Genomic DNA, 230,686 nt, shown 5'->3' with positions numbered 1-230,686 from the left:
GTTTTCCACGAAAAACGTACTTCTTAAGCAGATAATATGGAATCAAATAATACCAAAAAAGAATCCAGCGAATAATATTCCAAAATTTTTGCATACTCGCCACCTATCTCAATGACTTACGGTAACCAGCGGCACGTGCTGCAGCTTCAGACTTGAAATAAACTGCATTTCCGCGATTCATGCGATAACTATGTTGGCGATAAACATGATAGATATGTGATTTTCTATTGCCAATAATTACTGGACGAATTGAAGTATAAATCTTGGTGCGATCAACATAATGATGAGTGCGTTTCTTGTGAGTTTTACGTGTACGTCTTCTATGTCTTCTTTTAGCTGCATTTACGACTTGTGCATCATTATGATTAATAGTTTGCTCAATACCAATTACTCCCACTGTCATTGATAAGCTCACCATCAATGCTACCAATAATCTTTTTATTTTCATTTTCTTTTCCTCCCAAAAAATCAATATTACATTTTAAAATTTTACACTTTTTCTTGATTTTATGAAGTGATTTTTCATTAAAAAGACTTTTTTGTTGAATTTTTGAGACAAAAAAATAAGACATACTTGATATGATTATGTCTTACAGTTGTTTATAATAATCTAATCTATAGCATGTTGAGGTAATGATGATAATTCATACCAATTGTTTGGAAAACCTAACAATTCAACAATATTATTAATATTAATTGAAGTAATATGATTTTTTAGTATTTTTCTCATTCGTTGACGCAAGGTATTATTTAACTTTGAAAACTCAGTATCACTAATAAAGCATTGTAAACTAACAAAAGTAGTATAAACACTTTTTAATTCTCTTTGATCAGTTCTCGAAATGCCATATTTATCATGAATAGGAGCAAAATACTTTTCGGCAGATCTACATTTAAAATAAATCAATCGCTTATTATGCGCACAAATATTTCTCAATTCATGAATATTTTTAATAAAAGAAACCATAACAGCTGGTGGAAAATGTTCAGAAAAATTCGGATTATTTTTTTGAATAAATTCAGTCATATCACGCGCAATTTTATTTTGAAGTTGGATAGGACTAATTTTTATTAAATTAAATAAAGTTCCAAAATCTAAAAAATCAATTAACACCCAAATAGGAATTTCACCATAATTATGATAATAGTGATAAATAGAGTTATTATTAAATCGTTTATTTTTATCAATAACTTTTTTTAATTTGGTAATAATATAAGCAATATCTAAGCTATATTCATGATTATAAGAATTTACATCAAGATACGCTTCTGTATTGTTTTGATGCATTTCAGCAAAATGGTATGCAAAACTAGATTTCAAATGATGTTCAGCATCTAAAATTGCCTGAAATAAAGTTTGTTTACATTCTTTATCAAAAAAATAAAGATGACTGACTTCATCAAATGTGGCATTTTCTAAGTATACATTATGACGTTCGAGAAACGGTTTGCTATACCCATTAATAATATTATAGTAATTATTAGAAAGTAAATATTTTTTTGCTTTATCAAGGTTAGGAATTAAAAGACCACGACTTTTTAATATTTGAATCTGTTCTTCAATCGTTTTGAATTCTTTTTGCACAAAAACACCCTCATTTCTAGTAGAAACGAGGGTATTTCCGCAACAGGCTCCGTAGAGTATCTGCCGCTCTTCCTTTACCCTCATTCTACTACAAATCAAATTATAGTCAACTGACAACAGTTAATTATAGTTTATCAGAACCAAATTATTTAAACCATACACATTTACTATTTTTACATAAAAACCACATCTTCTATTAGAAAATGTGGTCTTATTGATTATTAATCTTCTTTATAAGAATAATAACTCCAATCAGTCATTGGACCATAATAGTAATCATGATTCATAGTACTACCATAGTTCACATAGTTTTCGCCATGGATTCCTTGAGCAGCAAATTCATAAGTAGTATCATTTTTTAATTTACTAAATGGAATGGTCACAGTAAGAGTTGAACTTGCTTGTTCACTTACTGCAGATTTAGTTCCTTTTTGTCGCCAAACAACACGATAATAGTCAGCGTTTGCAGCTTCTTTTAGTGAAACTTCTAGTCCTGCACTAGTTTTCTTAATAGACTTGATTTCAGTTTCGGCAGGGATATTATTGTCGGTATCTTCTGACCCAGTTAACTGGAAATTATAGCGTCCATATAAATTAGCTAAATCTATAGTATAAGTACCTTTTGCAAGATACCAAGTAATTTTCTTATTAGTTCGACCATTGATATCAACATAACTTGGAGTTAAAGTCGTACCAATACTTGAAAGACCAGTTGAAATTGAAACACGCATTTTGGTAGTGATATTATGCTTGCTCTTTTGATAAATAGGTGAATTACTAATATCCATCGTTACTTTTTGAGGTTTAGTTAAAGTAAAAGTATAATAATCTGGATTATCATAATTGTACATTAAGGTGAAGCCTTTAATAGCTTGTCCTAATTGAATCTTATTAGCTGTTGATGGTGCATTATTATTGTGTTTTCTTGTTTCACCAAAAGTTTCCAAGTTTTTTCTAATCTTAGTTAGAGCAACAAAATTCATAGAAATCTTAGCAGAACTATCAGCAGTTAAATAATAAGTTCCTTTACGAAGATAATATTCAGTATAGTTTTTGCCAGCGCTATAAGGTTCTAGTGTCCAATTCCAAGTTTTATTATTTTTCAAAGAAACTTGAGTACCATTCTTTACTCGCAAACGTCCAGCTTGCTTAAAGTAAAGTTTATAAGTTTTATCTTTTTGGACTGTTACAGCGGTATCCATTGGCAATTGCGATGTAGTTGCTGCAGATGCATTTTGACTAGCTAATCCTAACACAACTAAGCTAGTCGCTATAAATGTAATAATGCTTTTCTTTTTCATATTATTCTCCTAATATTTTTTATCTTTATTTTACCAAAAAATCTATTATTTCCTAGGAAATAAAAAAGGCACGTTTTCATATTGAAAACATGACCTTATTAATTAAGCTTTTTGAGTTTTTAACATACTGCGATCAGTTGGTTCACCTTTAAGATGTGCACCCTTAATGGTTTTAACAAGCATCTTCTTGTTAACGCTCTTCTTATCGTATACCCAATCACCTTGGTTGGTGGCTTTTTGAACTACTGAAGTCTTATCACCGTTAACTTTAATAATGAATGAAGGAGATAAAGTTGAAATCTTACCTTCTCCAGCAGCCATACCACGGTTAGTCATATAAGCATTAACAAGTAATTCGTTTTTGCTACCTTTTACTGGAACAGCATAGTAAGAATAAGTTGAAGTTCTCCAGTTAAATGGCACACTTGCAACTAATACAGTACCATCTCCATTAAGTGGTTTGTAACCATAATCAAGATGATCTGACACCCAACCAAGCATAGCAACGTTGTCACCGATTTGCTTATCTGCTTCTTGCCATAAATCATCACCAGTACCACGGTTAAGACGAGTAGTAGCAAACAAGTAGTATTTTCCATTTAACGGAACTACATTGGCACGTTCAATTTCGTCAGAAACCATTAAACTAGTAACAAGTGGTGCCATTACTTTAGCAACTTTAGGATTATTTTCATTCTTAGTTAATTCAATAATACCAATAGCTGCATTAGCCCAAGTTCCACGACTTGTCATATCAGCATTAGAAGTAATCTTTAAGAAGTTATTAATTGCTTCTTTACTAGTTCCGCCGTAATTTTGCCAGTTATAAATTTGATCAGCACCTTGATAGTTATGATCACCAGTTGAAGCTTCAAATACTAAATAGCGGCGTCCTTTAACTTCAATAACGTGTGCATCACGCATTGCAATGTTATCGGCACCTTTATTAGTTGACTTCCATTGATCATAAGTTTGGTAATATGCACCATCACCTTCAAAAATCACATGACGATTGCTTCTCTTAGCAATTGTAATCTTGTTTTTCTTCTTATTTACATTCAACTTCAAATTAACAGTTGAAATCTTTTGATGGTTAGTATTTTCAGTAGTGTCTACATCTGTGTAAAATAATTGAATTGTACCATTTTTATTAACAGTAGCTGAACCTGACCACTCTTGATGCTTTGGAGTAGCTTTGTAGCCAAAAATTGCTCCAGCTGTCTTCCAGTGACTGAAGTTGTTATCATTGTACTTATTGTATAACAAATAAATGTGAGCATCGTTTTGCTTTGGAATACCCATCATGGCAATCATTAATTGGTAACCCTTATAATTAGCTACCCTCATAGTCTTAGCGTCTTGAACTGGCCAAGCATCCCAAATTTCAAGTGTTTCAACTTTTCCAGTTTGAGCATCACGAGTTCTAAGAGCTGGCATATTCTTCATAAGCTTCGCATTGAAGTAAGGAACACGGTACTTCTTGTTTTGCTTAAGCATCTTATTAGCAACACCAGCGTATTGTGCATAAGTCCACTTAGTGCTATTGTCTGGATTGCTTCCTTTGAAATCAATCTTATTAATTTGTTCAATTTGATCCTTAGTTAAAGAACTAAGACTAATTTCAGCATCAGCTAATACTTCTAAAGCTGAACTACTTAACTTGATTTTAGGCTCTTCTTTTTTATCTGTTTGAGTATCAGAACTAGTTGAAGTTGATGGTACTAAGTTAACCTTGTCACCATTACTATGCACAGTATCTGGTAAAACCACATTACCTACAGTAGGTTCATTAGCTGGTTGAACATCAATATCAACTTCTACATCATTCTTGTCAGTTTGAGCTGTATTATTATTCAAATCTTGAGTGGTGGTATCAGTCTTTGAATCTTCCTTAGTTGGTGTGATTTCTTTAGTAGTTTTAGTAGTTTTAGTAGCTTCAGTTGCAGTAGTATTAGTTGCAGCTTTATCAGTATTCACTGTAGCTTTAGGATTTACTGTAGTAGTTTTATTAGTTTCAGTCTTAGATTCCTTATTTGTAGTGGTTTGAGTGGGTGTTCTTACTCCCTCATTTTGCTTTTGAGTAGCTACATTATTAGTGGTGGTCTTAGAATCAGCAACAGTTTTTTGAGTTTCTTTATTATTTTGATTATTAGTTTGAACAACATCTGCACCCTTAACAGTATCAGCATGAACTGTTTGGCTAGTGCTATTATTGAACAACGCTAATAACGCAGCTGTTGAGATGAATGTTAACAGTGATGACTTCTTATTAATAATCATATTTTCCTCCTAATGACAATACTTTGTATTATAACATGGATATATAGAAAATAAAGATTGAATACGGTATCTTTTATTAGAAAATTAAAAGCTAAATAAGATTTTCAATAATACAATCCTAAAATAGTTTAATTTTATAACTTTAAATTAGCATTTTTTATTTGTCTACGAATATTTAAGTAAATACTTAACCAAATAATTAGATAACTAACCCAATATATAATAGTAAAAATTAAAACTTCAACAAAAGTAAATTTAATCCACTTATTAATAAGATAGACAAAAATCAAAGTGAAATAAATTAGTAGAGATTGAATTAAAGTAGCTTTACCTAGAGATAATTTTTCTATTCGAAATATTGTCATGCTACTTCCTTGAACAAAAGTAATAATTAAAGCAGAAATAATCGCTAGATTTACTTCATCAACCGTTAAAACACTAATTACATGATTTATTTTTAGAAAAAAATACACTGTAGTTAAAATAATTGGACCAAAGCCCATCCCCATCAGACCATTTATAAAAAAGTGTTTCCAAAAGTTTTTCATTTTTGAAGCTCCTTTCTAATTTTTCTAAAACACCGCCGAGAAACATAATCACTAACTCCATTTTTTAAAACCACATTGATTCCAGCTCCATGATTTACAGTAAACTTTTTGATTTCAAAGCGATTAATAATACTTGATTTATTAATTTTCCAAAAGAAATTTGGTAATTTTTCTGCCACTTGATAAAGACGTTCTTTTAAAAGTAATTTTTCTTGATTAACAGTCAAAGCATAAATTCTATTTTCAATAATAGTAACTAATGCAATTTCGTTAAAATATAGATTAATCAAATTACCCTCTTTATCAAAAGCGATAATTGATTGGATATTATCACTATTTTGAACAAATCTTTTTAGCTGATCACTAAATAAGCTTTCATGATGTAATTGTGCATGTACAAATTCTTCTTTATCAGAATTAATTGATAGTTTAAACTTCATTTTTTCTCCTTTCGTAATTAAGTATATTAAATTTATAAAAGAAATAATAATTTATCTAGTTAACGGTATATTTTAAGCAATAATCGGTTAAAAAATAGCGCTAAAACTTATCTAAAAGCTTTAGCGCTGGTATATTTTTTTAATTCTTTTATTTATTATTTCAATCTTGTATTATTCATTGCTAAGATACTTTATACAGAAGTGCCTCTTATAATTTCACAAAAGTTTACTCTATATGTCGCCACTTGTGTAGTATTTTGTTGGCATAATATAATTGTTCCTTTAGTATAAAAATAAGGAGCTACACCTTAGCGTAGCTCCTTACCATTGCAACTACTCTTAATAAAGAATAGAAGCGGCTGTTGCCATATTTTCTATAATTAGTTTAACAAGCAAATTGGAAAAAAGCAATGTTTTTCATTATCGATTCCAATAAATCATATAGATTTTCTTTAATCCCGTGAAAAAACCTTCAAATACTGTATCGTCATACCATTCTTTTTCTCTATCTATCCTTTTTAACAAATTTTCAAATTCATCTTTACGATAAGAATTAGAAATAGAACTGCATAATTTTTTATGCATTCGTATTACTAACATTATTTGTAATAATGCTTCTGTTTTTATATCTTCCTTATCGAACCTATCACTTCTAAGAGTACTAAATAACACATGAGGTACACGTAAGTTATGAGTATAGTAAATTCTACCAGTTATAATTTTTCGATTATGAGCACAATAATTTCGAAGTTTATTTATATATTTAAAGCAATACTTTATCTGAGCTAAATCATGATTATTAGGACGCTCTTCACTTAAATATTCAACAAAAGATCTTAATTTTCCAAAACTACATACTTCCATTACAGTCCAAATCGGTGGATTATCAAATACTTCTTTATATTCTGGTTGAACTTGAAACTCACCATTTTCATCAATATAACTAACACTTGAAAATAATTTTTGCTTAAATTCAACTGGATTCTCGTCTCTTGATAAAACTTTCTGAACAATGTGATATCCATCTTCTTCTGGATTATTGGTAATAATTCTAAGTATATATGCTCTTATCCAATGTTCAACATCCAAGCAAACTCTCAATAAGAAATATCTCAATTCCATATCTATGCTAGCAATATCAACTAATTGCTCAAAAGTAGTTATCTCAATATTTTCATCACAATTAAACGACTTAATAAAACCTATAATCTTATAAAAATAAGTCTTATATTTTAAATATTCTCCACATTCACTTTCATTTTGAATCTTAACATTATGATTCTTTAGCCATTCAATTTGTTCATCAAAGGATAATTTTTTATCATTCATATTGTCACCAAAAACTTATTAAAGCATACTAATCATCTTGTTTACTAAGTTACATAACTTAATTTATAATTTTTTACCCAAATTAGTATTATTTAAATTTAAAACTTATGCTCTTTTAAAACTATTTATATCATACTATTTTTAAAATCCAAAAATCATTCCTAAATAATAACCATTACTAGTTATATCAGAATGCAACTTTTCACTAAAATGAACAGGTTTAAGATGATTCTTTATATCTAATTTTTCATAATCAATTATCAAAAATAAAAAAGTTTCAGCAAGTTGTTGTACTAACTTTTGAACCAGATCCACATTATCACTTGTTACATATTTATTTCTACGAATTTTATTTGCTACATTTCTTAGACTACCTTTTAATCTTCGATAATTTTCTTTCTCACGCCCATTAGAATATAAGTATTCCGGAATATAATATTGAAAAATATCCCATAGATTTAAAATTAATTCAGCATGATAAGCAATTGCTTGTTCTCTCGCTCTATTTTGGTATCCCTTTTCATAAAGACTCTCTTTATCGAGTAAAATAAAATCTTTTTTCTCTATTGATTCGGGAATACCATTTGTAATAAATTCTTGAGGAACATTTAAAACATTAGCAATATCACTAAGTTCAATTGCCGTTAATTCACGTTCTCCCCGTTCACATTTACCAATTATTTGATACGATACACCTATTTTATCGCCTAATTTAGCTTGAGTTAGATGCTTTACTTTTCTAATCATTGCAATTCTTTTACCAATCTCATTATTTAAATCAGTCATAATAACCTCACTCCTTATAACAATATTTTAAAAAGATAATTACTTAAAATAAATACTCAATTTATACTAAAGTCGATACATTTCTATTAAGATAAAATTTAAAAACAATCTAAAATCAATATCTTTTTTACCGTTTTTCCCCTTTTTACGTAATTTTTATATGTTTAAAAACCTATATTTTAGCCTTTTTATTAATATTTTACCTACTAATCATTATGCTATAAACGTTACAAGGAAGACTATAAATTATATAAAACAAAAAAGCCTTAAGCCATCACAGCTCAAGACTTTCCTAATGAATGGATATTTGCTTTTTAACTTTTATTCTCCCATAACCAATACATGACATGTACGATTACGGTCACGATTCTGGTCCTAATCCACAAAATAAATATAACCAACTGAACCAGTCAACATCTCACCATCTTTAATAGCAAAAGTTTGATTACCTCCAAACAGAGAACCTCTAATATGTGCATCCCCATTCAAGATAGTCCCCGGATCTGCTGGATAATCTGGATTTTCTTTAGCAAGTTTTTGCAAAAACTCTATGTGCTTAGGACCTGGGTAACGATAATTTGTATTTTCAGATAATTCACGAGGGACCAAATTATCTAAAATATTATTCAAATCAACTTGTAAAAATTCATCCCCATTAAAATCTTTATCATGAACAAATTCTTCAAACAACACCGAACATGTAGTATGTGAAGTTTGTACTAAAACCAAACCATTTTTAACTTCAGATTTTTTAACAATTTCCTTAACTTTATCAGTAATATTGTCATAAGTTATTCGTGAAGTTGTTTTTACTTTAATATCTTCTTGATAAATTTTCATAGTTTGCCTTCTTATTTAAATTTAACTAAAGCTGACATCATTTCTGAAATTTTATCTTTCCAACTTGGTGCTTTAATAATTCCACTGGTACCACCAGTACCATCAGCTCCAAGCTTCATAATTTTTTCAACATCGTCACCGGTACTTACACCTGCGGCTTGCATAATTAAAATATTAGGATTTACTTCTCTTACAGCTTCAGTTGTAGTACGAATATAATCTTCATTACTACTATTACCTGTCCCAATTAAACTATCTGGTTCACAAATCATTACATCAGGATTAAGCTCAGCAATTGCACGACATTGTTCTACTGTATCTGAACAAGTAATAGTAAGTAATCCAACTTCTTTAGCCCTTTTAATTGTCATATCAAGTTCAGCTATGGTCAAAGGCTTTTCGGCATGATTTAATACAACCGCTTGGATTCCCTGATTAACTAATGCTTCAGGAAGAACATGTCCCATGCCTCTACCCGGCGTTAAAAAATCCATATGTTGAGCAGTAATAATTAAATTTTTAGTTTCTTTTGCAATTTCAGGTAAATCTACTAATTGACCGGTAAAAATGCAATCAATATCGTACTTTTTAGCTAATTTATCAGAAATTTTAGCTAATTTTATAGCTTTATCGCCATATAAATATGATTTAGGATTAACAATGAAAAACGGTTTTCTAATCTTCATATTATTTCTCCTAACTAAACTTGGTAAACATACTTATTAGTTTCAAACACATCATAATAATGTTTACTTAAATCTTCGATAGCTTTTCTTTGAGCAGCAGCCATCTCTGGCTCAGTTGTAAAAGTCTTCTTTTGAGTTGCATGAAGTGAGGCCATAGCTAAATCTGTATAAATATTGACCTTAGTTATTCCTAATTCTGCAGCTTTTCGTAAGTTTTCATTCCCTGAAGATGAACCTCCGTGTAATACTAAAGGAATACTTAATGCATTTCTCAGTTCAGCTAATCTATCAAAGTTTAACTTAGGAGTTCCAGTTTTATAAACACCATGAGAAGTACCAATTGATATGGCAAGAGAATCAACTTGGGTTCTTTGAGCAAATTCTTTAGCAGCATCAACTTCAGTATATTTACTGTCATCTTCAGTTGAATTAGTTCCAACATGTCCAATCTCTGCTTCAACTACCACTCCACGTGCATGTGCATATTCAACTATTTCTTGGGTAATAGCTACATTAGTATCAAAATCTTTATCAGAAGCATCAATCATTACAGAAGTAAATCCTTCATCAACTCCTTTTTTAACTAATTCAGGAGTTACACCATGATCAAGGTGTAAAATCACAGGTACTTTTGCTTTTGAGCCAAAGTATTTTCCAAGTACTAACGCATCTTCCATACCAATCTCTGGAGAATGCTTTTCAGCCCAAGCCAAAATTACCGGTAATTTTAGCTCTTCTGCAGCCTTAATTTCAGCTCTGATTGAATTACTATCCCAATAATTAAAATGTGGGAATGCATAATGATTTTTTCTAGCATCTTCTAAATAATCTTTAGATGAAACTAACATTTTTATGCCTCAATTTCTTCCTTGATCTTATCATAAACGTTGCTTGCACCAACACCAGTTAAAAGTGGAACCCCATTGATAACCTTATCCTTAACATTGTCTGGGACAAGAGTTGTGGAAACAATTACATCATAATCATCTAAGTGATTTACTTCTTCAGCAACCTTACTTTGGTATAAAGTAACTTTTTTATCTAAACCTTGATCTGATAACCATGCTTTTAATTTTCCCATTACAACTGTTGATGTAGCAACACCACTACCACACATAACCATTAACTTTTTCATAATAAATTCTTCTTTCTATAAACTTATGCTTCTGATTTTTCTGGAGTTTGCTTAGAATCACGATTCTTAAGCCAAATAAGACAACCAAGAGCAATCACAAATAATACAAACATACCGATCCAATGGAACTTTTCACCAGTCATTAAGTAAATAAAGTTAGTCCATAAACCACCATCACTAAGAACAGAGATTGAACTATAACCTTGCATGTTGAAGTGTGCAAGCTTAGCTAATTTGGTAATAACTGGAGCAGCCCAAGTGGCAACATACAAACTAACCACAATATCAACTGCACCAGCAATAATCGTCTTCAAGATATCACCATCAAATACTGCGGCAAACAATGCGAAGAAATATGGTAAAGTTGCTAAGTCCATAAATGGTAATACTTGGTTACCAGGCAAAATAACTGCTAAAAACAGAGTTATTGGAACTAAGATAAGTGAGGCAGAAAGAACACTTTCTTGTCCGATAGCTAAGGCTGAATCCATACCAATGTATAACTTCTTACCTGGAAAGTGCTTTTGAACCATACTGTTTGCAGCATCAGAGATTGGAGTCAAACCTTCCATTAAAAGTGATACCATTCTAGGCATAAGCATCATTACTGCGGCCATATTTACCGATAATTGTAAAATCTTTCCTAGTTCCATATGAGCAAGAAGTCCAATTACAAATCCAATAATTGCACCCATAACAGTAATATCACCAAAGACCCCTAATTTATTTTGAACTGTTTCTGCATTAACATGAACTTTATTAAAACCAGGAATTCTATCAAAAACCCATTTAAATGGCAACGCAAATACATAACCTGGAGCTGATAACCCATGTGGGAATGAAATGCCATCAAGACCATAGTATTCTTGAACTTTCGGTGCACTTAAATCTGCAAAGAAATAAATGAACATCGTTACTACAACCATCGAAAAAATTCCAAGCCACATATCATTGGTTAAAAGATAAATAATTGAACCAGCAAATGCTACGTGCCAATAATTCCAAAGGTCAACATCAACAGTTCTAGTTAACCCTAAAGCCAATAAAATCAAGTTGGTTACAATTCCAATTGGAATTGCCATCACACCTAATGCAGTTCCATAAGCAATAGCTGAAGCAGCTGGCCAACCAATATCAATTGTTCGCAAATGTAAATGATAATTTGCAATCATCATCTTAGTAGCCGGCCCTAATTGGTCACCAAGTAATCCAATAACTAAATTCAATCCTACAAAACCAACACCAACAGTTAACCCGGCTTTAAAAGCTTTGCCTGGTTTAATCTTTAAGCATAAACCAAAAACAAAAAGTAAAATAGGTAGAAATACACTTGCACCCAAATTAATAATCCATTGAACTACTCCCATTTTTATTTCACTTCCTAACTAATTAAGTTTAAAAATTTATCTTTGGACTTGCATTCATATAGATTCTTTACCATTTGTGAATTCCCAAATATAGTCATTAAATTTTGCAACATATCCAACTGCTTATGTGCTTCCTTTAAACAAAGAATAAAAACCATCTTTACTTGAACTTTTTCAGTATCACTTCCCATTTGTTTAAACTCAATCGGTTTATTCAATGAAATAAAACCAATCTGATCTTTATTAACATATTCAGGATCAGTATGTGGGATCGCTACTCCAACTCCTGATTCAAGATTTAATCCTGTTGGAAAATTTTCTTCGCGTTTCTTAATTGCCTTCAAAAAGCCATCATTTACTACATTATTTTTTTGAAGGTGTCCATTTAAAGTAGCAAATAGTTCATCTTTATTTCTCACATCTTGATGAAACAATAGAACATCTTCTGAAAATAACTCTTTATTGATTTTCACTTTCTCAACCCTCCTCTGTAATAAAACTTGTCAATTTAGTTAATCGATCTAATTGATGATTAGGATTCACAATAATCAAAACTAGCTTAGATATTTCAAATTTCTGCTTAAAAAATCTAGAATAATAATCAAAGCTAGGACTGACTTTTAAATAAATTACTGTATCATGATTAATTCGTCTATCTTGAATATGAAGTGATAGTGAATCCTGCGACATTAAACCTTCGCCTTGCTTATTTCGATTATCAATTTCAATTTGAATATCTTCCTCTGGTACATCAGGTGCAACAGATTGAATTAAATTAATGACGGTTTCTTTTAAGTCATGTAAATTAGTATAAGTTAGACAACTTTCAATCTCATTAACTTTCTTCATCTGTCTCACCTCGCAATTGATTAACCTTTTGCTGTACCATTTCAATGTCTTGCTTAGTAAAAAGAGCACTAACAACTATTGATGGAATATCTATTTTCTCTGAAACTCTTACCGTTGAAATAATTAAATCAGCATCTTTCTTGCTATAACTCAAATCATTGCTAGAAGTAACAGCTACAATATCAAAATTTGAAAAAGTATTCTTAACTTTAAGCCTTAATAATTCTGAAGTACCAATTCCAGTTGAACACATTACAATCACACGAATTCTACGAGGATGGATTTCAATTGCTTGTGCAAAATAAAGAGTTATATAACCAATTTCATTATCTTCTGGAATTTCTAAACCATTTTTAGGAAATACCTCACTTCCTGCAGACTTAATGGCTTCAAAAATATCTTGATATTCCATTTTAATTTGTTCTAACAAGTTATTATTGACATGAATATTATTCCTTAAGCGTTTAATCAGCGGTTCAATATGTTTTTCAAGTTCATTATTAATACTCATAAAACCGCATCCTGTCTTCTCAGAAACACTATCTATCAGTTCTGCAGTAATTTGTTGAACTTCGGTCGACATGTTAGTCTGTAAAATATCATTATCAAATCTAGATGAAATTAAATACTCAAAAATTGAATTAGCTTCAGTTTCTGGAAGTTTTAAGTCCAAATAGTTACTAATATCTTCTACTATGTCCTTACTTATTTGATAAAAAGATAGGTTGTGCTTAATCTCTTTATTCAAATCATTATCTGCTAAATTAGTCTTACTCCCGGCCTTTCGCAAGCGACTAATTAAAATGTAAATATGTGAAAATAAATTTACATTATATGGATAAGGCAACGTAGTCTGCAATTCATCTTCTATTTTTTCGATTTCTTTGAGTACAAACTGAACGTCATATTTAGAATCAAAATCTTTATTACCTACAAATTGCCGTAAATCCACAATTTCACGGTCATCAATTAACTCTTTAATCGCATTACGAATGTTGATTTCAGAACCTTTTATCTTAATGTAGCCATTCTTAATCTCAAGCTTTAACTGATATTTCTCTAAGATTGACTTCATTACTTGTTCATCATTAGACCTAACATTGTTACTCACATAATATTTACCAAAAGCCTCACTCTCCTTCATGCTTTGTGGAGAAATCAACAAAAGTTGCTTCATAATACGATTTCTTCTTTCAACTGGTTATACATTAGTCAAAGATGAATTCATTAACTCCAAATTTTCCTTATTTTGCATATAATACTGGTAATTCAGTTTATAACCTGCACCTCTTTGTGAAATTATTAACGGGGCAGAATTTTCATCATTAATCTTTTTCACTAGACGATAGACAGTTTTCTTGGAAACATGCAAAAAACTCGCGATTTCTTCAGCTTGAATGAATTCATTATTATTAGTTAAATAAAAAATCAACTCATTAATTCGTTTTGAATCTTTCATGTTCACCACTTTCCATTTCTTTTTCTTGTCTTCAATTATTATTCTAGTGAATTTTTGCACTTGTGAACCCCAATATATGTCCTTTGCAGTGGACAAAATAAAAAAGTCCTCAAGTTCGTTTGAACTTGAGGGGCTTTGAAGCTGACGCTAATTTACGGAACAATACTCAGAAATCTGTGGCTTATGATTATGATAACTAACCTTAATACGACAATCGACTGTCTCATGCATGTTTAATCCCATTACACAGACAATACAATGATAGCCTATTGTAATTGCTACTATTGCAATTATAGCAATTACAATATATTTAATAATGAATTTTTGACTTTTTCTCATAGTTTTTCCTCTGAATAACTATTTTCGTTCTAAAATACTATTAATATCTAATTGTTGATTTAAATTACTTTTCAATTGTTTATATTGCTTATCAATTTCCTCCAATTTTTTATCCAACATATTCTTCTTCTTTTTGTAATTTATAGATATTCGACGTTGCTTTTCTATATCCACCACCGGTATCGGAAGATTTTTTATATCTCTTAATGATATTGAAACTACCGAAATACTAGAATTTATCTTTCTTTTAATATAAAACTGACCTAATGGGCTTTCCAAGTAAAGTTTTAACCAATATGGATCAACTTTTCCATTTGGACGTAAAATCAATAAATTTGCAGTAGCTATCATAGGAAAAGGGGCATCTTTAGAAACTATACCCACTTTTCCTACGTCCCCTTTTATAGTGAGTAATATATCATTAGGTTGAAGCAAATATTTATTAGCTGTTTTCTTTATACTAATTTTATTTAAATTTTTATTGTATTTTATCTTTCCACCACTCAAATCAGTACCTTTAATTACCAAAACATTTCCTTTATCTGAATCATCCCCTTTTAAAACGTTATATCCGGGGAGCAAACTAACCATATTTTTTAATGAATTAGTTTCAATTTTTTCTAAATTGTTATAATCAATTTTGTATGTTACACCATTAATTTTAGTCTCAACAGGTAAAACATAATCCTTAACAATCAAACTTCCATTAAATTCGGAATTACAAATAATTTGACTAATTCCTGCTTCATTTTTTGGATTTTCATATAATTGAATAATTTTTTTCTTTCCTACTTCAGAAATACTTGTTATAAATCTATTTTTTTCAGTCCAACCTTTTTGTTTTGCATCAATAAATAAAATTTTACCCTTTAACTTAGTTTTATTTTTATTGATAATTAAAATATTAATTGGAATTGATGCATTTGTTAAAATGTTACCTGTAAAACTAATCACGGATTCAACCCAATCTTGCTTTACCAAGTTTCGTCTAATTATTTTGTCATTTGATTCTCTAAATAATATCCCATCTGGCACTACAACTATAGCTTTTCCTTTTTCATTTAGTGATGACACTATATTACTAAGGTAGGCCATATCTATCCTAGTTTTTAATAATTTACCATATCTAAATCTATTATACTTATCTTTAGCATAATCTATATTTATTCGTTCCCTCAATGGAGGTAAAGAAAGAATTTTATTAAATAATTGCAACTTACCATCACTAACATATTTAGGATTTTCAAGTGAATTGCCTTGATAAATTATTAAATTATTAGCTTTTAGATATTTTCCTATTATATAAATACTAGCATTTATAAATAAATTCGGCCCTTCTAAAGTTAATTCTTGATTATGATTATTTCTTAGAATTGCTTTCCAAATATTGCTTGTATTTCCAGATGGATCAAGAATTTTATCTTTAGTTTTTATATCAGCTAATTTAACCAATAACTTCAAAAAATTATCTGGTAACGTCTTTATATGAACAGTTCTTGGATAAATTAAATCTTCTACTTCTTTCAGTAGATTTATCAATTCTGCATTAGACTGACAACATAGCAAATTTATAATTTCAGAAAATTTAGTTTTATCTAAAATCGCTATTTTCTTATAAATTTGATTTTTTATTTGTGAAATCAAATCATAATTTTGATAGTCTACAAAACTATCTATAGCATTAATAAATTGTTCTTTATTTTCAATCGATTTATTTAAAGTTTGTAAACTTATCATTAATTGAGCAATAATTAACCATACCAAATTCTTGTCATTCTCGCGAATTTCACTTAATAAATCTTCTATTTCGTTCATAATAACTCCTTTTTAATAAGTTCTACAATTTAATGATATATCTTTCACCGCCTTTTGTAAATAGTATTATTATACTTTGTAAAATGTACTTTACTTAATTGCATGGCTTTTCATCTTTCTATTCTTTCTATATAGGTATTTATCCAACAAAGTCTAATTATACTTATATTTATATATATAAATATAAGTATAATTATATTTTTAGTATAGTTATACTTAAAAGAAATATAAAAAACATTCTAAGCTTAATAGTGAATTGATTATCCGACGGGATAATTGATTCACTATTTTTCGTTTAGCCATAAACTTTAAATAGTGATAAAACAATATGCCGAGAGGTGTTTAGGCGCATGACGCCGAATAAAAAACTGGCAGTTTTATCTTGCAGTTAGCAGCTTCCTCGAAGAATGTGGGCACCTGATGCCGAGTTTAGAAAATTAAGTCTGACTGCCTGGATAAATCAGTTTTATTACTTAGAAACAGCGAGGTATTGAAGATGGATATTGTTTTTGGAATTGATGTAAGCAGCCGTGAATCCAGTGTTTGTATGTTAATGGATGATACCAGGAAAGAGTTTAAGATCTCTAACGATTCATTTGGATTTAAAGAGCTGCTCAAGAATCTTGCAGTATTCTCAAAGCATCCTCAGATCATTTTTGAAGCTACCGGGGTCTATTCAAGAAGACTGCAGAAGTTTCTAGAAGACTATGGCTATGATTACGTGATCCTTAATCCTTTAAAAGCTAAGAAAGAAATGGATCAGGGACTTCGTCATAATAAAACCGACAAAACAGATGCCTATAATTTAGCCAGAATTCAGCTTCAAAACAGACACAAGGCAAATAAACAAGAAGCCGAAGATTATCACAGATTGCGTGCCTTAAGCCGCTCTTATGAAGAACTGACTTCCGACATTATCAGTGCCAAGAATCGTCTTCACCGTATCTTGCAATTGACTTTCCCTGAAATTGAAACAGTCGTTTCTACACCCAAGAACCGCAATTATTGGGAATTGGTTAAACTATTTCCGCATTGCCAAAGGGTCAGAGAGATTGAAGCAGAAGATATTATCAATAAAATCAAAGATTTTAAAGGCTATGGCATCAAACGTGCTCAAAAAATTGCTCAAAGATTAAAAGAACTTGCCAATAAAGCATATCCCGTAGCAGAGCTTGATAGTCCTGAAACCAGCGATGTAATTTACTATGCCCAACGTCTCATCCAGCTTGATCAGGACAGAGATGAGCGGCTTAAGCAAATGGTTGATATATCTAAAAAGCTGCCTAATCGTGATCTAGAAATCCTCACAAGTATCCCTGGCTTCGCCCAGACTACTGCAGTACGTGTTTTGGCAGAGCTCGGAGATATCAGGAGATTCGACAACCCTAACAAGATTGATGCTTTTATTGGAATTGATCCGGGCAGATACCAGTCAGGCCAAATGGATTCCCGCCTTGGTATCACTAAACATGGTAACGCTATTGCACGTAAGATTCTTTATCGGGCAGTTGGTCAAATAGACAATGCTTCAAAGACCAATCCTTGCCATATTGCGGATTACTATGAAAATAAAAAATCTTCTCAAAGCAAAGGCTTCAAGAAGATTGCAATAGCTTCAATGCATAAGCTAATCCGTACTATTTATGCACTAATCAAAAATGATCAGTTGTATAGTTACGAAGTCGCCAAACAAAATCAAAGACGTAAATCGTAATTAACTGATCAGATTCATTATACTCTAACTTAGCTTCAAAGAGGTAATTTCTTTGAAGTCTTTTGCAGTACTTTCATAATTGAAATAATTCGCACCATTAAAACAAAGAAAGTCAAATATATCAAAATAAGATAATTAAACACCTTGATATACTTGACTTTACGTAGAAAAACAACTCAAACTAATGAGTTGTTTCAAAATAATTTTATATATTTATTTTATCCACTTGACTAAGGCGGTATCATAATATCGAACTCAAACCTTAGTAGCCTAGATTATTTTTTGCGGCTTAGTACATTAACTATATTTTTAGACTATAATCCTTATGACCATAATGGATGAAACAGCGGTAGTTCTAGAAATAGTGTTTATAAATACTCAATTTGAAGGAATTTAAGGTAAAGTACCAAAAGCCAGAACAATAGCTTTCTCCAAATTATATTGTCCCGTTGTCCCCACCATTTAAGTAACACAATGAATGTACAAGAGCCCATTGTTATTTAGCTATATTCTAAAGTTATTACTACTAAAAATAGATAATTTGATTAAAAGAATATATGAAGATTACTATACTATCATTACTATTTCAAAATATTTCAAAAATCTAAGCTTATCATCAGCATAAGCTAAATGATTGCTCCTTATATATATTTAATTTAAAAGATATACATATTATTCAATTATTAATATTCAATCAAATGATTATATTGATTTTAAAATTGAGTAAACAGAAAATGTAAAAAATCAAACTGAAATACTTAATGTGTTTAAAAACGTAGATTAGAACAAATGGCGTTTTTCTTATTTGTTGGAATGAAAGATGCTTTAAGTAAAACATATCCTAAGGCTTACTTTCAGTGCTCTTAGTTCATGTAATCCGTAATATGTGTGCTAGGTGAGTGCAAACAATCGTCCAGGGTTACAAATGAATTCAAGCAATTGCACCAACAAGCTAATAAGCATCGACTTTAAAGTACTTCATGACTTCTATCAAGCTTGGAAAAAAGTCTATAGGAGCATGGTTAGAAATATTAAAAAATTGAAGATGATCTTCTAAAATTTTTTAACTATCCTAAGCAGATTAGAGAATCACTTCATTCAAATAATATGATTGAATCATTTAACAATGTGCTAAAACGTAAAGTAAAATTAAAAGCAGAATTTTCAAATAGAAGAATCACTAGATACTTTTATTGGAATTCAAGCAACTGAATAAATACCCATTTTTGTAACAGAACACACAAAGGGTTCAAGCAAATTGAAGACACTTTAGAATCATACTTTGATTAAAAATTAATCAACAAGAGAAATTTTATTTATACAAAAGATTTGATAGTTTCGTTAAGACACTATTTCATTTGATACTAATAAGCAATTATAACAAAAAAAGACACACAATAACCAAAGGGTAGAATGTTAATACTGAGTTAGGTTAATGCATGTCTATAAATAATACAATATTATTATTCCATAATCTAATAATTCAAAAAAGGTATAACTTTAAAATTTTTTAACGTGCTATATCAATTTCAGAGATGTAATAGTAAAATAAATATTATTAGTTTATTGAAGGAAAATAAATTTATGCCAAAAAAACATAGAAATTATGGTATTGACTTAGTAAAAATATTAGCTTGTATCTTAGTTATTACTTTACATTGTTTATCACCATCTACACCTGTAGTAAAAAATAATATTTTTAATTCTAGTTTGTATTATGCCGGAACTCTAGCTATTCCAATTTTCTTTATGGCTAGTGGATTTTTTGTTCTTAATAAAAGAAGTATTTCTTACGTATATTCCTTTAAAAGAACAAAAAATATTCTTTTTATCGTAATTAGTTGGATTTTATTATTTTCAATTATAAGATATTTATTTAAACATAATTTTGATTTTTTACAACAATTAAAAGGATCTATGATTGTAGGAGTGCCACAACAACATTTTTATCATTTTTGGTTCTTTTGGGCTTTAATAATTATGATCCTTTTAGCTCCACTATTATGGTGGTTACTTCAAAAAAGCTTTAACGGCTATCTACTACTCTTAATATCTATGACGCTAATTTGTGTAATGATAGACCTCTCACTTCATTTTGGATTTAGTAAAACAGTACAAAATACTCCTCAAGTTTTACGATTATATTTATACATAGAATATTACTTGATAGGTGGATACATAGGAAATCTTCACTTTAGTAAAGTACTCGAATTTATTTCTAAACACTTTTTTATTTTTTCTCTCTTAGATATTTTTCTATATTTCTTATTAATCGGATATTCCCTTTGGAATAGAAATATTATTAATTGGATATACGCAGAAGCCAACTACGGAAATTTACTAACTATTCTTACTTCTGCACTTACTTTTTGTTTATTCACCATTTCTATCCCTAAAGTGACAGAAATAATTGAATTTATTATTCCAGCTACCATGGGTATTTATATGCTCCATCCATTTTTCATTGGGAAACTTCTACATTTTAAAATTTTCGCAAATTATCCTTCTACGATGATTATTGTAATATTCATTATATGTCTGATTATAGTAGAATTAGCATTACGTATACCTTATATAAATAAATTATTTAAATTATAGTAAAAAAGTATATTGAAAATTATTATTCAATATACTTTTTTACTAATGTAATTTATTTTCAATCAATTCTTTAGCTTGTCCAACAATCTTAGCCCGGAGCAAAATAACCATAGTAACATAAACTACAACACCAACAAGCACTTCTAATCCCATCATTGGCCAGCTATCTTTTAAGTGCCGGTTCATCCAAAAGACAACAAAGAACATTATTCCCCCGGAAATAAAATATTTCCATGAATCTGCAAATAATTGTTTCCAACTGAGCAACTTACGTACAACCATCAACTGATACAAGGTGACTGCAATCTCAGAAATTACTGTTGACCACATTGCCCCATATAATCCCCAATTATGAATTAAAGGAATATTTAAAATAATGTTTACTATAGCACCACAAGTAACTGATGCAGTAAATTGATGATTCTTCTTTAAAGGAAGTAAATACTGAACTCCTAATACATTGCTCCACGCAATCATAAGAATAACAATTGATTCAATCATCATTGCAGGACCAACTGGACCATACCCCGAACCGTAATATTTAGGAGCTAAAGTTAAAGAGATTGCAGCTAGTCCAAACATCATCGGATATGAAACAGCAGATACAAAATCAAAGGACTTATAAAGCATATTATTTACTTGCTTCATATTGCCTTTGACAACTGCATTAGCTACGTGGGGAAGCATAACGGTTCCTGTTGCAGTTACTAATGCCAAAATCAGCTTTACCAAGTTATCTGAATATTGATAGTATCCTGATGCTGTTTCATTAACCATTCCACCAAGCATTGTTTTATTAAGCTGAACATAAATTTGGGTGGCAATCTGTGGGACAAACAATTCAAACATTGGTAAAAAATGCTTCCAAGGGTTAAGTATATTTATACTTACTTTAGGAAGATCTCGCTTGATATTAGGCCATAAAGTTAAATTACCTAAAAATGTAGAAAGGGCTAAAACCACAATATATAAAGTTACATCATATGGTCCCTTAATAAATAGAAAAATAGCAATCATCGAAATAATTTTAACTACAGAATTTTTAAGAACCGTAACCTTAAAATCTTCAATTCCTTCATAAAACCAAGATATATCAAAAGTAACCGCAACCAAGTTAATTGACTGGGCCCACATATATTCTGGTTGACGAGTATAAAAAATCATAAACACTTCGAAAGCAATAATTGCAAGAAGTGTCATAATTGTCTTAACTATTTGAATTTCCCAAAAGGTTTGTGCCATCTTCTTGCGATTCTCACGTACATATGCAATTTGACGGTTACCATAATATCCAATTCCCATACTTGCAACTAATATAAAATAATTAATTATTGAATTAGTAAATGCATTAGCACCAACACCTTCTGGACGCAATACACGACTGACATAAGCAGAAGTAATAAGAGGTACGATAATTGCAAGTACTTGATATCCTACATTGTAGAGGTAATTTCTTATGACCTTCATAAACTAACTAATCACCAAATTCATCATTCACAGCCTCTAATGCTGCAGCAATAACTTGATCCATATTGTAATACTTATATTGACCCAAGCGACCACCAAAAATAACCTTACTATCTTCTTTTTTAGCAAGTTCTGCATACTTTTGATACATTTCATTATTGCGGTCATTATTCACCGGGTAATAAGGCTCATCTCCGCGCTTCCAATCAGCGGGATATTCACGAGTGATAATTGTCTTATCCTTAGCCCCCTTACCAAATTCAAAATGCTTATGCTCAATTACACGAGTATATGGCGTTTCAGCATCAGTGTAATTGATAACGGCATTTCCTTGGTAATTACCAACATTTTTTTCTTCAGTTTCAAATTTAAGAGAACGATATTCAAGTTCACCCAATTTGTAATCAAAGAACTTATCAATCATTCCAGTATAGACAACTTTGTCATAGTTCTTAAGATATTCATCTTTTTTATCAAAGAAATCAGTATTAAGTTCTATACTAATATTTGGATGATTAAGCATATTTTCAACCATCTTAGTATAACCGCCAATTGGAATACCTTGATAATCATCATTAAAATAGTTGTTGTCATAAACAAGACGAACTGGCAAACGCTTAATAATAAAAGCAGGAAGTTCAGTAGCTTTTCTTCCCCATTGCTTTTCAGTATAACCTTTGATTAACTTTTCATAAATATCGCGACCAATTAACGAAATAGCTTGTTCTTCCAAGTTTTGTGGTTCTTTACCTGCCATTTCTTGACGTTGTTCATTAATCTTAGCCATAGCTTCTTGTGGAGTCTTAACTCCCCACATTTCACTAAAAGTGTTCATGTTGAATGGCAAGTTGTACATTTTGCCCTTATAATTTGCTACAGGGCTATTGGTGTAACGGTTAAAATCAGCAAACTGATGAACATAATCCCAAACTTCTTTGTTAGAAGTATGAAAAATATGCGCACCATATTGATGAACTTGAATACCATCTACTTCTTTAGTATAGATATTACCTGCAATATGATCACGTTTTTCAATAATCTTAACTTTATTTCCACGTTTTGCTGCTTCGTGTGCAAACACTGCACCGAAGAGACCTGAACCTATTATTAAGTAATTCATCTATTTTACTCTCCTATACTTTTGGGTAATGATTCTAAAGCAAACCAACATAGGATAAATAATAGAATATAAGTATATGTGAAGAATGTAGTTATAAATAAATAAAACATCATTACTACAAATACAATTCTATATGTATTATGTGCTTTTTTACTTACTATAAATCCACGAATATACGCAAATAAATACATCACAGTTAAATATAGTCCTCCACCACTTAAAACATCCATAATAGAATTACTAAATCCTGTATTATTTGCTCTCCACAAATCCATATAATTTTTTAAATCATCATAATTCGAAATACCTATTCCTATTATTGGATGACTCATCCAAGCACGAAAACCAACTGTATAATCATTAGCTCTCACACCTGCTGAGGCAATGTTATTAGTAAACTTTTCTCTTAGCATAATGTATCCTAAAATTCCAATAATAATAATTATAACTGGTAATATGAATACCCTATATTTTCCTAAAAAGTTATTTTTACTATAAAAAGTTTTTATTCCAAATAGTATTAGTAAAAAAATATATGCAGTCATAGATAATGTACTTAGTATAGCTATAATAAGCACAACCCGTGAAAATTTATTATTCTTATATCTTGATTCATAAATATTAATTAATAAAGCAATACTGAAATTCAACGCAGCCATCGGAGCTTCCAAAAATATTGCACTATTTCTAGATATCCCATTAAACATAGTAATAGCATTAGTCTGTGTTTCAAAATATAAATTATAATAACTTGGAACTGCTACTATTCTATTATTCCCAGTCCATCCTGTAAATACTATTCCTGTAGGATGAATTATATGTAAAATTGATCCTAATATCCAAAATATAAGAGATATTCCTGCAATTATATACATCAGTTTTGCGTACTTATCCAAAATAACGGGAATATTATCATTCTTGTAATCTGTTCCTACAAGCCAAATAAACAAAAAAATAGATATCCCTAAACTAATAGTATTCATTTTTTTAGACGTAAATATCAAAAATAGCCCTATATATACTATCCATATCACACTACAGTACCACAATTTAGTAAATTGTTTCTTAGACAATGAACTATAGATAATTAATACCCATAATAATGTAGCTACCCATAAAACAAAATTAGGAATATTTCCTACTGAAAAAGCATCTCCTAAAATAGATCTACAATTAAATATAAATATTGCAGCAATTATATAAGCTAAAGTGTTAATCAAATTTTGTTTACTTATCTGCATTTTTAATACGTATCCCTTTACATTAAATTGAACTAATCTTTATGATAACACATTGACTATAATTGTGTCCTATATGTATTATAAAAATATTCTAAACTTATATATAATTTCTTTTAATCAAAAATTATTCAATCATTACTACTTCTTACAAAAACAAATACTATTTATTTTTATTACCCTTGAATAGTTATAACTACCCTTTTAACTTATAAAGCTCGTCAGATTATTTTGCTTTAGAATAAGATACTTTTAATTATTAAATATAATCAACTCTTCAGAATTTGATTAACAATTTCCTAAATAAAGAAACCATTAAATCAATCAATGATTTTAATGGTTTCTTTATTATTTCTCATACACTTTATAAAAAATTACTATCTATTTAAAATAAATTTGCGGAAGAGTTCTCTTGTACTTCTCATGACCTAAATATGTTGACCATAATTTATATTTTTTGTTATTAAAGTCAAATCTATAACTCTTTGGTAAAGTACTTCTATAAATCTTATATTTCTTTATAGGCAAATACTTATTATTTCGTAAATTATAACTTTTTCCTAAAGTTCCTTCAAATGAATAAATGTAATACTTATGATTTAAACCAAAGTATTGTGCAAAATATGGAATTTTATTTAAAGCAGTATAACCTGTTGTTCTAGTAACACTTGGAATTATACTACTATTAGCATTATGTTCCATACTATCAGTCTTTAACCAACCTCTATAAATTGAATAATTTTTAGACAAATTTACTGAATCTGAATTATAGCTAGCATTTAAGCCATTAATACTCAAAAAATTCATTGATGCATTATTTTCAAATTTCCAATTAGGATTTTGAAGCGCTAATTTATAACCCGTTGATTTTACTTGAATTGTTTTATAATTAGAATTATTTTTATACGCTAAAATTCGTTGACCTAATCCCATACTATAATTTGGTAATACTGTAGTACCAATATATTGACCATTGCCTGGACCCTTGCTTGCATTAAACCAATTAATAATCGAGTCACGTGAATGACTATTAATATTTTTTAATGTTACACTAGCTTGATGCTTAGGCTTAATAAATACTTCATAACTAGTTTTCTTATTAGTTAATTGTGAACTATTTTTAACCTTATTAAAGTCGATTGTTAAGCTTTGTCCGTCACTATTTACAGATAATACATTAGCATGTGCTGGATCAATACTCTTAGTCAATCCTTTAATATCAAACACATAATTTCCTGTTTTATATTTATTAGCAATATTTAAATCTCTTAAATTTACTGTAAATTTACCATTTTGATTTTTTTCTACATTAGTAAGTTTAGCTCCATTTATCTTAAATCCACTTTCATCATGACTATCTACTTCCCAATTTTTAGCATCTGGATCATAATTATTGGCTTGTATAACTGGAGTATTATAATTCAAAGACTTATCTCTAGTTGCTGAATTATCTTTATCATAATAACGTACATTAATAATTGATATTTGATTCATATTATTAAATTTATACGTATATGGACTGTTAGATATAGGTTCTAACCCTGAACTAGCCAAATTTTTACGTACATCGTTATTAACTCTTTTAGCAATTTTAGAACTTACTTTGGTTCCTTTAGTTATAGAAACTTTTTTATAAACTGAGCTATTAGCACTATTTCTCTTAGGTTCAACATAAATACTAATCCCGGCTGTGTAAGTAGCTTGATTATCAGTTAAAGACCAATTATTATACTTTTGATCTAATGTAAATTTAGCTGTATCAGCACTAACTTTTGTTAGTCTTTTCTCAGAAATAGAAATTGTTCCTATCCCTAATGTCAATGCAGCTATTCCAATTAAAGCCCACTTTTTCTTTCTATAAAACATCGTTTTTTCTTTCTCCTTTTAAATAACTTACAGTTAATATTTTATTACTAAGCTAACGCTATTACCATAACAATCACTAAAAAGTATAACTATAATTTATTTAGCAAACTAAAAAGGAACTAAAAATAATATTTAGCTCCTTTTTAATGTATGCTTTAAGTAAATGTTAAACTATTTAAAATATTAGGTCTCATTAAACTATAACTTCTTAAAGTTAGCAACCTTCACATATTGGTTCTTACCAATCTTGAAGTACTTTTTACCTTTAATAGTCTTAGTTCCATAAACCTTAAGCACATGATTCTTTTTCAAAAGCTTAAGACTTATACGCTTACCTTTTGAATTGTAAACAAATGAGTTATGCTTCAAAGTATGCTTAGTTACTTTAACGACTTCAAAGTTATGTGCTTTAATGTAACCATCCCATACACGATAGTACTTAACACCATTAATAGTCTTAATCTCGTAAACATAAATAGTCTTACCGCTCTTCAAGGTCTCCTTATTAGCACGGGTAAGTCCATCAATTTCATAAACATATGAATTACGAGTTAAAGTCTTACGAGCAGCTATAAAGTTAGCAACTTTTACGTATTGATTATCACCAATTTGATAGAATTCTTTATCTTGTCCGTCTTGATTAAAAATAGTTATATCTTTTGAAGTCCAAAGCTTAGTGCCTACAAGATGCTTAACTACTCCAACTCTTTCACCATTTTTATTGTAAACATAAGCATTGTGAGTAATCATTCTTTGAATACCAGTATTTTCAAATGAAACAACTGGTTTAGAATTATTATCTTGATCTGCTGGTTTTGTTGGTTGATCAGGTTCTACTGATGTATCTAGTTGATCATCAGGTGTTGGTACCGGCGTTGGAATTGCATAGTTATTAAGTAACTTATTAAGAGTATCAGTTGCAGTTACAATTGCCTCAGTAGCTGATTCATATCCTGCTTGATCTACTGGTGCCTTTGCATCTACCAACTTTTGAAGAGCATCTGTTGCAGTCTTGACATCCTTGTCATCTGAATATGGTTTAGCATCGTTCAATACTGTTTGAGCATTGTTCTTTGCACCTTCATACGCCTTCTTGGCTTTTTCTAATGCACTGGCTTTTTCTTTAGCTGCCTTAACTGCATCATTTACCTGGTTAATTGCTGGGGTAAATGCTTTAGTAGCTGCTTCATAACCTGCTTGATCTGCTGGTGCCTCATCATCTACCAACTTTTGAAGAGCATCTGTTGCAGTCTTGACGTCCTCATTCTTTTCTGCATATGGTTTAGCATCGTTCAATACTGTTTGAGCATTGTTCTTTGCATCTTCATATGCTGTCTTTGCCTTGTCTAATGCACTGGCTTTATCTTTAGCTGCATTTACTGCACCATTTACCTTGTTAATTGCTGGGGTAAATGCTTCAGTTGCTTTTTCATAGCCTGCTTGATCTGCTGGTTCCTCATCATCTACCAACTTTTGAAGAGCTTTTCTTGCAGTCTTGACGTCCTCATTCTTTTCTGCATATGGCTCAGCGTTGGTTAATGCTGTTCTGGCATTATCTTTTGCATCTTCATATGCCGTCTTGGCTTTTTCTAATGCACTGGCTTTTTCTTTAGCTGCCTTAACTGCATCATTTACCTGGTTAATTGCTGGGGTAAATGCTTTAGTAGCTGCTTCATAACCTGCTTGATCTGCTGGTGCCTCATCATCTACCAACTTTTGAAGAGCATCTGTTGCAGTCTTGACGTCCTCATTCTTTTCTGCATATGGTTTAGCATCGTTCAATACTGTTTGAGCATTGTTCTTTGCATCTTCATATGCTGTCTTTGCCTTGTCTAATGCACTGGCTTTATCTTTAGCTGCATTTACTGCACCATTTACCTTGTTAATTGCTGGGGTAAATGCTTCAGTTGCTTTTTCATAGCCTGCTTGATCTGCTGGTTCCTCATCATCTACCAACTTTTGAAGAGCTTTTCTTGCAGTCTTGACGTCCTCATTCTTTTCTGCATATGGCTCAGCGTTGGTTAATGCTGTTCTGGCATTATCTTTTGCATCTTCATATGCCGTCTTGGCTTTTTCTAATGCGCTGGCTTTATCTTTAGCTGCATTTACTGCACCATTTACCTTGTTAATTGCTGGGGTAAATGCTTCAGTTGCTTTTTCATAACCTGCTTGATCTGCTGGTTCCTCATCATCTACCAACTTTTGAAGAGCATCTGTTGCAGTCTTGACATCCTTGTCATCTGCATATGGTTTAGCATTGTTCAATACTGTTTGAGCATTGTTCTTTGCACCTTCATATGCCTTCTTTGCCTTGTCTAATGCACTGGCTGCTTTTGCATCATTAAGTGCTTTTTGAAGTTCTTCAGTTGCGTCTTTTAATGATTTGGTGGCACTTGTTAAACCTGTTACATCATTATTCTTTTCTGCATTATCACCATCGTAAAATGCACCATTCATCTTAGTTCTGGATGCAGCTACATCTGGATCTTTTTCATATTGCTCGTATTCCGCACTAGATAAAACTGAATTAGCTACATCCTTTGCTGTTTGGTAAGCCTTCTTTGCATTATCAAGTTCAGTAGTATCAATATCATATGAAATTTCAATTTTTCTATCTACTGGCTGACCATTTTCATTGCTAAATGCTGAAATACCATCTAACACTAATTGTCCTTTATTTATTTTGGGGTTTCTGATTTCTTTTCCATCAATCTTAACAATGAGATTCTTATAATTATCAGGTAATGAAACTTTATAGCTTTCATATTCAGGATATCCAGTATATTGACTGATTGGAGCATCATTATTATCTAAACTCTTCTTCCAACCACTATATACATTTCTTTCAATATCTCCTAAATTATTAGGATCCCAATAATTTGGATTCTTAGAATACTTACCTGTATTATCTAATGATTTCAATCGTTCAAAAGTAATTGTAGGTGTATCACGTTGACGTTGCCCATTTATTGTTATAATTTCAGAAACAGTTTTCTTGTCAACTGTTACTTCACGAATATTACTATTACGAAGACTAATTTGCGGAAGATTTGACTTATATGTACCATTTTGGTAGGTAGACATATTCCTATATGATGTATTATCTAAATCAAATTTATAGGTTTGTGGCAAAGTACTTTGTTCAGTATTAATTACATATCCTTCATTAGATGGAATATTAGAAAGATTATCTGCTTTTTGAGCTGGAATAGGTAACAAATTACCTTGAATATTAACAGGGGTATAATTCTTATCCACTCTATATTGTTCCTGCACTTTATTAAAGCTCGGATAAGAAGTTATTAAGTTATAAGCTTTGCCTAAAGTTCCTTCAAATGAATAAATATAGTTTCCATTAGAAGAAAGATATTGAACAAAGTATGGAATATTATCTAAACTAGTATACCCATTAGATTCTTCAACAGTAGGAAGATCTTTAATAGTAGCTTCATGATTCATCCCATTATTATCATCAACGTTTAACCATCCTCTATGAAGTGAAATTGGATCTCCTAAATTACCCTGACCTACTTCATAAGTTGCAGTGTTATTATCAAGAGATGTCAAAAAGTCCATAGAATTATTATTTTCATATTTCCAACTTGAATCAGAAATATTCAATTTATAATTAGTATCTTTAACTTGGATAGGTTCTGCTGAATAATTAGGATTATTCTTATAAGCTTCTACTCTCTTACCTAGTCCCATACTGTAATCAGGTAATACAGTAGTACCAACGTATTGCCCATTACCTGGACCTGCACTAGCATTAAACCAGTTAATTATAGAATCCCGTGAATGATTGTTAATATTCTTTAAACTTACACTACGTTGATCCTTAGGCTTAATAAATACTTCATAACTAGTCTTTTTATTAGATAACAACGTACTATCTTTTACTTTATTAAAGTCAACTGTTAAGCTCTGACCATCATCACTTACATTAAGAACCGAAGCATGGGCTGCATCAAATTCTTTTGTAAAACCATCAAGATCAAAAACATAATTTCCAGTTTTATATTTGTTATCAATATTAATATCTTTTAAACTAAAAGTAAATTTAGTAGAATCCTTAATTACATCTGTAATTTGGGCATCTTTTAAACCTAATGTTGATTTACCAGTTTCCTTATCAGTAATAGTTTCCCAATTTTTACTATCTGGATTATAGGTATTAGCTTGTACCACTGGAGTATTATAATCCAGTGACTTATCATTAGTTGCCGAATTATTTTTATCATAATAACGTACATTAACAATTGAAGCTTGTGTCATATTGTTAAATTTATATGTATAAGGCTTAATATTACCTTTATCATCTTTAACTGGCTCCAATCCTGCTTCAGCTAAATTTTGTTTTGTATCCTGATTAACTTTATCTGCAATTTGCTGATCTACTTGAGTACCCTTAGTTATAGATACGTCTTTATATATAGCATCACTCGCATTTTTTTGTTCTGGTTCAATGTAAATACCAATACCTGCAGTATATGTAGCGGCATCGTTACTAATAGTCCAATCATTATATTTTTGATTTTGACTAAATAAGCCGTTACTTTGTGTAGTTGTAGAAACTTTAGAGTCAGTAACATTTGATAATGTAGTCTTAGGGTCTAGTTTAGTTTTGTCTACATTCAATGTAGTTTGTGATTTAGATTCTGATTGTTTATTTAATAATTTACCTTGTTCAGAATCTGTATTTGTTACATCGAGGCTAGCTTGTTGTTTAGATTCAACTTTTTGATTATTTTCATTTAATGATGACTTATTAGCAGTTTCAGATTCATCCGTTGCAGCTAATGCTGTTTTAGATGTTACTGTAGTTGTTCCAATTCCTAAAGCAACAACTGCTGCTCCAGCTGCTACCCACTTTTTTCTATTTTTGAATTTTCTAGTTTTTCTGATATCAGTCAAGATTCAATCTCCTCTCAAAAACGTCTACACTGACAATGTATATTTTACAACGTAATCATGAATATTAACATACAAATATTACAAGTAATGCCAGTTAAATAATAAAAATTTTCTTAATTAACATACACATTTAATATTATTTTACCTTACTTACAATTTTATTGTCCTTAAATAGTCAGAATTGACTATAAGGAAAAATTATATCTATACATTTCTAAAATATTATTAAAATTAATAAAAAATATACAATTTTGTGTAGTGACTCAGCAAAATTGTATATTTTTAACTTAGGCATTTTTACATATTTTTATGTACTTATTAAAGTCTTTCATAGAAGTAAATACTCCTCTTAAAGTTCTTGTTTTGTTAATTTGAATCTTACAAATTCTTGCACAGTACTTTAATTGTTCATATTTAGACATATTCCAAGGTTTAACTTTTCCAATAAAATGTAAGACTTTTATTGGAGAATCCAATACATTAGAGCTTACATAATATGGCTCGTATTTAGCTAGAATATTATACTCTTCACCTAATACTAAATTAGTATGTTTCTTCCAATGTGGGTATCCCTCAGATATTATATCTTGATCTCCAAATGCACTTTTAGCATCAAATTTAGAAATAAGACTTATTAATCGCTTATCTTCATTAAGCTTAGGAACTATTACCATCATACCAGAATTTAAATCAACCCAATTTTCATTTCCAGGGACTGATTTTCCAGCTACAGTAGCAGATAAATTATCTTTTCCAAATAATTCATCAATATTTTCTAGAACTAACATATCAGCATCTAAAAACACTATTTTATCAAACTGAGTTAACCCAAATATTAACAATTTACTAAAAGTATTAGTCCAATTAGAAAAACCCTTTTGAGCATTTATTGTTAAAATATCTTCAGAAACTTCAACTTTATCTGCCTTTAGATATGAAATATCTCTTTTTTCTAATTCCATAATACTGTTTTCACTTACTTGATTGGTTACCATTACAGTTAATGGATATTTAGAATTTTGATTTATTAATGATTTCCATAATCCTAAAACTCCGCGTAAATAATTATCAGAACCTAAAAGTGTTAAATAAGTATAATTATTCATATAAATTTCCTATATATACATCTATTTTTTTAAAACTTTAATAGCTGCATTTATTGCAGAAGACGTATAATATCCCTTTCTTAATTTTTGTCCTGTAACTTTCGCGTTTTGAGCTAACATGTCATACTGTTCTTTAGTTAATTTATCTAATAATGGTGAAATCTCTAATAGATTGTTAACTGTTAAACCAACATTATTCTCTTCAACAAACTTTGCCTCTGCTGCTTCTTTCCATATTATAACTGGTAACTCTGAAGCTAAATATAATGATAGTTTATGTGGATTATTATACTTTAAATAACTTCCTGTTGGGCCAGTACAATTCTCAATACTATTCCCGTCCCAAATTAATCCAAATCCTTCTGCTAATACACTAGGGATTTCATCACTAGGTAAGCTTCCTTTATATTCACAATTTTTATACTCATGTAATGAGTAATTAGGTCCATACAATTTAAAATTATTATGTACTTGATTTAATTTACCGATATAACTAGATTTTTTAACATCTAAATTACCAGCAATAATTATAGATTTATCAAAATTTGCATTTTTTGATTTATAATTTGGTATTAAATAATCGAATATATTAAGAACTATTATTTTTGAACTATCTATACCCTTATTTAAGAAATAATTCTTCATAGAATTATTATGAACTATTAATACATCAAAAATTTTTAGCATAAACTGAAATTCATCTTTATAGTATTCGTTATAAATTGTATTTCTAATTTCCTCTACGTCATGAATAAGGCATATAAATTTTACATGCTTTTGTTTTTTTAACTTTAATAAATAATGCTCTCTACCTAATTGATGCGTTCTATAAGGATGTTGTAAAAGGATGATAGAGTCCTTTTCAATTAAGTTATATGCATTTTTCCAATCTTGAAAGAATTTCACTTGTCTATTAACCTTTGACTTAAAATCATAAGATTCATTATTCTTAGTAATCAGAACTTTTTCAAAACCTAATTTTTCTCCAATTTTCCCAACATCATCTGGAGCTTTACTTACTGCATGTTTCTTTATATCTCTAGATACTTCAAAAATTTGATATTTTTTCATATAGATTAATCAATACCCTTTCATTTTTCTTCGAAAACTTTCAATTAATAATAATAATCTATAGTTATTGCTTAAAATTAACCATTTATATATATGATGTCGCTTATCCCACTGTGTTCTACTATATGAATTATTAATTATGGCAGAGTGTAAATTCCAATCTTTAGCTACTTTAGATAATTCATTACTTGCATGTTTTAAACTTATTTTATTTTTTTTATATAAAGGATAATAGTAATCTGATAATAATCTAAAAAATTCTTTACATTTATATCTATTCATTACATTATTTACTATATCTGATTTAGAATAGTTATTAATAAATAAATTATTTAACGCAAAAATAAATCTATTTTCACTTTTTAACATTTTAGGATTAAATTTCCCAATAGTATGTGGAGGTCCTTGTATATAATAAACTTGATTTATTAATTTAACTTTCTTAGCATAGCTAAGTGCAGTATACAAAAATAAAGCATCTTCTCCTATTATGAGGTTAGTATCAAAATATATTTTATTACTAATTAGAAAACTTCTACTATAAAATTTTCCCCACGGAGATTCACTACCAATTCTTTGATTAATATATGTTAATATTTCTTCTCTTTTCTCATTTTTAAGTTCAGAATAATAAATATTTTTAGAAATATTTGTAATTAAAATATCATAATTATTATTAAGAATATCAGTTAATAAATTTGAGATATTACCATTTATAGTATCATCACTATCTATAAAAATTAGATATTTTCCTCTTGCTTTCTTAATACCATAATTTCGTGCATTACTTACCCCATGATGATTCAAAATATGAAGCTTTACAAATTCATATTTTTCTACAAACGCATTTGCAATATCAACCGTACTATCTGTTGATCCATCATCAATTAATAAAATTTCAATTTTACTATTTATTATTGAAACTTTCTTAACTATATTAGTTAACGTTTTTTGCAAATAACTATCTGAATTATACATAGGAATAATTATAGATAAATCTAGATTAATCATTAATAATACTTCCTACTATTACTTTTCAAATTGTGATTTTTTTGGATATTTTTGTTGTAACAACTCTTTTATTTCTTCAATCTTTTTATTATAATCGCTTACTTCATTATCATTTATACAGATACTTAGTGCATTTCCTTTTTCTAACTCTAATTTTAAGGAATGTAGATTATCTATAGGATACGTTCTATTTCTATCGGGATTAATTGGATTAAATTGCCCAAATTCCAACTGAAGATGTCTTAATAACCAAATTGAAATGTCATCTTTACTTCTAAATCTATGAGTATTCATAGACTCAAATTCTTTTTTCCAGATTTTTCTTCCTTTTTGAAAAGTTTCTTTTTTAAAACTAAGCGGTCCATGTGGCTCAATGTATCCTGGAATTCCACGCTTTTTAGCTTGAATTAAAAAAGGTAACTCTTTTAATTGATGTTTTCCATAAACTTTATTAACTAATCCATTTCTTGATAATGGCCAATTATTATTTATATATTTATTTAACAATATTTCATTATTAATCGGAATATGATTAAAATCTTCAATAGGGATAATATCGGAATATATTCTAAAATCGCATGGAAGATTATCATAAAAAAAATCTTTTGAGTTAGTAGGTTGCGTTAATAACATATCATCATTAAAATACACAAAGTTTTCTGATAATCCAGGTATTTTATCCATGTTTAATTCAATAGCATTAGAATTAAACAAAGGGAGATATTTTTTATCAATAATTTGTGAATGATCAATAACTATTAACTTTTCATTCTCGTTATTCAACCACTTGGGCTTTTGCTCATCTGTAATCAAAAATATTTTTCTAACCCATGGAGCATATTTTTCAACACTCCGCAAAGCATACCTTAAAGTATCATAATCTCTAAAACGTACATCATCATTTTTATCAAACTTTGACTTAGTACCCTCTAAATACAATTTTTTCTTTTCTATCCACTTTTTATCATTTCCATTTACCCATGTAAACACAAAATCAATTGAAGATTTCATTAGTTTCACCTTTATATTATCTATTTACTCTTAAATTTAAACCCTAATCTAAGAAAATCGAAAAGTATTTTATTAACTATATAATTTTTATGCTTTAAATTAAATAAAATTAAGTTATTGATATAACCTGTATTTTTTATATTTTTTACTGATTTTATATTTTTATACAAACAAGTGTTCTGCATTTCTAATAATAAATTATATGATCCATTTACTGTAGCAGTTGGAGATTTTATATAATTTTTATAACTCAATATTAAAGCTATAGCATAATCAATATATAACTGCTTATACATGGTATCTGTTGCATGCTTATCTTTGAGTGCTTTATAAAGATTCTTATATACTAATTTCACACTATTCCAACGATTTTTATCATAGGCTTGTATCATTGAGCCATTCCTTATCCTATACATATAACCGTTTTCTTTATAAGGTAATACATAAAAGGCTTTAATAGATAATACGATTGGAATTATTATACTTACATCTTCTCCGTATGTCATACCCAAATCTACATACTTTAAATTCTCTAATATTAAACTTTTTTTTATTAATTTTCCCCATCTATTAGGAGTAATTAGTCTATCTTGAAAGTGACCATCATTAAATAAATTATATTGTATTAAGTTATTGTATTTTTCACCTTTATATAATCCTGATTTAAGTCTGCCTAACACTGTAATTTTACCAGCATGATAATTATAAGTTGGAGCAAATACAACATCAGTTTTATATTTATCCATTGCATTCTTTAAACTTAAAATATAGTTTTTTTCTACATAGTCATCTGGATCTACAAAACAAATGTTATTTGCCATAGATTTGTTTAAACCATATTGCCACGCAGAAACTAGTCCACCATTTTTTTTATGATAAACTTTTATATTTGAATATTTTTTTGAATATCTATCACATATTTCTCCACTTTTATCAGTTGACCCGTCATCTACTAAAATCACTTCAATATTAGTATATGTTTGCTTCTCTAATGAGTCTATACATTGTTTTAAATAGCTTTCAACATTATAAACAGGAACAATTACTGAAACTTTAGCATTATCTACATTCACTAGAACTTAATCTCCTCAATATAAAATTTTCTTAAAAGCATTTAAAAATTTTCTATTATTAAAATCATATTGAACTAACTCTTTATGACTACCCTGAATTATATTTTTCAATTTGCTAATATCTTTACATTCAAACACTAATTGTTTATCCGCAAATCCTTCAGCAATCTGTAACTGATGATCATCAATATGCTCATTATATTTTGAAAGTCTAGGAACCACAATAATTTGTTTATTATATTTTTTACCAGTCAATATAGTTCCTACGCCAGCATGAGTTATTAATAAATTGCATTTCTTTATATTTTCTTCGTATTCATTTCCATTCATAAATCTTTGAATAGAATAATTTTTAGGAATATATGTAGAATATCCTGACTGACATATAACTTTATCTATAATTTGATTGTTAGCAATTAATATATCTATTTCTTTTAACAATCTATTGAATTGAAATTTCTGTGTACCAACAGTTACAAAAATCATATATTGCTACCTCATTAAAAAATACCACCCCAATAATGTGCCTTAGGGAAATACTTTAGCATATCTTCCCATTGAACGATAAATTCATCAGCAAATTTATACATAATTTTACCAGTCAATGATGGAGTATTTATACGAGCAAATGACTCAATATAAATAATTTTTTTATGATGTAATTTCCCTATAATACAAATAGGTACTGTAACTAACGCACCTGTAGAGATTATTGTATCTGGTTTTATCCTTCTATATATCTTACTAGAAATAAAAAACAACTTTAAGAAATGCATAAAAAAACTTTTTTCTTTTCTGTTAATTTGATTTAATAAAAAAACTTTTTTAAATTTACTTAGATTTTTTTTATTTTTTTCTGTAAGAATGTAAGATTCATTGTCTATAATAATACTATTTAATTGTAGTAGTTCTTCAAGATGACCACCAGATGAACTTGTAAACAAAATTTTCACTTTTCTTTTTCCATTAATTCTAAATAATAATTGATCAATAATTTTGTATTTTTCACAATATCATAACCTTCTTGAGCTAAAATTTCTTGATTATTTTTATATTGTTCAATTCTATTATTTTCCTTATAATTCTTAATACTTTTAGCCCATTTTTCAGCATCCAATTCTATAAATGAAGAATTTTTTGTAACATCAATCTCTTTAGAAACATTATTAGAAATAATACACTTCAATCCTGTAGCTATGGCTTCTATAATAACAAAAGGTTGTCCCTCATATCTCGATGGCAACGCAAATATATCCATAGCAAATAAATAATTTGCTACTTTATCTGTTAAACCAATACATATAATTCTATTTTCTAAATGTGCAGCTTTAACTTTTTTGTTAAAATCTTGAAACTCAATACCATCACCTATTAATATTAATTTATATTTCTCATCTAATAATGGCATTAATTTTAAAAAGAAATCATGATTTTTTTGATAATTAAAAAAGCCAACATGCCCTAATAGAATATTATTAGATTTTATATTTAGTTTATTTCGAATTTGTTTTCTAATATTAGAGTCATAATTATAATTATTCAAAAATATACCATTTTTAATAACTATAAATTTATTATCATCAAATAACCATTCCCCTGCAGCATTATTACAAGCAATTTCCCCAGTTACTAAAGAATTAAATGCTAATCTCAACAATTTATTTACGTATGGATGTTCTGTAGTAGTATTATGACTATGTGCAATTCGAACTTTTATTCCTGCTTTTTTTGCAGCTAATAACTCTAAAACCATAGTAGTACTATTACCATGAATATGAACTAAATCAAAATGATTATTAATAAGATATTTTTTTAACCTACTATAATAAGTTAATAAAGATTGTTTACGATTAGGGAGCTTTAAATAATCAATATTATTTGCTTTAAGAGTATCTCTTAATTCATTTGTTATATCATTTGATGCCCCTATAGTTACATCTATACCTGATTTAGCAAGAACTATACTACTATTAACTATAAAAGAAGTAATACCATTCTTCTCTAAATTTATAGTATTTACCATCAATATTTTCATACTTATCGAATCCTTATTACATTATGAATTGCTAAATTGATCAAATTTTTTTATTTCATCATCAAAATTCACTTTACTTGAACTAGTCGCACATCTAAATCTTAATGATTTATTGAAATACATTTTTTCAATATTTTTAGCTAACTCGCTAGGGCTTAATTTAGAAATAATTCCATTCTCTTTATCCTTTATCTGTTCTCTAAAAGCAGGAAGATCAGATACTATTATAGGCTTTTTTAACGTTCTAGCTTCTAAAACTGCTAGTCCGTACCCCTCATGCCGAGATGGTTGTACATATAAATCACAATTTTTAATATATGGATATGGATTATTCTTTCTACCAAGTAAAATAAATTTACTATGGAGGTTTTTATTTTCAACTAAATGATGTAACTTATTTTTATCCCTTCCATCACCAATTACATACCAAATGAAGGGAATTTTCTTTTTCTTTAATTCATTTGCTGCGTCAATAGCAATATCGTATCCCTTTTGCTCTGTTAAACGTCCTACAGTAACAATTTTAAATACTTCATTAGAAAATTCTTGAGGTAAAAATTCTTTAGATTTTCTAATTATTTCCCTAGTATCTATCACATTATATATAATTTTACTTTTTATTTGTTCTGCAGGATAAAGAGAATTAAATGAATTTATAATAGCTTTTGATACACCAAATATAGTATCATAATATTTAAAATATCTGCTTACATTAACAATCCACGGCATATGCTGATCATGTATCCAAAAAGCTTTTCTTTTAGCATCTACATTTAAAGCTAAATATGCTGTTGTAAATGAACCGTATCCATAAAAATCAATTCCAACATCAAAATATTCATCTAATTTTGATGCATGTTTGGCAATCATTCTATACAAATCAGCATATTTGTTTATTTTTAGCTTTTTCAAAACCTTACCTTCTACAAAATTTGTTGAAGCCAATTTTTTATAAAAAGTACTATCAAACTTAATATGTTTTATTTTAATATTTTGTTTTAATCTATATTTATACTCTTCATTATCATCGATTAATAATAGTGTCGTATCATAATGAGTACTGTTTAAATGATTTAAAAATTCAATCATAGCAACTTCAGTTCCACCACCGCCCAACGATTGAGCAACTACCAGTAACTTTTTCATAAAATCACCTAAACAATTCTAATATGCACTATTCGGATTAACAACAACCCCAATGGTCTTCACAAGAATCTTAAAATCTTCCCAGATTCCAGAGTTATTAATGTAAATAATATCCAGCCAAACCATCTCATCAAAATCGGCATCGTTACGCTTGGTTACTTGCCAAAGACCTGTACAGCCTGGTATTACAAGTAAGCGCTGTTTGTCATAGTCTGTATATTCTGCCACTTCAATTGGAAGAGGTGGACGAGGACCAACAAGCGACATATTACCGATTAAGACATTCCATAATTGTGGCAATTCATCAAGACTATATTTTCTAATCCACTTACCAACTTTGGTAATTCTTGGATCATCTTTAATCTTGAACATTGCCCCATCAATTTCATTTTGTTCTTCAAGCTGTTCAACAAGTTGGTCAGCATTAACAATCATTGAACGAAATTTATACATTTTGAATGGCTTACCATCTTTTCCAATTCGCTCTTGTGAATAAAAAGCTGGACCATGATCTTCATGCTTGATTTTAATTGCCAAGAACAAGAATAACGGCGATAGAATTATTAAAGCTATTGCACTAGCTACAATGTCAAAAAGGCGTTTAACGCTGCGATAAAAGTATCGTCCTTGCACCTTTGATTCATTTAGCTGAATTTGTTTCATACTCAACATTTCCTTTTTTATTCACTCGTTTCCTTACTGTTAAAACAGCCAAAACTTCTTTTTCTTCTTTAATGGTCTCCAATCCATTTGTACATTTTCACCGTTGATAATTTTACGGGAATTTTCTTTCCATGATTCTGCTAATTCTGGACTAAATTCTTTAGCCATTTTTTTATAAGCTTCACTTAATTGATATTCACGGCGTGGAAGATCATGAGCATCACTTGCAAAAGTGCAACCTTGTCCAGCTTCAATTAACTTCCTTGATAAGTTCTCCACCTTACTCCCAAATAAGCCAGTGTAAGAACTCGCAGTGATCTGTACAAGACAGCCTTGTTCAATTAAGTCCTGCAGCATTTCAGGTTCTTTCAAAATACGATTATTACGTTCGGGGTGCACAATCACAGGTGTAATTCCATAACCTTGCAATCTAAAAATCGTATCCTTAACATAAGTTGGTACATCTTCACTCGGAAACTCCAAGAGCATATAAGTACCCTCTTCATCGCAAAAAAGAATATCATCTTTTTCTATTGCATCAATAAGGTCACCAGATAAGCGAACTTCTTGTCCCGCAAAAACGGTCAAGGGAATATTCGCCTCATCTAGCATCTCTTGATATTGCTTAGTCAAGTTAATGATATCCTTTTTGTGATTGAGATATTTACCATTTAATGTATGCGGAGTAACTACAGCATGGGTTACACCATCGGCTACAGCATCTTTAGCAAGCTTAATTGAAGTTGACCAATCTTTAGAACCATCATCAACCCCTGGCAACATATGACAGTGAATATCTACTAAAGTCATTATTTAGCCTCTTCCTGAGAATTATCAGTTGATGCCCGACTAAAGAAACTACGCTTCTTAGGCTGACCATATCCATAACCATAGCCGTAACCGTAGCCATATCCATAACCGTAGCCACTATTTTCAGCAGTAATATCGTTCATTACATAGCCCAAAATGCGAACCTTAGCAAATTCAAGCATTTCAACAGCACGACGAATAGCAACTTTTTGAGTTTTACCTTGACGTACTACTAAAATTATACCATCAAGATGACTTGCCAATTCTTGTGTATCAGAAACTTCCAATACTGGTGCCAAGTCAATGATTACCAAATCATAGTGTGCCTTAACAAGGTCAATGAAAGTTTGCATACGATGTGAACCAATAAGTTCGGCAGGGTTTGGTGGAATTGGACCAGAAGTCAAAATTGACAAGTTGTTCACACCACTTGGCTTAACTACATCATCCAAATCAATTTCATCTGCATCAGAAGTCAATACAGTAGTCAAACCCTTATTATTTTTCACATTGAAAGTTGAGTGAAGAGTAGGACGACGAAGGTCACCATCAATTAAAAGAGTCTTGCGACCAGCTTGAGCATAGGTAATTGCAACATTAGCTGTTACAGTTGACTTACCTTCACTGATGTTAGCTGAAGTAAAAGCCACAGTCTTGATTTCCTTATCAACACTCATGAAGTTGATGTTAGTACGAACAGTACGGAATTGTTCTGAAACAGGGCTTTGCGGATTAGCTGCTGTAATCAGCTTCGCACCCTTTTTCATGGTTTCGTTAGTACCACGTTTTTTCTTAAATAATGCCATTTCTGCTAATCCCTCCTATACTCTGCGTCTCTTCTTAGTTGTCTTATTGTCATTCAACTTAAATGATGATGAAACATTGAAGTGAGCAATTTGACCTAAGTTAGTCAAGCCCAAATCCTTAGTCAAGTAGTCATCATCACGAACAGCAGTATCTGACATTTCACGAATCATTACTACTGCAAATGAAAGGATAAGTCCAACTACAAATCCAGCTAAAGTAAAGAGTTTAACATTAGGTGAAGTTTGAGTTCCCTTAGTTGCAGGAGCCACGATAGTAACGTTGTTAACGTTCATAATTGACTTAATACGATCTTTGAAAACTTCAGCCACCGCATTTGCTTCTGCCATTGACTTATCAGGATTATCTGACTTAGCACTGATTGAGAAGACTTGAGATTGTTGTTGAGTAGAAACTGAAATAGCCTTTTGAAGTTGGTTAGCACTTACTGAATATGCTTTACCTGAACGATCAATTACAGCAGGTTTTGCTTTACGAACTAATCTTCTTTGACCATTTTCATCAGTAGTATATTTAGCAGGTTGAGCTTTTTTAATTACTCTAACTGGATTTTCTAAACGATCAGAAGCTTCGCTTAAGATAACGTGACTAGTTACAATATCTTTATAAGTAGTAACAAGTTGCATGTTAGCTTGTTGAGTGTTGTAAGCTGCATTTGGGTCATTCTTGTTAGCCTTTTGATTAACTAAGATTTGTGCACTAGAAGTGTATTTAGGGGTAATTGCAAAACTTGCCACTCCCCAACCTACAAGAGCAAGACCGACACTCCAGAGAATGAGTGCCCAGATATGCTTTCTACAGATGCGAATTAACTGGGTTAAATCAATTGTATTTGTTGAATCTTGTTTTTGTTCCATTCACTTATTCCTTATTAGTTACAGTAGTTGTTGAAAGATCAAGTGCTTTTCTGAGTTTGTCAGATACACGTTGACGTTCTTTTTGACTGATGACTTCAATTTCCATAACGCCAAACTTAACGTTATTGGTTTCCTTACTTACGCCTTGTGCGTGGTCTGGGGTAACGTTTTCAGTAGCTTTGCGGTAATCCATACCAATCTTGTACATTTGGTTCATAGTAAGGTCAGTTTGCATTTCATCCGCAATTGAATTGAGAAACTTAGTATTAAGAAGAGTAGTTGGAGATACTGACTTCTTAAGAAGTCCCATAACAATACGGCGATCACGGTCTTGTCTACCATAATCTTGACGAGGATCACCGTGGCGAAGTTGAGCAAAAGCCAACGCTTTCTTACCGTTTAAATGGTAAGTCTTTCCTTTTTCAAAATGGTATCCCATATTGTCGAAGGTCAATGGTGAAGTTACTTCAATTCCACCAACTTGATCAATTGCCTTTGGAAGTGCGCCCATATTAATCAAAATATAGCCATCAATTGGTACACTGTAGTATTTATCAAGCGTTTTAATAGTTTCAGATACACCACCTAGAGTGTATGCTGAGTTAATTTTTGTAACACCGTAGCTCTTGAAATCTGGAAAAATTGCGGCTGAGTCACGTGGAATAGATACAATATCAGTTGTACCTTTCTTTGGATTGATTGACATCATCATGATTGTGTCAGTACGCCCTTTCCAGTGACGGTTCATAGCCCCGGTATCAATTCCAAGAAGCAAAATGTTAATAGGTTTCTTTTCTTTTAATAAATCGTCTAGATTTCGTCCTTTATTACTCGTGGTTGACTTAGCAACTGGAGTATACATGCTGTTAGTGGTGTCACGAAGATTCTTGTACATCATCCCAGCAACAAAAATACCAGCAACTACCACAACGCCAATCACGATCCAGAAAATACGCCAAAACTTGCGACGTCTTCTGTGATGCCTATGGTGGTGATGATGGTGCTGGACATTTTTTTGTTTATTATCTTCTGCCATGCTCTATCCCCTTAGTTTCAAAGTTTAATAGTTTTTCAGAATCTTTACTATTATATATCGGTTTGGATAATTATGCCACCCTTTTCAAGGCACATGAAGTGACAAACATATGCTTTTGTGTTATGTTTTACCTTTTTCTACTATATATGCAGAAGGGTTATCGTAAGAGTAAGAAGAAAATATTAAAATTTTAGGATTATCTTTTTTGATATAATTAATACAAATTTATTTTAATAAATTATATTTGGAGAGTTATATTTATGGAAAACATTTCTGCTAGATTACTAAACAAAAGTACTTAATCAACCTTTAACAGTTATGACTTCCAATTATTTACTAAATTTTATCATCTAAAAACTGATTCAAAATATTGTTATTACTATAAATTAGCTAATCGATATGACTATTCAATTCAAATTATAGATTTTATAGTAAACGAGATCCAAAAGAATTCTAAAATTTTAATTAACATTAAATATGAACTAAATAAAAATAAGATAAAAAAATAAAGATAACCCCAGGAGTCAGAAACATGAGAATTCTCGGTCATTACTTTACTCCCATTTGGGAACTCAGCTTTAATCCTTCACAAGTTATCTTTGTATTACAATTATCCTACAAAACAAATTTTCCAAATACTCCAAAATTGCCATCTCTCCCCCCTTAATCTATAATAAGCACGTACAAAAATCAGAAATATGAGGTGAAAATATGATAGATAATCAACCTAAAAAAACTAAAGCTTATATTGCTGGAGTTAACTTGAAAGACCCAAACTTTGACTATTACATGAGCGAACTTGCTAGCTTAGTTGAAGCTAATAATATGGAAGTAGTTGGACGTAGCCAGCAAAACGCCGAAAATGTTGTAGCTGGGACTTATTTTGGTGTTGGAAAAATCAATGAAATTCGCACAATGGCTCAAGGCTTGAAAGCCAAAGTCCTGGTTTTAAACGATGAACTTACACCTGTGCAAATTCGTAACTTAGAAAAAATGACCAAACTCCGTGTAATTGACCGTACTGAATTGATTTTAGAAATTTTCTCAAGTCGAGCACGAACTAAGCAAGCCAAGCTTCAAGTAGAACTTGCGCACCTTCAATATGAATTACCACGCTTGCACCCTTCTGAAAATAATCTTGACCAACAGCGTGGTGGAGGCTTTGCCAACCGTGGTAGCGGTGAATCAAAATTAGAATTAAATCGCCGGACAATCGGTAAGCAAATCGCTGCAATCAAGAAGGAACTTAAAGCCGTCGAAGGACAAGAAGAAATTAAAGCTAGTCGTCGTAATCAAAGCCGCATCCCTAAAGTCGCTCTTGTTGGCTACACCAACGCTGGTAAATCTACTACGATGAATGGCTTGCTCAAGGCTTTTTCCGACAATGAAGAAGGCAAAGAAGTTTTTGTTAAAAACATGCTTTTTGCTACCCTTGATACAAGTGTACGCCGAATTGATTTAGGCAATAACTTTAACTTTATATTGTCTGACACCGTTGGTTTCATTTCAAAACTGCCCCACAACCTGGTGGAATCTTTCAAGGCAACTTTGCAAGAAGCGCGTGATGCTGACTTAATCATTAATGTGGTTGATTCAAGCGACCCTAACATGATCCAGATGATTCGCACTACACAAAATGTACTTGATGAAGTCGGAGTCAAAGGAATCCCAATGATTACAGCTTATAATAAAGCTGATAAAACTAACCGTGCTTATCCACAAATTGAAGGCAATGACATTCTTTATTCAGCAACCGATGAAAAATCTATTAAGATGCTGGCTGATTTTATTGTGAAACGTATCTTTGCAAATTACGAAGAGTTTCACTTGGTTCTACCAATTGAAGATGGCAAATCTCTTGCATACTTACATGAACATGCTCAAGTAACAGATGAACAGTTTAAAGATGATGGTGTGTATGTAACAGCAAATATTGCACCAGAAGATCAAGCTAAATTCAAGAAATTCATTGTATAAGAAAAACACCTACGTTATTGACGTAGGTGTTTTTTATTATATCTATTACCAAATATGTACACGCTTATCCGGATCAAGCCACATGCCATCGTCTTCTTTAACATCAAAAACTTCATAGAAGTCATCTTGACATTGTGATTGTACATTAGCACGTTCAGGACCTGGAGCATGAACATCAATTGCAACTTGCGTTTTAATGGATTCAGTAAGTTGCTTATTAGCCCAAACTCGAGCAAAGTTTTCAAAGAGTTTCTTAAGGTCATCACTTTCACCCTTTGCTGCTTCAACCGCTGCAGTAAGTCCACCTTGGTCAGCGATATTTTCACTAACAATTTGCTTACCGTTAAGAACTACTGGACCATACTTAATTCCATCAAACAAATCAATTTCTGCTTGGGTACGCTTTTCAAACTCCTTAAAGTCTTCATCAGTCCACCAATTCTTCATATTGCCAAGTTCATCAAACTTTGCCCCATTATTATCAAAGGCATGACTTATCTCGTGAGCAATTACAGTACCAATTCCACCAAAGTTTTCAGCGCGATCTTGCTTAATATCATAAAATGGTGCTTGTAAAATTGCTGCTGGGAAAGTTAAGTCATTTCTTTGTGGATCATAACATGCATTTACAAGGTTGCCTGGCATCATCCATACTGTGCGATCAACTGGCTTGTGTAATTTTTCAGTGTTGTATTTTACTGATTCAATTTCAGAGCTGCGAGCATTTGAATAAAGACTTCCGCCTTCACTTTTTGGTGTTACCTTTAAGCGATTATAAATTTCTTCAATCTTATCTGGGTAACCAATCTTCAAGATAAGAGCGCGAAGTTTTACAATTGCTTTTTCTTTGGTTGATTCTGATAACCATGAATTTTCTTTAAGGCGTTTTTCATAGACATCAAGCATTTTATGAATCATGTCTAAAACATCTTTTTTAGCATTTTCACCAAAATAAGTTTGTCCGTAGTAAACCCCAACCACTTCACTAAAAACGGAATTAGTTAAACGATAGGCTTGCTTTTCACCGCTAGACAATTCTGGTTGTCCAGATAAAGCTTGACTAAAAGCAAAACCAGCTTCACGAAATTCTTGTGATAAGTAACTAGCTGCTCCATTAATGAACTTAATCATCATCCAGCCCTTGATTTCATCAAAAGTATCTTCATTAATAAGTTCATCAAAGTGCTCTAAAAATCTTGGTTCATTAACAATTACTCGCTCTGGCAATTCTCCAAAAGCACCATCTAAGAAATGCTTCATGTTGAAGTTCTTGATTTTACCAAGGAAATCATTAATTGGCATTGGATTGTAAGTTGCTGGGTAATCAGCCCATTCTTCTGTAGACTTAACAACTTTAGATATACGCTTATCAAACTTCAAGGCATCTTCTGCGTATTCAGTAGCTTGTTGTTCAGAAACTCCAGCCATAGTTAAAAGCTTAATTGATTGCTTTTTCAAAATTTCAAGCAATTTTTCAGCACCATCAGTTTCATAAGTTTTAGTATCTGGTAAGAATGTGCTTGGACCACTAAAATTCAAAACGTTGACTTTAGTGTTTTTCATATCTGCATCAACAAAGAAACTAAATGGCAAGCTAAATGCTGCCTTATATAAATCAGCTGCCTTTAAATTAAAGTCAGTAAAATCTTGAATCATTTCAAGTAAAGTCATATCTGCTTTAATTGGATTAGCACCATCACTATTACGCTTATCAAAGTCACGCGCAAGTTTATAAAATTCTACTGCTTTTTCTAAGTTGGGTACATCAGTGACTGACTTTTTACCATCAGCCCAATCTGCAAAGTCCTTCATTAAACTTTTTTCAACATTTAAGTCAATTCCATCAAAAGAACTGATTCTGGATCTATCTGATGGAATTTTAGCATTTTCAAGCCATTGTGAATTAACTGCTAAGTAAAGATTATCTTGTGGACGTGCATTTACATCGGGTTCAATAATATTGCCGCTGCCGCCACGAATTGCAAATGTTTTATTCAAGGAAAATTCCTCCTTTTAATCATGTTCAAATATTATTAAGCCTATTTTAATGCAAACAAATTTATTTGTAAATCTTCAAACCTTTTCTTACTTTAATATAGGTAGGAACCATTATTACAATCATTAAAAAGATTAAAATTGCAGCTACCCAGAAGAATGAAATATAGCCAGCCTGGTCAATTACCATCCCGCCAAATAAAGGACCAAAAGCGCGGCCCACTCCTGAAGCTACCATATTATATCCCTGATATTTACCTTTGCTTGTTGCAGGAGATAAATCATTAACATAAGCAGGAATGGCTGGAAAAGCTGTTGACTCACCTAAAGTTAGTATTATCATCGAGAGGGCAAAATGAGCAAAGTCTTTGGCAAAAACTAATGTAATAAAAGATAATGAGAACATTACAATTCCAAAGATAATTTGATGAAAGAGATTTTTAAAAATATTTGGAAAACGTGCCAAAATTCCTTGCATTACCACAATGATTCCAGCATTAAGTGTCCACAAAAGACTATACATATGAAATGGTATTCCCAAGGAAACCATATAAACTGATAAGTTTGATTCCCAATTCATATACATTAGCCAAGTCATAGCAAGCGTAGCAAAGAAAACCATTGTTAAAATAAAATTACGCTTTGGCATTGGCTCAGCCTTTTGTGTGTGACCGTTTTGCTTTTGAGCTAAACGTTCCTTATGAAAAGCAATGATAGGCTTATAGTTAATAAGAGCATTAACTAATGCAATTGCAAATAAAATAGCTGCAATTACAAACAAAAGTGTTACAGAATAATCATAAAGATACCCAACAATTAAGGTCCCAGTAACTACTCCTAAATTCTGTGAAAAATATAAAACATTGAAAACATAGCGTCCTGGATGACTCTTTAGACTAGTAGCAATTGAGTTAATGAGTGTACCGTTCCACCCACCTAAAAAACCAGTGATTGTCAACCATACCCAATACTCTGGCCATCCATGAAACATTGCCATTAAAAATAAAACGCCTGCATCAAGCCCAAGCCCCCATAAAACCAAAGGATATGGATTATATTTATCATAAAGACGTCCTGCCAAAATTGATCCTAAAATGTTAGCTGCACAGTTAAAAAAGAGTACAACCCCAATCATTGAAAGACTGATATGTAATTGCTTGTTTAAATAAACTGACGTTAATGGCCAAATAAAGCTGGCGCCAATCCAAGTTGCAAGTTCGCCAACTATTAACCAACGCAATTTAATTTCATCGTTCTGAGTTAGTCCGTGTGCCTTTTTCATAAAAATCTCCCTTCTTTTTTCTTAATTAATAATAACTATAACAATTTTAGATGAAAAAAGACAACGCACAAATTTTGCGTTGTCTCTTCAATCATCTTACTTCTTAAACTTATCTTGATTTTCTAAAGTTTTCTCACCAATAATATTCTTAAAGTTAGTAATATCTTGGACTGTTTCTAAACAACCTAAATAATTATCTTCATTATCGCGTACCGCATAGAAACACATATAAATCATACGTCCATGAACATTAACCCAAAAGTCTTGACTGTCGGCATAACCATTGTGAAAATCATCTAAGATTTTCAGTACTTTATCAATACTTTTAGGTGGATGACACCTAATAACTGGTCGTCCAATAACGCTACGCGTGCGAGGAAATACACGATCAGTATTAGAGAACCATTTTACTCGATCATACTTATCAACAAAAGTTAAGTCAATTGGCAAAACATTAAAAATAGCTGGAATCTCTTTAAGACTAAGAGAACCAATTTCCATTTTAACTACTGTATCTTTCAAATCTTCAAAAAGTAAATCTGGACTACTTTCTGATTCACCTACGGGATAATTTTCTGCCCCGTTTAAAACTTGAATTTCATCAGCTTTTCCATTAATTTCATCATCAAGAGACAAATAGCACTTTAAGAAATTGTTATATTCTTTTTTAAATTCATCAGTAAGCTGCACTTGGTCATGTTCCCAATTAGATGCATCAATTTCACTCTTAGTAGGCATCCAACTAGTCGGATTATTAATTAAAGTATAACCAATTTCAAGTTCATCTTGCTTAATAGTGTACCAATCTTCAGGCGTTAAAAGCATCCCTAAAATTGGCAAAAATATCGTATTTTCCACAAAAATCATCTGCATAACTTCATGAGCCGCTTTTTCAATTTTGGCTTCAATGACATACTTGTCATCTTGCGGAGTAGAATTTACAGCTTCTTGAGCAATTTTAATTGTTTCCCGAATTTTATCATCTAATTCCCAAAGAGAAGATGTAGTTCGCTCAGTAATTAAATTATATTTTATTAAAAATGAAAATAGTGAGTTTTCTTTTCGTTTGTAATGTCTATTTATTTTGTGAAGCTTTACTAGTTCATCCTTAATTCTATTAAGGAGAAGAGAATTTTCACCGCTTTGTTGCCATTTTTTAAGATCAGGCAACAATTGATTATTGATTAAATCTTCAATAGCATCATTTTCTGCATATAAGGTATTCAAGGGGTGTCCCTTAATTGATGCACTTTTTATGCGCATATTTTTAGATTTGTTAACTAAAATACTTGCTCTGGTAAAATCGCCGCCCTCTTGTAAAAATTTGAGGACTTTTAAAATATGCTTTTGTCGTTTTAAATCTAAATTCTTCTCATCCGTCATTTTCCAGCCACCTTCTTAGAAGAAAAAATATTAAACACAAACAATAGTATAATCTTATTTTATCAGTTTTTGAAATGCTTACATCGTCTTTTTTTCACCAGATAGTTTTTGAATTTCAGTTATATCTTCTGCAACCTCTAAACATCCCAAGTACTTACCATTTTTATCATGAACTGCATAATAGCGTAAATAAAGCATTTTCCCCAACTTTTTAGGCTTGAACCAATACTCAATTTTATCTTTGGTACCAGTATGAAAATCATGAAAAATTTTCTTAATGATCGGTCTGCTTTTTGCGGAATGGCATTCAAAAACAGTATTTCCGATTGAATTTTTAGAATGCGGATAAATATTCGCACCCCCGCCAAAATATGCCACTTTATCATTTTCATCCACAAAAGTGAGAGCAAATGGCAATAAATCTAAAATTGCAGATAATTGTTCTAAATTAAGACTACCCTCTTTAAAGTTAATAAAGAAGCTGCTCAACTTATTTACATCTATTATACCGCTAACTGACTTTGGTAAAGCAGGTTTCCAATTCATTGGCTTAGCAATCAAAGTATAACCAATTTGCGCTTCTTCATTTTTTACATTTGCCCAATCTTGCTCATTTGCTACTTTATCAATCATGGGGATCATGATTTTTTCTTCTTTAAAAATCATCTCAAGCACTTCATGACTAGCTTCACTTATTAAGTCATGAAGCTTATCCTTATTAACTGGAATTTTATTAGCCGCATTTTCACTATCATGAATTAAGTGGCGAATTTTATCATCTACTCCCCACATTACTTGAGGAGGAGCTGTAATGCCATATTTATTCATAATTGGAAAAATTGAAGTTTCTTTTCTAGTATAGTGCTTATCAATAGTTGCTAAATCACGAAGTGCTTGTTGAATTTGAGATAAGATTTCATCATCATTAGTTTTTTCCCATTTTTGTAAATTAGGAAGCAAAAAATCTTCAATTAAAGAACGAATTACCATATTCTCTAGCTTAAAGGTGTGAACTGGATGACCTGGAGTTTCAAAAGCTTGAGATTCAGGATTTTCTTGGATATTTCCTTTAAACAAATCTACATGTACATTGCATAAATATTGAATATCACGCGGATCTAGACCCTGTGCAATAAGTGTACGTTCAGCTTCAGTAATTTCACTTACCTCTACTTTATCAAAGGCTTCTTTGAACATCTTTTTTGCAGTTTCTAAATCGCCGCCGTTTTGAATATAATGCAAAATTTTCAAAATTGCATCTTGTCTTTCCTTTTTTAGAGTCATACTTCCACCTTATAGCCCTTCATTTCAAAAGCCTTCTTTATTTTTTCTAAATTAATATTCATTGCTTGAGCACCCAACTTAATAGTCATTACTCGGCCGACCGTTTTTATTAAACCAGGAATTTTAATTCTAGTAAAACCTGTATCATACATAATCTGAACAAAATCAGGATACTTATCTGCTAGCTGCTTAATTGGTATATTAAAATCTATTACTTTATCAAGTTTTTTCTTTGTAGATTTCTGCATTCCCAATTTTTCCTTTGCTTCTTCACTCATTCGCTCTGGCGTCCAAACTGGATACCAGACAAGCTTTACTTGACAGTTGTCAATTCCATCAACACTTGTAACAGCTTCTTCAATACTATCTTGCAAAAAACTTGATAGTGGACAGCCTTGAATAGTTAAAGTCATGCTTACAACTGCCTTATTTTTATTAATATCAATTCCATAAATCAAACCCAAATTAACAACATCAACTTGTAATTCAGGATCAATCACTGTCTGCAATGACTGCATTATTTGGTCAACTAGCTTTAACTTTCTCTCGTCCATATTTTCCTTTAAAAAAAGCAATTGCCATGCAACTGCTTTTTATTACCTCACTAAATTTTTCCAAATTACTACTTTATTTTCTTTCAAAGACTCTTGTACGTCAATGATTCTTTGATTGCTTGACCCACGAAATTGTAAAGTCAGATCCTTTTTTGCTTCCAAAAATCGTCCATCTACCAGAATATCAATTTTTGATAGCATTTCTAATTTATCTGATGTTTCTTTTTGAAGCTCATCCCAAGTATAGCCGCTCCAAGACCAGATATCTTTTTCATGTCCAAACTCTGCCCGAATTCGATCAATCAATTTAAGACAAACCTTTGTATTCATAAAAGGTTCTCCTCCTAATAGAGTTAAACCTTGAACATAACTCTGACCTAAATCTTCAATTATTCTATCCTCTAACTCTTGGGTATAGGGAGTTCCATAATTAAAATTTTGAGCTGCTAGATTATAACATCCCGGACAATCAAATAAACATCCTGATACATAAAGACTGCAGCGAACTCCTTCCCCATCAACAAAATTAAATGGTTTATAGTCAGCAATTTTATCTAAACTGTAATCCTTTGCCTTCCATTCTTGGGGTTTAGGATTTTTAGGAAGGCGTTTTTGTCTTAAAAGTTTTTTAGCATGTTCAACTTGAGGTTTATATTGATTAGAATCTACAAAAATTGTATCACCATCAATATTAACTTTTACCAAATTACTACGAATATCAGGACCTTCTTGATGATTCTTATCCTTTTCTGGCATTTTTGTTAAATTCCTCTTCTGCTTCTTCTTTAACTAAGCCACTAGACATGTGTTTAACTCGACTAGCAATTTCTTCATGACGTCCGTGGACCATTGGACGCTTCAATGGATTACCTAAATACCCACAAGTTCTCTTAACACAATCACAAGTTTTGGGATCATGATTACCGCACTCAGGACATTGAAAGCCTTTAGCCGTTGCTTGAAACTCTCCAGCAAATCCACACTTATAACACTTATCAATCGGTGTGTTAGTTCCTAAATAGCCTACTTTATCATAAGCCCAATCCCAAACAGCTTCTAAAGCTGCTGGATTTTGTTTAAGATTTGGATATTCACAATAGTGAATAAATCCACCTGCAGCGTATTGCGGATAGTCTTTTTCAAAGATCAATTTTTCAAAAGGAGTTGGGTGTTTTCTAACATCATAATGAAAAGAATTAGTATAGTATTCCTTATCAGTAATATCTTTAACTTTACCAAACTTTTTAGTATCTAGTTTGCAGAACCGATCAGTTAAACTTTCACTTGGTGTTGAATAAAGGCTATAGTGATAATGATTAGGGTCTTCTTTTTCCCATTTTGCACATAAATCATGCATTCTTTTTACAATTTCAATAGTGAAATCATGTGCTTCTTTATTATGCTCCCAATTTGGTCCATAAAAGACAGTGGCTACTTCATAAAGTCCAATATAGCCTAAGGAAATAGTAGCTCGACCATTTTTGAATAATTCATTAACATCTCCATTTTCTGCAAGACGTTTACCAAAAGCACCATATTGATAAAGAATCGGAGCATTGATAGGTTTAGCCTCAGTGACACGATGAGCCTTAAATTTTAATGCTTCATGACAGGTTTGCATTCTGATGTTAAAAATTTTCCAGAATAAATCCATATCACCATGACTTTCCATTGCAATTCTTGGCAAGTTAGCAGTGACTACTCCCAAGTTCATTCTGCCAGAATTAACCTCAGTCCCTTTTTTATCTTTCCAACCTTGTAAAAATGAACGGCACCCCATTGGACACTTAAAAGAACCAGTGATTCTTACTACTGAATCATACATTAAAACATCTGGATACATTCTTTTGGTTGAACATTGAACTGCCAACTTTTTAATATCATAGTTGGGATCTCCAGGATGAAGATTTAGGTTCTTTTTAATAGTAAATAGCAATTTTGGAAATATTGCTGTTCGGTGTTCTTTTCCCAATCCTTCAATTCTTACTTTTAAGATATCTTTTTGAATTTCTCTTTCAATCCACGATGTTCCAAGTCCAAAGCCTAAACTAGTAAATGGTGTCTGACCCTGACTTGAAAACATGGTATTAATTTCATATTCCAAACTTTGCATTGCATCATAGATATCTTTTTTTGTACGTTTTTTAGCAAATTCAATTGCTTTTTCTTCATCATCAATTAACTCACGAGCATCTTTTAAATGCTTTTCATAATTTTTTTGAGCAAATGGCGCCAATACTTGATCAGCTCTATCAAATGAGCAGCCACCATATTGACTTGAAGCAACGTTAGTAATAATTTGAGCAACTTGACTAATGGCTACTCCAATAGATTTTGGACTTTCCATATAAGCATTTCCAATCTTAAAGCCATTAGTTAATAGTTCTTTGAAATCAATCAAACAACAATTTGACATTGGTGACAGAGGCGTATAATCCAAATCATGCCAGTGAATATCTCCGCGTAAGTGAGCTTTTGCGATATGTTGAGGCATCATAGTTAATCCGACAGTTTTTCCAACCGTTCCTGCTGTTAGGTCTCTTTGAGTTGAAAAAATATCACTATCTTTATTAGCATTTTCATTAACAATCGTTGGATCTTTATGGACTAAACGCTCTAATCGATTCTTAGTATCTGTTTGTTTACACCATTCTGCTTCATCTTTTTTGCGATATTCCTTATACTCGTTAGCTTCTTTAAAGTAGCCTAATTCATTTAAAGACTCTCTAAATACTTTAGCTACTTCTAGAGCCTCTACGATATTTTTTCCAGCAAGTTTGTCCGAAATTTTAACTAAAATATCATCCTGAGCATTTGCTAAATTAAGTTCACGGATAATCGTTTTTAACTTAAAGCTAGCAAAAGGATATTTTGCGCCATCACGCTTAATAAAATATTGTGGTAATTGTAAGTTCTCTTCTTGCAGCTGTAATTCTTTTAGCATTTTTATTCACTCCAAATCTTCATGAAGTAATAATACCATAAACCACAACATCTTGTATTCTATATAATTTCAGCCAACTATAACTTGTATTTAGCAAAAAGTTAGTCTAACTTGATTATTCAAACTTTTACAAATTTTTGCAAAAAAATATCCCGAAAATTAATTCGAGATATTTTTATCATTAATTATTTACGCTTTTCAAAATATTGCCCCTTGTTTACTTGGTAATATTTCTTATAACGAGCAAAGTAATTATGGAACATATACTTCATAAGAAGCCAACGTTTAAATCCGCGATCTTTATCATAAAATACAGTGGTGCCATAACGACCTTCATGAATTAATTCTTCTGCAGTATCCTTAGCTTCATTTTCATAAGCATATTCTTTGAAGATTTTTACAGGAACACCAAGCCAAAGCATGTATTTACTCTTAAGTTTATTACCATAAACAGTGTCTTTATCCTTTAAATTATCTTCAACATAATCATCAATATACCACTTAGCCAAGTTATAGCCATTCAAAGTAACATAGAAACTTGAACGACCTTGACGCAAATTGATTTCGAAGAACTTGTATTGACCATCACGTTCATCATACTTAATATCAAAGTTTGCCATACCAGTGTAGTTCAATTTTTCAAGGAAAGTTTGAACTTGTTCATATAACTTTTCATTATATTCTGGCAAAATTGCCATGTAATTACCAATTGATTGTGGAGTTGGATCTTCAAGTAATGGGTGACCCATACACATCATTTTTACTTGATGATCTTTATCAACATAAGCGTTAAGTACTCTCATGTTAGAATCATCGCCTGGAATAAAGTCTTGTAAAATAAGGTCAGCCTTATAACCGTTGCCGTAGATTTTTCCAACAATATCCTTAAACTCATCTTTATCATGAATAGTGAAGGCTTTCTTTCGACCTTCAAAGTGAACATCAAGCCATGAAACAGGATCTTCTGGCTTAAGTTCAACAGGGAAGTCAAAAGGAACATCCATATAGTCGCCACTCTTAAAATCATCCATTGTAATAATTTTAGTCTTTGGATATGGCAATCCATATTCTTCAGCGATTTCATAAAATCCTTCTTTTGAAATGAGCTTTTCAAGTAAATCGTAATCAATGTAAGGAACAATGAAAACTTCACTCAATTCATCCTTGTGTTTAGCAAGAAGTTCAGCATAACCATCCCCGCAAGCAATCAAGATAACTGGTTCTTTATGATTCTTGTAAATCTCCATCTTTTTCTTCATAACTTCCATGAAAGTTGGATCTTCACTGAATCCTTGATGAAGTTCTACATCAACAATTTTAGAATAACGAGTTGCGGCAAGCTGTGTATCAGCTAATGCCTTAACTTTGATTCCATAGGCTTCATTAAATGAACGAGCCATACCATAAACGTTAATATCACTACCAAGCAAAATTGGCGTAAATTTTTTAGTCATTTTAAAAATAAACCCCTAAACTAAACTAATTTGCCTTGTGCAATCAAGTTTGCAACTTCTGGCTGAACATGTTGATACTTCTTAACAGTATTCTTGTAGTCAACGAAGAAGAGCTTGTACCATACAAGGAAAGTGTAAATTGCCCAAATTTGACGACGGTGAGAACCATCACCTTCATAGTTATCATCAAGTAACTTCAAAATCTTCTTTTGGTCAAAAATATCATTTACAAAGTCTTCTGCAAACAATTCTCTAACTTGCTTGTAAAAACGTGGTTCCTTAAGCCATTGCTTGATTGGAGTTGGGAAACCAAGCTTTGGACGCTTTGCCCATTCATCTGGCAATACTTTTTCACTTGCTTTTCTTAAAGCATACTTAGTATCATGACGATTTACTAAATACTTAGTTGGGATTGAGTTTGCAAGTTCTGCAATCTTCTTATCAAGGTATGGAACACGCAATTCTAAAGAGTGAGCCATTGAAATCTTATCAGCTTTTTGTTCAATGTCATTAAGCATAAAGTGATGCAAATCAATATATTGCATTTGCTTAACAGCATCTAAGTCCTTAACCTTCTTAAAGTCCTTTTGGTAGTTGCCATTTACAGTTAACTTATTTCTGTATGATGGTTGCAAAATACTATTAGCATCTTTTGAACTGAAAATAGTTGGATAATCCATATCATAGATAACTGATTGACCAACATAAAATTCACTTGGTTCAGCTAAATTAGTGTACATATGAACCTTACCTGGGAAGTTTGGCATCTTCTTAATTCTATGAGCAAGTTTTACACGCTTTTTCTTAGGAAGCTTCTTAAGTTCTGAAGTAAAGACCTTAATTACATCGTTATGAGTATGCATTCCATAGTTAACATAACCTGCAAAAAGTTCATCGGCACCTTCACCAGAAAGGACCACAGTAACATGCTTTCTAGCTAATTTACATAAATACCAGAGAGGAATAATTGATGGGTTAGCATCAGGTTCATCCATATGATATTGCATTTCAGCAAAGTCATGCATCGCTTCATCAGCATTCACCTTATCACTAAAGAAATTCCAGCCCTTAATGTCTGCTAAAGCCTTAGCTTTTGAAGCTTCATCATAAGTTGAATCATCAAAACTAATTGAGAAAACATCATCTGGATTTAAGATACTAGTAATAAAACTAGAGTCCACACCTTCTGACAAGAATGCCCCAACTGGCACATCAGCATTATGGTAGAGCTTAACAGTTTCTTCCAAATCTTCATTGATTTTTTCAAGGGTTGCTTCAAAACTTAAATTATTTTCTTTGTATTCAGCATCCCAGTATTGATGGGTCTTCATTTCTCCCTCTTTATATTCGAACCAGTGTCCGGCAGGGAAGCGATAAACGCCTTTGAAGAAAGTTTCGTCTAAATCATTATATTGATTCATAAGATATGGCTTAACAGCTTCAACATTCAATTCCTTCTTAAAACCAGGAAATTCAAGAAAACTCTTAAGTTCTGAACCCACTAAAAGGTGACCATTTTCATTACTGTAGTACATTGGCTTAATACCAAAGAAATCACGTGCACCATAAAGGGTTTTATTATTATCATCCCAAATAAGAAAGGCGAACATCCCGCGTACACGCTTTAAAAGTCCATCCATTCCCCATTCTTCATAACCATGAAGAAGAACTTCAGTATCAGCTTTAGTTGTAAAAGTGTGACCTGCATCAATTAATTCTTTTCTAAGTGGCTTAAAGTTATAAATTTCACCATTAAAAATAATAGCTCTAGTTCTATCTTCATTATATATAGGCTGACTTCCTCCACGAAGGTCAATAATTGAAAGACGTCTGAAGCCAAGAGCCACTTCATCATTAGTGTAATAACCGTCGGAACTTGGTCCACGGTGCTTGATTGTTGCCATCATCTTACCAATGACAGCTTGTTTTTCATTTATTTCTGGATCATAAAATGCAACAATTCCGCACATAAATAATCTTTTCCTTTATATAAAATTCTTAACTTATCTTCTTACTTTAAATATTCTCTCGTATATTGATTGAACCTTACTATTATAAGCTAAACAGCGCTATTAGCCAAATTACCACGTAAAACTTTAAAATTATATAAAGAATACTTTACGTTTAGACGCTGCACCATAACCAAACACTTGAAGGCGATGCTTTTTTAAATCAACATTAACAACATAGCCTGCATATTCAGTTTTAGTATCAATCTTACGATGCCAGTTTTTATTATATTTAGTAGTTAATGAGTGATTTGCACCCATCAAAGCTGAACAGTTAAAGAGAATATATTGAATACCATTAATGCGATATTGATCTTCACGATGACGATGGCCACAGAAGTAAGCAATAATCCGAGCATCTTTAATATTTGTAAAATCAAAATCATTAGATAAGCGAAATTCTGGAGGAACTCCCTTACTTGAATGCATTCTCCCCTTTTCTCTTTGATTAAAAGCAACAAGTAATTCATGAAGCGAACGTCCATTATATTTTAGAGCATTACTTCCTTTTCGATTAATTGGATTTGCATGACTCATTAAGATAATTTTTTTACCTGATGATTTTGACAAAATTTCAATAATTTCTTCAATTTGATCTTCACGAACAGCTAAAGTGATTTTTTCATCATATTTCTTTTGTCCTTTAGAATCAAGTTCATAAGGAATATCAGATGTATTAACAGAAATAACTCTAACATCATCAAAATCGTAATAGCATACTCCATGCTGACGAGAAATATAACGTATGCGAGCTTGTTTATACATGCCTTTCCACATGATATTTTCAAACTCATTTTCTGGAAATGAAGCACGTAAATCATGATGTTCATCAAACTTATCATTTTCATCATGATTTCCTTTAATCATTACATAAGGAACTTTATCTGATTTAAACGCATCTCGTAATTGATACAGCTCACTTTCACTCACTAAGCCTGCATCTGAGCCATCAATCCAGTCACCTAAGTGAACTTTCATATTTAATAGATTTTTATCATCTAAGTAAGAAAATTCATGAACATGAGTTAGACCGTTCCAACCATAAAAATCAATACTATTTCTATCTTTAAAGTGAGTGTCAGTAATCACACCAATGTTAACAGAATTTTCTCCTTCACGAATCCGCGGTTTAATACTTTCTACAAAACTATCTAGGTATTTTTCAACGCGCCAGCGACGACCGGTCTTTTTATTTTTAAAAGCTCGAAAACGACCTAATTCTTCATTAAAACTGCGCACATATTCAGGAGCTAAATTTTGAGTATTTTCTGGGCTAAGTGCTTGATGTAAAATACCATTTTCATCTTTATAAACAGTTAAAACGAACTTTTTTCCCCCGGGGGTATTCTCCAAGCCATCCACATGGTATTCACCAACTGTAGTATATTGTTGCAGCGGATCGATAAATTTAGTCTCAGGATGCAAGCTGGAACGCTTTTTTGCACCAATTACTTTATCTACAATTCCTCTTGTTTGTCTAAAAATCTTCATGTTTTTCGCCTCAAAGACAAAGAAAAAGCCGGCTAATGCCGACCTAAAAAACTATGCATTATGTTCTAAAGCATATGCGGCAAGTCCTAATGACAAAACTGCATCTTTAGATAAAACCTCTTGTAAGTCTTTAGCAGCAATCGCTTGAACTGCGCCAATTACTTTAAGGCTATAAGTGATGACGCGGTAGTCAACTTCCTTGTTGTACATGTCATCTTGGTAAGGATTTTCATGATTATAAGTTAAATTAATCTCATCCTTATCAACAAAACCATCAACATGATTCGTTAAAATACGATCATGTAAATTTATAAGCTTATCATCTAGCCTAATAAGAGTAAGCTTATGATCACTTTCTGCTTCATAATATTGTTCTTGAGTTAAACCAAAGTAATCTTTAATTGGATTATTTAAAACATTTAAGCTATCAATTGCTTTATATACAGCTTCAGCATCAAAGTTTTGTTCTCCGCTTAAAATCTTATCTTGTGATAAGGCCAAATCGTCGGCCAACATCATGGTATTCAATTTTTCCATAAGGCCCCTCCTTGAAATTCACTCTTAATTATAACAAAAATCAGTCCTAATGCGATTTTTCAAAGGCTAAAAATTAGTTTTTTTTAGAAAATAAAAACAGACATTCTCATAGAATGCCTGATTTCTTTTTATAGATCGAAAAGTATTTAATTTTGTAAATTAATCCTTTACAACATCCTTAGTGCTAAGCCATTGGGTCTTGTTGATCTTAACGATCTTCTTACCATGAACTTTCTTAACATCTTTTGCAGTGAAAGTTGAACCCATCTTTACAGTCTTTGAAGTCTTCTTAGCATCCTTGTTGTAAACTGCTACTGTTTGCTTCTTAGTATCCTTGATAGTAACAAAGATCTTTTCACCTTTTTGAATGCTTGGGTTAGTTGGCATCTCTTGTGCAATACCTAACTTTGGAGCTTCGAAACTAGCAGCTTGAGCAGTAGAAGCAACACCCATAAGACTCATACCAACAACAACACTAGAAACAACTTTTACAAAACCTTTAACGTTCATCATTTTAAATACCTTCGATTCTATTAACTCTTCATTTCCTCTTGACAATTCTATTATATAACATTAGTTATTAAATGCAAGTATTTTTTATAAAAAGTTTTAAGAGGCGAAGTCTTACTCCTGCAAGGGATAAGGGGTTAAAAGTGACAAAAAACAATAACAAAAAATAAAAATAATTTTGTTATTAATAACGTTTTTTAACAAAAAACCACATGGAAATAATCCATGTGGTTAAAAAATCATCAAATTATACTAGCTTTTTACGAATCCAACCTGAAATCCAGTCAATTACTACTACCATTACAATAATTCCAAGTAAGATAATTCCAACTCGATTCCAATCACGAGTGTTCAATGCAAACATCAATGGTGTACCAATACCACCAGCACCAACTAGACCAAGAATAGAAGCTGAACGAACTGAAACATCAAAACGATATAACGTATTCGAAACAAGTGCTGGCATCAAATTAGGCATTGTCGCAAACATTGCAATATTAAATTTAGAACCCCCCGCTGCTGTAATTGCTTCATTAGCACCTTCGCCTAAGTTTTCAATTGCTTCAGAAAATAATTTAGCAAGCATCCCCACAGAGTGAAAACCAAGTGCCAAAACACCAGCTGCAGCACCTGGACCAACAGCTTTAATGAACATCAATGCAAGAACAATTTCAGGGAATGATCTAATTGCAGTTAAAACAATATGACCAGTTCGACTCACAAACCATTTTTTGTGTTTAGTGTTAGCTGCCCAAAAAGCAAATGGCAATGAAATTATAGCAGAAATAAAAGTACCTAAAAATGCAATACATAAAGTTTGCCATAATTGTGAAATTAAATCTTCTCCTGTACCATTATAAACATACTTCCATTCTGGATGAAAAAGCCCAGAAAAAATTGATCCAATCAACTTACTAAAATTAGGACTTAATTTTAATTCCATTCCTGTAAAAGACCAGATAATTAATCCGACAGTAATAATACCGCTTATCCAATAAGTTGCCTTTTTCTTGGTGTTTACTGGTTTAGCAGGCAATTGTGCACTATTATTCATTACTTCATTACCGCCTCTCTAAATTTAGAAGATACGTAGTCAATAAGGAAGACTACAACAAAGATTACTAAGATAATTAACCCAGTTTGAGCATAATTGAATCTTCCTAAACTAATTTGAAGAAGAACACCAATACCACCAGCACCAACATAACCTAAAACAGTTGAAGCTCTAACATTGATTTCAAACGCATATAAGACATATGAAATGAAATAAGTTAAAACTTGTGGCATCACGGCTTCTTGAATAATTTGAAACTTATTTGCACCAACTGCCTTCATTGCTTCAATTGGTCCTTCATCAATAGTTTCAATTGCTTCATAAAAGAGCTTAACAACTACTCCAAAAGTAAATACAGTAAGAGCTAAAACACCAGCTAGTGGTCCAATTCCAACAATTGCCGCAAAAATTGCACCAAGTAAAAGATCAGGAACAGTTCTAATAATGTTCATAATAATTCTCAAAACTGAAACAATAATCTTATTTTTTACAATGTTTCTAGCAATTGCAAAAGAATAAATAAAAGCAATAATTGAACCTAAAAATGTACCTAGAATTGCCATTTTGAGTGTTTCAATCAATGGCCCAACAACTGTTGAAAAGTAATTCCAATCTGGATGACTCATTTCAACGAAAATATCACAAAATTGACCCCAATTTTTAAATAAATCACTAATATGAGTATCTGTACTTTGAACTGAAAGAATAAAACCTACAATAAAAATTAGGAGCCAAATAATATTCATTATTTGGAACTTTTTCTTTGGCAATTGTTTTAAATGCTCTGAATTATTCATTGCCACGCTTCTCCTTATCAATGTAAATATCCTTGAATACCGACTCTGGAGTTTCACTCATCTTACCATCGTAGACTATTTCACCTTTACGTACCCCAATTACTCGGCTACCAAATTCACGAGCAAGTTCTACACTGTGAAGATTGGCAATAACAGTCATACCATATTCTTCATTGAGCATTTTAAGATCTTTCATAACGTGTTTTGAAGTGCGTGGGTCAAGAGAAGCTGTTGGTTCATCAGCTAAAATAATCTTCGGATCTTGAGTTAACACACGTGCAATTGCAACACGTTGTTGTTGACCACCGGATAATTCATCCGCACGAGTATAAACTTTTTCAGCTAAATCTACTCGCTGAAGTGCTTCATAAGCTTTTTGCTTATCTTCATTAGTAAATAAGTTAAAAGTAGATTTCCAAGTTGGATAATATGCAATTCTTCCTGATAAAACATTTCGTAAAACACTTGAACGCTTAACCAGGTTAAAACTTTGGAAAATCATTCCAATATCACGTCTAATTAAACGTAATTCTTTTCCCTTGGCTTTAGTGATTGATTTTCCATCAATTAAGATATTTCCACTTGTAATATCTTGGAGACGATTAATAGAACGAAGTAAAGTAGACTTACCTGCACCAGATAAACCAACGATTACTACAAATTCTCCTTTATTAATTGTGAGGTTAATATCTTTTAACCCAACGGTTCCGTTATCATAAACTTTTCTTACATCTTGTAATTGAATCATTGGCTCGTTTGCCATAATATTGCCCCTTTTTATTTATTATCTTCTTCTTTTTCGATTATCTTGTCGTATTTACGTACTACATTAAAGTCTGAATCCTTAACTGGAACATATCCTTGATGAGTGTAAAGAGAAGCAATCATTTCATGCCCTTCTTTAGACTTACCAATTTCGATAAAGGCTTTAGCAAGCTTCTTTTTGAAAGCCGGACTCATATCACTTCTAACCGAAATAGTGTCATTTGGAATTGGCTTAGTAAAGTAAATCGGAACTACTCGGTTCATAATATCCGGTACATCACCTTTAACCAAGTTTCTTGCATCTTCGAATACAAAGGCAGCGTCAGTATCACCATTTAAAACATCAAGTACAGCCTGATCATGTCCAGTAACAGTAACTAACTTACTATCTTTTAAAACGTTTAATCCCTTTTCTTCAAGTTCAGCAACTGGAAATACATATCCGGCACTTGAGGTTGGGGTTTGAACAGCAATTTTCTTGCCTTTTAATTGCTTCCAAGATTTAATCTTTGAACCTTTTTTAACTAAGATTTCTGCACGATATGAATCAACTAAATTCTTAGTATTTTGACCGCCTGGTTGCTTAATTCCAAATCTTAAAGCTTGTAAAAGTACGTCAGCTGCTCCTTGCTTATGAGCTAAGACATACCCATCTGGTGGTAAAAAGCCAACATCAACTTTGCGAGATTTCATAGCTTCTACAACTGTAGTGTAGTCTATAGACATCGTAACGTGGACCGGGATACCAAGCTTTTTAGATAGCATTTTTTCCATTGGCTTTGCACGTGCTTCAAGCTTATTAGCAGCCTGACTTGGTACAAAGGCAACGGTTAATGACTTTGGCGTATAATCTTTCTTCTCTTTAGAAGTAGAAGATTTTGAACAAGCTGCTAAGCTGACTGCCATAATGATGCTTAGTAGTCCTAATAACACCTTTTTTAACTTTTTCACTTTTTCCTCCGAAAAAACGAGCAATAAAAAAGACTCAATAACCAGCCAATAAGACTGTTATTAAGTCAATTCAACAACTTTTTACTAAAAAACGAACAAAATTCTCACGACCAAAAAAAGGGAATAACACCCCCATAGGATTGCATTTTATAAAAAATGTTGTAAATCCCACTTGCACGATTATTCCCTCTCCTTCTCTTTAGTCGCGTTCATTTGTAGAAAATAATACCTAAATATTCGGTTTTTCGCAAGAGAAAATTTAATAAAAAGCGCTTGCAATTTTATAAAAAAATAAAAAGCCTGAAAAACAGACTTTTTATTTTAATTTTTACGCATTGTTGGTTTAATTGGATTGTTAGCCATATCAGTTCTAACAATTAAAACATCAGCTAAAGCATGTTGATTTACATATTCAGTAACTGAACCCATGAGCATTCTTTCAACAGCATTTAAACCTGTTGCCCCCATCACAATCAAATTATCTTTGTGGTCCTTAATAAAGTCATAAGAAATAATTCTCTTAGGGCTACCATAACGAATGTGGTAATCAATATCATCGAAGTTGAAGTTATCATGCGCCCACTTCTTCAAGCTCTTCAAATATTCTTCAGCATCTTGAGTCATTTGATAAATTGTATCACCAGAAATCAAAGTGTCTTGCATTTCGCCCATAAATTGACGAGTATCAATTACGTTCAAAATGTCAACATGCGCTTTATCAGTCATCGCAACCTTAACAGCTTTATCAAAAGCTCTTTCAGCTGATTCTGAGCCATCTACTGGTACTAAAATACTTTCTTTTGCCATATTCTATTTTCATCTCCTAATAATAATATCTGCTTACTTAAGTTTATTTTAGCATAATTTTGTAAGCTGTTACTTCCAAAATGTTTGTTTTAGCATAAGTTTGTTGGTACAATAATTCCAATTGTGAGAGTTTTGAGAGGAGGATTTTATTTTGAATGAAAAATTAACTAACCAATTAATTGGTGTAACAAGTGGTCGAAACTTCCGTGAACTTGGTGGTTATAAAACCATGTCTGGTAAGAAAATAAAGATGCATAAGCTTTTAAGAACAGGTAATTTAGCTGACCTTTCTCTACTTGATCTTGATTTTTTAAAAGATTATGGTGTTAAAACTATTATTGATTTTAGAAGTCAAGCTGAAGTAGATAAACAACCAGATCGTGTGCCAGAAGGGGCTAGATATGAATTTAATCCGGTCTTTAGTGAGGATTTAACTAATTCATCTAAGAGCATTACTGACTTAGAAAATCAATCAAAGCAGGATGCAGATTTTGGTTTTGACCATATGCTTTATGCTTATGAAGATATGATTGAAAGCGATTCTGCTAGAAAAGCCTACCGAAAATTCTTTGATGCACTTCTAGATAATGACAAAGATGATGAAGCATTAATTTTTCACTGTACAGCTGGTAAAGACAGAACAGGTTTTGGTGCTTTATTGATTCTTACTGCTCTTGGTGTGCCTCTTCAAACCATAAAAAAAGACTATTTGCTTACTAATATCACTACACATGATTTCATTGAAGGGCTAGTTGAACGAGAAAGAAAGCAAGGTAAGAATGAAAATACTCTGCAATCAATTCGTGATATTCAAAGCGTACGTCCTGAATATCTTGATCATGCTCTTAAAGTACTAAATGATAACTACGGTAGTATCAACAATTACTTGCGTGAAGTCATGAAACTTTCAAGCGCAGATATTATGAAACTACGTCAAATTTATTTAGAAGATTAAGTTAGAAACTGTCCAAAATTGGGCAGTTTTTCATTTCAGAATTTTTGTTCTAGAAATTCATAAATTGCTTCTGGATTTTCAAAATTTAAAAAATGACGCAATTCATCAGTGGGTGTTTCTCCTAAAAAGTCCATCACTTTGCTTAATAGCTGAGCTTGCCCATCTGGATGATTATCTAAGAGCATAAAAAGAAATTTTGCTTCTAATTTTTCACGAGGTTTTATCATATTGTGAAAAATCACCGGTGTTTTTAAAGCTACTGGCACTATTAAACTTGTATTTACAAATTCTCCTTCAGTATGAGGAATAGCAATATTCGGCAGATTTTCACCTAAAGTATTTAAAGTTAATCCCGTTGGAAAATTATGTTCACGATTAATAATATGTTCTAAAAAATTTCCTTTTACATAACCATTTACTAATAATTTGTCATATATTTTCTTTAATATTTCATCCTGATTGTCTCCATCCATCACATAGACAGCATTTTTATCAAAATAATTTTGTTTTATCATTTTATGTACTTTCCTTTAAAAAAATTTCTTGTTAATACACCCATTAGGCTAAAACAACAAGACTAAATTTTCAAATATTTTAATGTTAAAGTTATTTAAGTAAGTTTTGATTTTTTAGGAGAAAATATTATGACTAAAACAAAGACAGTTTATTTTGGTGCCGGTTGGTTTAGCGACAAGCAAAACAAGGCTTATAAAGAAGCCATGGAAGCTTTAAAAGAAAATCCCACAATCGATTTAGAAAATAGCTATGTACCTCTTCAAAATCAATATAAGGGTATTCGTGTTGATGAACATCCTGAATATTTGCATGATGTAGAATGGGCTGACGCTACTTACCATGGTGATCTCCTTGGAATTAAATCTAGTGATGTAATGATTGGTGTTTACATTCCTGAAGAAGAAGATGTTGGACTAGGTATGGAACTTGGTTATGCATTAAGCCAAGGTAAATTTATCTTGCTTGTAATCCCAGATGAAGATTATGGTAAGCCTATCAACTTAATGAGCTGGGGTGTTTGCGACAATGCAATTAAAATCAGCGAACTTAAGGATTACAACTTTAATCAACCACGTTATGGCTTTTACGATGGTGCCGTTTATTAATTAATAAACTCCTGCTGAAACTGCTCAAGGCGAGTTCGTCAGGAGTTTTTATTATATTTTTTAAACAAATTAAATGACCTTTCACTTAACTATCTAGTGAAAGGTCATCTCATATTATCATAAGTCATATATTAATCTTTCCGAATACCTATCAAGTGACTTTCTTTTATAAATATTGTTTCTATGCTCAATCAATAAATCTCGAGCCTCTTATGTAAAAAAATTAAGTCACTTTCGTCTCAACCATTGAGTTAATTTATTATGCCCATTGGTATCACAAGCCTTTCTAAATTACTAATAATTAAGCCTTTCTAGCCCATCGGAACTCATCCTCTCTTAACGTTCACTTCTTTTTCTTTACACTTATAATATATCAAATTTCTCCCATTTTGTAAAGCGCTTACATAAAAATATCTAATCTTTTTAGCCTAAGCATAATACAACAAAAACCGTTGATAATTTTGAGGTTCATATCAATCAAACCTTTATTATCAACGGTTTTTAATACTTAACTAGAAAATATTTCTTAATTTATAAAAATCAAAATAAATATGAAAATGCATATTAACAGTAATATTATTAAAAGAGTTTTTACAAAAATATTATGTATTTTTTGACTTTTAATAATTTCAACTATGCCATATGTTGCAACGTACATTGGAATTATATTTATCCATGTTTGTGGATGGTTAGTATTTTTTAATGTTAAATACGATAATACCGCTAAAATAATCCCATAGCCTAAAAATGAAATAACTTTTTTCATAATTGTTAAAAGTTTATTGAAAAGGCACTATTTTTTAGCTTTTTCAATTATTACGCCTTATATCTCGATTCACCATTTAAGTAAGTTTCACTCAATGTCATATCAGGATTCAAAATCAAGAAGTCAGCATCCCTATCCGGAGCAATAACACCACAATTATCCAAATGTGCGCTTTTTGCAGGAACATAACTTGCCATCATGACAGCTTTTTCAGGAGTAGTAATATTCCAATCAACCACATTCTTAACCCCATCTTTAAGCTGTAAAATACTTCCTGCTAAATTATCACCATCTTTTAAGCGTGCCATACCATCTTTTACATATACTGGTAATTCTCCTAACATATAATCACCATCTGGCATCATTCCTGCTTCCATACAATCAGTAATTAAGGCTACGTGTTCTGGTCCGACTGCATTGATTAAAGTCCGCACCATTGGCTCTTGCACATGATGACCATCACAGATAAGTTCATCAGTAACGTTGTTAAGTGCCATTGCCGCATTTGAAATAGTAGCTCCATGATGAGCTGGATCTGGCATCCCATTAAAAGTATGAGTAAACATGCTAGCTCCCGCTTCAATTCCGCGTACAGCTTCTTCAAAGCTTGCACTTGAGTGTCCTAATGCAACAACTACACCTTCTTTAGTTACTTCACGAATAAATTCAGCTGATCCTGGGCGCTCTGGTGCCATTGAGATTTTCTTAAGCATTCCATTAGAAGCACTGCGCCATTTATTAAATTCATCAACACTTGGATCCATCATATATTTAGGATTTTCTGCACCTGCATGTTCTTCTGTGAAAAATGGTCCTTCAAAGTGAATCCCTTTAATTTTAGCTCCGCTTTCTTCACCTTGATGCTGAGCAAACATTTCACAAATTTTTGTTAAAGTAGTACTTGCAGCGGTAATTGTGGTTGGCATCCAAGAAGTTACACCAGCACTTAAAAGGCCTTCAGAAATCTTATTGATTCCTTCCCAATCACTCTTCATCACATCTTCTTTTAAAGAACCATGAATGTGGGTATCAACATATCCAGGAGCAATCCACTTACCAGAATAATCAATAATCTTTCCATCTGGCTTATGATTATCTGGATAATAAAAACCAAACTTACCATCATCAACTTCTAAATAACCACCATTTTCAGTTCTATTTTTTAAGAAAAATTTGTCGGCATGAATATAATACTTCATAACTTTCTTCTTTCTACTTTCACAAGAAAACAATTCAAACTCAATTAATTATACTTCTATTTTATCTTAAAAAATTGGTCTTTACCAGTTTTAGAATAATTACTCAAAAAATTCTCACTTTTTGGTTATAATGGTAGTAATAAGTTTTAGAAGAAAGAAAGAATTATAATGCAAGATCAAGATATGCAAATAAAAAGACACCAATTAGGACAACTGGTTGGTGCTAATAAGCGCGACCATTATTATGAACTTCACTATTCAACAGGTGAGGTCGCTCGTCTTTACATTATTAGTGACGGGATCTTCCGTTATTTTTTAGATCCAAGTAAGAATTTTGACGAAAATCATACTTCATTTGTTGATTTATCTAAATTTGATAACCATTTATTCGAACAATCAAATCCTCGTGCCACAAGTGATTCTTTAATCATTCAATCAGGCAACTACCAGTTGATTTTTCAACAAAATCCAGCTGTTATGAGTATCTTTGATGAAACATTACACCATACTCGCTTAGTTCAAAAGAGTCCAATCGAAATTGGACAAGATGCCAGCGTAGAAATCCTTAACCAAAATAAAAACGAATTCTACTACGGTGGTGGGATGCAAAATGGCTATTTTAGTCATAAAGGACAAAATATTAAAATTAAGCGTGATCAAATAAAAGGAAAAGGCGGTGTATTAACTCAAGTTCCATTCTTTTGGTCAAATGCTGGCTTTGGAGAGCTTAGAAATACAACTGCTGTGGGTAAGTACGATTTTGGCAAGTTTGAAAACGGCACTACCATGTTAGCTCATAGAACTAACATTTTCGATAATTTCTATATCATTGGTGATTCACCTAAAGATATTTTAAAAAAATACTACCTCTTAACAGGTAAGCCTATGCTTTTACCAAAATACGCTTTAGATTTAGGTTATGCGGGTAATTTCTTAACGACTATGTGGAAGCCAAGTGTTGCTAGAGACCGTAGTGCTGAAGAATACGAAGACAACAATTATTATGTTCAAACTTATTCAGCAGATGAAGCTAGTGGCAAATCATCTTTAAATGGTGAGGATCAATATCAATTTTCAGCTCGTGCTATGATCGACCGTTTCCATCGTTTCCATTTTCCACTTGGGTGGTTTATTCCAAACTATGGAAATCAAGATGTAGATGATGAAGCAATTAATAACTTCAATAGCTATGCAATCTCACAAAAAGTTCAACCTGGTCTTTGGACTAATGATGCTCAACTTCCTGCTACAACTTCATTTGTGGCAACTAATACTAGCGACAGTGACTTACTCCAACAAGATACCCAAATTCTTGATGATAACATTAAACAAACTCGTCCATTAATCTTATCAACAACCGGCAATAGCGGTAGTCAAAAGAACTCTGCAATTGCTTTTGGAGATATTGGAGGAAATTGGAAAAATATTGCTACTCAAGTAGCTGGTTTTATGGGATCAAATTTATCAGGCCAACCAATTTTAGGTAGTGCAGTTGATGGAACTGAAGGCGGAGGAAACGCACAAATTTCAATTCGTGACTTCGAATGGAAATCTTTCACTCCTCTACTCTTTAGTTTAGATAATCAAGGCAAATTTAGTAAAACGCCTTTTGCTTATAACTCTAAAATGACTCGCATTAATCGCGCTTACCTCACTTTGCGCAAACAATTGAGCAATTATCTTTACTCTCTCATGTATACAGCTCAAGACGGCGAGCCAATTATGAGACCATTTTTCATTGATTTTCCTCAAGAGCAAGTCAATTATACTGAACAAGTTGGGAACGAATTTATGCTTGGACCTAATTTATTAATTGCTCCAATTACTAATGGTCGTGAAGATGGAAGTGGCGATAGCCGTAAAGATAATCTTTATTTACCAAACCATCGTACAATGTGGGTCGATCTTTTTACTGGAAAGAAGTTCCTTGGCGGACGCGTATTTAATAAACTATCATATCCAATTTGGCACTTACCAGTATTTGTACGAGGAGGCGCAATTTTTGATATTGGAGAGCGTAATTTTGTACTTTATCCTCAAGGAAAGAGCAGTTTTACCTTCTTTGATGATAATGGATCAATTGACTATGCTCATAGCCATAGTGAAACTAAAATTTCATCAAATCTTGAATCTGGCAAACTAACAATTAATATTGAACCAGTTGTGGGTGATTTCACAAAGATGGAAACTCACCAAACTACTAACTTAAATATTATGTGTGATTCTTATCCAGATCGAGTAAATGTTAAAATTAACGATCAAGATATCCCAATGCAGGAATATGGCACCGTTGATACATTTGCTCATGCAAAAGAAGGATACTTCTTCAATACTAACTACAACTGGACCCCACAATTCAGTGATTATCAAACTGAAAAACAGATTGCCCTACAAATCAAACTCGCAAATCGTGATATTACTGACTCTAAAATTGAAATAGAAATTCAAAACTTTAATTATGGAAGCAGCACCTTAGTTCATGCAATCACTGATTCACTCTTACGCTCACCAAAACAACCAATGATTGACCAAACTAAAACGAGTGCCCATTCTTTAACTGTTTCCTGGCCTCAATTAACTGATCGCGTACAAATTGAAGTTAATGGTTTACTTTATGATGGTATTGATGGCGATAACTTTACTTTCCATGAATTAACGCCAAATACACGCTATGTGATGCGCTTGCGTTATGTAGCTGGTAATAAAGTATCTGAATGGTCAGATCCATTTGGAGCAAAAACTAAACCTGATTCTTTAGAATATGCAATTAATAATGTACGCGTTAATAGTAATTTTGAAAGTGAAGGTCACCATCCACTTAGCTATTTAACAGATCTTAAGCTTGCTAGTGAATGGAAGACATTAGATGAAGTAAATGAAAATAATCCTTTAACTCTAACATTTACTTTCAACAAACTTGAAAAATTAAGTAGAATGGTCTTTGTTCCACGTAATATTGACCATGATAGTGACCCTACTGAAGTGAGCTTAGAGATCTCCACCGATGGAGAAACCTTCACTCCTTATGGTGAACGTCTATCTTGGAAAGCTGATAGCAAGAATAAGGTTGTTGGCTTAAGAGACGTTAAGGCTAAAGCAGTTAGATTGATTGTTTATAAATCTAGTGGCAAAAAAGTTGCTGGTAGAGAAGTATTATTCTTCCGTGATAAAAATGCATTAGATTAATTAAAGTTATACAAAATAAACGACTCTAGAAGTTCTAGAGTCGTTTATTTATTACACTATATAATTTATAATTCTTCTTTTAACCACTCAAGACTTAAGCTAAACCATTTGGCATCATGTGGATTATCTTGACTCTCGCGTCCTCTTTCAACTACTTCAGGACGTGCCAAAGAAAAACCATGTCCACCTTTAGTAAAAAGGTGAGCTTCACACTTTACTTGATTTGCATAAAGTGCACGAATATATTCAATAGAGTTAGAAATCAATACAATTGGATCATCCCATGCTTGAAAAATAAACGTAGCAGGTGTTTCACGTGAAACACCTAAAGCAGTATCACGCAGTTTTGCATCTGATGGTAGTTCTTTTTCTGCGCCCTCAGGCATCGCAAAACCTAACTGATCTATATTTATTAAAGGATAACCCAAAATAGTTTTATTAGGTAAAACTTCTTTTGAAATATAGCCGTATTTTTCAGCAAACTCGTCATTATTTGCCATATAATTTGCACTGCTTGCCACATGACCGCCTGCAGAAAATCCAATTGTTATTATTTTTTGTGGATCAATATTATATTTATCTGCGTTATCACGATAGTACTTCACTGTAGTGAGCACATCTAAACCTGCATCCGGATAAATAGTTCCTGGATCTTGTACTAAGTTATAATCCATTACTACGGCATTATATCCATGGGATAAATAAGCTAAAGCCACTGGCTCACCTTCACGCTTTGATAAGTGGTCAAAGCTCCCTCCAGGAATAACAATCATTAGCGGCTTTTTTTGTTCAATTAATTGAGGATTGATATCTAAAGTATAAGTATGAATATTAAATTTACGCCCATTAAAATTAGTTAGAGTTAGATTTTCTACTTTCATGTTTTTTCTCACTTTCATGTTTTTCCATTCCTTTTGTCAAAAAAATGGTCGAAAGAGGAACGGTTAAAATTACTCCTATTAAAGAGTACATAATTATCAATGCTTCATTTACAAATAATTTTTCATTTAATACTTCACCAAGAGTGTAGTTAAGTCGATAATACCATAAAAATAAAGATAAGAAACTACCGAACATCCCAAATAAAATAGTGTTCATTGCTGTTCCTAAAACATCATTTCCGATTGCATTACCGCTTGCCATCAAATTCTTACGGCTAATATCAGGATTATGCTTTTTTATTTCTAGCAATCCCGAACTCATGGCAACAGCAGCTTCAGCAATTGCACCAAGTGCTGAAAAAATAGCTACCGCTACTGCAATCATACCATAATTAAGTCCCGGCATTTGTGAAAGTCCAACTAACACTTCCCCAGCTTCTGGTCCAAGACCTGCAGCTTGTGCTAGCCACTGACAACCAATAATTAAGACGCAAACAATTAAACACACCAAAAACGATGAATAAAAGGAATTTTTAGCAACAGTATAATCATGGGTGCCTAAAAAGATAATCGTAGCGAGCTTTAAAGGTATAAAAATTAAAATTAGAATGGGAATATTAATTCCCCAAGAAATAAGCATTGCCACTAAAATTAATAGTAAAGTGTTTATTAATACACTAAAAAAACTTCTAATTCCAGTTTCTCCACCAATAATTGTCATCAAAATTGCTAACACAATAATTAATGCAGTTAATGTGCTCATATTTTTTACCTCCAGTCCCACTTTTTACCTTTAAGAAACAGCAAACTGCATCCCGTAGCAAATACTACAGTTAAAACAATCCCAATCGCTGAAATGACACTTTGAGTTGCACCTAAGGATAAAGTAAACCCAAAGGCAGACCCCAAAGTATTATTATCACGCAAATAAAGGATTAACATTGGCAATTCTTCAGCGATAAAAATCAAAACTAAAACATTAATAAGTGGTCCCATAATTTCTTGTCCCATAGTTCGCCCACTTTTAATTAATTGCTGAACGGTAATATCTTTCTTAGTTTGTACAAGTTCATAAAGACTAGATACAATATCAGTTGCTTCATCCATTACAGCTCCTAAGATTCCTAACATGCTTTGTGCCAAAAAAATCCCACGTGGATCTTGGGTTGCATAATCTCCAGTCTCATATTTCATTTCACTTTCACCAGTAAGCTTCATAATTACATAACAAAGTGCAAACGAAATAAATACACCCAATAATGTTGCTAACCACGTTGCTAGCATTTTTTTATTCAAACCTTGTACAATTAACAAACTGACAAATGAAAAAACTACATCAGCTAAACCAAATATTAAAATAATTTGTGTTCCATTGAGTTTTACGTCTAATAAAATTACAGCATAAAAGATTATCCAACTTAATGCCATTGAAACTAGCAACGCAACTGTATGTTTACCTGCCATTAAAATCATTAGAAAAATAGTCAGTGTCAACACCAAAACTAATACCCAATCTCTTTTTGGGTTAACTAAAGTTAAATTACCTTTTTTAAAGTGAACAAAAACTCGCTGACCAGCACGATATTTTTGAGTAACCAATTGTGATGGATAGTATACATTTTTTTCTATGAAAGTCTTACCTTGGTATTTTCCAGATAAAATTTTTAAATGAAGTGTCTGTTCTCTAGTTTGATCTTCATTACCATAAACATCCTTGTTCTTCTCAATAAGTTTATCTTTTATTTGTTTATCTATAACGATTGCAACATCATCTTTTTGATAAATATTTTTAGCAAAATAAGTACATGCTGTTAGCGCTAATCCTAAAACTAATGCAAAAAAAGCAATTATATAGCGTATCTTTTTCTTCTTCATATTTCCTCCCTAAATTACACTTATTCACTGTAGACAAAAAACGGCTTAATTAAAAGCCGTTTTTCAAAATTTAACTAATTTGAAATTATTATTTGATTATTTTATATTACAAATTCAAAAATCTTTGCCACCAGTGCTTTTTAACCACTGGTACTTGCATGTCTTCAAGAGTACGGTGAACGTTAGCAGTAGCACGCTTTTTAGCATTTTCTTTTGCTTTAGCTAGAATTTCATGTGAATCTTCTTTTTCTTGAGATTCATCTTTAACTGAAGTTGAATCATCTTGTTTTCTATCTTCAATCAAATTTTCCTTAGCATCAGGCAGAGCTTTAACTTCTTCTTTATTTGGAGATTCAAGTTGCTTTTGTGCTTCAATTAAATCTTTATTCTGCTTTTCAATCCGTGTTAATTGCTTTTGCAAATCTTCAATTGCTTGATTCTGGTTGGCAATTGTTCTTTGCAAAGTATTAAGAAGTCTAACCACTTCCTGTGTATCCATTACATCAGTTGGTATGGTTTCTTCTTTTTCCTTTTCAACACGATTTTTATCAGTGATTTTTTTCTCACTTACTGCAAAAATCTGACGAGCAGCTTCTTGTAAAGTTAAGCCATTATTTTTAGATAATTTATGGAAATCATCCAAGTCTTTGATATCTTTTTTAGAATAAAGACGCGCTTTTTGCTTAGTTCTTTCATAATATTCTGCATTACCCGTCACTTTTTCAACAATTAGTGAATACTTTCTTAAAGTCGCAACGCTAATTCCAAGTTCTTTAGCTGCAGCTGCCGGAGCTGCTAATTCTTCAAACTCATGCTTATTACTAGTCATTCATTCCTCCATTAATGTTTAATCATGCTTGTGAAGCAAAGTCTTTTTGTGGTTATAGCGTTCAATTCCAGCTTCAATCAAGCGTGTAATTAAGTCAGTGTAAGGAACACCTATTTCTTCAAACAATTTTGGATACATGCTAATATTAGTGAAGCCAGGAAGAGCATTAACTTCTGTTAGGACAACTCGACCATCTTCTGTAAGCATAGAGTCAATTCTTGCCATACCAGAACATTCAGTAATTTGGTAAACTTTTAAAGCATTTGAGCGAACAGTTTCTACAATGTCTTCTGGTAAATCTGCAGGAATTTGAAGCTTAGAAGTTGAATCATCATCATATTTATTTTCATAAGTATAGAATGAACCTTTAGCATTAGTAATTTGACCAACACCTGCTACAATTGGGTCGTCATTTCCTAAAACAGCAGTTTCAACTTCACTACCGTGAACAGTTTCTTCAACTAATACCTTATCATCATACTTAAATGCTTCTTCTAAAGCCTTCTTGTATTCTTCGGCATTAGTTACGTGACTTACTCCAACTGAGGAACCTTGATTTGATGGCTTAACAAATAAGTCACCACCAAGTTTTTCACTAACTTTACTATAATTTAACTTATTATTAGTTTTATCGTTGTATTCTGAACGTTTGATGGAAATCCAATCAGCAACTGGAACTCCTACACGTTGGGCTAAAATCTTAGTGAACTCCTTATCCATAGTAACAGCAGCAGCTAAGACATCGTCACCAACAAAAGGTTTATCTAAAACTCTAAATAAACCTTGAAGACTACCATCTTCACCAAGATTACCATGAACAATTGGGAAGAAAACATCAAGTTCAGGTAAATTAGCAAGTTCAATTAGTTTTGAAATGTTATTAACTTTGTATGGGTCCTGAACTTGATAAGTTGGATCTTCTAAAACTTTGAAAGATTCTTCCTCATTTGCAAAGTATCCTTCATTGGTGATCCAGATTGGATGTACATCAAATTTATCCTTATCAATTGCCTTGTAAATATTACGACCTGATACAATTGATACTTCATATTCAGAAGAATTACCACCGAATATTAATCCGACTTGTGTTTTTTCAGTCATTTGTTTTTACCTCGTTAATTATTGTTACTAACCTCTTAATTATACGCAATTAACGAGATAATAGTTAAAAAAACTGAAAACATTTTTATTATAAAGCCCTTTCAGTGTAGGGTATAATAAAGTTAGAGAAGAAAAGAGGAGATTATATGATATTTAAAAAATTCACACTCGCTGCAGCACTTGTCTTGTTAGCAGCTCCCCTCAGTATAAATACCGCTCAAGCTGCTACTTTTTCAACTGGTGAAATAAAACAGGTTCATCACTTTCAGCATGAGTATGCAAATCTCAATAAGAAAAATTATAATGTTTCTAATATTTATGCCAAAACCCCTCACCTTACCAAAAAGTTCAAAGTAGGCCAAATAGCTGATAAGTATGCTGACAGTCAATTAGATTATATTAATTATTATCGAAGTCTTTTTGGACTTACATCAATTACTGAAAATAAACTAGCCCAAAAAAATGCCCAAAAAACAGCTGCTGTGATGGCCGCAATTAATGCAAATCCTTTTGTTAATCAACATGGTTTGCCCAATGAAACCAAGCCTAATTATGTAAGTAAATCTATGTGGAAAGTTGCTCAAGATACATCTGAAACTTCTAACTTGAACTTCAATGTAAGTGACCAATCCGCCGGGGATGTTATCACAGATTTAGTTACTGATCATTACAATCTTTCAGGCTCTGATACTGGTCACCGAGCTTGGATTTTATCTAGCCGCCTTTCAACAACTGGAGTAGGAGCCGCTTATGGGTCTAATGGTTACCGCTATTCTGTACAAAAAGTATTAAATGTTGACGATTTATTCCGTGATTCAAGTCAGCCAATTGTAGCTTATCCATCAAGCGGAGTTTTTCCAATAGAATTAGCTAAGGGAAAAAATGTTGCTTGGTCACTTTACTTATCAGATAAAACAGTGAAAAATACTCCAGAAATTACAATCACTGATTTAGATACTAAAAAGAATTATAAGGCTGCAAATATCGAAAATTACAGCTCTTCTGGTTATGGTAACTTTAAGACAATTCTTACCTATTCTCCAGATAAGACTCCTATTATTGCAGGTCACCAATATCAAGTTAAAATCGGTAACGTTTATACTTACAAATTCAAATTATTTAAACAAGATACCACCACAGAAGCTACGACGACCCCAACAGCTGCTATTGCTACTCCAAAGCCACGCACTTATCAATATGTTTCAGCACAACAGCGTGACACTAAGATGAAGTCAGGTGTTTTACTTCAAGGAGAAAAATCGTGGGCTACCTTAAGTTCCAAAAACGACACAACTAGCCAGCAACCACAAAATTACTTCGATATTTTAAAGAAGGGTCAGTGGCATCGTAATTTTTTTATGAAGAATCCTCTCTACTAACCATGATAAAAAGATAAAAAAAGAAGAGTTTTTGAAACTCTTCTTTTTCATTTCTTATAAAACTTTAGACAAGAAATCTTTTGCACGAGATGACTTAGGATGTTCAAAAATTTCCTTAGGAGTTCCTTTTTCTTGTAGATATCCATCAGCCATAAACCAAATCTCATCTGCAACTTCACGCGCAAAACCCATTTCGTGAGTTACTACAACCATTGTCATGCCACTTTCTGCTAAATCTTGCATGGTTTTTAAAACTTCCCCCACCATTTCAGGGTCAAGCGCACTCGTAGGTTCATCAAATAGCATTACTTCTGGCTTCATCGCCAGAGCTCTTGCAATAGCTACACGTTGCTGTTGACCACCTGATAAACTAGCCGGATATTGTTTTGCTCGATCACGTAAGCCAACTTTTTCTAATAATTTTAATCCTGTTTCTTCAGCTTCTTGCTCACTTACTCCTTTAACTTTCATGGGAGCTAATTTTATATTTTCAATGACGTTCATATTTGGAAATAGATTAAATCCTTGGAAAACCATTCCCATCTTTTCACGAAGTTCATCTAATTGTTTGCCATCTTTTAATTTAGCAAGATCTGTACCATCAAAAACAATCTGACCATCTGTAGGTGTTTCAAGAACATTTAAACATCTTAAAAATGTACTTTTCCCCGAACCCGAAGGACCAATAATACAAATTACTTGCCCTTTATTTACTGTTGCAGAAATATCCTTTAAAACTTCATTTTTGCCAAAAGTTTTCTTAAGATGGTCAATTTCTATCATTTTAGTCATTGTGCTTCATCTTCCTTTCAAAGAAATTCAAAATTCTTGATAAAGTAAAGGTCATAATGAAGTAAATAATCATCGCTATAAACAATGGCAATACTCCACGATAAGTTGAAGTTTGAATAAGTTCTGTTTGATACATTAATTCACTTACCCCAATTACAGATACAAGTGAACTGTCTTTCAAAAGAGTGATGAACTCATTTCCTAAAGCTGGCCAAATATTCTTAAGGGCTTGCGGAATAATTACATACCGATATGCTTTAGCTTGACTTAAGCCCAGAGACCTTGCAGCTTCAGTTTGCCCTTTAGCAATCGAACTAATTCCTGATCGAATGTCTTCTGCAACATAGGCACCTGAATTAAGTCCAATGGCAATAATACCAGCAACTACTGCAGATAAATTAGAAATCAAAGCTCCTACTCCAAAGTAAACAAATAAAATTTGTACCATTTGAGGAGTCCCACGAATAAACTCAATATAAGCCACAGAAATTGCATGTAGTACTTTATTTTTAGAAAGACGCATTAATGCCAATACAATCCCCAGCACAATACCAATAATTACTGAAAAAATTGTAATTATAATAGTATAACCAATTCCTTTAATAAAATATGGTACATATTTCATCATTGTATTAGTTTTTTGAGTAGCTTGCATGTATTTTGCAGCTTCTGGTAAATATTTTTTATCAATTAAATTTTCTTTTTGAACACGATTGATAGTTTTATTAACTGCTTTTACTAAACCAGTTTGTCCTTTTGCGATTGCTACAGCGTTTCCCGCTTGTTGTTCACGTAAATCACTTCTAACAGCAATCACATTTTTATTATTTTGTGCATAAGCCTTGGCTGTCATTTCTTCCAATACCAGACCTGCAACTTTATTTGATTGCAGTGCCAAAACTAAGTTATTAATTTTTCCAAGTCCTTTTACTTTGGATTTTTTCATTTGGCTTTCAATTAAATTATATTGAATACTACCAGTTTGGGCTCCGACAGTTTGACCGCTAAAGTCCTTAATTTTTTTATATTTATTCTGATCTCTTTTATTAATTAAGAAATATTCACCACTTGGTTTGTAATATATTTTAGAGAAATCTACACTTTGTTTTCTTTCAGCAGTTGGAGTCATTGCTGAAATAACCATATCTACTTTTCCAGTTTCCAAAGCAACCAATAATGAATCAAAACTCATATTCTTAATTACAAGTTTTGCACCTAAGTCCTTAGCAATATCACGTGCTAATTCAATATCTACCCCAACATACTTAGTTTTTCCATTATCACTAGTAGTAAATTCTAGTGGGGGATAATCTGCGGAAGTTCCTACAACTAATTTCTTTGACTTTTTCACTTTCTGCAAAACAGAATTCTCTGCAACTTTACTATCTGCATGAACGGGGGTGCTCATGGGTAATAATGTTGCAAAAATCATCATAATTGCCAGAAATATACTAATTATTTTTGATTTTTTCACATTCTCCACCTACTGCTAAATTAAAGAAAAATTAAACTATTTTATTAGTATATCTAGGAATAAGTTTTTTTGCAACAAAAAACTGAGACATCAGTCTCAGTCTTCATTAATTACTAGTTGAAGTTATCTGCCATGGAATAGCACATAATATATAGATAATTACACCTACAATTACAAATTCAAGAAAAATACTGCTGCTAATTTCCATTAAATAGCCTAGACCACCCAAACTTTCTACGTTAAAAATGACAGGAATAATTGCCAAAATACCAGCAATAATAATTATCCAAAAACCACTCCACATCCCTGAAGCTGTAATAGAATGGATTAAATCTTTAGTTGTTTTTTGGGTTTTCATATCACTAATTAAAGAAAACATGGTAATAATTGTAACAATTATAATCACAATATTAACAACAAACAGTAATGCAGCAATATTTGCACCTAAAGTAACAATATTTAAGTTAAAAGCCTGAATCACCGCATAAATTGCATTGCTACCCTCTTTTTTCAGCTTACTCTGCACTCTTTGTGCTTCACTAGATGAGCCTTTATCAATGTTAAGATTTATATCATGCAGAATTTGTTTTGCTAATTTTTTATTATCAACTTTAAACCAATGCAAGCCTAATGAATAATCAATTATATGATCTGCAATGGGCTGAGTTTGCTGGATAGTAAGCAAGTTAGAATTTTCATCATGGCTTGCTCCGATAATATCTGCTAAATCATTAAAATGGCTATCAACTTGTCGGACAACAACTACTTGATTATTACTAGTTCGAATTTGACTTTTCATAAAAAAAGGATTCAAAAATGTAGTAGTAATCATACTTAATGCCGCAATCAAAAATATTAAAAAAGCTAAAATTCTTTTATAATGCGTATTCTGCTCTTGACCTTGTCTTCTTAAATCGGCCCTTGAGCCATCAACCATAGCTAAATTCCCCTTTTAGCTGATAATTTCTTTGCCCTCGTCAAACATTGTATCGATTGCACGATGAACATTTTCCATATCAGCTGATTTAATAATATCGTGACCTTCTTTAAGAGCTTCATCAATTTCATCAGATGAACAATGAAGGAAACTATACATCAAAGTACCAACTGCATAATCTGCTAAGTTTTCAGCAGTTAAATGATGCTTCTTACGATCACGATAAAGACGACCAATTCCTGTAGTTACAAAAGCAATACCGGATTCAATCTCATCTGTATTTGAATCAGCTTCATCAAAGAAGTGATAATTTTGAAGCCAATTGTAAAGCATATTTCCCCAAGTGTCTAGAGATTCATTGCTTGAAAATACTTCAGAAATAATTCTATCTAAACCGTCATCATGCATCCCCAAGTTAACAATGGTATAAATAAAGGCTTTAGTTTGGGCATATGGAGCCTTACCTTCTTCTACTGGATAATATGTATTCACTTCTTGACTTAATGTGTTAAACAAATTATGAACAATATCAGTAGTAAGCTTTGCCTTATGAGGATAATATGATTGAAGTAGTGATTTTGAAATACCTGACTTTTCTGCAATCATTTGTAAAGAAATATTATCCATACCATTTTCACGAATCAATCGGAAAGTATTTCCTAAAATGATTCTACGTCTTGTCATATTTTTGCGTCTAGCCATATTCTATCCTTTCATTCTTAACTCTATACGTTTTTACTTCATTATATCAACTAATTCATCTATATGAATAGTCAAATGCATAATTTTTTAATAAAAAATAACCCCCAACGTAATAGGGATTATTCTCGCAAATCTGTAATTATTGCCTTATTTTAGACGATTTTGTTCATCAAAAATTTGGTGGATTGAACGGTCATTATAAACATAATCAATACCACGAGCAAGTAATTGGTCAACAGAAATACGAACCATTCTGTCTGGGTAACGACTGTGCTTGATAGTGTCTGTTACTACAATTTGTTCAATTGGCAATTCATTAAGCACTTCTGTAGCATCTTTTGATAAAAGTGCATGAGTTGCGGCAACGTAAACTTTCTTAGCACCAGCAGCTAAAACTGACTTAGTTGATGCAGCAATACGGGAACCCGTATCAATTAAATCATCAACAATAATACATTTCTTTCCTTTAACGTCCCCAATCATATCGTGAACGTCAGTATCATAACGAGCGCCTCTTTGGTCTACAATTGCAATAGGAGCGTCAAAATATTGACCAAAGTTTCTAGCAAGTTTAGCACCTGAGTGATCTGGTGAAACAACTACAATATCGTCATCTTCCTTAACTGCAATACCGTTATCTAAGAAGTATTGTGCAAGAAGTGGCATAGCATGTAAATGATCTACAGGAACATTATAAAATCCTTGAATTTGTGAAGCATGGAGATCGACTGCAATAAGACGATCCATACCAGTTAATTGAAGCAAGTTTGCAATAAGCTTAGCAGTAATTGGTTCACGTGAACGAGTCTTAGTATCTGAACGTGAATATGCTAAATATGGAATTACAACGTTAACAGTATGTGCTGAAGCACGATGTAATGCATCAAGCACAATTTCAAGTTCCATAAAGTTTTCGTTAACTGGGTCTTGAATTGATTGAATTACGAAAACATCGCAACCTCTGACACTTTCACCGATATTAACTTGAATTTCACCATCACTAAAATGGTGTACGGCTGTTTCAATAAGCGGTTTATGCAAAATTGATGCAATCTTTTCGTTTAAGGCTGGATTTCCGCCTAAACCAATAACCTTCATTGGATGCAATAATTGATGAAGTTCTTCCTTGTCCATAGCTACCTCTTTTAAATAAAAATCATATACAACACTATTATAAACAAAAACTTTCCTAAAAGCTTGTAAAAGAAGAAAAAATCTAATTAATTGTTTCTAACCTTGAGTTAATCATTTACAAAAGTCCTTAATCAAGTCAAGTAATTTTAAGCTTTTAACGGCATAGCTATCATGAGTTTGCCGCGGCATTAGAATCAAGCGTCCATTTTCCATAAATTGACTATACCATCTAACATGTTCAACTTTAACCCAATCCTTTTCACCAACTACACATAACGTAGGAATCACTATTCTTTTAATAGAATCTTCTGACATAAAACTTTCTGTCAATTCTACCCTACTATCACGATCAAGCTTAAAGAAACGGTGAAAACCTTCAGTTAAATAATGGTAGGGACGAATTCCTGCTCCATTTACAAAAACACCCGCAACAATCATTTTTTTAAACAAATGTTGATACTTGCTGGCAAGCATCATTGCCACAAGTCCCCCTGCATCAAATCCAAAGCAATAACATCCTTCTAGGTGAAGCTGTTTAATAAAAGTATATATATCTTCTACTTCAGTCTGGTAATGCTCTGCACTTTCACCTTCACTTAAGCCATGTCCTCTCATATCTACCACATACACAGTATAGTAAAGAGATAATGGCGATATTAACTTATCAAACATTCCTCCATCAAGATGATGCCCATGCAATAGTAATAAAGGTTCACCTTTTCCTAACTTATGGTAATAAAGTTCAACTCCATTAACTTTTTCTTTCATTATTGTTACCTTCACTAATTAACTTACTGCTGCTTTGATTTTTTTGGACTTTTTTTCCCCTAATTAAACTCTTTAAAATTTGCTTCCATACAATATAATTTGCCTTAATATTATCTGGAACCATCTTAAAATTAAATTTATGAACCATACTATCATCGCGCTGCCAGTAATGGTAAAGCGGTACAGCATTAAAATAAAACCCATCAGTTTCAGAGATGTATTTCACATTAAAAATCTGATCTTCCATGAAAGCAAGACCTTCTACAAATTCCAAACCAAATTTGCGCACAACTGCAGTTTTATAACCCTTATTCCAAGTATAGCCTTTTACAGTTGAATTAAAAATATTCGTCATCTTGCCATAAGTGCGCACTTTCGATAATTCACCTTCTGCTGGACTACCTACCACATGGTTTTGGCGATGAGGTGAATCAATAAAATAGCCGCAACTTACCATTGCTACATTGGGATGATTGTGAAAAGCGCGCACAAAAAAATCAGTATAACCAGGTTCAACCCAGTCATCCCCATCATGAAAAGTAAAATATGGGGTATCTACATTTTCCATTCCAACATTTCGGGCATCAGAAAGACCACCATTAGCTTTATTAATAATTTTCATATGGCGAAACTTATTACGATATGATTCTGCCACACTAGCTGTCTTATCTTTAGAACCATCGTTAACAATCAATAATTTAAAATTTGAATCAGTTTGATTAGCCAAATGATCAAGTGCTTTACTTAAATATTTTTCCATATTGTAAACCGGCATAATGACGGTTAATTCAGGTTGCTCTTGCATATATAATTTCTCTCCTCACATTGTTTATTATTATAACATCTATTTAAAACTAAAGGTATTTCTGCTCGTTAGGCAAATATTAAGTCTTCCTTAGCTATAGTTCATAGACTTGACGAATTCCTAAGTTATGCGAGTATAATGGGGTGCATAATAATTAAGGAGAAAAATCTAATGAAGAAAACTATTACATTTTTAACTATATTTTTGGCTACTACAGTCGCGTTTTTTAATTTTTCAAAAACTGCCCTAGCTATAGATGCTGATACTCCTGTAGTTACTTTAGGAACTTCACTTACTGACAGTCAAAAAGAAGGTACTCTTAAAGTATTGACAGCTCCTTTAAACGGCGCCAATTATCAAACTATTACTGTTACGGGAAATGATTTAGTTAAATATCTCAATCCATCAGGTGATAATTTCACTACCGCATCTGGCGTATGGTCTAGCGCAATGATACAAAAAGCAAGCAAGGGTAGTGGTATTAATGTCAAAATTTTGGATTATAACGGTCAAAATAATATTACAACAATTACCGCTAATCAGTATAAAAATGCAGCTTTAACAGCTGGTATTGAAGATGCTAACATTTATGTTACTAGCGCTCGTCCAATAGACGGTTCAGGAGCTTTGGCTGGAATTTATGCAGCTTATGCCAAAAATGGTAATGCCTTAAATCAAAAACAAGTTAATGCTGCTCAAGATGAAATGGGCACATTAAGTACTATTAATAAAGAAAATAAAAATAAAGATGGTTATAGCGACGCTCAACTTAATAATGCAGTTGCAGGGGCTAAAAACGAAATGACAAAAATTGGCAACAATATTTCTGACAGTCAAATTCGAGATATTGTAAATAATCAAATCAAAATCAACCATTTAGGTGATACCATTAACAATAATCAAAAAAATCAAATTATTAATGTTTTAATTGAAGTGCGTGATTCTGGAGCATTAAAGAATGGCAACTTCAAAGAACAAGCTTCAAAATTATCTCAAAAAATCCAAGCTGGAGCTAAAGGTATTTTTGATAAATTCAACACTCCAGAAAATCGCAATTGGTTTCAACAAATTTGGGATTCAATCGTTAATTTCTTTAAAGGATTATTTGGTGGAATAATTCTTATAAGATAATATTTCCCAGGAAATAAAAAGGACAAATGATAAATTTGCCCTTTTTTTACTATTCATTTTTATCCATGTATTCATTAAGCAAGCTATCAACATATTCATTACCCGCTTGACCTGCGTGTCCTTTTACCCATTGGAATTCCATATTAGGGAAATTAGGAACTAGTTGATCAATTTCCTGCCACAACTCTTTATTAAGAAGCGGACCATTAGCTTTTTTCCAGCCTCGTTTTTTCCAACCTGACATCCATTCAGTAGTTCCATTGATTACATACTGAGAATCTAAGCAAAACAAGATTTTTTCTTCATTGAAACCTAATTCGATAATTTTTTTCATAGCATTAATAAAGGCTGTCATTTCCATCTTGTTATTGGTTGCACCCAGTTCTCCACCAGCACCATCAATTTTTTTGTCATTATATTCAATTAAGTATGCCCAAGCAGCTTTATCAGTTTTTGCAACTTTGCCGCCCTTCTTGCTAGCACCAGTATTTCTTGAGCCACCATCTGTATAAACTGTAGCGTAATAGTCTGAATTTTGAATTGCCTCTTCTTTAAACATATCTAGTTTTTTCTCCTTTATGTTATTCACAGAATTAGCAGGCTGATTTTTAATATTTTTACTAGCTAATTTTACTTTTTCGATTGCATTTTTCAAGTTATCTTCAGCACGTTGCATGACTTCTTGCTTTTCTTCTTGAGTCCAATCCATATAACTTGTAGCATCAGTGATTTTTTCAAATGATTTATATTCTGCTCCACTAAAACCGTCCACTTGAGCTTTAGCTTCCACCCAAGTTCGATATATTCCTGGTATTCTTCCTTTTTTTACAGCATAGAACTTCAAATTTAGTTGTCCTTTCTAAACAAAAAAACATGTTAAAATGTACTTATTACTATTTTAAGGCGGTGTACTATGTTCTTCAATTCAAAAAAATATACCGAAGAAGCAGAGAAAAATCGTAAACATAATATATGGCAGGAACCTTCTATGTTTAATATGATTTCTTTAGGACTTCTTGCTAGTTTTGCACCAACTAGACCTTTACTTAGAATGCACAAAAAAAGAATCGAAGATTCTGTAAAAATTGAAGAGAAAAAAGGGGATTTTGAACAAGTTCCCATTATTTATTTTCATGGTTTTCGTGGAGGAGATTACACAACCCAAGTAATGGTAGATCAAGCATGCAAAGATAAAGGAAAAACAGGATATTTAAAAGTAACCGCAGACTTACTAGGAAATTTTAAATTATCCGGAACTTGGACAAATGACAAACAACCCATTATTCAAGTTGCTTTTCGACAACGTATTGTAGGAATCTATGGTATTGATTATTACTTAAGTTTTGTATTACCTTTTTTAGCAAAACGCTACAATTTTTCAAAATATACTGCAGTTGCACACTCTTTAGCCTGTCCTTGCATTATTAGAACTGAGATGAAAAACTGGCGTAATAAAAAATTCCCTCATTTAAAAAACGCAGCTTTTATTGCTGGGCCATTTGATGGGGTAACGTATCTTGGTGATATTCCTAATGTTAATGTACTAAATGAAAAGGGACGGCCAAGTATGATGAATCCGCATTATCTTTATCTCTTATTTAGACGAAAAAGATTTAATTCAAATATTGCAGTTCTTAATATATATGGAAATGTTCTCGATAATACCAATACTGATAAATTTATTTCAGTTGTTTCTGCAAAAAGTATTCGTTATGTCCTTGCTCCTAAAGCCCACCTATACCAAGAAGTAGAAGTTCGCGGAGAGCAAGATGCAGAACATAGTTGGATGCATGATAATCCATTTGTTATAGATATTGTTCACAGATTTATTGGAATAAAAAAATAGAAGGAGCCACTTTTTTGATTTTGCTTCACGATATAATTCGCATTATTGTTATTACTAATACTATTCTTGCTTTTTACATCGTCTTTCATAGAAGGCGTTCTGTTTCTACTACCTGGGCATGGTTAATAATTTTATTAGTTTTACCAGTTATTGGCTTCATATTATATGCGTTTTTTGGACGTGGAATTTCACAAGAAAATATTTTTGCTATTAACAAACAACACCACTTAGGATTACGTAATGTGCAAAAAGCAATTGCCAAAGCTCCAAAAAAAGTTAGTCCTTCTGACACTACTAATAAAGGAAAAATAGCCATTCATTATTTTAATAAAGATGGCTACTCTCCTGTAACTAAAAATAATCATGTTTCACTTTTTACAGATGGGTGTGCAATGTTTGATAACATGATTGAAGATATTGAAAATGCTAAAGAAACAATTAATGTTGAATTTTATACATTCTATAATGATGATATTGGAAATCGTATATTAGATTTACTAATAAAAAAAGCAAAAGAAGGAATTCAGGTTCGGGTTATTTATGATGCTTGGGGATCAATGGGTGCTACTAAAAAATGGTTTGACCAGTTACGTAAGGCAGGTGGACAAGTTTTACCCTTCATTACTTCACGAAATATGATTACACGTTATCGAATCAACTATCATTTGCACCGCAAAATTGTTGTAATTGATGGTCGAATCTCTTGGACTGGTGGCTTTAATATTGGTGATCAATATTTAGGTAAAAACAAAAAATTTGGTTACTGGCGTGATAGCCAAGTTAGAATTGTAGGCTCAGCTTCTCTTCTTCTTCAAGAACGCTTTGTCATGGATTGGAATGCATCCATCCAAAATGATTCTCAAATTATTACTTTTAATACTATCTTTTTCCCAGACTTGGACGAAACTGAAATTTCCCCAGGTGATATTGCTACTCAAATTGTTTCAGACGGGCCTGACCGTTATGCCCCCTATATGCGCAACGGTATGATGCGTTTAATGCTTTTATCAAGAAAAAGATTGTGGATTCAAACTCCATACCTAATTCCCGATGACGCAATGCTTGCAACATGGCAAATGATTGCTATGTCAGGTGTTGACGTTCGAATCATGATTCCATCAATGCCAGATCATCCATTTATTTATCGAGCAACTCAATGGTATGCAAATGAGTTAACTCGATATGGCGTTAAGATTTATATTTATAATAATGGTTTCATCCATGCAAAAACTGTAATCGTTGATGATAATTACTCTTCTGTAGGTTCAATGAATCAAGACTATCGCTCTTATGATCTTAATTTTGAAGATTGTGCTATTTTTTATGATAAAAACTTTACCAAACAAATGGAAATAGCCTTCAAAAAAGATATGGAAAACTCAACCTTACTTACTAAAGAAATGATACAAAAACAAAGTCGTTGGCTTAGAACCTTGCAAAGCTTTTCAAGAATGCTTTCACCCATTCTTTAACCAAATTTAAAATAATCCCCCAATTTCTATTTTTACACTTGAATCCAAATGAGGTTTAAGAACTTTCATAAACTGCTCTACATCCATATTAAAGCGTAGTGCATATTGTCTATCATTTTTAGTTTGAAATACACACAATACACTAGGCTTTTTAGGGTTCGGAATATTAATAATTCTCACAGCATATAAATCATCATATTTAATTGTTCGCTTAAAATATCCTGCAACTACAATTCGCTTATTTGTTAAACCTGTAAACCCATCAATAATACTTATCAATAAAAATAACGCCAAAAATACTGTAACTCCAGAATCTCCTCTAGCAATATAATTCCAGGAAAATCCTAACCAAATAAATATTACTGCCCAAACAATTGAAGAAATGCGATAGCGGCAACGTACCACCAGGTTTGCTTGCCAATACCAACTGTAACAAGCATAAAATAAAAATAAAGCATTAATTATAAAATAAAAATAAGATAAACTTACCATAAAATATCCTCAACTAAAACAAACTTTATTTAATTATAACAAACTAAAAGGATTATAATTAAATAAAGGGCTGACTTATGGAGGGGAATTAATATGAGTATTTCAGAAAAAATTACAGAGTTAAAAAAAGATATTCAAAATGCAAATCATATAACGTTTTTAACTGGCGCAGGTGTATCAACACATTCAGGAATTCCCGACTATCGCTCAAAAGGTGGAATCTATCATGGAATTAAAGAAAGCCCAGAAACAATTTTAAGTGAAGATACCTTATTCAATCGCCCAGAATTATTTTATGATTTTGTAATGCATAATATGTATTTTCCAAAAGCAGTTCCAAATCCAATTCATCAAAAGATTGCCGATATTTGCAATGAAAAAGGTGAATTAATCACTCAAAATATTGATCAACTAGATAAAAAAGCAGGAAATGAGCACGTTATAGAATTTCATGGTAATCTATATAATATTTACTGTACTAAATGCAAGCAGCCTGTTTCATATAAAGAATATTCTCAAAACTATATTCATAAAAATTGTGGCGGCATTATTCGTCCAGGAATTGTTCTTTATGGTGAAGGAATTGATCCAACTAATCTAACTAATTCAATAAATACAATAAAAAATTCTGACTTAGTTATTATTACAGGTACTAGCTTCGTAGTATATCCTTTTGCTCAGCTTCTTGCCTATCGCAAGCCATCCAGCAAGGTTTGGGTAATTAATAAAACTGAGATTCCAACTCAAAATATTAATTCAATTATTACAGATGCAATCGATATTTTTCCTAAATTGTAATTGAATTACAAGCTACAAGTTGTTATTCTTGAGATAATGTTTTTTTATTTTTGATTTTATACCGAAATAGGTGGTGGTAAAACATGACAGACGTTTTTTACTATGATAATGTGACAATTGGTGATAATACTTATTTTTTGGCAGTAACTAATCAAGGTTTAGCCTATGCAGGACTTAAGACTGCAGATAATTCCACTCCTATCTTTGGCTTTTATCCTAATCGAATGTTAATTCATGATGAAAAAAGACTGGCACCATATGTAGAACAATTGAAGGAATATTTTGCTGGTAAACGTCGTGAATTTGATGTGCCTATTGATATTTCAGGATTTGGTACTCCTTTTCAACGTAGCGTGTTAGAAGTTGTTAATAAAGTACCCTACGGAGCTACAGTTAGCTACGGAGATATTGCTACTTCTTTAGATAATGCACGTTCAGTAAGGGCAGTCGCACACGCTGTGGCACTTAACCCAGCTATTATCTTTATTCCAGATCATCGCATAATTATGGCAAATGGAAAATTAGGTGGATATAGATTAGGGCCAAAGGAAAAAATGAAACTGATTAATTTAGAAAAGAGTTATGTTAATGTCCATTCTTAAACTGTACGCTCCCTTTTTTGATGGATTCAATTGGTTACATGTAATCTCAAGCGGAAAAGATTGGATGATAATCTTCACATTAATTTTAATGGAGTGTTTACTTTCAGTTGATAATGCTGTTGTTCTGGCAGCTCAAACCCAACGCTTACCAGATAAAAGCGATCAAAGAAAATCCTTAATATATGGGCTTTGGGGAGCATATTTATTTCGTTTTATCGTAATTGGAATTGGAACATATCTAATTAACTTTTGGGAGATAAAACTTGCCGGTAGTATTTATCTCTTTTATTTATGTTTCAAGTTTTTCTATGATCAGCGTCATCCAAAAGAAGCCGAAGAACACGAAAAAGAAAAAGAGGCACGACGTAAAAAGCATCATAAAAATAAAAAGCCCAAAAAACATATCTTATCTTTATTTTGGCGGACTGTTATTTCAATTGAAGCAATGGATATTGTCTTCTCAATCGATTCAGTATTAGCAGCTCTTGCAGTTTCTGATAATCCGGTTGTAGTTTTAATTGGAGGAATGATTGGTATTCTTTGCATGAGAGGAGTTGCCGAAATTATTATTAAACTAATGGAATTTATTCCGGAACTTCAGCCAATGGCTTACGTCTTAATCGGAATCATTGCATTAAAACTTTTATTAGCTCTTCCTCCGCTTCATTATGAAATGCCAAATACAGCTTTCGCTATTGTTGTGTTTACAATTTTAGGGTTAACAATTATCTTTCACTTTATACGTGCAAAACGTCATGAAAAAGAATTATAATTTTTTAGTACAACAATAGTTGTGCTTTTATTTTGGAGAAAATTATGGATTACTCAACTTATTTTTCAACTAGACCCACAGAAATCATTGCGCAAGATTTATTAGGTCGAATGCTTTATTTTGATAATGGAAAAGAAAAATTAGGTGGCTACATTGTAGAAACTGAAGCTTATTTAGGTAAAAAAGACCGAGCTGCTCATTCATATAACGGCCGACGTAGTCCTGCAAATGAAGGATTATACGGTGAAGCTGGGACGCTTTATATATATTCGCAAAGGCAATACTTCTTCTTTGATGTAGCAACTCAAGAAAAAGATGAACCTCAAGGAATTTTGATTCGTGCAATTGAACCCCAATTAGGAATCAGTACCATGATTAATAATCGCTCTGGAAAATCTGGCCCACTTTTAACTAATGGACCAGGTAAAATGATGCAAGCATTAGGAATCAATAGTCGTAAATGGGACTTACATTTTTTAAGTAATTCTCCTTTTTTCATTGATCTAAATGATAATCACAAGAAAATTCCCCAGGAAATAATAACATCTCCTAGAATTGGAATTAATCAGTCAGATTTAGAATGGGCAAATAAAAATCTTAGATTTTTTGTTAAAGGTAATCCTTATGTTTCTAAAATGAAAAAACGTGATTATCAAGAAAATCATGGTTGGACTTGACAAATAGCACTTTTTCCTTTAATCTATCTTTCAGTTAAATATTTCCAATGCAATAGAGGTTGCGACAAGTCACGAAATCATCGCGAGTACGCGTATATTTTGACCGATGATGTAAGGATTGCCGCCGAAATAAGCTTTTAGTCGTGATAAAAGTTTGTTGGGCTGCAGGAGAAGATGCTGCAGACTGTCTCGGTTCGTCCCCGGGGAGCGCTATAAGATTTGGTTTAAGTACTGATGATTAACCTCGCTTGCATAAGCGAGGATTTTTTTACGCTTTGTTGTATTGGCTTTGACAAAAAATTGGAGGTTTTTTAGGTGAAGTCAAGGTTTAAATGGATAATTGCTGCTTTAACAATTGTCCTTAGTTTATTTATTAGTTCAGAATTTACAAATAGTAGTGTAGAAGCTGCTAAAAAAGACTCTGGTGTTCTTAAAATAGGTATGGAGGCTAACTACCCACCATACAACTGGACTCAGACTACAAATGCAAATGGTGCGATTCCAATCGAAGGTTCTAAGACTTATGCTAATGGTTACGATGTAAAAATTGCCAAGATCCTTGGTAAAAAAATGCACCGTAAAGTTGTAGCTGTTAAAACTGAATGGGACGGACTTCTTCCTTCATTAACTTCTGGTAAAACTGATATGATTATCGCTGGAATGAGTCCAACTGCAGAACGTAGAAAAGAAATCAACTTTACTAAACCATATAGAAAAGGTACTTTTGTTGTTATTACTAAGAATAACAGCAAATACGCAAATGCAAAGAAACTTACAGATTTTAAAGGTGCTAAATTAACAGCTCAACAAGGTACTTTCCACTATAATTTAATTAAAGAATTAAAAGGTGCAAAGCGTGAACCCGCAATGCGTGATTTTTCAGCAATGCGTCAGAGTTTAATTTCTGGAACTATAGATGGTTATGTTGCTGAAGATACTGAAGCTACTTCATTCAAGTTAGTAGACCCAGATATCAAAGCTATTCCTATTAGTAAGATGGCAGGTTTCCATGTTTCAGAAGAAGAATCAGTAACTTCAATTGGTATTGCTAAAACCCAACCAGGGCTTTTAAAGGAAGCTAATAAGATTTTAGCAACTATTCCAGCTTCTGAGCGCACTAAGTTAATGACTGAAGCTGTAAAGCAACAACCAAAAGCTGACGACTCAAAGAATGGTAAAAAAGAAAACTGGCTTGTTTCAACTTGGAAGCAATACGGCGGTATGATCATGAGTGGTATCGGTATGACTTTGCTCTTGGCATTAGTTGGTACCGTTGTTGGATTCTTTATTGGACTTTTAGTAGGTATTGTTCGTACTATTCCTTCTCCTACTACTCGTGGCAAACGCTGGGGACTTAACTTTGTTAAATGGCTACTTTCAGTTTATGTTGAAATTTTCCGTGGTACCCCAATGATGGTTCAGGCAGCCGTAATTTATTATGGTATTGCACAATTCTGGCACCTCAACTTAAACCGTACCCTAGCTGCATTAGTTATTGTTTCAATCAATACTGGTGCCTACCTTTCAGAAGTTATTCGTGGTGGTATTATTTCAACTCCAGAAGGTCAATTTGAAGCAGCGAGTGCCCTTGGTATGACTCATAATCAAAGAATGTGGCATATTATTTTACCCCAAGCTATCAAGAACTGCTTGCCATCAATTACTAATGAATTTATCGTTAACATTAAGGATACATCTGTATTGAGTATTATTTCAGTATCAGAATTATTCTTCGTTGGTACTACAATTGCCAGTCAAACATTTAAGTTCTTCCCAACTTACTTGATGATTTCAGCAATTTATCTTGTATTAACTTTCACTATTACTCGTATTTTCAATTTCATTGAAAAACGTCTTGAAGGCAATAAAAACTACAATCTTATGGCCAACCAAGTTCAAGTTGGCTCACCAAAAGATGCGGAGGCTAATAACTAATGAGTGAATCAAATGAAACTATTATCAGCTTGAAGCACATGCAAAAAGCCTATGGTGACCACCAAGTGCTTAAAGATATTAATGTAGATATTAAAAAAGGTGAAATTGTAACTATTATTGGTCCTTCCGGTGGTGGTAAATCCACTACTCTTCGTTGTATTAATTTACTTGAAGAACCAACTGGTGGTGAAATAGATTTTCACGGTGAAAACATTCTTCATCCTGGCTATGATCGTAATGCTTTCCGCGCTAAGGTAGGAATGGTTTTTCAGCAATTTGATTTATTTGAAAACAAAAACGTCCTTCAAAACTGCATGATTGGACAAGAATTAGTTTTAAAGCGTTCTAAAGCTGAAGCTAAAAAAATTGCAATGGAAAACTTAAAAAAGGTTGGCATGGATCCATTTATCAATGCTAAGCCTCAACAATTATCCGGTGGACAACAACAACGTGTCGCAATCGCTAGAGCTATTTCAATGGACCCAGAAGTGTTGTTATTTGACGAACCAACAAGTGCTTTAGACCCTGAAATGGTTGGAGAAGTACTTGATGTAATGCAAAAATTAGCTACTACTGGCTTAACAATGGTAATCGTTACTCACGAAATGGGCTTTGCTAAAAAGATTTCAGACAATGTGTTATTTGTTAGTGATGGTGTAATTACTGAACAAGGACATCCTAATGACCTATTTGATAATCCTCAAAATGCTAAAACTCAAAAGTTCTTACGCAACTTTAAGAAGATGGATTTCTAAAAAACTAAGGCTAAAAGTTTGTACTTCTAGCCTTTTTTGTTACAATTGAAAATAATTATTTGGAGGAAAATTATGAAAAACAAAGAATATTATTTCATCAAGCCATATAATGATGATTTACCAAAGCCACCAGAAGAAAGTTTTAGCGAAATTCTAAATGAAGCTTATTTACATCCCTTTACTTGGAAAGCTAGAACTACACGTAAATCTTATTGGATCAGCATTCTAGTTAATTTAATTATTTCCATCTTAGCAGGTATTATTATTTATTATGGTAATACAACTAATAATCTTGGACTTAGATTGATTGACTATGTTGTAGCTGCTGTTCTACTTATTTGGATATGGCTAGCTGGTCTAGGGCAATTAGTACGCCGTCTTCATGATGTAGGCTACAGTGGTTATTGGTACTGGGCAAATTTGATTCCATATGGAAGTCTATTTTTATTTTATTTAAGCTTGCAACCATCAAAACAAGCACCAACTGAATGGGGTACTTACCTATATAGCGATGTAGATGTTTATGGAATCTTTAGTCAAAATGAAGAAACTACTTTTAAAGTTCCAGTTCCCACTATTGGTCAGATTTTAAAAGAGCACTTTTTTGATTGTTTCAAATGGAATGCTCGTTCAACTCGTACTTCTTATTGGGTAGGAACTGCTATTAGCAGTGTTATAACTGCAGTTTTAGTGATTCCAATTTATTTCTTTGCATTCATGTATGGCTTAGCTAGTGCTGTTAGTGACAATGAATTTGATTCACTAATGCCATTTTTCTTAATTGCGGTAGTTATTATGGTAGCTGGACTTATTTGGACTTTCTTAGCTCAACTAGGACATACTGTACGCCGTCTTCATGATGCCGGAATGAGTGGCTGGTGGTTCTGGATTACAATAATACCATATATTGGAAACTGGCTTTTAGCATTTTTACTTTTCCACCCAACTGTTGAACATGAAGTTAAGTGGGAAGGATACTTGTTTAAGAAGAAAGATACTATTAGATAGTGAAAAGGATTGATAGTCTATATTTCTTATAGATTATCATTTTTTTGCTTCATTATAAGAAAAAAGAACTATAATACATTTGTAAACTAATAAGTTTAATAAATTTAAAAGAGGCAAAAAATGAAATTCAAGAAACTATTAATTTCAGCTGCATTATTAACATCTTCAGTTACCGCTTTGTCAGTTACTCCAATGCCAGCAAATGCCGCAACAACAAAAGCTGCATCTGTAACTATTAAGAATACCCCATTAACTAAAGACGGTTATCTTGTCAAAGTTACTAACAATATTTCTGGAAAAGTTTATGTTGGTGCAACTAACTACAAAAAACAACTAAAAAGTGTAACTCCACTAAAACATGCTAAAACAATTAGTCCAAAGAACTTAAAGAAAATTAAATTTAGAATTGAAAAAGTCGCTACAATGAAAGGAAAAGCTTTTGGAGCTCCTGAATATTTAGTCGCTTCTAAAGATAAAAAATACAGTGCTTGGACAACACAAACTGGCTTAGAATACTTCTACATGAACACTAAGTCAATGCAAGGTGTTATTAAGCCTCTTAAACGTATTGCTAAGCGTTATAGCAATAAGATGGATGATTCAAGAGCTGGCAATTTAAAAGATTCAAAGAATAAAAAAGACCTTGAATTAGCTATTAAAGCTGCCAAGAAATTAAAAGGCAACCAAAGAAAATTTGTTTTAACTTCATTAAATCAACTCAAAAAAGCCGGAACCATTAATAATGAAGGTACTAATTTATTATTATTCGGTATTCAATAACAAGAATTAAAATCATATAAAAAGCACGGACCTAAAAATCCGCGCTTTTTAAATTATGTCTTCTTTTTCATTTTCTTGAGCAAGTTTCCAGCCAGTTACAAAATGCGTCTCACGCAAGCTTCTCAGTGCATTATAATCACTTTCCAAGCTATCAATTGCATCTTGTAGTTTCTTATTTTGCTTACGTATTTTATTCAATTCTGGATCATTTATAATCCCTTTTAAGTGAGCTGTAGCTGCAAGTTTTCTGCGCCGATGTGCAAATTCTTCTTTTAAACTACCCAGCGAATTTTCATACTTAACCAGTTTTTTATTAATTTCTGGGATTTGATCATTAAGTTTTTTAAATAGTTTATAAGGCATATTAGATTTAATTCGATTGCATTCACTACATGACAATATCAAATTATCTAAATCATTATTATGAGAAAGTGATACCGGATCTTTATGGTCAACACTTCGTCCACGTCGACCGCAGTACTGACAGCGATAATGGTACTTAGCCCTTATTCTTTCTCGGTCAATATAATCAACTTCATTAAGCTGAAAACTTACGTCTAAGCTCATTTTTTCAAGATTTTTAGCAAATTCTATTCCCATATTTGGAATATAATCAATTTTTCCAGTTTCACTAGCAATTACAGCTTTATTAAATTCTTGCCTATTTATCTGCTGCTGAGCAAGTTCATTACCATCATAATCCTGAATAAACGCTTCATATCGCTTACGTATTTTCTTATCTTTAACTAGCCATTCATCTTCTTCATCTCCATCAACACCAACAAAAGTATAAAGAAGAGTTTGTGCAAAAGCATTCACACTGCTGTTAGCAAATTTTTCTGCTATTTCACCACGCTGAATACAGATGTCACAAATACTAGTTAATTTAGGATTCATCAATCCTTTTTGCTTAAAATGCAGTGAATCTATCCTTAAACCACAGCTACTGCATTGAAATTTCAATCTTATTCCCCCATTAACAAAATGCTAAAAGCTATTCTTTGCATTTTGTCCTTTCCAGCAAAGTCTCCTTTAAATAAGTCTGGCAAAATATGTTTAATAAAGTATTGTACACAAACCATGTCATCATATTTCTTGATAGTTTCAAGACTTTCTTTAAACATCTGCATATAAACAGGATTTGGATTTCCTAATTCAATTTCACCATATGCCTCATAAAGCAAATCTAACTTATCACAAATAGAGAGAATTTTCCCTTCTAAAGTGTCATCTTTGGCTTCTGAAAGACGCTTTTTATAGATTTCTTGAAATTCTTTAGGAATTTCATCCTTAATAAATTTATGCGTCATAGTTTCTTCAACATCACCAATCATCTTACGAAGTTGTGGTGTAGCATACTTTACAGGCGTCTTAATATCACCGATAAAACGTTCTGTATAATCATGATTCAAACTCTTTTCATAAAGAGCCTTCCAATTCACCTTTTGCTTTCCTTTAACTTCTTCGATGTCTCCCATCATCTGAGCAAGTTGTGCGGTTCTGAAGCAGTGGTCAGCCACTGAATGGTGATGATATTTGAAGTAACCCGGTGCTCGATCAATTGATTCTAAACTATTAAAACCTTGAATATATGCGTTTAATCCCATTCTCATTTCCTCCTTTGTAATACTCTAAAATTTTATCTATGTTACCAAATAATTTTTTTAAATGCAAACAAAAAGTCAAGACCAAAGTCTTGACTTCATATTCTTGTGTTAAACAGAGACTACTTGTTTTCGTCTTCTGCGGCCGTGTTAAGAAAAGCAACAACTGCTGCTACGTGAGCAACACGCTTCTTAGCGTTACGCTTGTTCTTAGGTCTTTGGTTTGGTTCACAACCAGTGTTGTAGTTTTCACCTTTACGCATAGCTATACTTCCTTTCAGATTTTCGAAAATCTAGTATAGTTTAACATTTAGAATGAGTTTATGCAAGGTATTTTTCTACGTAAAGTCAAGTATATCAAGATGTTTAATTATCTTATTTTGATATATTTGGATTTCTTTGTTTTAATGGTGCGAATTATTTCAATTATGAAAGTACTGCAAAAGACTTCAAAGAAATTACCTCTTTGAAGCTAAGTTAGAGTATAATGAAGCTGATCAGTTAATTACGATTTACGTCTTTGATTTTGTTTGGCGACTTCGTAACTATACAACTGATCATTTTTGATTAGTGCATAAATAGTACGGATTAGCTTATGCACTGAAGCTATTGCAATCTTCTTGAAGCCTTTGCTTTGAGAAGATTTTTTATTTTCATAGTAATCCGCAATATGGCAAGGATTGGTCTTTGAAGCATTGTCTATTTGACCAACTGCCCGATAAAGAATCTTACGTGCAATAGCGTTACCATGTTTAGTGATACCAAGGCGGGAATCCATTTGGCCTGACTGGTATCTGCCCGGATCAATTCCAATAAAAGCATCAATCTTGTTAGGGTTGTCGAATCTCCTGATATCTCCGAGCTCTGCCAAAACACGTACTGCAGTAGTCTGGGCGAAGCCAGGGATACTTGTGAGGATTTCTAGATCACGATTAGGCAGCTTTTTAGATATATCAACCATTTGCTTAAGCCGCTCATCTCTGTCCTGATCAAGCTGGATGAGACGTTGGGCATAGTAAATTACATCGCTGGTTTCAGGACTATCAAGCTCTGCTACGGGATATGCTTTATTGGCAAGTTCTTTTAATCCTTGAGCAATTTTTTGAGCACGTTTGATGCCATAGCCTTTAAAATCCTTGATTTTATTGATAATATCTTCTGCTTCAATCTCTCTGACCGTTTGGCAATGCGGAAATAGTTTAACTAATTCCCAATAATTGCGGTTCTTGGGTGTAGAAACCACTGTTTCAATTTCAGGGAAAGTCAATTGCAAGATACGGTGAAGACGATTCTTGGCACTGACAATGTCGGAAGTCAATTCTTCATAAGAGCGGCTTAAGGCACGCAATCTATGATAATCTTCGGCTTCTTGTTTATTTGCCTTGTGTCTGTTTTGAAGCTGAATTCTGGCTAAATTATAGGCATCTGTTTTGTCGGTTTTATTATGACGAAGTCCCTGATCCATTTCTTTCTTAGCTTTTAAAGGATTAAGGATCACGTAATCATAGCCATAGTCTTCTAGAAACTTCTGCAGTCTTCTTGAATAGACCCCGGTAGCTTCAAAAATGATCTGAGGATGCTTTGAGAATACTGCAAGATTCTTGAGCAGCTCTTTAAATCCAAATGAATCGTTAGAGATCTTAAACTCTTTCCTGGTATCATCCATTAACATACAAACACTGGATTCACGGCTGCTTACATCAATTCCAAAAACAATATCCATCTTCAATACCTCGCTGTTTCTAAGTGATAAAACTGATTTATCCAGGCAGTCAGACTTAATTTTCTAAACTCGGCATCAGGTGCCCACATTCTTCGAGGAAGCTACTAACTGCAAGATAAAACTGCCAGTTTTTTATTCGGCGTCATGCGCCTAAACACCTCTCGGCATATTGTTTTATCACTATTTAAAGTTTACGGCTAAACGAAAAATAGTGAATCAATTATCCCGTCGGATAATCAATCCACTATTAAGCTTAGAATGTTTTCTATACTTCTAGATTGGAATAAGTTGGTAAAACTAAAATATAGTTCAAAATTCGATTGGCATAAGTAGAATTATTTTGAAAATCTTCAATAGCTGTCTTTACTTCTGGCAAATCATCAGTAATCACACCATCAACATGATCAAACATCAATTTTTTCATTAAGTTTGCATCATTCACAGTCCATGCATACACTGGATGATGATTAAGGTGAGATTGCCAAATAAAGTCAGAATTCAAAGTTGAATATTCCATAGAATACCCATTTGCATTACTTTTAGGATAAGTAAAGTTGTAAGGCTGAATATACATTACATCAAGTCTAGGATTTATTTCATGAAGTCCTTCAATTACACGATAATCTAACGATTGAACTTTATAGTGATTTTTTATAATAACTTTACCGTATTTTTTGTTAAATCGCTCAAGCATCTTTTTAGAATCATTGGGCGTAGTTTTTATTTCAATTAATAGTTTTTGATGCAATTTTTCTGCTTCTCGCAAATATTGATCAAAGCTTGCCAATTTAGCTGCATGGCCATTTTCACGTGCTGTAAGCTTAGTTAATTGCTTCAAAGTTAATTGGCTTGGGGTCTTATTAATTCCCGTTAATTTCTTTAAATTTTCATCATGTAACACAATAAATTGCTTATCACGGGTCTCATGTAAATCAATTTCAACATAATCTGGCTTCATTTTAGCAGTTTTTTTCAAAGCCGGAATAGTGTTTTGAACTCCATTTTCATTGCTTACTCCTCTATGAGAGACAACAATAGGGGCTTTTGAATCTTTTCCATTTAAATAAAGGATGTTTGTGGTAATTGCGGCTCCAATTAGCAGCCCACCTATAATTATTACACCTATAGTTATTGCTTGAGGTTTTGGAGCAGAGGTAACTTGGTTATCATTTAAATCAACAAATTTAAATAAAATTAAAAATGCCACGACAGATGACCATATTAAAATTAATTCGCTAACTAGCTGAATTGTAGTTAAATTTACAACAGCAAGTATTTCAGGTAATTTCCCAGGAAATACATCCCACACCAATTGCAAAATATATAAACTACAATAAAATCCTATTAATAACAGCATTGTCATAACAAGCAAAATTACTAATTTTATTAATAATTTACACCATCCAAAATTAGCCGTTTTATTCCAGCTTTCTTTCATAGCTGACCAAGTTTTTTTATTATCAAAAATCATAATAGGCAAGGTTAAAATTAACCTCATACCTAAAACCCCAACTGTTAGGTAAAATACAATTAAAATTGTAATCAAAATTCCATTTCTTGTCATATAATCTAAAATAAATTCTGGAATTTGAATTTTTGAAAGAAGTGGTGTGCGATAAATAATATCTGCAAAAGGAATTATAAATATAAAATATGCTATTAATAATGCCAATGATGATGGTCTAACTTTTTTACATGTAATAATAGTCTGTTTGATATTAGTTCGAATATTAAACTTATTCAAGCTAATATCTCGAATCCCAATTAATAAACAAGCAAATTCTGCATAAATAATTACCATCAATAAAATTAATTCAATTATCAATGCCATAAATACCATTGTATGGGTGGTAATTATAGTCATCACATTTTGATAAGAAACAAAGGGAATTGCTCCGGCTTGCAGAATGTAGGTTGTAAGATATCTAAATATTGGAATCACTATAAACTGACTAATTAAATCAATCCCTAAAAAGAGCATTATGTATTGTAAGTAATGCTCTTTAAAATTTCTAGAATATTTTTGAATATCTTTTAAATTCATTTTTTCTCCTCTAACTATTCTTGCCTCAATTCTAACAAAAAAAGATGCACTTTCTATAGTGAAAATGCATCCCTGATAATAATTTCTCTATTCTAATATTAGCAAGTTTTACCTTCTTGCATATCTTTAGCAGTTACACTGCTTGGCTTATATTCTTCAACACTGACAGCTCCATCAATAATTCCACTATCATCAGATAAGCTTAAAGTAGAATTACGAGCATTAACTACTAAATTATTTTCTAAAAATCCCATTTCTGGCTGAGCAGTCCATAAGTCAAGATCAGCATTATTTTCAATCTTAATGGTGTACTCCGGATCTTTTTTATCCAAAATTACAAATTGAAAATTAGCGCCAATTGTGCAAGTTCCGCCCAGCTTTGAATACTTGTTAGATCCATCATTAAGTGCCAAAAGAACAACTTGATTTGGTGATACATGTTTTTTAATAATTTCAGCAGCTTCTGGTTTAATAATCATCTTTACTTCTTCAGTCATATTTTTACCTCCTAAAATGGAATTTTCTTACTTGATATTATCAAGAAAGCGGTTTTTATGCAAAAAATATGCTTTTTCCACAATTTTTTCTTAATTAATCATTGCAAGCATTGCCAAAAAGGCTCAAAATGGTAAATAGGGTTTTTAGACGATTGTAATATGTGAGGGGGACCTTTTATGACCGTCTTGAAGAATATTGCTAAAGATAGAATCTTACAAATTACAGTATTAATTACTGTAGTGAGTCTTTTTTTTGCTAGACCACGACTTGCAGACATTAATTTTCATACATTATGGTCAGTGGCAGCAATGCTTACAATTATTCAAATATACGCTTATTTGCACGTACTGGATGTATTGGCATATAAATTGACCAGTATTGCTGATAATACACGTAAATTGAACATGTTATTTACGTTGTTAGCAGTTATTTCTGGTATGTTTTTGGGTAATGACATCACTTGTTTAACTTTAATACCTTTATATTTAAATATAGCCAAAAAATATGATTTGCCACAAATTTTACCAGTTACTTTAATCGGTATGGGGGCTAATATTGGGGCTGCTTTTACTCCATGGGGAAATCCACATAATATCTTCTTAGTTAGTCGATATGATGTTAACGCTGTGCAATTTTTTGCATGGTCAGTTCCTTATTTAGTAGCATCCATGATAATTTTAGGAATTATTTTCTTATTTATTCCCAAAGAAAAAATCCCAGTTCAAAAAACTGAAAGTATTAAAATCAGCTGGCGTCCAACTTTGATAACTACAGCCGTATTTATCTTTTTCTTTTTTGGTGTTTTCCGAGTTGTTAATATTATCTGGCCAATGCTTTTAGCAATTGTATTGGCACTTTTAATTAATCCTAGAATAATGCTCAAAATCGACTATGCCCTACTTTTAACTTTCACTGGTTTCTTTATTTTTATCAGTGATATTCAACAAATTCCAGCAATTGTGGATGGAATCCATATGATGGTTGGTTCAGAAATGTCAACATACTTTGCTTCTATTATTACAAGTCAAGTTATGAGCAATGTTCCATCTACTATTTTAGTTGGTAAATTTACTACATACGCTGAAGCACTATTTCTTGGATCTAACATTGGTGGATTCGGATCTGCAATTGGTTCAATGGCTAATATGTTAGTTCTTAAAACTTTTAACCAACATGCTACTGCAGATAAGGGTAAGTTCTTTAGAGAATGGTCCCTTATGCAATTTATCGGATTAATTATCTTGACAGCTGTAGGTTGGATTTTACTATTAATTTAGAAATTTTTTATTAAGATGCTTTAAAGGCATCTTTTTTTATTGCTTAAAAATTCTCAAATTAGTATAATTTCTATAACAAATTTTGTCTATACAGGAGGAAAAACTATGTCACCATTATTATGGATTGTACTTATAATTATTGTCTTATTAGTAGCTATTTATATTACAACTTATAACGGACTTCAACGAGCTAAAGTTTATACTGATGAAAGCTGGAGTCAAATTGATGTTCAATTGAAACGTCGAAATGATTTGATTCCAAATTTAGTTGAAACTGTTAAAGGTTATGCAAAACATGAAAGTGAAACTTTTGAAAAAGTTGTTCAATTACGCAACCAATTAACACAAGTTCCAAGCGGAGACCGCGAAGAAACTCTTAAAGTTTCTAACGAAATTACCGATTCACTTAAAACAATTTTTGCATTATCTGAAAATTATCCAGATTTAAAAGCTAACCAAAACTTCTTAAAGCTTCAAGAAGAGTTGACTAACACAGAAAACAAGATTGCTTATGCTCGTCAATTGTACAACTCAAGTGCCGCACAATATGACCAAAAGTTGTTAACTTTCCCATCTAATATCGTTGCTAAAATTCATAACTTCAAGAAAGTTGACTACTTGGAAACTCCACAAGAAGAAAAAGAAGTTCCAACTGTTAAGTTTTAATTTATAGGTAAAACAAAATGTTATACCAACAAATTGCACAAAACAAACGAAAGACTGTCATCGTTATGGCAGCTTTTGTCATTATTTTAACTCTAGTAGGGGCAGGTTTTGGCTACCTATTTGGAAATTCTCCAGTTATGGGAATCATTGTAGCATTCTTCGGTAGTTTGATTTACATGTTTATTGTGATGCAAAACCCTGCAAACATGGTTATGAGCCTTAATCACGCTCAAGAAATTCATGAATCAGACGATCCAGAATTGTGGCATATTATTGAAGATATGGCAATGGTAGGACGTGTTCCAATGCCACGAGTATTTATTATTCCAGACCCTAGCCCAAATGCTTTTGCTACAGGACGAGACCCAGAACACAGTGCTGTAGCTGTCACACAGGGCTTACGTGATATGATGAATCGTGAAGAATTAGAAGGAGTTTTAGGGCACGAAATTTCCCATATTCGCAATTATGATATTCGACTATCAACTATTGCTGTTGTCTTAGTTGGAGTTATATCATTTATTTCTGGAATGACCAGTCGTTTTATTTGGTGGGGCGGTGGACGCAGTCAAGATGACGATGATCGTGAATCCAACCCTCTTGAAATGATTTTCAAAATTATTGCTATAGTATTTGTATTAATTTTAGGGCCACTTTCAGCCAGTCTTGCACAAATGGCGCTTTCACGTAATCGTGAATACTTAGCTGATGCTTCTTCAGTCGAATTAACTCGGAATCCCCAAGGATTAATTTCTGCACTTCAAAAAATATCTGGCAGCGATCCAATGAAACAAGCTGACAGATCTAGTGCTGGAATGTATATTGAAAATCCATTTAAGCGTAATGGTTCCTTATTTGATACTCACCCACCTACAGAAGATAGAATTGCACGACTTGAAAAAATGTAATTAAAAGCCATTTCCTAGGAAATAACCTAAGAAATGGCTTTTTCTTATTTCAAATGAATACCAGCATTTCTAAATAACTCTTCACGCATAGCTGCAGGAGTTATATGATAATAGTCATTAAATTTTTTATAAAAGAATGACTTACTTGAATAACCAACACGTGAAATAATTTCTTTTAATGAAATATCCGGTTGAGCAAGCAGGATTTTAGCTTCTTGCATTCTTCTATCATCAACATGATCTACAAAACTCTTCCCTGTTTTTTGCTTAACCATATTAGAAAAGTAATTTGGATTAAAGCCGAAATATTTTGCAGTTTTTGATAATGAAATATCCTCAAAGTTATTATCAATATAATTATCAAGAGCCTTTTTCTCAAACTTAGTTTTATCAAGACTTGTTGAAGAAACCATTCTCTGATTTCTAATTGAAACTATCAACATCACCGTCAGCTCTGCTCCAATCAAAGCTCTTGTAAATAATTCTTCATTTAAATAGCCATCAATAATATGACGCATAATTTGCGAAGGACGAGTTAATAAGCTGTTTTTCATCCATAATACATGCTCTTGACTTAAGCTATGTGCGATCTTGTTAACTACTGCTTCCTCTTTAGTACCTCTATAGGCAAAATCTTTAAAAAACTTACGGTATTCAAACCCTGGCTGAAATTTAAACTTGGTAATCAAAGAATCTTTAGATTGGTTTAATACAGTATATTTACTGTTTTCTGTGAGTAATAATACACTACCAGCCCTTAAATTTAGAATCTTTTCTCCACTCTTGATTGTTACACTTCCCCTAACAACGTAAATGATTGTTGAAACATCCATTCTATAATGATGAACTGCGGTATCATAATTTTCAAGATAGATGGTAAACAAGTCAAAATTTTTGTTGCCTGCTTCAAGTTTTACCTCGTTACTTCCAGTTTTATCTGCTTTAAGTACACTCATAAGGTACTGATCCAACGCAACAGCTGTCATATGTCCACCTTCCTAGTTCATTAAACAAAACACTATACTTATATTGTATATCAAAAGTTAATATTATTTTAGTGCAACGGCTTACATTGTTGTAAAATGGACATTTTATATGATTTTTTCTATAATTAATTTGCGGGGTGCTATAAAATAGCTGAGAACATACCCATTGAACCTGATACAGGTAATGCTGTCGCAGGGAAAATACTATTTTATACGCCGCCTAACACAGGAGGCTTTTTTGATGAAAAATATTAAAATTAACAACTTATCCTTTGCTTATGAAAAAAATAATAATATTCTAAATAATATCAATTTGAATTTGGAACCGGGAAAATTTTATTTATTATCTGGTCCAACTGGATGCGGTAAAAGTACTCTTTTAAAATTGCTAGCAAATTTATACCCAAAATTCACAGGAAAAATCACATCTGGAAGCATTAACTGGAATCATTCAACTTATGCCATAATGTTTCAAAATCCTAGTCAGCAATTCACCATGGCTACTGCCAGAGAAGAAATTATTTTTGCGTTAGAAAATTTACAAAAAACGCCGCCTGAATATGAAAATCGTCTAAAAATCGCCACCAAGTTTACTCAAATCACAAATTTATTAGACCAAAAAATCTCTACAATGTCAGGTGGAGAAAAACAGCGCGTTGCCTTAGCTGTCTTAATTGCTATGGATGTCGATTATTTAATATTGGATGAACCATTTGCAAGCTGTGACCCTGAGTCTCGCATTTTTTTAATAAATAAGCTAATCCAACTCAAGAAAATAGGAAAAACCATTATTTTAAGTGACCATAATTTGAATAATTATCAAAAAATCTGTGATGACATTTTGCAATACCAAAATAATAGTTTTATTTTTCTTTCAAAATCAGAAAAAAATAAAATATTGAAGCCGGAAAATATTGAGACAAAACTCAACTTTTCATTACCTTCAAAGAAAGATAAATCTGCCTTTATTTTAAATCAAACTTCTATTAGTCAAAATCGTTTATTATTGAATCAAAAGTCTTTAAGTATTCCTCAAGAAAAAATTACATTAATTACTGGTGCTAATGGAATTGGTAAAAGTTCCTTTTTTGATACTTTAACAAAAATTCATCCATATTCTGGTTCAATTACATATCAAAATAATGAAATTTCTAAATTAAAATCACGTAAATACCTACTTCATGTTGCACAAGTCTTTCAAAATGCAAGCAATCAATTTTTAAAAGTAACAGTTGCAGATGAAATCAATTTAAGTAAAAAGCTTTGCAAAAACAATTTCTTTTCAGATAAAAAAATCCAGGAAATGCTTAAATTATTAAATTTAGATACTCATCTAAATCAAATTGTCTATTCCTTATCTGGTGGTCAACAAAAAAAGCTACAAATTTTATTAATGCTTCTATCTGGTCATGATGTACTTTTGTTTGATGAGCCCCTTAGTGGACTTGATAAAAATTCCAGTGAAATTGTTTTGCAATTAATTAGAGAAACTCAAAAAGAGCTCCATCAAACCATCTTAATTATTAGTCATCAACTGCAAGAAATGGACAAATGGTGTGATTACCATCTCGTATTTGCCAATCAACAACTAACTTATGTGGAGAATTAAGTATGAATCCTAGTCTCAAATTTATGCTGGCTTTTATTATTTCCCTGGAAATATCAATCAAGGAAAGTTTAACTACTAATCTGATTATTATTGCTGCAGCTTTAATTTATTTACTATTTAAAAAAATTAAGCCAAAATATTTGTTAAGTATTTTAATTGCACCTTTTATTGCAGCTTTTACAATTTTTGCAACGCTATATTGGTTTTCACCTCATCCAGATAAATATTCTGCTTGGGTTTTATCAACACGTGTCTATGTTTATGTTTTGACGATATCTTGTGTAATGATTGACACGACTGCTATTGAATTTGCTAGGTCATTGGAACAGAATCTGCATTTACCAAGTAAGTTTGCTTATGGTGTTTTAGCAGCATTAAATATCGTTCCCCAAATGCAACAAGCTGTTAAGAAAATTAGGACTAATGCCATGATGCGCGGACTTTATCTTTCATTTTGGTCACCGCAACTCTACTTTAAGGCAATTATCGTTGCGTTAAACTCTGCAGAAAATTTAGCTCAAGGTATGCAATCTCATGGCTACCAAGAAGAAGCATTAAGATCAACAATTATAAAAATTCCATTAACTAAAAAAGACTGGATAATTTTTATCACAGTCTTAATTCTAGTTAATGTTTCATTATTCTGTACATGTTAGTTTTACAAAGGCTTCTTCTGGATTTTGTGTTGGTGAAACAGATACAAAATCTTGATAAGATTCAAAGAAACTGATTTTTCCATTATTTAACAAATGAATATAACAATTCTCTTGATTCATATGACTCAATTCATGAGTCGTCACAATAACTAATTTTTCTTTATCTTTAGCCAGTTCTCCGATAGTTTTTTCAATTTGAATTTTAGAGACTGGATCAACTCCAGCCAAAGGCTCATCTAATAAAAATAACTTTTTATGTAATCGACTCTCAAAAAATAATAATAGCCATCTTCGTTCACCAACAGACATATTACCAAGTTTTCTATTTAATAATCTAGTATATAAATCTCTAAAATGTGGTGATAGCTTACTTATCTCAATTTTATTGTAACCTTGAGAAACACCAAAGATGAAATTACGTAAATCTCTTCCTGTCAAAGCTCCAAAAATTACCGGATTTTGTGTCTGATATAAAATTTCCTGCTTAGCAGGTAATCCCGTTATATTTCCATTAGTTGGTTCAACAATCCCACTGATTAAATCAAACATAGTACTTTTTCCTGCGCCGTTATAGCCAATTAAGTAATTTACTTTACCTGGAAGAAAAGTATCATTTAAGTTTGACCACACTATCGTATTTTTATAAGAAAATGACAAATCATGTAACTCTAGTTGCATATTCTCACCCCTATTAGTTTCTCATCATTATTGAATTTAATTTAACACGTGGAATTGCCCAAATTCCAATAATCATAAATATTATAAGTAATACTCCTACTGATAATGCCTGAAAAACAAATTGGTTTTGTGTAAATAATAGGTTATTACCAGCAATTAAAACTTGAGTTACATAGTCTACTGGATCAAGTCCATAGATAAGTTCCATTAAAAGATTATCTGTAGTTGGTCGACTTGCTGACAACCAAATTAAGAAAAGAAGAGCAATATTAATTCCAGTTCCTAAAGTGTTCATCTTAATGTTAAAGCTACCAATTACAACTGATGCCAACATCACTGGTGTAGCAGCAATAAGATAAGTAATTGTATAAAACATTAAAATTAGTAAAACATTTTTAATACTAAATACTGCAACAACCAAAGCAAAGATAATGGTACAAAGATAACCAAATAGCATTTCACTTAAAAATAATCCAAGAACAGGATATTTTTTATCTCCTCCTGAAATCATTGTGTATGTTTTAAGAAAGCCACTATCTCTAAAATTTATCAACTGCATCCCTATCCCATTTAATGCTGCAATTACGATAATATATCCTACGTAATTAACAGTTTGCAACAACAAATGCGATACAGGTATATTTTGTCCTAAACTTTTATAATTATTAAAAATAAATAAACCTGCTGGTAAAAACAAAGTATAAAGAAATGGTATTTTTTCTGATAAAATCACTTTATTAAAGGTCTTGAAGTAGTTTAGTATTTGCTTCATGAATTTCGCCTCTTTTTATATTTTAAATAATATTACCATTTTAATTTAAGTTTTGCCATATTTTTTTAAGCTTAATAAAAAATCTGCCTACTTTCTATAGACAGATTTCAATACTAATTTCTTCAATAATCATTTAACTCTATTCCACCATAGAATTCCTAAACCTAGCAAAACAAATAATTCTGGTAAAATAAAGTTCTCCCAATCAAATGATTTCTTCCATAAAACAATAAGTGCAATAATACCTATTAATTCCAGCATAATTCCCAGCTCACGTCTATTTTTCTTATCAAAATTACGCGGAATTTTCATAATCAAACTAATAACTAAACTAACAGCCCCAACAATTACTAATAAGCTTGCGATAAAAGTCAACACTGCTGAATTTTGATAATTTTGCCAAATTGGAATGCCGCAAATAAATAAAGCTGCTCCACAAATCAAAAAATCAATACTCATTGTCCAAAGCGTCAGACCAAATCCTAATTCTCTGGCACAAAAATACGATATTCCAAAGCCGATTATTACATTTAAGATAACGATAACTAACATCTTTCTAGTCCTCCGTTATCCTAATTGTACAACAAAACCGCCACTTGTTTTGTAAGTGGCGGTTTTAACATAATTAATAGTTCAACACAGAAGCTACACCAACTTTAACTATTTCAGCTTTTGAAGCTGGACTAGCTTTTTTATCTTTTTGCAATTGTTTAACCGTGAAGTGACCCTTCTTATTTTTTAATTCTTTAGCAGGAATAAAGACCTTGGTAGTTTTAGAACTAGTTTTCTTAGTTAGAACTTTATTTCCTTGGAAATACATTACTAAGTTGTTATTTGGAATTGTGCTGAAAGTATAACTTATACCTTTCTTAGTTCTACTTGATTTAATAGCAACTGGAGTTTTGGCAGCGTAGTTGTTTGATGTAACCTTACTAATTGGCGTTACACGCTTACCTTTGCTGTTTACTGCATATATGGTGAATGGTTTGTAACCCACAAACTTCACATCAGCAATGAAATGACCATTATTAACTTTAACAGTTTTCATCTTCTTGCCGTTATAATTGATAATAACTTTTTCACCTTTGGTAGCTAAACCAGAGAAGTTAAGTTCTTTGCTTTTTGTACTATAATTAATCTTCAATTTTTGAATCTTAGCTTCGTCAACTACTTGATTACTTGTAGCATTCACCGTCTGAGTTGATACATTAGCTGCACTAATTCCTAATAAGACAACGCTAGTTAACAAAATAAATGATTTCTTCATTTTATGCCTTCTTTACAGTATCATTTATTCCATTATAATACTTTATTTATGGTAGGGACTCCCACTATTAATCATAAAAGCTCGATAAATTTGTTCAATTAGTACTACACGCATCAATTGATGTGGCATCGTAAGTTTACCAAAACTAATCAAATCATCAGCACGCTTATTAACCGCCTCACTAGTTCCAAGACTGCCTCCAATTACAAAAGTAATATCTGAGTGACCATAAGTTGCTAAGTCCTGAATTTCTTTAGCAAATTCCTCGCTTGGTCTTTGCTTACCCTTGATTGCTGTTACATAAACATATTCTTTATCCTTTATTTTGGATAAAATTCTTTCTCCTTCTATTTTTTTAACTTGTTCATCTTGAGCAGCACTTAACTTTTCAGGAGCTTTTTCATCTGGCACCTGCACGATTTTTACTTTAGCAAAACGGCTGAGTCTTTTTTCATATTCAGCAATTGCATCTTTAAAATATTTTTCTTTTAGTTTTCCAACACATACAATTTTAATATTCATGCTTATAGTATACCATGACCTTCTTTTCCACATAGTATGCGAAACAAGATTTCTATATTTAGTGGTTAATAAATTCTACACACTATCATTAGTATCATATTATTTAATAATTCGGCTATTTTTACTCAAAACTCAAAAAATATCATTAAATTTCGAACAATTATAAAAAATATGATTCTTTAAGCATTTATAGCCCTTACATATAATAATTGGCAAAGCAGTTTATGAGATTAAATTCAATGTTTTTTTAAAAAACGGACTAATATTATCCACAATCCACAGAGTTATCCACAGATATAATTGCTTTATTATAATAGTGTATTTATTTCACGAACGATTTTATGTTACACATCATTATTATTCAGAAAAAAGAGCTTGCACATTACGCAAGCTCTTTTAAAATTTTTAATTTCCTTGAAGTTTAACTTTAACGTCTTGAGTTTTTCCATTTCTGTTAACTGTTACCGTTACAGTATCTCCAACTTTATGACTATAAAGAATGCTGTGAAGAGAAGCTACGTCACTAACACTCTTTCCATCAACCTTAGTAATGACGTCCTTAGTCTTAAGACCCGCTTTAGCTGCTGAGCCGTTACTTTCAAGCTGGGCAATATAAATACCACTCTTAAGCTTAGAATCAATACCCATTCTTGAACGATATGCATCAGGAATGCTATCTAACGCTACAACTCGTACGCCAAGTTGCGGACGAGTAATTTTACCCTTCTTAACTAGTTGGTTAACAATAGTTACAACTTCATTTGATGGAATAGCGAATCCCATCCCTTCAACAGAAGTACCATCCGTTGACTGTGATAACTTCATTGAATTAATTCCAATAACCTGACCTGCTGAGTTAACAAGAGCACCTCCTGAGTTACCTGGGTTAATTGCTGCATCTGTTTGAATAACTGTTTGCTGATTTGAAGAAGTTGTAATAGTTCTACTTGGAGCAGAAATGATACCCTGAGTTACAGTTGAAGCATATTCACTACCTAGAGGAGATCCTACAGCAATTACACTTTGACCTGCTTGAAGTGTTTTAGAATCTCCAAATTCAGCTACTTGGGTTACATATTTTGCATCAATAGAAAGAACTGCCAAGTCAGTAGTTGAATCAGTACCAACAATTTTAGCCTTTACAGTTTTACCATTTTCAAGCATAACTTCAACAGCATCACTACCTGAAACTACGTGGTTATTAGTTACAATGTAACCTTTACCATTTGACTTCATGTAAACAACACCGGAGCCTTCACTATAAGTTTCAAGTTTGTTGCTCTTTTTGCTGCTTGAAGAATCATCATCTCCACCAAATAAACTATAAATACTGCTAGAAGAAGATGATGATTGACGTTTTTGATTAATTACCGAAACAACGGCACCTTTTACTCTGTTATATGCACTAGTCATCGTACCGCTAGTCTTAGCACTTGATTTAGATAATTTAGTACTTGTAGAAGAAATACTTGTTTGAGCATCACTGTTAGAATTTTGGTTCATATGGTCAAGAACTGCATATGAGGCTCCTCCACCAATAAGTCCTGCCACTACACCAACAATTGCTGTCTTTACTAAAATATTATTACTTTTCTTTTTTTCATTAACTCTTTTTTGTGTGTTTGGATCTTGATTTTCCATAAAACTGTCCTCCTTGATTGATAATAATCATACTAGCTAAATTTGAAGTTTATATGAACAAAGTTTGCAAAAACTGCTAAATTTTAATTAGTTCTGTAGGAATTCCTGGATCAGTATCTAAAATCCTTACATCACTATCTAAATTAGCATCCCCATCAACTAACATTTCCATTGCTGTTTCATGAGCCAAATATTCAGTATTATTATGACTGCTTCTATGAGCTAAAAAGATATGCTTAGTTTTAGGGCAAACTACATCAAGCAATGCTTGTGCTGCATCTTCGTTCGACAAGTGACCAACATCTGATAAAATTCGCTGCTTTAATGACCAAGAATATGGTCCCTCTCTTAGCATCATAGTATCATAATTAAACTCCATCATGTAGGCATCCGCATCTTTAATGACACCTTCAACATTTTGTGACACATAACCTGTATCAGTTAAGAATGCAATACGCTTTCCGTCACTTTCAAAAACATAATATTGAGGATCAGCAGCATCATGACTTGTGGCAAATGCTGTTACATCCAAATCACCGAAGGTTTTAGTTTGCCCAGATTCAATAGTATTTATCTGCTCGACAGGAAGTTTACCAATTTTTTTACTTTCTAATAAATAATTCCAAGTTCCACTATTAGCAAATGCATTGATTTGTGGATATCGTCGCATCAATACTCCTAACCCTCCACTATGGTCAGTATGATCATGACTTAAAAAAGCCATATCAATATCTTTAATATCTACACCAACTTCTGCTAAAAGCTCTTGCGTTTTTTTACCAGATAAACCTGCATCCATTAAAATTTTATGTTGTTTAGTAACTATTAAGCTAGTATTACCAGTAGATCCACTTGCTAAAACAGAAACTTTCACCTAACTTTTTCCCTCCAATTTTAATTTTTTTCAACATTATAAGAAGTATTTGTCTGAAGCATTTGTGCAGTGTAAGCATTAACACGCTTCATTGTCACATTTTTTGTAGTTTTATTTTCTACCCAAACAAGCCAAGTTGGTAAGAAAATAATACTTCCCCTAACTTCTGTTAGCTTAGAATAGCCTAATTTAACTTGTATTACCTTAGAATTATTAGCTATTTCACGATCAGTATACATTGCTCTGATTGCATGCCATGGGCTAATTGTAGATTGCAATTCTCTAACAGGACTAACAGGACCCATATATGACATAGTATAATTAGTGATTTGACCATTTTGAACTGTTATAGTCAATTGTGCGTCATTATCATAAATTTGTCCGTAATCTGAATTTTGAACAAAAGTATAATTGTTTTCTCCAGACATATTTGGCTCATATTTAAATTGCTCACCATATGGAACATTTTTAGGATTATTTTTAAACTTTTCTAACTGCTTTAAAACTTCTTTTTGATTACCTTTAATGTCAACTTCTTGTTTAGGTGTTGCATATAAATTATTATCACTTTTTGAATAATGAGCATCCATATTAGTAAGCGAACTAACCTTTCCAGATAAATAATCACGATTTTTAGCAGCTAAATAGTATCCTGAAGCTTGTTTATCAGACAACTTTTCTGGCAAGTCAATGCCATCAGCTCTCATTTCTGAGCGAATATTAGTAATAGCAGTATTATTAGTGCCAGCATGACTTAAATTAACTGGTGAACGTAAGATCTCAACTCCTAGGTAAATATCAATCAAGGCAAAGACAATTAAAAATAACCATTCAATTCTTTTATGATCCATTTTTACTTCACCTCATTTTCAGTATTTTCTTCTAATTTTTGATAAAGTTTGATATCTTCTTTAAGCCACTCAGATTTACTCTTCCATTGACCAAAAGCCTTGATATAATACGTTGGCACAAGATTTACCAAATTATTATGACTTTTATCGCTTTCAACCTTGAAACCAACCATAATTCGTTCAATTTCTGATTGATGCAAGCCATGCTTAGAAAGGTCAGAAATCATATCATAAGTTGATTCTAGAGTTTCTGTTTGTCCATCAAAAGGAATTGGAATTTGAAAATTAGTACTATTGAATGAAATCGTTACAGAATCTGATGAAAATTTGGTATCAACTTGTAAATCATGATCATTTAAAAATACAGGAATTCCTTCAATGTAATTAGTGTAGCGAACGCTATTTTTATCAGCATCAAAGAAGCGCAAATCCTGTTCAGTTAATCCTAATCGGTGAACATAATAAACACTATCAAATAATTGATTAGTCATGGTTGGCACTTTTGCTTTTTCATAATGAGTATATAAATAATCATGATGGTTATTTTCACCAGTCTTAGGAACTCTTAAGCGAGTATAGTAGTTATAAGAATATGTTGTGCGTCCATTTTTATTAGTACGACTAGTTACTCCAGAAGTCCCTAAAAGACGCGATACAAAATATGAATCTGATTGCGTTGATGTTAAATAACTATAAACATTCCAATTTTCAGATTTAACATAAAAAGCTGAATAACCTGATTTTAACCTTACAAAATCAACTGCTTCTTTATTTTTAGCTATCTTTACATAGTGACGCAAAGTATTAAAATTAGCTTTTTTTAAACTTACTCGATATAAGGAAGTATTTTGATCATTCCCTAAATAGAGCCATTTATTTGTTTTAGGAATAAAAATCCTATTAAACTCTCGATTACCTTTTTTCATTTTGAATTTAGTTAATAATCCAAAGGTAATTTCATCAGGGTAAGAAAGCTGAATAAGATCTGGGTTGTTTAACGTATTTTCATAACTTTCACGATCAGAGCTAACCTTTTTGATTTTATTTTCTACCTTAATATTTTGAAGTTCCTTAGAAAATTCAAATGGTAAATTATTTTTTGAATCATATAATCTATATAATTTTCCATCAACAAATCCATAAGCATTAGTAGGAATATATAAATCATATAACGATTTACTGTTGCGAGTTTTAGCTTGCTGACGAACTGGTTGAGTTTGATTAATATGACTAAAGCGCTGATCACTTGTCATAATAAAAATCCAAAGAACAATCGAGAGAATAATAACAAAAACTGTAGCAATTTCTAAAAATAAATCACTAAACTTAAATTTAAACTTCATCCCAATCATCCTCCTCACTCATTGGTTCATATGGAAGCGAGATATAAAAAGTGGACCCCCGTCCTTCACTACTGTCAGCCCAAATTCGACCATGGTGGGCTTCAATAATTTCTTTAGCAATTGCTAGTCCCAATCCAGTTCCTCCTTGAGCACGTGAGCGAGCTTTATCTACTCTATAGAAACGATCAAAAATTTTACCTAAATCTTTACGCGGAATACCTAATCCTTGATCAGAAATACTTAAAATAACCCTGCCTTGACTTTCATTAAGACGCACAGTAATCACACCACCATCTGGAGAGTACTTAATAGCATTATTCATAATATTATCAATTACTTGCATCATCTTATCAGTATCAATTTCGACCCAAATAGCTTGTTTGCCTAATTCCCGCTTGATTGTATACTTCTTTCTCTCACCCTTTTTTTCATCATTTTTTACAATCATATCAAAACGATTTAAAATATGAGCCACAAAATCATTTAAATTAACTAATTCTAATTCCATCTTTGAAGTTCCGCGGTCCATTCTAGAAAGACTAAGCAAATCATTAATCATTCTAATCATTCTATCGGTTTCTTCTTGAGTAACCTTTAAAAACTTCGGTGCAATTTCAGGATCTTTCCATGCACCTTGATTTAAAGTATCGATATATGCACTCAAACTAGTCAACGGAGTTCTTAATTCATGCGAAACATTAGAAACAAATTGTCGTTGCATATTTTCATTTTTTTGCTGTTCAGTTACATCATGAAGCACACAAACACTACCAGAAACAAAGCCAGTTACACGCTTAATCAATGAAAAGCTAGCGTGTAAAATCATCTCATCTCTAGTACCTTCATTAACTGTCACAACAATTTCTTTCTGATTAGAGATTATATCTTGAGAAGATTCATCTAATCCTAAAACTTCTGAAATTGGCTTATTAACAATTGCTTCTTCTGTAGTATTTAAGAAGTTTAATGCCATTTGATTAACGATTGTTACATTGCCATGCCGATCAGTAGCAATCACCCCATCACTCATATGAGATAAAACACTGTCTAGTCTTCGTCTTTCACTATCGGATTCTTCTTGTGAGTGTTCAATCCTTACTGACAAAGTATTAAAAGCTTTTCCTAATTGCCCTAATTCATCATTAGAATAAATTTTAACCTGGCTAGAATAATCACCATCTGCAATATTTAATGCTTGGTCTTGCATTTCTTCAATCGGCCTAGTTATTGCTCGAGAAATAACTAATGACAAAATAGCACCAAGGATTGCCGCAATTAGTGATGTCACTAAAAACATCATTGAAGTATTTCGCAACGTTTGAAATACATTTTGCATACTTGCTTTTACATAAACAGCCCCTACAATATTGCTAGCGCCCGTTCCACTAGTTAAAGGTGTAATCTGAATCATATAATTGCCATTATCATCAATTATCTTAGTTATGGGACGACCAGTCGAAGTAACTTGTTTTACATCATTATTATTAACTCGTTGTCCAATTCGACTACGATCATTAAAACTAGAAACAGCTCGAATAATATCCTTATTATCTACTACAATAATTTCACTAATCGAGTCATTGCTATAATCATTGATGATTCTGCTTAACTTTTCATTTGATTCTTTATTATCCTTGGTTAACTGATTTGCTAGTTGACTTGTAACTACATTTTGAATTTGAATTGAAGATTGAAAATTTTCAATACTACTTTGTTCAAGCTGACGTGTAAAATAAGCTCCAATAACTTCAATTGTTGCTAGTAACATTAGCATAAACACCATTGCTAATTTCGTATTAATGGAATTAAATGTCTTTTTTATTTTATTTACTATTTCTTTCATTTTCTTTCATTCTTATTTTTACCCAAAAACGCAAAAAAGAAAGCCACAGAAATATAACTGTGGCTTTCTTAATTATTCTTCGGTTGGTTGTTTTACATAATAGCCGACGCCACGACGAGTTACCAAAATTTGTGGTTGAATAGGATTATCTTCAATCTTTTCTCTAAGTCGGTGCACTGTAACATCTACTGTACGAACATCGCCGAAGTAATCATATCCCCATACCGTTTGCAACAGATGCTCTCGGGTCATAACTTGTCCCATGTGTTGGGCTAAATAGTATAAAAGTTCAAACTCACGATGCGTAAGTTCGATTTTTTTACCATTTTTTTCGACAATATAAGCATCTGGCATAATAACCAAGTTACCAATTGTAATATTTTTATCAGTTTCTTCTTGATTTGCTGCCTCAGCTTTTTTAACAATATCACGACGACGTAAATTTGCCTTAACACGAGCTACAAGCTCACGATTAGAAAAAGGCTTAGTAACATAGTCATCGGCTCCCATTTCAAGGCCTAAGACTTTATCAATTTCAGTATCTTTTGCAGTTACCATTATAATTGGCATATCATGAGTCTGACGTACTTCACGCGCAACTTCTAGACCATCTTTTTTAGGTAACATTAAATCCAGAATCATTAAATCTGGATCATATTCGTCAACTTTTTGTACAGCCTCTTCACCATCATAGGCTGTGTCGACATCGAAGCCTTCCTTAGTCAAATTAAATTTAATAATATCGGAAATCGGCTTCTCATCATCGACGACAAGAATCTTTTTTGGCATGTCGATGCCTCCTTTGCTCTTATATTATACTGGTTTTTATTCAATTTAACAAAAAAATCAAAAAAATTATAAAAAAAGACTTGCATTTTATCCTGTTTCATTGCATAATAATATCTGTCAGCTGATGAGCTGATGAAAATATGGGTGGCTAGCTCAGCTGGCAGAGCAACGGACTCTTAATCCGTGGGTCCAGGGTTCGATCCCCTGGCCACCCATCGTAAAAGCACTACTGTGGTAGTGCTTTTTTTGTCCATCCAATACTTTAAAATAGAACATATTTTATATTTCCTGCTAAAATAAAGTTAACAAATAATTTTATTTTAGGAGGTAAAATTATGAACAACGAAAATGTATTTTTCAACCCTGGGGACGCAATTGCATCCTCGCATGACTATAAAGAAGCACGCAGAAGCGCTCAAATCATCAAAGCTGACAAACCAACTGCAGGACAAATTATTATCGCACAAAACTCAAAAAATGGCACTTATGCAATTTATTTTGCAGATAAAGCTCGAGATGAAGCGCATGGTGAACCTTACAAAATCAAGGATAAGCTCTAATTATTAAGTCGCACTTGCGGCTTTTTTATTTTTTTGAAATTTTTTTAAAAAAAGTCTTGTCAAAAGTCAAAATTCTTGATAATATTATTAACTGTCAGCGGTACAAAAGCTGATAACAAATATGGGTGGCTAGCTCAGCTGGCAGAGCAACGGACTCTTAATCCGTGGGTCCAGGGTTCGATCCCCTGGCCACCCACTAATATAAAAATGGCACTGCAAGGAGTCGGTGCTTTTTTTATTTTTCATTTTTAAAAGAGCAAGGCAAAATTTTGCCTTGCTCTTTTTGTTTTTATTAGCTTCTTAATCTATATTTATTTTTCTATTCAAAATCATGCTAAAATAGTACATAACTATTTTATAAAGGAGAACTAATGAAGACCTACTATTATACTCACTTAACTGATGATTTAGTTGATTCTCATAACCAGAACTTTGCCCTTTCAGAAAATTATACGATCCTTCCATCTAAACCTTTACAAAAAGCTTGGAATATTATTGCACGTACGCTTGCTAGTGGATTTGGCTGGATATATTCTAAATTATTTTTGCATGTGCATGTTGAAGGAAAAAATAAGTTAAAAACTGTTAAAAATACAGGCTACTTTGTTTATGGCAACCATACTCAGCCAATGGGGGACGTTTTTACTCCTTTAACCATTTTTTCTCCTTATAACTTCTATGCGATTGCAAATCAAGCCAATTGGGGGATTCCTATCATTGGAAAATTCCTAGTTCGCTATGGTGGTCTTCCAGTAGGAAAAAATATCAAGCAGTCAATTAAACTTATTAAAGCAATTCAGCAGGTTATCAATAACAAAGGGATTGTTATGATTTATCCAGAGGCACATGTATGGCCTTATTATACAAAGATTAGACCATTCGATGCGACAAGTTTTCATTTTCCTATTAAATCAAATGCTCCTAGCTTTGTAATGACTACTACTTATCACAAACCACGTTTTGGTAAATTTCCGAAGATTATTACTTATATTGATGGACCTTTTTATCCAGACCAAGCCCTTTCTAGTAAAAAAGCACAAGAAAAGCTTTACAATGAAGTTAGAACTATGATGCAATTTCGTGCCAAGACAAGCAATTACAATTATTGCCAATATATTTCAAAAAATAAGGAGGCTTAACGATGAATATTTTATTTTGCGGAGATTCTAATGCCGAAGATGGTGTATTAATTTCAACCTTATCATTATTAAAAAACGTAGATGAAGTTCATATTTATATTCTTACAATGTATACCAAAAATGAAAAAAAGAATTATCAACCATTTTCTAAAACTGCAGCTGACTATATCCGCTCATTAGTTATTAATCAAAATCCTAAAAACTCAGTTGATTTAATTGATTGTAGCAGTCTTTTTATCAAAGAACCACCTACTGCCAATATGGGAACACGCTTTACTCCTTACGCAATGTTGCGATTATATGCGGATGAATTACCTCAAATTCCCGATAGAATTCTATATTTAGATGATGATGTTATTATCAGAAAAGATCCAACAGAGTTTTATGAACAAGATCTTACAAATATTGAAATGGTAGGCGTTTTAGATTATTGGGGTAGATTTTTCTTCCATAATATCCATAATAAGAAAGTTTTTGACTATTTAAATTCTGGCGTCCTTCTTCTCAATATGAAAGAAATTAAAGAGACTGGCTTATTTGCAAAAGTTCGTCATATGATGCAAGTCAAAAAAATGTTTTTACCAGATCAATCAGCACTCAATAAACTAGCTACTAAGAAAAAGATTGCTCCTCGTCGCTTTAATGAACAATATCGTTTACAAAAAGACACAGTTATTCAACATTTTACGACTAGTTTTCGTTTCAAACCATACTTTCATACTCAAACCGTCAAACCTTGGGACGTTGAAAGAGTCCATAATGTATTAAAATTGCATGAATATGACGATATCCTTAACGAATACCTTAAAATAAGAGATAATTTAAGAAGGGAAAATTAATTTTTAACTTGGAGGAAATTTTATGACAATACCTATTTTTTATACAATTAGTGACAATTATACTCCTTATGCAGCAGTTTCAATTAAATCTTTAATTGATCATGCCAACGATGAAAAAGACTACACTATTACTCTTTTAGTGCAAGAAATTACGGATGAACATAAAAAAGCTCTTAAAGATTTAGCCACTAAAAACGTACATATCAATATTTTTCACATTAGTGATGAAATGGTTCAACCGATTCATCAAGGAGAAGAAAATTACTTGCGTGGTCAGTTTTTCACAATGTCGATTTTTTATCGATTATTTATTCCAGAACTTTTTCCACAATATGATAAATGTGTCTATTTAGATGCTGACACCATTATTAATGAAGATATTGCTAAACTTTATGAAACTGATATAAAAGACAATATGTTTGCTAGTTGTCCGGACTTGTCTATCCGTTATATGCCACTACTACAAGAATATATTAAAGAATGCCAAGGGATACTTCCACCGGAAAAATATATTAATAATGGTGTAATCGTCTTTAATATGAAAGCATTCAGAGATAAAAAATTTGTTGATAAGTTTTATTACTTAATGAATAAATATCACTTTGACAATGTTGATCCAGATCAAGCATACATGAATGAAATATGCGAAGATAAAATTTATCACTTAGATAAAAAATGGGACGCAATGCCAAATGAAAGCATCCCTGAAATTGAAAATCCCAAAATTGTTCACTATAACTTATTCTTTAAACCATGGCATTTTAAAGATGTACAATATGGAAACTACTTCTGGAATGTGGCAAAAACAACTAAGTTTTATGATCAATTAAAACAAGAGCTTGCTAGTTTTACAGATGAAGATAGACAAAGAGCACGTAATGATTTAAAACTAATGGCTGAAAAAGTTAAACACATTGAACAAGAACCTTATACTTGGGCTAAAGTTAAAAAAATAGAAGATGTAAGAATTTAGAGGCTAATTATGACAGTACCAGTTTTTTACAGTATTAGTGATGACTTTACAAAATATGCGGCAGTTTCATTGCATTCCTTAGTAAAAAATGCCAATCCACAAACTGACTATACTGTTTATTTTTTAAATCAAGATTTAAGTGATAAGCACAAAAAAGACCTACAAGATTTAGGTGCTAAGAATGTTCATATTAAATTTTCACATATTGATGATCAGTTAGTTGCACCTATTAAAAACCGCAAAGAAAATTACTTGCGTGGAGACTTTTTTACTATGTCAATTTTTTATCGTTTGTTTATTCCAGAACTATTTCCAGAATATAATAAAGCGATTTATATTGATAGCGGTACCATTGTAAATGATGATATTGCAAAACTTTATCAAACAGATTTAGAGGACAATTTATTTGCAGCTTGTACAGATTCTTCAATCCAATACGTTGATAAAATGGTTAAATATATTAAAGATGTGCTCAGCCTTGACCCTCAAAAGTATATTAACTCTGGGATGCTAGTACTAAACTCTAAAGCCTTTCGCGATGAAGACTTTATTGACCATTTTTTAAACTTACTCGAAAAATATCACTTTGACTGTATTGCTCCCGATCAAGATTATTTAAATGAAATTGGTGAGGGCAGAATTTTACACCTAAATGAAAAATGGGACGCAATGCCAAATGAAAATACTAAGCCTCTAAGTTCTCCAAGTTTAATTCATTACAATCTTTTCTTTAAACCATGGCATTTTCATGGGGTTCAATATGAAGATTATTTCTGGAAGAATGCCCGTGAAACTAAGTTTTATTCTGAATTAAAGAAAGAACTTGATGATTATACAGATGCCCAAAGACAAGAAGACCGAGAAAAATTAAATAAAATGCTCGAAAAAGAGGACTCAACTATCAAAGATCCTCATAATTGGGCTAGAGTTAAAGAGCAAGGACCTGTAACACTATGATAATCGGAGATAACCGTGATAAAGTCATTGAAAATATAAAACAAGCCGCAAATAATCGCAATTTTACTGCAAAAGTTGAAATTGGTGACCCACAAATGTCACTTGAAGAACGTTCAAAATTAGTAGATGACTTTTGGAAAAAGCAAAATGACCTACGTAGCAAGCTTAATAATGACATAGGCCGTGTAATGCTTAGTGCTTTTGCTCATACTTTATCAGCGTCTACTGAAATTAAAGGTTTAGAAAATTTAAAAAACTTACCTCGTGGAGGAGCCATAGTTACTGCTAATCACTTTAATCAAACCGATGCGTTAACCATTAAGCGTTTGGCTCAAAAATGTCACCATAAGTTATCAATCGTCATTGAAGATACTAATTTAATGCTTCCTGGATTTTTTAAGTATTTAATGAATTATATTGGAACTATTCCTTTAGTTAATAGTCCTAGTTATATTGGTAGCGAATTCCCTAAGCATCTTCATGATGCTCTAGAAGACAATAATTGGGTGTTAATTTTTCCAGAGCAAGAAATGTGGTGGAATTATCGCAAACCTCGCAAACCTCAACGAGGAGCCTATTATTTTGCTGCTAAACAGAACGTTCCAATTATTTCAACTTTTGTAGAAATTCAAGCAACTGATAAACTTGAAAAAAATAATGATGAATTTTATCAAACAAAATATATTGTTCATGTTTTACCAACAATTTATCCGGATAATACATTAAATGCTAATCTAAATTCAAAAAGAATGATGGAACAAGATTATAAGCAAAAAGTTGCCGCATACGAAAAAATCTATGGTAAAAAATTGGACTATGATTTTACTGAGTGGGATATTGCTGGCTGGCGTGGAAAAGTAAAATAATTTTTATAATTATAAATAATAACTTAAAAATGGACCTCACAATTTTGTGAGATCCATTTTTTTGTTAGGAATTAGTTATATTTTTTTATGAGTAATAATTAAAGCGCTAAATACTTTTCAGCGTTACGTAAATCTTCAATTGACAATTGTCCAGGAGCTGATGTTTTACCAACTGCCCCAAATGATAAACTTGAACCAAATACTTGACCAGCTATCCGTGTTACTTTTCCAATGTCTCCCATTGCCATAGTAATTAATGGATTATCAATTTCTTGGCTCACTTCATTAGTTGCCGCTAATAATCTTAAAACATCCCTTGCAGAATGTGGCATACATGCAAGTTTAGGAATATCAGCACCTAACTTGGCCATTTTCTTTAAACGAAACTCAATGACATCTTTAGCTGGAACTTTTTCAAAATCATGATTGCTCATAATAACAACTACATTATAATTATGAGCAAGCTTTACAAGTTCTTTTACTCGAAGTTCATCATGAAATAATTCAATATCGACTGCATCTCCAAGTCGATGTTTAATTACTTCTTTAACTAAATCTAGATACTGATTTTCATCAAGTTCAAAAACTCCGCCTTCATTTTTAGTTCTAAAAGTTACTAAGATTGGAAGTTCTCCAACTACTTCACGTAGTTTTTTAGCAGTAGAAATCAACGTATTATGATTTTTAATTCCATCACTATAGTAGTCAATTCGCCATTCCATTAAGTCAGGTTTTGCTGCAAGAATATTTTTTGCGGAAGTTAAAATTTCATCCTCATTACTACCTACATTTGGGACAGCAATTTTAGGTAATCCTTCACCCAAGATAATATTTCTAATTTTTACAGTCATTTTTATGGCCTACTTTTCATCTTCAAACATAATTTGACGAATATAATCAGTTGGCATATCTTTACCAGTCCATAATTTGAATGCAGCTGCACCTTGTTCAATCATCATGCCAATTCCATCAAATACATGCTTTACTCCTGCTTTTTGAGCAACTTTCATAAGCTTAGTAGTTCTTGGTGCATAAACTGTATCAAAGACAACCATATCCTTATGGAACCATGATGGATCTGAGACCAAAGTTTTATCTTCTAATGGCTTCATACCAACTCCTGTTGCATCACAATAAATATCTGATTCACTGATTGCTTTCTTGAATGCATCTTGATCTGCTAAATCAGTTAATGAAACTTTACAATCAGTATTTTCTTCAATGGTTTTTACATTTTTTTCTGCTTGGGCCCATTTATCATCTTTGATGTTAAAGATTTTTATTTCTTTGACTCCATCAAGTGCAGATTGTACAGCAATTGGGGTTGCTGCACCACCAGCACCAGCTAAAGTCATTACTTTATCTTTAATATCAATTCCTTCATCTTTAAGTGATTGAACAAAGCCAATTCCATCAGTAGTATAACCAGTTAAAACACCATTATCATTAACAATCGTATTTACGGCATCACACATTTTAGAAGCTGGAGAAAGCTTATCCAAATATTTAATGACTTCCTTTTTATTAGGCATTGAAACATTTGAACCACGCATATCAAGCGTACGAATAGCATTTACTGCGCCTTCAAGCTTATCATTTCCAATTTCAAAACATAAATATGCATAATTAAGACCTAATTTAGCAAATGCATTATTATGCATAGTTGGTGACATTGAGTGGCGAATTGGATATGCCATAAGTCCGATTAAAATTGTATGTCCATCAAGCCAACCAGTAATTGGTCCATCTATTCCAGTAATCTTGTTAGTCATTTTGGTAAACTCCTTATAAAATCAATTATCTTTTTAACCTATATTTATGATACCGCTTGCATTTATACCAATAAATAAAATAAAATTGTTTTATTAATTAAATTATTCTATGATTCATTCAGATAACTAACCGCTAAACATGGGAGATAAATATGAACTTAAAACATTTGGAATTTTTTATTACTTTAGCTAAAACAGAACATATGGCAAAAGCAGCTGAATTATTAGGAATATCTCAACCATCCCTATCTTATGCCATTAATAATTTAGAAGATGAATTAGGAGCTCCTCTTTTTGAAAAGGATGGACGTAATATTAAATTAACTAACTATGGAAAAATATATCTAGCATATGTTCAAAATAGCCTTAATACTTTAAAAAGAGGAAATGAATATATTTCTGAACTGCTTGATGTCAATCGCGGACATATTAATTTAGGTTTTACTTATACAATGGGACAAGACTTAGTTCCCAGATTAGTTCATGAATTTAAGCAAAAAGATCCTCAAGAAGAAATTTCTTTTGAATTTAAACAAGGTACAACAAATCAATTAATAGGTGACTTATTAAATGATAAATTAGATTTAATAATCGCTTCTAAACCAGAAAAAATAAGCATTAATAATAAAATTAATGCTTATCATCTTGTGGACCAAGAAATGGTCGCCGCAGTCCCTATAAATCATAATTTAGCCAAATATGATGCAGTTTCTATAAAGGACTTGATTAAATATCCTTTTATAATGTATTCATCTAAAAGCGGGTTACGTCCTAGATTAAATCAAATTTTTAAAAATGCAAATGTTATCCCTAATATAAAATTAGAAGCAGTTGAAGACCATACAATTATTGGTTTTGTTCATTGGAATTATGGTGTAGCAATTATTCCAAATCTACCTCAGCTTAATCCAAAAGAAGTTAAAATTTTACACTTAAAAAATAATGTCGGAGTTCATCCTATTTATATCATTACTAAAGCAAATCACTTTTTAACACCATCTGCTACACAATTTTTAGAATTTTGCCAAACTTATTGTAGAACTCAATTTTTAAATAAAGGAAAAATGATATAAAAAAGCTCCCAATCAGGAGCTATTTTTATTCTTCTGAAGCACCAGTTACCGCATCTGGGTCTTCAATTTCATTATTAACTTTTCTTTGATATGAATTAGTATTATCAGCAGCCATTGTTCCTGCAACAAACCCCGAAGCATAACTCCATGAATTCATCATACTTGGCATTGAATCATGTCCATTTGCTCCACCGATAATTTCACCTGAAGCATAAAAATTCTCAACTGGTTGCATATTTATATCAAGTAACTGCATATGATTATTTGTTTCATAACCACCTAATGTCGTACAGAAACGCCTTTTTTGTTCAATAATGTAGTAAGTATCTCCTTCATATTCGTGTAAGTATTTCTTATCTCTTCCAAATTCAGGATCATAACCAGCCTTAGCCATTTCATTATAATTATCAATCGTTTCCTGAAGAGTCTTATAATCAATTCCTGCTTTTTTAGCAGCTTCTTCAAGAGTACCCTTAACTAAGACTGGACTCTTTTTGCCTTCTAAGTCAAAATAACTTTGAATTTCTTCTTTAGTAAAGCCATACTTCAAAAGCAATTCATAAAATTTATTCCAAGTTCTTTTATCCATTACAATATAAGCAACTTGACCTGGCTGCTTGCCAATTGCATCTCTAAAATAGGTATATGGTGCTGATTCATTTACAATTCGTTTTCCTAATTTATTAACAAAAATCGCACCTAAATCTGTTGCCTCTTTAGTAGAATAAGTTGTTAGTTTAGCAATTCCAGGTTCGACTTCAAGTCCATGTGGATAAACCTTATACCAATTAAGATTTCGAGTTACCAAATTCATATTTTTAGCAAAATCAAAATAATCTCCAGTAGAAGTCATTGGACCATAATAAGGAATACTTGTCTTATGCGCTTTATAATCACGCGCACCCCAGCCACCAGCTGATAAAATAAGTGACTTAAAATTAATTGTTGTTGTTTGATGCTTGCCTTCAGCAATCAAAGAAGTTAGGATACCATTTTCTTTATTAAGTTTTTCAACACTGGCATCAAGTAAAATTCTTCCACCTTTTTCTTTAAAAGCCTTAGCTACTTTAGTTATTAATTCATATGAACTTTGACTTGGCATTTCAATTTGACGGTTAATACTATGTTCAACTGTTTGAGTTTCTGCTTTTTGATAAGTAAGATTTGCAAAATCAGCAATAAAATCAACCGCTCTTCCAATATTATCAGCAAGCAAGTTAGATAGCATTGGATAATTTGTTCCACGGCTTTCTCGAGTAATATCTGCAACTAATTTTTCTGGAGAATCTTCATTTGCAAGCTTACCAAATAATTTCTTGGAAATTCTTGATCCGGTTCCTACAACGTTTGACCCATTTAAAACAGTAGCACCACCTAAATAGCCATTTTTTTCAAGTACTATTACACTCTTTCCCATTGAAAGTGCACGACTGGCTGCCATCAATCCTGCCATTCCACTACCAATAACAGCAACATCAACATTTATTTCAACATCTTCATGTTCAGTATTTATAGGCTTTGAATTAAGCTTAATATTGTTTTCTTCTAGTGCCTTTTTACCAGAATCAAGAATTGCTTGCGTCATAATTGTGGCACCACTTACTGCATCCACATCAAAACTTTGTCTATTTAATACTTCGTTTTTCAATTTATCAAAAGCCTGATTAAAAATAGCTGGTGTTTCTGAGTTTTGGGTGATTTTAATATTATTGATTTCATCGTTATTAATATCAATATCAATATCAATTTTTCCATTTCGTCCATTAGCTTGTGCTTTAATTATTTTTTTAGTCATAATTTTACCTTTCTATTATTTAAATCGCTTTCATTATATATGAGATAATTATTTATAAAAATAAACAAAGTTCTTAGTTTTAATAGAAATAATCTAACAATTAAGAGCTTTGCTTATAATAAATTTATTTTTCAATATTGAATTTTTTAATAAAACATTCCTATTCAGAGATGCTTTATTATTTATTCAGTTAAAAAGTTTATAACACGAGTATAAACTTCATCACGGTTTTGATGTAATCCATGATCACTTTCTGGAATAATATGCAGTTCACAATTATCAAAAATAGCCTGATAATGTCGAGAAGCATAATTATTAACCACTTGATCATTTTCTCCATGAAGAGCTAAAACCGGACCACGAAATGCACTTGCAACATCATAATTATTAATAAATTTAGCTGTTCTAAAATACCAATCATTTAATTTAAAGTCTGTAAAATCAACTTTTTTAGGGATATGATTTGGATCGTAATCAATCCCCATACAAGTTCCAATTAAAGCATCATCAACTAACGTTGCTGCTGGTGACATAATTACCAATTTATCAATTTTATCTGGATAAAATCCTGCCATCATTGATGAAAGTACTCCACCTTGTGAATGCCCAACAAGATATAAATGATTTATTCCATTAAAATTATCAAATACATATTGTATTACTGCATGATAATCTTCAAGTTCATTATAAATGGACATATTATCTAAGGGTCCTTCACTTTTTCCATGTCCATTAAAATCAAAACGTACAGTAGCTAAACCTTTATCCTGTAATTTTTTTGCCATTACAGGCAATAAATCATTAACTTTCGGATCCATCATACCAACAAAACCATATGCTAAAATTACAACATCATAATTATCAGTATCTGGAATAGAAACTTTTGCAGCTAAATTTAATCCATCACGTTTAATAGTAATATCTTTTTCACTCATACAAATCTCCCTTACTCTAAATTAGTAATACCCTTTTTTGCACGCTTATTTTGATAAACTCTTACAATAATTGCAAGTCCAACACCTATTAGACATATTACAAAATTAAACAAAAGAATATCACGAGGTGCATTTATACCAAAATTAGCCGTAATTAGAGCAGCAATTTGAATAACGATCCAATTTGAAACACCGTTTGCAAGACCAATAGCTGATGTCGCAGTTGCCTTATATGATGGATACAATCCAGATAAAAGTGAAATAGCTAATTGCATTAAGCCACCTGCTGCAAACCATCCTATTAATGCTGAAACTATATATAATAATATTCCACTATGAATAAAATAAGCTAATAAAAGTGCAATAGCTGAAATTGCCGGATAAATAATCAAAACTGTTGATTCTCTTAATCCCTTATTAACCATCCATGTAGTTACCAAAACTGAAATTAATGATGTAATTGCATAAACTGATTGTAATAAAGCAGGATTAGACAATCCATATAACTTTCCTAATTCTTGGTTTGTTTGAGTCCAAATCATAAATACAGCAGTAGTCGAAAAACCCATTAAAGCTAAAGCAATAGTTTCACCTGTAATTTTAATTGTATTTTTTGCTTTAATAGCTTCTCCTTTTTTAATGTTAGCTCTTTCTTTTTGATTTCCTCCAACTTCTGGAAAAGGAAGAAAAATACTTACAACTGCTACTATTACATAACAAAGTCCTAAAAAGTTGAACGCAAATGCAAAAGATACATGACTAGCAGCCAAAGCTACAATGATAAAAGGTAAAATAAATTGTCCTAAACTTACAAAAAATTTAGTAAGTAAGGTTACCATTGAACGCTTTTTAGGATAAGCATCCATCATAGCTGGTGTCCAAGCTGCATTAGTAAACGAATTAGCAATTCCGCCAGCAACTCCTGCAGCATAAGCAATTCCAGCATTTGGTGCATTTAACATTCCAAATGCGAAAATAGCCCATAATACAGATGAAATAATTGCAGATGATTTCCTGCCAAAATGATCGGAAATAATACCAGTAAAGAAGCTAGCAATAATACCGCCAATTACTACAAAAGAGTTAGCAGTTAAAACAACAGCAATATTACCTGGCTGCCCCCATGCTTGAGCTAGTTGAGCCTTATACTGTGATGTGATTGATAAATCAATCCCACAAAGTAAGAAAGAAACATATACAGCTATAGCCGTACTTATATAACTACGTTTATAACTACGTTTTTTTGAAATAACATCTAACATAATTACCCTCCAAAATATAATGTATTATATCTAATTTTTAATTATGAATTGATGCACTAGTTAACACATCTACTGAATTATCTGTTTCTTTAAATACTGTGTCTGCAGCAATCCTTCCAAATGTAAATATATCTGCTAAAGAATTGCCACCCAATCGATTACCAGCATGAAGACCACCAGCATTTTCGCCGGCACTATATAAACCATCTATAACTTTACCGTTCTTATTTAATACATGTGCATATTTATCAATAGTTAATCCACCCATTGTATGATGAATCGCAGGCTTACGTGGAGTGGCATAAAATGGAGCCACTTCACATTTTAAGTTAAACGCACTTTTATGAAACTCGGGGTCATCCTTGTTTTCAACGTAGGAATTATATTTTTTAATCGTATTAACTAAAGTTTCAGGATTCATACCTAACTTTTGTGCTAATTCTTCTAATGTATCTGCTTTAAATAATGTTCCAGCTTTAACTTGAGCATCAATTGACTCCGGAGTAGTGTTATAAGCTGTTTCTTTAATCTTGTCATCTGCAATTAAATAGAATAGTCCACCATTTTCAATTGCTGCTTTTGCTAAAGTATCTCTTTCTGCGAATTCGTTAACAAATCTTTCGCCCTTTTGGTTAACCATAATAAAGTTTTCTGGTGGAGTTTGTAATCCAGTAAAAATTTCACCAGTAACTGGATCAGATACTGGCATCATTTGTATAAATCCCATTCCAGTAAGATCTGCTCCTGCTTCAAGTCCAAGTTTAATACCATCCCCAGTAATTGCTGGAGAATTAGTTGTTGGCATATCATCAGTAATTCGTTCCCAGTAATTGTTATACTTTTGAACCATTTTCATATTTGCACCAAAACCACCTGCAGTGAGAATTATAGCTTTTGCATAAATAGTAATTTTTGAACCATCATTTTTATTAGCTTTAACACCAACAACTTTTCCATTTTTAATTATTAAATGATTTGCACATGTTTCAGTAAAAATTTTACCTCCATGATTCTTAACCCAGTCTCCTAACACATGAATATAGGCATATCCCATAGGCTCTACTGGTTTATGACCTCTTCTCCAAAGAGCACCAACTGGCATAGTTACTTCTTTTCGATCAAACTCTACACCAAGCTTAGTCAACCAATTAATTGAATCAAGCACATTATTAACTAAAGTTGAAACTAATTCATATTTACCATGAATTTCATTTCCATCAAGATCAGTTCTTTTTCCACCTAAATAAGTTTGAATTTCATGTAAAAGTGTGGAATCAAATTCATAATCAACATCTGAATCAATATATTCTTTAATTTGCTTTTGTAATTTTTTAAAATCATCCCTATACTCTAAATCAATCTGATTAATTGGTATAGCAGATAATTTTTTAAGAGTCTCTTTTTCACCAGAAAGTGCCTTAAAATTTTTTTGCCACTTTGGTTCTGCAGCATTCATGGGGCCACCTGCACGGCTAGTATTTCCACCAATTTGAGGATATTTTTCTAAAATAATTACATTACTACCATGCTCTATAGTTCTAACAGCTGCTGCAAGACCCGCACCTCCAGCACCAATTACCACCACATCAGTAGTCAATTCTTGATCTTGTGTTGATTTAGTGAGTGGTTTATTACGTTTTTTCCATTCATTACTATCTCCACCAGCTATATTAATTGCTTCAGCAACTCCATTAATTACACCTTGTGAGGAAATGGAAGCTCCAGAAACTACATCAATATTTAAAGTTTGATTATCAATTATTTGTTTAGGCAATCGTTTAAAAACTTCATCAGCAATCCCATTGGTTTCTCCAGTTGCATCAACTTTAATATTAGAAATTTTATTATCTTTGATAGTTACTTCCATTGGCATGAATGATGAACCATGTCCTTTTGCTTTTACATTATACTTACCTGATTTCATAATAACCTCTTAATTAATACTAAAATTTTTAATTATCCTTATTTGTATTTCAATTTTATGATAACGTTTACACAGATATGTGTAAAAGACTATAATAGTTATTAAACTGATAACTAAATAGTAATTAAGAAAGTTTATTATGAATAATTCAGATACAATGTTAACTTACCTTGACATGTTACTTAAAGAAAGTAACTTTCATAAAGCCGCTGAAAAACTTTATGTATCTCAACCTTATTTAAGTAAAGTTATTAAACAAATTGAAGAAAAATTAGGAACTAAAATTTTAAATCACAACACAATACCATTTTCATTAACGGATGCAGGATTATTATATTACCGATATTTAGAAAATACTTCTGCTCAAAAACATACTTTAATTCAAGAACTTCAAAAATTTACTGATAATAAAGAAATTATTAGTATTGCGATTTTAGAAAGTCTAGGTACTTTTTTATTGCCTAAGATATTACCGGGTTATCTAAAATCTCATCCCCATGTAAAAATTCAAATTAATGAAGGCTTTCCATCTGAAAGTGAAGATAAATTATTAACCAACCATGTAGATTGCTATATGGGACAAACACCCGAAACTCTTTCTCAAGGTATTCAAGCTCACATTAATGGAGGTGAAGTTTACTATATAGTAATTCCTAGTAACTCAAAGTTTTTTATCAAAAATCAATTTATCTTATCTCCAAATACATATAAGTTAGATGAACTTTTACAAGAACCATTTATTTTAAGTTCTCCCGATTCAGCAATCAGACATCAAGTAAATGGATTATTTCAAACTTACAAAATAGTTCCACAAATTAATATGGTAACTAACAGTGTGATTACAGCTGCTAACTTATCTATAAATGGACTGGGGCTTACAATTTCTTGTGCAAGTATTCTAAAAAGAATCCAACAAAAACCAATAAATCTTTATCCTTTAGATCCTAATTTAATACAAATCAGATATTTTATTGGAACAAAAAAAGGTCGACAACTAACCCCTGCTATTCAGGATCTAATTAAAGTTTTTAAAGAAACTTCATTACAAGAAAATATTCAATAATAATTAATATCGTCTATTCACTTTTATATACAAAAATAAATAAATAGTAATTTAAAAAATACAAATTTATCAGTTGTAAGCGATTGCTTATAGTAAACAAAGATTTTATAATATTCATATAATATAAAGTGAGGCGATATTTGTGAACCTGAATCAATTATACTACTTTAATGAATTAGCAAAGGAGCGCCAATTTTCTAAAGCAGCTAAGAACTTATGTATTTCGCAACCAAGTCTGTCAAACTCAATTAAGTCCTTAGAAAAAGACTTGGGCTGCAAACTTATAAACCGATCTGGTGGTCAAATCACATTAACTAAGTATGGCAAAATATTTTTCAAAGCTGCTTCTTCATCAGTTGATATCCTAGAAGATGCAAAGCGAAAAATAAACCGATACAAGCGTCAAAAAGATAATATTATCAAAATTATTAGTATTCCTTCCGCTTTTAGCAATTATCTTCCTCAAACTATTCAAAAATTTAAAAGCGAAATCTCATCAAATACTACATTTATTTACCAAAATAGTTTGTCAAATAACATTTATCGTGAACTTGAACTGGGAAATTTTGATATTGGGATTTGTTCTGGAATTAATACCAATTATCAACTTGAATTTATTCCCTTATATAGCGAAGAAATTATCGCTCTAGTTAAACCAGATCACCCTCTTGCCAAACTATCTATAGTTACACCAGCTGATTTGAAGAATTATAATATTATTACTTATTCTCAAAATACTATCTTAGGACAAAAAATAAGCCAAGCTCTTTCTCACGAATCTAATCCCAATAATATTTGTGCAACCCTTGATAATAATTTAAGTATTGCAGCCCATGTACTTACTAATAATACCGTTGGTGTCGGTGTTGATAGTATTTTTTTAAATGATTTCAATTTAACTAAAATAAAAGTAAAAGTTCCAAAAAGCACTGGGATGACTTATTTAGCCTATAATCCTAACTTAGAGCTTTCCCCTGATTTAAAACAATTAATTAATTTAATGAGCAAAAAAATGGTCAATCCTAAATCGGATTAACCATTTTTTATTTAATGTTCTGATGCACCAGAAACAGCATCAATTTCATTCATTTCCTTGGCTGCGCTATCAGCTGCAATTCTTCCAAAAGTAAAAATATCTGCTAGTGAATTGCCGCCTAAACGATTTCCCGCATGCAAACCACCAGCAACTTCTCCAGCTGCATATAATCCTTTAATTATTTGATCTTGAGTATTGATAACATGAGCATCAGTATCTATTTTTAATCCACCCATTGTATGATGGATAGCTGGTTTTCTAGGAGTAGCATAAAATGGTGCAACTTCACATTTTAAGTTAAATGCACTTTTACCAAACTCTGGATCTTTACCTTTTTCTACATAGGAATTATATTTTTTAATAGTATCAACTAATACTTTAGGATCAATGCCAATCTTTTTTGCTAATTCTTCTAAAGTATCTGCTCTAAATAAAGTTCCAGCTTCTACTTGACTATCAATAGATTCTTGAGTTGTATTATAGGCTGTTTCTTTTATTTTATCATCCGCAATTAAATAGAATAATCCTCCATTTTCAATAGCTGCTTTAGCTAAAGTATCACGCTCCGCAAATTCGTTAACGAATCTCTTTCCCTTTTGATTAATCATAATAAAGTTTTCAGGTGGAGTTTGTAAACCTGTAAATAATTCTCCAGTTTTAGGATCAGATACTGGCATTAATTGAATAAATCCCATTCCTACTAATTCTGCATTAGCTTCTTTTCCTAGAGCAATTCCATCACCTGTAATTGCTGGAGAATTGGTTGTCGCAATATCATCATCTATATGCTTCCAATATGTGTTATATTTTTGAACCATTGGAGTATTCGCACCGAAGCCACCAGATGTCAAAATTACACTTTTTGCATGAATTGTAATTTTAGATCCATTACTTTTTTCAGCTATTACACCTTTAATAGCACCATTTTCAATAATTAAATGTTGCGCACGAGTTTCAGTTAAAATAGTTCCACCATGATTTTTAACCCAATCACCTAAAACATGAATAAACGCATAACCCATTGGTTCTACTGGTTTATGACCTCTGCGCCAAAGTGCACCAACCGGCATTGTAACTTGACTACGGTCAAATTCTACTCCTAACTTAGTTAACCATTTTACTGAATCTAATACATTATCAACCAATTCTTTTACTAATGCATAATCACCATAAATCTCATTACCATTTAAATCTGTACGTTTTCCACCTAAATAAGTTTGAATTTCATGCAATAATTGTGAATCGAAGAGATAATCATCGTCTGAATCAAGATAGTTTTTAATTTGTTCTTGCAATTTCTTAAAATCAGCTTGATACTCCTCATCTATATCTGTAAGTGGAATAGAAGCCAACTTTTTTAAATCATCTTTTTCACCATTCAAAGCTTTAAAATGTTTTTGCCATGCTGGTTCAGCCGCATTCATTGGACCACCAGCGCGAGTTGTATTTCCTCCGATTTGAGGATACTTTTCAAGTAAAATTATCTTTTTTCCATTCTCAATACTTCTCGCACTCGCTGCTAAACCAGCTCCCCCTGCGCCAATCACTACAACATCTGTAGTATACTCTTCATCTTTTATACTTTGATCAACTGGCTTAGGACGTTGTTTCCATTCTGCACTTTTACCGCCAGCAGTATCAATTGCCTCAGCTACACCATCAATTACGCCATGACTTGAAATAGTTGCTCCACTCACAGTGTCTACATTTAATGTTTGACCATTTATAATTTGTTGTGGTAAACGTTTGAATACTTCATCAGCTACTCCTTTTGTTTCTCCACTCGAATCAATAGTAATCTTTTCAATTTTATCTTCCGAAAGAGTAACTTTCATTGGCATAAAACTTGTTCCATGCCCCTTAGCTTTTACGTTATATATTCCTGATTTCATAATATTTCCTCACTTTCTACAACTATTTTACAAGTCTTTAAAACATCTATGCAATATATTTTGTTTTATAATGAAGCTGAGAATAAAAATAACATGATGGGAGGGGATTCTTATGCTAGAATCGGTAAGACGTTTACACTACATCAACACTATTTTAAAATATAGCAGTTTCAGTAAAGCAGCCCATGAATTATATATTTCTCAGCCTTCTTTAACTCAAATTATTCAAGGAATTGAAAGAAAAGATGTAGGAGCAACTATAATTAATCGTTCACAGCGTCCTTATTCTCTAACCAATGCTGGTCGAATCTACTGTAATTATTTAGAGGAAATATCCTATGATACTCAAAAACTCGATAAAGAATTAATTCCTTATACTCACCCAAATCAAGAATTAATTCGCATTGGAATATTAGAAAGTTTAGGAACACTTTTATTACCACAACTTTTGCCTCAGTTTTTATTCCATCATCCTGAAATTAAAATTCAATTATTTGAATCCTCTCCTCAAAAAAGTGAAGAAAATTTATTAGATGAAGAAATTGATTGTTATATAGGGCAAAATCCCGAAACATTAACTCTAGGTGCAAAATGCATCGTTAATGGTAGTGAACAATATTATATAGTTGTTCCATCTCAATCATCATTTTATAAAAAAGATAAATTTATTTTGAGTTATTCAGATTGTAACGTTAAGCAATTATTGTCGCAACCGCTAATTTTGATATCACCAGAATTTCCAATACGTCATCAAATAAATGGTATTCTACAAAAAAGTCATATAAAACCAAAAATCCTAATGCAAACAGACAGTATTCTTACTGCAACCAATCTAGCTTTACATGGTATGGGAATTACTATTTCACCAGGAAATGTAATTAAAAAATTTATAAATATGCCAGTAAACCTTTTTCCAATAGATAAGAAAATTATGCAATTAAATTATTTTATCGCTATTAAAAAGAATCGACATATAATTAATGCACTTCAAGAATTAATTACAGAATTTAAGAATACAAATTTTAATGCGGACATTAATAATATTACAAATAAGTAAACAAAAAAGACGAGGACAAACTATCCTCGCCTTTTATTCCTATTCCGCTAGCTCCGGCTGTCAGACTCGAACTGACGACATCTTGATTAACAGTCAAGCGCTCTACCAACTGAGCTAAGCCGGAATATTAAAAAAGAGCACGGCAGCTGCCTACCCTCGCAGGCAGTCTCCCACCAACTACTCTCGGCGTTAAGAAGCTTAACTTCCGTGTTCGGCATGGGAACGGGTGTATCCTTCTTGCTATCGCCACCGTACTCTTTTGTGAGCTTTTACACTCAAAACTGAATATGAAACCTTTCCGCAAAAACCGTTGCGAATCGCTTTGGTCAAGATATCGACTGATTAGTACTGGTCCGCTCCAAGTATCACTACTCTTCCACTTCCAGCCTATCTACCTCATAGTCTCTGAGGTGTCTTACTGCTTTCGCAAAGGAAATCTCATCTTGAGGGGGGCTTCGCACTTAGATGCTTTCAGCGCTTATCCCTTCCGCACATAGCTACCCAGCGATGCCTTTGGCAAGACAACTGGTACACCAGCGGTGCGTCCATCCCGGTCCTCTCGTACTAAGGACAGCTCCTCTCAAATTTCCTGCGCCCACGACGGATAGGGACCGAACTGTCTCACGACGTTCTGAACCCAGCTCGCGTGCCGCTTTAATGGGCGAACAGCCCAACCCTTGGGACCGACTTCAGCCCCAGGATGCGACGAGCCGACATCGAGGTGCCAAACCTCCCCGTCGATGTGAACTCTTGGGGGAGATAAGCCTGTTATCCCCAGGGTAGCTTTTATCCGTTGAGTGATGGCCCTTCCATACGGTACCACCAGATCACTAAGCCCGACTTTCGTCCCTGCTCGAGATGTATCTCTCGCAGTCAAGCTCCCTTATACCTTTACACTCTGCGAATGATTTCCAACCATTCTGAGGGAACCTTTGGGCGCCTCCGTTACACTTTAGGAGGCGACCGCCCCAGTCAAACTGCCCACCTGACACTGTCCCTGACGCCGCTGAGGCGCCGAGGTTAGAGTATCCATCAAACAAGGGTAGTATCCCAACAGTGCCTCCGATAAAACTAGCGTCCTATCTTCTCAGGCTCCTACCTATCCTGTACATGTTTAACAGATACCCAATATCAAGCTACAGTGAAGCTCCATGGGGTCTTTCCGTCCTGTCGCGGGTAACCCGCATCTTCACGGGTATTATAATTTCACCGAGTCTCTCGTTGAGACAGTGCCCAAATCATTACACCTTTCGTGCAGGTCGGAACTTACCCGACAAGGAATTTCGCTACCTTAGGACCGTTATAGTTACGGCCGCCGTTTACTGGGGCTTCAATTCGAACCTTCGCCTAAGCTAAGCTCTCCTCTTAACCTTCCAGCACCGGGCAGGTGTCAGCACCTATACGTCGTCTTACGACTTTGCAGATACCTGTGTTTTTGATAAACAGTTGTTTGGGCCTATTCACTGCGGCTGATCTGTTACGATCAGCACCCCTTCTCCCGAAGTTACGGGGTCATTTTGCCGAGTTCCTTAACGAGAGTTCTCTCGCTCACCTTAGTGTTCTCCACTCGACTACCTGTGTCGGTTTGCGGTACGGGTACGATCTCTCTGGCTAGAAGCTTTTCTCGGCAGTGTGACATCAGAACCTTCGCTACTTTTATTTCGCTCCTCATCACGCCTTGCTTTTATCAAGAGCAAGCATTTGACTCACTCTCTGGCTTGACGCTTGAACGTGGATTTCCAGCCCCACGCGTTCCTAGCCTCCTGCGTCCCTCCATCGCTCTTAACGATTGATCGCAGTACAGGAATCTCTACCTGTTGTCCATCGACTACGCCTCTCGGCCTTGCCTTAGGTCCCGACTTACCCTGGGCGGACGAGCCTGCCCCAGGAAACCTTAGTCTTTCGGCGGATAGGATTCTCACCTATCTTTCGCTACTCATACCGGCATTCTCACTTCTAAGCGCTCCAACAGTCCTCTCGATCTGCCTTCGCCGCACTTAGAACGCTCTCCTACCACGTGCTCTTTAAAACACATCCACAGTTTCGGTACTATGCTTAGCCCCGGTAAATTTTCGGCGCAGCGCCACTCGACTAGTGAGCTATTACGCACTCTTTGAATGATGGCTGCTTCTGAGCCAACGTCCTAGTTGTCTACGCAACTCCACATCCTTTTCCACTTAGCATAGATTTGGGGACCTTAACTGGTGATCTGGGCTGTTTCCCTTTCGACTACGGATCTTATCACTCGCAGTCTGACTCCCGTGTATGGATATATGGAATTCGTAGTTTATCTGGATTCAGTAACCCCTGACGGGCCCCTAGTCCAAACAGAGCTCTACCTCCATTATCCTCTACCACGAGGCTAGCCCTAAAGCTATTTCGGAGAGAACCAGCTATCTCCAAGTTCGTTTGGAATTTCACCGCTACCCACAGCTCATCCCCGCAATTTTTAACTTACGTGGGTTCGGTCCTCCAGCGTGTTTTACCACGCCTTCAACCTGGCCATGGGTAGGTCACTTGGTTTCGGGTCTACGTCATGCAACTGCTCGCCCTATTCAGACTCGCTTTCGCTGCGGCTCCGTCTTTTCTGACTTAACCTCGCTGCATAACGTAACTCGCCGGTTCATTCTACAAAAGGCACGCCATTACACTTTAATGTGCTCTGACTACTTGTAGGCACACGGTTTCAGGTTCTCTTTCACTCCCCTTCCGGGGTTCTTTTCACCTTTCCCTCACGGTACTGGTTCACTATCGGTCACTAGCTAGTATTTAGCCTTGCGAGATGGTCCTCGCGGATTCAACCGGGATTCCTCGTGTCCCGGCCTACTCAGGATACTGCTCAGCCTTCTTAAGATTTCGCTTACGGGGCTCTCACCCTCTCTGGCTCACCTTCCCAGATGATTCTGCTATCTCTTGAAGTGCCTTATTGCAGTCCTACAACCCTCAATAATAAATTACTGAGTTTGGGCTCTTTCCTCTTCGCTCGCCGCTACTAAGGAAATCGATCTTTCTTTCTCTTCCTGCAGCTACTTAGATGTTTCAGTTCACTGCGTCTTGCCCTTACCATCTTAACAATGATAAGTAATGCATCTCTGCACTGGGTTCCCCCATTCGGATACCCCCGGATCATAGCTTACTTACAGCTCCCCGAGGACTTTCGTGGTTCGTCACGTCCTTCTTCGCCTTCTAGTGCCTAGGCATTCACCGTGCGCCCTTTTCTTCTTGACCTTACTCAAGATCTCTCTTCTCGGTCGCTCTTCGCAATCTGTTCAATGATTGTCTCGGTTTTTGCTTGGTTTCTTATTCAGTTTTCAATGTACTAGCTCCTGAATCCTCTAGGATTCAATGGAGGCTAACGGGATCGAACCGATGACCTCCTGCGTGCAAAGCAGGTGCTCTCCCAGCTGAGCTAAGCCCCCAATATTCTTTTATTTTAGGCTGACATAACTTTAACTCTTTTTATTCATTATGTCAATGGGCCTAAATGGACTTGAACCATCGACCTCACGCTTATCAGGCGTGCGCTCTAAACCAGCTGAGCTATAGGCCCGACTAACGCTTGTTATTCAAGTTTCTTTTGAGGTACTACCCTCAAAACTAAACAAAGTTTCTCTCGTGTGCTTCCGTTTGCTTTCTTGGCTTCTGTTAGTATCTCTACTCTCCACCATTCAGCTTCCTTAGAAAGGAGGTGATCCAGCCGCAGGTTCTCCTACGGCTACCTTGTTACGACTTCACCCTAATCATCTGTCCCACCTTAGACGGCTGGCTCCATAAAGGTTACCTCACCGGCTTTGGGTGTTACAGACTCTCATGGTGTGACGGGCGGTGTGTACAAGGCCCGGGAACGTATTCACCGCGGCGTGCTGATCCGCGATTACTAGCGATTCCAGCTTCGTGCAGGCGAGTTGCAGCCTGCAGTCCGAACTGAGAACAGCTTTAAGAGATCCGCTTGCCTTCACAGGTTCGCTTCTCGTTGTACTGCCCATTGTAGCACGTGTGTAGCCCAGGTCATAAGGGGCATGATGACTTGACGTCATCCCCACCTTCCTCCGGTTTGTCACCGGCAGTCTCATTAGAGTGCCCAACTTAATGCTGGCAACTAATAACAAGGGTTGCGCTCGTTGCGGGACTTAACCCAACATCTCACGACACGAGCTGACGACAGCCATGCACCACCTGTCTTAGCGTCCCCGAAGGGAACTCCTAATCTCTTAGGATGGCACTAGATGTCAAGACCTGGTAAGGTTCTTCGCGTTGCTTCGAATTAAACCACATGCTCCACCGCTTGTGCGGGCCCCCGTCAATTCCTTTGAGTTTCAACCTTGCGGTCGTACTCCCCAGGCGGAGTGCTTAATGCGTTAGCTGCAGCACTGAGAGGCGGAAACCTCCCAACACTTAGCACTCATCGTTTACGGCATGGACTACCAGGGTATCTAATCCTGTTCGCTACCCATGCTTTCGAGCCTCAGCGTCAGTTACAGACCAGAGAGCCGCCTTCGCCACTGGTGTTCTTCCATATATCTACGCATTCCACCGCTACACATGGAGTTCCACTCTCCTCTTCTGCACTCAAGAAACACAGTTTCCGATGCAATTCCTCGGTTGAGCCGAGGGCTTTCACATCAGACTTATCTTTCCGCCTGCGCTCGCTTTACGCCCAATAAATCCGGACAACGCTTGCCACCTACGTATTACCGCGGCTGCTGGCACGTAGTTAGCCGTGACTTTCTGGTTGATTACCGTCAAACATGAGCCAGTTACTACTCATGTCCTTCTTCACCAACAACAGAGCTTTACGATCCGAAAACCTTCTTCACTCACGCGGCGTTGCTCCATCAGGCTTTCGCCCATTGTGGAAGATTCCCTACTGCTGCCTCCCGTAGGAGTTTGGGCCGTGTCTCAGTCCCAATGTGGCCGATCAGTCTCTCAACTCGGCTATGCATCGTCGCCTTGGTGAGCCGTTACCTCACCAACTAGCTAATGCACCGCGGGTCCATCCTTTAGCGACAGCTTACGCCGCCTTTCAATCTACAGCCATGCAGCTATAGATCATATCCGGTATTAGCACCTGTTTCCAAGTGGTATCCCAGACTTAAGGGCAGGTTACCCACGTGTTACTCACCCATCCGCCGCTCGCTTCCAAAGCGTCATTACCGAAGTAAATCTGCTAATTCCGCTCGCTCGACTTGCATGTATTAGGCACGCCGCCAGCGTTCGTCCTGAGCCAGGATCAAACTCTCATTTTTATAAATAATCGTTTTTTTAAGATCTTTGTCTCAAAATTTATTGCTTGCGAATTGACTTCGCTCATTTGTTTGGGTTATTACACCCGCACACTTTGCGAAACTTTGTTCAGTTTTCAATGTACTACCTTCTGACTTAGAAGTCAGCTTTTATATTATATCAGGCTCATTTTCTTTTGTCAAGAACTTTTTTCAATTTCTTTTAAAAGATTTTTGAGCTTGGCTGTCATCTCTCTTTGGCTTTCTGCCTTTTTCCTGACGACAGTTAAATATATTACCAGCTTTTCTTCTTTTTGACAACCCCTTTTTTGAATCTTTTTTCTAAATTCTTTTGAAGTTGCTCACTCATCAGACAACAGATAATACTTTACACTGAATCTATAATTTAGTCAACAGTTAATTTTATTTTTTTATATTTAATATTTAAAATGACAATTAAACCCTATTTACTTAAATTATCACAAACAATTTTTTATCAACTTGTTTGATTGCATGTAATTAACTTATAAAACCAACTATTTCAAATCCAGATTAATACTAAAGTTTTTTGTATATTACAAAAAGCGGCTTAATAATAAATCCTGTTGATGCTTACTTAGGGTGAGATATTGACAATTTTTTATTTTTAAACAAAAAATGCCACAGTCTCACTCAAAAAATAAATAATTCACCACAAATATTCAGTTGAAGATTTTTTACTAGGACTTATTGAAAAACCTAATTTAATTATTTTTAACACTCAAATTGAAGACCGCACTTTATTCTGCTTTGCAAAACTATTCATTAACAAATGCTCTTGGTGTAGATGAAATAATACTGTTCATAATAGATAAGCGCTGCTATAGTCTCAGTATTACCAAATAAAATATTTTGACAGTTCTTACTGAAAATTGCCCTATAAATAGTAATGCTCGAGAAAATAATGACTCTCTTAATACTATTAGCCCATAGCAGGCTTTGATACATTTTTTGGTCATGTCTTCCAGCATTTCTTTTAATGAGTTTGGAGGGAGCAGGAAACAGCTTTATTTCATCGCTATTGATGGCGATACTCACCAAATTATTGAAATTCTTCCTATCTGCAAATAATGCTGATTAACAACCAAGTAAAACAAAAAAGACGAGGACAAACTATCCTCGCCTTTTATTCCTATTCCGCTAGCTCCGGCTGTCAGACTCGAACTGACGACATCTTGATTAACAGTCAAGCGCTCTACCAACTGAGCTAAGCCGGAATATTAAAAAAGAGCACGGCAGCTGCCTACCCTCGCAGGCAGTCTCCCACCAACTACTCTCGGCGTTAAGAAGCTTAACTTCCGTGTTCGGCATGGGAACGGGTGTATCCTTCTTGCTATCGCCACCGTACTCTTTTGTGAGCTTTTACACTCAAAACTGAATATGAAACCTTTCCGCAAAAACCGTTGCGAATCGCTTTGGTCAAGATATCGACTGATTAGTACTGGTCCGCTCCAAGTATCACTACTCTTCCACTTCCAGCCTATCTACCTCATAGTCTCTGAGGTGTCTTACTGCTTTCGCAAAGGAAATCTCATCTTGAGGGGGGCTTCGCACTTAGATGCTTTCAGCGCTTATCCCTTCCGCACATAGCTACCCAGCGATGCCTTTGGCAAGACAACTGGTACACCAGCGGTGCGTCCATCCCGGTCCTCTCGTACTAAGGACAGCTCCTCTCAAATTTCCTGCGCCCACGACGGATAGGGACCGAACTGTCTCACGACGTTCTGAACCCAGCTCGCGTGCCGCTTTAATGGGCGAACAGCCCAACCCTTGGGACCGACTTCAGCCCCAGGATGCGACGAGCCGACATCGAGGTGCCAAACCTCCCCGTCGATGTGAACTCTTGGGGGAGATAAGCCTGTTATCCCCAGGGTAGCTTTTATCCGTTGAGTGATGGCCCTTCCATACGGTACCACCAGATCACTAAGCCCGACTTTCGTCCCTGCTCGAGATGTATCTCTCGCAGTCAAGCTCCCTTATACCTTTACACTCTGCGAATGATTTCCAACCATTCTGAGGGAACCTTTGGGCGCCTCCGTTACACTTTAGGAGGCGACCGCCCCAGTCAAACTGCCCACCTGACACTGTCCCTGACGCCGCTGAGGCGCCGAGGTTAGAGTATCCATCAAACAAGGGTAGTATCCCAACAGTGCCTCCGATAAAACTAGCGTCCTATCTTCTCAGGCTCCTACCTATCCTGTACATGTTTAACAGATACCCAATATCAAGCTACAGTGAAGCTCCATGGGGTCTTTCCGTCCTGTCGCGGGTAACCCGCATCTTCACGGGTATTATAATTTCACCGAGTCTCTCGTTGAGACAGTGCCCAAATCATTACACCTTTCGTGCAGGTCGGAACTTACCCGACAAGGAATTTCGCTACCTTAGGACCGTTATAGTTACGGCCGCCGTTTACTGGGGCTTCAATTCGAACCTTCGCCTAAGCTAAGCTCTCCTCTTAACCTTCCAGCACCGGGCAGGTGTCAGCACCTATACGTCGTCTTACGACTTTGCAGATACCTGTGTTTTTGATAAACAGTTGTTTGGGCCTATTCACTGCGGCTGATCTGTTACGATCAGCACCCCTTCTCCCGAAGTTACGGGGTCATTTTGCCGAGTTCCTTAACGAGAGTTCTCTCGCTCACCTTAGTGTTCTCCACTCGACTACCTGTGTCGGTTTGCGGTACGGGTACGATCTCTCTGGCTAGAAGCTTTTCTCGGCAGTGTGACATCAGAACCTTCGCTACTTTTATTTCGCTCCTCATCACGCCTTGCTTTTATCAAGAGCAAGCATTTGACTCACTCTCTGGCTTGACGCTTGAACGTGGATTTCCAGCCCCACGCGTTCCTAGCCTCCTGCGTCCCTCCATCGCTCTTAACGATTGATCGCAGTACAGGAATCTCTACCTGTTGTCCATCGACTACGCCTCTCGGCCTTGCCTTAGGTCCCGACTTACCCTGGGCGGACGAGCCTGCCCCAGGAAACCTTAGTCTTTCGGCGGATAGGATTCTCACCTATCTTTCGCTACTCATACCGGCATTCTCACTTCTAAGCGCTCCAACAGTCCTCTCGATCTGCCTTCGCCGCACTTAGAACGCTCTCCTACCACGTGCTCTTTAAAACACATCCACAGTTTCGGTACTATGCTTAGCCCCGGTAAATTTTCGGCGCAGCGCCACTCGACTAGTGAGCTATTACGCACTCTTTGAATGATGGCTGCTTCTGAGCCAACGTCCTAGTTGTCTACGCAACTCCACATCCTTTTCCACTTAGCATAGATTTGGGGACCTTAACTGGTGATCTGGGCTGTTTCCCTTTCGACTACGGATCTTATCACTCGCAGTCTGACTCCCGTGTATGGATATATGGAATTCGTAGTTTATCTGGATTCAGTAACCCCTGACGGGCCCCTAGTCCAAACAGAGCTCTACCTCCATTATCCTCTACCACGAGGCTAGCCCTAAAGCTATTTCGGAGAGAACCAGCTATCTCCAAGTTCGTTTGGAATTTCACCGCTACCCACAGCTCATCCCCGCAATTTTTAACTTACGTGGGTTCGGTCCTCCAGCGTGTTTTACCACGCCTTCAACCTGGCCATGGGTAGGTCACTTGGTTTCGGGTCTACGTCATGCAACTGCTCGCCCTATTCAGACTCGCTTTCGCTGCGGCTCCGTCTTTTCTGACTTAACCTCGCTGCATAACGTAACTCGCCGGTTCATTCTACAAAAGGCACGCCATTACACTTTAATGTGCTCTGACTACTTGTAGGCACACGGTTTCAGGTTCTCTTTCACTCCCCTTCCGGGGTTCTTTTCACCTTTCCCTCACGGTACTGGTTCACTATCGGTCACTAGCTAGTATTTAGCCTTGCGAGATGGTCCTCGCGGATTCAACCGGGATTCCTCGTGTCCCGGCCTACTCAGGATACTGCTCAGCCTTCTTAAGATTTCGCTTACGGGGCTCTCACCCTCTCTGGCTCACCTTCCCAGATGATTCTGCTATCTCTTGAAGTGCCTTATTGCAGTCCTACAACCCTCAATAATAAATTACTGAGTTTGGGCTCTTTCCTCTTCGCTCGCCGCTACTAAGGAAATCGATCTTTCTTTCTCTTCCTGCAGCTACTTAGATGTTTCAGTTCACTGCGTCTTGCCCTTACCATCTTAACAATGATAAGTAATGCATCTCTGCACTGGGTTCCCCCATTCGGATACCCCCGGATCATAGCTTACTTACAGCTCCCCGAGGACTTTCGTGGTTCGTCACGTCCTTCTTCGCCTTCTAGTGCCTAGGCATTCACCGTGCGCCCTTTTCTTCTTGACCTTACTCAAGATCTCTCTTCTCGGTCGCTCTTCGCAATCTGTTCAATGATTGTCTCGGTTTTTGCTTGGTTTCTTATTCAGTTTTCAATGTACTAGCTCTTTTGAGGTACTACCCTCAAAACTAAACAAAGTTTCTCTCGTGTGCTTCCGTTTGCTTTCTTGGCTTCTGTTAGTATCTCTACTCTCCACCATTCAGCTTCCTTAGAAAGGAGGTGATCCAGCCGCAGGTTCTCCTACGGCTACCTTGTTACGACTTCACCCTAATCATCTGTCCCACCTTAGACGGCTGGCTCCATAAAGGTTACCTCACCGGCTTTGGGTGTTACAGACTCTCATGGTGTGACGGGCGGTGTGTACAAGGCCCGGGAACGTATTCACCGCGGCGTGCTGATCCGCGATTACTAGCGATTCCAGCTTCGTGCAGGCGAGTTGCAGCCTGCAGTCCGAACTGAGAACAGCTTTAAGAGATCCGCTTGCCTTCACAGGTTCGCTTCTCGTTGTACTGCCCATTGTAGCACGTGTGTAGCCCAGGTCATAAGGGGCATGATGACTTGACGTCATCCCCACCTTCCTCCGGTTTGTCACCGGCAGTCTCATTAGAGTGCCCAACTTAATGCTGGCAACTAATAACAAGGGTTGCGCTCGTTGCGGGACTTAACCCAACATCTCACGACACGAGCTGACGACAGCCATGCACCACCTGTCTTAGCGTCCCCGAAGGGAACTCCTAATCTCTTAGGATGGCACTAGATGTCAAGACCTGGTAAGGTTCTTCGCGTTGCTTCGAATTAAACCACATGCTCCACCGCTTGTGCGGGCCCCCGTCAATTCCTTTGAGTTTCAACCTTGCGGTCGTACTCCCCAGGCGGAGTGCTTAATGCGTTAGCTGCAGCACTGAGAGGCGGAAACCTCCCAACACTTAGCACTCATCGTTTACGGCATGGACTACCAGGGTATCTAATCCTGTTCGCTACCCATGCTTTCGAGCCTCAGCGTCAGTTACAGACCAGAGAGCCGCCTTCGCCACTGGTGTTCTTCCATATATCTACGCATTCCACCGCTACACATGGAGTTCCACTCTCCTCTTCTGCACTCAAGAAACACAGTTTCCGATGCAATTCCTCGGTTGAGCCGAGGGCTTTCACATCAGACTTATCTTTCCGCCTGCGCTCGCTTTACGCCCAATAAATCCGGACAACGCTTGCCACCTACGTATTACCGCGGCTGCTGGCACGTAGTTAGCCGTGACTTTCTGGTTGATTACCGTCAAACATGAGCCAGTTACTACTCATGTCCTTCTTCACCAACAACAGAGCTTTACGATCCGAAAACCTTCTTCACTCACGCGGCGTTGCTCCATCAGGCTTTCGCCCATTGTGGAAGATTCCCTACTGCTGCCTCCCGTAGGAGTTTGGGCCGTGTCTCAGTCCCAATGTGGCCGATCAGTCTCTCAACTCGGCTATGCATCGTCGCCTTGGTGAGCCGTTACCTCACCAACTAGCTAATGCACCGCGGGTCCATCCTTTAGCGACAGCTTACGCCGCCTTTCAATCTACAGCCATGCAGCTATAGATCATATCCGGTATTAGCACCTGTTTCCAAGTGGTATCCCAGACTTAAGGGCAGGTTACCCACGTGTTACTCACCCATCCGCCGCTCGCTTCCAAAGCGTCATTACCGAAGTAAATCTGCTAATTCCGCTCGCTCGACTTGCATGTATTAGGCACGCCGCCAGCGTTCGTCCTGAGCCAGGATCAAACTCTCATTTTTATAAATAATCGTTTTTTTAAGATCTTTGTCTCAAAATTTATTGCTTGCGAATTGACTTCGCTCATTTGTTTGGGTTATTACACCCGCACACTTTGCGAAACTTTGTTCAGTTTTCAATGTACTACCTTCTGACTTAGAAGTCAGCTTTTATATTATATCAGGCTCATTTTCTTTTGTCAAGAACTTTTTTCAATTTCTTTTAAAAGATTTTTGAGCTTGGCTGTCATCTCTCTTTGGCTTTCTGCCTTTTTCCTGACGACAGTTAAATATATTACCAGCTTTTCTTCTTTTTGACAACCCCTTTTTTGAATCTTTTTTAAAAAGTTTTCTTGAGCTGTCTCTTTCTTTTTCAGAAGTTCTTTATCGCTTCAAGCGACTTTATTAGAATACAGGACTTTTTGTTAAATTGCAAGCTTTTTTTGCAAAAAATTTAAATTAAATCAAAATCCCATTGCAATGGTCAACTTCGTGCTGAATTGTTTCTGCAATTAAGCCAGTAAATTCTTGAGTTTTTTTATTAAAATCTAAATCGCGATATTCAACAACAATATTATTATAGCGTTTTGTCTTGCGCATCCCCGCTAAAGATAAACAACCTTCTTCTACATCGTAGTCATCCGACTTTTCAATTATAGTTGGATTTAGCATTACCATTGGCAGCATGCCGGCATAAAAAGCAATAATTCTTTTACTTTTACCAATCATATTGGCAGCTAATCCTATTGCAATTCCTCTATTTGCAATTAAAGTATCTCTCAAATCTTCTGCAATCTTGATGTCAGATTTTTGCGCTGGGACTGACTTCTTGCTTAAAAACATTACATCATGAATAATTTCTTGTTGCATTTTTATCTCTCCTAAAATTATTAATGAAAAAATTTTAACACTTTTGTAGATAATTATCGCAAAAAAAGTTTTATAATCTATAAGTAAATCTTGAGAGGGAGTACCTTAATATGAAAAACAAACTCATTACATTAACTGCTGCTATCACATTAGGAATATCTGGCGTAGTTTTAGCAAAGCAAAAACCACAAACAGTTTACGCTGCTACTAGTGCTGAAAGAGCTGAAATGCGTAGCTTTGTAAGAAATACTTTAGCTAAACACCACGTTCGCGGTTCCGTAGTTGTCATCAAAAATGGCGAACCACAACAAATTAGCTATGGTTATGGCTGGTATGGCAAAAGAATCGGAAATGGTAATGAAAAAGTTGTCTATCCAACTGCATCGCTTCAAAAAGTTATTACTGGAGCCATGGTTATCCAACTAATTAACGAAACAAATAATACTAACCAAGAATTTTCTCAATATACTAAGATTTCTCGTTGGTACCCTAATTTAAAAAATGCCGATAAGATCACAGTAGGGAATCTTTTAACCCACACTTCTGGAATTGTCGCAACTGGTACAGAAATCAACCGAAATACTAATTATTCAGAAGAACAAGCAATTGACTGGGTAGTAAATCATGTAAATGAAACTAATGAAGCAGAACCCGGCACCTACTTTTACAACAATACAAACTATATCTTGCTTGCTGGAATTATCCGTAAAGTTACAAATCAATCCTATGAACAAAATTTCCAAACTCGAATCATTGACAGATTAGGTCTTCAAAACACTTATTTATATCAAAATATTCCTAACTATAAAACCGATGCAATTTCATATTTCTGGAATGGATTTAATAATTATAAAGATGCATCCTATGTTAAACGCTCTTTAGCATCTCAACTTCCTGGCGCTGGTAACTTGTTCTCCACACCAAAGGATTATTATAAAATTCAAGTTGGTTTATCAAACGGTCAAATTCTATCTTATTCTGACTTTAACTATTTAACCCATTTAAGAAGTAAAGTCACCGATTACTCTGGCGGAATCTATTTAAAAAACAATGACACTTTAAAATCAGCCTACGGAAACTTAGCTGGTACTCATTTTGGTGATTGGTTCCAAATGACAACTGATAATCAAAATGGTTTGGTAATGTTTTTAAATCAAACTAATAACAATGAAAATGATGAAAAAGATGCTGGTTTTGAAATTTTAAATCATATTAAACCAGGATTATTTAATCAAAGATAAACAAAAAGCATCCCTGATGGATGCTTTTTTAGTCAGCAAAATATTATTTAGTACTTTTTACTCTTTTAAATTCAGATACCTAAATAATATACTAAAAAATATTTTCTATTTACACAAATTTTTTCCATTAGAACTAATAACTTTTTTATACCAATAAAATGAATCTTTTGGTATTCTATCCAAACTCCCATTTCCGTTATCATCACGATCTACATAAATAAACCCATATCTTTTTGCCATTTGGCCAGTACCAGCGCTAATACAGTCAATACATCCCCATGTAGTATAACCTATTAAATTAACACCATTATTAACAGCTGTTTTCATAGCTTTAATGTGCTGTGATAAATAGTCAATACGATAGTCATCATGAATTTTATCATCTTCGCTCAGTTCATCAATTGCCCCTAAGCCATTTTCAACTATCATAATAGGAATTTCATAGCGATCATAAATTATTTCAAGAAAATTTTGTAAACCAATCGGATCAGTTGCCCAACCCCATTCTGAATAATTTAGATATGGATTTTTAACCCCAGAAGAAAAATTCCCACCTACTATTTCATTTACCTTATGAGTTGTCACAGTCGTTGTCATATAATAGCTAAAGGTATACAAATCCACTTTACCTTCTTCAAAAATTTTGAGATCATCTTGAGTAATATCAAGATGAACATTATGCTCACCCCAAAGACGCTTAGCATAAGTTGGATACTTACCTTTAACTTGTACATCGCCACAATAGTAGACCCCTTGTTCCATTAACTGCCTTGTTGCCAAAACATCTTTAGGATCAGGGGTAAGTGAATAATCTAACATTCCCAGAATCATATTACCGACTACATAGTTTGAATCAATCTGATGAGCTAATTTAACCGCTTTTGCTGAAGCTACAAATTGATAATGTAATTTTTGATATGCATGCTGAAAAGCTTTGTCACCCTTTTCTACATTGTTGTTACCAGTTAACATCAAAATTGTAGAATTAATTTCATTAAAAGTTAACCAATATTTTACTAACCCCTTATATTCCTCAAATAATGTTTTAGCGTACTTAACATACATATCAATCATACCGCGATTTTGCCAATCATTATATTTTTCACTTAAATACAATGGATCTTCATAATGAGAAATAGTTACCAATGGTTCAATTCCATACTTCTTACATTCCTCAAAAACTTTACGATAGAAATTAAGTCCACACTGATTTGGTTTATCTTCGTTACCTTTTGGGAAAATTCGTGTCCATGCAATTGAAAGTCGAAATACTTTAAATCCCATATCAGCAAACATTTTAATATCTTCCTTATAATGATGATAAAAATCAATTGCAACATGACTAGGATAATATTCGTTCGAATCAATTGCACCAATTGCTCCTTTAGGCAAACCAGCCCCAGGTGCCGAAGGCTTTTTTTCTAATTTACCATTTACTTTATAAGTTAAATATCTAGGATGATTAGGTGCTCCTGCAGTTGTAATATCCGTTACTGACAATCCTTTACCATCCACATTGTATGCACCCTCAATTTGATTTGCGGCTGTTGCACCACCCCATAAGAAATCTTTCTTAAATGCCATTTTACTCTCCAAAAATATTATATTATTGAACAAAAAACAACTTTAACTCTTTAATTTTTACTTTTATTCTGCTAATAAAAACTTTTGCAATTTAACTATTTTACCAGAAGCTTCAAGATTTACTGTAGGGAACTTGTCTTGATTGGTTACTAAAATCATAGTAATGGGATCATAACCTTTTTCTCTAATTAGCTCCGTATCCATCTCTAACAGTAAGTCTCCTTTATTAACTTCATCTCCTTGCTTTATATGAGCTCTAAAACCTTCCCCTTTCAAATTGACAGTATCAAGTCCGCAATGAATCAAGAGTTCTACATTATTGCTTCCTTTCAAACCTATTGCATGTTTAGATTCTTCATTAAAAACTCTTACTTTTGCATCAAATGGCGCATAAATTTTGCCATCACTTGGAAAAATAGCAGCACCATTTCCTAGCATACCTTGTGAAAATACTACATCATTAACATCGCTTAATTGTTCAACTTCACCAGAAAGGGGTGCATCAATGACAACCGCTTCTTTTTCACTAATCTTATCTTCTTTTGGCTTTTCTTCTTCAGGCAATCCCCAAAGTAGCTGAATTAAAAACGAAGAAATAAATGCAATACCTACGCCAATTAGTACAAACCATAAATTATTAAAGTTATGACCAATATAATTTGGAATAGTTAATAATCCCGGCATCCCTTGAGCATAGCGTTTAATACCCATAATTCCAAAGAATAGACCACCTAGTCCTCCCCCAATCATAGCGGAAATAAGTGGACGTCTATATCGCAGGTTAACTCCATATAGTGCTGGTTCTGTAATACCTAATACTGCAGAAAGGCCTGTTGAAAAACCTAAAGCTTTTAGTTTTTCATCTTTAGTTTTAGTTGCTACAGCTAATGCTGCTCCACCTTGAGCAATATTAGAAACTAGCATCCCTGGACCAACAACATTTTCCCAGCCAACTTTTGCCAAATTATTTATTCCAATCGATACTAAAGCATAGTGCATACCAGTCATTACTAATAATGGTGAAAGTGCACCAATAATAAATGAAATAAGCCAGCCCGCATAGCTATTAAGCCAAGTGATAAGCCAAGCTAAACCATCACCGAGCCATGCACCAATTGGAGCTAAGACAACTAAAGTCAACGGCGTCATAATTAACAAAATGACTAAGGGCGAAAATACTGTCCTTAATACTTTAGGCATAATTTTATTCACGAATGGTTCAACATATGATAGTGCCCAAATTGCTAACATAATTGGAACAACTGAAGAACTATAAGTGGTAGCTGTTACCGGTAAGCCAAAAAGCTTAATTGGATTCCCTGTTTTAGTTGCTACTGAAACCATTTGGACAAAGCTGGGATGTAGGAGCATTGCACCAATTACCATAGAAATATAACGATTTGTTTTTAGCTTAACAGACATAGATGAAGCTAAAAGAATTGGTAAGAAGTAAAATACTGAATCCCCGACAAAATTTAAAATTTGATATGTTTGACTAGTTTTAGAAATCCAGCCTAGCATTTCACAAATTACTAATAAAGCCTTTAAAAGACCTGACCCGGCTAATGCAGGAATAATAGGTGTGAAAGTTCCTGAAATTATATCCATTATTCGAGCGCCTAATTTTTGTTTACCATTAGCAGTTGCACTTTGACTTTTGGAACTTCCAATAGTCCCACCTTGCTTATAAAGTGTAATAAACTTATCGTAAAGTAGCGGGACATCATTTCCAATAATTATTTGTGTTTGACCACCTTGCTGAATTGCACCCAAAACTCCATTAAAACTTTCAATTTTATTTAAATCAGCTTTAGAATTATCAAACAAAGTTAATCGTAATCTTGTTGCACAGTGAGTAATATCTTTTACATTTCCAGCTCCACCCACTGCATTTAATATATTTTGAGCTAATTTATCCCAATCCATATTTTTCCTCCCTTTTTTATGTCTATTATCATAAAAAGCGTTTTCATAATAAACAGATCTAAATAAAATAAAAACAGTGTTGCTGATTTTTAGCACTTTTACCAAAAATCTAGCAACACTGTTGCAATATTATTAATCTTTCAAAAGAGGATTATCTGAATCTCGTTGGCCCTCCTCAAATAATTGGGCTACTTTAACTTTAAAATGATAGTTTTTAGTAAAGTTATGAGTAAAATATAATGAGTAAATATAATCAAAAAGATAGTTTTCTGAGACAACAATACTGTAGCTACCAAAGTTATCAGTTAACTTTTCTCCGGTTGCTAAATATAACTTATGCTTTACTTGCTTTTGTAAACTATTTTCTCCATACGATGTAATAGCCAAAACTGCTGCCTTCTTAGTTTTCAAATATTTAGCCAATCTAATTACAACAGGCGTTTCACCTGAATAAGAAACTAAAATAAAAAGCCAATCTCTTGCATGCATATCAGCAAAATAAAATGCACCATCCCTTGTATTATTGATTATAACCGTCTTACCAATTTTAAGCATCTTGTTCTTAAAAGCATAAAGAGGCCCAGGATCACCAACTGAAAAAAGCATTATTGTAGAATACGGTTCTAAAAATTTTGATAATTTTAATAAGTCCCTATCTTTTAAGAAATTATAAGTAGCATTAATTGTATCATGCTCCAATTTTTGAATCTTACCAGCAATCACGTTCGGACTATCACCATAATTAAATGGTAAATTGGGATTTATAGCTTGAGGATACTTTCTCAAATATTCAAATTCTTCAATCAATCTTTCACGAAAATCAATATATCCTTCAAATCCAGCTTTTTTGCAAAATCTCGAAAGAGTTGATGGTGCTACATGGAGTTCATTTGAAAGACTTCTTGCACTTTGATTCTTAATATTCGTATTCTTTTTTAGAATTAAGTTAGCAATATTCTCATCTATTTCAGTAAATTTTTCTTGATTTTGTAGCCAATCTGTAATTAACATAATTATTCCCCTAAAAATTAATTCACTTATCTATTAAAACCAATTATATTAGAAAAAGCATCCCTGATGGATGCTTTTTTAGTCAGCAAATAAAATATTATACATTGAATTTGAAAGTGGCTGCTTAAGTTGAAGATCCATTCCTACAGCTGCTTTTTTCTTTGGACCTAATAACTCTTCTTTAACACTTTCTTGCAAAATTTTCGCTTCTCCTAAATAAAAGAAGTCCTTTCCTGCAGCATCACTTCTTTTGACAAAAATGTGTAACTTCATATTAGGTTGAAGCAAATTTTGTACTTCTTTTGAATTTATATGACGAGGCGAGCGTGTATACCAGCGCAAAGTCTGCCCATCAGAAAAATCATTATGGTAGATACTGTTACGCTTTTCTTCAGAATCTTTTTTATAAGTAATAAAAATTGGTGTTTCGTTTTCCCCTACTCGATATCCATACATTGGCGCACTAACATCTAGCCGCCAATTCAAAAGACGACATACATCTTCTCGATTATATTTTTTGTATAAAGTAAATTGATTTTCAGCTGAATATTCCTGTGTTAATAATAGTCCCGTTTTAATTAAATCTTGCAAAAATTCCCGATACTGGGAATTTTTTAGCGCTAATTGCATTTGATTTGAAAAATAATATTGAGACTCAATTTTTTTAATCAATGCAAAATTACCATACTGCTCTTTCTTTGTAGTTTTACCAGCTTTTACATCAAAAAAGCTTAAAGTTAAAATCTTCTCGATAGACTCAAGAACATCATCATTTACATATATTTCTTTTTCTTTTAATTGCCTGATGTATTCTTTTTCTTCTACTTTGCCTTTTTGCAGTAATAAACTTAACAAAACTAATTCATGTGGTCTTTTACCTGCTAAGAGTTCTTTAGTTATAAAAGTTAGCGTCTTATTTTCATATTCAGATAACCGAATATCTTCGCCCATTTTTTGTAAAAACTCTGCATAGTTTTTCACTAAATTATTAGTCGCAAATACTAATGGAGAGCTTGAACCATATTTATAAAAGTCATAAAGCTTTGGTGTACGTCCTAATTTTTGTTTTAAGTCATTATATGAATTACGCAAATTCTTCATACTGTCTAGCTTAATTTTTTCTAGAGATGCCAAAATTCTCTTAGTTGCAATTTGATTAAAATTAATCGTTGAAACATTAATTAATTGTGGAATCTTAACTTCTTCATAGGCTTTATCTTTATCTAAACTTACATCATGGTTCAATGCCAAAGGAATTAGATAATTATTTTTATAATTACCAATAAAATCAATTACTGTAACAAATTCTTTACCAGGATATTTTCTAAGTCCGCGCCCTAATTGCTGAATAAAAACAATACTCGATTCAGTATTTCTCAGCATTATTATTTGATTAAGAGAGGGAATATCTACTCCTTCATTAAACAAATCAACAGTAATGATATATTCTATTTCTCCATTTTCTAAATCTTGTACAGCTTTTTGGCGAGCTTTTTCTGTATCTTGATTAGTTAATGAGATAGCCTTATGACCACGTAAACTAAATTCTTCAGCTAATTTTTTAGCTTCATCAGTTCTACTGCAAAAAACCAGCCCCTTAGGTTTACCGCCACAATAGCCATAATAATCAAGTTCGCGCAAAATATAATCGACTCGCTTTTTTGAAGTTAATTTATTTAAATTACTAGTTTCATCAATTATTTCACCATCTGCTTCATAGTCTTCTACCCCAACATAATGAAAAGGAGCTAGCATGTGTTCTTTTAAAGCATCTTGCAGACGAATTTCATAAGCTAAATTATAGTCAAAAATTTCATATACATTCTTCTCATCCATTCTTTCAGGAGTGGCTGTCATTCCTAGATAAAATTGAGGCTTAAAATAATTTAATACTTTTTGATAACTTGGTGCAGCTGAACGGTGAGCTTCATCAATTAAAATATAGTCAAATTCAGTCTGAGAAAATTCTTCCAGAATATGCTCTTGGCTCAAAGTTTGAACTGTCGCAAAAATATATTTTGCTTTCACATCATGCTTTTTACCAGTGAGCATCCCATAATCTGACTTTTTCCCACCAATTACTTGATAAAAACTCTCAAGTGCTTTTTTAGCAATTTGTTCACGGTGAACTACATACAGAAACTTTTTAGGTTTAAAATCTTTAACCGCAAATGCACCTAGATATGTCTTTCCAGTTCCAGTTGCTGAAACTACTAAGCCACGCTTTTCACCGACATTCACCAACTGGTTCAATTCTTTTAATGCTGCTTGCTGCATTTTATTAGGGATAATTTTTGGAGATTGTTTTTTAGAAAAATTTGTTGAAACTGGTTTTTCCCAATTCTGTTCGTAAGACTTTATCCAATCATCAGTTAAATCAAAACTATTTTGCTTTAATTCAGCCAAACTTGATTGTACTTGATTAATCAATGCAGCATTTTCCGAACTAGTAATTCTCATTGCTAATTCATAATTACTTAAAAGAGCAGAACGCGTAAAATTAGCACTTCCAACAATTATCGTGTCATAGTCATCATGATTAAAAAAATAACCTTTAGCATGAAAATTATCTTGAGAAATCCTAACTTTCAAATTCTTAATTTTTAATAATTCATAAAAAACTTTTGGACTATTAAATCCCAAATAATTTCCAGTAATTAAAGTTCCGGAAACTCCTTTTTTTGCTAAATCTTCCATTACCAATTTGAATGGAACTAGCATATCTTCGGTAATAAAAGCAACCGCCCAAGTAAAATTTTGACAAGTAAGCAATTCTTGGCGCAGAGTTAGCCAAATATTATCCTGTTTTCCATTAGTTAATAACTTAGGATTCAAATTTTCATGTCCTAAATATTTTTTATCATATAAACCATTTAGTAAGGCGTTTTTAAGTACTTTGTTCATTATTTCCTCCCTGTCATTATTCTACAAAAACAAAAATAGAAGCCCAAATTTTGAGCTTCTATTTCATTATCTTTACCAATTCCACTTATCTTTATATCTATATAAAATTAATGGAATTACTGATACCACCAAGCACATTAATGCTAATAACACAACGTAAGCAATACGCAAATTATTAGGCGTTCCAGTAGCTGGGATGAAAGTTACAAAGAATGCCACAATTGTAATTACCATCGCAACCAGTGCAATAATAATACTTAGCATTGGTATCTTAGTCATATAGTAAGTTCTGTGCAGATCCTCATGTTCACGTTTTAAAACAATATATGCTACCAGCATAATCATATATACCATCAAGTATTGTGCAGTAGTTCCAGCCAAAGAAACATTAAAAGCAAAATCTGCATCAGTACCACTTGTAAAGGTAACTAATACTGCAGAAACAGTCACAATAAGAGATTGAAGGACCATTAATCTAAATGGCACTTTGCGACTAGTTGTGTGTGCAAAGAATTTTGGCATGTAACCTTGCTTAGCTGCTTCATACATCCCTTGGTTAGGACCAGAAATCCAGTTTCCAAGTTCTCCAACTACTCCGCAAGCAAGCAACACGCCTACGATTTTTTGTAATAAATCACCAGGAAGACCAATTGAATTTAAAAGTTTTCCATAAGCAAAAACAAATCCTGTACTATTTTGAATTTCACTTTTTGGAACAGTCATTCCAATTGCCATACTTCCAAAAAGGTCAAAGCAAATCGCAGTTACTGCTAACCCAATCATTACTTTAGAGTAAGATTTAGGATGGATTAAATTCTTAACGTGAGGTGCTGATGCTTCTCCCCCACAAAAAGCGAGCATAAATGGAACAAAGGCTACTAAAGTTGCACCATCTAATTCATGTGGCAAAATTGTATGCCAATTAAGTGTCATATGCAATGGTCTGCCTTGAGCTACGTAAACGAAGAAAAAGACAATTAAACTAATTACAGGAAGAGCAATACCTAAGATAAATAACCATTCCGCTATTTGTCCAATTTTTCTAACACCAATTACTTGAATTGCGGTTGTAGCCCACAATATTAGCATCATCAAACCAAATCTTACAAAAGGATTAGTGTTAAACCAAGGTGTATCAAAAGCAATTGATAATGATCCAATTACCACATACATCATCGTACACATTCCCACAGTAATATGAATCCATTGATAGCACATTGCAGTCCAGCCGGTCTTTTCACCTAGAGATCCTTTAACCCAAGTAAAAATCCCACCTTCACTCCAGCCATCAATTGAAGCCATTTCTCCTGCCATCTGCGTAATTGGAATAAACCAAGCAATTCCAGCAATCAATAAATAAAATAATGCAGTAGGTCCAGTCTTACCAAATGGGGCCAATTCATTAACTGAAATAACCATCGAACTGGTCATTGCAAATAATTTAAATGCAGTTAACCGATTATAAACAAGATCTTTTTCTTGCCCCCAATTTTCTTGGCCAGTTACTTCTATTTCTTCGTCCACGTATTTTCAACTCCTAAAAAATATTCTCGTCTATTATACACTAGACCAATTAAAAAAAGCACCTAAATTTAGGTGCTTTTTTTAATATTTTAAAGGTCTATACCTAATAACATTGGGAAATAGTCTTCTTAATAAGCAAAAACAATCATTTCAGACCGATTTATTTTAGAAAAATCTAATTCCGCTCCAGCCTGAATCTTCATATGTTTCATTGATTATTGAAGAATATAACTTTGCGACATTTTTAGTAAGCTCAGATTTAATCGCTAAAGGTCGAAGATTTCCTTCTAAGTCTGCTAAAACTCTAGCAAAATATTTTTTGTGTTCAATTTGCTCTTTTGCAACTTTTAGAATTTGGCGTTCTTTTTCAGAAACTGTTGAATCCTTTAGAAGTATATTAATATCATTCAATAATTTTTCTTCTTGTTTGATTTTCTTTTTTCTTCCGAACATTTTTCCTCAATAAATATCAATTATATTTCAATCTCAAGCAATATTGGGCAGTGATCTGCTCGCTCACCTGTATCAATCATTTCAGAACGACTTACTTTATTCGCAATTCTGTCACTAACAAGCCAGTAATCAATTCTCCAGCCTGAATTATTAGCCTTGGCAGTTCTAACTCTTTGCGCCCACCAAGTGTAAACATCTTTCACATTACCGTTTACTTTTCTAAAAGAATCAGTAAAACCACTCTTAAGTAAATTATCAAATCCCGCACGCTCTTCATCAGTAAAACCTGCAGAATGGTGATTATTTTCGGGATGCTTCAAGTCAATTTCTGTATGAGCACAATTATAGTCACCACTTGCAATCACTGGCTTCTGCTTATCAAGTTCTACTAAGTATTCTGCATACTTTTTGTCCCATTCTTGACGCTCACTAAGCCGCTTTAAATCTCCTCCAGCATTTGGAGTGTAGACTTCAGTTACAAAAAATTCTGGAAACTCCAAAGTGATAATTCTTCCTTCTTGATCCATTGTACTTGGCGCACCAATTTCTGGATATGTAGCTTTTGGTGTTAAATCTTTCTTATATAAGTACATAGTGCCAGCGTAACCTTTTCTTGCTGGTTCAACAGAAGAACGCCAAACATAAGCATAATCTGGAAACATTGCCGATAAAATTTCTTTGTGTTTTTTAGTTGGACCAGTGGAACGCAGTTTAGTTTCTTGAATGGCAATTATGTCAGGATTTTGATTTTGAATTGTTTCTAAAACTTTTCGCGTTTTTTTAGCTCGATCTGACTCACTAGTAAGAGCCGCATTTAGTGAATCAATATTCCATGAAATTAATCTCATTATTATTCCTCTTTCTTTTTTCTTAATTATAAGCGATTTTGCTAAAGTTTTTTAAATCAAAAGAAAAAAGACTTCAACATATAGTCAAAGTCTTAACTAAAAATCATTAACCAATTATTTAAAATTTGCAATTTTCACATAACGCTTATTTGTTGCACTTGCTCCTTGGATACGATAGTAACGTTTACCATTCTTAAATTTGAAAGGACCTCCGTACGTAGTAATCGTTTGCCCCTTCTTTAAAACAGTTCTATCAGCTCGTCTTGTACTAGTAGCATAAATATAAGCATTATGCTTCAACACACGCCCATTTCCATAAATATTAGATGATTTTATATAAGCACTTTTATCAGCTAATTTTACAAATGAACTTCCATTAATATCAACAATTTCTTGATTAATAGTTACATCACGATATGCAGTATATTTTTCATCAGTCGGATTTCCATTTTTATCATATAAAATCGAAGTATGCATTAACTTTTTGGTCACCGTCTTGGTTTTAACAGGTGTCGAAGTAGTTGCACTATTAGCTAAATACTTAGTTGCAATCCATTTAACTGAATTATTCGTAGCATTTTGCGATTGCTTTGAAATACCAGTATAAAATTCTCCATTAGAAAACTTTACATTATCAGTAATGTAATATTGTTGTCCTTGATATACAGTATCTGTATCACCTAATCCAGTGACATAGCTTTGTGGTAACTTAAGAGTGAACAAACCACTTGGTTTTACAAAAACAGTAAATATGACTGTTTGAGTAGTACCTATATTACTAGTCGCTGTTAATTTTACAGTACCAACACTACCAGATATAGAAGTATCTACAGTATTTAAATCAACTTTGATTTTACTTTTATTTTCAGAATTTATCTTGTATTGACTTCCATCAGTTCCGATAAAATCAGTTGGGTTAAAACTAGAATTTGGTGCTACTTGAAAGTACAATCCATCTGGATTAACTGAAACCAATTTACCATCTTGCATAACTTGAACAGTAAGGTTAGATTTTTCAGTTGTCGTATTTGTTATAGATGGATTTTCATCAGCATTAACTAAACTAGAATTACTTGAAATGCTAATTATACCTATGGCTAAAAGTATACTAGTTGTAATGCCAATAATTTTCACTTTTTTCATAATTTATAATCCTTTTCTAAAATATAATAGTTACACAAAATTTCTAGCTAATACTTTTATCCTCTATTAGCTAGAAATTTTTAATTACTTATATTTTAACAAAACTTTAGATAGACCAATAATTTACTGCTCACCAATTTACTCTGTATATTCTGTTAATATCAGTCATATTCCCAGGTTTAGTTGTATTATGGTATGCAACTGTTAAGTATAAGTCATTATTTCCAATTAATTGGATTCCTTCAAATTCTGTATAATGATTAGCTATATCTAATGAAGTCGCATATGAAAGATTAATATAATCCCAATCTGATGTATTAGTATCACCCCATGGAATTTTAACTATTTTTCTATTAGTAGGATCGCCAGCTTTTTGACTTGAAATATAAATGTAATCACCATTTTCATCTACATCAAAGCCTTGAAGTGATCCAACCACACTAGTGCTTTCAATATTTGGAATTTCAAAAGACTTCACATAACTAATATTTCGAATATCAACTGGAGTAGTACCTGCATTATTAAGTGCAGAGTTAACATCGTTTAAATAATACAGTGAAAAATATCCATTGCCATCTGTATCACCACTTGCAATCATAAAATATTTATAGTTAGTAGAAACTGCTGCTTCTACTCTCTTCATATTATTACCAGAATAATACATTCCTCCAGCATAATTCAAATATGATAATCTTGGTACATCTGTATTGTAATATATCTTACCTGCTGGAATATGGATACGTGCTATTTGCTTAGTCCATCCATTATCCATCTTTTTAGTTCCTATAAACCAATCTCCAGATTGATTTGCATATTCCCAAGTTTGAGTATGCCCACCTGCAGAATAGCTTCCTTGACCATGCATTACTACAACTGGATCATATTTGTTAAAAGGTACATACAGTTCTCTAGTACCACGAGAAACATAGATATCCTGTTGATCATTACGCAATTGTAGAGCATAAACATACTTTGAACCAACATTTCCCTTTTGTACAACAACATGCCACAAATCATCATCACCATCATCAACATTGTTTAAGTAATATGCTGGACTTACATTAACGTTATTTATTTGGCTCATAATGTGCCTCCATAAAATTAACGGAACCTATGTCTTAGGTTCTTACACCTATTATTGTATGAGCTAATTAATTCAGCATAATAAAAATACCCACATATGGTTATTTTATTTTTTAAAGTATTCTATCTTGTTATCATAATTAAAATATCATTTTTAAAAGAAAGGTATATAAATTATGACTAAATACTACTGTTATACAATTGCTTTTATTTTATTAACTGGTTGGTTACCAATAATTACTAAGCCATTATTTCTTTCGTAATTTTATAAACTTAGAAAAACCTAATTCAAATTCTTTTGCTTTAGATTCTAAACCTATATTTCTTAATCCAGTTAAAAATTCATTCATTTTAGTTAGATCATCAGTTTCTAAATATTTAAATAAGGTATTAAGATAATTAATTCTAGTAATTTCATTTAAATATTTATCCGATAAATCAATTGTTTTGATTTGTTTAAAAATAAATCTAGCATTTTCAAAGTCTTGTTTTTCTATAAGACAAAATACAGCACTAATTAATGCATTCATTGCTAAATACTTATAATAGAAATTTTCTTTTTCCTCTACTAATGCACTATATATTTTTCGGGCATTTATATAAATACTTAATGCTGGTAATAATAATTCAGTATTTGCAAATAGTAAAATATCTTCTTGATTCCAAACTTCTATTTTTGAAAAATACAATTTAAGTCTTACTAAATCATCATTTTCTAGTAAACATTCATTAGTAAAATCCATATAAAAATTACATGCAATAGCTGCTTTAAAAAATAATTGTTCACTTTCTGGATTCCTATAATAATAGTTAATAAGTTTTTTAGCTATTTTTTTCAAACTTTTCTCATCATTGTCTTTTACTGCTTTTTCAATTGTTGCTGTATAAATGTCTAATATATTCGAATTATCAATTAGCTCATCTGATTGAATATGTAACTTATTTAAGAGTTTTCCTACTTTTTCAACAGACATTTCACCTTGTCCATTTTCCCATCTTTGTAAACTAGATGGAGAGGTTATATTTTCAGCTACTTTCCTTATAGTTAATTTTTTATAGTTAATTTTTTACTTTTTCGAAGTCTTCTAAATTTCTCTCCTATAGTTTCCATAATCAATTTATCTCTCCACTAAGTACAAATGTTCTTTTTTCTTAATTATAAACGATTTTTCAAAGCAAAAGAAAAAAGTTAGCATAGATTATTTCTAAACTAACTTTCTTTAAAAGGGAGTTGTGTTGAATGAGAATAATGAGAAATTTTTTGCATTAGTTTAACTAATGACACGATTGCGAAGTTTAATAAGAAAAAACGCGCTAGCAGCTAGGATGATAGAGCCACTCACGCCAGGGATGAGTGCAATCGTGAAAAAATGTGGACTTAGCAAACCATACACCGCTTCTGTAAAAATGGCGCCGGCAATACTAGAAACAGTAGTTGCGAGTATGTAAAAAATATTTATATTTTTCTCAACGATGATTCCAGCAAAAATACCGATAAGAGCGCTGATAATAATTATCCAAATAAGTTGAAGCGTAAGCATTTCCTAAAGTCCTTTCATTAAGATGTAAATAATAAGGAATAAGAAGATTTCTTTTAAATTGTATCTATAGGCATTTCCTCCTTCTTGTAAATCGCTTTAACATTTCTGCTATGTTTATAATATATCAGTTCGGTGACATTATGTCACTTAATATTGGTTCTCTTAATAAAAAGTTTAGAATTTCGGTTATTGCCTATTTGAAATCACATTCAAAATTTTGAAACCGCCTAAAAAACGAATAAAATTTAAAAAAATACACGTTTTTTTGATAAATTCTAAATTTTAGTGTTTTAACATTTAAACTCAAGTGTATAATAAGAAAAGGTCATACTATTAATTTTTACGGAGGTTGAATTATGACAAAGATTTTTGCTTACGCTATTCGTAAGGACGAAGAACCTTTCTTAAACGAATGGAAAGACGCTCACAAAGACGTCGAAGTTGAATATACTGATAAGCTTTTAACTCCTGAAACTGCTAAGTTAGCTAAGGGTGCTGATGGTGTTGTTGTTTACCAACAATTAGACTACACTCCTGAAACTCTTCAAGCTTTAGCAGACGCTGGCGTAACTAAGATGTCATTGCGTAATGTTGGTGTTGATAACATTGACATGGACAAGGCTAAGGAACTTGGCTTTGAAATTACTAATGTTCCTGTTTACTCACCAGACGCTATCGCAGAACATGCAGCTATTCAAGCAGCTCGTGTCCTTCGTCAAGACAAGCGTATGGATGAAAAGATGGCTAAACGTGACTTACGTTGGGCTCCAACTATTGGTCGTGAAGTTCGTGACCAAGTTGTTGGTGTCGTAGGTACTGGTCACATTGGTCAAGTATTTATGCAAATTATGGAAGGTTTTGGCGCTAAAGTTATCGCTTACGATATCTTCAAGAACCCAGAACTTGAAAAGAAGGGTTACTACGTAGATTCACTTGATGACCTTTACAAGCAAGCTGACGTAATTTCACTTCACGTTCCAGATGTTCCAGCTAACGTTCACATGATTAATGACGACTCAATCAAGGAAATGAAAGATGGCGTTGTAATCGTAAACGTATCACGTGGTCCACTTGTTGACACTGATGCTGTAATCCGCGGTTTGGATTCAGGCAAGATCTTCGGCTTCGTAATGGATACTTACGAAGGTGAAGTTGGTGTATTCAACGAAGATTGGGAAGGCAAGGAATTCCCAGACAAGCGTTTAGCAGACTTAATTGACCGTCCAAACGTTTTGGTAACTCCTCACACTGCTTTCTACACTACTCACGCTGTAAGAAACATGGTAACTAAGGCATTTGACAACAACTTAGCTTTAGTTGAAGGTAAAGAACCAGAAAGTCCAGTTAAGTTAGACAAGTAATTTCAACCTGCCCGTATTTTAAAACTGGATATAAACAAATAGCGACTAGGCATTAGGCTTAGTCGCTATTTTTATTTTTGCTAAAAATAAGTTTTTGTAATAAAATATAGATAGAAAAAAGAAAGCACCTTTTGCAGAAGGTACTTTCTCAATTATAAACAGACCGTTAAAACGGTGGCAAATCGAAACATTAAAAAACGCTCCATGCTCTACCAAAAGTTAAAGCGTTTTTTCTTTTACTTTCTTTTTCGCAATCTGCATATTTTCTGTACTAATGTACGGAAAAATCGCCATACGATTTTGGCAAAATCTACTGTAGCAATAAATGCTTCAGTGAGATAACTGACCGCTTTTATTTGAGCTTTTGCCATCACAGCCAGTGCCTCAAAGATGATAGTCATTGCAGTAATAATTGCAAGTATCATCCCAAGCAAAGTTTGCACCTCCTTTAAGTTGGTTTCTTTTGTGCTTATTCATTTGAAACATAAGCACACCCTCCTCTCTAGAAGTGCCACCGCTATTAACTTTTTCTGTTCTTAAATATTATATCAAACTTTAAGCTGAAATTTATTGATTTATTACCATTTTTAAATTAACTCCCAGTGTTCCACATGGAACACTTTTTTATTTTAACGGAAACTGATATGGATACTGCGCATACTCTGGTACCTTATCCCACACAACAGTGTGACCTGCACCATGAGAACAAAAAACTGAATTTGGAGTATTATCAATATCTGACATCGGATCATAATCACGTGCAGCAATTACTTCATCAGAATTGTGGCATTTTCTATATCCTGCAAAAATGCACTCCAAACTTCCCTCACCATGCGTGTAACTCCGCACCTGACTTGCATAGTCACGCATTTCACTAACCGGAGCTTTCCCTGTAATTACACTGCTAGTTCCATAATCTTCGGGAGTATCAAACTGTCCTGCCATTTTTTGAATGTCAGTCATTGCTCGTCCAACTTCATTTGTTGGGATTTCTAAGCGAAAATCATACCATGGCTCAAGAATTTCAATTGCATTTTGTGCATTCAATTCCATCAAGCCTTGTCGTACTCCTCGACTTGTTGCTTCTCTAAAGTCTCCTCCCACAGTATGAACATTACTTGCTCGCCCTCCAATCAAGGTAATTTTTATATTATCAATTGGAAAACCTGCCAAAACTCCCAAATGTGTTTTACTTTTAAGAGCTGTCATAATTTGGTGCTGATAGTTTTTATCTAAAACTTCCAAACTGCAATTACTTGCAAAAGTCAATCCATCGTTAGGCTCCATCAAAAAATGTACTTCTGAATAATGTCTCAATGGTTCAAAGTGTCCCACTGCTTCAATTGGCTTAGTGATGGTTTCCTTATATAAAACACTACCTTGATTAAATTCAACTTCTAAATTAAATCGTTCAAGTAATAATTGCTTTAAAATTTCCAGCTGCATTTCGCCCATTAATTCTACTTGAATTTCTTCTAATTCTTTATTCCAAGTTACATTTAAGAGTGGATCTTCATCATTTAATTTTTTTAAAGCTGTTAAACATGAATGAAGATCATCATTTTCTGGAATTACTTTATACGTTAAAACTGGCTTTAATTGCGTCTCAGTTAAATCATTGATTCCTATTCCTTGTCCTGGATAAGAACTAGTGATACCAGTTACCGCAACTATTTCACCACTAGAAGCTTCTTGAACTACTTCATAACTTTCTCCATTATAAGTCCGAATTTGGTTAATTTTTTCTTCTGGCAATAACTCACTCTTCGCCTTCAAATTGCCGCCAAGAATACGCAACCATGTTAAACGCTCACCTTTTTTATCATGTGTAATTTTAAATACTCGTGCAGAAAAATCAGCTTTGAATTTAGATTCTTGTCCCCACTTATCTATTCCTGCTAAAAATTTCCTTACTCCATCTAACTTAAGTGCTGAGCCAAAATATACTGGAAAAACTTTTCTATTTTTAATAGCATTTTGCACATTAATATCGTCTAAACTATCCTTATCTAGATATTTTTCAAGAAGCTGTTCATCACTTGCTGCAACATTTTCAAGAAAATCTGAATCCTCAAAATCAACACAATTTTGATTAAGATTTTTCTGTATATCAGCTAAAACCTCTTCTTTATTTATTCCTGCCATATCCATCTTATTAACAAAAATGAAAACTGGAATGTTGCGCTTTTCAAGCATTCGCCAAAGCTGTCTTGTGTAACTAGTCACTCTATCGCTTGCTGAAATTACTAGAATTGCATAATCTAATACACTCAAGACATTTTCAGTTTGAGCACCAAAGTCCACGTGTCCCGGTGTATCAAGGAGAGTAATTTCCATATTATCAGTAGTGATTTTTGCTTCATGAGAAAAAATCGTAATCCCACGTTTTTTCTCTAAGTTATCCGAATCAAGAAATGCATCCCCATTGTCTACTCGGCCCAGTTTTCTTAAGTTACCAGATTTATACATCATTGCCTCTGATAAGGTAGTCTTGCCAGCATCTACATGAGTAATAATTCCTGCTGTAAGTTGTTTCATTATTTTCACCTCGTTATTATAATTTTACGCTAAAAAAGTCGTAGGCTATATCAACCTACGACTTTTAATGATTATTTTTTAAAACTCCGCCTTATCAGGATCTTGTGCAGTCTTTGCAACACCATGAAGATTGTCCAAACTCTTCATATCTTCTGGACTAATTTCAAAATCAAAGACATCACTATTTGCCTTAATGTATTCTGGGTGAACAGATTTTGGCAATGGCAAAAATCCATGTTGAAGTGACCAGCGAATTAATACTTGAGCAGGAGACTTACCATAATGTGCGCCAATTTCTTTTACAGTTTCATTTCCAAGTAAGCCACCAGTTCCAAGAGGACTATAAGCTTCGTTCAAGATTCCAAGTTCATCATTATATTTCACAAGCTCTTCTTGCATGTCACTTGGGTTTAAGTAGTTTTGGTTAACAGCAGGCTTAATTTCTGCAGTCTTTAATAGTTCATCAATGTGCTTTTTTCTAAAATTAGAAATACCAATTGCACGCAATTTGCCAGCCTTAACCGCTTCTTCCATAGCTTGCCAGCTTTCAGCATTCATTTCAGCCCAATTGTCACGCATTGCGGCAGGATTTGGCCAGTGAATCAAGTAAAGATCTAAATAATCCAGTCCTAATTTCATTAAGCTAGTATCAATTGCCTTTTTTATTTAAGTAGCCTTTATTTACTTTTCCATTATAAAATTTTTTTAGTTTTTTATAAATTGGACTAGTAACCATTAGTTGATTTTCTGTTCCATAGGATTCTATTTTTCCTTTATCGATAACTACAATATTATCATCATTTTGAAAATTTGATAATTTATGAGTAATATTTAAAATTATTCGTCCAGAATTATTTTCTTTCAAAAAAGAATAAATCATATAATCATTTTTTGAATCTACATTTGATGAAACCTCATCAATTAATAAAATTGTTTTTTTAGATAAAACTCCACGTAATAATGCTATCCTTTGTTTTTCTCCACCTGAAAGTATTGAAGAATCACGAGATATTTTAGTATCTAGTCCTTTAGGAAGTTTATTTACAATATTTTTTAATCCTATTTTTGATAAATAATTTAATATTTCATCATCCGTATACTTTTCCTTAACTCCATATAATATATTCATTCTCAAAGTATCTTCAAACATATTTATACTTTGGGAAATATACGCAATATTATTTCTCCAATCATAGGTACTGTAATTAGAATCATTATTTATACTTAAAGATCCAGAAGTTGGAATAATAAATTTACAAATTATATTAAAAATAGTACTTTTTCCAGCTCCACTAAATCCTACAATATTGTAAAAATTATTGATTTTAAAGTTAAAAGAAAAATCATCAATTATTTTTTCACCATTTTTAGAAAATACTATATTTTTTAGTATTAGGCTTGAAATATTTTTATTAGTATGAAAGTTAATTATATTTTTACCTTCATCTTCGAAGTTTAAAATATCGTAAATTCTGCTACTTGCTCCACTTGCAACACTTATTTTATTCCAAAATGTAACTATTGTTATTAAAGATGGCATTAATTGAATAATATATACAATAAATGCAAATAAATTACCTGGTGTAATAATTCCCTTAATAACTCTATATGCACCAAAAAATATCATACCGATTATTGTAGATACAAAAATCAACATTATTATAGGTGTAATAATTGACTGTACCATATTTCTTTTCATATCAAAATTATATATTTTCTTAAATTGATTATTTCCACCAATTATCTCACTCGTTAGCGTACTACTAGTTTTTATTAAACGAATATTATTTAATTTATCAAGTATATAATTAGAAGTATTAGCATTAGCTTTTTGTACTTCTTTAGAATTTTTAAATAGAAACTTTCCCAAAGGATATATTATTATTGTTATAAATGGAATATTAACAGCAATTAATAATGTTAATAATGCGTCCAATTTTATCAAAATAAATATTGTACCTATAACTGTAAATATTCCTGTAATAAATTCTGCTACTTCTGTCGAAAATATCTCGTTCAATAAATTTGTGTCATTCATTAAACGAGATATAATTTCCCCATTACTATTTTTTTCAAAGAATCCAAATTTTGCATTTAATATTTTTTTCCATAATTTTTCTCTTAAGTTTAGAACCACAAGTTCTCCAACTCGCGCTAATAAATACATTGAAATTCCCGTAAATAGTAAATCTAACAAAGCAATTAAAATCAACATGAATATAGACATAGGTGTAAAGTTATTTTTAGTTATATCATTAATTATATTTTTTAATAAAATGGGAAATGATAATGATGCAATCGTACTCAACAAACTAAACAATATACCTATGCTTAACATTACCTTATCTATCTTTACTATTTTTAAAATATTTCTTATATTATCAATCACAATTTAACCTTTCTATTTTTGCAATATATATATTGCATTATTAAATGTTATTATGTATAATTTTTAATATCGTTAGGAGAATTATGTACAATAAAGTTAAACTATTTAGAGAAAAACTTAATAAAAGTCAAAAAGAAGTGGCAAAAGAAATCGGTGTAACTAGGCAAACTATTTCATTAATTGAAGTTGGAAAATATAATCCTACATTGAAACTTTGTGTCTTATTAGCTAAAAGCTTACATACAGATTTAAATACATTATTTTGGAGTGATGACTATGAAAATTAAAGATGAAAGATTAGAAAATAAGGATAAAGAAGTAATTATTAGATCATTTATTGTTTTAAACTTGCTCCTATTAGGTTTTATTTTATTTTATGGAAAAAATATCTTAATAAGCTCTATCTCACCTAATTTAGCAATCTTTTTTATAATGCTTATTACAGTAATATATGCATGTTTAGATTTTTATATCTCTGGTACATTACTACCTGACGTAGAGGATAAAAATGATATTAAACATAAAGTCATCAATATTAGTGAGGGATTATTAAGTATTAATGGTCTAGGTATAATTTTATATTTATTAAATAATAACTTTAATTTTTATTCTCTTACTATAGTAATAGCTACTTTCTTACTCATAGATGTTATTATCGTAATACTTACTATAATTTTATTATTCATATGGATAAAGCTAATTAATCATCATTAAATATAATAAAAGCTGGTAATCTTGACTATGTTGATTACCAGCTTTTATTATATTTAAAAGTCCCAGCCAAAAATTTTATGAGCGGCCCAACCAGCACCACCAGCGGCGGCTGATTTTCCAATGAACTTTAAGCCTGCTTTTACAACTGCTCCCATTTATTATTCCTCTCTTACTTCCAAAGCTTTTTGCCAAGATCCCAGCCAATTGATTCAGGAATCCAACCAGCAATTTTTTTGCCAAATTTTATGAATTTTCCCATGTAGCCATTTCCTTTCTTTTCTTTTTAACATTAGCCAAAGAATTTTTTCAAGCCTCCATAGGTAAAACCACCTATTGCTCCACCAGCTAAGCCTTTAATAGCCCATTTAACGCCTGCTTTTGCAATTGCTCCCACTTTCATATCTCCTTCTATATGTTAACCAATTAATACATCTTAGTACATTTTATCTTATTTTAAATATAAATCAATACAAAAAATTAAAATAAAGTACCTTTTTTAACTAAAACTCCGCCTTATCAGGATCTTGTGCAGTCTTTGCAACACCATGAAGATTGTCCAACCTCTTCATATCTTCTGGACTAATTTCAAAATCAAAGACATCACTATTTGCCTTAATGTATTCTGGGTGAACAGATTTTGGCAATGGCAAAAATCCATGTTGAAGTGACCAGCGAATTAATACTTGAGCAGGAGACTTACCATAATGTGCGCCAATTTCTTTTACAGTTTCATTTCCAAGTAAGCCACCGGTTCCAAGAGGACTATAAGCTTCGTTCAAGATTCCAAGTTCATCATTATATTTCACAAGCTCTTCTTGCATGTCACTTGGATTTAAGTAGTTTTGGTTAACAGCAGGCTTAATTTCTGCAGTCTTTAATAGTTCATCAATATGCTTTTTTCTAAAATTAGAAATACCAATTGCACGAATTTTCCCAGCCTTAACTGCTTCTTCCATAGCTTGCCAGCTTTCGGCATTCATTTCAGCCCAATTGTCACGCATTGCAGCAGGATTTGGCCAGTGAATCAAGTAAAGATCTAAATAATCCAGTCCTAATTTCATTAAGCTAGTATCAATTGCCTTTTTAGCAGCTTGATAACCGTGATCACTATTCCAAAGTTTAGTAGTAACAAATAAATCATGACGATTTACACCACTTTTTGTAATTGCACGACCGACACTTTCTTCATTGCCATAAGCTGCAGCAGTATCAATATGACGGTATCCAGAGTTAAGTGCTGCTAATACTGACTCTTCTGCAACTTCACCGCTAGGTGTTTGCCAAGTTCCAAAACCCATAACCGGGATTTCAACACCATTATTTAACTTATAAGTATCTGTAAGTGAATTAAATTCCATAATTTCCTCCTTTTATTTTACTTGCTTACTTAATGTTAGCAAATAAATGTGGCGTTTTTGTGAAGATAACTAAAAAAAGCTGGAGTTTTAATCTCCAACTTTTTTGCTTTTTTCTCTTTCCAAAATATCTCCAATAATATCAGCCAATGTTATCTGTTTCATTCGCATATAAGCCAAATCTTCAATTTCATTATAGTAATGAGTAAGAGTATCTTGGATGTTATTTCCTACAATACATTGAGGATTAGTTTTTGGATCAATATGCAATAAGTTATGATCCATATTAATAGCTTGATAAACATCATACAAACTAATATCTTTTGGATTTTTGGCTAATTTTGGGGCAACTTTCCCCTTTTGAGTTTCAATAATATTTGCTTTACGTAAATCCGACATTAACTGACGAACTATACTTGGATTAGATTCTATACTAGATGCAATTGCCCTACTTGAAAGATCTCCATCTTTATAAATATCAAGATAGCTAAGCAAATGAATTGCATCACTTAATTTATAAGAGTACTTCATATCACCATTGTAAGCTGATACTCATTAATGAGCAAGAACTTCTTTAATTGATTCTACAATTGGAGTTACTGGACGACCTAAAGCTTCAGCTAAATCATTGGTGTTTTCTTCAAGAGAACCGTCATTAATTGGAGCTTGGAATGACGCAAACATTGCAGCAGTAGCTGAATCAAGACCAGTCTTTTCTAAATATTTAATGTATTCATCTTCAGATACTTGCTTTATTTCAAAATCATTGCCAGTAGCCTTCTTCAATGCTTCTCCCAATTCTTCATAGCTACGGCTAGCACCTGCTAATTCATAAATTTCTTTAGAATTTTCAGAAGCTAAAACTTTAGCAGCAGCTTCTGAATAGTCACCTTCAAGTGCCCAACCTGCTTTATTGTTTGCCCAATAAAGTGCAGGTTGATCCGCAACACCACTCTTTAAGAAACCAATTTCATTTTCAAGATACCAATTGTCACGTAAGAATGAGTGAGCAATTCCTGCATCTTTAATAGCATTTTCGGTAATTCTATGGTCTTCTGCTAATGCACTCTTAGAAGTTTGTGCATGAGGGAAGCTTGTATAAGCTACAAACTTAACGCCATTCTTTTTCATTGCATCTACTACATTCTTTTGAGCAGTAGCACGGTCAACCTTTCCACCTGGTTGTGAAGAAATAAATAAAACTTTATCAATGCCCTTTAAAGCTGCTTCCATTGATGCAACTTCATCATAGTTACCAACACGAACTTCATTATTTGGATATAAGCCTTGAGCCTTTTCAAGATTACGGTCAATAACTACTACATTTTCAGCACCAACTAATTCATTAAGTACTTTAACAGCACCTTGACCAAAACGACCAGCAGCAGCAGTAACAGCGTATTTCATAATATATCTCTCCTTTGTTAACTTGTTCATTTATAATTTACAAGTATTATGATATCACGTGTTGATTTTTTGTCAACATCTTTTTCTATTATTTTTAGAATTTTCTGTTTTTTTCTTATATAGCAAGAGCTACTATCAATATATTTGACTTAGTATAAAATAATTGTTACCTTATACTTGTTAAAAATAAATAAACATAAGGAGGGAAGTATGAACCAAACAGAACGTCGAAAATTTTTAATTAAACAATTATTATCTGAATATAAAGATGCTGCCAAAGTTACAATTCCTGAAGATTCTTTTCAACAAAAATTATTACTGCGATCTCTTATGAATGTCCGAGAACCCGCTAAAATCAGTCCTGAATTTCAAAAAGTTCAAGATGAATATTTAAAAGAAGAAGCCATTAAAAAAGGAATTGTTAAAGCTACTACATTTTCTAACGGTTTATCAGTTTGGCAAGGAGACATCACCCGCTTAGAAGTGGATGCAATTGTCAACGCCGCAAACAGTGGAATGACTGGATGTTACTTACCTAATCATAATTGTATCGATAATGCTATTCATACTTTTTCTGGAATTGAATTAAGAAACTATTGTGCACAATTAATGTTTGAACAAGGTCATCCAGAAGAAACAGGTCAAGCTAAAATTACCCCTGCTTATAATTTGCCCAGCAAATATATAATCCATACAGTAGGACCAATAGTAGAAGAAAAAGTAACTAATGAAGAAAAACAACAATTAACTAACTGCTACCTAAATTCTTTAATTTTGGCAGATGAATATAATTTAAGCAGTATTGCTTTTCCATGTATTTCAACTGGAGTATTTCATTTTCCAAATGAATTGGCAGCACAAATTGCAGTAAGAACTGTAAAAGATTATTTAAACAAAAATTCCCAAACATCTATTAAAAAAGTAATCTTTAATGTATTTAAAGAAAAGGATAAAAAAATCTATGAACAATTACTCAACCAAAATAACTAATATCCATAACTTGCTTACTAATTCAGACAGTATTGTCATTGGAGCAGGGTCAGGACTATCTACCGCAGCTGGAATGACATATTCTGGGGCTAGATTTGAAAAATATTTTCCAGATTTTGCTAAAAAATACGGTATTACTGATATGTATAGTGGTGGATTTTATCCATTTGAAAACACAGAAACTTATTGGGCCTACTGGAGCCGCAATATCTGGGTCAACCGCTACATTCCAGCTCCTAAAGATACTTATCGCAAACTATTACAATTAGTAAAAGATAAAAACTACTTTGTCATCACTACCAATGTTGACCATCAATTTCAAAAAGCGGGTTTTTCAAAAAATCGACTATTTTATACTCAAGGGGATTACGGTTTATTTCAAAAGAAAAATAACGATGGAAAAACTTACGATAATTATAGTCTAGTAAAACAGATGATTTTATCTCAAGGATTTGAAATTGGTCAGAATAATGAACTAATTATCCCTAAAAACGGTATAAAAACAAAAATTTCTTCTAAATTAGCTATAGAAGCAAATCAATATATCAAAAATCTCCGCGAAGATGACAACTTCTTAGAAGATGATGGTTGGCATCAAGCTGCTCAAAATTACCAGCATTTTCTTGAAGATAATTCAGACAAAAAAGTTGTTTATTTTGAGATTGGTGTTGGAATGAATACACCTGGTATTATTAAATATCCTTTCTGGAAATTCACTTATAATAATCCACAAGCGCATTTCATTACAATTGATACGCAAAAACCTTTTTATCCCGAAGAAATTGCTCCAAAATCAATAAGTGTTGAAGCAGACATTAATGATGTATTGAACGATTTAGTTAAATAAAAAAGCTCCACAAAAAAGTGGAGTTTTTTTATACTTCTTTTCAAAGTCATTTTGTATTAATCACATTTTTATAATGCTCACCATAATAATCTACCATTGTAGATTCACCTAAAATTTTAAATATTTGAATTGCTTCATTCATCTTAATTTTTCCAAATTTATTTTTTCTTTTATATTCTAAATATCCTTGTGCATACAGAAAAACTGTCTTTTCATAATAAAAGAATTCATTATTTAATATCTTATCAATTTCTTCAATAAGATATTCACAATCATTAAATTCTTTTCTATCTATACTTACTAATAAACAATTAATAGCAAGTTGCACTACTAATTTTTTATTAGTTTTATTAGTTGAACTATACACATAACTATTAATCATTTCTTTAGTTAATGTAAAAAGAGTTTGATAACTTATTGTCCGCATACAATTCCCCAATAAAACTATTTCATAATATCCCCATTTTTCTACTTTAAACAGATAGTCTGTCAATTCAATCATTTCTTCTTCATTAGGATATATTGATTTATCTAGAGAATATATAATTGACTTTAACATAGTTTTTTCTAAAGAATTCAACTTATACGGGGAACTTTTAAGTAGCCTTTTAATACTATCAAAATCTTTTTCTCTATGTTTTTCACCAATATATTTTTCCAATTTGATGAAAGAATTATCAGAATTCATTCCACATAAAAGAATATACTCATCCAAAGAAATATGAAGTTTATTTAACAAATTTATAAGTTTATTACATGAAATTTCTGACTCTTCACGTTCAAATCTAGAAATTTGCGACTTAGACAAATTTTCATCAGCTAATGAAGTAATAGTAATCTGCTTACTTTGTCGTATTTGTCTAAATATTTTTCCCAAATTTTGTTTCATAATAAATTCCCATTTTTGCAACAAATAAAATATAAATCAGAAATTAAAGAAAGATTGGAGAAAAAATGAAAGATATTAAAAAATACATTTCAGTATTAGTAATGATTACTAACATCATTATTATTATGAATTCTTAGTAAATCACTGTTGTTAAGTGATTACTTATTTATAACATAGACTGGAGAAACAGATGAATAATTTAGAATTATTAACTTCTAACAACAAAGAATTTTTCATAAAAGAATTATCTCAAGCTCTAAATCAACTTATTGATTGGAAAATTGACAATTCTAAAGTTCATAGTCCACAAGCTACAGATTCTTCTATTTTCACTGAAGAATTACCCACGAACGGTAATGATTTGCACACTACCATCAATGAGATTTTAAGCTCATTAAATAATAATATAAACTTTTCTAGCAAACGATTTATGGGCTTCCCAGATACTGGAAATTCAATGGCTGGTTTAATAGCTGCAATTGTTGAAGTGTTTTTACAACAAAATTTAATTAATAAAGAAATCTGCTCCCCTATAGGTACAAAAATAGAAGCCACTGTTATTTCATGGCTTCGGCAAATTATAGGCTACTCTTATACCAATACTATAAAAGATGTTGCTGAACTAGGAGGAGCTATTACTACCGGAGGTGTTATGTCAAACACATACGCTCTTATGGCTGCAAAAGAAAAATATCCAGATAAAAATATCGTAATTTTACCAGATAATATTGGTCATTATTCTCTAAGCTATGCAACAGATTGGCTAAATTTAAATACAAAAATTATTTACTGTAAAACTATCAATTATAAAATGTCATTATCACATTTAAAATATCTTTTACAGAAATATAACCATAAAATTTTATTCATTGGTGTTTATGCGTGTGATTCTATGACTTCTACTTGTGAAGACTTAAATAAGATTTATGATTTAGTAAATAAATCAAACTTAAATTTGTAGCTACATTGTGATGCATGTCATGGATTTGTATTAAACTTTTCTTCAAAATATAAATCTAAAGTCAAATACTTAAAATATTTCGATAGTTGCACTATGGATCCACACAAAGTTTTATGGCTTCCTTACACATTAAGTGCTGTTTTAATGAAAAATACTAGTGATTTTCAAAAACTTTCACGAGGAAATTCATTAATTATGGATGATCCATTATCTTTTGGACGAACCACTCCATTTATTGGAAGCAAATCTTACGATAGTTTAAAACTTTGGATGGTTATTAAAACAATTGGAACCAAAAGAATTGGTGAAATGGTTAATAAGAGAATTGAAAATGCTAAAAAATTTTATAAATTACTTAGTCAAAATAATTCTTTTACTGTAGAAAATAACGAAATATTATTTTCTGTCATATTTCAATATTCACCCTCTGGAAATATGACAAATCGACAAAAAAACAAATTAAATCAATACCTATATAAAACTATGTTGGAAGAAGGAAAGTACTATTTTCATGGCTTTAAAATAAATGTTAATGGAGTGAATAAATTTGTCTTACGCTACAACAGTGGAAACACAACTCTTCAAAAACAAGATTTAAGTTTAGCTATAAATTATATTAAACAATTAGGACTTAAAATTGGAGGAAATTATGAATAAAATAGAGTTAGTAAATAATTTCTTTGACAGCGAAAAGCTTCAAGGGACTAGAATTTTTTATGGAAGTTGTATTGAAGATAATTTAGACTCTAAAGATGTAGATTGTTGTATTATAACAGAACAGAAAGTAGATAAGAACTTTTATATTCGTTATAAAAACTTTCTTTTACAAAATGGTCTAATACTTGATGAAGAAGTTAAATATGAAGATAAACTTATTTTAAGTAAAAATAAAATACTTCATGCAATAAGAAATTATCCTAAACAAAACCCAATAGTGGATTTAAACACTCGATACCCCGAAGCAGTTGATAGATTAATTGTCAATATTTTTACTACTAAAACTAAAGTTTTTGATGATAACGGAATTTATAATAAGCTTAGCGATGTTGCATGGAAAACAGTATTACAAAAATTTAAATCACTAGGTGGAAAAACTTTTTCTGATTTTATAAAAATTTTTCAAGTTAACAAAAATTATAAAAAATACTGGGGCTATACACCACGAGTTCTTCACGAACTTTTTAATAGATTTTATCAACATAAATCTACCGATACTTTTATTAAACTATTGAAAAAAAATGTTATTACTCATCCTTATAAAATAGCAGTATTTTCTTCAGAAAGAAATTTAACTTATAAAGATTTAGATATAATGTCTGATAATATAGCTAAAGCCTTATTAAAATTCAATTCAAAATATGTAATTGTTAATTACCCACATAGTTTTGAATTAATACCAATTGTATATGGGATTTTAAAAGCAGGAAAAGTTTATATTCCTGTAGATTATACTAGCTCTAATTTAGAGATTAATAATATTAAAAAGAAGTTTAATAATTACATTTATTTAAGCGATACATTTTCTGATGTACCTATTACCAAAACTATAAACTTACCTCATCAAATAATAGATTACCTCCAAAACGAAATTGCTTACATTATTCACACATCTGGTACTACAGGACAACCTAAAGGAGTATGTATTAGTAGAAAAAACTTAAATTATATTTTAAATGCTTGTCAAACAATTGCTCCTATTTCTAAAAATGACTGTTATTTATTCTCAACAAGAAATACTTTTGATGTATCTATTACGGAAATGTTCAGTTTCCTATATTCTGGTGGATCTGCTTTTGTATACTCAGTAAAAAGCAAAGACTTTTATAAACGATTACCACAAGCTATTGAACAATATCATATTACACATATAGCCTTATCTCCTTCTGTTTTAAGTATGTTACTAAAATACAATAATAAAGACTCACTTAATATAATTGATAAATTAAAATATTTAATAGTTGCAGGAGAAGAATTTAAAACAGAACTACTAGAACAAGTAAACAAAAAATTATTTAAAGTTAATATTTTGAATGTCTATGGACCCACGGAAACAACTGTGTATGCTACTAGTTTTAATGTTCGAAAAACTTCTTCTAATGCTCAAAGGGTTCCAATTGGTAGTCCACTTCCAGGTGTAAAAGTATTAATACAAAATAATGAATTACTTATTGGAGGAGAAGGAGTTTCTTTAGGATACTTCAATGATTCACAAAAAACTAAGCAAGCTTTTGAAAAAATAAATAATCAACTTTTTTATCATACTGGAGATATAGTAAAGAAAGAAAATCATAACATTATATATTTAGATAGAAAAGATAATCAAATTCAAATTTATGGAATTAGAGTTGAATTAGGCGATATTCGTTCTTTAATTTCTAAGGTTATTAATGATTCCTCTCGTGAACTAGAAGTTACATATGAAAATAAAATTTTGACACTGTACTATACTGGAAAATTAATACCAAATTTACGAAAAAAGTTAGAACAACATATAGTTTCTTATAAAATTCCTACTAGATATATAAATTTACCCAGCTTTCCTTTAACCAGTAGTGGAAAAATTGATAGAAAAAAATTAACTAGTACTACTTTTATGAAACCTGTAGATTCTCTATCCTTATCTACTAATAATTCTCAAATATTTAATATTGTAAAAAAATCAACTGAAACAATATTAAATCAATCAATTGAACCTAATGATAATCTTTTAAACTCAGGATTAGATTCGTTGAATTCTATTGAATTAATATTGAGTTTAGAACAACAACTTAATATTAATTTAGATAATTTAAATTTATATTCTTATCCTTCAATAAATAAAATTACTTCATTTATTGAAAATACTAAGATACTTTCTAGTTCAAAAACTAAATCTCAAACTAATAATTCTTCAAACATTCAAATTAAAAATATTCCTATAAATCAAAAAATAGAATATACATTTCCTGCATATTTTTATGCTAAAATTTATCATTCATTAAACTTTAATAGTAAATTATATGGGAGAATATTTTTAGGTAAACACCGAATTAGCTATGAAGAAATTTATCATAAACTTTCTAAAGTAGAAGTTTTTAAAACAATTCTTTCAAAAGACTTAAGTACTTTTGAAGTATTAGATACACCTATTAACATTTCAAAATTCCAAGTTAATAAAGCTCGTACAAATTTAAAAGATAAATTAAAAAATGCCGTAGATTTAAGTATTAATAGGCATGGCTTATTATACAAATTTGTTTATTTAGAAGATGAAAATGAAGCTATTTTATACTATTCCATCGATCATAGTATTTGTGATACAGGATCTTTAGATGCATTAGAGCGATATATTTTAGGTGTTTATGATGAATCAACCAACTACTCAAAATATATTAACGAAGTATTTAAACATAATACACTAACAAATGTATTAAAAGAACTAGATACTTTTAATACCCAAAACAATACAAAAGTACTAAAAATTTTATCTAACTTAGAAAATAAGATCAGTTTCGTTAATTTACATTTTTTAGATACTAAAACAAAAAATATTTATTCAGAAATATTAATCTTTCTAAAAAATAAACTTTTAGAAGCCTATGATATAGACAAATTAAAGGTTAATCTTATTTTCAATATTAGAAAATTTGATAACAATATTGATTATTCTTCAACAATAGGTGATTTACATATTGGATTAACTTACTTACTAAAAAAAGATATTGATGTTGCAAAGGAATTAGACAATTTAATTTTACAATATAAAAATAAAATGTTTAATCCTAAAGCTATTGGTTACAAACATTTTCCTAACATGAATTCAAACGAGAAAAAAATTATAAAATGTTTTGATGATACAGTATATGTCTCTATTGATTACTTAGGAATAGTTTCGGCTGATGATTTCAAAAAAATCAAAAAAAATATTAAGCATACTAATCGCGAAATAAATAAGCTTAATAGTAATAAGCTTAATATTACTGCTTATATTGTCGATAATACTTTAAAACTTATATTATCAAAATGTTTATAATTTTTTCTATACAAGTGGTCGTCCAATGAAAAAACAAAACAAAAACATTATTTTAGCTATTAGTAGTAAATGTATTTCTCAAGTCGGTGATATTATGTTTGACTTTGCTAACAACAGTTTTCTTGCTGGATTAGGAGCAAAGTCTATCTCATTAGTGGGAATCTATCAAGCTAGTGAAAGCATTGTAGGAATATTATTTAATATGTTTGGTGGAGTAATCGCCGATAATTTCAGAAGAAAGAAAATAATTGTTTTAGGTAATTTGCTTAGTGGAATAGCTTGCATTCTATCTTCCCTAATTACTCAAAATAACATTCTAATTTACGCAATTATATTGGTAAATATATTTTTAGCAGTTATGAATTCTTTTTCTAGCCCCGCTTATAAAGCATATACAAAAGAAATAGTCGAAATTAATAAAATTACTCAACTAAATTCTTACTTAGAAACTGGTAGTACAATTATCAAAGTATTATTTCCAATAATTTCTGTTGTGTTCTATAAATTATTAGGAATTCAAGGAGCATTAATATTAGATGGATTATCTTTTTTACTTGCTTCATTATTACTGTCTTTTACTAAAGAAAGAAATATAGAAGAGAACGATAGAAATAAGGATTTAAAATTTAAAAATATTTTTCTGGATTTAGTTGATGGTATTAAATACCTTATGAATCATAAAAAAATTTTTTTATTAATAATTCTTTCCGCTCTAGTTAATTTCTTTTTAGCCGCATATAATTTATTATTACCTTACAGTAATAAAATGTTTCCAATATTTTCTGTTGATTTATACGCTATATTTTTATCCTCTATAGCTATTGGTGGCATAATTGGATCAATTTTTAGTAATTTAATAAATAAAAAATTATCTATCTATACTTTAACCCTTTATCTTGGATTATCAGGGCTACTGCTTACACTTACTCCTTTTATTTATTATTTATTTAAAAATTATTTTGCTTTAGCCTTTATGTTAATGATGTTTAACTTATTTCTTACCATTTTTAATATTCAGTTTTTTTCACTTATTCAAAAAGAAGTAAGTAATAAATACCTAGGTCGAGTTTTTGGAATTATTTTTACAATTGCTGTACTTTTTATGCCAATCGGAACAACAGTATTCTCTATTATTCTTAATACTAAAGCTTCATTAAATTTTGCATTTATAGGTATAGCAATAATAATTTTAGCAATTTCCTTTATGGTCTTATTAAAGCTAAATTACCAAAAGGCAAAGCAAATAAAAGAAGTAGCTAAAAAAGGCAAATTTTGAATAAAAATAAAATCATTGATATATCAAGATTCAATATAATCTAGATTATCAATGATTTTTTTCAATATAAATGTATTTCTATAATATTATCTAATACTTCTTTTCAAAGTCATTTTGCATTAACTTAACAAATTGCGGATAATTTTCTACTTCAAATAAGGGATGCAAGTTTAATGTGTTTTTACGATGGCGATGATTATACCAAACACTATCAAAGCCATACTTTTCTGCACCTAAAATATCCGATTGAAGACCATCTCCAAAAAAGATCGTCTGATCGGGACTAATCTCTGTTCTGCTAAAGAAATAATCAAAAGCATGTTCATCAGGCTTAGAATAATGCGCTTCTTCAGAAGTCACAATTAAGTCAAAGTAATCTTTAATCCCTGCAAGCTCTAAGCGATGTCGCTGCATAAACTTTTCCCCGTTGCTAAGCACAGTCAATTTATATCCTTGCTTCTTAGCAAACTTCAAGGTATCTTCAACTCCCGGTAGAAGCTTATGTGCTTCACCAAAATATGAACGATATTCTTCCATCGCTTTTAATCCATCTATTTCTAAGTCAAAGTTTTCTTTAATAAAATCATGGAATGTTTTTTCACTTAATTCTTCATAAGTAATTTCACCTTGTTCAAGTTGACGCCACAAACCTTGATTATAGGCATGATATTGGCGTTGAAGCTCAGGTGTTAATTGCCAGCGATTCTTATTAAATAAACTATGAAGTGCATAATCCTCTGTTGCAGCAAAATCAATTAAAGTATCATCAACATCAAAAATTATCTGTTTATATTTCACTAAATGATCTCCCTTCTTATTCGTCATTTCTCAAAACTAAATTATAACAATAATAGAAAAAACTAGCTGAGATTAAGCAGGTTAATATTTCTTAGAAGTTAAAGCTTATTTACCCATCTTTAGAAAACGTTAACATAAACGTCTCATAAAGTTCACAAAGTCGTTGTATAATGACAGTATAGTCAAAAAAGTATTAATATTTGTTATGGTAGTAACCTTTAAGAGGAACAACAATGAAATTAAATAAAAAAATCATCATCGGAGCAACGGCACTTGCCCTAGGAAGCTTATCCGTAGTTGCAATTAACACTAACAACTCTAACTACGTTTCTGCTTCTGCTGCAAGCACTAAAGAAACTACCGTTAAATTGCGCTTGAATCATAACTCCTATGTCTATGATAAAAATGGAAAAAGGCTAAAGAAATATAAAGGCAAAAAAGCCCTTATAAAAAAATCCCAGAAGTTAACAATAAAAGGTAAAATAGAGCCTATTCAAAAAGCAAAAAGATATTACTTTTATGGAAAACTTGAAAATGGTAATCGACCTGCTTACTGGTTAACATATAAAAAAATAAACAATGATTATTATTACAGTATCGGTAACAAAGGATACATAAAATGTGTTAATGTGAAAACAATTGATGGTTATAGTTTAATGTCTACCGAAGCAACTGTAACAATAAAGCCACGTATAGAAAAAGTAGCTCGCACTTGGAACAAATTAGGTGAACAAACTACTAAAACATATAAAAGTGGACAAAAACTAATCATTAATGATACAAATATTTTACCAAACCAAAATACCTATTCTTATCGAGTCAAGGGAACAGATTATTGGATATCGGCGCAAGACTTAAAATCCTACCCTAGACCTTCTCATATGGTTACATCTCGCATACTTCGCTATAATTAAAAACACAACTCAACGATTCAGAAATTCATTCCTGAATCGTTTTTTCTTATAATTTCTTGTTGACATCTAATTCAACAATCTATAAAATCTAAACTATCAGATACGAAAGGAAATTTTTACTATGATTAGTTTTACTATTAACAAACGTTGGCAATTCCAGCACTAGGTTGAAACTATGTCTTTGGCACAGATTCGACCTCTTTAGTTCGCAATCTGTGCTGGTAAAAATTTCCATCATAATTTACCCGCACAACTACTTAGTGCGGGTTTTGTTTTAGGCAAGTTCTGCACACAGAACTTGCCTTTTTGTTTTGGGAGGAAAACTATGAAACGACTAATTGCAACAATTATCGGGCTTTTTGCTTTTTTAATCGTGGCTTTTGTCAGTGAAATCAATAAAAAAAATCAAGAAGCTGCTACCCCTACTGTCGGAATCTTGCAGACAATGAGCCACCCAGCACTGGATCAGATTCATGACGGAATAGTTCAAGGCTTAAAAGATGAAGGCTATATCAATGGAAAAAATTTGCATATTATTTTTCAAAATGCTCAAAATGACCAAAGCAATTTAAAGTCAATGAGTGACCAATTTCAAAATAAAAATGCTCAAGCCGTCATTGGAATTGCTACACCTGCTGTTCAATCTTTAGCTAATGAAAGTGGCTCTACTCCTGTAATTATGGGAGGAGTAAGTGACCCAGTTGGAACTGGTCTTGTCAAAAGCTTAAAATATCCCGGCGGAAAAATTACCGGTGTCAAAGACCAGCAACCTTTATCTGAACAATTAAAACTTATCCAAGAAATCATGCCAAATTTAAAAAATATCGGCATAATTTATACCTCAAGTGATGATTCATCAACTGGAGAAGCGCGTGAATTTAAAAAACTAGCTCAAAAACAAGGCCTAACAGTTAAACCTTACACTATTACTTCTACTAACGATATCGAACAAGTTGCTCAAACTATGGCTGGCAAAGTACAAGCTGTGTATATTCCAACTGACAATACAGTTGCTTCTGCCATTTCTACTCTACTTAAAGCAACTAATAATGCCAAGATTCCAGTTTTTCCAGCAGCTGATACGATGGTTAAATCTGGAGGACTAGCAACAAGAGCAGTCAGTCAATTCGATATGGGAGTTTTAACTGGAAAAATGACCGCTGAAATTCTCAAAGGCAAAAAGCCTGAAAACATGCCTATTCAAACTGTTCATCAATATGAAACTGTTATAAATTTAAAAACTGCTAAAGAATTAGGAATTAGTATTCCAGATTCAATTTTAAAAGCTGCTAAAAAGAAAGGAAGTATTATTAAATGAATCTAGTTACATCTACTATCGGTCAAGGATTATTATGGGGAATCCTTGCATTAGGTCTTTACTTATCTTTTAGAATTCTTAACTTCCCAGATATGACTGTAGAAGGAACATTCCCATTTGGGGCTGCTATTTGCGTAAGTTCTATTGTTCATGGTGTTAATCCATGGCTTGCTACCTTGCTTTCTTTTATTGCTGGGATGATTACTGGAAGTGTAACAGGATTACTTTATACAAAAGGAAAGATTCCTGTTCTTTTAGCTGGTATTTTAACCATGACTGGTGTTTATTCAGTGAACTTGCGTATATTAGGAAAGGCTAACGTTGGACTACTTAATCAAGCTACAGTATTAAATGAAAAGTTTTTAGACAAATTACCAACGAATTTTCCTACTATTATGATTGGTTTAATTTTTGCAGTTATTATCGTTATTTTGCTGGCAATTTTTCTTAATACAGATTTAGGACAAGCTTTTATTGCAACTGGTGATAATGAAAAGATGGCGCGTTCAATTGGTATTAATACTGATAATATGAAAATCTTAGGATTAATGGTATCAAATGGTTTGATTGGATTAGCAGGCGGTCTTCTTGCACAAAATGGCGGTTACGCTGACGTTAACATGGGAATTGGAACAATGGTTATTGGTCTGGCTGCAATAATTATTGGGGAAGTTGTGTACGGAAAGAATTTAACTTTAACTGCCCGATTAGTCGCAGTCGTTATTGGAAGTATCCTTTATCGCTTAGTTTTACTTTTAGTATTACAACTCGGATTTAGTACTAATGATTTCAAACTTATTTCAGCAATTATTTTAGCAATTTGTATGATGCTTCCTTTACTCCAGCAAAAATTTCATTTAAAAAAACTACTTAAGAAAGGAATTGAAAAACCATGAGTACATTAAACCTGCAAAATATTACTACTACAGTTAATGTGGGAACCAGTGAAGAAAAAAAGATTTTAAAAAACATTAACCTAAATCTTGAGGACGGCGATTTTGTAACTTTACTTGGAACAAATGGTGCTGGAAAATCTACTTTGCTTAATATTATTAATGGTTCACTTTTTCCAACTAGTGGAAAAGTCTTATTAGATAATCAAGATATTACCCACTTATCAGAAGTTAAACGAGCAAAATATATCTCACAAGTTTTTCAAGATCCTAAAATGGGAACTGCTCCTAGAATGACAGTAGCAGAGAACTTACTTCTAGCTACTCAACGTGGGCAAAAGCGCCGTTTGCGTTTGAGAGGTTTAGAAAAACACTTAAATGAATTAAAAAAAGAGACTGCTCAATTGCCTAACGGTTTAAGTGATAGACTTAATACTTTTGTCGGCAGTCTTTCAGGAGGTCAACGACAAACGCTCAGTTTTTTAATGGCAACTATTAAAAAGCCAAAACTTCTTTTGCTCGATGAACATACTGCAGCCCTTGATCCTAACACTAGCCATCAATTATTAGAATTAACCAACAAAACTGTAACCCAGCAACATTTAACTTGCATAATGATAACACATCAGTTAAAAGATGCTTTAAAATATGGCAATCGAATCATTATTTTAAATAACGGAAAAATAGTTTTAGATGTTAAAAATTCCGAAAAGGAAAAATTAACTGAAGACGATATCCTTCAATACTTTAGCGATTAAAAAACACTGTTTTTAAAAATAATCTTTATTTTTTCGGGATTTTCCCTTGCATTAAATAACTAAAGTTATATAATATAGTTGTCAGGTGAATGAGATAGAAAGACGAGGTTATTATTATGTTGAACATGAAGAAAGTTATCACAGTAGTTTCAGGTTTGGTTCTTGGTTTAAGTTTAGCTTCAAGCACAGTTGAAGTTAGTGCTGCTACTTTAGCACCAGCTCCTAAGCTTACTCAAGCAGAAGATATGCCAACTAACCCTGCTATTCAAAAAGGTGATAAAGTTTTCGTAGTTGTTCAAGATACTAAGAAGCAAACTGTTTCTGTTTACAATAAAGATGCTAAAAAAACTTCAAAAACTATCAAGATGGGGACTACCTGGACTGCTAAAGCCACTAAGAAAGTCAACGGAAAGAAATTAGTTCGCGTTAACAAATCTGAATGGCTTAATGCAAAAGACCTCGTTAAGGACTAATTCTATCTCATAACCATTCATCATAAGGACTAGGGAAAGAAAAAGAAGCATTTCGACATGAAATGCTTCTTTTTTTACCTTAAATTTCATTTTTAGTTACAAATTATCTTTTGGATTTAAATCAAGTTTTGGATTCAAATTACCAATATGACCAGATTCTTTCCCCATTGTAGGAGCAATTTGTGCATTAATAAGGCTTGGTTTGCCACTTTCATAAGCTTCATTTAATGCTTTAATCATTTCATCGTGATTAGTTACAAAGTAACTATTTCCACCAAAAGCCTTAGAAAGATACTCATAATGAGCATTATCATTCAATTGCGTTGGACCTGGCTGATCTGGAACCACTTGGTCAATTCCATTGTAGATTCCGCCATTATTAACAACTACAACAGTAATTGGCAAATTATAACGACAAATTGTACTCATTTCCATTCCATCAAAACCAAAAGCACTATCACCATCAAGTGCAATTACATGCTTTCCAGTTTCAACAGCTGCAGCAATCGCATAGCCTAAGCCAATTCCCATCACGCCCCAAGTACCAGTATCAATTCTATGGCGTGGTAAGTTCATATTAATAAGGTCACGACCGATATCCAAAGTATTTGCCCCTTCACTTACTAAGTATGTATCTGGGTGTTTTTGGAATAATTGATTAATCGGCTCGATTGTTCCATAATAACCAAATTTCGGAGCAGTAAAGGATGCTTCAATTCTAGCTGAGAATTTGGCATCATTTTTCTCAACATCTTGTTCAATTCTATCAAGCCAATCTTGTGGAGCTTGAACACCAGCTTTTTTAACAGCCGGAACTAATTTTTCTAATACTGACTTAATATCTCCTTGAAGCGGAGCTGAGATTTTACGGTTTGAATCAAATTCAGTAGCATCAATATCTACTTGAATGAACTTTACATCTTCTGCAAATAATGGTGATTCCCCATTTGAAAGCATCCAGTTAAGTCTTGCCCCAACTAATAAGACTACATCTGCATTATTAAGTGAAAGTGATCTTGCAGCAACTGCAGAAGATTTATGAGTATCAGGAAGCAATCCCTTAGCCATAGACATTGGTAAAAATGGAATACCAGTTTCTTCAACTAATTCCTTAATCTCATCTTCACTTCTAGCATATGCGGCACCTTTTCCAAGTAAAATCAAAGGACGCTTAGCGTTCTTCAAAAGTTTAACAGCACGATTGATTGCTTCATCAGAAGGTAATTGTTTTGGAGCTGGGTCAACTAATTTATAAATTCCGGTTTCTTCTTTTGTCGCCATATCAGTAATAGTTGCAGCCGGCAAGTCCAAATATACACCGCCGGGACGACCACTTACTGCAGTTCTAATTGCACGAGCTACAGCTAATCCCATATCTTGTGCGCGGTCAACTCGGTAAGCAGCCTTACAAAATGGTTTTGCAATGTTGTATTGATCCATACCTTCATAATCGCCCCTATTTAAATCAATAATGTGACGATCAGAAGAACCTGAAATCATAATTAATGGAAAACAGTTTTCAGTTGCTTGAGCTAATGCGGCAATCCCATTTAAAAACCCTGGCGCAGAAACTGTCAATGCCAAGCCAGGCTTTCCAGTTAAAAAACCAGCTGCAGCTGCAGCATCAACAGCGGAGTCTTCACGTCTAAAGCCGTAATATTTCATTCCCTTAATTTGAGCTAGTCTTGCAAAGTCAGTTACAGGAATACCTACAACACCATAGATATTGTGCAAACCATTTGCTTGCAAAGCATCAATAAGTAAATCTGCCCCTGAAAATTTGGTTTCATCGGCCATAATAATCCTTCTTTCAATAATACACGATAAAATATAGCCACTACTTCAACGCTACTGTAATCTTTTTAAAAATGCTTTTCAAGCCTTTGCACTTGTAATTCATTTTATTTGTATTCCCTTATAAATGAGACTATGGTTAGCATGAATAGGTTTATTTTATATTAGCTCTATAAGCTTAATGGCATTATTTCAATACTTATTAAGTCTAAGGAACTGTATTGTTTGATAAGGAGATAATTATGACTAGCATACTTATCAATGACATCGTTCCAATCCTTGTCATTATGATTTTAGGATATCTGTGCGGTAAATTTCGTTTCTTTGATAATGACCAAAGGCAAGGGTTAAATAAATTAGTTCTAAATATTGCCCTTCCTGCTGCGTTGTTTATCTCTATTGTAAAGGCTACACGCTCAATGTTTGCACAAGATATAGTCTTAACTTTAATTTCTGTATTTGGTGTAACAGGATTGTTCATGCTAAGCTATTTTCTTGATAGAAAAATGTTCCACCGTAATACTCAAGAAGCTGCTGTTTGTGCGTTGATTGCTGGTTCACCTACTATTGGATTTTTAGGATTTGCGGTACTTGACCCAATCTATGGTAACAATACCACCACCAACCTAGTTATAGGAATAGTTTCTATTGTAGTTAATGCTATTACTATTCCAATTGGACTTGCATTAGTTGAAAAAGGACAAGAAAAAACACGTCATGAAGTAGCTAAAAATACATCCACTAAAACTACCACTGTCACAATTCCCGGAAGAAAACCCGGAGAAAAAGCTATTTCACGCGATATTCCTGACGGCGTGCCTGTTACAGATGAAGAAGCAAAAGCACTCGGCGAAAAAGGACTTGATCGTGAAATTGACTTAGTTCGAGCTGAAATGCATGATCATGCTGGCGAAAATAATAAAGCTAAAAAGATGAATCCTACTTTGAGAGCTATTTTAAATGCGGTTAAACAACCAGTTGCAGCGGCTCCTCTTCTTGCAGTTATCTTTGTTTTAATTGGAATTCACATTCCAAATTCATGGGCACCAACTTTCGATTTAATTGCTAAAGCAAATGCCGGAGTTGCAGTTTTAGCTGCTGGTCTTGCACTATCAACAGTTAAATTCACAATTGATAAAGAAGGTATTTGGAATACTTTCTATCGTTTATTCTTCACTCCAGCCGTAATTGTAGCTGCTGCTTATATCTGCGGAATGGGTAGTGATCCAATGAAAATTTCAATGCTTTGCTTGGCTACTGGTTTACCACCTGCATTTTCTGGAATTATTATTTCTAGTCGTTATAACATTTATGTCAAAGAAGGTGCTAGTTCTGTTGCCATTTCTACTGTAGTCTTTGCAGCCAGTTGTATTTTCTGGATTTGGTTCTTGCCAGTATTACATGGAATGCTTCACTAAAAATAACAACTAATAATAACTATTGCATGGAAATTGCTCCATGCAATTTTTTGTTAAAAAACGTTATTAATAACAAAATTATTTTTATTTTTTGTTATTGTTTTTTGGCACTTTTAACCCCTTATCCCTTGCAGGAGTAAGACTTCGTCTCTTAAAACTTTTTATAAAAAATACTTGCATTTAATAACTAATGTTATATAATAGAATTGTCAAGAGGAAATGAAGAGTTAATAGAATCGAAGGTATTTAAAATGATGAACGTTAAAGGTTTTGTAAAAGTTGTTTCTAGTGTTGTTGTTGGTATGAGTCTTATGGGTGTTGCTTCTACTGCTCAAGCTGCTAGTTTCGAAGCTCCAAAGCTAGGTATTGCACAAGAGATGCCAACTAACCCAAGCATTCAAAAAGGTGAAAAGATCTTTGTTACTATCAAGGACACTAAGAAGCAAACAGTAGCAGTTTACAACAAGGATGCTAAGAAGACTTCAAAGACTGTAAAGATGGGTTCAACTTACACTGCAAAAGATGTTAAGAAAGTTCATGGTAAGAAGATCGTTAAGATTAACAAGAGTCAATGGCTTAGCACTAAGGATGTTGTAAAGGATTAATTTACAAAATTAAATACTTTTCGATCTATAAAAAGAAATCAGGCATTCTATGAGAATGTCTGATTTTTGTTATTTCTTAATAATTTTGGTGTATAATAATTTTCAATTTCGGAGGTATAAAAAATGCTTTCACTATTATTAGCATTATTCCTAATTTGGTTCTTGTTCAAATTAGGAATTGGATTTATTAAAATTCTGATTGCACTTGTTGCTATCGGATTAACATTCGTATTTTTTGCATATTTAGTAATTCCACTTATCGCAATCTTATTTGTTGGTGGATTATTATTCGCGATAATTAGTTAAGGAAAAAACGGACCGTTCAAGTGTCCGTTTTTAATTTATTTTTTCATGAATCATTTTAATGTGGGGACTCCCAGCAAGTATGAATTCTTTACCTATTGTCCTAAAATTATACTTTTCATAATAACCCTTAACAGGTACTTGAGCTTCAATTTCAATTTCTTTTTCAGGAAAATAATCTCGAATCGCCTGCATGATTTTATCCATTAAAGGATTACCCAGTCCTTTACCTCTATGCGATTTTTTTATCACTACACGACCAAAAGTAACAACATCATTATCTTCTAAAAATACTCTAGCATATGCAATCACTTCATTATTTTCGTAATTAAAAACATGAATTGCATCAAAATCATTCTTATCTAAATCTTGATACAAGCGCTTTTGTTCAATCGTAAAGACCTCTTGTCTAAGAGCTAATATTTTATAGAGTTCATGAGTATTTAATTCATTAAAAGTTTTAATTTTCCACATTGTCTATACCCTTCATAATCAACTCAGCCAACAACTTATACCCTTCTTTACCAAAATGAAGTCCGTCGTTTTTTATACCATGACAAAGATTTTCTAAATTACCATGCTTAATCATTTCTTGAGCTAAATCAAGATAATTAAATTTATATTCCTGAGCAACTTCTTCTACAACTTTTGCATATTGTTTAACCAAAAAATTATTCCTAACTCTTTGCTTATTTTCATCAACTGCCGGCGGAGATACTAGAATTACATTTTTGGGCCAATATAAACAAATAATACCCGAAGCAATTAGCTCCATATTTCTTTTAAATTGTTTTATTGGAACTTGTTTATGCGTAGCTAAGTCATTAGTTCCTAGTAAAATCACGATTTTATCACAAGTTGGTGCTTTTAACACTGATTCACTAAGTCTTGCAAAAAAGGCTCCAGAATTTATCCCAGAAACAGCTGTATTAACTAATTCAATATTTCCTAATCTTCTCTTTAATTCATAATTAATTCGGGGTTCATTTAACCCTTCATGACGTGCAATTATGCTATCACCGGTTAGAAGAATCTTCATATTTTTCCTTCTTAGTTTGCTTAATGTCCATTACATCTAATAAAAATGTAAAAATAGGAACACCAACAATTAATCCCCAGGTTCCCCAGAAGTGCTCTGCAACCAACAAAACTAAAAATGTATAAAAAATCGGAAGTTCTGTTTTACTTGCCATAAATTTAGGATTTAAAACATAGGCTTCTAAGGCATGAATAATCATAATAATCACAAAAATATAAATCACATAGCGAATTCCACCAACTGAATAAGCAATGATACTTAATGGAATTAGTGAAATAATTACACCAGCTACTGGAATTAAACTTAAGATAAATACCATTAATCCCAAGGCAATTATTTGTGGCATTCGCATAACCGCTAAACAAATCATAGTTAAAATGGTATTACAAATTGCAATAAAAAATTGCGCTTCTAAAACAACTCCAAAGGTATTAACAAATTTTTTACCAAAATATCTAATATCCTCAAATAACCACTTAAAATATCCACTTTCTGTAAATAAACGTGAAAATTCATTCATTTGCTTTAATTCAATAGTATAAAAGAAGCTCAAAATTAATGACATAAAGGTTGCCACAGTTAGAGTACCAATACTAGTAACTGCATGAACCATGATTGTACCGACATTTTTAGCTTGTGAGACAAGTTCAGTTTTATTAACATAACGATTAACATAATCCATAACGCCATCCATTTTATTACTTTGATAAAAAGTCACAACAGATTGCGCTATTTTGCTAATTTGACTAGCAAGCATTGGAATATAAATCGTAATTACAAAATAAAGTAAAATCAATATTATTAAATATGTAATTATTACTATTAATTTTGACGGTGCTTTTGGAAAATGCTTTTGTACTAATCGAATCAAATGCACAACAATATAAGTAAAAATAAAAGTGAGCAAAATCGTATTCATCATTGCGCGCATTTCATAAAGAACCGCAATAATCAAAAATAGCACTACAAAACGTCGAAACGGTACGTTTTTCTTAAATCTTTGCCAAGCTGTATCCATAAAAAACCTCATTTCCTAGGAAATACTTACATAACATTATAAGTGTAATAATTTTTTCTTGCACGAAAAATTAATTAATGATATTCTAATTAAAAATAATTTTACAAGGAGACAGTTATGTTTATTTTACATACCATGCAATTTTCATCAAGTTCCTCCTCAAGTTCTAGTTAACTTGAGTGATTTTGGTATGCAAAAATAATACACGCTTAAGCCGAATTCACTTAATCAACAGATTTTGTGGGTTCGGCTTTTTTTAGGAGGTTTTTTATGGATAAGCAGCAAAACAATGACTTAAAACGTACTTTAGGCTTTGGAAGTGCTATTTCAATAGTTATTGGAACCATTATAGGTTCAGGAATTTTTTTCAAACAAGCTTCTATTTTAGATAATGCTGGCTCTTCTACCATGGCAATTGTCGCATGGGTATTTGGTGGATTAATTACACTAGCTGCTGGATTAACAATTGCTGAAATCGGTGCTCAAATGCCATATACTGGTGGACTTTATGTTTATATTGAAAACCTTTATGGTCGTCTTCCCGGATTTTTAGCGGGATGGATGCAAGTTATTATCTATGGACCTGCTATTATTGCATCAGTTGCTGGTTTTATGAGTATTATGATGACTAATCTTTTTGGACTAGATGCTAAATGGCGAGTGCCTCTTGCATTAATTACAATTTTATTTATTGGTGGACTAAACTTTTTTGAAAATAAAGTCGGAGCTGCTTTTTCAGTTATTACTACTATTGGAAAGATGATTCCAATTGCCGCTATCATTATCTTTGGAATTATTTGGGGACACCAAGATGCCTTTGGTCAAACACTCTCTGAAGTTAATCGTTCAACTGGTGGCTTTGGTGTTGCAGTACTAGCCACTTTATTTGGGTATGATGGTTGGATTTTAATTGCTAACCTTGGTGGTGAAATGAAAAATCCTCAAAAACTTTTACCTAAAGCCATCATTGTTGGTATTAGCACCGTTTTAATTATTTATACCTTAATTACCATTGGAATTTTACGTTTTATTCCTGCAGCTACTCTTCATGCACTTGGAGAAAATGCTACTTCTTACTTAGCTACTAAGGCTTTTGGTCATATCGGCGGAAAACTACTTTCTATTGGAATTATTGTTTCAATGATGGGTACATTAAATGGAAAAATCATCACTTTCCCACGTATTATTTATGCAATGGCTAAGCGGGGAGATTTACCATTTTCACGTTTTCTTTCATATGTAACGCCAAAAGGAAAATCTCCAATCACTGCTACACTTTTTATTGTTGTATTAGCTACTATCATGATGCTATTTTTTGATCCAGATCGTTTATCCGACCTTTGTGTATTTACAATTTATTGCTTCTATGTTCTAGCATTTTTTGGAATTTTTATTTTAAGAAAGAAAAATACTAAGCGCCCTTTTTCAACTCCTCTTTATCCATTTGTTCCAATAATTGCAATTGCTGGTGGAATTTTTGTTTTAGTTAGTGAATTAATAAATGACCCAGCTGGCGTAATTCTCTTTATTGGAATTGTTATTGTAGGACTTCCTGTTCTTTACTTAGTTAAAAAGCTAGACGGAAAACGTCTTAAATAATACAAAAAACGACCCTCAAGTTTTAGAGAGTCGTTTTTTCTATGTATGAGAAAATTGTATTTTGTTTTCAATTGAGGAAAATAAGTGTTAATTTTGAAAGGCTAAAATTTAACTTAACTATTATCAACTTCCTTTCTGGGGGATTCAACTTAATTAGATTATCTATATAATAAGCATTAAATGTGAAGATTTTTAGTTAAAAAGGTTACGAAATGGTAAAGAAAAAGATGGTATCTGTTTAAGATATCATCTTTTTAATTAACATTGATTAAAAACCAAATAATAATATACTTTCACCTTGATTTTCAATAGTGTCAGATTTCTTTATTTGATTAAGAGATTTCAAAACAAATTTGCGCTGACTGCCTTTCAGCTTTTTAGCTTGAGTGATTGCAGATCTTAAATCTTTTTTATCAGCAGCAGAAAGCTTAGTATTATTTCTATTAACTATTTTCTTTAAGAACTTAGTTACATTATGCATTGATTTATCATTAAGATAATAATATTGCAAACTTGCCTGTGTTAGCCATGCAGAATATTTTTTATTTTTAGAAGCAACTAAATACATTGGAGTGTAGGAAACTGCACCTTTAGGTGGAATGGTTGTTTTTTCAATTCTAAATTTTATCTTTTGAACTTTTTTAGGACTAATTGTCTTTCCTTTGAAAGGTACTGCCGTTTTTAAAGCTTTATTGTAGGACTTTTTACCAACATAGATTTTATTATTAATATGTTTATTTAAAATCCTTAAAATGTACCCTTCTTTATTTAGTTTCGTTTTAGTTACAGTAACTGTAGGTTCACTATCTGAAGTTTTAGCTTCAACTTTATTTGTATGGAAACTAATGATTCCTAATGCTGATATTACCAATACTAACCCACTGAATATTTTTTTCAGTCTCATTTTTATCTCCTAAAAACTAATCATCAACTAAAATTAAACCACTCTAAAAATAGTTTTTAACTACTAGCAATTCATTACAATTACTTTCAGCAATCTACACTTCTTTTCATTAATAATTTCATAAATATCTTCATTTACATCCTAGCACAATATATAAATTTGTTAATTATTATTGTGAATTACACTCTCATCAAAAGTATTCATATTTCTAACGCCAGTATACATCATTAGTTCAGAAAGTTGCTGATTCATTTTTTCTAGCTTTTCTTCTACAGCTTTAGTTCCACCATCAAGCAATTCTGGTAAAATTCCGCGACCAATAAGCACACTATCTGCTCCCATTGCTAAGGCTTTATAAGCATCATAACCTGACATTAATGAACCATCTACAAAAATGGTCATATCGCTATCTGCCAAAGCTTCTTTAATTGCAGGTAAAACTTCTAGTGGCGGAACACCAAAAGGAAGGCGACCATGATGGTGTGATACAACAATTGCCTTGCAACCTGCATCTCTTGCTTTTACTGCATCACGCACTGACAAGACACCTTTTGCAACAAAGGGCAACTTGGTACTTGCTACATAACTACTTAAATCTTCTTGTGTAATTGGTCCTAAAGGAATACCGTCAACTACATCATACTTACCATTATTTCCCGGGACATGATCAATATCAATTCCAACAGCCACTGCACCAGTCTCTTCAGCGACCTTGATTTCTTCTAAAATCTTACTATGGTCAGCAAATGGCTTAATAATTCTGACAGTATCTGCACCTGCTTGAACAATCTCCTTGTATTCTTCATTGGTCTCCATACCAATCCAATTAAGAAGATTCATGTTCTTAGCTGCGGCAGCCTTTTCTTGCATTGGCTTGCGTGTCTTATCATCTAATACCTTATTAAGGTGAGATAGTGCTGCTAAAGTTAATGGTGAAGAATATTTTTTACCAAAAAGTGTAGTAGTTAAATCTGGTTCAATACTGTCAATAACACGCATTTCAACCAGCAAGTTATCTAAATATGCCCGATTGTGAACGTTGGCATCGTCTGCCTGACCACTAGTTACTGGAATCATGCCTTTAGGACCTGGCCAAGGACTCTTAATTTCTTTTGATTCTGCCTTTTTTAATTCATTTAATTCTTTTTTTGAAGCGCCAGTTACAGCATCATTATTTTGGTTCATATTAATATCTCCTTTGGTATGTTTTTAGAATTATTTTAGCATTCTAAGTTTTCTATAGTTATCTTTTTGCATATCATTGTTATTTTAATTAATTTAAAATTAGCATTGACTTGCTTTTTTAATATTTTATAATAAAAATATTAAAAAATAATCACATTAAGGAGTTTTCACACTATCGCCATGCAAAACACCGTACTCAAAGCAAATAATATTTCGCGCTATTATACTGATGAAAAAACTAAAGAAAGCTTTCATGCCATAGAAGATATTTCTTTTTCTGTTCATCAAGGAGAAGTTGTGTCCTTTGTTGGACCTAATGGCGCTGGAAAAACGACCTTGCTTAAATCTATTTCAAATTATCTTGTGCCAACGTCTGGCACTGTTGAAATTATGGGAATTAACTTACTTCATCATCCTAAAAAAGCACGTCAAAATTTAGGCGTAGTCTTTGGGGGAGACAGAGGGTTTTATAATAATGCATCTGCTCGTGATAATTTAGAGTTTTTTGCAAGATTACTTGATGTTAAAGAAAAAGACATTAAACATAACGTTTCAGAAGCTTTAGAAACAGTTAACTTACTTGATGTCGCTGACAAAAACGCCAGCACCTATTCTAAAGGAATGCTCCAGCGGCTTCACATTGCTAGAGGTCTAGTGAACAAGCCACAAATATTAATGCTTGATGAGCCAACTGTTGGTCTTGATATTGAATCAGTTATTGCAATTCGTGATTTAGTTAAAAAACTAGCTGACAGCGGCTGCGGAATTATTCTCACTAGCCACAACATGAATGACATTGAGACTTTAGCTGACAAAATCTTCTTAATTGGTGGAGGAAAAATTCACTATGAAGGAAGTCTTGAGGGAGTAAAGCAATTTGCCAAAGTTGATAATAATGCTAGTCTAGCTGATGCTTATTTGGCAATCAGTGATGAATTAAAGCGAAAGTAACAAGTATGAGATTTTTAAAACTGACACTTTTTCAATTAAAACTCTACGTCAAAAATTCTTATTTTATAAATTTAGTTTTAGTTGAAACAACAATGATGCTTTTATACGAATATTTAGCCCATTACGTTACTAAAGATTACACAGGAAGTGAATGGCTAATCGCGGGAATCATGGGAACTTGGGCTTCTTGTACAACTAGTGCGGGAGCATTAGGCTATCAGAGATTTCAAGGAACGTTGATGTATTTATTGAACACAGGAATTTCACGAGAAGAAGTTCTAATTGCTACACTATCCCCTGCTGCAATTTATGGACTTATTGCTTTTCCCTTAGCTGGAATTGAAGCCTTGGTTTTAGGAATGCCATTGAAGTACTTAGATTTACAATTAATAATTGGAGTTCTATTATTTTGGCTTGCATCCGTAATTCTAAGCTACTTAATTAGCTTATTCTTCTTATTAACTAAGAATGCCATGCAATATGAAGAATTAGTTCTTTTACCAATTTTATTATTATCAGGAATGCTAACAATTCCGGCTGCTTTTGAAAAAGTAATTCAGCCATTTCAATTATTAAGCCCACTCAGCTTGCCAATTAGGATTATTTACCATCAAACAATTTCAACGAACTGGATTATTTCTTATATTTTAATATTAGGACTGCTCTTTATTTTAGGAAAAGCCCTAACTAATTATGTCGTTCAGCGAGCATTCAAAGAAGGGAGGCTGAATGTATTTTGAGTTCAACTTATCGTGTAACTTTGCGTTCAGTTGCAAATTTTGATAGTTTTCAAACTATCCTAGTAGACTATTTTTTAATGCCTATTATTTCCCTGGTAATGTTTTTGCTGATTGCATTTAATTCAACTCAAGATTATAGTCGTATTTTGCTTGGAACGATTATTACAACTGCCATTGCAACAGGAATCGGCGTTATATCTGCTTCAAGTGTCTATGATCAAAACATCGCAATGACTGATGAAGTCTTTTCCATCAGACCTTCTTTTAGAAGATATTGGCTGCCGAAGTTCATTATTGCTGGCGTTACGGCAAGTTGCGAAATTTTAGTCTTAGGAATAATTGGATTATTTGCTCTTAAAGAGATTCACTTACTTGGAAAATTAATTCTGAGCCTGCCTTTAGTCGTTATAACTTTGGCTTTACTCGGATATTTCGGCAGCATCTTAGGTATTAAAAAAGAAAATCCATATTGGCTTACCAACTTCATTAGTGCATCTTTAGTTTTGTTATCGGGAGTAATTATTCCAGTAGCCCAATATCCTACTTGGTTGAAGATTTTTGCTACACTTTTCCCTATTAGCAATATCTTAGACTGGATATTAGATAAGGATATTCTAAATTACGATTTATTAATTATTATCGGGAAATTATTACTATGGTGGATTGTTTGCATATTTGCAACTAAAATCATTCAGAGAAATTATAGTAGAAATTAAAATAGCCAAAATTGTGTCATATTTGATACAATTTGGGTTTTGTTATAACAACAAAAAAGACCCAACCTTCCGGTTGGGTCTTGCTTCATGCTGACTAGAGGATTCGAACCTCCGACCTCATCATTACTAGTGACGTGCTCTGCCAACTGAGCTAAGTCAGCAATACAATTAATATCTTACCAAATATGCTAAAAAAAGCAAGCCTTTTTGAATAAAAAATTCATTAATTTTACAACAAAAAAGACCCAACCTTCTGGTTGAGTCTTACTTTATATGCGATTTTTTACTTTAAATAAAATTCAAGATAAGCTGACCATTTAATTAGAAGAATGGCAAATCCGATGAAGCCTTATCCATTTCTTTTAACAAATAAAAAGAAAAAGTATGTAGCTCTTCTAGTCCCAATATAAAAGAATACAGAAGACATTTTAAAGATCTTTTATATTTAAAAAAATATGCTAAAAATTATATTTACACAAATATAAATTATAAATAAATATAAAAAATCACTCATACTTAAATGAGTTTGTTTAATAAACGAAGAATCTACTAATTCCATTTTAAAATTAAACAGATTAATGGGATTATATTTTATTATTTCAAAGTGTTTTATCATTGAGAATATACTCCCGTCTATTAAATTAGCTAAAAAATAAGTAAGAACACTGAGTGAAACAGAAATTGCTTGATTATAAAAAATAAAGGCTAAAACTAACGAAAAACTTATCAAGTATATACTTTCAATACTAGAACCGATTGTCCATAAACAAGAATACCTAATTATCTTATTAGGAGCTAAAAAAATAAATTTCGCAGTTAAAAAATTCAAAACTAAAATGCTTACATACATAAAAAAACTAGTAATCACTAAAGCTATAAATTTAGAAATAACTATTTTATATCTTTTCTGAATAGTACATACTAAATTTTTTATTGCGCCAGTTTGATATTCTATAGCTACACTCGATGTTGTAAAAATTATTAGAGCTAATGGAAAAAACTGAAGTGTAGAAAAACTATTTTCTATTACAAAGTTCACATTAAAAATGTGAAATAATTTTGTAATTATTATCATAAACACATATAAAAATAATAATAAAATAAGTATTAATTGAGTTTGCGTTCTTTTAAAAATTTTTTTAAGTTCAATTTTTATAAGTTTGTCCATTTATCTCTCCATAATCTTCAATACTTCATCTTCTAAATCATTCTTATTTATATCCAAATAATCAATATTAAGTTTATTTTTTACTATAGTTGTAATCCATTCTCCTACTTCAAACGATGAATTACACTTAATCACCACTTTATCTTCTTTATTGTGATATTTTATATTTTTGACCTTTAAAATTTGTTTTAGCTTAGCATTATTAGATGTATCTACTGTAACGATATGTATTGTATTTCTTTTATTATTTAATTCTGTTAACTCCTTTTTATTTAGAATCCATAATTTATCTGCTACTTTAGAAATTTCATCAATTATATGAGTAGATATTAGAAATGTAATTCCTTTATTTTTAAAATATTCAATGGCTTCTCTAAATTTTTTTACGGACATTGGATCTAGGGCATTGATAGGTTCATCTAAAATTACAAGTTTACTTCCTGACAAAAAAGCCTCTATAATTCCTAATTTTTGTTGCATTCCCAAAGAATAAGATGATACTTTTTGATTAATAAAAGATTCCATTTGAAATTTATTTAGCAAATATGTAAGTTTTCGGGTAGAATATACACTATTTAACAACTCAATATTTTCTTTTCCTGTTAAAAAAGGATATATACCCGGATGTTCAATTAATGCTCCTGTATTTTGCAAACATTCTTTATTTTTAATTTTATTATTATCAAAAATACGACTTCCATAATCATAATTAGTCGTTCCTAAAATACATTTCATAAGGGTCGTTTTTCCTACTCCATTATGACCTATTAATCCTACTATCTCTCCTTGATTAATCGAACAAGAAATATTATTTAAAATTAATTTTTTACCATAATATTTTTTCAAATTACAAACCTTTAATAATGTCTTTTCCATAAAATTACTCACTTTACTCTTTCCAAATTGCCGTTATTATTTAATATGAAAATTTTAGTGTATCTTTTATCTTTAATATTAAAATGATGAGCTACTTCTACAACAGGATTATCCATATTAAAGAGCAATGTTCTAATTTTTTCTGCATTTTTTTTATCTAAATTGGCTGTAATTTCATCCGCTAAAATCAATGTTTTATTTGAATAAAGCGCTCTGGCTAATTCTATTTTTTGTTTCTGTCCTCCAGAAATTGAAATTCCATCTTTTTCAAGTTGTATATCATTTAATTTATTTTTTGAAAAAGAAGTTAGTCCAATTTTTGATAATATAAAATATTTATTTTTAAAATACTTAAAAATCCCCTCATTGGGGATTAGTTGGGTAACTGTTCACTTATATTTTCAAATCCTGTAATTTTTAATACTTCTTTTATGTTTTCAGCAATTTTATTATGACCAGTGTATAATGCCAAAAAGTACATATATAATTCTTTTAGAATACCTAATTCTGGAATATTTGACATACTTTTTAACCAATTTAATATTTGAATAGTTACATCATTATTTAAGTTAATATGTGATTTTCTCGAATTATATAAATAATTAATTCCTACTGTAATCAATTTTCTTTGTTTAGATACAGTACATTCACTTAAATTTGGATATGATTTTATCAATTTTAATACTAATGATTTGATACTAGATAAATTATTCTGTCTTATTGAATTACTTAAAATAGTAATTGCATTATCATTTTGTGTCCAATTTTTATATTTAAAAAAATCTTTCATTGCCTTATCAATAGCCAGAGGAGCCTCATTAGGGCTTAATATATTAATAATTAAAATAGCCCTATCTTTTAATTCATTACTAGAAGTTCTATCGGCAAAAATTTGTTCTTTTATTCTTTTAACTTTAACCAAATTTTTTTCATAAAATGCTTCATTTAATTTTTCTGAAATATTAAGATTTTTTTCGTTATCTTTAAAATATTTACCAAAAAAATAATTTATTGAAATATGTCGTCTATCTAGAATCTCAATTAAATCTTCAACAAATATTCTATTCTGTCCTTTTTCCATCTTAGAATAATGAGTTACAGTAATATTTGTTTTTTCAATCATTTCTTTTTGTGTTAAACCTAATTCTGTTCTCAAATCCTTCAAAGCTTCATTAATTTTCATATACATTTTCTCTTCCTAAAATTTGGATTATCTCAATAAAAATAATACAAATTTTATATTATTAACTTTAGATAATTAATTTTGATATTAAAAAAGGACTTCTCCTCCTGTACGATTGATTTAAACCAAAAGCATCTACAGAAAGAAGAGAATTCCGTCATGAATGATTTTATCAAAAATATTGCTTCTGCTCTATTTAACCTTGAAAAAATTAACGATTTATTTCGTTTAGAAGTTGAACAGATAGTCAATATTTTATACTAAAAAATTTTATATAAACAAACTAAACATATTAAAGTATATGTTTTTATATTTAGTTTAAACTACTTTATTACAACAAAAAAGACCCAACCTTCTGGTTGAGTCTTACTTTATGCTGACTAGAGTCGCATTTTTAGAGTAATCAAAGCATTGGTATGACTAGGTTCTTATCAAAACGTGTTAAGATTCGTGTTGATTTTTGGTCAAAAACTTTGTTCAAATGGCATCACAACAAGGATTTATCCATGATGCCAATCTATGATATACCACACTATAAACTACTATTCGTAACTCTATATCTTACTGTTTTTGTTCTTTATAGTGTAATAGGTTTTAGGCGAAGTTGAAGATGTAGCATAAACGTTCTAAGAGACCTAAATCAGTTAAAGTACTTAAAGCTTTTCGAGCTGTGATGACTAAACCACTGTGCTTAAGTACTCTTCATCTTTGTTGCATTTAAATTATAGTATGACACTACTTTCGGTTGTCGCTATTTTTATTTTATTTCAAATAATTAACATAGTTGCCTATTATCAGTGCAAAATCAACCAATTTTGCACCGATAACTTATTTATTGCACCGAAAGCATTTATTAAATTGTTACATCGACAAGCAACGATCCATTACACCTATATCCAGTATTAAAAGTCTTGACGTAGTACCGAAAAAACACCCAAGAATCAAATTACTCTTAGATGTTCTTTACTATAAATTCTAATTATGAAGTCATTATTCGTCCTGCCATTATTTAAGCTTAATTTTGGTTAGCACAGCCAATTTCTCACATAAGTCATCTTGAAGCTTTTTATCATCTACTCGTTGATCATATTTTTCAAGTTGACGATGATAAAAACAATTTCCAGATTCTTGCGTTAATGAATCATCACTTTGACTCAACCAAACTTGACCTAAATACCCTTCCTCTAGATCATCATTGGCTGCACTGCCGCCCATTCTTGTCGGCACCCAACCAGGGTCAACGGCATTTACAGCAGTATTATCAAAAGCACGTGCAAACCTTTTCATTAACAACATTACAGCTAGTTTAGAAGCAGAATAATCAAGACTATCTTCTATATGATCAATATCTAATTGTGCTCCAATATGCATCCCTGAAGCAACATAAATTAATCGCTGTGGTCTATGGATTAAACAAGTCAATACATATGGTGCTGCAACATTAACCCGATAAGTTAAATTAGAGTCACTAGTATATACTCCGGCATTATGAATAATTGCATCAAATTTTCCCCATGAATTAACTTGTTCAGCAATTTTTTTAACTTCATCAGGCTTACTAAGATCACCTATTGCAATCCCTTTAATACCTGGTAATTGTTTGCTTAATTTAACTGCTTTAGCATGGTTTCTAGCATGAAGATAAACTTCATTACCATCTTCAATTAATTTTTTACCCGCTAAAAATCCTAAACCGGTAGTTGAACCTGTAATAAAAACTTTCTTCATCTTTTTTATCCTAATCGTTTTTTATCTCAAAACTTCCACTAGTGTGTGCTAAATGCTGTAATTCATTAAGACTTATTTCAACAGTTCCTAAATCAACTTCATCAAAAATATCCTGATGATTTTGACAGACTAGCACTAAAGAATTATATTCCAAGCAATATTTCAATTGACCTGCAATAGCAGAGCGACTAGTAGCTGTTTCATCATAATTTAAGCTAGAAATCTGACCATAAATTTCAATATTAGAAAAAGGTTGATAATTAATTTGGAGTGGTAATTTCTTTAAAAGGCTAAGGGCAGTTTGATTATGATATAAGTTGATTTGATAACTATTGCTTTCAATTATAAGCTTTTGCATTAGCGAACCTTCAATTCATTTAATTGTTTAACTAAATCCACATCATGCAGATCAGCAATGAATTCATTCCGATCTAACGAAGAAATGATGTCCATTTCAACTTTGGTCAACTCAAAATCAAAAATATCAAAATTACTTTCAATTCTTTCTTGATGAACTGACTTAGGAATTGTAACAACCTTACTTTGTAGATCCCAACGCAAAATCACTTGAGCAATTGATTTATGATATTTCTCTGCAATTTCTGCCAAGATTGGATTTTTCAAAATTTGACCACCATGACCTAATGGACTCCAGGCCTCTGGTTGTACATTTTCATCTTTCATAACTTTTATAGCATCTTTTTGTTGAAAGTATGGATGGTATTCGATTTGATTAATAGCTGGTGTAACTTCATTATTTAAAATCAAATCAACCAATCGATCACTACCAAAATTTGATACTCCAATTGCTCTAATTTTTCCTTCTTTATACAATTCTTCCATCGCATGCCAAGCACCATAGTAATCCCCAAATGGTTGATGGATTAAATATAAATCAAGATAATCTAATTGCAATTTTTTCAAAGAAGTTTCAAATGCTTTCTTTGCTCTTTCATAACTAGCATCTTGAATCCATAACTTGGTAGTAATAAATAAATCTTCACGAGCAACGTTACTTTTCTTAATTGCGTTTCCAACGGCTTCTTCATTGAAATAGGCTGCTGAAGTATCTAACAATCTATAACCAGCATTTAATGCCGATAAGACGCTTTGTTCACATTCATCTTGGTCTTCAACTTGATAAACTCCAAAGCCTAATTTAGGCATTTTAACACCATTGTTTAATGTTACGTATTCCATTATTCTTCCTCCTTATGGGATAAATAGCTGTTCTCCGTCTGGATCAACATCAGGAGAGTAATTTAAGTAGCCTTGAAATTTCCAAAACAAGCGACGATCATTTTGGAGAAAATTATTAATTTCCTCATTAGCTGCTATCGCAGAATATTGTTTTTCTAAGTCTCGTAAGTTTTTAATAGTTGCAATTAAAGTTTGACCTAAAGTACCTTGAATATCTTGAATATCACTTTGCAAATCAAAATATTGAATTTGTTCTTGAATTTGATTTTTAGCAATCTTACTCTGTCTTACCAATTCTGGATTATTCTCTTCTTCGCCCAATTGATTTAATTTTGTTAATTGATTCAATAATTGCGGCAAAATTGATTTAATATCATTCATAATTATCTTCACCTTCTATCATCTACCAGCATAGCTACGACTAAATGACTGGCCAGCTTGCACTACTCTGCGAATAATTGGCAAGCGTTCATTTTCAAACTCAACCATAATTTCACTACCATTATCATACTTATCGGTAAGTTCGGCTAAGATTGCTGCATCATCTAGCGAAGTATTAAACCCATTAGCTGTCATTGGAGTTAAAGCATGTGCAGCATCCCCCACCAAAGTAATCGGACCACGTGATATTTTGGTGGCAACATATTCACTAATTGGGGTGCCTACCATAAAATTGTTTTCCAAAGCAATTTCAACTGCTTTAGCATAGCTAGCTGGAAAACAATGTTTAGCTTCCTTACGCAATTCATTTTTTAATTCATTTGGAAAACTAGCACCATTTAAAGAGTGAATTACTTGATTTTTCTTCACAGCACCAGACTGATATAGGTACTCATTGCGACTATTATCATACCAAGCAATTCCTAACTGGCGATGTCCTCGTTGCGTGCTGCCATCCATACCAGGAGTAACTAAAGCAAAAAGAAAATCTCCTCTTTCGCCATCATATTGCATAAAGTCTGGGGTATTTTGATCTAACCACAAATTTTCTGGCAAACGGTCTTCTTCTACAATCCCTACCCATAGTTGATACCCAGCAAATTCTGCCGTAGGTTGTTCGGGATTAACGTACTTCCGCACTTGACTGTGACCACCATCTGCACCAACTAACAGATCTGCAGTATATTTTTCATTATCTGTAATTGCGGTTGCAGATGTCCCATTTTGAGAAACTTTCTTAACACGAACATCATATTTGATTTGAATATTTGGATCTTGTTCTACGGCACGTTGAAGACGTTGGTGAATCATTCGCCAAGACTCGATTCCACGACCATCTCCTGCCGCAACAGCCCTTAAAAAGTGCGCTAATGACGATTGATCACGAGCACCGGCATGAACAGATAAAACCGCACCACGACGGTCTTGCTTTGGTGCTCTCTCTAAAATAGTTGATGAAATACCTTTTTGTGATAAAGCTAAAGCTGCCATCATTCCAGCAAGCGAACCACCAACAACAATTGCTGATTTTACTTGACTCATATAAATCCCTCCAATTTTAATTGTCGGTTTTAGTATATCTGGAGAAATTGATCCGTGGAATTCTCAAAATAGTATAATAGTATTAACTAAAAGGTTAATACTATTAGAGGTGTTTTCGTTGTTGTATAATTCTCAATTAAACTATTTTATTCTGGCAGTGGAAGAAGGTAGTTTCACTAAAGCCAGTAAAAAATTATTTTTATCACCAGCTGCTTTTATTAAGCATATCAATAAGTTAGAAGAAGATTTAGATATAACACTATTTAACCGGACGCCGACAGGAATCACATTGACTCCTGCTGGCGAGACGGTTTTTAAGGCAGCAAAACAAATTATTGCACTTTCCAATCAGGCAATTGCATCAGCTAAAAGCCAAGAAACCACTAGCAATAATTCCATTAAAGTTGGCAATTCATTACTTTATCCTAGTCAGCCACTTTTTGATCAGTTATTACCAATTTTAAATCAAAATCCCCAGTTGCAGTTACAAGTAGTTTCTATTTCTAATTCCACAGATACACAAAACAGCCCAGTTAATATGTTGGGTAACCAAATTGATATTTTTGCCGGTATTTTTCCATCTGATATGTGGAACCATTCTTGTCAAGGTCTCAAATTGGCTGATCTTCCTCTAAGGATTGCTGTACCACGTAATAAAGATTTAGCCAATAAGAAACAATTGGAACTTAGTGATTTGCAAAACACGACCTTATTTATGGTTGAACCGAACAGTACTCAATATATTGATGTGGTCCGCCATCAACTGGAAAAGGATTATCCAGATATTAAAATCAAAACAGTGCCACCGTATGATATTGATACTTTTAATCGCGTGGTCACTGATAATAAACTTATTTTGACAGTTGACATGTGGCTAAATGCACATCCTTCATTAAAAACTGTACCTGTTAACTGGCATTACACAGTTCCATGGGGAATCGTTTATTCTTTGCATTCTTCCAAAAATGTTGAGAACTTTATAAAAGATGTGGATGATAATATTGTAAATTAGTTTTTTATACACGACTTCTGCTAATTAAGTGTAGGCTGTCACTATGGGCATTACAGGAGCAATTACGGTCATAATTACTAAGGTATTTCTCAAGTACCACACTTCATAAAAAACAAGCCTGGTACTAATTACAATCAAGGCTAAAAAAGGTACTACGCTTCGCTAATCACGAGGTGTAGTACCTTTTCTTGCTTAACACGTTTTTATCACACCTTAAGTTAGTCATACCAAGCAATCTAGCAAACTAAGAATTTAAAAAGCTTCCGTCAACCACAAGCGTGTTAAGAAACGTGTTAAATGGTTATCAAAAAGTGCAAAAGAAAAGCTTGTTATAACAACGTTAAACGCTACTATAACAAGCTTTCATAAGTTAAAATATGCTGACTAGAGGATTCGAACCTCCGACCTCATCATTACTAGTGACGTGCTCTGCCAACTGAGCTAAGTCAGCAACTTCTCATCGTCAACTGACGACATCATTTATTAAACCATTTAATTCAATTTTATGCAAGCCTTTTTTGTAAAAAATTATTTTTTATTTCGTTAAATAATTTTAGTTAATGTAGAATAAGAATTAGATATTGATATTTTTGCAGGAGGGGGTTTTTTCGTGTATTTAGCAAATCTTGCTTCCATTCAAATTGAATGGGATTGGTTACTTAGAATTGTTGTAGCAGCTTTTTGTGGGGCTATTATTGGATATGAGCGTGCTATTCAGCGAAAAAGTGCTGGTGTTAGAACTCACATCGTTGTCGCAATTGCTTCTGCGCTTTTTATGATTGTTTCAAAATACGGCTTCACTGATTTACTTAATATGCATGGAATTGCTCTTGATCCATCAAGAATCGCTGCTCAAATCGTAACCGGAATTTCATTTATTGGAGCAGGTACAATTTTAGTTAGACGTGATCAAATCTCTGGTCTTACCACTGCAGCAGGTGTTTGGGCAACAGCTGCTATCGGTATGGCGGTTGGTGCTGGACTATACTTTATCGGGATTCTTTCAACAGTATTCTTATTTGCCGTTCAAATTTTATTCCATGATGATACTCTAATTAATAAAATAATTGTCCATGTTCGCTTTGATATTCAAATAGAAGCCTTAAATCAACACAATGTTTTATCAAAAATAGAACAAGAACTACGAGATAATCAAGTTGAAAATATTTCAGTAAAAATCTTAGACGTCAGCGAGGAAAAAATCATCTTCAATGTTGATGGAATTATCAATAATAAAAAAGACGAAAATGATATTATTCTAGCTTTGAAAAAATACCCTGATATTACTCGCATTAGCTATACCCGAGGAGGGCAATAATTTTTAATTAACTATATGAGCAAGCTTTCTTTTCTTCTATTTAGCTAAATTATTGTTAAAATAGGACTGTTAAGAAGAAAGGAAGATTATTATGGCAGGACCACTTGATTATTTGCGTTGGCGTGGAGATTTTACTTTTGAGCAAGCTCCTTTTAACAGTGTCGATGCTTCACTTTTTGCCTCTTTAATTTACCTGCCAGTTGATAAATCCGCTGCAGGTCATACTTTAAGCGAAGTTGCACAACGATTACGTACTTTGCCATCATTTCAACATCAAATGCACGATGAAACAGGTGCCGAGGTTTTGCTTCTGCCTGAAAGTCCTCGTCTTGGAAATGTTAAAATTCTAAACTGGACCAATCGAATGGATACAAAACCTGCTCCTTTGCAATTTACCGCAGCTACTTTTCGATTAAACGACCATACAATATTAATTTCTTATCGAGGAACTGATAGCTCTATGATTGGTTGGAATGAAGATATGAATATGAATTACATGCCAGAAATTTATGGACAAACTGTTGCATCTAAATATCTTCAAACAATTGCTGAAAAGTTTCCTTATGATGAAATTTATCTTGTTGGACATTCCAAAGGTGGTAACTTTGCTCAATTTGCACTAAGTAATAGCCCTATTGAATTGCAAAATAGAATAATTCAAGCTATTAGTTTTGACGGACCCGGTTTTTTCCATCAAGTATATTCTACAGATGGGTTTAAACGCAGCAAATACAAAATGAAAACTTACTTACCTGAAAGTTCAATTATTGGCACGATGCTTGACCACCCTGAACGAGTTTTAATTATAAAAAGCGACGCTCCAATGAAAGACCAGCATGATCCAAGAAGATGGAGCGTGGGGCGTGATAGTTTTGTTTTAGCTGAAGGATTGACTACTGGGGCTAGAGTTTTGCGCCATTCATTAATCCATTTCAATCATTCTATTCCTGATGCTAAGCGTAGTGAAATGTTTTCTGCATTATTTGATGCTTTTGAAAATTCTGACATTAATGATGTTAATCAACTTACAACTCATAAGATTATTGGAACTTATCGCTTAGGTCGAGTAATTATGTCTCTAGAGCCCGATATGAGAAAAATCATCACCAGCATGTTTAACGATGTTTGGACTACTTATAGAAACAATCTTAATTTACCATTTACCGAAGGCAAAGTACGCTTTTATCCTAAGTGCAATGATTCAAAAAAGGGACCAATTTTTTATGAATTTTATTCTAAAAAACATCCCAAAGTAATGGTACCTATGAGTCCAATTGTTAAAAAGCACCATAAACACCATCATGAAAGTAGAAAATGAGTTTCACATGAAACGCAAACAGCACTCGCAAGGAGTGCTGTTTTTATATCACTTTCTTAATGGACTTATTCTGGACTACGACGTGTCATTCCCAAAATAAATGAAACAATCAATACTAGGATAACTGCTCCAAGTATCGAGGGAACAATTGCCATACCAGCTACTTGTGGTCCCCATGCACCAAGAAGTGCTTGTCCTAAACTTGATCCCACAAGTCCAGCTAAAATATTAGCAATCCAGCCCATTGATTGGCCTCTGCCAGTAATTGCGCCTGCAATTAAGCCAATTACTCCACCTACGATCAATACCCATAACCAATGTAACATATTAGGTCACCTCGTTACTTATCTTTTCTTCGGCATTCTTTTTGATTTCATTTACGCGATCAACGACTTCACCCTTTTTCTTTTGGGCTTTGCCTTCGGCCTCGCGTAATTTGTCTTTGGTAACTTTACCTTCGACTTCTTTAATCTTGCCGATTACTTTATCTTTAAGACCTGATTCTTTATTCATAAAGCTCTTCCTTTCTATATTTTAATCGTTATACTAATCTTACACACTTAGTGACACATTGTCACTAAATAAGCTAAAAAAATACTCAACTTAAACTTTTGTTAATAAATTGAGCATTTTTCTTGTTTTTTTGTAGTTTAGTTATTTTCTAACAATTCCTTAGCAAGTTCAAAATCACCTAAGGTTGCTGAACCATTATTTTCAACAGCGGGACGTACAATTAACTTATCTAAATCTGGGGTTGCAACGTAATTATTGTTAAACTTATCAAAGAATTCACGTACTTTTTCAAGGTCCTTATCATTCAAAACAGAACCACCCACTACCATCACGTCCGGACGGCTTGCCATATAAACATTGTAAAGAAGTTGAGCTACATAATAAGCTACATAAGTAAATACCTTGTTATCACGACTTAATTTTTCTCCTGGAATACCAGTTCTACCTTCAAGAGTCGGACCAGCTGCCATTCCTTCTACACACTTGTCGCCATGGAATGGACAGTTACCTTCATAATCATCCCCTGGATAGCGTCTAACAAGCATATGTCCCATTTCAGGGTGATTATTAAGACCTACAAACTTGCCTGCTTGGACAATACCTGCTCCAACTCCAGTACCAATTGTTACATAGAAGTAACTCTTAGAATTATCGCGTCCACGAGCAATGTATTCACCATATCCAGATGCATTTACATCAGTAGTCATTACAACTGGAATGTTTAATTCACGTTCAAAAAATCCCTTAACATCAGTTCCAGACCAACCACGTTTTGGGGTATCTAAAATATAACCAAATGTACGAGAGTTAGGGTTAATATCAATTGGACCAAAAGTACCAATTCCAAGTGCATCAACTTCATTTTTCTTAAAGAAATCTGCACTCTTTTGTAAAGTTTCTTCAGCAGTTGTGGTTGGAATACGGTCTTTTGCAATTACTTCACCACTTTCAATATCTTGTACAGCTAAGATAAACTTAGTTCCACCAGCTTCAATACTACCTACATATTTATTTTCTGTCATATTTATCATCCTTTTCGTTTTAAATTTAACTCCATATTTTATATGCTGAAAAATATTATATAGGTAATTCATGATTGTGTAAAGGCTTACAGTATGTAATTATAGATAAATATTTCCAAAATAAATTAACTTATTTATAGAATTTTTTATTATCTTGCAAAATAAAAAAGCTCCTTTCGGAGCTTTTTAAACGTTATTCTAATTCATTGGTGGTGGCGGGGGACCAAGTGGGGCATCATGACCATAATCTAAGTTAGAAAATCTATTATATGGCTTTGAGAACATTAATTTAACGGTCCCTCGGCTTCCTGAACGGTTTTTCTCGATAATTACCTCTACTTCACCATTATCGGCTTCTGAGCCTACTTCTGCACTTTCACCATCTTCACCGCTTTCTTCATCACGATAATAGTCATCACGATAAAGAAAAGATACGATATCAGCATCCTGTTCAATTGATCCTGATTCACGAATATCAGATAAAACAGGTCGCTTATCTTGCCGTTGTTCAACTGAACGAGATAATTGAGACAATGCAATTACAGGAACATGAAGTTCCTTAGCAAGTTTTTTCAATTGTCTTGAAATTGCGGATACTTCTTGTTGTCTTGATTCACTTCTTGGACCTTCAATCAATTGTAAATAATCAATTACAATCAAACCAAGATTTCCTGTTTCTTTAGCCAAACGCCGAGATTTTGCTCTAATTTCACTCATTTTAATACCCGGAGTGTCATCAATATAAAGCTTAGCCTCAGCTAAAGAACCAGCTGCCATTACAAGTTTTTCCCATTCTTCATCATTAAGCTGACCTGTCCTAAGGTGTTGTGAATCAATGAGTCCTACAGACGCAATCATTCTTTGAACAAGCTGTTCACCACTCATTTCTAGAGAAAATACAGCAACATTCTTATCCGTATGAAGTCCAACAAACTGAGCTACATTCATTGCAAAAGAAGTTTTACCAACACCAGGACGAGCAGCAATAATAATTAGTTCATCATCATGAAATCCAGTTGTCATCTTATCTAATTCTTGAAACCCAGTGGGTAAACCTGTAACCATATTCCCATCTTCAGGAATATTATTGATTTCATCCACAGCATTATTCACAATATCCTTGATTCGCCGAAAGCCCCCAGTACTATTTTCTGAAGAAACATTCATAATTTCGCTTTCTGCATTATCCAAGATATTTGTAACATCATCAGAATCCTGCATTGCATTTGCAATAATCTTCTGACTAGCAGAAATAAGGCGCCTTAACAGCGCCTTTCTGTGGACAATTTGTGCATAATATGTAACGTGAGCTGCTGTTGGAGTTGCAACTGCCAACTCTGATAAATATGCTACTCCGCCACTATCTTCTAATTGATTTTTTTGTTCTAGTACATCCTTAAGCGTTAACGGATCAATTGCTCTTTCATCATCGGATAACTCAAGCATCCCCTGATAAATTAAACGATTAGCCCGCTCATAAAAATCATCTGGCTGTACTACCGTACTTGCTTCAGCAACAGCTTCAGGATTGATAAAAATCGCACCCAAGACTGCCTTTTCTGCTTCTGCATCGTGCGGAATCTGTTGCGATACAATATTATCCATTAACCCCTACACTTCTTTACTAATCTTGTTCAGTAATGTGAACTCGAATTGTGCCTTCTACACCTTTAAACAACTTAACTGAAACATTAGTATAACCTAATGCTTTAATTGGTTCTGGTAAGTTTAATTTACGCTTATCGATCTTAATACCATATTGATCTTCTAAACCTTCTACAATCTTCTTACCTGAAATTGAACCAAACAATCTAGCATCAGTTCCAGCCTTAGATTTAAAGTTAACAACAGTTTCGTCTTTATCCAAAATTGCTTTAATTTTTTCAGCTTCAGCCTTTTCTGCTTCATAAGCTGCTTTTTCATTAGCAGCAACACGTTCTAAAGTGTTCATGTTCCCTTTAGTTGCAGGCTTTGCCAAACCACGCTTGATTAAGTAGTTTTGTGCATAACCATCTGGAACATTTTTAACATCTCCACGCTTACCGCGACCTCTAACATCTTGAGTAAAAATAACTTTCATAGTTTTCTCCTTTACTTATTTTCTTCAACGTATTCATCAATTGCAGCTAGTAACTTTTCACGAGCTTCAGCAACAGTTACTCCTTTAATTTGAGTTGCTGCATTAGACAAGTGACCGCCACCGCCCAATTTCTCCATAATAATTTGAACGTTGATTTTGCCCATTGATCTGGCAGAAATACCAATAGTATCCTTAGTTCGCCTTGTAACAGCAAAACTTGCGTCCACATTCTCTAAATCAAGTGCAGTATCGGCTGCTTGGGCAGTAACGATTGGATCAATAATTTTATCATCTGGTCCTGCCAAAACTGCCATCCCTGGCTTCACCATCTTAAGAGTTGCTACTAAATGAGTACGTTCTAAGAAACTATCAATATCTTCTTTCAACAATTCAGTTACAACTGAAGAATCTGCTCCAATTGATCTGAGATAACTGGCTGCATCAAAAGTTCTAGTTCCCGTTCTAAGTGAGAATTCTTTTGAATCAACCACTATTCCTGCAAGCATAGCAGTTGCTTCTAAATCCGTCAAGACACGTTTACCACCTGCGGGTTGTTGATATTCAATCATCTCTGTTACTAACTCACAAGCAGATGATGCATATGGCTCAACATATGTGAGCATTGGATTTTCAGGAAATTCTTCTCCCCGTCTATGGTGATCAATTACTATTATTCGATTCTTCAAGCGATCATACAATTCTTTTGAATATGTAATTGAATATTTTGAGTGGTCAACCATCACAAGCATTGAACGGTCAGTAACCTCCTCCAAGGCAACTTTAGGATCAACAAATAAATCGTTATCTTCTTTTTGTTGCTGCAGACGAGCTACCAAACGACTAACATCGTAATTAGTTTTATCAGTATCTAATACAAAATTAGCCTTAACACCGTGTAAACGAGCTAATTTTACTACACCTATTCCACTTCCAACAGAATCCATGTCCGGACGAGTATGTCCTACAACAAATACACGATCTGCATCTTTGAATAATTCACTAATTGCTTGAGAAACCATCCTCGCACGCACTCTAGTTCTTTTTTCCATCGGATTAGATTTTCCACCATAAAAACGGGCGTCTTTACCAGGCTCACGAAGAACTACTTGATCTCCTCCTCGACCTAAGGCCAAGTCTAAATTCGATTGCGCTTGATCAGCCACTTCAGTAATTGAATCACTACCAAAGGCAATCCCAATAGAAAGTGTCAGTGGAGTATTATTGCGACTAGTTTCTTGACGGACTTTATCTAATACAGAAAACTTATCTTTTTCCATATTGATCAAATCGTGCATATGAATCAAAAGCAAGAAATGATCTTCATCAATTCTCTTAAGATATGCATTAAACTTTTTAGCATATTCACTCAAAGTATTTTGTACATAAGAACTCATACTAGTAAGTTCTTGATCATGCATAGCTTCGCTTAACTCATCATAATTATCAATAAAGATTTGTCCAATCGCTAATTGTTCAGCTTTATACTTATCCTCAATCTTAGCATAACGAGTTATGTCTAATAAATAAATTACTCCTAAGTTATCTTGAACAACCATTTCAAATTGATGATCATCCCAATTTACCACATGATTTTCTGCAGTTTTTGCTTCTAAAGCTTCATTGAGTAATCTATTTAACTCTGGATCAATTGATTCTATTGTATGTCCAACTAAATCACTATCTTTTAAATAAAGCTGTAAGTATGGATTGACCCATTGAATTTGATGATCTTTATCATAAAGCAAAATCCCAAGTGGCATCTTAATCATTGCCTCTTGCTCACTACGCTTTATGCGATAAGAAAGATTCACTGCAAAATTATTAGCATTTCCAGCTAAAACATATGTCCCATAAATGGTAATAGCAACGGTTAATAAAAAAATCAATACTAGAGCCAAACCCAGTAACGGATTCATAATCATTGCAATAATGCTGCCTAATAATGACAATCCAAGTATAATCAATACGGAAGCTGTTAACCGTGAATCTTTAATAAAAGCAGGCAATTCAAGCTTACGTAAAAAATCTTTCATTTAATAAAAAGATCCTTTCTTAAATTAACGTAATTTTCCCTCTCATTAATTATTATACCTTATCCAATCAACATCAGAAACCTAGACAAAACAAAAAGAAGCGAACACCTAATAAAAAGTTGTTCGCTTCTTTTTTATTGAAAACTAAAATTAGTCTTCAGCAACAAATGGTAACAAGCCCATGATACGAGCTCTCTTAATAGCATTTGCTACTTTACGTTGGTTCTTTGCGCTAGTGCCAGTGACACGACGTGGTAAAATCTTACCTCTTTCTGAGATAAAACGTTTCAACAAGTCAACGTCTTTGTAATCAACGTATTCGATGTGGTTAGCTGCAATGTAGTCAACCTTACGACGACGACGGCCGCCTCTTCTTTGTTGAGCCATTTCACTTGGTCCTTTCTTTAAATTCTTTTAATTAAAATGGAAGATCATCATCTGAAATATCAATAGTGTCACCAGATCCTGCAAATGGATCTTGAGTAGCATTATTATTGGTATTTGCAGCTTGATTATTTCCATTGTTTTGGAAATTATTGCTTGGTGCAGTATTTCCACTATTGTTTGGTGTATAACTACCTTGTTGGTTGTTATAGCCACCGTTTTGATTACGGGCTTCACGGTCTCTGCGTGATTCAAGCAATGAGAAGTTATCAACGACCACTTCAGTTACATATACTCTCTTCCCGTCTTTATCATCATATGAACGAGTCTGGATGCGACCATCAATACCAACAAGTGAGCCTTTAGAAGTAAAGTTAGTGAAATTCTCAGCGGCTTTTCTCCAAATTACGCAACTAATAAAGTCTGCGCCTCTTTCACCTTGAGCATTAGTATATTGACGATCAACGGCAAGAGTAAACGTAGCTACAGAAATTCCGCTTCCAGTAGTACGTAATTCAGGATCACGTGTTAACCGACCAACAAGTACAACTCGATTGATCATATTGAGGTTCTTCCTTTCCAAAATTCAATAGATAATAAATTACTTGTCTAACTTAACAGTCATTGAACGTAAAATGGCGTTGTCAATCTTTGACAAACGTGCGAATTCATTAACTGCTTCAGCATCGTCTGCAGTGAAAGTCATGATGTGGTAAGTACCTTCACGATACTTATCGATTTCATATGCAAAACGGCGCTTGCCCCAGTCTTTGGATTCAACCATAGTACCGTTGTTATCTGCGATAACCTTATCGTAGTTTTCAACCAATGCCTTCTTTGATTCTTCATCGATGTCAGGCTTGATGATGTAAGTTACTTCGTACTTAGTAGTTGCCATAAACTATTGCACCTCCTCTTGGACTAAATGGTTCTCTTTAAAGTAAGAACAAGGAGTAATCAAAAATATTACTCGCAAGTTCTAATTCTAGCATAAAATAAAAAAATTACCAAACGGTTTTCACGTGATCTTGAAAGTTTTTGCCTTTCAAACATAAATACGCAAAATCATTTAGTAATTTTTATTTTTATTCTTCGTTATCGTCTGTAACTTCTTGATCTTCTTCAGTTGGTACAGTTGCTAAACTTGATACCTTACTATCGCCATCAACCTTGATTAAACGAACACCCATTGTGCTACGTCCAGTTTGAGAAACATCTTCAAGCTTAAAGCGAATCATAATCCCATCAGTGGTAATAACCATAATATCTTTACTGCCATCAACTACAGTTACACCAGCAAGTGGACCGTTCTTTTCTGTGATATTAGCGGTCTTGATCCCCTTACCACCACGGCCTTTGATTGGATATTCACTAGCAGCAGTACGTTTACCATAACCCTTTTCAGAAATAACAAGAACTTCATCAGTTGGTTTAATAACTTCAGAACCTACTACGTAATCATTATCACGTAAATTGATACCACGAACTCCAGCAGCAGTTCTACCCATTGGACGAACATCACCTTCATTGAAAGTTACTGCATAGCCTAGATGAGTTCCAATCATAATATTTTGTTTACCATCAGTAGTCAAAACATTATTCAATTCATCACCATCTTTAAGAGTTAAAGCAATCAAACCACTATTTCGAATATTTTCAAACTCACTGACACGTGTACGCTTAACAGTACCCATCTTAGTGATAAAGAAGAGATAGTTATCATCTGCTCCTTCTGGAATATTTACAACAGTTTGGATTTTTTCACCTTTATCTAGTTGAAGGAGATTAACAATTGGTAATCCCTTAGCAGTTCTACCATATTCAGGAATTTCATAGGCCTTCTTAGAGTAGACTTTACCCTTGTTAGTAAAGAATAAAAGCATATCATGAGTGCTTGAATAAATTAAATTCTCAGTAAAGTCATCATCTTGAACACCCATTCCTTTAACGCCCTTACCACCACGATTCTGAGTCTTAAATTCAGTAATAGGCATTCTCTTAATGTAGCCTCGATGAGTTAGAGTCAAAAGAACGTTTTGTCTTTCAATCAAATCTTCATCTTCAATTGATACAACTTCACTAGCACCAATTTCAGTACGACGATCATCGCCATAGCGCTTTTGAATATCAAGAAGTTCATCATAAATCAATTTATCAATTCTTTCAGGCTTTGCCAAAATATCTCTGAAGTCTGCAATTTTTTCTTGCAAATCTTGATATTCAGCTTCAACTTTATCACGTTCAAGTCCAGTAAGGCGAACCAAGCGCATATCTAAAATTGCTTGAGATTGCTTATCATCTAAACCAAAACGACTAATAAGAGCAGCTTTAGCTAAGTCACTTGATTGACTGCTACGAATTATCTTTACAATTTCGTCAATGTGATCCAGTGCAATTCTTAAACCTTCTAAAATGTGAGCACGAGCTTCAGCTTTAGCAAGTTCAAATTTAGTACGGCGAGTTACAACATCTTCTTGGTGATCGAGATAGTATTGAAGCATTTGCTTCAAAGTTAAAAAGTGTGGAGCACCATCAACAATAGCAACCATGTTCATCCCAAAGTTAGCCTGCATTTGTGTTTCTTTAAATAAATTATTTAAAACCACACTTGCACTTGCATCCCTACGAATATCAATTGTGATTCGCATACCAGATTGGTCAGATTCGTCTCTTACACCAGTAATTCCATCTATAGTTTTTTCTCTAGCTAAATCTGCAATTTTCTTAACAAGCTCAGCCTTATTTACCATGTATGGCAATTCTGTAACAATGATACGTTCACGACCAGTTTTTTCGGTTTCAATGCTGGTTTTAGCACGTACAACAATATTTCCTTTACCATTTTCATAGGCACGATAAATTCCACCGCGTCCCATAATAATTCCACCAGTTGGAAAATCAGGACCTGGTATTACTTTCATTAAATCCTTAGTAGTTACATCAGGATCGTTCATTAACATATGTAACCCTTTGATGACCTCAGTCAAATTATGAGGCGGAATATTAGTTGTCATACCAACAGCAATACCGTTAGCACCATTAACTAATAAATTAGGAATTCTAGCCGGAAGAACTACGGGTTCATTTTCGGTATCATCATAATTACGTTGCCAATCAATCGTATTTTTATTAATATCACGAAGCATTTCAAGAGCAATTTTACTCATTCGAGCTTCGGTATAACGCATTGCAGCTGGCTCATCACCATCAACAGACCCAAAGTTTCCGTGACCATCCACAAGCATATATCGATATGAAAAATCTTGAGCCATATGAGCCATTGCCAAGTAAATAGATGAATCACCATGAGGGTGAAACTTACCCATAACTTCTCCGACTATTCTGGCAGATTTTTTATATGGCTTATCAGGTGTAACACCTAATTCACTCATTCCATATAAAATACGTCTTTGTACTGGCTTTAATCCATCACGAACATCCGGAAGTGCACGCGCTACAATAACTGACATTGCATAGTCTAAGAAGGAGCTACGCATAGTGCTTGTCAAGTCAACATTTCTTATTCTGCGATCTTGAGTTTGATTATCGTTATCCAAATTTAACTCCTCCTAAGCATCCAAGTTTTCAACATATTTAGCGTTCTTTTGGATAAAGTCACGTCTTGGAGCTACTTCATTTCCCATCAAAAGTTCAAAAATTTCATCAGCATCTTTTGCATACTCTGGACTTACACGATCAAGACGACGATTTTCTGGATTCATAGTAGTCTCCCAGAGCTGTTCTGGATCCATTTCCCCAAGTCCCTTATAACGCTGAACAATTGGCTTAGGACTTGGTTGAAGGCTTCCAAGATAATCATGTAATTCTTCGTCGGTGTCAAGATATTTAATTACTTTTCCTTGACGAACTTGATATAGAGGTGGACGAGCAATATATACATATCCTTTTTCAATCATTGGACGCATATAGTTATAAAATAGCGTCAAAAGAAGTGTACGAATATGCGCACCATCCACATCGGCATCAGTCATAATAATCAATTTATGATAGCGTGCTTTTGAAACATCAAAATCTGCACCAAAGCCAGTGCCTAAAGCTGTGAATAAAGATCTAATTTCTTGATTTGCTAAGATACGATCCATTGAAGCTTTTTCCACATTGAGGATTTTTCCTCGAATTGGCAAAATTGCCTGCGTAAGACGGGAACGACCTTGTTTAGCACTTCCTCCAGCGGAATTACCTTCGACAATAAATAATTCTGAAATACTTGGGTCATTACTAGTATTATCAGCAAGCTTACCCGGTAAATTGGCAATTTCCAAACCAGACTTTTTACGTGTTACTTCACGAGCACGCTTAGCAGCATTACGAGCACGTTCAGCTAATTGTGCTTTTTCCACAATTTTGCGTCCTACACTTGGATTTTCCATTAAAAATCTTGTAAATGCTTCTGAAAAAGCTTTATCCACAGCTTTTCTTGCATCAGAATTACCAAGTTTTGTCTTAGTCTGACCTTCAAATTGTGGATTAGGGTGCTTAACTGAAACTACCGCAGTAATTCCTTCACGAATATCTTCACCAGAAAGATTGTCATCCTTATCTTTTAAGATTTTAGATTTATGTGCATAATCGTTAACTACACGTGTAAGTGCAGTCTTAAAACCGGCTTCATGCATCCCACCTTCATAAGTATGGATGTTATTAGCAAAAGTCATTAATGTTGTTTTATAGCCGTTAGTGTATTGAAGAGCAACTTCAACATTAATTCCTTCATAGTCACCTTCAACATAAATTGGTTCATCAAATAAGGTTTCACTATCATGATTTAAGAATGCAACATACTCTTTGATTCCACCTTCAAAATGATAAACATCAGTTTCTGCTGTATCTTTACGTTTATCAGTAAAGGTTAGTTTTAATCCCTTATTCAAAAACGCTAACTCACGAATACGATTTTTTAAAATTTTATCATCAAAGGTTGTAGTTTCCGTAAAAATATCTGGATCAGGATAGAAATGAACAATTGTACCATGTTCTGAAAGAGGTACAGTTCCAATCTGCTTCATTTCATCCTTAACGCGACCATGATCAAAATCAATAAAGTATTTCTTACCATCACGCATAACGGTGACATCAAGTTTAGTTGAAAGGGCATTAACAACTGAAGCACCTACACCGTGAAGACCACCAGATACTTTGTATCCTCCACCGCCAAATTTTCCTCCGGCGTGAAGAACTGTAAATACAGTTTCTAAGGCTGGGCGACCAGTCTTTTCTTGAATATCCACAGGAATTCCACGACCATCATCTTGGACAGTAACACTACCGTCTTCATTTACAGTGATTTCAATCTTAGTAGCAAACCCTGCTAACCGCTCATCAATACTATTATCAATAACTTCCCACACTAAGTGGTGCAAGCCTTGAGAACTAGTTGAGCCAATATACATCCCCGGACGCTTACGAACCGCTTCAAGTCCACCTAAAACTTGAATTTGGCTAGCATTATACTTTTCAGCTTCCTTTTCATATTTTTTGACTTTTTCAAGATTTTCTTTCTTGTTATCAGCCATTTAATTCTCCTTTTCCAAACTAACTTTACCATCTTGAACATGATAAACTCTTGGCTTTTTAATTATTTCCCAGGAAATACCTTCCAAATCTGTAGTTGTAATAAAAGTCTGTGTTTTACCATGAATATAATTCAAAAGTGCACTCTGGCGACCATGATCCAGTTCACTCATTACGTCATCTAAAAGTAATAATGGGTACTCATTAGTTAAATCATGTACTAACTGTATCTCAGCTAACTTTATACTTAGTGCAATACTGCGTTGCTGCCCTTGAGAGGCATACAAGTGAGCATTTTTACCATCTAACTTAAAAACAATATCATCGCGATGTGGACCTGATAAAGTAGTACCACGTTTTAATTCAGCAGTTTTCATTTTTTTGAAGTTACTCAAGACCTTGTGATAAATCTCCTCAGTAGAATCCTGCGATGTTACTTCACTTACAGAAGGCTTATATTCTATTGTTAATTTTTCACTAGCTAAACTGAGATGTTCATAGGCATCTTGCGCATATCGGCTTAAATCATTTAAGAACTTATATCTTCGAATAATAATCTCCGCTGCAATTCCTGCTAATTGGTCGGATAATACATCCAAAAACAAGGTATCCTGTACTTTTCCTTTAGCTAACTGTTTGAGGTAATTATTTTTTTGGTTTAGCACTTGACGATATTTACTTGCAAAATACAGATATTCGGCATTTATTTGTCCAAACTCTTGATCCATAAACCGTCTTCTAAGTGCTGGTGCACCCTTTATTAGTTCCAAATCTTCCGGGGAAAATAATATAGCATTTAATTGACCGACATATTTTGACAGTTTAGGTTGCTCAAGTCGATTTATCCACACCTTTTTCCCCTTGTTGGTAATTAAAACTCGTAAATCAATCTCAACTTGACTTTTATGAATCTTTCCGGATAAATTCGCATATTCTTTAGCAAAATTAATCAGTTCACTATCACTACTAGTGCGGTGCGAACGAGTTAATGCTAAAAAATAAATTGCCTCAAGTAGGTTAGTCTTACCTTGGGCATTTTTTCCAATAAAAATATTTACATTCGAATCAAAATTCACTTCAAGCTTGTGCAAATTTCTAAAGTCTTGCACACTGAACTGACTCAGATACATTAGCTTTACCGAAATACGTATTTTTCTCCAGCAACTTCTAATTGATCACCTGGGTGAAGTTTTTTTCCTCGACGATTTTCACTTTCGCCATTAAGCTTCACAGGGTTATCTTGAAGATACCATTTGGCTTGGCCACCGGAAGAAATAATACTTTCTTCTTTCAAAAACTGACTTAGGGTTATATATTCCCCTCTAACTTTGAACTCCTTGATAATACTCACCTTCAATACACTTTGATACTAATATAATTATATTCGTTAATAACATAAATTACAAACGTAAAACGCATTTATAGGGGCTATGAGCGTTTTTTATTTAATATAACCTAGTCATAGTCTTTATATGCAAAAATAAAATTTCCCCACTTTTACACCCTTATAGAAAAAATACGTATAAAAAAAGCCATCAAATTGATGACTTTAACTTAATTAATATTTTTCCTTAAAATGTTCTAACTGGTGTAATCAATTGAACAAAGTTCACATCATCTCTATCAGGCGTTACAGTGAAAGGACGAAGTGGTTGAGTAAATTTCATCACAATAGCATCAGTGATTGATGCACGAAGAGCATCGCGTAAGTAATCTGGATTAAATGAAATTTCTAAGTTTTCCCCTTCTAAATTCTTGAAGCTAACATCTTCTTCAACATTCCCTATTTCTGCTGATTCTCCAGATAGTTTTACAATTTGGTTTTGAACATCTAAGTTAAGTTTAACCACATTATTTCTACCAGCATGAGTAACCAAACTAGCACGATCAAGTGCACTTGATAATTCTGATAGTTCAAACTCAACGCTAGTTGAACTATCTTTGGGTAAAAGTCGGTCTGTATCAGGATAACTTCCTTCTAAAAGACGTGAATAGAATAAAATATTGCCAATTTCAAATAAAACTTGGTTATCCCCAGGACAGATACGCACTTGTGGATCAGTTTCCCCAATAATACGAGCTAATTCTAATAAACTTTTTCCAGGAATAATCAAATCAGTTTCTTTTTGCGGACCATTTTCTAAACTAATTGTTCTTTCAGACAAACGGTGAGAGTCTGTAGCAACCGCCTTAATCATATTAGGATTAAAAGTAAAATGAACTCCTGTTAAAACTAAACGGCTTTCTTGAGTAGCTACAGCAAACTGTGTTTCGTTGATAATTTCTCTAAAAGTTTTACCAGAAATTGTAAACGAAGAGTCATCTGAAATTTCAGGTAAACGTGGATAATTATTTGCATCTAAACCGTTAATTGTGAATTCACTATTTTCTGAGACGATTTTAGTTTGAAAACTTTCTTTAACTTCAAAAGAAAAGTCCTTTCCTGGAAGCTTTTTAATGATTTCGCTAAAAAAGCGCGCAGGTAACACAATTGATCCAGTAGAAATCACTTGTAAATCATCACTAACTGGAATTTTGATTTTGATTGAAATATCAGTATCACTTCCTGTCAAAATCAAACTATCATCAGTTAAAACTAGCTTAATACCACTAAGAATTGGAATAGTGGCTCTGGATGAGATAGCTCTCATTGCGTTGTTCAAATTTTCAATAAACAAGTTACGATTAATTGTAAATTGCATTTTAACCTCCTGAAGAATTAGGTTTTTCTTTTTCTTTATTTATTATTAATTAACTTAGTAGTAGTAGGGCCTGTGAATTCTGTTGATAACTCATCTAAACCCTTGTAAGAACGCAATTGTTGCGGTTGAAAACTTTGTGTAAAACTTGGGTACTTTTCCACATGTCAAAATTAATGGTCAAGAATTTGTTTTAAATCAAAAACAGCATTTTTTATTTCAGCATCAGTTTTTATTTGCTGTTTTATTTTTTCACAGGCGTGCATAACTGTTGTATGATCTTTTCCTCCAAATGCTTGACCAATCTTAGGTAAGCTGGAGTCAGTTAATTCACGAGCCAAATACATTGCAATTTGTCTTGGAATCACTATTTGGCGAACTCGTTTTTTTCCTTTTAATTCTGCAGTTGAAGTTTGGAAATAATTAGCGACCACTTCTTGAATCTTGGGAATTTGCAATCCACGAGTTTTTTGCACAAGCTTTAAATCTGTCAACGCTTCTTGAGCTAAAGGAACATTAATATCCTCTTTTTCTATTGTTGCATGAGCTTGAACCTTTACTAATGCGCCTTCTAATTCACGAATATTAGTATCGATTTGTGAAGCGATATAGTCAAGAGTACTTTCATTGACACTTAAACCTTCTGACTCGGCTTTTTTTCTTAGAATGGCAATTCGTGTTTCTAAGTCTGGTGGTGTTATTTCTACTTGAAGTCCCCAAGTAAAGCGTGAAACTAATCGTTCAGATAAATCAGGAATCTCTGTGGGCAAACGATCACTTGTCATAACAATTTGTTTTTGATCATTATATAGAGTTTCAAAAGTATGGAAAAACTCTTCTTGGATTCCTTCCTTTTTTGCAAAGAATTGAATATCATCTACTAACAATAAATCACAGGTTCGATATTTTTCTCTAAATTGATCCTGTGTTTTATTTTTAATAGAGTTAATAAAGTCATTAACGAATGTTTCACTCTGAATGTAAACAATTTTAGCATTCGGCTTTTCTGCAAGCATTTGATGCCCAATAGCTTGCATTAGGTGGGTTTTACCAAGGCCAACTCCACCAAAAATAAATAATGGATTATAGAAACTACCAGGATTATCTGCAACAGCTAAAGCTGCTCCAGCAGCTAGTTTATTACCTTCACCTTGGACAAAATTTTCAAAAGTATATTTATCGTTTAATTTGAAATTTTGGGAAAATTCGTCGATTTCAGAAGGTGATATTCTGTTTTGATGTGTTGGTGTCGAGTCAGGTGTAACTAGTCGTTCTGGACTTGTATTTCCTTCAATTTCAAAAGTAGGTAAAATCTCAATTCCTGAGTATCCATAAGCAGATTGTATTAGTTGAGAAGATAAGTTTTTTTCCCAATAACCTTTAGCTACTGGATTTTGAACTGAGATTTTAAGTTCATGGCTACTTTTATCATAAGAGATAGGCTTGGTATTTTTGAACCAAGCGTTATAGGCAACTTCATTAAAACGGACACGCATTTCGTTATTAAAATGTTGCCAAAAATCATCTTTGTCGAACAA

Annotated in this window: 203 protein-coding genes, 8 tRNA genes, 6 rRNA genes, 3 pseudogenes and 2 riboswitches (1 of these 222 cut by a window edge); of the genes and pseudogenes, 61 read left to right on the top strand and 159 right to left on the bottom strand. The window is 32.8% G+C overall.

Going from position 1 to position 230,686, the window contains the following annotated elements:
- The 19 genes from FOD82_RS01105 to FOD82_RS01015 all read right to left on the bottom strand — a co-directional run.
- Positions 1-94 carry the start of a hypothetical protein gene (locus tag FOD82_RS01105; protein WP_144354674.1) on the bottom strand. 611 nt of this gene lie to the left of the window's left edge, so 94 of the gene's 705 nt are visible here — the first part of the coding sequence; its start codon is at positions 92-94; its stop codon lies beyond the left edge, outside the window.
- Positions 95-103: 9 nt separating this feature from the next.
- Positions 104-448, bottom strand: coding sequence for a hypothetical protein (locus FOD82_RS01100; RefSeq protein ID WP_144354673.1), 345 nt, complete (start codon positions 446-448; stop codon positions 104-106).
- Between the two features lie 162 nt (positions 449-610).
- Complete coding sequence (locus FOD82_RS01095; protein ID WP_242450188.1) at positions 611-1,585, bottom strand: Abi family protein; 975 nt, start codon at positions 1,583-1,585, stop codon at positions 611-613.
- 221 nt (positions 1,586-1,806) lie between these two features.
- A complete protein-coding gene (locus FOD82_RS01090; RefSeq protein WP_144354671.1) occupies positions 1,807-2,886 on the bottom strand; it encodes a fibronectin type III domain-containing protein in 1,080 nt (359 codons plus the stop codon).
- A 102-nt stretch (positions 2,887-2,988) separates the two neighbouring features.
- On the bottom strand, positions 2,989-5,166 hold the full coding sequence (locus FOD82_RS01085) for a glycoside hydrolase family 68 protein (RefSeq protein WP_144354670.1): 2,178 nt from the start codon (positions 5,164-5,166) through the stop codon (positions 2,989-2,991).
- Between the two features lie 134 nt (positions 5,167-5,300).
- Positions 5,301-5,714 (bottom strand): DUF3021 domain-containing protein, encoded by a 414-nt coding sequence (locus FOD82_RS01080; RefSeq protein WP_144354669.1) that lies wholly within the window; start codon positions 5,712-5,714, stop codon positions 5,301-5,303.
- Positions 5,711-6,154: a LytTR family DNA-binding domain-containing protein gene (locus FOD82_RS01075; RefSeq protein WP_144354668.1), complete on the bottom strand. Its 444-nt coding sequence runs from the start codon at positions 6,152-6,154 to the stop codon at positions 5,711-5,713. The genes FOD82_RS01080 and FOD82_RS01075 overlap by 4 nt, the downstream gene beginning before the upstream one ends.
- 420 nt (positions 6,155-6,574) lie before the next feature.
- Positions 6,575-7,483 (bottom strand): Abi family protein, encoded by a 909-nt coding sequence (locus FOD82_RS01070; RefSeq protein ID WP_144354667.1) that lies wholly within the window; start codon positions 7,481-7,483, stop codon positions 6,575-6,577.
- A gap of 141 nt (positions 7,484-7,624) precedes the next feature.
- Entirely contained in the window at positions 7,625-8,269 is a 645-nt protein-coding gene (locus FOD82_RS01065) for a helix-turn-helix transcriptional regulator (protein WP_144354666.1), read from the bottom strand.
- 375 nt (positions 8,270-8,644) lie between these two features.
- Positions 8,645-9,109, bottom strand: coding sequence for a YjbQ family protein (locus FOD82_RS01060; RefSeq protein WP_144354665.1), 465 nt, complete (start codon positions 9,107-9,109; stop codon positions 8,645-8,647).
- Positions 9,110-9,120: 11 nt separating this feature from the next.
- Positions 9,121-9,795, bottom strand: coding sequence for a triose-phosphate isomerase (locus FOD82_RS01055; protein ID WP_144354664.1), 675 nt, complete (start codon positions 9,793-9,795; stop codon positions 9,121-9,123).
- Between the two features lie 14 nt (positions 9,796-9,809).
- Positions 9,810-10,643 carry a class II fructose-bisphosphate aldolase gene (locus FOD82_RS01050; protein ID WP_144354663.1) on the bottom strand — a complete coding sequence of 278 codons (834 nt, stop codon included), beginning with the start codon at positions 10,641-10,643 and terminating at the stop codon, positions 9,810-9,812.
- A 2-nt stretch (positions 10,644-10,645) separates the two neighbouring features.
- The gene (locus FOD82_RS01045; protein ID WP_186277697.1) at positions 10,646-10,930 is read right to left on the bottom strand and encodes a PTS sugar transporter subunit IIB; all 285 of its coding nucleotides are present in this window, start codon (positions 10,928-10,930) and stop codon (positions 10,646-10,648) included.
- Positions 10,931-10,953: 23 nt separating this feature from the next.
- On the bottom strand, positions 10,954-12,297 hold the full coding sequence (locus FOD82_RS01040) for a PTS transporter subunit IIC (protein ID WP_144354661.1): 1,344 nt from the start codon (positions 12,295-12,297) through the stop codon (positions 10,954-10,956).
- A 14-nt stretch (positions 12,298-12,311) separates the two neighbouring features.
- On the bottom strand, positions 12,312-12,770 hold the full coding sequence (locus FOD82_RS01035; protein ID WP_144354660.1) for a PTS sugar transporter subunit IIA: 459 nt from the start codon (positions 12,768-12,770) through the stop codon (positions 12,312-12,314).
- A gap of 4 nt (positions 12,771-12,774) precedes the next feature.
- Complete coding sequence (locus tag FOD82_RS01030) at positions 12,775-13,146, bottom strand: hypothetical protein (RefSeq protein ID WP_144354659.1); 372 nt, start codon at positions 13,144-13,146, stop codon at positions 12,775-12,777.
- Positions 13,133-14,323 (bottom strand): PRD domain-containing protein, encoded by a 1,191-nt coding sequence (locus FOD82_RS01025; protein ID WP_144354658.1) that lies wholly within the window; start codon positions 14,321-14,323, stop codon positions 13,133-13,135. Before FOD82_RS01025 ends, FOD82_RS01030 begins: the two co-directional genes overlap by 14 nt.
- Before the next feature lie 24 nt (positions 14,324-14,347).
- Entirely contained in the window at positions 14,348-14,605 is a 258-nt protein-coding gene (locus tag FOD82_RS01020) for a helix-turn-helix domain-containing protein (RefSeq protein ID WP_144354657.1), read from the bottom strand.
- A gap of 357 nt (positions 14,606-14,962) precedes the next feature.
- Positions 14,963-16,759: an N-6 DNA methylase gene (locus FOD82_RS01015; RefSeq protein ID WP_144354656.1), complete on the bottom strand. Its 1,797-nt coding sequence runs from the start codon at positions 16,757-16,759 to the stop codon at positions 14,963-14,965.
- A gap of 496 nt (positions 16,760-17,255) precedes the next feature.
- On the opposite strand from FOD82_RS01015, the gene FOD82_RS01010 reads away from it, so the two are divergent.
- Together FOD82_RS01010 and FOD82_RS01000 are read left to right on the top strand one after the other, a co-directional pair.
- Positions 17,256-18,473, top strand: a complete 1,218-nt coding sequence (locus FOD82_RS01010; protein WP_144354655.1) for an IS110 family transposase — start codon at positions 17,256-17,258, stop codon at positions 18,471-18,473.
- A 1,584-nt stretch (positions 18,474-20,057) separates the two neighbouring features.
- Positions 20,058-21,071: an acyltransferase family protein gene (locus tag FOD82_RS01000; protein WP_144354654.1), complete on the top strand. Its 1,014-nt coding sequence runs from the start codon at positions 20,058-20,060 to the stop codon at positions 21,069-21,071.
- Between the two features lie 42 nt (positions 21,072-21,113).
- On the opposite strand, the gene FOD82_RS00995 is transcribed toward FOD82_RS01000, so the two are convergent.
- The 19 genes from FOD82_RS00995 to FOD82_RS00905 all read right to left on the bottom strand — a co-directional run bounded on the left by FOD82_RS00995 (position 21,114) and on the right by FOD82_RS00905 (position 44,320).
- Entirely contained in the window at positions 21,114-22,538 is a 1,425-nt protein-coding gene (locus FOD82_RS00995) for a flippase (RefSeq protein WP_144354653.1), read from the bottom strand.
- 7 nt (positions 22,539-22,545) lie between these two features.
- Positions 22,546-23,658, bottom strand: coding sequence for a UDP-galactopyranose mutase (glf, locus tag FOD82_RS00990; protein ID WP_144354652.1), 1,113 nt, complete (start codon positions 23,656-23,658; stop codon positions 22,546-22,548).
- A gap of 5 nt (positions 23,659-23,663) precedes the next feature.
- Positions 23,664-24,899, bottom strand: a complete 1,236-nt coding sequence (locus tag FOD82_RS00985; RefSeq protein WP_144354651.1) for an O-antigen ligase family protein — start codon at positions 24,897-24,899, stop codon at positions 23,664-23,666.
- 378 nt (positions 24,900-25,277) lie between these two features.
- Positions 25,278-26,762 carry a hypothetical protein gene (locus FOD82_RS00980; RefSeq protein ID WP_144354650.1) on the bottom strand — a complete coding sequence of 495 codons (1,485 nt, stop codon included), beginning with the start codon at positions 26,760-26,762 and terminating at the stop codon, positions 25,278-25,280.
- A gap of 198 nt (positions 26,763-26,960) precedes the next feature.
- Entirely contained in the window at positions 26,961-31,676 is a 4,716-nt protein-coding gene (locus tag FOD82_RS00975) for an SLAP domain-containing protein (protein WP_144354649.1), read from the bottom strand.
- 287 nt (positions 31,677-31,963) lie between these two features.
- A complete protein-coding gene (locus FOD82_RS00970) occupies positions 31,964-32,782 on the bottom strand; it encodes a glycosyltransferase (protein WP_144354648.1) in 819 nt (272 codons plus the stop codon).
- A gap of 21 nt (positions 32,783-32,803) precedes the next feature.
- Positions 32,804-33,853 (bottom strand): glycosyl transferase, encoded by a 1,050-nt coding sequence (locus tag FOD82_RS00965; RefSeq protein ID WP_144354647.1) that lies wholly within the window; start codon positions 33,851-33,853, stop codon positions 32,804-32,806.
- Between the two features lie 9 nt (positions 33,854-33,862).
- On the bottom strand, positions 33,863-34,864 hold the full coding sequence (locus FOD82_RS00960) for a glycosyltransferase family 2 protein (RefSeq protein ID WP_144354646.1): 1,002 nt from the start codon (positions 34,862-34,864) through the stop codon (positions 33,863-33,865).
- Between the two features lie 18 nt (positions 34,865-34,882).
- A complete protein-coding gene (locus FOD82_RS00955) occupies positions 34,883-35,875 on the bottom strand; it encodes a Stealth CR1 domain-containing protein (protein ID WP_144354645.1) in 993 nt (330 codons plus the stop codon).
- Positions 35,876-35,895: 20 nt separating this feature from the next.
- Positions 35,896-36,948, bottom strand: a complete 1,053-nt coding sequence (locus tag FOD82_RS00950) for a glycosyltransferase family 2 protein (protein WP_144354644.1) — start codon at positions 36,946-36,948, stop codon at positions 35,896-35,898.
- 15 nt (positions 36,949-36,963) lie between these two features.
- Positions 36,964-37,434 carry a PssE/Cps14G family polysaccharide biosynthesis glycosyltransferase gene (pssE, locus tag FOD82_RS00945; RefSeq protein ID WP_144354643.1) on the bottom strand — a complete coding sequence of 157 codons (471 nt, stop codon included), beginning with the start codon at positions 37,432-37,434 and terminating at the stop codon, positions 36,964-36,966.
- 14 nt (positions 37,435-37,448) lie between these two features.
- Entirely contained in the window at positions 37,449-37,901 is a 453-nt protein-coding gene (gene pssD / locus FOD82_RS00940) for a PssD/Cps14F family polysaccharide biosynthesis glycosyltransferase (protein WP_144354642.1), read from the bottom strand.
- The gene (locus FOD82_RS00935) at positions 37,898-38,983 is read right to left on the bottom strand and encodes a glycosyltransferase (RefSeq protein WP_144354641.1); all 1,086 of its coding nucleotides are present in this window, start codon (positions 38,981-38,983) and stop codon (positions 37,898-37,900) included. The genes pssD and FOD82_RS00935 overlap by 4 nt, the downstream gene beginning before the upstream one ends.
- 21 nt (positions 38,984-39,004) lie before the next feature.
- Entirely contained in the window at positions 39,005-40,129 is a 1,125-nt protein-coding gene (locus tag FOD82_RS00930; RefSeq protein ID WP_144354640.1) for a glycosyltransferase, read from the bottom strand.
- A gap of 18 nt (positions 40,130-40,147) precedes the next feature.
- Positions 40,148-40,801, bottom strand: a complete 654-nt coding sequence (locus FOD82_RS00925) for a sugar transferase (protein ID WP_144354639.1) — start codon at positions 40,799-40,801, stop codon at positions 40,148-40,150.
- 30 nt (positions 40,802-40,831) lie between these two features.
- On the bottom strand, positions 40,832-41,602 hold the full coding sequence (locus FOD82_RS00920; protein ID WP_144354638.1) for a CpsB/CapC family capsule biosynthesis tyrosine phosphatase: 771 nt from the start codon (positions 41,600-41,602) through the stop codon (positions 40,832-40,834).
- Positions 41,602-42,408, bottom strand: coding sequence for a CpsD/CapB family tyrosine-protein kinase (locus FOD82_RS00915; protein ID WP_144354637.1), 807 nt, complete (start codon positions 42,406-42,408; stop codon positions 41,602-41,604). Before FOD82_RS00915 ends, FOD82_RS00920 begins: the two co-directional genes overlap by 1 nt.
- Positions 42,409-42,423: 15 nt before the next feature.
- The gene (locus FOD82_RS00910; RefSeq protein ID WP_144354636.1) at positions 42,424-43,284 is read right to left on the bottom strand and encodes a Wzz/FepE/Etk N-terminal domain-containing protein; all 861 of its coding nucleotides are present in this window, start codon (positions 43,282-43,284) and stop codon (positions 42,424-42,426) included.
- 4 nt (positions 43,285-43,288) lie between these two features.
- Positions 43,289-44,320: an LCP family protein gene (locus FOD82_RS00905; RefSeq protein WP_144354635.1), complete on the bottom strand. Its 1,032-nt coding sequence runs from the start codon at positions 44,318-44,320 to the stop codon at positions 43,289-43,291.
- A gap of 317 nt (positions 44,321-44,637) precedes the next feature.
- On the opposite strand from FOD82_RS00905, the pseudogene FOD82_RS09760 reads away from it, so the two are divergent.
- Both FOD82_RS09760 and hflX read left to right on the top strand, forming a co-directional pair.
- Positions 44,638-44,829: pseudogene (locus FOD82_RS09760) on the top strand (DUF3644 domain-containing protein); the annotation flags it as partial.
- Between the two features lie 202 nt (positions 44,830-45,031).
- Positions 45,032-46,297 carry a GTPase HflX gene (hflX, locus tag FOD82_RS00900; protein ID WP_144354634.1) on the top strand — a complete coding sequence of 422 codons (1,266 nt, stop codon included), beginning with the start codon at positions 45,032-45,034 and terminating at the stop codon, positions 46,295-46,297.
- A gap of 45 nt (positions 46,298-46,342) precedes the next feature.
- Here the strand turns inward: hflX and FOD82_RS00895 are convergent, their stop codons facing one another.
- From FOD82_RS00895 to FOD82_RS00810, 17 genes are all read right to left on the bottom strand, one after another.
- Entirely contained in the window at positions 46,343-48,295 is a 1,953-nt protein-coding gene (locus FOD82_RS00895) for a M13 family metallopeptidase (RefSeq protein ID WP_144354633.1), read from the bottom strand.
- A gap of 61 nt (positions 48,296-48,356) precedes the next feature.
- Positions 48,357-49,574 carry an MFS transporter gene (locus FOD82_RS00890; RefSeq protein ID WP_144354632.1) on the bottom strand — a complete coding sequence of 406 codons (1,218 nt, stop codon included), beginning with the start codon at positions 49,572-49,574 and terminating at the stop codon, positions 48,357-48,359.
- A gap of 96 nt (positions 49,575-49,670) precedes the next feature.
- On the bottom strand, positions 49,671-50,957 hold the full coding sequence (locus tag FOD82_RS00885; RefSeq protein ID WP_144354631.1) for a PAS domain-containing protein: 1,287 nt from the start codon (positions 50,955-50,957) through the stop codon (positions 49,671-49,673).
- Between the two features lie 78 nt (positions 50,958-51,035).
- On the bottom strand, positions 51,036-52,241 hold the full coding sequence (locus FOD82_RS00880) for a DUF438 domain-containing protein (protein ID WP_144354630.1): 1,206 nt from the start codon (positions 52,239-52,241) through the stop codon (positions 51,036-51,038).
- Positions 52,238-52,795: an iron-sulfur cluster assembly protein gene (locus FOD82_RS00875; protein ID WP_144354629.1), complete on the bottom strand. Its 558-nt coding sequence runs from the start codon at positions 52,793-52,795 to the stop codon at positions 52,238-52,240. The genes FOD82_RS00880 and FOD82_RS00875 overlap by 4 nt, the downstream gene beginning before the upstream one ends.
- A gap of 42 nt (positions 52,796-52,837) precedes the next feature.
- Positions 52,838-53,551, bottom strand: a complete 714-nt coding sequence (nrdG, locus tag FOD82_RS00870; protein WP_144354628.1) for an anaerobic ribonucleoside-triphosphate reductase activating protein — start codon at positions 53,549-53,551, stop codon at positions 52,838-52,840.
- Positions 53,535-55,739 (bottom strand): anaerobic ribonucleoside-triphosphate reductase, encoded by a 2,205-nt coding sequence (nrdD, locus tag FOD82_RS00865; RefSeq protein WP_144354627.1) that lies wholly within the window; start codon positions 55,737-55,739, stop codon positions 53,535-53,537. Before nrdD ends, nrdG begins: the two co-directional genes overlap by 17 nt.
- Positions 55,740-55,924: 185 nt before the next feature.
- On the bottom strand, positions 55,925-57,193 hold the full coding sequence (locus FOD82_RS00860; protein ID WP_144354626.1) for a carboxylate--amine ligase: 1,269 nt from the start codon (positions 57,191-57,193) through the stop codon (positions 55,925-55,927).
- 20 nt (positions 57,194-57,213) lie between these two features.
- Positions 57,214-59,163, bottom strand: coding sequence for an asparagine synthase (glutamine-hydrolyzing) (gene asnB / locus FOD82_RS00855; RefSeq protein WP_144354625.1), 1,950 nt, complete (start codon positions 59,161-59,163; stop codon positions 57,214-57,216).
- A 132-nt stretch (positions 59,164-59,295) separates the two neighbouring features.
- Positions 59,296-60,693: a metallophosphoesterase gene (locus FOD82_RS00850; protein ID WP_144354624.1), complete on the bottom strand. Its 1,398-nt coding sequence runs from the start codon at positions 60,691-60,693 to the stop codon at positions 59,296-59,298.
- Positions 60,694-60,744: 51 nt separating this feature from the next.
- Positions 60,745-61,230 (bottom strand): hypothetical protein, encoded by a 486-nt coding sequence (locus FOD82_RS00845; RefSeq protein WP_144354623.1) that lies wholly within the window; start codon positions 61,228-61,230, stop codon positions 60,745-60,747.
- Positions 61,231-61,389: 159 nt separating this feature from the next.
- On the bottom strand, positions 61,390-61,743 hold the full coding sequence (locus FOD82_RS00840; RefSeq protein WP_144354622.1) for a hypothetical protein: 354 nt from the start codon (positions 61,741-61,743) through the stop codon (positions 61,390-61,392).
- Positions 61,744-61,987: 244 nt separating this feature from the next.
- A complete protein-coding gene (gene phnE, locus FOD82_RS00835) occupies positions 61,988-62,794 on the bottom strand; it encodes a phosphonate ABC transporter, permease protein PhnE (protein ID WP_144354621.1) in 807 nt (268 codons plus the stop codon).
- Complete coding sequence (gene phnE / locus FOD82_RS00830) at positions 62,794-63,591, bottom strand: phosphonate ABC transporter, permease protein PhnE (RefSeq protein WP_144354620.1); 798 nt, start codon at positions 63,589-63,591, stop codon at positions 62,794-62,796. The genes phnE (FOD82_RS00835) and phnE (FOD82_RS00830) overlap by 1 nt, the downstream gene beginning before the upstream one ends.
- A complete protein-coding gene (gene phnC, locus FOD82_RS00825) occupies positions 63,584-64,354 on the bottom strand; it encodes a phosphonate ABC transporter ATP-binding protein (protein ID WP_144354619.1) in 771 nt (256 codons plus the stop codon). The genes phnE (FOD82_RS00830) and phnC overlap by 8 nt, the downstream gene beginning before the upstream one ends.
- A gap of 14 nt (positions 64,355-64,368) precedes the next feature.
- Positions 64,369-65,307 carry a phosphate/phosphite/phosphonate ABC transporter substrate-binding protein gene (locus FOD82_RS00820; RefSeq protein ID WP_144354618.1) on the bottom strand — a complete coding sequence of 313 codons (939 nt, stop codon included), beginning with the start codon at positions 65,305-65,307 and terminating at the stop codon, positions 64,369-64,371.
- Between the two features lie 321 nt (positions 65,308-65,628).
- Positions 65,629-66,114: a universal stress protein gene (locus tag FOD82_RS00810; RefSeq protein ID WP_144354617.1), complete on the bottom strand. Its 486-nt coding sequence runs from the start codon at positions 66,112-66,114 to the stop codon at positions 65,629-65,631.
- A gap of 151 nt (positions 66,115-66,265) precedes the next feature.
- On the opposite strand from FOD82_RS00810, the gene FOD82_RS00805 reads away from it, so the two are divergent.
- A complete protein-coding gene (locus FOD82_RS00805) occupies positions 66,266-67,069 on the top strand; it encodes a tyrosine-protein phosphatase (protein ID WP_144354616.1) in 804 nt (267 codons plus the stop codon).
- Between the two features lie 35 nt (positions 67,070-67,104).
- On the opposite strand, the gene FOD82_RS00800 is transcribed toward FOD82_RS00805, so the two are convergent.
- On the bottom strand, positions 67,105-67,584 hold the full coding sequence (locus FOD82_RS00800; RefSeq protein ID WP_144354615.1) for a PTS sugar transporter subunit IIA: 480 nt from the start codon (positions 67,582-67,584) through the stop codon (positions 67,105-67,107).
- Positions 67,585-67,713: 129 nt separating this feature from the next.
- On the opposite strand from FOD82_RS00800, the gene FOD82_RS00795 reads away from it, so the two are divergent.
- Entirely contained in the window at positions 67,714-68,190 is a 477-nt protein-coding gene (locus tag FOD82_RS00795; protein ID WP_144354614.1) for a nucleoside 2-deoxyribosyltransferase, read from the top strand.
- Between the two features lie 816 nt (positions 68,191-69,006).
- Here FOD82_RS00795 and nagA read toward each other — a convergent pair.
- Positions 69,007-70,155, bottom strand: a complete 1,149-nt coding sequence (gene nagA / locus FOD82_RS00790) for an N-acetylglucosamine-6-phosphate deacetylase (protein ID WP_144354613.1) — start codon at positions 70,153-70,155, stop codon at positions 69,007-69,009.
- Between the two features lie 168 nt (positions 70,156-70,323).
- Between nagA and FOD82_RS00785 the strand changes: the two genes are divergently transcribed.
- A complete protein-coding gene (locus tag FOD82_RS00785; RefSeq protein ID WP_242450186.1) occupies positions 70,324-73,341 on the top strand; it encodes a TIM-barrel domain-containing protein in 3,018 nt (1,005 codons plus the stop codon).
- A 65-nt stretch (positions 73,342-73,406) separates the two neighbouring features.
- Here FOD82_RS00785 and FOD82_RS00780 read toward each other — a convergent pair whose 3' ends face one another.
- From FOD82_RS00780 to FOD82_RS00760, 5 genes are all read right to left on the bottom strand, one after another.
- Positions 73,407-74,222: an alpha/beta hydrolase gene (locus tag FOD82_RS00780; protein WP_144354612.1), complete on the bottom strand. Its 816-nt coding sequence runs from the start codon at positions 74,220-74,222 to the stop codon at positions 73,407-73,409.
- A complete protein-coding gene (locus FOD82_RS00775; protein ID WP_144354611.1) occupies positions 74,194-74,985 on the bottom strand; it encodes a YibE/F family protein in 792 nt (263 codons plus the stop codon). Before FOD82_RS00775 ends, FOD82_RS00780 begins: the two co-directional genes overlap by 29 nt.
- A 5-nt stretch (positions 74,986-74,990) precedes the next feature.
- Complete coding sequence (locus FOD82_RS00770) at positions 74,991-76,097, bottom strand: YibE/F family protein (protein WP_144354610.1); 1,107 nt, start codon at positions 76,095-76,097, stop codon at positions 74,991-74,993.
- A gap of 106 nt (positions 76,098-76,203) precedes the next feature.
- Positions 76,204-76,926, bottom strand: coding sequence for a transcriptional regulator (locus tag FOD82_RS00765; protein WP_144354609.1), 723 nt, complete (start codon positions 76,924-76,926; stop codon positions 76,204-76,206).
- An 18-nt stretch (positions 76,927-76,944) separates the two neighbouring features.
- Positions 76,945-78,027 (bottom strand): D-alanine--D-alanine ligase family protein, encoded by a 1,083-nt coding sequence (locus FOD82_RS00760; protein ID WP_144354608.1) that lies wholly within the window; start codon positions 78,025-78,027, stop codon positions 76,945-76,947.
- A gap of 146 nt (positions 78,028-78,173) precedes the next feature.
- On the opposite strand from FOD82_RS00760, the gene FOD82_RS00755 reads away from it, so the two are divergent.
- On the top strand, positions 78,174-79,406 hold the full coding sequence (locus FOD82_RS00755; RefSeq protein WP_144354607.1) for a CAP domain-containing protein: 1,233 nt from the start codon (positions 78,174-78,176) through the stop codon (positions 79,404-79,406).
- A 54-nt stretch (positions 79,407-79,460) separates the two neighbouring features.
- On the opposite strand, the gene FOD82_RS00750 is transcribed toward FOD82_RS00755, so the two are convergent.
- The 7 genes from FOD82_RS00750 to FOD82_RS00720 all read right to left on the bottom strand — a co-directional run bounded on the left by FOD82_RS00750 (position 79,461) and on the right by FOD82_RS00720 (position 86,018).
- The gene (locus FOD82_RS00750) at positions 79,461-80,198 is read right to left on the bottom strand and encodes an amino acid ABC transporter ATP-binding protein (RefSeq protein ID WP_144354606.1); all 738 of its coding nucleotides are present in this window, start codon (positions 80,196-80,198) and stop codon (positions 79,461-79,463) included.
- Positions 80,191-81,672, bottom strand: coding sequence for an ABC transporter substrate-binding protein/permease (locus FOD82_RS00745; protein WP_144354605.1), 1,482 nt, complete (start codon positions 81,670-81,672; stop codon positions 80,191-80,193). The genes FOD82_RS00750 and FOD82_RS00745 overlap by 8 nt, the downstream gene beginning before the upstream one ends.
- 106 nt (positions 81,673-81,778) lie before the next feature.
- Complete coding sequence (locus FOD82_RS00740) at positions 81,779-82,609, bottom strand: hypothetical protein (protein ID WP_144354604.1); 831 nt, start codon at positions 82,607-82,609, stop codon at positions 81,779-81,781.
- Between the two features lie 15 nt (positions 82,610-82,624).
- Complete coding sequence (locus FOD82_RS00735; protein ID WP_144354603.1) at positions 82,625-83,311, bottom strand: TetR/AcrR family transcriptional regulator; 687 nt, start codon at positions 83,309-83,311, stop codon at positions 82,625-82,627.
- A gap of 147 nt (positions 83,312-83,458) precedes the next feature.
- A complete protein-coding gene (locus FOD82_RS00730; protein ID WP_144354602.1) occupies positions 83,459-84,445 on the bottom strand; it encodes a ribose-phosphate diphosphokinase in 987 nt (328 codons plus the stop codon).
- A gap of 111 nt (positions 84,446-84,556) precedes the next feature.
- Complete coding sequence (locus tag FOD82_RS00725) at positions 84,557-85,213, bottom strand: alpha/beta hydrolase (protein ID WP_144354601.1); 657 nt, start codon at positions 85,211-85,213, stop codon at positions 84,557-84,559.
- The gene (locus tag FOD82_RS00720) at positions 85,197-86,018 is read right to left on the bottom strand and encodes a glycosyltransferase family A protein (RefSeq protein WP_144354600.1); all 822 of its coding nucleotides are present in this window, start codon (positions 86,016-86,018) and stop codon (positions 85,197-85,199) included. The genes FOD82_RS00725 and FOD82_RS00720 overlap by 17 nt, the downstream gene beginning before the upstream one ends.
- Before the next feature lie 171 nt (positions 86,019-86,189).
- On the opposite strand from FOD82_RS00720, the gene FOD82_RS00715 reads away from it, so the two are divergent.
- Positions 86,190-87,149, top strand: coding sequence for a DUF1002 domain-containing protein (locus FOD82_RS00715; protein WP_144354599.1), 960 nt, complete (start codon positions 86,190-86,192; stop codon positions 87,147-87,149).
- 49 nt (positions 87,150-87,198) lie between these two features.
- Here the strand turns inward: FOD82_RS00715 and FOD82_RS00710 are convergent, their stop codons facing one another.
- Entirely contained in the window at positions 87,199-87,993 is a 795-nt protein-coding gene (locus tag FOD82_RS00710; protein WP_144354598.1) for a ribonuclease H family protein, read from the bottom strand.
- 69 nt (positions 87,994-88,062) lie between these two features.
- Between FOD82_RS00710 and FOD82_RS00705 the strand changes: the two genes are divergently transcribed.
- Together FOD82_RS00705 and cls are read left to right on the top strand one after the other, a co-directional pair.
- Positions 88,063-88,995, top strand: coding sequence for an alpha/beta hydrolase (locus tag FOD82_RS00705; RefSeq protein WP_144354597.1), 933 nt, complete (start codon positions 88,063-88,065; stop codon positions 88,993-88,995).
- A gap of 14 nt (positions 88,996-89,009) precedes the next feature.
- Positions 89,010-90,467 carry a cardiolipin synthase gene (gene cls / locus FOD82_RS00700; protein ID WP_144354596.1) on the top strand — a complete coding sequence of 486 codons (1,458 nt, stop codon included), beginning with the start codon at positions 89,010-89,012 and terminating at the stop codon, positions 90,465-90,467.
- A 6-nt stretch (positions 90,468-90,473) separates the two neighbouring features.
- Here the strand turns inward: cls and FOD82_RS00695 are convergent, their stop codons facing one another.
- Positions 90,474-90,959, bottom strand: coding sequence for a hypothetical protein (locus FOD82_RS00695; RefSeq protein WP_144354595.1), 486 nt, complete (start codon positions 90,957-90,959; stop codon positions 90,474-90,476).
- A gap of 93 nt (positions 90,960-91,052) precedes the next feature.
- On the opposite strand from FOD82_RS00695, the gene FOD82_RS00690 reads away from it, so the two are divergent.
- The 8 genes from FOD82_RS00690 (at position 91,053) to FOD82_RS00655 (ending at position 98,286) form a co-directional block, all read left to right on the top strand.
- On the top strand, positions 91,053-91,757 hold the full coding sequence (locus FOD82_RS00690) for an NAD-dependent protein deacylase (protein WP_144354594.1): 705 nt from the start codon (positions 91,053-91,055) through the stop codon (positions 91,755-91,757).
- Between the two features lie 83 nt (positions 91,758-91,840).
- Positions 91,841-92,359 (top strand): methylated-DNA--[protein]-cysteine S-methyltransferase, encoded by a 519-nt coding sequence (locus FOD82_RS00685; protein WP_144354593.1) that lies wholly within the window; start codon positions 91,841-91,843, stop codon positions 92,357-92,359.
- The gene (locus tag FOD82_RS00680) at positions 92,346-93,131 is read left to right on the top strand and encodes a TerC family protein (RefSeq protein WP_144354592.1); all 786 of its coding nucleotides are present in this window, start codon (positions 92,346-92,348) and stop codon (positions 93,129-93,131) included. Before FOD82_RS00685 ends, FOD82_RS00680 begins: the two co-directional genes overlap by 14 nt.
- 44 nt (positions 93,132-93,175) lie before the next feature.
- Entirely contained in the window at positions 93,176-93,808 is a 633-nt protein-coding gene (locus tag FOD82_RS00675) for a DNA-3-methyladenine glycosylase (RefSeq protein WP_144354591.1), read from the top strand.
- Positions 93,809-93,853: 45 nt separating this feature from the next.
- Positions 93,854-94,029, top strand: a riboswitch (Lysine riboswitch).
- A gap of 94 nt (positions 94,030-94,123) precedes the next feature.
- On the top strand, positions 94,124-95,743 hold the full coding sequence (locus tag FOD82_RS00670; protein ID WP_144354590.1) for an ABC transporter substrate-binding protein/permease: 1,620 nt from the start codon (positions 94,124-94,126) through the stop codon (positions 95,741-95,743).
- On the top strand, positions 95,743-96,498 hold the full coding sequence (locus tag FOD82_RS00665; RefSeq protein ID WP_144354589.1) for an amino acid ABC transporter ATP-binding protein: 756 nt from the start codon (positions 95,743-95,745) through the stop codon (positions 96,496-96,498). Before FOD82_RS00670 ends, FOD82_RS00665 begins: the two co-directional genes overlap by 1 nt.
- A 72-nt stretch (positions 96,499-96,570) precedes the next feature.
- Positions 96,571-97,506 (top strand): DUF805 domain-containing protein, encoded by a 936-nt coding sequence (locus FOD82_RS00660; RefSeq protein ID WP_144354588.1) that lies wholly within the window; start codon positions 96,571-96,573, stop codon positions 97,504-97,506.
- 120 nt (positions 97,507-97,626) lie between these two features.
- The gene (locus FOD82_RS00655) at positions 97,627-98,286 is read left to right on the top strand and encodes a hypothetical protein (protein WP_144354587.1); all 660 of its coding nucleotides are present in this window, start codon (positions 97,627-97,629) and stop codon (positions 98,284-98,286) included.
- 48 nt (positions 98,287-98,334) lie between these two features.
- Here FOD82_RS00655 and FOD82_RS00650 read toward each other — a convergent pair whose 3' ends face one another.
- The 6 genes from FOD82_RS00650 to FOD82_RS00625 all read right to left on the bottom strand — a co-directional run bounded on the left by FOD82_RS00650 (position 98,335) and on the right by FOD82_RS00625 (position 104,154).
- Positions 98,335-99,249 carry an HNH endonuclease signature motif containing protein gene (locus FOD82_RS00650; RefSeq protein ID WP_144354586.1) on the bottom strand — a complete coding sequence of 305 codons (915 nt, stop codon included), beginning with the start codon at positions 99,247-99,249 and terminating at the stop codon, positions 98,335-98,337.
- Between the two features lie 2 nt (positions 99,250-99,251).
- On the bottom strand, positions 99,252-99,893 hold the full coding sequence (locus FOD82_RS00645; protein WP_144354585.1) for a YfbR-like 5'-deoxynucleotidase: 642 nt from the start codon (positions 99,891-99,893) through the stop codon (positions 99,252-99,254).
- A 119-nt stretch (positions 99,894-100,012) separates the two neighbouring features.
- Positions 100,013-100,153, bottom strand: a complete 141-nt coding sequence (locus FOD82_RS00640; protein WP_144354584.1) for a hypothetical protein — start codon at positions 100,151-100,153, stop codon at positions 100,013-100,015.
- 242 nt (positions 100,154-100,395) lie between these two features.
- Positions 100,396-101,613: an IS110 family transposase gene (locus FOD82_RS00635; RefSeq protein ID WP_144354583.1), complete on the bottom strand. Its 1,218-nt coding sequence runs from the start codon at positions 101,611-101,613 to the stop codon at positions 100,396-100,398.
- A 265-nt stretch (positions 101,614-101,878) separates the two neighbouring features.
- Entirely contained in the window at positions 101,879-103,657 is a 1,779-nt protein-coding gene (locus FOD82_RS00630) for a glycerophosphodiester phosphodiesterase (protein ID WP_144354582.1), read from the bottom strand.
- A gap of 98 nt (positions 103,658-103,755) precedes the next feature.
- Entirely contained in the window at positions 103,756-104,154 is a 399-nt protein-coding gene (locus tag FOD82_RS00625) for an iron-sulfur cluster biosynthesis family protein (RefSeq protein WP_144354581.1), read from the bottom strand.
- A gap of 177 nt (positions 104,155-104,331) precedes the next feature.
- On the opposite strand from FOD82_RS00625, the gene FOD82_RS00620 reads away from it, so the two are divergent.
- The 3 genes from FOD82_RS00620 to htpX all read left to right on the top strand — a co-directional run bounded on the left by FOD82_RS00620 (position 104,332) and on the right by htpX (position 107,006).
- Entirely contained in the window at positions 104,332-105,432 is a 1,101-nt protein-coding gene (locus FOD82_RS00620; RefSeq protein ID WP_144354580.1) for an SLC13 family permease, read from the top strand.
- 105 nt (positions 105,433-105,537) lie between these two features.
- Complete coding sequence (locus FOD82_RS00615) at positions 105,538-106,098, top strand: LemA family protein (protein WP_144354579.1); 561 nt, start codon at positions 105,538-105,540, stop codon at positions 106,096-106,098.
- 17 nt (positions 106,099-106,115) lie between these two features.
- Entirely contained in the window at positions 106,116-107,006 is an 891-nt protein-coding gene (htpX, locus tag FOD82_RS00610; protein WP_144354578.1) for a zinc metalloprotease HtpX, read from the top strand.
- 44 nt (positions 107,007-107,050) lie between these two features.
- Here htpX and FOD82_RS00605 read toward each other — a convergent pair whose 3' ends face one another.
- The gene (locus FOD82_RS00605) at positions 107,051-107,992 is read right to left on the bottom strand and encodes an AraC family transcriptional regulator (RefSeq protein ID WP_144354577.1); all 942 of its coding nucleotides are present in this window, start codon (positions 107,990-107,992) and stop codon (positions 107,051-107,053) included.
- 123 nt (positions 107,993-108,115) lie between these two features.
- A riboswitch (TPP riboswitch) is annotated at positions 108,116-108,208 on the top strand.
- A gap of 25 nt (positions 108,209-108,233) precedes the next feature.
- Between FOD82_RS00605 and FOD82_RS00600 the strand changes: the two genes are divergently transcribed.
- Positions 108,234-109,601 carry an ABC transporter ATP-binding protein gene (locus tag FOD82_RS00600; RefSeq protein WP_144354576.1) on the top strand — a complete coding sequence of 456 codons (1,368 nt, stop codon included), beginning with the start codon at positions 108,234-108,236 and terminating at the stop codon, positions 109,599-109,601.
- 2 nt (positions 109,602-109,603) lie between these two features.
- Positions 109,604-110,257, top strand: coding sequence for an energy-coupling factor transporter transmembrane component T (locus FOD82_RS00595; RefSeq protein ID WP_144354575.1), 654 nt, complete (start codon positions 109,604-109,606; stop codon positions 110,255-110,257).
- Here the strand turns inward: FOD82_RS00595 and FOD82_RS00590 are convergent.
- The 11 genes from FOD82_RS00590 to yycF form a co-directional block, all read right to left on the bottom strand.
- Positions 110,240-110,935 (bottom strand): ATP-binding cassette domain-containing protein, encoded by a 696-nt coding sequence (locus FOD82_RS00590; protein ID WP_144354574.1) that lies wholly within the window; start codon positions 110,933-110,935, stop codon positions 110,240-110,242. The two genes, FOD82_RS00595 and FOD82_RS00590, sit on opposite strands and share 18 nt — an antisense overlap.
- A gap of 13 nt (positions 110,936-110,948) precedes the next feature.
- Positions 110,949-111,707 carry a hypothetical protein gene (locus tag FOD82_RS00585; RefSeq protein ID WP_144354573.1) on the bottom strand — a complete coding sequence of 253 codons (759 nt, stop codon included), beginning with the start codon at positions 111,705-111,707 and terminating at the stop codon, positions 110,949-110,951.
- A 129-nt stretch (positions 111,708-111,836) separates the two neighbouring features.
- Complete coding sequence (locus FOD82_RS00580; protein ID WP_144354572.1) at positions 111,837-112,259, bottom strand: hypothetical protein; 423 nt, start codon at positions 112,257-112,259, stop codon at positions 111,837-111,839.
- A 73-nt stretch (positions 112,260-112,332) separates the two neighbouring features.
- Positions 112,333-112,974 carry a hypothetical protein gene (locus FOD82_RS00575; RefSeq protein WP_144354571.1) on the bottom strand — a complete coding sequence of 214 codons (642 nt, stop codon included), beginning with the start codon at positions 112,972-112,974 and terminating at the stop codon, positions 112,333-112,335.
- A gap of 42 nt (positions 112,975-113,016) precedes the next feature.
- The gene (gene rlmH, locus FOD82_RS00570; protein ID WP_144354570.1) at positions 113,017-113,496 is read right to left on the bottom strand and encodes a 23S rRNA (pseudouridine(1915)-N(3))-methyltransferase RlmH; all 480 of its coding nucleotides are present in this window, start codon (positions 113,494-113,496) and stop codon (positions 113,017-113,019) included.
- 405 nt (positions 113,497-113,901) lie between these two features.
- Entirely contained in the window at positions 113,902-115,137 is a 1,236-nt protein-coding gene (locus FOD82_RS00565; protein WP_144354569.1) for a trypsin-like peptidase domain-containing protein, read from the bottom strand.
- Between the two features lie 76 nt (positions 115,138-115,213).
- Positions 115,214-116,011, bottom strand: coding sequence for an MBL fold metallo-hydrolase (locus FOD82_RS00560; RefSeq protein ID WP_144354568.1), 798 nt, complete (start codon positions 116,009-116,011; stop codon positions 115,214-115,216).
- A gap of 20 nt (positions 116,012-116,031) precedes the next feature.
- Entirely contained in the window at positions 116,032-116,862 is an 831-nt protein-coding gene (locus FOD82_RS00555) for a two-component system regulatory protein YycI (RefSeq protein ID WP_144354567.1), read from the bottom strand.
- A gap of 2 nt (positions 116,863-116,864) precedes the next feature.
- Positions 116,865-118,214, bottom strand: a complete 1,350-nt coding sequence (locus tag FOD82_RS00550; protein WP_186277696.1) for a hypothetical protein — start codon at positions 118,212-118,214, stop codon at positions 116,865-116,867.
- Entirely contained in the window at positions 118,195-120,048 is a 1,854-nt protein-coding gene (gene walK / locus FOD82_RS00545; RefSeq protein WP_144354565.1) for a cell wall metabolism sensor histidine kinase WalK, read from the bottom strand. Before walK ends, FOD82_RS00550 begins: the two co-directional genes overlap by 20 nt.
- Before the next feature lie 72 nt (positions 120,049-120,120).
- Positions 120,121-120,837, bottom strand: a complete 717-nt coding sequence (yycF, locus tag FOD82_RS00540; protein WP_144354564.1) for a response regulator YycF — start codon at positions 120,835-120,837, stop codon at positions 120,121-120,123.
- Between the two features lie 142 nt (positions 120,838-120,979).
- Here yycF and FOD82_RS00535 point away from each other — a divergent pair.
- From FOD82_RS00535 to FOD82_RS00500, 8 genes are all read left to right on the top strand, one after another.
- A tRNA-Lys gene (locus tag FOD82_RS00535) sits at positions 120,980-121,052 on the top strand.
- A gap of 120 nt (positions 121,053-121,172) precedes the next feature.
- Positions 121,173-121,397: a hypothetical protein gene (locus tag FOD82_RS00530; protein WP_144354563.1), complete on the top strand. Its 225-nt coding sequence runs from the start codon at positions 121,173-121,175 to the stop codon at positions 121,395-121,397.
- Between the two features lie 123 nt (positions 121,398-121,520).
- Positions 121,521-121,593 (top strand) — tRNA-Lys (locus FOD82_RS00525).
- 175 nt (positions 121,594-121,768) lie between these two features.
- Positions 121,769-122,536 carry a lysophospholipid acyltransferase family protein gene (locus tag FOD82_RS00520; protein ID WP_144354562.1) on the top strand — a complete coding sequence of 256 codons (768 nt, stop codon included), beginning with the start codon at positions 121,769-121,771 and terminating at the stop codon, positions 122,534-122,536.
- Between the two features lie 2 nt (positions 122,537-122,538).
- The gene (locus FOD82_RS00515) at positions 122,539-123,375 is read left to right on the top strand and encodes a glycosyltransferase (protein ID WP_144354561.1); all 837 of its coding nucleotides are present in this window, start codon (positions 122,539-122,541) and stop codon (positions 123,373-123,375) included.
- A 22-nt stretch (positions 123,376-123,397) separates the two neighbouring features.
- A complete protein-coding gene (locus FOD82_RS00510; RefSeq protein ID WP_144354560.1) occupies positions 123,398-124,348 on the top strand; it encodes a glycosyltransferase family 8 protein in 951 nt (316 codons plus the stop codon).
- A gap of 9 nt (positions 124,349-124,357) precedes the next feature.
- Positions 124,358-125,305, top strand: coding sequence for a glycosyltransferase family 8 protein (locus tag FOD82_RS00505; protein WP_144354559.1), 948 nt, complete (start codon positions 124,358-124,360; stop codon positions 125,303-125,305).
- Positions 125,302-126,171: a lysophospholipid acyltransferase family protein gene (locus tag FOD82_RS00500; RefSeq protein WP_144354558.1), complete on the top strand. Its 870-nt coding sequence runs from the start codon at positions 125,302-125,304 to the stop codon at positions 126,169-126,171. The genes FOD82_RS00505 and FOD82_RS00500 overlap by 4 nt, the downstream gene beginning before the upstream one ends.
- Positions 126,172-126,269: 98 nt before the next feature.
- Here FOD82_RS00500 and aroD read toward each other — a convergent pair whose 3' ends face one another.
- On the bottom strand, positions 126,270-127,022 hold the full coding sequence (gene aroD, locus FOD82_RS00495; protein ID WP_144354557.1) for a type I 3-dehydroquinate dehydratase: 753 nt from the start codon (positions 127,020-127,022) through the stop codon (positions 126,270-126,272).
- Positions 127,023-127,031: 9 nt separating this feature from the next.
- Positions 127,032-127,943: a shikimate dehydrogenase gene (locus tag FOD82_RS00490; protein ID WP_144354556.1), complete on the bottom strand. Its 912-nt coding sequence runs from the start codon at positions 127,941-127,943 to the stop codon at positions 127,032-127,034.
- Between the two features lie 152 nt (positions 127,944-128,095).
- Between FOD82_RS00490 and FOD82_RS00485 the strand changes: the two genes are divergently transcribed.
- Entirely contained in the window at positions 128,096-129,016 is a 921-nt protein-coding gene (locus tag FOD82_RS00485; protein WP_144354555.1) for a LysR family transcriptional regulator, read from the top strand.
- A gap of 25 nt (positions 129,017-129,041) precedes the next feature.
- On the opposite strand, the gene FOD82_RS00480 is transcribed toward FOD82_RS00485, so the two are convergent.
- From FOD82_RS00480 to FOD82_RS00465, 4 genes are all read right to left on the bottom strand, one after another.
- Positions 129,042-130,811, bottom strand: a complete 1,770-nt coding sequence (locus FOD82_RS00480; RefSeq protein ID WP_144354554.1) for an FAD-dependent oxidoreductase — start codon at positions 130,809-130,811, stop codon at positions 129,042-129,044.
- A gap of 182 nt (positions 130,812-130,993) precedes the next feature.
- A complete protein-coding gene (locus tag FOD82_RS00475) occupies positions 130,994-131,746 on the bottom strand; it encodes an alpha/beta fold hydrolase (protein WP_144354553.1) in 753 nt (250 codons plus the stop codon).
- An 11-nt stretch (positions 131,747-131,757) separates the two neighbouring features.
- Positions 131,758-133,008, bottom strand: a complete 1,251-nt coding sequence (locus FOD82_RS00470; protein WP_144354552.1) for an MFS transporter — start codon at positions 133,006-133,008, stop codon at positions 131,758-131,760.
- A gap of 37 nt (positions 133,009-133,045) precedes the next feature.
- Positions 133,046-134,932 carry a flavocytochrome c gene (locus FOD82_RS00465; RefSeq protein WP_144354551.1) on the bottom strand — a complete coding sequence of 629 codons (1,887 nt, stop codon included), beginning with the start codon at positions 134,930-134,932 and terminating at the stop codon, positions 133,046-133,048.
- 139 nt (positions 134,933-135,071) lie between these two features.
- Here FOD82_RS00465 and FOD82_RS00460 point away from each other — a divergent pair, with 139 nt between their 5' ends.
- Together FOD82_RS00460 and FOD82_RS00455 are read left to right on the top strand one after the other, a co-directional pair.
- Entirely contained in the window at positions 135,072-135,995 is a 924-nt protein-coding gene (locus FOD82_RS00460) for a LysR family transcriptional regulator (RefSeq protein ID WP_144354550.1), read from the top strand.
- 142 nt (positions 135,996-136,137) lie between these two features.
- Complete coding sequence (locus FOD82_RS00455; protein WP_144354549.1) at positions 136,138-137,031, top strand: LysR family transcriptional regulator; 894 nt, start codon at positions 136,138-136,140, stop codon at positions 137,029-137,031.
- A gap of 11 nt (positions 137,032-137,042) precedes the next feature.
- Here the strand turns inward: FOD82_RS00455 and FOD82_RS00450 are convergent, their stop codons facing one another.
- The gene (locus FOD82_RS00450) at positions 137,043-138,923 is read right to left on the bottom strand and encodes a flavocytochrome c (protein WP_144354548.1); all 1,881 of its coding nucleotides are present in this window, start codon (positions 138,921-138,923) and stop codon (positions 137,043-137,045) included.
- A 112-nt stretch (positions 138,924-139,035) separates the two neighbouring features.
- Between FOD82_RS00450 and FOD82_RS00445 the strand changes: the two genes are divergently transcribed.
- Positions 139,036-139,980, top strand: a complete 945-nt coding sequence (locus tag FOD82_RS00445; protein WP_144354547.1) for a LysR family transcriptional regulator — start codon at positions 139,036-139,038, stop codon at positions 139,978-139,980.
- A 51-nt stretch (positions 139,981-140,031) separates the two neighbouring features.
- On the opposite strand, the gene FOD82_RS00440 is transcribed toward FOD82_RS00445, so the two are convergent.
- The 11 genes from FOD82_RS00440 to FOD82_RS00390 all read right to left on the bottom strand — a co-directional run bounded on the left by FOD82_RS00440 (position 140,032) and on the right by FOD82_RS00390 (position 152,177).
- Positions 140,032-140,104: transfer RNA gene (locus FOD82_RS00440), tRNA-Asn, on the bottom strand.
- A gap of 13 nt (positions 140,105-140,117) precedes the next feature.
- Positions 140,118-140,234, bottom strand: a 5S ribosomal RNA gene (gene rrf, locus FOD82_RS00435).
- A 68-nt stretch (positions 140,235-140,302) separates the two neighbouring features.
- Positions 140,303-143,208 (bottom strand): 23S ribosomal RNA (locus FOD82_RS00430).
- A 118-nt stretch (positions 143,209-143,326) separates the two neighbouring features.
- Positions 143,327-143,399: transfer RNA gene (locus FOD82_RS00425), tRNA-Ala, on the bottom strand.
- Positions 143,400-143,455: 56 nt separating this feature from the next.
- Positions 143,456-143,530 (bottom strand) — tRNA-Ile (locus FOD82_RS00420).
- A 131-nt stretch (positions 143,531-143,661) separates the two neighbouring features.
- Positions 143,662-145,226 (bottom strand): 16S ribosomal RNA (locus FOD82_RS00415).
- A gap of 1,159 nt (positions 145,227-146,385) precedes the next feature.
- A tRNA-Asn gene (locus FOD82_RS00410) sits at positions 146,386-146,458 on the bottom strand.
- Positions 146,459-146,471: 13 nt separating this feature from the next.
- Positions 146,472-146,588, bottom strand: a 5S ribosomal RNA gene (gene rrf, locus FOD82_RS00405).
- A 68-nt stretch (positions 146,589-146,656) separates the two neighbouring features.
- Positions 146,657-149,562 (bottom strand): 23S ribosomal RNA (locus FOD82_RS00400).
- A 204-nt stretch (positions 149,563-149,766) separates the two neighbouring features.
- Positions 149,767-151,331: ribosomal RNA gene (locus FOD82_RS00395) — 16S ribosomal RNA — on the bottom strand.
- The 16S, 23S and 5S rRNA genes sit together here with 4 tRNA genes alongside, the layout of an rRNA operon.
- Before the next feature lie 435 nt (positions 151,332-151,766).
- Complete coding sequence (locus tag FOD82_RS00390) at positions 151,767-152,177, bottom strand: peptide deformylase (RefSeq protein WP_144354546.1); 411 nt, start codon at positions 152,175-152,177, stop codon at positions 151,767-151,769.
- 110 nt (positions 152,178-152,287) lie between these two features.
- Here FOD82_RS00390 and FOD82_RS00385 point away from each other — a divergent pair, with 110 nt between their 5' ends.
- Entirely contained in the window at positions 152,288-153,418 is a 1,131-nt protein-coding gene (locus FOD82_RS00385; RefSeq protein WP_144354545.1) for a serine hydrolase domain-containing protein, read from the top strand.
- Between the two features lie 105 nt (positions 153,419-153,523).
- Here FOD82_RS00385 and FOD82_RS00380 read toward each other — a convergent pair whose 3' ends face one another.
- The 11 genes from FOD82_RS00380 to FOD82_RS00330 form a co-directional block, all read right to left on the bottom strand.
- Positions 153,524-155,002, bottom strand: a complete 1,479-nt coding sequence (locus FOD82_RS00380) for a glycoside hydrolase family 1 protein (protein ID WP_144354544.1) — start codon at positions 155,000-155,002, stop codon at positions 153,524-153,526.
- A 63-nt stretch (positions 155,003-155,065) separates the two neighbouring features.
- Positions 155,066-156,928, bottom strand: coding sequence for a beta-glucoside-specific PTS transporter subunit IIABC (locus FOD82_RS00375; protein WP_144354543.1), 1,863 nt, complete (start codon positions 156,926-156,928; stop codon positions 155,066-155,068).
- 132 nt (positions 156,929-157,060) lie between these two features.
- Positions 157,061-157,939 carry a MurR/RpiR family transcriptional regulator gene (locus tag FOD82_RS00370; RefSeq protein WP_144354542.1) on the bottom strand — a complete coding sequence of 293 codons (879 nt, stop codon included), beginning with the start codon at positions 157,937-157,939 and terminating at the stop codon, positions 157,061-157,063.
- Positions 157,940-158,017: 78 nt separating this feature from the next.
- Positions 158,018-160,843 carry a DEAD/DEAH box helicase gene (locus FOD82_RS00365; protein ID WP_144354541.1) on the bottom strand — a complete coding sequence of 942 codons (2,826 nt, stop codon included), beginning with the start codon at positions 160,841-160,843 and terminating at the stop codon, positions 158,018-158,020.
- A gap of 72 nt (positions 160,844-160,915) precedes the next feature.
- Positions 160,916-162,367, bottom strand: a complete 1,452-nt coding sequence (locus FOD82_RS00360) for an amino acid permease (RefSeq protein ID WP_242450185.1) — start codon at positions 162,365-162,367, stop codon at positions 160,916-160,918.
- A 165-nt stretch (positions 162,368-162,532) separates the two neighbouring features.
- Complete coding sequence (locus FOD82_RS00355) at positions 162,533-162,820, bottom strand: bacteriocin immunity protein (protein WP_144354540.1); 288 nt, start codon at positions 162,818-162,820, stop codon at positions 162,533-162,535.
- A gap of 20 nt (positions 162,821-162,840) precedes the next feature.
- Positions 162,841-163,668 (bottom strand): exodeoxyribonuclease III, encoded by an 828-nt coding sequence (locus FOD82_RS00350; protein ID WP_144354539.1) that lies wholly within the window; start codon positions 163,666-163,668, stop codon positions 162,841-162,843.
- 114 nt (positions 163,669-163,782) lie between these two features.
- Positions 163,783-164,811, bottom strand: a complete 1,029-nt coding sequence (locus tag FOD82_RS00345) for an SLAP domain-containing protein (protein ID WP_144354538.1) — start codon at positions 164,809-164,811, stop codon at positions 163,783-163,785.
- 130 nt (positions 164,812-164,941) lie between these two features.
- A complete protein-coding gene (locus FOD82_RS00340) occupies positions 164,942-165,895 on the bottom strand; it encodes a helveticin J family class III bacteriocin (protein WP_144354537.1) in 954 nt (317 codons plus the stop codon).
- Between the two features lie 247 nt (positions 165,896-166,142).
- Positions 166,143-166,937, bottom strand: coding sequence for a hypothetical protein (locus FOD82_RS00335; RefSeq protein WP_277950087.1), 795 nt, complete (start codon positions 166,935-166,937; stop codon positions 166,143-166,145).
- A 228-nt stretch (positions 166,938-167,165) separates the two neighbouring features.
- Entirely contained in the window at positions 167,166-167,435 is a 270-nt protein-coding gene (locus tag FOD82_RS00330; protein WP_144354536.1) for a hypothetical protein, read from the bottom strand.
- Positions 167,436-167,791: 356 nt separating this feature from the next.
- On the opposite strand from FOD82_RS00330, the gene FOD82_RS00325 reads away from it, so the two are divergent.
- Positions 167,792-168,796: a D-2-hydroxyacid dehydrogenase gene (locus FOD82_RS00325; protein ID WP_144354535.1), complete on the top strand. Its 1,005-nt coding sequence runs from the start codon at positions 167,792-167,794 to the stop codon at positions 168,794-168,796.
- Positions 168,797-169,032: 236 nt separating this feature from the next.
- On the opposite strand, the gene FOD82_RS00320 is transcribed toward FOD82_RS00325, so the two are convergent.
- The 4 genes and pseudogenes from FOD82_RS00320 to FOD82_RS00305 form a co-directional block, all read right to left on the bottom strand.
- Entirely contained in the window at positions 169,033-169,230 is a 198-nt protein-coding gene (locus FOD82_RS00320) for a hypothetical protein (protein ID WP_144354534.1), read from the bottom strand.
- A gap of 190 nt (positions 169,231-169,420) precedes the next feature.
- Complete coding sequence (locus FOD82_RS00315) at positions 169,421-171,334, bottom strand: TetM/TetW/TetO/TetS family tetracycline resistance ribosomal protection protein (RefSeq protein WP_144354533.1); 1,914 nt, start codon at positions 171,332-171,334, stop codon at positions 169,421-169,423.
- Positions 171,335-171,412: 78 nt separating this feature from the next.
- A pseudogene (locus tag FOD82_RS00310) lies at positions 171,413-171,997 on the bottom strand (aldo/keto reductase); the annotation flags it as partial.
- Positions 171,984-173,672 carry an ABC transporter ATP-binding protein gene (locus tag FOD82_RS00305; protein WP_242450211.1) on the bottom strand — a complete coding sequence of 563 codons (1,689 nt, stop codon included), beginning with the start codon at positions 173,670-173,672 and terminating at the stop codon, positions 171,984-171,986. The pseudogene FOD82_RS00310 and the gene FOD82_RS00305, both read right to left, overlap by 14 nt.
- A 134-nt stretch (positions 173,673-173,806) precedes the next feature.
- Between FOD82_RS00305 and FOD82_RS00300 the strand changes: the two genes are divergently transcribed.
- Both FOD82_RS00300 and FOD82_RS00295 read left to right on the top strand, forming a co-directional pair.
- Positions 173,807-174,010 carry a helix-turn-helix transcriptional regulator gene (locus FOD82_RS00300; RefSeq protein ID WP_144354531.1) on the top strand — a complete coding sequence of 68 codons (204 nt, stop codon included), beginning with the start codon at positions 173,807-173,809 and terminating at the stop codon, positions 174,008-174,010.
- The gene (locus tag FOD82_RS00295) at positions 174,000-174,437 is read left to right on the top strand and encodes a hypothetical protein (protein ID WP_144354530.1); all 438 of its coding nucleotides are present in this window, start codon (positions 174,000-174,002) and stop codon (positions 174,435-174,437) included. Before FOD82_RS00300 ends, FOD82_RS00295 begins: the two co-directional genes overlap by 11 nt.
- Before the next feature lie 500 nt (positions 174,438-174,937).
- Here FOD82_RS00295 and FOD82_RS00290 read toward each other — a convergent pair whose 3' ends face one another.
- From FOD82_RS00290 to FOD82_RS00280, 3 genes are all read right to left on the bottom strand, one after another.
- Positions 174,938-175,795 carry an aldo/keto reductase gene (locus tag FOD82_RS00290; RefSeq protein ID WP_144354529.1) on the bottom strand — a complete coding sequence of 286 codons (858 nt, stop codon included), beginning with the start codon at positions 175,793-175,795 and terminating at the stop codon, positions 174,938-174,940.
- 87 nt (positions 175,796-175,882) lie between these two features.
- On the bottom strand, positions 175,883-176,323 hold the full coding sequence (locus FOD82_RS00285) for an Rrf2 family transcriptional regulator (protein WP_144354528.1): 441 nt from the start codon (positions 176,321-176,323) through the stop codon (positions 175,883-175,885).
- A gap of 24 nt (positions 176,324-176,347) precedes the next feature.
- Positions 176,348-177,199 carry an NAD(P)H-binding protein gene (locus FOD82_RS00280; RefSeq protein WP_144354527.1) on the bottom strand — a complete coding sequence of 284 codons (852 nt, stop codon included), beginning with the start codon at positions 177,197-177,199 and terminating at the stop codon, positions 176,348-176,350.
- 210 nt (positions 177,200-177,409) lie between these two features.
- Here FOD82_RS00280 and FOD82_RS00275 point away from each other — a divergent pair, with 210 nt between their 5' ends.
- A complete protein-coding gene (locus FOD82_RS00275; RefSeq protein ID WP_144354526.1) occupies positions 177,410-178,189 on the top strand; it encodes a protein-ADP-ribose hydrolase in 780 nt (259 codons plus the stop codon).
- Positions 178,161-179,036 (top strand): Sir2 silent information regulator family NAD-dependent deacetylase, encoded by an 876-nt coding sequence (locus FOD82_RS00270; RefSeq protein ID WP_144354525.1) that lies wholly within the window; start codon positions 178,161-178,163, stop codon positions 179,034-179,036. The genes FOD82_RS00275 and FOD82_RS00270 overlap by 29 nt, the downstream gene beginning before the upstream one ends.
- Positions 179,037-179,082: 46 nt before the next feature.
- Here FOD82_RS00270 and FOD82_RS00265 read toward each other — a convergent pair whose 3' ends face one another.
- A complete protein-coding gene (locus FOD82_RS00265; protein ID WP_144354524.1) occupies positions 179,083-179,925 on the bottom strand; it encodes an Rgg/GadR/MutR family transcriptional regulator in 843 nt (280 codons plus the stop codon).
- A gap of 190 nt (positions 179,926-180,115) precedes the next feature.
- Here FOD82_RS00265 and FOD82_RS09945 point away from each other — a divergent pair, with 190 nt between their 5' ends.
- The 4 genes and pseudogenes from FOD82_RS09945 (at position 180,116) to FOD82_RS00250 (ending at position 186,174) form a co-directional block, all read left to right on the top strand.
- Positions 180,116-180,886, top strand: coding sequence for a pyridoxal-dependent decarboxylase (locus tag FOD82_RS09945; RefSeq protein WP_347337945.1), 771 nt, complete (start codon positions 180,116-180,118; stop codon positions 180,884-180,886).
- A gap of 12 nt (positions 180,887-180,898) precedes the next feature.
- A pseudogene (locus FOD82_RS09940) lies at positions 180,899-181,543 on the top strand (pyridoxal-dependent decarboxylase); the annotation flags it as partial.
- Complete coding sequence (locus FOD82_RS00255; protein ID WP_144354523.1) at positions 181,536-184,898, top strand: non-ribosomal peptide synthetase; 3,363 nt, start codon at positions 181,536-181,538, stop codon at positions 184,896-184,898. The pseudogene FOD82_RS09940 and the gene FOD82_RS00255, both read left to right, overlap by 8 nt.
- A gap of 25 nt (positions 184,899-184,923) precedes the next feature.
- A complete protein-coding gene (locus FOD82_RS00250; protein WP_144354522.1) occupies positions 184,924-186,174 on the top strand; it encodes an MFS transporter in 1,251 nt (416 codons plus the stop codon).
- A 90-nt stretch (positions 186,175-186,264) separates the two neighbouring features.
- Here the strand turns inward: FOD82_RS00250 and FOD82_RS00245 are convergent, their stop codons facing one another.
- Positions 186,265-186,972: a YjjG family noncanonical pyrimidine nucleotidase gene (locus FOD82_RS00245; RefSeq protein WP_186277695.1), complete on the bottom strand. Its 708-nt coding sequence runs from the start codon at positions 186,970-186,972 to the stop codon at positions 186,265-186,267.
- Positions 186,973-187,205: 233 nt separating this feature from the next.
- Here FOD82_RS00245 and FOD82_RS00240 point away from each other — a divergent pair, with 233 nt between their 5' ends.
- The 5 genes from FOD82_RS00240 (at position 187,206) to FOD82_RS00220 (ending at position 191,328) form a co-directional block, all read left to right on the top strand.
- A complete protein-coding gene (locus FOD82_RS00240; protein WP_144354520.1) occupies positions 187,206-187,886 on the top strand; it encodes an SLAP domain-containing protein in 681 nt (226 codons plus the stop codon).
- A gap of 325 nt (positions 187,887-188,211) precedes the next feature.
- Entirely contained in the window at positions 188,212-189,204 is a 993-nt protein-coding gene (gene trpX, locus FOD82_RS00235) for a tryptophan ABC transporter substrate-binding protein (RefSeq protein ID WP_144354519.1), read from the top strand.
- A complete protein-coding gene (locus tag FOD82_RS00230; protein WP_144354518.1) occupies positions 189,201-190,100 on the top strand; it encodes an ABC transporter permease in 900 nt (299 codons plus the stop codon). Before trpX ends, FOD82_RS00230 begins: the two co-directional genes overlap by 4 nt.
- A complete protein-coding gene (locus tag FOD82_RS00225) occupies positions 190,097-190,855 on the top strand; it encodes an ATP-binding cassette domain-containing protein (protein ID WP_144354517.1) in 759 nt (252 codons plus the stop codon). The genes FOD82_RS00230 and FOD82_RS00225 overlap by 4 nt, the downstream gene beginning before the upstream one ends.
- Before the next feature lie 116 nt (positions 190,856-190,971).
- The gene (locus FOD82_RS00220) at positions 190,972-191,328 is read left to right on the top strand and encodes an SLAP domain-containing protein (RefSeq protein WP_144354516.1); all 357 of its coding nucleotides are present in this window, start codon (positions 190,972-190,974) and stop codon (positions 191,326-191,328) included.
- A 96-nt stretch (positions 191,329-191,424) separates the two neighbouring features.
- On the opposite strand, the gene oxc is transcribed toward FOD82_RS00220, so the two are convergent.
- Entirely contained in the window at positions 191,425-193,125 is a 1,701-nt protein-coding gene (gene oxc / locus FOD82_RS00215) for an oxalyl-CoA decarboxylase (protein WP_144354515.1), read from the bottom strand.
- A gap of 239 nt (positions 193,126-193,364) precedes the next feature.
- Here oxc and FOD82_RS00210 point away from each other — a divergent pair, with 239 nt between their 5' ends.
- The 3 genes from FOD82_RS00210 to FOD82_RS00200 all read left to right on the top strand — a co-directional run bounded on the left by FOD82_RS00210 (position 193,365) and on the right by FOD82_RS00200 (position 195,451).
- Positions 193,365-194,540 carry an AEC family transporter gene (locus FOD82_RS00210; RefSeq protein WP_144354514.1) on the top strand — a complete coding sequence of 392 codons (1,176 nt, stop codon included), beginning with the start codon at positions 193,365-193,367 and terminating at the stop codon, positions 194,538-194,540.
- A gap of 251 nt (positions 194,541-194,791) precedes the next feature.
- A complete protein-coding gene (locus FOD82_RS00205; RefSeq protein WP_144354513.1) occupies positions 194,792-195,145 on the top strand; it encodes a hypothetical protein in 354 nt (117 codons plus the stop codon).
- Between the two features lie 123 nt (positions 195,146-195,268).
- Positions 195,269-195,451, top strand: coding sequence for a hypothetical protein (locus FOD82_RS00200; RefSeq protein ID WP_144354512.1), 183 nt, complete (start codon positions 195,269-195,271; stop codon positions 195,449-195,451).
- A gap of 30 nt (positions 195,452-195,481) precedes the next feature.
- Here the strand turns inward: FOD82_RS00200 and FOD82_RS00195 are convergent, their stop codons facing one another.
- The 3 genes from FOD82_RS00195 to FOD82_RS00185 are packed head-to-tail and all read right to left on the bottom strand — an operon-like array spanning position 195,482 to position 197,505.
- On the bottom strand, positions 195,482-195,922 hold the full coding sequence (locus FOD82_RS00195; protein ID WP_144354511.1) for a GNAT family N-acetyltransferase: 441 nt from the start codon (positions 195,920-195,922) through the stop codon (positions 195,482-195,484).
- A complete protein-coding gene (locus FOD82_RS00190; RefSeq protein ID WP_144354510.1) occupies positions 195,909-196,487 on the bottom strand; it encodes an SGNH/GDSL hydrolase family protein in 579 nt (192 codons plus the stop codon). Before FOD82_RS00190 ends, FOD82_RS00195 begins: the two co-directional genes overlap by 14 nt.
- Positions 196,465-197,505, bottom strand: coding sequence for an AI-2E family transporter (locus FOD82_RS00185; protein WP_144354509.1), 1,041 nt, complete (start codon positions 197,503-197,505; stop codon positions 196,465-196,467). Before FOD82_RS00185 ends, FOD82_RS00190 begins: the two co-directional genes overlap by 23 nt.
- A 270-nt stretch (positions 197,506-197,775) precedes the next feature.
- Here FOD82_RS00185 and FOD82_RS00180 point away from each other — a divergent pair, with 270 nt between their 5' ends.
- Positions 197,776-199,104 (top strand): amino acid permease, encoded by a 1,329-nt coding sequence (locus FOD82_RS00180; RefSeq protein ID WP_144354508.1) that lies wholly within the window; start codon positions 197,776-197,778, stop codon positions 199,102-199,104.
- Positions 199,105-199,372: 268 nt separating this feature from the next.
- Here FOD82_RS00180 and FOD82_RS00175 read toward each other — a convergent pair whose 3' ends face one another.
- Positions 199,373-200,008 carry a hypothetical protein gene (locus FOD82_RS00175; RefSeq protein ID WP_144354507.1) on the bottom strand — a complete coding sequence of 212 codons (636 nt, stop codon included), beginning with the start codon at positions 200,006-200,008 and terminating at the stop codon, positions 199,373-199,375.
- Positions 200,009-200,170: 162 nt separating this feature from the next.
- On the bottom strand, positions 200,171-201,193 hold the full coding sequence (locus FOD82_RS00170; RefSeq protein ID WP_144354506.1) for an alpha-hydroxy-acid oxidizing protein: 1,023 nt from the start codon (positions 201,191-201,193) through the stop codon (positions 200,171-200,173).
- A gap of 180 nt (positions 201,194-201,373) precedes the next feature.
- Between FOD82_RS00170 and FOD82_RS00165 the strand changes: the two genes are divergently transcribed.
- From FOD82_RS00165 to FOD82_RS00155, 3 genes are read left to right on the top strand one after another with little or no spacing between them, the layout of a single operon-like run.
- Positions 201,374-202,144 (top strand): ABC transporter ATP-binding protein, encoded by a 771-nt coding sequence (locus FOD82_RS00165; RefSeq protein WP_144354505.1) that lies wholly within the window; start codon positions 201,374-201,376, stop codon positions 202,142-202,144.
- A 5-nt stretch (positions 202,145-202,149) separates the two neighbouring features.
- Positions 202,150-202,884: an ABC transporter permease gene (locus tag FOD82_RS00160; RefSeq protein WP_144354504.1), complete on the top strand. Its 735-nt coding sequence runs from the start codon at positions 202,150-202,152 to the stop codon at positions 202,882-202,884.
- A complete protein-coding gene (locus tag FOD82_RS00155) occupies positions 202,881-203,600 on the top strand; it encodes an ABC transporter permease (RefSeq protein ID WP_144354503.1) in 720 nt (239 codons plus the stop codon). The genes FOD82_RS00160 and FOD82_RS00155 overlap by 4 nt, the downstream gene beginning before the upstream one ends.
- A gap of 88 nt (positions 203,601-203,688) precedes the next feature.
- Here the strand turns inward: FOD82_RS00155 and FOD82_RS00150 are convergent.
- From FOD82_RS00150 to FOD82_RS00100, 10 genes are all read right to left on the bottom strand, one after another.
- Positions 203,689-203,761: transfer RNA gene (locus FOD82_RS00150), tRNA-Thr, on the bottom strand.
- A 284-nt stretch (positions 203,762-204,045) separates the two neighbouring features.
- Entirely contained in the window at positions 204,046-204,768 is a 723-nt protein-coding gene (locus FOD82_RS00145; protein WP_144354502.1) for an ABC transporter permease, read from the bottom strand.
- A complete protein-coding gene (locus FOD82_RS00140) occupies positions 204,769-205,644 on the bottom strand; it encodes an ABC transporter ATP-binding protein (RefSeq protein ID WP_144354501.1) in 876 nt (291 codons plus the stop codon). It abuts the gene before it with no gap.
- An 8-nt stretch (positions 205,645-205,652) separates the two neighbouring features.
- Positions 205,653-205,961, bottom strand: coding sequence for an ATP-binding cassette domain-containing protein (locus FOD82_RS00135; protein WP_277950086.1), 309 nt, complete (start codon positions 205,959-205,961; stop codon positions 205,653-205,655).
- 56 nt (positions 205,962-206,017) lie between these two features.
- Positions 206,018-206,827: a helix-turn-helix transcriptional regulator gene (locus FOD82_RS00130; protein ID WP_144354500.1), complete on the bottom strand. Its 810-nt coding sequence runs from the start codon at positions 206,825-206,827 to the stop codon at positions 206,018-206,020.
- A gap of 1,005 nt (positions 206,828-207,832) precedes the next feature.
- Positions 207,833-208,555, bottom strand: coding sequence for an SDR family NAD(P)-dependent oxidoreductase (locus tag FOD82_RS00120; protein ID WP_144354498.1), 723 nt, complete (start codon positions 208,553-208,555; stop codon positions 207,833-207,835).
- A gap of 10 nt (positions 208,556-208,565) precedes the next feature.
- Positions 208,566-208,913, bottom strand: coding sequence for a cyclophilin-like fold protein (locus tag FOD82_RS00115; RefSeq protein WP_144354497.1), 348 nt, complete (start codon positions 208,911-208,913; stop codon positions 208,566-208,568).
- Positions 208,913-209,755 carry an aldo/keto reductase gene (locus FOD82_RS00110; RefSeq protein WP_144354496.1) on the bottom strand — a complete coding sequence of 281 codons (843 nt, stop codon included), beginning with the start codon at positions 209,753-209,755 and terminating at the stop codon, positions 208,913-208,915. The genes FOD82_RS00115 and FOD82_RS00110 overlap by 1 nt, the downstream gene beginning before the upstream one ends.
- Positions 209,756-209,767: 12 nt before the next feature.
- Entirely contained in the window at positions 209,768-210,136 is a 369-nt protein-coding gene (locus FOD82_RS00105; protein WP_144354495.1) for a hypothetical protein, read from the bottom strand.
- Between the two features lie 18 nt (positions 210,137-210,154).
- Positions 210,155-211,237 (bottom strand): NAD(P)/FAD-dependent oxidoreductase, encoded by a 1,083-nt coding sequence (locus FOD82_RS00100; protein WP_144355992.1) that lies wholly within the window; start codon positions 211,235-211,237, stop codon positions 210,155-210,157.
- A 118-nt stretch (positions 211,238-211,355) separates the two neighbouring features.
- Between FOD82_RS00100 and FOD82_RS00095 the strand changes: the two genes are divergently transcribed.
- A complete protein-coding gene (locus tag FOD82_RS00095; protein WP_144354494.1) occupies positions 211,356-212,249 on the top strand; it encodes a LysR family transcriptional regulator in 894 nt (297 codons plus the stop codon).
- A 378-nt stretch (positions 212,250-212,627) separates the two neighbouring features.
- On the opposite strand, the gene FOD82_RS00090 is transcribed toward FOD82_RS00095, so the two are convergent.
- A tRNA-Thr gene (locus tag FOD82_RS00090) sits at positions 212,628-212,700 on the bottom strand.
- A 159-nt stretch (positions 212,701-212,859) separates the two neighbouring features.
- Between FOD82_RS00090 and FOD82_RS00085 the strand changes: the two genes are divergently transcribed.
- Positions 212,860-213,567, top strand: a complete 708-nt coding sequence (locus FOD82_RS00085) for an MgtC/SapB family protein (protein ID WP_144354493.1) — start codon at positions 212,860-212,862, stop codon at positions 213,565-213,567.
- Positions 213,568-213,658: 91 nt separating this feature from the next.
- Positions 213,659-214,885 carry a DUF2974 domain-containing protein gene (locus tag FOD82_RS00080; RefSeq protein WP_144354492.1) on the top strand — a complete coding sequence of 409 codons (1,227 nt, stop codon included), beginning with the start codon at positions 213,659-213,661 and terminating at the stop codon, positions 214,883-214,885.
- A gap of 65 nt (positions 214,886-214,950) precedes the next feature.
- Here FOD82_RS00080 and FOD82_RS00075 read toward each other — a convergent pair whose 3' ends face one another.
- The 15 genes from FOD82_RS00075 to dnaA all read right to left on the bottom strand — a co-directional run.
- A complete protein-coding gene (locus tag FOD82_RS00075) occupies positions 214,951-215,211 on the bottom strand; it encodes a GlsB/YeaQ/YmgE family stress response membrane protein (protein WP_144354491.1) in 261 nt (86 codons plus the stop codon).
- Between the two features lies 1 nt (position 215,212).
- Positions 215,213-215,398 carry a CsbD family protein gene (locus FOD82_RS00070; RefSeq protein ID WP_144354490.1) on the bottom strand — a complete coding sequence of 62 codons (186 nt, stop codon included), beginning with the start codon at positions 215,396-215,398 and terminating at the stop codon, positions 215,213-215,215.
- A 137-nt stretch (positions 215,399-215,535) separates the two neighbouring features.
- A complete protein-coding gene (locus FOD82_RS00065) occupies positions 215,536-216,420 on the bottom strand; it encodes an ROK family protein (RefSeq protein ID WP_144354489.1) in 885 nt (294 codons plus the stop codon).
- Positions 216,421-216,618: 198 nt separating this feature from the next.
- Positions 216,619-218,025 carry a replicative DNA helicase gene (dnaB, locus tag FOD82_RS00060; RefSeq protein ID WP_144354488.1) on the bottom strand — a complete coding sequence of 469 codons (1,407 nt, stop codon included), beginning with the start codon at positions 218,023-218,025 and terminating at the stop codon, positions 216,619-216,621.
- A gap of 19 nt (positions 218,026-218,044) precedes the next feature.
- Positions 218,045-218,500 carry a 50S ribosomal protein L9 gene (gene rplI, locus FOD82_RS00055; RefSeq protein WP_144354487.1) on the bottom strand — a complete coding sequence of 152 codons (456 nt, stop codon included), beginning with the start codon at positions 218,498-218,500 and terminating at the stop codon, positions 218,045-218,047.
- Between the two features lie 11 nt (positions 218,501-218,511).
- Positions 218,512-220,533, bottom strand: a complete 2,022-nt coding sequence (locus FOD82_RS00050; RefSeq protein ID WP_144354486.1) for a DHH family phosphoesterase — start codon at positions 220,531-220,533, stop codon at positions 218,512-218,514.
- 150 nt (positions 220,534-220,683) lie between these two features.
- Positions 220,684-220,920: a 30S ribosomal protein S18 gene (rpsR, locus tag FOD82_RS00045; protein WP_004039880.1), complete on the bottom strand. Its 237-nt coding sequence runs from the start codon at positions 220,918-220,920 to the stop codon at positions 220,684-220,686.
- A gap of 31 nt (positions 220,921-220,951) precedes the next feature.
- Positions 220,952-221,479 carry a single-stranded DNA-binding protein gene (ssb, locus tag FOD82_RS00040; protein WP_144354485.1) on the bottom strand — a complete coding sequence of 176 codons (528 nt, stop codon included), beginning with the start codon at positions 221,477-221,479 and terminating at the stop codon, positions 220,952-220,954.
- Between the two features lie 39 nt (positions 221,480-221,518).
- Positions 221,519-221,815, bottom strand: a complete 297-nt coding sequence (gene rpsF / locus FOD82_RS00035; protein WP_144354484.1) for a 30S ribosomal protein S6 — start codon at positions 221,813-221,815, stop codon at positions 221,519-221,521.
- 187 nt (positions 221,816-222,002) lie between these two features.
- Positions 222,003-224,474, bottom strand: coding sequence for a DNA gyrase subunit A (gene gyrA, locus FOD82_RS00030; protein WP_144354483.1), 2,472 nt, complete (start codon positions 224,472-224,474; stop codon positions 222,003-222,005).
- Between the two features lie 12 nt (positions 224,475-224,486).
- A complete protein-coding gene (gene gyrB / locus FOD82_RS00025; RefSeq protein ID WP_144354482.1) occupies positions 224,487-226,451 on the bottom strand; it encodes a DNA topoisomerase (ATP-hydrolyzing) subunit B in 1,965 nt (654 codons plus the stop codon).
- Positions 226,452-227,579 carry a DNA replication/repair protein RecF gene (gene recF / locus FOD82_RS00020; RefSeq protein ID WP_144354481.1) on the bottom strand — a complete coding sequence of 376 codons (1,128 nt, stop codon included), beginning with the start codon at positions 227,577-227,579 and terminating at the stop codon, positions 226,452-226,454.
- Between the two features lie 5 nt (positions 227,580-227,584).
- The gene (yaaA, locus tag FOD82_RS00015) at positions 227,585-227,800 is read right to left on the bottom strand and encodes a S4 domain-containing protein YaaA (protein ID WP_186277694.1); all 216 of its coding nucleotides are present in this window, start codon (positions 227,798-227,800) and stop codon (positions 227,585-227,587) included.
- A 220-nt stretch (positions 227,801-228,020) separates the two neighbouring features.
- Positions 228,021-229,151, bottom strand: coding sequence for a DNA polymerase III subunit beta (gene dnaN, locus FOD82_RS00010; RefSeq protein ID WP_144354479.1), 1,131 nt, complete (start codon positions 229,149-229,151; stop codon positions 228,021-228,023).
- 170 nt (positions 229,152-229,321) lie between these two features.
- Positions 229,322-230,686 (bottom strand): chromosomal replication initiator protein DnaA (gene dnaA / locus FOD82_RS00005; protein WP_242450184.1); only part of this gene is annotated, 1,365 nt, incomplete at its 5' end.

Origin of the sequence: Lactobacillus sp. LL6, from assembly GCF_007570935.1 — a bacterium.
Classification (GTDB): Bacteria; Bacillota; Bacilli; order Lactobacillales; family Lactobacillaceae; genus Lactobacillus.
Note: the sequence above shows the minus strand (reverse complement) of the source record. Positions and strands in the feature narration are given on the sequence as shown.

Coding starts and splice junctions, on each gene's coding strand:
- FOD82_RS00980 (WP_144354650.1), bottom strand. CDS start 26,762: ATGTTTTATAGAAAGAAAAAGTGGGCTTTAATTGGAATAGCTGCATTG.
- FOD82_RS00470 (WP_144354552.1), bottom strand. CDS start 133,008: ATGTTAGATGTTATTTCAAAAAAACGTAGTTATAAACGTAGTTATATA.
- FOD82_RS00255 (WP_144354523.1), top strand. CDS start 181,536: ATGAATAAAATAGAGTTAGTAAATAATTTCTTTGACAGCGAAAAGCTT.
- nrdD (WP_144354627.1), bottom strand. CDS start 55,739: ATGCTAAAAGAATTACAGCTGCAAGAAGAGAACTTACAATTACCACAA.
- FOD82_RS00970 (WP_144354648.1), bottom strand. CDS start 32,782: ATGAATAATTATACTTATTTAACACTTTTAGGTTCTGATAATTATTTA.
- recF (WP_144354481.1), bottom strand. CDS start 227,579: ATGTATCTGAGTCAGTTCAGTGTGCAAGACTTTAGAAATTTGCACAAG.
- FOD82_RS00225 (WP_144354517.1), top strand. CDS start 190,097: ATGAGTACATTAAACCTGCAAAATATTACTACTACAGTTAATGTGGGA.
- FOD82_RS00340 (WP_144354537.1), bottom strand. CDS start 165,895: ATGAGCCAAATAAATAACGTTAATGTAAGTCCAGCATATTACTTAAAC.
- FOD82_RS00460 (WP_144354550.1), top strand. CDS start 135,072: ATGAATAATTCAGATACAATGTTAACTTACCTTGACATGTTACTTAAA.
- phnE (WP_144354621.1), bottom strand. CDS start 62,794: ATGAATAATAGTGCACAATTGCCTGCTAAACCAGTAAACACCAAGAAA.
- FOD82_RS00600 (WP_144354576.1), top strand. CDS start 108,234: ATGAAAAATATTAAAATTAACAACTTATCCTTTGCTTATGAAAAAAAT.
- FOD82_RS01000 (WP_144354654.1), top strand. CDS start 20,058: ATGCCAAAAAAACATAGAAATTATGGTATTGACTTAGTAAAAATATTA.
- FOD82_RS00680 (WP_144354592.1), top strand. CDS start 92,346: ATGTCCATTCTTAAACTGTACGCTCCCTTTTTTGATGGATTCAATTGG.
- FOD82_RS01070 (WP_144354667.1), bottom strand. CDS start 7,483: ATGAATGATAAAAAATTATCCTTTGATGAACAAATTGAATGGCTAAAG.
- phnC (WP_144354619.1), bottom strand. CDS start 64,354: ATGGCAAACGAGCCAATGATTCAATTACAAGATGTAAGAAAAGTTTAT.
- FOD82_RS00350 (WP_144354539.1), bottom strand. CDS start 163,668: ATGAGATTAATTTCATGGAATATTGATTCACTAAATGCGGCTCTTACT.
- gyrB (WP_144354482.1), bottom strand. CDS start 226,451: ATGGCTGATAACAAGAAAGAAAATCTTGAAAAAGTCAAAAAATATGAA.
- nrdG (WP_144354628.1), bottom strand. CDS start 53,551: ATGCCAGAAAAGGATAAGAATCATCAAGAAGGTCCTGATATTCGTAGT.
- phnE (WP_144354620.1), bottom strand. CDS start 63,591: ATGAATAATTCAGAGCATTTAAAACAATTGCCAAAGAAAAAGTTCCAA.
- FOD82_RS00705 (WP_144354597.1), top strand. CDS start 88,063: ATGTTCTTCAATTCAAAAAAATATACCGAAGAAGCAGAGAAAAATCGT.
- FOD82_RS00375 (WP_144354543.1), bottom strand. CDS start 156,928: ATGGATTGGGATAAATTAGCTCAAAATATATTAAATGCAGTGGGTGGA.
- FOD82_RS00555 (WP_144354567.1), bottom strand. CDS start 116,862: ATGGATCATAAAAGAATTGAATGGTTATTTTTAATTGTCTTTGCCTTG.
- FOD82_RS00875 (WP_144354629.1), bottom strand. CDS start 52,795: ATGGACGAGAGAAAGTTAAAGCTAGTTGACCAAATAATGCAGTCATTG.
- trpX (WP_144354519.1), top strand. CDS start 188,212: ATGAAACGACTAATTGCAACAATTATCGGGCTTTTTGCTTTTTTAATC.
- FOD82_RS00915 (WP_144354637.1), bottom strand. CDS start 42,408: ATGGCATTATTTAAGAAAAAACGTGGTACTAACGAAACCATGAAAAAG.
- dnaN (WP_144354479.1), bottom strand. CDS start 229,151: ATGCAATTTACAATTAATCGTAACTTGTTTATTGAAAATTTGAACAAC.
- FOD82_RS00450 (WP_144354548.1), bottom strand. CDS start 138,923: ATGAAATCAGGAATATATAACGTAAAAGCTAAGGGGCATGGAACAAGT.
- FOD82_RS00695 (WP_144354595.1), bottom strand. CDS start 90,959: ATGGTAAGTTTATCTTATTTTTATTTTATAATTAATGCTTTATTTTTA.
- FOD82_RS01085 (WP_144354670.1), bottom strand. CDS start 5,166: ATGATTATTAATAAGAAGTCATCACTGTTAACATTCATCTCAACAGCT.
- FOD82_RS00475 (WP_144354553.1), bottom strand. CDS start 131,746: ATGAGTGAAAAAGATATTACTATTAAACGTGATGGATTAAATTTAGCT.
- FOD82_RS00210 (WP_144354514.1), top strand. CDS start 193,365: ATGACTAGCATACTTATCAATGACATCGTTCCAATCCTTGTCATTATG.
- FOD82_RS00725 (WP_144354601.1), bottom strand. CDS start 85,213: ATGAAAGAAAAAGTTAATGGAGTTGAACTTTATTACCATAAGTTAGGA.
- FOD82_RS00175 (WP_144354507.1), bottom strand. CDS start 200,008: ATGAGACTGAAAAAAATATTCAGTGGGTTAGTATTGGTAATATCAGCA.
- FOD82_RS00520 (WP_144354562.1), top strand. CDS start 121,769: ATGAAGACCTACTATTATACTCACTTAACTGATGATTTAGTTGATTCT.
- pssE (WP_144354643.1), bottom strand. CDS start 37,434: ATGATTTTTGTAACTGTTGGTACACAGAAATTTCAATTCAATAGATTG.
- FOD82_RS00730 (WP_144354602.1), bottom strand. CDS start 84,445: ATGGACAAGGAAGAACTTCATCAATTATTGCATCCAATGAAGGTTATT.
- FOD82_RS01015 (WP_144354656.1), bottom strand. CDS start 16,759: ATGAACGAAATAGAAGATTTATTAAGTGAAATTCGCGAGAATGACAAG.
- FOD82_RS00635 (WP_144354583.1), bottom strand. CDS start 101,613: ATGGATATTGTTTTTGGAATTGATGTAAGCAGCCGTGAATCCAGTGTT.
- FOD82_RS00510 (WP_144354560.1), top strand. CDS start 123,398: ATGACAATACCTATTTTTTATACAATTAGTGACAATTATACTCCTTAT.
- FOD82_RS00860 (WP_144354626.1), bottom strand. CDS start 57,193: ATGACTAAAAAATTTACGCCAATTTTGCTTGGTAGTGATATTAACGTT.
- FOD82_RS01050 (WP_144354663.1), bottom strand. CDS start 10,643: ATGTTAGTTTCATCTAAAGATTATTTAGAAGATGCTAGAAAAAATCAT.
- FOD82_RS00100 (WP_144355992.1), bottom strand. CDS start 211,237: ATGAGTCAAGTAAAATCAGCAATTGTTGTTGGTGGTTCGCTTGCTGGA.
- FOD82_RS00065 (WP_144354489.1), bottom strand. CDS start 216,420: ATGACAGAAAATAAATATGTAGGTAGTATTGAAGCTGGTGGAACTAAG.
- FOD82_RS01060 (WP_144354665.1), bottom strand. CDS start 9,109: ATGAAAATTTATCAAGAAGATATTAAAGTAAAAACAACTTCACGAATA.
- rlmH (WP_144354570.1), bottom strand. CDS start 113,496: ATGAATATTAAAATTGTATGTGTTGGAAAACTAAAAGAAAAATATTTT.
- FOD82_RS00995 (WP_144354653.1), bottom strand. CDS start 22,538: ATGAAGGTCATAAGAAATTACCTCTACAATGTAGGATATCAAGTACTT.
- FOD82_RS00330 (WP_144354536.1), bottom strand. CDS start 167,435: ATGCTTACGCTTCAACTTATTTGGATAATTATTATCAGCGCTCTTATC.
- rplI (WP_144354487.1), bottom strand. CDS start 218,500: ATGAAAGTTATTTTTACTCAAGATGTTAGAGGTCGCGGTAAGCGTGGA.
- FOD82_RS00305 (WP_242450211.1), bottom strand. CDS start 173,672: ATGTTAAGCATAGGTATATTGTTTAGTTTGTTGAGTACGATTGCATCA.
- FOD82_RS00285 (WP_144354528.1), bottom strand. CDS start 176,323: ATGAAGTACTCTTATAAATTAAGTGATGCAATTCATTTGCTTAGCTAT.
- nagA (WP_144354613.1), bottom strand. CDS start 70,155: ATGAAGTATTATATTCATGCCGACAAATTTTTCTTAAAAAATAGAACT.
- FOD82_RS00530 (WP_144354563.1), top strand. CDS start 121,173: ATGAACAACGAAAATGTATTTTTCAACCCTGGGGACGCAATTGCATCC.
- FOD82_RS00170 (WP_144354506.1), bottom strand. CDS start 201,193: ATGAACCAAAATAATGATGCTGTAACTGGCGCTTCAAAAAAAGAATTA.
- FOD82_RS00840 (WP_144354622.1), bottom strand. CDS start 61,743: ATGATGAACGTTAAAGGTTTTGTAAAAGTTGTTTCTAGTGTTGTTGTT.
- FOD82_RS00580 (WP_144354572.1), bottom strand. CDS start 112,259: ATGTTAGTTATCGTTATCTTAAATGTAATAATCGGCTTTGGAATATCG.
- yycF (WP_144354564.1), bottom strand. CDS start 120,837: ATGCCAAAAAAGATTCTTGTCGTCGATGATGAGAAGCCGATTTCCGAT.
- FOD82_RS00890 (WP_144354632.1), bottom strand. CDS start 49,574: ATGAAAAAGGCACACGGACTAACTCAGAACGATGAAATTAAATTGCGT.
- FOD82_RS00220 (WP_144354516.1), top strand. CDS start 190,972: ATGTTGAACATGAAGAAAGTTATCACAGTAGTTTCAGGTTTGGTTCTT.
- FOD82_RS01025 (WP_144354658.1), bottom strand. CDS start 14,323: ATGAAGCAACTTTTGTTGATTTCTCCACAAAGCATGAAGGAGAGTGAG.
- oxc (WP_144354515.1), bottom strand. CDS start 193,125: ATGGCCGATGAAACCAAATTTTCAGGGGCAGATTTACTTATTGATGCT.
- FOD82_RS00985 (WP_144354651.1), bottom strand. CDS start 24,899: ATGCAGATAAGTAAACAAAATTTGATTAACACTTTAGCTTATATAATT.
- FOD82_RS00800 (WP_144354615.1), bottom strand. CDS start 67,584: ATGATAAAACAAAATTATTTTGATAAAAATGCTGTCTATGTGATGGAT.
- rpsF (WP_144354484.1), bottom strand. CDS start 221,815: ATGGCAACTACTAAGTACGAAGTAACTTACATCATCAAGCCTGACATC.
- FOD82_RS00765 (WP_144354609.1), bottom strand. CDS start 76,926: ATGACTAGTAATAAGCATGAGTTTGAAGAATTAGCAGCTCCGGCAGCT.
- FOD82_RS00795 (WP_144354614.1), top strand. CDS start 67,714: ATGACTAAAACAAAGACAGTTTATTTTGGTGCCGGTTGGTTTAGCGAC.
- FOD82_RS00370 (WP_144354542.1), bottom strand. CDS start 157,939: ATGTTAATTACAGATTGGCTACAAAATCAAGAAAAATTTACTGAAATA.
- FOD82_RS00760 (WP_144354608.1), bottom strand. CDS start 78,027: ATGACTGAAAAAACACAAGTCGGATTAATATTCGGTGGTAATTCTTCT.
- FOD82_RS00195 (WP_144354511.1), bottom strand. CDS start 195,922: ATGTGGAAAATTAAAACTTTTAATGAATTAAATACTCATGAACTCTAT.
- FOD82_RS00280 (WP_144354527.1), bottom strand. CDS start 177,199: ATGAAATACGCTGTTACTGCTGCTGCTGGTCGTTTTGGTCAAGGTGCT.
- FOD82_RS00605 (WP_144354577.1), bottom strand. CDS start 107,992: ATGACAGCTGTTGCGTTGGATCAGTACCTTATGAGTGTACTTAAAGCA.
- rpsR (WP_004039880.1), bottom strand. CDS start 220,920: ATGGCTCAACAAAGAAGAGGCGGCCGTCGTCGTCGTAAGGTTGACTAC.
- FOD82_RS00250 (WP_144354522.1), top strand. CDS start 184,924: ATGAAAAAACAAAACAAAAACATTATTTTAGCTATTAGTAGTAAATGT.
- FOD82_RS00290 (WP_144354529.1), bottom strand. CDS start 175,795: ATGGAATTTAATTCACTTACAGATACTTATAAGTTAAATAATGGTGTT.
- FOD82_RS00325 (WP_144354535.1), top strand. CDS start 167,792: ATGACAAAGATTTTTGCTTACGCTATTCGTAAGGACGAAGAACCTTTC.
- FOD82_RS00615 (WP_144354579.1), top strand. CDS start 105,538: ATGTCACCATTATTATGGATTGTACTTATAATTATTGTCTTATTAGTA.
- FOD82_RS01065 (WP_144354666.1), bottom strand. CDS start 8,269: ATGACTGATTTAAATAATGAGATTGGTAAAAGAATTGCAATGATTAGA.
- FOD82_RS00785 (WP_242450186.1), top strand. CDS start 70,324: ATGCAAGATCAAGATATGCAAATAAAAAGACACCAATTAGGACAACTG.
- hflX (WP_144354634.1), top strand. CDS start 45,032: ATGATAGATAATCAACCTAAAAAAACTAAAGCTTATATTGCTGGAGTT.
- FOD82_RS00645 (WP_144354585.1), bottom strand. CDS start 99,893: ATGGGATTAAACGCATATATTCAAGGTTTTAATAGTTTAGAATCAATT.
- FOD82_RS00685 (WP_144354593.1), top strand. CDS start 91,841: ATGACAGACGTTTTTTACTATGATAATGTGACAATTGGTGATAATACT.
- FOD82_RS00080 (WP_144354492.1), top strand. CDS start 213,659: ATGGCAGGACCACTTGATTATTTGCGTTGGCGTGGAGATTTTACTTTT.
- FOD82_RS01045 (WP_186277697.1), bottom strand. CDS start 10,930: ATGAAAAAGTTAATGGTTATGTGTGGTAGTGGTGTTGCTACATCAACA.
- FOD82_RS00160 (WP_144354504.1), top strand. CDS start 202,150: ATGAGATTTTTAAAACTGACACTTTTTCAATTAAAACTCTACGTCAAA.
- FOD82_RS00845 (WP_144354623.1), bottom strand. CDS start 61,230: ATGGAAAAATTGAATACCATGATGTTGGCCGACGATTTGGCCTTATCA.
- FOD82_RS00720 (WP_144354600.1), bottom strand. CDS start 86,018: ATGCAAGAGCAACCTGAATTAACCGTCATTATGCCGGTTTACAATATG.
- ssb (WP_144354485.1), bottom strand. CDS start 221,479: ATGATCAATCGAGTTGTACTTGTTGGTCGGTTAACACGTGATCCTGAA.
- FOD82_RS00120 (WP_144354498.1), bottom strand. CDS start 208,555: ATGAAGAAAGTTTTTATTACAGGTTCAACTACCGGTTTAGGATTTTTA.
- FOD82_RS00185 (WP_144354509.1), bottom strand. CDS start 197,505: ATGGATACAGCTTGGCAAAGATTTAAGAAAAACGTACCGTTTCGACGT.
- FOD82_RS00390 (WP_144354546.1), bottom strand. CDS start 152,177: ATGCAACAAGAAATTATTCATGATGTAATGTTTTTAAGCAAGAAGTCA.
- FOD82_RS00690 (WP_144354594.1), top strand. CDS start 91,053: ATGAGTATTTCAGAAAAAATTACAGAGTTAAAAAAAGATATTCAAAAT.
- FOD82_RS00575 (WP_144354571.1), bottom strand. CDS start 112,974: ATGAAGAAATCATTTATTTTGTTAACTAGCGTTGTCTTATTAGGAATT.
- FOD82_RS00265 (WP_144354524.1), bottom strand. CDS start 179,925: ATGAAACAAAATTTGGGAAAAATATTTAGACAAATACGACAAAGTAAG.
- FOD82_RS00565 (WP_144354569.1), bottom strand. CDS start 115,137: ATGGAAAATCAAGATCCAAACACACAAAAAAGAGTTAATGAAAAAAAG.
- walK (WP_144354565.1), bottom strand. CDS start 120,048: ATGAAAGAAATAGTAAATAAAATAAAAAAGACATTTAATTCCATTAAT.
- FOD82_RS00485 (WP_144354555.1), top strand. CDS start 128,096: ATGAACTTAAAACATTTGGAATTTTTTATTACTTTAGCTAAAACAGAA.
- FOD82_RS01055 (WP_144354664.1), bottom strand. CDS start 9,795: ATGAAGATTAGAAAACCGTTTTTCATTGTTAATCCTAAATCATATTTA.
- FOD82_RS00145 (WP_144354502.1), bottom strand. CDS start 204,768: ATGGACAAACTTATAAAAATTGAACTTAAAAAAATTTTTAAAAGAACG.
- FOD82_RS00640 (WP_144354584.1), bottom strand. CDS start 100,153: ATGCGTAAAGGTGAAAACTACAACACTGGTTGTGAACCAAACCAAAGA.
- FOD82_RS00620 (WP_144354580.1), top strand. CDS start 104,332: ATGACCGTCTTGAAGAATATTGCTAAAGATAGAATCTTACAAATTACA.
- FOD82_RS00480 (WP_144354554.1), bottom strand. CDS start 130,811: ATGACTAAAAAAATAATTAAAGCACAAGCTAATGGACGAAATGGAAAA.
- FOD82_RS00910 (WP_144354636.1), bottom strand. CDS start 43,284: ATGGAACAAAAACAAGATTCAACAAATACAATTGATTTAACCCAGTTA.
- FOD82_RS00275 (WP_144354526.1), top strand. CDS start 177,410: ATGAACCAAACAGAACGTCGAAAATTTTTAATTAAACAATTATTATCT.
- FOD82_RS00880 (WP_144354630.1), bottom strand. CDS start 52,241: ATGACTCTAAAAAAGGAAAGACAAGATGCAATTTTGAAAATTTTGCAT.
- FOD82_RS01090 (WP_144354671.1), bottom strand. CDS start 2,886: ATGAAAAAGAAAAGCATTATTACATTTATAGCGACTAGCTTAGTTGTG.
- FOD82_RS00630 (WP_144354582.1), bottom strand. CDS start 103,657: ATGAATTTAAAAGATATTCAAAAATATTCTAGAAATTTTAAAGAGCAT.
- FOD82_RS00300 (WP_144354531.1), top strand. CDS start 173,807: ATGTACAATAAAGTTAAACTATTTAGAGAAAAACTTAATAAAAGTCAA.
- FOD82_RS00105 (WP_144354495.1), bottom strand. CDS start 210,136: ATGAATGATATTAAATCAATTTTGCCGCAATTATTGAATCAATTAACA.
- FOD82_RS00595 (WP_144354575.1), top strand. CDS start 109,604: ATGAATCCTAGTCTCAAATTTATGCTGGCTTTTATTATTTCCCTGGAA.
- FOD82_RS00625 (WP_144354581.1), bottom strand. CDS start 104,154: ATGACTGAAGAAGTAAAGATGATTATTAAACCAGAAGCTGCTGAAATT.
- FOD82_RS00140 (WP_144354501.1), bottom strand. CDS start 205,644: ATGGAAAAGACATTATTAAAGGTTTGTAATTTGAAAAAATATTATGGT.
- FOD82_RS01040 (WP_144354661.1), bottom strand. CDS start 12,297: ATGGGAGTAGTTCAATGGATTATTAATTTGGGTGCAAGTGTATTTCTA.
- FOD82_RS00905 (WP_144354635.1), bottom strand. CDS start 44,320: ATGGCAGAAGATAATAAACAAAAAAATGTCCAGCACCATCATCACCAC.
- FOD82_RS00550 (WP_186277696.1), bottom strand. CDS start 118,214: ATGATTGGGATGAAGTTTAAATTTAAGTTTAGTGATTTATTTTTAGAA.
- FOD82_RS00780 (WP_144354612.1), bottom strand. CDS start 74,222: ATGAAAGTAGAAAATCTAACTCTAACTAATTTTAATGGGCGTAAATTT.
- FOD82_RS00110 (WP_144354496.1), bottom strand. CDS start 209,755: ATGGAATACGTAACATTAAACAATGGTGTTAAAATGCCTAAATTAGGC.
- FOD82_RS00585 (WP_144354573.1), bottom strand. CDS start 111,707: ATGAAGCAAATACTAAACTACTTCAAGACCTTTAATAAAGTGATTTTA.
- FOD82_RS00205 (WP_144354513.1), top strand. CDS start 194,792: ATGATGAACGTTAAAGGTTTTGTAAAAGTTGTTTCTAGTGTTGTTGTT.
- FOD82_RS00885 (WP_144354631.1), bottom strand. CDS start 50,957: ATGACGGATGAGAAGAATTTAGATTTAAAACGACAAAAGCATATTTTA.
- FOD82_RS01010 (WP_144354655.1), top strand. CDS start 17,256: ATGGATATTGTTTTTGGAATTGATGTAAGCAGCCGTGAATCCAGTGTT.
- FOD82_RS00315 (WP_144354533.1), bottom strand. CDS start 171,334: ATGAAACAACTTACAGCAGGAATTATTACTCATGTAGATGCTGGCAAG.
- FOD82_RS01030 (WP_144354659.1), bottom strand. CDS start 13,146: ATGAAGAAAGTTAATGAGATTGAAAGTTGTCTAACTTATACTAATTTA.
- FOD82_RS00295 (WP_144354530.1), top strand. CDS start 174,000: ATGAAAATTAAAGATGAAAGATTAGAAAATAAGGATAAAGAAGTAATT.
- FOD82_RS00445 (WP_144354547.1), top strand. CDS start 139,036: ATGCTAGAATCGGTAAGACGTTTACACTACATCAACACTATTTTAAAA.
- FOD82_RS00920 (WP_144354638.1), bottom strand. CDS start 41,602: ATGACTTTAGTAGATATTCACTGTCATATGTTGCCAGGGGTTGATGAT.
- FOD82_RS00735 (WP_144354603.1), bottom strand. CDS start 83,311: ATGGCTAGACGCAAAAATATGACAAGACGTAGAATCATTTTAGGAAAT.
- FOD82_RS00200 (WP_144354512.1), top strand. CDS start 195,269: ATGCTTTCACTATTATTAGCATTATTCCTAATTTGGTTCTTGTTCAAA.
- FOD82_RS00655 (WP_144354587.1), top strand. CDS start 97,627: ATGAAATTCAAGAAACTATTAATTTCAGCTGCATTATTAACATCTTCA.
- FOD82_RS01075 (WP_144354668.1), bottom strand. CDS start 6,154: ATGAAGTTTAAACTATCAATTAATTCTGATAAAGAAGAATTTGTACAT.
- FOD82_RS00050 (WP_144354486.1), bottom strand. CDS start 220,533: ATGAAAGATTTTTTACGTAAGCTTGAATTGCCTGCTTTTATTAAAGAT.
- FOD82_RS00130 (WP_144354500.1), bottom strand. CDS start 206,827: ATGAAAATTAATGAAGCTTTGAAGGATTTGAGAACAGAATTAGGTTTA.
- FOD82_RS00925 (WP_144354639.1), bottom strand. CDS start 40,801: ATGTTGAGTATGAAACAAATTCAGCTAAATGAATCAAAGGTGCAAGGA.
- FOD82_RS00660 (WP_144354588.1), top strand. CDS start 96,571: ATGAAAAACAAAGAATATTATTTCATCAAGCCATATAATGATGATTTA.
- aroD (WP_144354557.1), bottom strand. CDS start 127,022: ATGACTGTAAAAATTAGAAATATTATCTTGGGTGAAGGATTACCTAAA.
- FOD82_RS01080 (WP_144354669.1), bottom strand. CDS start 5,714: ATGAAAAACTTTTGGAAACACTTTTTTATAAATGGTCTGATGGGGATG.
- FOD82_RS00365 (WP_144354541.1), bottom strand. CDS start 160,843: ATGAACAAAGTACTTAAAAACGCCTTACTAAATGGTTTATATGATAAA.
- FOD82_RS00465 (WP_144354551.1), bottom strand. CDS start 134,932: ATGAAATCAGGTAAGTATAATGTAAAAGCAAAAGGACATGGTTCATCA.
- FOD82_RS00115 (WP_144354497.1), bottom strand. CDS start 208,913: ATGCAAAAGCTTATAATTGAAAGCAATAGTTATCAAATCAACTTATAT.
- FOD82_RS00380 (WP_144354544.1), bottom strand. CDS start 155,002: ATGGCATTTAAGAAAGATTTCTTATGGGGTGGTGCAACAGCCGCAAAT.
- glf (WP_144354652.1), bottom strand. CDS start 23,658: ATGAATTACTTAATAATAGGTTCAGGTCTCTTCGGTGCAGTGTTTGCA.
- FOD82_RS00755 (WP_144354607.1), top strand. CDS start 78,174: ATGATATTTAAAAAATTCACACTCGCTGCAGCACTTGTCTTGTTAGCA.
- dnaB (WP_144354488.1), bottom strand. CDS start 218,025: ATGGATAATATTGTATCGCAACAGATTCCGCACGATGCAGAAGCAGAA.
- FOD82_RS00675 (WP_144354591.1), top strand. CDS start 93,176: ATGGATTACTCAACTTATTTTTCAACTAGACCCACAGAAATCATTGCG.
- FOD82_RS00345 (WP_144354538.1), bottom strand. CDS start 164,811: ATGAAAAAAGTGAAAATTATTGGCATTACAACTAGTATACTTTTAGCC.
- FOD82_RS00590 (WP_144354574.1), bottom strand. CDS start 110,935: ATGCAACTAGAGTTACATGATTTGTCATTTTCTTATAAAAATACGATA.
- FOD82_RS00665 (WP_144354589.1), top strand. CDS start 95,743: ATGAGTGAATCAAATGAAACTATTATCAGCTTGAAGCACATGCAAAAA.
- FOD82_RS00075 (WP_144354491.1), bottom strand. CDS start 215,211: ATGTTACATTGGTTATGGGTATTGATCGTAGGTGGAGTAATTGGCTTA.
- FOD82_RS00810 (WP_144354617.1), bottom strand. CDS start 66,114: ATGGCAAAAGAAAGTATTTTAGTACCAGTAGATGGCTCAGAATCAGCT.
- FOD82_RS00515 (WP_144354561.1), top strand. CDS start 122,539: ATGAATATTTTATTTTGCGGAGATTCTAATGCCGAAGATGGTGTATTA.
- FOD82_RS00750 (WP_144354606.1), bottom strand. CDS start 80,198: ATGACTAAAATGATAGAAATTGACCATCTTAAGAAAACTTTTGGCAAA.
- FOD82_RS00775 (WP_144354611.1), bottom strand. CDS start 74,985: ATGAGCACATTAACTGCATTAATTATTGTGTTAGCAATTTTGATGACA.
- FOD82_RS01020 (WP_144354657.1), bottom strand. CDS start 14,605: ATGAAAGATTCAAAACGAATTAATGAGTTGATTTTTTATTTAACTAAT.
- FOD82_RS00715 (WP_144354599.1), top strand. CDS start 86,190: ATGAAGAAAACTATTACATTTTTAACTATATTTTTGGCTACTACAGTC.
- FOD82_RS00935 (WP_144354641.1), bottom strand. CDS start 38,983: ATGAAAATATTGATGGTAAATACTATAAATTTAGAGAAGAATGGTATT.
- FOD82_RS00355 (WP_144354540.1), bottom strand. CDS start 162,820: ATGTTCGGAAGAAAAAAGAAAATCAAACAAGAAGAAAAATTATTGAAT.
- FOD82_RS00240 (WP_144354520.1), top strand. CDS start 187,206: ATGAAATTAAATAAAAAAATCATCATCGGAGCAACGGCACTTGCCCTA.
- FOD82_RS00230 (WP_144354518.1), top strand. CDS start 189,201: ATGAATCTAGTTACATCTACTATCGGTCAAGGATTATTATGGGGAATC.
- FOD82_RS01100 (WP_144354673.1), bottom strand. CDS start 448: ATGAAAATAAAAAGATTATTGGTAGCATTGATGGTGAGCTTATCAATG.
- FOD82_RS00740 (WP_144354604.1), bottom strand. CDS start 82,609: ATGGTTGATGGCTCAAGGGCCGATTTAAGAAGACAAGGTCAAGAGCAG.
- FOD82_RS00850 (WP_144354624.1), bottom strand. CDS start 60,693: ATGAAGATTTTTAGACAAACAAGAGGAATTGTAGATAAAGTAATTGGT.
- FOD82_RS00070 (WP_144354490.1), bottom strand. CDS start 215,398: ATGAATAAAGAATCAGGTCTTAAAGATAAAGTAATCGGCAAGATTAAA.
- FOD82_RS00180 (WP_144354508.1), top strand. CDS start 197,776: ATGGATAAGCAGCAAAACAATGACTTAAAACGTACTTTAGGCTTTGGA.
- FOD82_RS00385 (WP_144354545.1), top strand. CDS start 152,288: ATGAAAAACAAACTCATTACATTAACTGCTGCTATCACATTAGGAATA.
- FOD82_RS09945 (WP_347337945.1), top strand. CDS start 180,116: ATGAATAATTTAGAATTATTAACTTCTAACAACAAAGAATTTTTCATA.
- FOD82_RS00965 (WP_144354647.1), bottom strand. CDS start 33,853: ATGAAAAAATATCAAATTTTTGAAGTATCTAGAGATATAAAGAAACAT.
- FOD82_RS00190 (WP_144354510.1), bottom strand. CDS start 196,487: ATGAAGATTCTTCTAACCGGTGATAGCATAATTGCACGTCATGAAGGG.
- FOD82_RS00960 (WP_144354646.1), bottom strand. CDS start 34,864: ATGATTAATCTAGATTTATCTATAATTATTCCTATGTATAATTCAGAT.
- FOD82_RS00165 (WP_144354505.1), top strand. CDS start 201,374: ATGCAAAACACCGTACTCAAAGCAAATAATATTTCGCGCTATTATACT.
- htpX (WP_144354578.1), top strand. CDS start 106,116: ATGTTATACCAACAAATTGCACAAAACAAACGAAAGACTGTCATCGTT.
- FOD82_RS00930 (WP_144354640.1), bottom strand. CDS start 40,129: ATGAAAAAGTTACTGGTAGTTGCTCAATCGTTGGGCGGTGGTGGAACT.
- FOD82_RS00770 (WP_144354610.1), bottom strand. CDS start 76,097: ATGAAGAAGAAAAAGATACGCTATATAATTGCTTTTTTTGCATTAGTT.
- asnB (WP_144354625.1), bottom strand. CDS start 59,163: ATGTGCGGAATTGTTGCATTTTATGATCCAGAAATAAATGAAAAACAA.
- FOD82_RS00505 (WP_144354559.1), top strand. CDS start 124,358: ATGACAGTACCAGTTTTTTACAGTATTAGTGATGACTTTACAAAATAT.
- FOD82_RS00500 (WP_144354558.1), top strand. CDS start 125,302: ATGATAATCGGAGATAACCGTGATAAAGTCATTGAAAATATAAAACAA.
- FOD82_RS00270 (WP_144354525.1), top strand. CDS start 178,161: ATGAACAATTACTCAACCAAAATAACTAATATCCATAACTTGCTTACT.
- FOD82_RS00955 (WP_144354645.1), bottom strand. CDS start 35,875: ATGAAATCTTCAATTGATTTTGTGTTTACATGGGTAAATGGAAATGAT.
- FOD82_RS00490 (WP_144354556.1), bottom strand. CDS start 127,943: ATGACTAACAAGATTACTGGAATAGATGGACCAATTACTGGTTGGCTT.